Here is a 230,686-nt window from a genome sequence, read left to right on the forward strand (position 1 = left end):
TCAATAATGATGCCAAGGGTATGTATGGAGATAACCAAGGTAGTTATAGTATCAAGGTTGCGATAGGTCAATGAAGAACGCAATTAACTATTTTGAGGTTCTAGAAAGAACTTAGACCTTAATCAGATAATTCAGAATTATCTCCCTAGTAGCTAAACCAGTTTTTTCCCAACTAAATTCTTTAGCTCTAGTTAAACTTAAGGTGGAAAGGCGCGATCGCTTTCCCAAATAAAAAGGAGCGATCGCCCTAATTATTTAAACCTTAATCAGATAATTTTGAATTATCTCCCTAGTAGCTAAACCAGTTTTTTCCCAACTAAACTCTTGAGCTACTAGCCAAACTTAATGTCGAGAGGCGCGATCGCTATCCCCCATCTTTAGCAATAATATTCATGGCATCAGTTATTTCTCCTACATTTTTCGGGTTAACCAAAATAACTGCATCTCCAGCAACTTCTAGCAGGGATGAAATATTAGAGGTAATAACAGGGGGACTACAACCCATTGCCTCCAATACTGGAAAACCAAACCCTTCCCACAGACTAGGAAAAACCAGAGCGATCGCCTGATTAATTATTTTGGGTAACTCTGAATAAGGAACATAGTGCAGAATGTAGGTTGAGATGATTTTAATTTTTTGTCAGAAATGACGTTTAAAATCGTCTTAATTGCAAGATTAGTTTTAAACCGATTTAGTGTAATTTGTGAGATAAATTATGAAGAAACTTCTGAGTATCTTAACGGTGATCGCTGTGTTGATGTTTGTGACGCTCACTCAATCCCCAATGAGCGCTAGTGCAGATGAATTAATCAAAAATGGTGGTTTTGAACAGGGCACTCCCACTAACGTTAGTTGTGACGGTATCCAAGATCAAATCAATGATTGGGAGCAAACAGAAAATAGTGATTATAGGCGTTATCGACAAATCACGCGCTACAACTATAGCGGCTATGGTTCAGCACATAAGGGGAATTTCCTCCTTAGCTTTAATAGTTGTGTAACTAGCAAAGGAGGAATTTTAGAGCAATCATTCAATACTGTTCCAGACTCTGAATATACTCTAACTTTTTATGCTCGTGAGCATGGCATGGTAGATCAAGAAATAGGTATTGTTCAAGTAATTGTTACAGGCAAGACAAAACTGCTTGATGAAACAGCTCAACCAGTCGGTTCAAGTTGGAAGAAATATACATATACTTTTGTTGTCAATAGTATAACAACAAGACTTCAATTTCTCGATCAAAGCTCAGGAGATATAGGTTCCGCAGACTTAGTGTTAGACGATGTATCAGTTACCGGACCAGTAAACTCTCCTCCCATAGTAACAACCCCTAAACTCACAACATGCTGCAACATGGACTCTCCATATAGCTATAGCATCCCTAACAGCACCTTTAGCGATCCAGATGGAGACAGTTTAACTCTAAGTGCAACCCTTGCCAATGGCGAACCTTTACCCAACTGGTTTAGTTTCGACTCAGATACAAACACTTTTAGCGGTACTCCTCCCACATCTGAGGCAGGTAAAATTCTTGAAATTCAAGTCACTGCTAATGATGGCAAAGGTGGTACTGCTTCTAGCCAACTTTATATTTATGTATTTGGAGTGAGTTGATAGGATAACAACAGTTTTATTACTAATTTCGCAAATGGTAATCAGCTAATGCTTCCATGCTATAGCAGTTTTGGTCTTATCTAAACCGTCTTGAATTATAGCGGTATTGAAGTCCTACCATACTTAGGAACGGCGATCGCTTTCCCAAATAAAAAAAGGGGCGATCGCTCCAATTATTTAAACCTTAATCAGATAATTATCAATTATTTCCCTAGTTGCTAAACCAGTTTTTTCCCAACTAAACTCTTTAGCTCTAGTCAAACTTAAGGTGGAGAGGCACGATCGCTCCCCCCTATCTTTACCAACAATATTCATGGCATCTGTTATTTCTCCCACATTTTTCGGGTTAACTAAAATAGCTGCATCTCCAGCAACTTCTGGCAGGGATGAAATATTAGAAGTAATAACTGGTGTACCACACGCCATTGCCTCCAATACTGGAAAACCAAACCCTTCCCACAAACTAGGAAAAACCAGAGCGATCGCTTGATTGATTATTTTGGGTAATTCTGCTGGGGGAACATAGTCAAGAAATTTGACTAATTTTGTTAATCCTAGTTCTTTTATTTGAGTTTTTAATGTTGGTGTATAAGTATTATCTGTAGGTCCGGCAAACCATAATTCATACTCGGAAAAATTAGGCAATTTAGCAAATGCTTCTATCAACCGATGTAGATTTTTATAATGGTCGTGGCGACCGATATAAAGAAAGTAATTTTTTGTGGGTAAGTCTAAAAATTGGAATTTTTGAGAGTCATAACCTAAAGGAATAGGAGTAATTTTTTGAGGTGGTATTTGGAAAAAATCAGTAATATCTTTTGCGGTTGCTTGAGAATTACAAATAATATGTTCTGCCTGGTTTAATACTTGAGGAATATAATATTTGAAATAAGCAGTTAAGCGAGAACCAGGTTTAGGAAAGCGTAAAGGAATTAAATCGTGAGCCATTACTATATAACGACACGGAGAATATAAGGGTGCTTCTGGTAAGGGAGAAAAAAGTAGATTTGCTTGTAATTTTTTATAGATATTTGCTAATTGAAATTGAGTCCAAAATAATCGTCGTAAATGACCTTTAGTTCCCTGAGCGGGCGTCATGTTGTTAGGAATTAGATGGCAGTTAAAATTGGGAATATTATTGGCTACTAACAGGGTAGGATTAAGTTGTTGAAGTTGTGGCAGGATGTTATTTGCGTAGATGGATATTCCTGTTGGTTTTGGAATTAATACTGATAGATTAATTAGAAGTTCGTTAGACATTTGTAGTTATAGTTAGAGCCAAAAATTTTAAATATAGCGCTGTGCGCAGGCAACAGCTCATCTGGCAACAGCTCCGGAAGGGGGAATAAAAAACTGATAATATAAGGCTTTTAGCTATTGGACAGTTCTTGTAATTTGTAAATATGCCAGCGCACATTGCTATACTGCAGGAGTACAGTAGGGTACGTTAGGCGCTTACTGTCAAACATTACATTGCGCCGTAACGCACCGTTGAGCAGTCCACTACATATTTTGCACAAAATTAACTGTGTTAAGTTCAGTAGTGGACTGACATATCTAAAATGGTGGGTGACGACGGATTGCTCAATCCCTTTTATATTCTAAATTTAAGCCGTCTAACACACCCTACAACTTTTCCTACATATTTTGCACCATTTTAGCTGTGTCAAGTTCAGTAGTGGACTGACATATCTAAAATGGTGCGTTACGACGGATTCAGCAATCCCTTTTATATTCTGAATTTAAGCCGTCTAACACACCCTACTGGACCGACACAGCTAAAATGGTGCATTAAATTTTTGAGTATAATTCTTGCTCTGACTAAGGTTTGGAGAATTTTCCTAAAACACTATTTCAAGCTTGACGCGCTACTACTAATAGTGTTCATGCGTAAGTCCTGAAAAATAAAAAGGAGAAAAATTGTGAAAATAAGGTTAGTTTCCTGGGTATGAGCAACTATTATTTTGTGTACAAGTTGGGTGGGACTGGTAGCTCCAGCAGTAGCCATCCCGAGCAGTTATGCATTAAGGATTGCCACTGAGTGGTTCCTTCGGGGTGTGGAGGGTATTGGTCCTGATAGATTTGATGTGGGAGATTATGGTGAGAGAGTAGAACTGGAGAATAGGAAGAGATTTGATGAAGGAAATTTAATAAAGTTGACATACTCTCCGGCGGTCAGGCGCGGAGATTCTCCTGAAACCAGGATTCTTGGTTTGCGTTCCGCAAGGCTACGCCAACAACGAGTCCACTTAAATTAAACACCTTGCGGCACCTAACCCAGAGNTTTGAACATATTTGAGAACTTGGATAAAATCTAGGAGCTATGACTAATTCACTGCCGTACCACTCACACTTGTATGTAAGTTGACGCTTAAATTCATAAAAGCCACAGTCTGCTATGGCACTTGCCAATTTATGGTTTTTGAGCATTCCACTTACATTCAAGTCTTCTATCACTATGGTGCTGTGGTTTTTAGCTAACCATGTTGTTAGTTTATGTAGTGCATCTACTCTGATATCAGCAACTTTTTTGTGAGTCTTGGCTAGTTTTTTTACGGCTTTGGCTTTGTTTTTGCTACCAGGCTCTTTTTTATTGACACGGCGTTGATAACGACTTAATCGTTTTTTAGCTTGTTTGTAGGCTTTGACGTTAGGGTAGGTTGTTCCATCGCTACAGGTAGCTAAGGTGTTTATACCTACATCTACACCAATAACAGCTCGTTTTTTAGGAGGTGGTAATAGTGCTGGTTCCAAATCATATTTAAAGCTGATATACCAATTATCTGCACGTTTTGAGATGGTCACATTTTTGATGGGCACAGATGGCAAGATTTCATAAGTTTTTACTATTCCTATTCTGGGTAGTTTTATATAGTTTCCCTTGAGAATCTTAATACTTCCTTCTAAATAGAAACTATCTTTTCTACCCTTTTTCTTAAACTTAGGAAAACCACGTTTAGGAATAGTCAAAAAGTTTTTAAATGCCCTTTCTAAGTCTCTTAATGCTTGTTGTGGGGCACATTTAGATACCTCATAATACCAAGGATTAATTGACTTAACTTCAGCCACTAAACGCTTATGTAAAGTGATAGCACTAGGGCGTTTTTTTGTTTCTTCATACTCAGTAATACAAGTAGCTAATCCCCAGTTATAAGCATGACGGGCTACACCTGCGTGTTTAGCCAGCAGTGTTTTTTGGTAATTGTTAACTTTTAATTTAGTCTTGATTGATTGCATTTCAATTTATCAGCCACCTCTTTGAATAGTTTAATTAAGTTAAACATAAACTTAGTATATCACAGTAAATGTCTATTTATGTTTAATTTTGTCCAATTATTTTAATACTGTTGATAGCCCCACCTTGTTTGTATGGACCATACAAATATAGCACCCCGTCCTTTGGCAACAAACGCCCCGCACCTGCCATTAATCCCAAACAAGTTGACCAGGGACTAATATGAATCATATTAATATTGACAATAGCAGCAATCTCAGTACCCTCTTTTTCCACCGCCCAAACCGACTCTCGTACATCAATATCAAGAGGAGAATGCAGATTATCTGACGGACTATGTTGTTGCCAAGCTACAATACTATCCCGCAACATTGGGTTAGGGTCAGAAGGAAACCACTGACGAGGTTGCAGGTGGGGAGAAAAGAAAACAGAATGTTCTCCCGTACCACTAGCAATTTCTAAAATATTTCCCGTTGGAGGCAAAACTCGCTGTAGCACTTCCAAAATAAATGAGCGGTTGCGTTCAGTTGCCGGAGCATACTGCCGAGCATCGCTAAAAGATGTCATAAGATTGATTTTGGCTTTGGTGATTTGAGGTATGATATCATGTCCGGATAAGAGCACGAACAAAAAACTTTCTCCTTCTACTACTCTTTGCTTCTTCTTTCTTCCCTCCTGACTCCTGACTCCTGACTCCTGACTCCTCAATAATTAAGATTAATATCATACACCCACTTCACCAACGCCGAAAACGGGACTGGCGCGATTCGAACGCGCGACCTAGCGCTTCAGATTTGTGTGAGTTTCCCCACTCTCTGGACTATCCCTTCACCATAGCTCTAAATAGCTTTAGGTGGTGGCCTAGTTTAAGCAGAATTTTATTTCTCCTTAAAACTCTAGTCTCTGCACCTTCTTCACCAATAATTAGGTAAAGCTTGGCTCAAGATTACCATATCGACAAAATAATAGACTTAGGCTTCCTTGAATTTGACCACATTCACTCACGGAGTTTCCTCACATGGTGCCCGATATTTCAGGAGGCGCTTGCTCTATCCATCTGAGCCACAGCCCCATATTTTTTAGTAGTTAGTAGAATATTTTACTAGTATGCAAAAAACTCTACATATCAACCTTGACATACTCCCGACGTTGTGCTTGAGCGACAACGCGGGATTCTTCAACCCGCAAAGGAGTTGCAGTTTATACAGAGGTGATGCCCTCCCCCTGTGTTGTTATATTATAACATGGTCGCTTTTATCCCGACGTTCCCGACGAGGAGAACGCGGGACTTCTCGCTATTTTTTGTTAATTTTGGACTTTAACTAAATTTAAGGTGCTAAAGCATTACCCCGGAGAAGACTACCAATAGTTTTAGCAGTAATCTTCATCTGAACTAAAGGATTAGCAGGTACGACAGTTTTGTACAAATAACTATCAAAAGTTAGCTTCTGCACATCCATATCAGCACACATTTCTACAAAAGCTTCGCGGGTAGCATCAGAACGATAGAATACTCTCTGTAAAATATCTAATACTTTATAAGTCATGCCATACTTCTTATCCCACCGCTTCAAATAAAGCTTTAAATCTGCTTCAGTGGGAATAGTCGCACCATTATTAGAAGTCTCCACAATAGTTTCAGCACACATCCGAGCAGACTTAGCCGCAAAATAAATACCTTCACCAGAAGACTTAGTTACAGTACCAGCAGCATCTCCCACTAGAGCAACTCTACCACGAACACGACGAGGACGAGGATGTTCGGGAATTGGGTGAGCTTCTACCTTAATAATTTCTCCACCTTCCAGACGCTTTGCAGCACGAGCGCGAATACCTGCTTGTAACTGTTTAATTCTGGCCTGGTTAGGTTTCATTGTGCCAGTACCCACAGCAACGTGGTCATGTTTGGGGAATACCCAAGCATAGAAGTCTGGAGAAACATCATCACCCACATACATTTCTGCTAGGTCTTCATAATATGCCATGAGATGTTCTGGCAGACGAATACGCTCTTGGAAAGCGATCGCGTAATTATAATCTCCAGCATCAATGGCCTTCGCTATACGAGAGTTTGCCCCATCAGCTCCAATAACCAAATCTACCTTTAAGGTTTTAGCTGTACCTTGGATATCACCTTCTGAATGGTCAGAGTAATGAAGAGTGTAGGGGTCTCTATCATTAGTAGGAATATCCAGTTTATAAACTGTGCCATTAATCAGGTTAGCTCCGAGAGAAGCTGCCCGGTCTCTCAGGAAGCCATCTAAAACTTCCCGACGACACATACCTATATATTCGTCTTCTTTTTCTATATGGATATCCACCTCAACATTAGAGGGAGATATCATTTTCATCTTTCTAACGCGGCGATCAATAATTTCTGCTGGTAGGTCAAATTCACTAACCATACACAGAGGAATAGCTCCACCGCAAGGTTTAGCATTATCTAGTTTACGTTCAAATAAATAAGTTTCAATACCTGCTTTTACTAAAGTTTCAGCAGCAGATGAACCTGCTGGGCCAGAACCAACTACAGCAACTCTTAGAGTCAAAGGTCTTCTCCCAATCTTTTTTTTATACTTACAAATTGGGATGGTATCACGGACTTGGGTGTCGTGGTTGATTCTCTGAGGGTATGTGAAGAAATTGCAACAGACCTTAATACTTTGATACTTTTTCTGAAAATGGACTTCTGTAATTAGGGTTTGCGCTCAAAAGTCTTTTAGTAGGGGTAGGAGACAGGAGACAGGAGACAGGAGACAGGAGAAATGGGAACGAGCGAGGAGGTAGGAGTAAGAATTGTCCCAAGATTGTTCTGCCCTACTCTCGCCTAAAATACTAACTTTTTGAGCGTGAAGAGCTGAAACAGGCGCACTTTTTTTGAAACAAAAAAGGCTAAAATCTTTATATATCAATGCTTTTAGGTTTAATCAGCAAGCCCTAATTAATAAAAATAGGCAATAGAGGTATCTATTGGGAAATCAGGATTGAATTTTTGTAGTATAAATTGGCCTGAATTAATATCTTCTTTTTATGAATAAAATTGCTGTTGCTTTGATTGACGGGTATCAACAGTACATTTCGCCGAGAAAAGGATTTTCTTGTGCCCATAGAATATTGTACAATGATGAGTCTTGTTATCAATACATAAAGCGTATGTTTATGGAGCAAGATTTTTCAGGAGCTATTCAAGCTGCACGTCAAAGGTTTAAAGCTTGCAAAGAGGCTAATCAGACTTTGAAGTTACAGGCAGTTAGTCGCGAAAAGAAATCCAAAAAAAAACAAGATTCTAAGTTAATTAATTGTTGCGGTGATGTAGCGGAAGAGAGCTGTGAGTGTGCTTTGCCAGACTGTAATAACTGTGATTTTCCAGAATTAGATTGTGGTAGCTGTGAATTAGATTGTAGTCCAAACTTCGACTGTTGTGGTTCATAATTATCATAGGGTTTGCTGAAAAAGTTTTATGGGTGAGGGTAGGAGACAGGAGACAGGAGACAGGAGACAGGAGAAATGGGAACGAGCGAGGAGGCAGGAGTAAGAATTGTAAGAATGATTTTTCTGCCCAACTATGAGCCTAAAATACGCTCCTTTTTGAGGTTTTTAGACGTGATACCAGGCACTTTTTAAAGGCCCCAAAAAGGCACTTACCTTTATCTGTAAATACTTTTAGATTTAATCAGCAAGCCCTATCATAGGTTATAGTGGGCAAATATCTAGTCTATTAGACATCTCCGGAAAAGAGGGAATAGGGAGTAGGGAATAGGGGGAAAGAATTGATAATTTATATGTGATGATTGATTTTATTTTTTATTATTGGAGATGTCTATTACTCTTAGGAACTATGGAATAGCTGAAACATAGGAATATTAACCTCCTTCCTTTTATAACAAGGAACAAATTGGTTAGGACATAGAATGCTGATGAACCTTAAACAGAGAAATGGTTTTCCTACTGTTACCTGTTCCCTGCTCCCTGTTCCCTGCTTTACTATAAATTTTCAATTACCTTGTCAATCAAATCACAACCTTGTTCCACCGTTTCCACTTTTGCCAATTGACCCCGCAACTCCCCCGCTCCAGGAAAACCCTTAGCATACCAAGTCATGTGTTTGCGAGCTTGACGAATACCGCGATCGCCTTTATATTCCCATAATGCTTGTAAATGTTCTTTAGCACATTCCAGTTTTTCTACTGCAGTAGGCGCTACTTTTTCTGCACCATTTTTCAAGAAATAATCAATTTCTCCCACTAAAAACGGATAACCCAAAGTACCACGGGAACACATTACCCCATCAGCACCAGTTTCCTCCAAACAACGTATTGCAGCATCCACAGAGAAAATATCCCCATTAGCAATAACTGGAATAGAAAGTATTTCCTTAACTTTTGTAATCCATTCCCATCTTGCCGGGCCATTATATCCTTGGGCACGAGTCCGACCATGTAAAGTTAACATTTGGGCACCAGCATCTTCCATTCTTTTAGCAAATTCAAGGATATTAATTTCTTTATTACTCCAACCAATTCTTGTTTTCACAGTAACAGGAACAGGCACAGCTTTTACGACTTTACTAACAATTTCTCCAGCTAATTCTGGCTGTCTTAATAATGAAGAACCACCGCCATTTTTTGTGATTTTATTAACAGGACAACCCATATTAATATCAACAGTATCTGCCCCTTCTTTGACAGCCATTTCTGCTGCTTCCGCCAAGAAATCTGGGCGACAATCAAATAATTGAATACTTATTGGTCGCTCGTTATTATCAACCTCCATTATTTGAGGTAATTCTTTCACATAATGTAATCCTGTAGCGTTTACCATTTCAGTGTACATCATTGACTCTGGAGCATGGCGACGTACTAGACGACGAAATACTAAATCTGTTACCCCAGATAATGGTGATTGAAGTACGCGACTTTTTACTTCAAAGTTGCCAATTTTGAGTGGAGTAGCTAATTTTTGTTTTAATTCAGGAGATAAAATAGTCATTTCAGTTATTAGTTAGTCTACTTTGGTCAATACTTTCCGATAAAATTATAAATCTCCTTTTTTATCCCCTTAACAAGGGAGGATCTTGACCTTATTTATTAGTCATTACTAGACAAGAAATCTACAGAAACCTAGAGATATGAAGACATAGATTTACAATTGATAATTGATAATTAATCCATTCGGTTTAAACCCTCTCCTTTTAAGGAGAAAAAATAAATCTGATTTATTTATATTCAATCCTCTCGGTTTTAACCAGAGGTAATTATCCATTATTCATTATCCATTATCAATTGATGAAATATTTATATCAGGCAAAAGATTTCAATCAAGGTAAGTCATGTATACTCAAAAATAAAGTCTGTAAATTATTAATATCGCTATGTTTTCAAGCAATCAATAACATATTTAACCATCAAAGGCAAAATTAGAGTTGCATCAGCATGAACTTCACTAAATTTACCGTTAATATTCATTTTTCGCCATGACATTCCTTCAGAATATGTGCAACCCGATAAATGTCCATAATACATTGGATCGGGACAGATTCTGCAACCATAAGTTATTTTTTTGAGTGCAAAATCCATATTAAGCTCTTCCCTTAAATGTTCTTTTAAAGGAGCAACATTTTGAATGAAATTTCTCGGTACACCACCACCAATAGTAAAAATACCAATCTTTGGAGAATCCTCAAAAATATCTAATAACAATTTTATATCCGATTCCATATCAATAGTAAAAGTTTTTTGTCCTTGATTTTTTCTGATTAAATTATGAATATACATATTATTGCCTATTTCAGAATCATAGAAAGCGGGTACAAAAACAGGTACATTTTGTTCATAAGCAGATTTTAAAATGCCTCTGTATTCTCCATATTTTTTACTTAGATATTCGCCAATTATATTATGAAAATTTGTGGGACTGATGATATGGTTTTCCTCATATTTAGCCAATATGTCATTCATCATCAGGGTGACATCAGTCAAGTTACTTTCTGGTTCAAGGGTATCAGTAACTCGATTAAGTTTTAATTTTGCTAATGTTTGATCGTCGTCATGTGGATTATATTTAAAATGATTTAAACCTACACTTTCAACTAATCCATGAGCCATTAAAGCTCCCGTGGAACAAAGACCTTGCACCATGTTTTTATCTATTAAATCGCAAAAAATCAAACCCATTTTAGCGATCGTCATAGCTCCACTAATAGTGAGAAAAACGAAACAATCAGGGTCTTTTACCATTGTTAAAAGTGTTTCACAACCTTCACTAACTTCAGTTGCTAATCCTCCATATTTTTTAATTGTGGCGATCAATTCAAGAATATCTGTCTTTTTATCTATTAACTTTTCTTCCAAACTTGTAAAAATCAGAGGCAAAATTAATCGAGGATCGGCAAAAACTACATTAGGAAAATAACCATCATTAATTTGATGGGGATTGGCAATACCATATTGGTTAATATAGATAGCTTCTTTTGGTTTATTGTATAGAATATTTTCATACCTTTGTGAATAAGCACCAATGACAACTACATTATCTTCTGGAGTAGATTTTTGAGCATAATCTTCAATAGTTAAAACTTTTTTTAACCACTTGCGCCTCACCATTTCTGTCAGTAATTCATCTAAAGGAGAGTTGGAACTTACTTCATAAATAGCCAAAGGTTGTTGATTTTTGGTAATCCAATCATAAATTTTATTTGTAACTTCACCTAACATTCTTGCGCCAAATGAACATTCATTCATAGCCTCAACAATACTGCCAACAGATAGACATTTATCCAAGTTTAAGGGTGTTAATATTTTCTGCCTAGAATTTACCATTATTTTGAATGATGGTCATGTAAGTAATTGGACAGAATAAATTGTATCAGGACTTAGGCAGTAGTGCTATATATGGTTTATTACTTGCTAAATGTTTCTAATATTCTTATTAAAATTAGCGCCTTTGCGTAATAGCTAATTTATCAAGTAAATATTAAGAGACTGAATTGTTTATTATACTTAGGTTTGGGAAGTTATTTTACAGTCAAACCCAAATTACCACAAGGTAGGTAATATAAGAGTTTTGGCTAAGTTTACAAATCCGCTCTAATCCTGTGTATATTTTATTGTAGTGGAATGATACACCTTCCTACTCCCTCAAATCTAAAACTTGTATATTTTACCAATTTAAACTATTCTAGTTGCTGAAAAAGAAAGACTAATTATGGGAGAATTAGATGGCTTACTTTCTGAATATATTAGTCAACAACCAAATGCTGCTAGATACCATGTAATAGTAGTGCCACAAAACGAACGTCAGGTTCAAGTAGTTACTACTTCACTACCAGAATTAATAAGATATGAAGTAGGAGAAGGATTTGCTGATAATAGCGGTCCTTTTTATTCAAAAGAATATGCAGATATAATATCTGATGGTTATCGCAGTCTTAATCTTTTTAGCATCGTGACTTTAACTCTTCCTACTGAAGTAAATTCTATAAGTTCTGAGGATGAGTAATATCATGTTCGGTTGAATACTTACACTTTGGAGGAAGGAAGACAGTAGGCAGCTTTGCTGTAGGCAGTAGGCAGTAGGAAATATTGGTTCAAGGCCAGAAGTTTTTTTAGAACTGATTATCGGAACATGATATAAGCAAATTAATCAATTTTTATGAAGAAGGAAAAGGGAAGAAGGAAGAAGGAAAAGGGATTTTTTTTTGCAGTTCTGTAATTCTGAAGAGTTACCAACCATGCTTCCATAGCTTATGAGTTTTGGTATTATTGTGAACCTTATTGGACTATAATACCATGCATGAAAAAAGAATGTTACGAATAATAAGCGTGATTAAAAGGCTTTATAGGAAATAGACATCTCCTATAATAAAAAATCAAATCAATTATAGCACAGAAACTATCAATTATTTCCCCCTACTCCCTACTCCCTCTATAATTTTGAAATATTTGACGAAAAAGTAGAAACTGTATGATTGAAAACAAAAAAAATAATGAAACAGTTGGTATTGCAACAATTGGTTATTATATTCCTTCAGGAGTTATGACTAGCGAAGCGATCGCTAGACTAGCAGATATTCCCCTGTGGGTTTTGACAGAAAAAATAGGCATGGAAAAAAAATCAATTGCTGCGGAAGACGAACATCCTAGCGATATGGGAATTAAAGCAGCAATATCGGCTATAAATAAAGCCCAAATTCAACCGGAAGAAATAGATTTAATTGCTTATTGTGGTGTGGGAGATTATGATTACAGATTTTGGTCTCCCGCAGCTAAAATACAAGGTATTATTGGTGCTGAAAATGCTCATGCTTTTGAAGTTAGAAATTTTGGCAACGGTGGCAATTTAGGCATTCATATTTGCCGGAATATGTTGTTAGCAGATGCGAGCTTAAATTATGCTTTAACTGTGATTAAATATTAAACTGTAATCATAAATTTAATTTTCAAATTTTTTCAAAATGTCAAGTAAAACTTATTCAATTATCGGTGCTGGTGCTGTTGGTGGATTATATGGTGCCAAATTGCAAAAAGCAGGTCATAAAGTCAGTTTTTTACTGCGTAACGATTACTATCACGTTGTGGAAAAAGGTTTAATTATTGAATCGGTAGATGGAGATTTTACTTTACCAGAAGTAGATGCCTATAACGATGTAAAAAAAATGCCAAGTTCTGATGTAATTATTGTGGCATTAAAAGCAACACAAAATCATCTGTTGCCAGAATTATTACTACCATTAGCAAATAAAAATACTGTAGTTTTACTCTTACAAAATGGCATAAATATTGAACCAGAAATTTCCCAAATCATAGGAAGCAATGCCTTAATAGGTGGGTTATGTTTTGTCTGTTCTAATAAAGTAGGAGCCGGTAAAATTTGTCATCTTGACTATGGTACTATTACTATTGGGCAATATTTTACTAACAATCGACCAGCAGGAATTACAGAACAAATGCGTGAAATTGCTCAAGATTTTGAACAGGCAAATATTCCTATTGAGTTGAGTGAAGATTTGCTTTTAGCTAGGTGGAAAAAGTTAGTTTGGAATATTCCTTATAATGGTCTTTCCGTAGTATTAAATGCCAGAACAGATGAGATTATGGCTAATACAGATACACGGTTTTTAGTAGAAAAATTAATGTGGGAAGTAGCAGCAGGAGCAAAGAGTTGCGGGCGAATAATAGACGATCGCTTTATCCAAAAAATGCTCGATCATACAGAGAAAATGAAACCTTATTTAACCAGTATGAAACTAGATTATGATAGGAAAAAACCTTTAGAAATTGAAGCAATTTTGGGTAATCCTTTGCGGATGGCAAAAGAGTATGGAGTAGATTTGCCGATGATTTCTCTGCTTTATCGACAGTTGAAATTTTTAGATTTTAGAAATCAGCTATATATTCAACAATTAATAATTAATAAGTAAGTTTTTGCACATAAAAAAAAGTCAAAATTCGTTGGTTTTAGGGAGTAGTAATTCAGGAAACTAAGGAATAAAAAAAGAAGGAAAAGATATCAATAGGTAGCTTCTACCATTATACTTCAATACAGTTCAGTTAAGGATTTTTTGACGAGGGAAGAAGGAAGAAGGATTTTTTTTTGCAGTTCTGTAATCTGAAGAGCTACCAATCATGCTTCCATATCTTATGAGTTTTAGTCTTATATGAAGCGTATTGCATTATATTTAGTTCCTGTTAAACATAAATAAATTTCCAGCTTTCGGTGTTGTCGCCTTCTTTCTTTTAATTGAACTATCGAAGAGGCGATCGCTAGACGGCAAACACAACACATAACTTACGGTTTGCCACAATGACAACAAAGCTCTCAAGGAGCGTAAATTAGAAAGAGTAAAGGAGCAAAATTATAAAAGTTCCTCAAAGTCCAATATTTCCTGATGTTCGGTAAACACGCCTTCATGGAATTGTCTAAATAATCGCAGTATAGATATAAGTAACTTAATCTTAAAGACTGTATAAAAAATGGACAGGCCCTGGACTAAATCCAGAAGGCTTAAATATTAGTCCTTAAGTCAATCTTAAAAACTAGGGTTGACAAAAAGTAAAAATTTTTGTAGTAATTTGGAGCAAAAAAAATCTTATGGCAAAAGTAGTCGGAATTGACTTAGGTACAACAAACTCCTGTGTTGCAGTTATGGAAGGTGGTAAACCCACAGTAATTGCTAATGCAGAAGGTTTCCGTACAACCCCTTCTGTAGTTGCCTACGGTAAAAAAGGAGAGCAACTCGTAGGGCAAATCGCCAAACGTCAAGCTGTGATGAACACTCAAAACACCTTTTACTCAGTAAAGAGGTTCATTGGGCGTAGATTTGATGAAGTAACCAATGAAACTACTGAAGTTTCTTATAAAGTTCTTAATGTTAATGGTAACGTTAAATTAGATTGTCCAGCATTAGAAAAACAATTTGCCCCCGAAGAAATTTCAGCTCAGGTTCTGCGTAAACTAGTTGATGATGCTAGTAAATATCTTAACGAAACAGTAACACAAGCAGTAATTACCGTACCAGCTTATTTCAACGACTCCCAAAGACAGGCAACCAAAGATGCAGGTAGAATCGCTGGTGTAGAAGTATTGCGGATTATCAACGAACCTACCGCAGCTTCTCTAGCTTATGGGTTAGATAAGAAAAGTAACGAAACTATCTTAGTATTTGACCTTGGTGGTGGTACATTTGACGTTTCTATCCTAGAAGTAGGTGATGGTGTATTTGAAGTATTAGCTACTTCCGGCGATACTCACCTTGGTGGTGACGACTTTGATAAGAAAATTGTTGATTTCCTCGCTAAGGAATTTGAAAAAGCAGAAGGAATAGACCTACGGAAAGATAAGCAAGCACTGCAACGTTTAACAGAAGCAGCAGAAAAAGCTAAGATTGAACTTTCTAGCGTTACCCAGACAGAGATTAACCTGCCATTTATTACCGCTACCCAAGATGGACCTAAGCACTTAGATACAACCTTAACTAGAGGTAAATTTGAAGAACTCTGTGCTGACCTGATCGACCGCTGTCGCATTCCTGTAGAAAACGCCATTAGAGATGCTAAGTTAGATAAAAGCGCCATTGATGAAGTGGTATTAGTTGGTGGTTCTACTCGGATTCCCGCAGTCCATGATATAGTTAAGAAAGTCCTCGGCAAAGATCCAAACCAAAGCGTTAACCCTGATGAAGTGGTAGCTGTTGGTGCTGCAATTCAAGCAGGTGTGTTAGCAGGTGAAGTTAAAGACATTCTGTTGTTAGACGTTACTCCTCTATCTCTAGGTGTAGAAACTTTGGGTGGCGTAATGACCAAAATTATTCCTCGTAACACTACTATCCCTACGAAAAAGTCAGAAGTGTTCTCAACTGCTGTAGATGGTCAGACAAATGTAGAAATTCATGTACTACAGGGGGAGCGGGAAATGTCTAACGACAACAAGAGTTTAGGAACTTTCCGCTTAGATGGTATCCCCGCAGCACCTCGTGGCGTACCTCAAATTGAAGTTACCTTCGATATTGATGCTAACGGTATTCTGAATGTAGCTGCGAAGGATAAAGGTACTGGTAAGGAACAGTCTATCAGTATTACAGGTGCTTCCACTTTACCAGATACTGAAGTTGAGCGGATGGTGAAAGAAGCAGAAGCTAATGCTGCTGCTGACCAAGAGCGTCGTGAAAAAATTGACCGCAAAAACCAAGCAGACTCTTTAGCATATCAAGCGGAGAAGCAAATTCAGGAGTTGGGAGATAAGGTGCCTGAAGCTGATAAGACTAAGATTGAAGGGTTGGTTAAAGATTTGCGTGATGCTGTTTCTCAAGAAGATGACGAACGTATTCAGTCTCTAACTACTGAGTTGCAACAAGCTCTGTATACTGTGAGCAGCAATATTTATCAACAAGGTTCTCCTGATGGAGCAACTCCTCCTAATGGTGATGGTGCTGCTGAGTCTTCCTCAAGTTCTGCCAGTGGAGATGACGTAATTGATGCTGACTTTACTGAAACTAAAAAGTAAGTAGTCAGTCCTCAGGAGTCAGTCCTCAGGAGTCAGGAGGGAAGAAAGAAGGGTGTTGCTGAATTGAAGTATGAATGCGCGATTGTTTGGTTCTGGTCAAGCCCCCTAAATCCCCCAAAATTGGGGGACTTTTAGAGTTTTATTCCCCCCAAAATTGGGTGGTTAGGGGGGCAAAATCATACCCAGAATCAGCAACGCCGAAAGAAGATAAATGAGGAGTATGCTCCCCCTCTGAATCCGAACATGATAACCTCAAATCAGCAACGCTGTAGTCTTTAAGCATAAAGTGTAAGTTCAGTAGGGTGTGGGTGATGTGACACCCTACTGAACTTACACATTTATTGAATTTTACTCACATAACTTCCAATGGCAAAACCATCTCCCACTACCTCTGGCGATCGCTCTCAAGCAGCTAAGGTTAGACAATTGCGTAAAATTAGTGATTTACTTGATAATGCTGTTCGCGTTCCTGGTACTTCTTATGGCGTTGGTATCGACCCACTTCTGGGATTAATTCCTGGAGGTGGTGATTTTTTAGGAGGACTTATTTCTGTTTATATTGTATTTTCAGCAGCAATGATGGGTTTGCCCAGGGAAACTCTGATGCGAATGTCTTCTAATATTGTATTTGATTCGTTGGCAGGAATTGTGCCTGTTTTTGGAGATTTGTTTGATGTTGCTTGGAAGGCAAATTCTAAAAATATGGATATTTTGGAGGCTCATTTAGAGTCTCCTAAAGTTAGTAAAAGTGCCGATCGCTGGTTTATTTTTTTGCTGTTGGGCGGTTTAATTTTATTTGTTATTGTTATTGCTGCTTTGGGGTTTTTAGTTATTAGTTTATTGGTGCAGATTTTACAGTTTATTGTATCAGGTTAGGTTGAGAAAAATGGTTCTAAAAATTGCACTTTTCAACCATAAAGGTGGGGTTAGTAAAACAACAACAACATTTAATTTGGGTTGGATGTTAGCATCAAAGGGAAAAAGAGTAATCCTAGTAGATACAGACCCACAATGCAATTTAACAGGTATGGTATTGGGGTTTTCTCGTAAACAAGAATTAGAAGAAATTTACAGTAAAAACCAAGATATTAAATCTGCTTTAGCACCTGCTTTCGAGTCTCAACCTAAATTAGTAGAAGCAGTTGATTGTATTTCTATTGAACGACAGGATGGTTTATTCCTGTTACCAGGTCATGTGGGATTAGCTGAATATGAAGTAACCCTTGGAATTGCTCAAGAATTAAGTGGTTCTATTCAGACTCTTCAAAACCTTCCTGGTTCAATTTCCTATCTATTTAAAAAGACAGCAGAAAAATTTTCTGCCGACTATATTTTGATTGATATGAGTCCTAGCTTAAGTTCAATAAATCAGAACTTACTGATGACTAGCAATTTTTTTATTGTGCCGACAGTTCCTGACTTTTTTTCTATAATGGCAATTGATTCACTAGCCAGAATAATACCAAGATGGCATAGTTGGGCAAAAAAAGCTAGTGAATTAAAAGTTTTAAAAGAAGCTACTTATCCTTTTCCCAAAGTAACACCTCTTTTTTTAGGAACAATTATCCAAAACTATCGAATCAAAAAGAAAAAACCTTCTGCTAGTTTTCAGGAATGGATAGATAGAATTCAAAAAGCTGTTTCAGACGAATTAGTTCCATCATTAAAAGAAGAAAATATGTTATTACCAAATGAAGTTTATTATTCTCAAAATATGAATGACTATTGTTTAACTCAAATGTCTGATTTTAATAGTCTTATTGCCATATCTCAGAACTGTCAAACACCTGTTTTTGCATTAACAAAAGAGCAAATTTCTCAACAAGGAATAGTTTTAGAAGATACCTTAAAATCATCTTCTAATTTTAGAGATGCTTTTTCAACTTTAGCTGACAGAATTATTAATTTAACCTCAAATGCAGTCTGCGCTTGACCAATTTCATATCAAGATTAATCGTGTTAGAGATTTGATAACTATTCATAGTTATGTTAGAGCTAAATCTACCCCTGCTCTCGATCTTTCAGATATATTAAGAGCTGCCTGAGTTCTAGCTGTAAGTGCTTTAGACTATTATATACATGAAGTTGTCACCCTAGGAATGCTACAAATACATCAAGGTTTGCGTCCCGAACCTCCTGCATTTTCTCGTTTTCAAAGTTCTTTAGATACTGCAAGAGAAGGGTTAAAAAATACTTCTGACTTTGCATCTTAATTTAGAAGATGAAATTCGACAACGACATAGTTATAAAAGTTTTCAACAACCAGATAGTATAGCAGATGCAATTAGGCTAATTTCAGATAAAAAATTGTGGCAAGAAGTTGGAAATATTATGGGTAGAACAGATAAGGATATTAAGAAAGGATTAAAAATTATTATTGACCGTCGAAATAAGATTGCTCACGAAGCAGACATAGACCCAACTTTAAGTTTAGGCAATAGATGGGGAATTGACGAAATTATGGTGGGCGATGCAGTTGACTTTATTGAAGAGGTTGTTGATAGTATTCATTCAATTCTTTGATGGCGTTGCTGAAATGTAATGGTAAATAGCTGAAGGTAAAATTGAACAACTTATATTTTGCGTTGATACTTAATCTAAAAATCATTACCATTCAGCAACGCTGATTGGAGAATCATTTAGAATCTCCTCCAGTTAGTAAAAGTGCTGATCGCTGGTTTGTTTTTCTACTTTTAGGTGGCTTAATTATATTTGTAATTATTATTGCTGCTTTGAGTGTTTTAGTTATTAGTTTATTGGTACAAATTATACAGTTTATTACATCTGGTTAGGGATTAATATCAAGCAAATTCGCAATTATTTCTTAGGAGTAAAACAACTAAAATAACCACCACTATACTGAGGTGGCTATTAACTAAAGTAAAAACGAGATTAGCAAGTGCTATTAGTATTAGGTTTTAACTGAGCCTTGCGGTAACTAGACTTGGATTATTACAGAATAATACATGATAAATCAAGGGGACTATTGCTATAAGCCAAAAAAATTCTATTCCGTTTACGCAACCAAAAAACTTTCTCCTTTTACTCCTGTTTCTTCTTCTTTCTCCCCTCCTGATATCAAATCTGGATAATTACTATACTCAAGTCATTGCGACTGGAACGGAGTGGAAGGAAGCAATCTCAGAGTTCTAGGAGATTGCTTCCTATCGTCGCAATGACGACTATTCAACCGGATTCTATATGACTCCTGACTTCCCCTCCACGGTCGGGGGAGGGGCTAGGGGTGGGTTGACTCCTCAAGAATTAAGATTAATATCATAAACGCGCTTTACCAACGCTTGTTTCACTTAGTCTGAAAAATATTTTGTACCATTTTCTTATCCGTACTCGCCGCAGCATTATCCAGTTCCGCAACTTCACCAGCATCTAATTCCCAACCCAATGCACCAATATTTTGTTCTGCCTGTGCTAGATTTTTTGCCCCCGGAATAGGAATTGTACCTTTACAAATACACCAGTTAATTGCTACTTGCGACATCGTTTTATTTCTTGACTTTGCCACTGCTTCCAAACATGATAATAAAGGGCGAACTCCTGGTAATATTTGCTTAAATAAAAAACCTCGAATACCTTGAGGAACAGAACCATTTTCTGAATATTTTCCTGTTAATATTCCCAATGCTAAAGGACTATATGCAATTAATTTAATTCCCAAATCATCACAGATTTCTTTCACTCCTAATTCTGTGACGGGATAGGTTGATAATAGAGAATATTGAACCTGTAGAGTAGTTATCGGAATATGGCGATCGCGAAGTCTTTCATACACTTTCATTAACCGTTCGGGCCCGTAGTTCGATAGTCCCACACCTTTCACCTTACCTTGTTCGTACAAACCAGCTAAACCATCTAAAAGTCCCCATTCCTGCCAGGGAAGATAATTTGCTGTAGACCAGTGCATCTGCACCAGATCGACATTTTTTCCCAGGCGTTGAGCGGATGCTTCGCCAGCAGAAATAATTGCTTGACGACCCCATCGCCAGGGATAAGCAGCAAGTTTTGTGGCAATGCAAATATTCTCTTGATTTGCACCTGTATATACTTGGGAAAACTGCCCCAATAGCATTTCACTGCGTCCATTTAATTTGCCTGTACCGTAGGAGTCCCCTGTATCAAATAAAGTCACACCATTAGCAACACAAAGATTGAAGACATTTTGCAACTCATTATCCATACTTTCATCATATCCCCACAGGAGGCGGTTGCCCCATGCCCATGTACCACAGCCCATTTTTGGTAGGATAAGTTTTTCCTTAGTTTGCATCCTGACTATTTCTCAATATTAGACATCTATATATTTTCTCACAGCGCTACGCGCCAGGTAATAGGGAATAGGGAACAGGGAATAGCAAACTGTAATATCATGTCCGGTTGAATACTTATAAATAAACGACTAAGGAGTCAGGAGACAGCTATACTGGAGACAGGAGGGTAGAAAGAACACAGAAGAAGGAGAAAGTTTTTTTATCACTAATTATCCGGACATGATTTGAAGAAGGAGACAGGAGACAGCTATACTGGAGACAGGAGGAAAATTACATGGGGATAGTCAACGAAGGGCCGCTCCGCGTCTACGCTCCCCCAAGTAATTTTGAACACCCCCGTTGACGGTGGGGTATTAAACCCACAAAGAAAATGATAAAACACAAATACGCTAACTGTCGTTAGGTTTCGTTAAGTTGGGCAGGTTTTGGGTGACGATTCTCACCCATCTCTCCATCCCCCCATCTAATATCATGTCCGGTTAAACAGTGATAAATAAATAACTGCGGAGTCCTCAGGAGTCAGGAGTAAACCCACCCCTCGCCCCTCCCCCTCCCAGGAGGGGAAGTCAGGAGAAAAGAGGGAAGGAAGAAGAACAACTGGAGTTGAAGGAGAAAGTTTTTTTATAAGTATTGTGAGTCCTCAGGAGTCAGGAGTCAGGAGTCAGGAGGGAAGAAAGGGGAAAAAGAGGAAATATTGGAGAAAAGTCAAGATAATTTCAGTATTTATTTGGTACTGTCGGTATTGTCAGTCCTTAATTTTATTTATAACTGATTATCCGGACATGATATAATGCACCATTTAAGGTGTGTCAGTCCACTATGAGACTACTAAACGAAAACCAATATGAGTTGTTCCGGTATCAGGAGCTTGAGACTCTCTGGCGGCAGGTCGATAACGACTACAATAATTTTTAGCACACAGGTAAGAACCACCTTTAATAACGTGCAAAGCTCCTTCCTGGGGTTTGATGGGATCGAAACTCACAGTTTTGTCAGGTCCGATGGGGTTTAAACTATGGTCTTTGCCAGAATGTCCGACTTGATACCAGTCTGAGGTTAATTCCCAAACGTTTCCGGTCATTTCATAAAGTCCGTAACCGTTGGGAGGAAAAGATTCTACTGGAGCTGTGCCTAAATATTTATCCTCTTTAGTATTGAAAAAGGGAAACATCCCTTGCCAAGTATTGGCTTTCTTTGCAGAATATTGATTTCCCCAAGTGAATTCTTGCTCTTCAAGACCTCCCCGCGCTGCATATTCCCATTGAGCTTCTGTGGGGAGAGATTTGCCCACCCAATTAGCATAAGCAACCGCATCATCATAAGCGATGTGAACCACAGGATAATTATCTTTGCCTCTGATGTTGCTCTTCGGACCGTAGGGATGTTGCCAATTAGCACCCACTGTCCAATGCCACCAACTTAAGTAAGCAACTTGTTGAATACCTTCAGAGGGGGGTTGAAAGACGAGGGAACCAGGTTGTCGTTGGTCGTCGGTTAGATTGGGAAATTGTGATTTTGAGAGGGGGCGTTCGGCAATGGTTTTATAGCCTGTTGCCTTGACAAATTTACGGAATTCTGCATTGGTGATTTCGTGGCGATCGATGCAAAAACTATCTACAGTAACATCGCTTGCAGAAACTTCTGATGGATAATGACTATCCGATCCCATGGTAAAAGTTCCTCCAGGAATAAATACCATTCCCTCTGGACAACTATTATCTGTAGAGGATGCTTGTGCTGGTGTGGAAAAAGGGAAAATTAGGGATATTGTTAGGAAAAAGATAATAAGTGATTTTAAGTAAAAAGTTTTCATAAAATGTTTGATAATTTGATAATACAACGTATTAATTTAATTGGATATCAGGTAGCGATGTTGGGAAAATTCATCGTCAATTTAAATTGCTGGAAAGTAGCTTGAACAATTATTAAGATACATCGGACTAAAAATAGCAACAGTCAGAATCAAAACACTGAGAACAATTAGGAATTTTTGAATATAATTTTGAGAATTATTCATCATTTGAGTCGCATAATTATTTCACTGAGGTGGAGAATAGCTTTGAACAGAGAAACTTCATTGATTTGAGGTGATACTAAATGTCGATAACCATCTCTCCGTGCTGGAGAGACCAGAGACAACATTTACCTTTGGAAAACGTAAAACCTATTGGATGTATCAACCCCTAGAGACTTAAACCCTACTTCAGTAAATGAATTTATCATTTCTATTTCATCGAAAACGACTAACTTTACAGATTGACGTGCAAGTATTTCTTCCTCATTGGAAAATGTATACCACTTTGTCATATAGTCACCTGAATAGTTGATTTCTTGAGAGTAAGTAATATCTTCTGATATTGCTGCGGAATAGTTTTTGTGTTCTCCCTGAATTGAAATAATTAGTAATCCATCGTCTTCTAAGAGATTGTAGAGTTTACGCAGTAGGCTAAGATGATCTAACTTATCATCGCAGTAACTATATAGTCGATACTGTTGATGATCTTGGTGTGAAATACAGATAGTACCACCACTAGAAATGATAGATTGGAAAGACTCATTTTCTGGATAATCTCTAATAGATATCTCCGGAAAATAAATAAACCTTTTAGTGATATTAGCTAAAGAAAAAAAAGTCACCAGAAAAAATCTTTTTTCCTGCCTTTTTCGTAAAAATATCTTACCTGTTCCCTGTTCCCTGTTCCCTGTTCCCTACTCCTGCCAAAAATCTATATCTTTTTCGCAGAGGTCTAATGTCTAAATTTAATAACTTGACATTGTAATCTGATAACCTACGCCGAGCTTTGACAAGCATTTCTTCAGAAAAGTCTACTCCTGTAAGATCGTAATCCTGAACTTGCAGCATTTCTTCAGTAAGTAAACCAGTTCCGATACCCACATCTAAGATTTTTGTTCTGCTTCCTAAGATAAGTGCCAGTTAGTTAACAAAAGCTTGATAATCGTAATAACCTGCTTGCATCAATAAATCATAAAATTGAGCAAGTTCTATGTATTCATTCTGCTTTCTAATAGTATTTGAAGAAGCTTGATCTATAATTGACATATTTTTGTTAGTCCTAGTTTGTAAGGTTTATTGTTCCGAGTAATTAGGGTGAGCAATGCTCACCCAATTGGGTCACTCAATCCGCCCCATCGAGACTAAATTCATTAGCTACTTAGGCATTCGATTCAGCTGTTGGATGACCTGCGTTTTTCCTACCTCATGGGTAAGTCCTGTGAATAGCGATCGCTATTTGGTTGAATAATGTTTCTCAACTAGCTGAATGATTATGTCCCAGAAGTTTTCATTACTCATATCTTCCGAAGCTTGGATTGGCTCCTCTTCCGAACTCATCTCTTCCAAAATTGGGAAAATTGGGAGGGGTTCAATTTCCGATCACAATTTGACTTCAACCTTGTTGATAGTTCCCTCGAACTCAAAAGGAGCTTCATCGGCATAATCCAGTGAAACAGGGGAACCCAAATCCGTGCCAACATCAAAGGTCTCACTGGCGGTAAAAGCAGTAGGCACCGTGCGCTCAACTAGGGTGCTAGCAACTTCAGTTCCATCGACCTGAATCACCACATTGGCTGGAGCAAGGGGTTCCAGGCTGGTGAAGGTGGTGTTCACCTCAATGGTGTAGTGACCTGCGGGGATCTCTGCGGATTCAGCCTTGTACCGATCCAACAACATCATATTGTACTCATACTTGAGCTTGCCATCCTCCATGAAAAAGGTTAAACCGCCACTCGCACCACCGAGAGCATAGAGGACACCGGAATCCTTACCGTTGAGGTCAACATCGATCGTCACCAAGTTGCTTTCACGCCCCAGACCTGGTGCTGTAAACTCTGGCATCCGAGTGGTGGTTGTATCAAACTTCCAATGGGTATAAGGAGTGCTGATCCGATCTTCAGGATGGAGACGAGTCCAGAGACCACCACCTATGGGAAAGACTAGATTGTCTTCTGCTTCTGTCAAGAATAGTTGCTTTAGAACTTCCAACAATTCCGGCTCTTGGGCAGCCAGATCGTTGCTTTGGGTGAAGTCCGTTGTCAGGTCGTATAGCTCCCACACATCTTCTCTGGAATCCCAGTCTCCTAAATCTCCTGCATTGCTAGTTGTCCAGGGGGTCAGGGGACCAAAGGTGCAGGCATACCAGCCGTCAAAGTAGATGCCTCGACTACCGTTGTTGTCGAAGTACTGGACTGTCTTTTCACCAGTTGCATTGGCATCGTTAAAGCTGTAGAACATGCTAACGCCGTCGATCGGATCCTGCTGAAAACCATAAACCTCCTGCGGTGGAGTCATGTCCAAAATCTCATAGATTGTGGGGGCAATGTCGTTGACATGGTGGAACTGGGTGCGGATTGAGCGATCTTCTGGAATGTGACCAGGCCAGGAAACTACCATAGGGTTAGCAGTACCGCCGAAGTGGGACGCAATCAGCTTGGTATAGCGGAAAGGAGAATCTCCAGCCCAGGCCCAGCCTGCATGGTACATGTTATCGGTTTCGGGAGTCCCCAAAGCCAACAGACCTTCTGGATCTTCCTCAGTACCAAACTGGTCTGCTAGGGCTTGGCGCTGTTCTGCGATGGTATTGGGAATCTGGTTTTGAGCCAACAGTTCACTGATGGAACCTTTCTGACCTTCAGCACTGGCACCGTTATCACCCCAGATGTAAAAGACTAGGGTATTATCCCGAATGCCCAGCTCATCCAGTTCATCAATCACTCTGCCAGCTTGGGTATCTACATGTTCGACAAAGGCTGCATAGACTTCCATCAACCGCCGCTGGAACGGACGTTCCTCTTCTGGGATCTCATCCCAACCTTGCATGTCATCAGGGCGATCGGTCCATACAGCATCTTGAGGAATCCAACCAATTTCTTTTTGCTTGTCAAAGGCACGCTGGCGGGCTGCATCCCAGCCGTCGTCAAAATCGCCTTTATATTCATCTGCCAACTCATTAAAGATATGGTGAGGACCGTGGGCTGCACCGGGTGCCCAGTACATAAAAAAGGGCTTGTCTGGAGAATAGGACTGGTGGTGATGCATCCAGGTAATTGCCTTGTCCGCCATGTCCTCGCTCAAATGGTAAGTCCCGTTGTGGGGTGGCTCGACTGGATTAGTGTTTTCATACAGACGCGGCTCATATTGGGAAGTTTCCCCCGCTACAAACCCGTAGAAATAGTCGAAGCCGTGACCAGTGGGCCAGCGATCAAACGGTCCGATTGCGGTAGTCTCAGTGGCTGGGGTATTGTGCCACTTACCAAAGGCAGAAGTTGCGTAACCATATTCCCGCAGCACTTCAGGAACTGTGGCTGAGGTTTTGGGAATAGTGCCCAGATAACCGTCCCAGTCTGATGCCCGTTCGGTAATAGTGCCGGAGTGAACCCGTTGGTGATTGCGCCCGGTCAAAAGAGCGGCACGAGTCGGTGAGCAGATGGAGGTGGTATGAAAGCCATTGTAGGCAATGCCTTGATCCCACAGGCTATCTATCGTGGGCGTGTGGATGTCGCCTCCAAAGGTTTCTGCCTGCCCATATCCCACATCATCCAACATGATGATCAGGATGTTAGGGGCATCTTCTGGCAAGTAGTTGGGTTGTTCCCGCCAATTCATTTCGGACTCTTGGAGGGTTTCGTTGGCAACACTAGCAGAAGGTACAGGGGGGAAAGGTAATGTGGTACCGTCTGCGGTTGCGGCCATTACAGGAGGAGTAATGGTCTCTAGGAAAAAGGCGGTGGCGATCGCCAACACCACAACCCCTCTCCAAATCCGGTTCAAAAAACCGTTGAAAAACATAGATAAAACCTCGTAAAATGGGTTAACACAATCTCAGGCTGCATCCCAAAACACAATCTGGATAGCCTTGGGATGGCCTGTAGAGTTCCGAGCTAGCGATCAGGACTCTACAGTCTTAGCTGAATTAGAGACACAATAGTTCATCAATCAAATGTTAAAGCAGTTGGAACCCTTGAGATTGCTTCCTTCCGCTCCGCTCTAGTCGCAATGACGTACTTGTAATTTTTTTCACTTACCTACTTAGCTTCAAAAACTTATCTCACACTTAAATAGGAACCAAAAGCCTTAATTAAACAAGTTTTATGGCGATTTGTTATTCCGTGAGATGGACTTTAGAGTTCCAAGCAAGCGATCGGAACTTTATCAGTTGGACACCCTTGAATTGATCTATCGAATTAGGATGGGTCATTTCAGTTATCAGTTAAAAGTCATACCCACTCCGTAGCACAACGGAGTAATCCGAAGACTTGAGGATTAGTTTAGTGGTAATCTATCACTTTGAATAACCGAAAATTCCAACTTTTTAAGTTATCAAAAATGATAAACAAATTTTTAAAAAAAAATAAGTTTTACTTATATTTTATTTGATTGTTTTCTATTAATGGACTGCAGTAAAAAGGACTGTGTTGATGGATATAAACAATACTAAAATTACCCAAACTAAAGACGACCCTGGGACAAGCAATCATAAGATTGTCTCCAAATCCTTTACAGATGTGGATGGTTTCAAAGAGTTTTTTGGTTATCGTCGGCTAGAAATAATACAACTTACTCCTGGTTCTCTTCAAGCTGAGTTTTTTTCAATTCAGGTTGGTGACTTATTTTTTTTATGTAATCAGGCGAACCAAGGAACTCGTGCTTTGGGAGATGGTTTTAAGGGATACTTATCTTTTTCGATAGTCTGGTCTGAGAATGAAAAGGAATGTTACACCTTCGGTCACTTGATCAAGCCTGAAAGGACTCTTTTTGCTTTCAATAATAGGGAAACAAACTTAATATTTCCTCAAGGTGGAACGTTCACACAAGTTTCAATGCCTGTTAAAACTTTTGATGCTTATGCAGACAAACTACAACGTCACGATCTAGACGATAATTTCCTGAGTAAAAATCATGTGAATTTGTTACCAACCGGGATGAAAGAAATTAAAGATTACCTGAAACAACTATTTTGGTTAGCAGTACACGAACCAAATTGGTTACAAAAACCTCATATTGAGAAACTCGTTACTGATGATTTTGTTCCTTTGTTAATTAGCCAGATTCCCATTCAGCGGAATTCCAAATCTTTCCTCAAACCTTCTCGAAGAGCAAAATTGATTGTTCAAGCAGAGAAAAAAATGTTAGCGCACTTAGAAAAACCCCTAACGTTGAAACAGCTAGCTGAAAATTTAGAGTCTAGCAGTTCTGCCTTATCCTATGGTTTTCAGAACTTATTTGGCATGAGTCCGATGCGTTATCTGAAGGTGCGACGACTCAATGCAGTACGACAACACCTGAAAGCAAGCGATCCAGAAACTTGTAAAATAGCTACCCTCGCTAATCAATTTGGGTTCTACCATCAAAGTCATTTTACTAAAGATTACAAAGCCATGTTTGGGGAGTTGCCTTCAGAGACGTTGGGAAAGAAACCATAGATAGTTTTTACCTAGTTGACAATTTAAGTTATAATGCAGTATAATAAAATAGTTTTCTCTGGTGATTGAAAATACAGTCGTCAACTCAAAAAAGGGTGTTGCACAGCGACGAATGATTTGAGATTTTTGATTGAATTGGATTGTGGATTAATCAATTGCCAGAATGATTAATATTAGGTTTTTCTTAGTCAAAATCTAAAGCAATTTTTGGCAACATCATTCCATAATGTGCAACCCCCAAAAAAGAGTATTGACGTAAATCAAATAATAACTATATAATAATTTACACTCCAATAAACTTTAGGCAAACTCTTCGCATCTCATAGATGAAATCCATTAGAACCAAACTCAAATTAAATAATCAGCAAAAAACGCTTTTAGCCCAACACGCAGGTTATTCAAGGTGGGTTTATAATTGGGGTTTAAGTTTATGGAATGCTGCATACATTGATGGTTACAAACCGAATGCCCGTAAACTCAGAGAAGTTTTTACTAATCATACAAAACCACTCTATCCCTGGATGAAAAATCTTTCATCTAAAGTTTATCAATACGCTTTTCCTACGGAATGCTGCGCAAACATAAACTTAGGTGAAGCATTTAAAAGATTCTTTTCCTTCGGAATGCTTCCCTACGGGATGCTACGCAAACGCAAACAAGGGTTAGGTAAACATCCAAAGTTTAAGAAGAAAGGTCGGTCTGATTCATTCACAATAGATAATTCTGGAAAACCAATAGAGTTAAATGGATGGAATCATAAATTACCTTTCATCGGATGGATAAAAACTTATGAACCCATTGAAGCAACAACTAAAAAGATAACTATTAGTAGACACGCAGGTGATTGGTACTTAAGTTTCAGTTATGAATTTACTCCAACTCCAACACCAAAAACTACTGAAGTTGTAGGTGTAGATTTAGGCATTAAAACCTTAGCTACATTAAGTGATGGAAAAGTTTTTGCGCATCGTCAAGTCATACCGCCAGTTTGAAGCCAAGCTTTCCCAACTACAATATCTAAACCGAAATAAAAATATTGGTTCAGCTAATTGGCGTTCTTCACAACTCAAAATTGCCAAGCTACACGCAAAAGTAGCTAATATCCGTAAAGATGCACTTCATAAATTGACAACATACGCAAGTCTTGAACCACGGCACTATTGTCATAGAAAATTTAAACGTTAGTGGAATGTTAGCTAACCATAAACTAGCTAAATCCATAAGTAGACAGTGCTTTTATGAGTTCAGGCGACAGCTAGAATATAAAACACGGTGGTACGGTTCTGAGTTAGTAATAGTTGATAGGTTTTTTCCATCATCAAAAACTTGCTCGAATTGTGGTCATGTTCAAGATCTGCCCTTAAATGTAAGGACTTATGACTGTCCAGAATGTGGCTTGTCAATAGACAGAGATTTAAACGCCAGTATAAATTTGAGAGATGCGGTCGGTTCGACCGTGAATGCCTGTGGATGAGTAACCGCCGACGGCCTCAGTGGTTTGCGTAGCATTCCGTAGGAAAGCAGGAAGTAAACATCAATTTGTCACGTTATGTGACGCTTTGTATTAGTTTTATAGAGCAGATGATAGTGGTCTATTGTGTTACTTTAAGCTAAACTTTTAAAGAAAAAATGTGATAGTTTTTCTGTTGATTTTGGGAAAGTTCATAGCTCCCCTGCGGGAGAGCGCGGGTCTTCAACCAAAGTTAAGATAACCGGATTCTATATAACCACAAAATATAGTAGGGGTTAACGGCCGTTAACCCCTACAAATGGTGTATAATTTTGTCAAATGCAACGCAAGTTTAGCGACAATAAATGCCTTTGCGTACAAATTAAATCTGAGTCAAAATGTAAAGCAAAGTGAATAAAACAATCCAGATAATATCAACAAAGTGCCAATATATTTCTGCCATCTCAATACCAACGTGCTTTTCTCCATTGTAATGACCAGCACGACGAGAACGCCACAATACACCGAGAATAAGTAGCACACCAACAAAAACGTGCAGACCGTGGAAACCAGTCATCACATAAAAACAGTTGGAAAACACATTAGTAGTCAGACCATAACCTAAAGTCATGTACTCATAAACCTGACCACCCAAAAAGATAATACCCATGATTGCCGTAACTATATACCATAGACGCATTCCTGAGAGATTGTTCTTTTTGATAGCAGTATCACCTTTGTGAATGACAAAACTACTGGAAACCAGAATAATAGTGTTGATAGTTGGCAATAACAACTCAACTTCTGTTTCTTCAGGAGGCCAAACCCCGGCATTTGCTCGGTAAATTAAATAAGCAGCAAATAGTCCCCCAAACATCAAAGATTCAGAAGCAAGAAATGTGATTAATCCGAAAACTCGTAAATCCGGATGTTCTTCGTGATGACCTGCCTCTGCTGATGCAGATTGGACGGAAGTATCAACTAAATTATTAGTTGTTTCAATTGTTGAACCTTGCATAATTTCTTGTACCTAAAATAAACAAAAATAATTTCTGAAAGTTGATATCTAAAGTAGTTGGCAGTCTATAAAACCCATTTGGTATCTTGATAAATATCAAGTTTTTTTATCTAGGAGTCAGGAGACAGGAGACAGGAGACAGGAGTTAAGAGGGAAAAGGAAAGAGGGAATATATGGGTTTGTGATCATACAAAAAATTCAACATTCCTTCAGATAATTTTTCCTCACTCATTGATGCGCGAAAAGACTCTTACACCATAATTATATAGCTATCAAATGGGTTCTATACAACCACTAACTCCTCTAACTACTGAATTTCTACATACAGAACAAACTAGAAAGTATTCTAATTGTTCTCTAGAAAATTAAAAAGTGTTTCGGTTTGGAATGCTCCACTTGCCAGCAGTTCAGCAATCAGCGGTCAGTGCAAGGGTGTTTGCGTAGCATTCCGGTAGGGAAAGGGGATGCGCAACCTCTTCTAAAATTAAGCGACTTATTTATAGAAGTTGGGGATGTTTTACCCAAGCTTTTCGGTCCGGACTGCTCCACAAACAGGTGCCTAATTATATGCACAAATTTTTTGGCTGATAGCTGATAGCTGATAACTGATAGCTAGTTAATTCTGAGAATCATCGTTAAAGGATGAAGACTCAGCTTCAGATACAGGTACCCCTGTTTCCTTCACTTTGGAACTTCCTTGTGAAATTAGCTTGAAGCGCTCTCGAATACCAAGAGTTTTCTTAGAGCCAAAATCATAAGGACCATAAGTAACTACTGGCAACACTTCCCAGTTTTCAATGATAGGAGGAGAGCTAGTTGTCCACTCCAAGGATAAACCGCCCCAAGGATTACCATCAGCTTTTGGTCCGTACATCCAACTCCAAACCATGTTGATGAAGAATGGTATTACAGACAAACCTAGAATAATTGACCCATAAGTACAGATGTGGTTAATAGCTTCAAACTGAGGGTCATACATGGCAATACGACGTGGCATTCCTTGTAAACCCAATTGGTGCATGGGTAAGAAAGTGAGGTTGGTACCAATTAAAGTCAGGATAAAATGAACCCGACCCCAGGTTTCGTTGTACATCCGACCTGTCATTTTGGGGAACCAGTGATAGATACCTGCATACAGACCAAATACTGAACCACCAAATAAAACGTAATGGAAGTGAGCTACAACATAGTAACTGTCATGGACGTGAACATCGAATGGAGCTGTTCCCATGGTTACACCACTTAGTCCACCCATAACGAACATTGCTAATAGACCAATGGCAAACAGCATCCCACTTGTATAGCGGATTTTTCCGCCCCAGAGGGTAGCTACCCAACTAAAGATTTTGACCCCTGTGGGAACTGCAACAATTAGAGTTGAGATGGTGAAGAACATCCGCATCCAAGGAGGAGTTCCACTGGTGAACATATGGTGTACCCATACGAACAAACCTACTAGACAAATAGCGAGACTGGAATAAGCGATCGCTTTATAACCAAATATCCCTTTGCGAGCATGAACGGGAATGACCTCTGAGAGAATGCCAAAAATTGGCAGAATCATCAGATAAACTGCGGGGTGAGAATAGAACCAGAATAAGTGCTGGTAGATGACCACATCACCGCCCATCTCTGGTTTAAAGAAGCCGGTGCCAAAGTTGATGTCAAATAATAACAGTACTAAACCTGCTGCTAAGACAGGAGTTGAGCATAGTGCCAAAACGGAAGTTGCTAAGATTGCCCAGCAGAATAGGGGTAGTTGTTCCCACTTCATACTAGGAACTTTCATTTTGAGGATGGTGACGATAAAGTTTAGCGCACCCATGATGGAGGAAGTTCCCACTAATACAATACAGAGAATCCATAAAGTTTGTCCGATGTTATTAGTAATGATGCTTAATGGGGGATAAGCAGTCCAACCACTTTGCGCGCCACCAAAAGCTAAACTAGCAATTAAGAATGCTCCAGCAACTGGGTTGAGCCAGAAGGCGATCGCATTGAGGTTAGGAAATGCCATATCTCTAGCTCCCACCATTAGGGGGACTAGATAGTTACCAAAACCTCCAATGGCAGCAGGCACGATCCACAGGAAAATCATAATCGTGCCATGATTTGTCAGGAAGGAGTTGTAAACATTTGGGTCGAGAAAGTCTGCATCTGGTGTGTAGAGTTCTGCACGCATAGCCATGGCCATGAGACCACCGACGAGATAAAAGATGAAGGCGGTAACCAGATATTGAATGCCGATTACTTTGTGGTCTATGTTATAGCCGAAGTAGTGATACCATTTCCATGCCTCCGGATGTGCTTTTTCCGGTTCTGGTTTGGTTTCTAAAGGAATTTGTGTTTGTGTCATCTGTAAATTATTTTGACAATTACGAATTAATTATTGGGGAGGTTGAACTCATTTTTTTTTACCTTTGGAGCTGACTCCTCCCCAACTTTTCCCCTGTAAGAATAGGGATTTTTGGATTCTCCTGTGAGAAAGTATTAGCTGCTAGTAGTTCTAGTGCAGGATGGCGGAAATAACTGACTGGTTACAAAGTCCTATCAATAAACAAATACAAAACTTTTGACTTTTAACTTCCGCGTAGCGGCACTAGTCTAGTTTGGGTGAATTTGATTTAATGTTTCGGAATCGATACCCATTTCATTAGCATAAGGGCTAAGATACTCCGATTCTGATAAATCAGCAGTATTTACTGCTACAGCTTGATTCAACTGTGGTTGCTCGGCAAAAGTATTTTCTTCTATCCAAGCTTCATACTCTTCTTGAGTTTCAACAACTACTTGTGTTCTCATTGCTCCGTGGTAAGCACCGCAAAGTTCTGCACAATATACTGGATATTCACCAGTTTTGGTAGCTACGAACCGGAGTTGCGTATTTTTACCAGGAATTGCATCTTGCTTCAAACGGAAAGCAGGTATCCAGAAAGCATGAATCACATCTTGAGCAGAAAGGTTGATTTGTATATCCTTGTTGACAGGAATATGGAGTTCTCCTGCTAGAACACCACTTTCGGGATAGGTCATCAGCCATCCATACTGAATTCCTGTAATGTCAACAACTACATCTGCTGGGTTAGCTCCCTCTTCAGGAGTTGCCCCAAAGCCATATTTGCTCACTTCTTTTGTAGCTACTTCCTCTGACTCCATTCCTTCAGCGTCTGCTATTAGGGGAGCTGCCAGAGCTGATCCTGACTTCACTGTTTGCAGTTCGGATGAAGAAACATGAGCTACTTTTGTTCCTGCTGGATCGAACCCACCCATCTGTCTGTATACATCTACACTATAGATACCAAGACCAATCACAATGATGGATGGAATTGCAGTCCAAAATATTTCTAATGGTAAATTTTCCCGAAAGGGAGCGCCATCACCATCGTCCCCTTTGCGTCTACGAAATTTTATTGCAGAGAAGACAATTGTTCCTTCTACAACTAGAAATAAAGCTGCTGCTATAGTAAACATGACGTCAAAAAAACCGTCCACCAGAGGAGCTTGTACTGATGCTTGCTCTGGTAATAGACCATGATTTTGACCTAACCACACGCTAATTATGGTGATTATTATACCAACTACTAGGGTGATTACTGAGACTGGTATTTTTTCTTTTTCTTCCATATATTACCTCTTTAATTTGTCTTCCTCCCCCTAGCCTAGGCAGAGGAGTCTTTGACTTTTTGTCATACTCAATTACATAGGTTAAACTAAGCATCTACTTATAAACTAGATATAATTGTTACTATTTATCAAAATTATAGATTATCTTAGTTTTTCATAGATTTCTCTCGAGAGAGTTTATATTATTTTAACTATTGCACTCAAAAATTACCCCACAGTTTGTATAAACAAAGTTAAATTAAATATGTACTCTTAAATTGCATACTTTGATTGATTAATTTATTAGAAATTAAAGAAAAAGTTAAAAATATTTTTTTGGGGAAAATCAGTAACACTGATAACAGTAAGCTGTAAATAAAATTTAAATCAGAAAACTTTCTAAAGCAGAACAAATCTTCAGATAGTATCCCTTATAGTAACAAAAATTAGACACATTAATAATTGTCAGATGTGATGATTATTTCTGAATTTAAGATTCAGTATGTTGTTAATTTAGCAAGATTTTAGATTACAGCTAATAAAAATCTTATGGCCAATTCTGTTTTAAATAACAATACAATTATTTCCTCTCAGTCTCCAGCGCGCGAACGCATTCGTGGTTTGGTTTGGAAACTATGTATAGCAACCCTATTACTAATGGCTATTGGCAGTGCTACCAGAGTTATGAATGCAGGTTTAGCCTGTCCTGATTGGCCGTTGTGTTATGGTAAATTAGTACCAATGGCACAGATGAATCTGCAAGTATTTTTAGAGTGGTTTCACCGACTAGATGCAAGTTTAATCGGTTTTGGCACGATCGCTCTCATGGGTTTATCATGGTGGCATAGACGAGAATTGCCAAGCTGGCTACCTTGGGCATCGACTTTTGCTCTGGGACTAATAGTTTTCCAAGGGGTACTCGGTGGATTAACTGTCACAGAATTATTACGCTTTGATATTGTCACCGCTCACCTTGGTACTGCTTTGCTTTACTTTATGACTCTATTAGTTATAAGTTTGTCAATGATGCCTTATAAAGGTACAGGTAATGTTGGTAAACTACCTTCGGTAGGATTAACTGCTGCAATTTTAGTTTATTTACAAAGTTTACTCGGTGGGTTGGTTGCTTCTCAGTGGGCATTGCATCAATGTTTTGGAGTGGCGGAACTTTGTAAAATAATGAATAGTCATATTGCTGGCGTTGTTCCTCCGACTTTAGCAACATTAGCATTGGTAGTAATGGCGTGGCGCACCTCTGCCTTACATCCGCTGCTGCGAAAGTTAGCAAACTGGTCTGGTTTATTAGTATTAGCTCAGATTAGTTTGGGGGTTATGACCTTCCGGTTACGTCTGCAAATTGAGTTATTGACCGTATCTCACCAAGCTGTAGGAGCAGCATTATTAGGAACTTTAGTCGCATTTACTGTTATTGCTTTACGCGATCGACAATTTGCAAAAGCTTAAAAAAGCAGTCAGCAGTCAGCAGTCAGCAGTAAACTTTTAGAAAGGGATTGAAACCTCCTTCTAAACCTTCCGGTTTATAGAACTGGGGATTTAAACCCAGACCTATAAAAGCTGATAGCTGTTTGCGGAGCATTCCGTCAGGAAATGCTAAAAGCTAGTTAATTGTTAACATAGATACAGTAATATAACCCTCTTTTGTGAGTTATTAAATTACAGGACTTACGCAAATTTACCTTGAAAACGCCATCTGTAGGGGCGAATGGCATTTGCGTTACGCAAAGCTCCGCTAACGCCCTCACTCGATTTAGTGTCCGTTTACAGCACTGTCAGCTATCGGTGAGTACAGAACTAGCGGGCAAGATGCCCGCACTACAAGAATTTCACCGTAGATCGTTTGCCCGAAATATGCTGTACAACTATTCAACCGGACTAAATTTTTTAAACTGGCTAACATCAAAAATTAACTGGTACTAATATCCGTTTTTATACTGCCCATAAACTTTAGACTACGGAAACAAAAATCAGTTAAAACAGAAAATTAACAAACTAAGAATCTATGCAAGAAGTTATTTCTCATCATCTTCCACGACGCCATGATAATATCCTACAAGTACTCAAAAGCTATTATCAACTAACAAAACCTAGAATTATTCTACTGCTACTAATTACAACAGCAGCCGGAATGTGGTTGGGAGCAAAAGGAGAAGTCTCTCCCCTTCTACTATTCGTGACATTAATAGGTGGTGCATTAGCTTCTGGTGCAGCTAACGCTATTAACTGCATCTACGACAGCGATATTGACTATATTATGGAGCGTACTCGCTGGCGTCCTATTCCCTCTGGGAGAGTCAAACCCCGCGATGCTTTAATTTTTGCATTCACTCTAGCAGCTACATCATTTACTTTACTCACAGTATTTGCTAATTTACTAGCAGCACTGTTGGCAATGTCTGGAATCGTTTTCTACGTTGGTATTTACACCCACTGGTTAAAACGTCATAGCGTACAAAATATTGTAATTGGCGGTGCTGCTGGTGCTATTCCTCCATTAGTAGGTTGGGCAGCTGTTACTGGTGAGTTGAGTTGGACTGCTTGGTTACTATTTGCAATTATCGTTATTTGGACTCCTCCTCATTTTTGGGCTTTGGCAATCTATATTCGCGATGAATATAAGGAAGTGGGAGTGCCAATGTTACCTGTAATTGAAGGAAATGAGGAAACAGCTAAACAGATTTGGGTTTACAGTCTGATTTTGATTCCGATGACGTTGTTGCTAGTTTATCCGTTGCACGCGAGTGGAGCAGTTTATGCAGTATTGGCAACTCTCCTCGGTGGAGTCTTTATCAAGAAAGCTTGGCTATTATTAAAAGAGCCTTCCAATAGAGATGTAGCGCGATCGCTGTTTAAGTATTCCATCTACTACATGATGTTATTGTGTTTAGTTATGGTGATTGACAGTTTACCTTTTACTCGCGGAATTACTACTGCTGTAGCGGATAATTTGCAAACTTTTATTGGTAGTGCGATCGCAATTTTATCTTAGTTACTATTGGACAATAGTTAGACAATATAATTTTGTTTCAGGTAGGCATTTTGCCTGCCTTTTAGTTTGACAATTTGTAGTTTGATAAATATTTAGAATTAGGTTATAATATTAATTTTTTTTTATACCAACCTTACGATTTTATTTTTGGTATTTATTCTCTCACACTTCCCTTTTATAGAAAAATTAACTAATCTTGTGTATAAGCTAAAAATCATTTAGATTTTATACTGCATCTTAACCTGTTGCTTTTAACAAAAATTAAATATATAGTTGTTTAAATGCTAAATATCTTATCACTTTAGGAATTTAGATTATACATACTTTACTATATTCAGGACTACTGACATTGATGGTTGGAGTCTCAGGTTCCGAGTCCTCAGAGGCTGATAAATACAAAGTTCTTATACAGAGATTACATAATAATACATGATACATGGTATGTTGCTAGTACCATTTTGATCTAGTCAATTATAACAGCTATCTTAACAGAAGCTATTTACCATTTCGGTATTCGTTCTTTGCTACAAAGATACTGTATTAAACTATGGATGAAAAGGAGAAATCTTACTCCTATTAAACAAAAGATGAGTGTTTTTCAACGTTCGATAGGGACAGGTAATGGAGCAAATATTTATTCTCTTCCCTATCAACAGCTATGTGGTCAGGTTGCCAATGCTTTACGGAATCAACTTGAGTCTGGAGAGGGTGATTTATTAGAGATATTTGCTTACAATGTACCTCCAGAAAATTTAGAAAGATTAAAAAATCAAAATACTCAAAACTTATCGAACGAGGAACAAAGTGATTTATCTATTATAAAGGAACAGGTACTTAATCAGGCAGAGATAGGTCTTGATGATCTTCAAATCACTCTAGCTAAGTTTTGGCTTAAAATAGACTATTTTTTCTCAATCGTGATCGCTTTTATAATTTTAGAGTTCTTATTGACACCTGCCAATAAGTCTGTGTTTAATCTCAGTGATGGGAGTGAAAATGAGATAATTGCATTGCTTGTTTCTATGATATCAGGATTTTTAGCTCCGACAATTCGTAATTTATTAGTCAATATACTTTACAAGAAATAGAAAAATTTTGCTGTTAAATATTAACAATATCTGAAAATGCTCAACGACAACAATGCAGAAAGATAAAATAATAACCATCCGAAAAAATATATATGCAATCAAAGAAAAAGTTGATGGTAAAACTGAGATACCTGATCGTGACATAATTATTCTAGTTCATGGATATAATGTTTCGGAAGAAGGAGCGAAAGAAGCATACACAAAGTTTCAAGAAAACTTTAGTAAATACTCTAGTCAATTATCAAAACTCAACAAAGCCATCTATTGTTTTTTGTGGCCTTCTGATAAACCTAATAAACTTGATAGTATATTATCTTATTTTAAAACAGTAAATACCGCTAAAATTTGTGGAGAAAGGTTTGCTAAATATTTAAACAAATTAAATTTAATTTCCACAAGTAATGAGCAACCTCGTATTACATTAATAGGACACTCTTTAGGCTGTCGTTTATTACTTGAAGCTTTAAAAAAGACAGTAAATACTAACCTTAGATTGGAAGTTTTCTTAATGGCTCCTGCTGTCCCAGTGTCTATGGTACAACCAGATAAACAGTTAAATTCAAGTATTTCTTCTACAGAAAAATATAGTATCTTATACTCAAAAAAAGATGATGTTTTAAAATGGACTTTTCCTCTAGGTCAAAAATTAGCAGGAGAAGGATTTGATGAGGCTGTAGGTTTAAAAGGAAACCCCCATAAGGGAGTTTGATCTAATACTAAAGAAACAACCTACGGTCATAGTGATTACTGGAAAGGAGAAGAATCAGCGGAGTGGATTGCTGCAAAATTAGGAGTTCTGAAAACTTTTTCGAGAAAGCTAAAATTACAGCGACCAACACCAGCATTTGAGGCTAGAGATTTAAAATGGCGAAAAATTTCATGGAGGTCAATCTAGCTTGATATTTTTATTAGACAAAACCCTGTCTTGAGTACCTACTAATCCTTTGAGAAAGCTACTATTTAATGCTGTTTTCCCTTCTTTACTGTTATCTATTCCCTTTTTAATAGTACTTAGTCTCCACAGTCCAGATAAAAATTTTATATTATTGACTTACAAATTTTACAATATATACCTTAAAGATAATTATGACTTTATCTACTATCATCAACATCGCAATTACCCTCATTTTTATAATGAATAGCTTCAATTCCATTTATTATATTAGGTCGTAATATCAAATCCGGTTAAACAGCCATAGAATGGTTAAGTCAGGAGGAGTCAGTCCTCAGGAGTCAGGAGGAGAGAGAATGACAAAGATGAGCGTAGTTATAACGATTGGAGAATTTTTTTATGTCCAATTAAACGGATTTGATATAAGTTATCTTTTTAGTCAAAGGGACATCTCCTGTAAAGTATTTTGATTCCCCTTATTATTTGTAATATTCTTTTTTCAAAATGTTATAACAGCTTATGAACCAAGACAGAATTATATTATGGTATCGTAACGACTTACGCGTCCATGACCATGAACCGCTCGATAAAGCATTAAAAATTAAGGCTCAAATTATTCCTATTTATTGCTTCGATCCAAGACAATTTGGTAAGACAAATTTTGGCTTTCCTAAAACAGGTGCTTTTCGGGCAAAATTTTTAATTGAAAGTATTACTGAGTTGCGTAATACTCTGCAAAAACTAGGTAGTAATTTAATAATTAGTCAACAAAAACCAGAAATAGCAATTCCTCAACTTGCTCAAGAATTAAAAGTTAAATCTGTATTTTTTCATCGAGAAGTTACAGCAGAAGAAATTCAAGTAGAAACAGCACTTCACCAAGCATTAAAACAAATTGGGGTTAAGTTTCAATCATTTTGGGGTCATACACTTTACCATCCTGATGATTTACCTTTTGAAATTAAACAATTACCAGAAGTATTTACCAGTTTTCGGAAAGAAATAGAAAAAAAATCTACTATAAATCCTACATTTTCAACTCCTAAAAAATTACCATTTTTGCCAGAAGTTGACCTGGGAGAATTACCTACTTTATCCAAACTCAATCTAGAATTACCACCACAAGATTCACGAGCAGTTTTAACATTTAGAGGCGGAGAAACTACTGGAAAAGAAAGAGTAAAAAATTACTTTTGGCAGCAAGATTGTCTAAAAGTTTATAAAGAAACAAGAAATGGAATGCTAGGGGCAAATTATTCCTCTAAATTTTCTCCTTGGTTAGCTTTAGGATGTTTATCACCTCGTTATATTTATGAACAGGTGCAAAAATATGAAGAACGGAGGGTAAAAAATAATTCTACTTATTGGTTGATATTTGAATTATTATGGCGAGATTATTTCCGATTTATTTGTCAAAAACATGGGAATAAAGTATTTTATAAATCTGGTTTACAAGGAGTAGCTATTCCTTGGCAGGAAGATTGGGAAAAATTTAGAAAATGCCAAGAAGGTAAAACAGGATTTCCTTTAGTAGATGCTAATATGCGCGAACTTTTAATGACAGGTTTTATGTCAAATCGTGGTAGACAAAATGTTGCTAGTTTTCTGACTAAAAATTTAGGAATTAATTGGCAAATGGGTGCTGAATGGTTTGAGTCTTTACTGATAGATTATGATGTTTGTAGTAACTGGGGAAATTGGAATTATACTGCTGGAGTAGGAAATGATGCACGAGGTTTTCGTTATTTTAATATCCCTAAACAGGCAAAAGATTACGACCCTGAAGGAAAATATGTTAAACATTGGTTGCCAGAATTAAAAGGAATACCTGCTGCTAAAATACATGAACCTGGGAAATTATCACCTGTTGAACAAGAGAAGTTTGGAGTAAAAATTGGTGTTGATTATCCACAACCAATGATTGATTTGTGGCAGTCTGTTAAGGAGAATGAAAAAATTTATAACGGTGCATTAAAACCCTCAATAAGAAAGCATAAATATTGAATGGCAGACAGGTATTAATAAGTTTGCTCAAATATAGTAAGTTTTATTATTGTATTGTCTAACAAAATTTTTTGTTTCTCAAAGACTTGACTGTTAATATCAAATATTTCTATTCCTAAAGCAAATTATAATATAGTAATGGCCAAAATACATCTTTGGCAAGAAGAAACTAAAATAATCGATAATTTAGTTCATGTCAGTACCACTATAGAAATGTCAAATCAATCTCAAGTTAATCTTTGGTATCGTTTTTCTCTTAAATATCAAGAAGATATAAACACTAACTGTGATTCTTTTGTGATTGCGACAATTTTATTAGCAATGAGTCAAGGTTGCGATTAATTATCCATGGTCAAGTTTCTCAATCTTTACTGGATAATTTTAGATGAATTTCAAGACGCATGGTGCTGCTATCCATTGCAAAAATATACAAAAATTATGGTTCAAGCAGACACAGAAAAAGAATTAGAAAAGCCATTAGGTCAACCACAAGCTATTTCAGCATTTTCAGGTGGTTTAGATAGTTGTTTTACTACTTTTCGTCATAGTCAAGATGTTTATAGAAGAAAAAAACATAATTTATTAGCTGATTTAATGATACATGGTTTAGATATTCCTATTTCACAAGAAGATGTATTTACTAGAGCGTTGAAAAAATCTACAATAATCGTTTCAACTATTTAGGGACAATATTCATATGATCATTCCCACAGTTTCTTGATGCACTACCCTTAGTCCCAATAGTGTTTTTTCTTCAACTTAATAAATTACGCAATCGAGATGTTATTCAAAGTGATTTATCCTCGAATATAATTCAACTTCCTATTAATGCTGATTCTGATCAAGAATGGTTGACATAACAGATTTTTAATAATTAAATTTTTTACATTAAAAGTAGCGATAAATTAATAGTAAAAACCTAATTATCTTTAATAGATTTGAGAAAATGTAGTTCCCAATTCATATAACATTTATCATTTTCTAGATAATAGCCTAAATATGTTTCTATACCTTCGAGAATCTGGTTATAGTTTGCTTGATCAATACCAAAAAGTAACTGGCAGTAATCTACCATACTAGCTACTGAATCAAAACACCAATGATAACTAATAGAAGCATTATGTACCACTTGAAAATTAATGAATTCTAGTTCATCTTTTGTGTTTTCTGTTAAAAAATTACCTTGATGACCCATAGAATTATATTGATCGACAAAAATGTTTAAAAAGTTAGCAACTTTTGAATCTTTTAAAGCATCTGCAATACAAAATATTCCCTTTGTCTTTAATAAACGGTAAGCTTCTTTGTAAAAGTCAACTTTATGCTCGATATGATGCAATCCAGCCAAACTCATAATCCGATCAATACTATTTGAGTTAAGTGGAATATTACTGATATCTTCACAAACTACAATAGTATTGTTGACTGTATTGTGAGAATCTTTAATAAACTCATTCGATGTTTCTATAGAAATAATTTTCAGATTCTGTTGAATAAAATTACTAATATAGCATCCCCCTGAAGGCATATCACAAATAATCTGATTATCTTGTAAGTCAGACAATTTAATTATATTGTTAAATTCTGCTGCTCTGGCTAGAGGATACTTCAGCATTCCTTGATGGTATAAAGTACCTCGTTGATTAAATATATCTTTGTAATTTTTAAACATTTTACCCTCTCCTCAAAATTTTGTTATGCAATTATCTTTTATGTTTTAGATTATTATTTAACAAAAATTTTAATTGCCGTAACTTCTCTTTCCCCGAATCAGGAATCATTTTTTCTAAATTTATCAATATGCGGTTTTTGAGAACAGTTGCTTGCAAAACTTTGATCCAAAAACCAGAAATTTGATTAATTTTAATTAGTTTGAGAATGTGTTCCATTGAATCCAAAGATCCACCTCTAAGCTTAAGATTAGCAATTTGTTTGTTTGTAACATCTTTCGGAAAACAAGGTGGTAATTCATAACCTAAAGCTCGAAAATTTAAGATATTGCGAATACATTTTTCGCAACGTCCACAGTTACGATCTTTTTGTTCACCTTGCCAACAAACTCTTAAGTTTACTAAAGCTTCATCCCAATTATAAATCTCTTTTATTTTCTCTAAGCGACCAAATTTTCCCCCATCATAAATGATGGTAAAAGACTTACTTGATAGTAAAGGATCAGTGAGGGGATTTGAGCCATAAGGTAAAGTAATATCTCGGTAGGCATAAGAAGCAGGAATTAACCCTGTATTGTAACCTTTTTTAACTAAGTTTAAACAAGAGGCGATCGCTGTGCCAAAAACATCTTCCCAATTAAGTTTAATTACTTTGCGAAAATTAGTTGCTATGGGGATTAATTCCATGCCTAAACTTGATAACATAATTTGAGACTTTTGAGCAGCACGAGAAAAGATTTCTTCTTGCTCTACGGGAATATCAAAACCATGCACCATTAAACCAGCTTTCAGATTACGTTTTTGTCTACCACAATTTCCTCGACTATGGCGAAAGGCGGTAAAACAACTATCAACTCCTCCAGAAAAAGCACTAATTGCTTTCTCTGTTGCTAAAATTGTTTCTTGTTCTTTTTCAGTTTCAGCGTTAATTTGGATGATATTATATTGCTCTGGTTTCCAAGCAGACCAAATTATTTGGAATTCTTCTAAATTTCTCAGTAAAGAGGGAGAAACTTCTCCATGCACCATTAAATCTGTGCCTTGATTCATTGCTAGAAAAATGATAGCAATGACAAAAGGGTCACAGCTTGAAATTAAAATAGAACGATAATTTTTGGGGATGCGATACCAAAGTTGCTGTCGATTTTGTTGAGGATTTTCAATAGTTACGCTAATAGTCATCAAACCATTAGCTTCAACTATTTCTTCTTGCCAGAGATGAGTTTTAGACATTAAATTTACAGATGAATTACAGGTGATTTTTTGACCAGAGTAACAATCCTAATAAAACCTTAATTCCAGAAGCTTCTAGAATAGAATCTGACTTAAATTTTAATTTAACGTCAGGAGGAGGTAGCAATTCATTAAAAACATCCATATTAAATAAATGTTCTACTTTGGAGCGTAATGGTTCTACTTCTCTTCGTACTGCTTGCCATCCTACATTGTTAATATCAGCAATTCGATAGTAATAACGTCGGTCATAACCAAATTCGACCTGTAACCTCCGCCATTTTTGCTGTGCTTTGAATAATATACTCAATTGCTGACGAATTGAGCTGGGTTTTAATGGTTCTGTATTCCAAGAATTCCGGTCTAATGGTAATTGTGCAAGTTGTGGAAATCTAGTACAGACAAGTTCTTTTTGCGCTCGTCTTTTATTCATTGTTGAAGTTGGTAATAAAACGGCAGTTTCTAACAGTTTTTTATCTAATACTATGAGTATCGGCCACGCACCAAAGGAACTTTCCCAAAGACTTGTACCCATGACAAATCGGTCGTTATTGTAAAGACGACAATACAAGACTTTTTGCCACTCTAAATCGGAGTATTCTTCGTAATTTTTTTTAAGAATACGGAGAGTATCTGAGAGCAGATCGCCAAATATATCTTGGTTGAGTAATTTACTTAATACCTCTTGGGAAAGTCCCTTACTATTTAATTCGCTAAAAATTGATTGAAAAGAAATAGGGTAACATCGAAGACAGTCGCCCAAAATTGAATTCATTGCAAAACCATTAATAATAGTTGCTGGTGAATTTTTTAAATAGAAATGAGCATCGGAAACCATCCCAGTCGTACCACCCAAACCTCCAGCTAAGTGTTCCCAATTGACGACAAAGTTAGCATAAAAAGGATACTGGCTCATCGGAGTTGAAACGACTTGGTGTTCCCAATTTAGGTGACGAGCTACAGCAGTGGCACATTCTAGTTCTATATCGCCCTGTTTTCCTAAGGTAAAGGCCACTGGATTAATGCCTTGACGGTGGAGAAATCCGGCTAACATCCGCGAGTCTAACCCTCCTGACAACAGAAAGTTATGTTTTTTGCTCGTGGAGGTGTGACGGGCGATCGCTTGGTCAATTGCTTCATCTAAAATGTCTAAATGTTCTGCAAATGAAAGATGGGAATAGGGAGTATGCTCCCTAGAGCAAGGAAGACGATAATGTTCTAACTCTTTAGCACCAGTTTCAGGCTGCCATTGCAGAATATTTCCTGCACCTAAACGTTTGGCATTTGACCAAAGTGTTTCTCCGTTAACTAAAACCCGCAGTAATAATAATCCTACTAAACCTTGTGGATTAAATTGAGGATTAAAGTTAGGATAATACCTAAAAAGTTCTGGACTTGAGCCAATCAGAATAACATTTTCATCGGTGTCATAATAAAGAGGAAAAAAACCTAATAAATCTGCTCCAACTATTAGTCCATGTTCGGGATTGTAAACTACAGCAGCATAAAAACCATCAAAGGTAGGAAAAGCATTATTAATCTTGCCAGGTTGCCATTTTTGTTGCAAAGATTCTGCATTAATCTGCTCGGTTGAATTGTGGGTTATGGCGTGTCCCCACACTACCGCAGCGCCATTATTATTAGTACAATGACTGATAGGAGCTTGAGAATTAGCCGCCCAAATACTGGCAAAATTTCCTGTCGTACAAGAGTTAGTTACTAATCCTGTGAAGGGTGGTAATAATGGCTTAACTTTGTTAATAAAATTTGTTCTGCGTTCTGGATCTGGATCGACAATAATTATTAGATTAGCCATAATTTATTGATTTTTTTCCTATTTTTATATTTAATTATATAACTAATTATATCTGAGCTGTTAAAAAGTGATTTTATTTATCACGAAAAAAAATTAAGTATGTAATAAAAACTAAAGTAGTTTATAAGCATTTTCCCTTCTACTTTATCCCCTCTATTCCCTGCCTGACTCTAACTATAAATTTTAATGCCTACCTATTTATTGAACAACTGAGTTAGGAGAAAATTTTAATTAACTCATATTCTAATTAACTCATAATTCAGATACTGACTTACTAATTTTATCTAAGTCTTTGACAAATTTACAAAAGGAAATTTTCGATGTCCAGGTTTGATAAAATAATTCATTTTTATGATAAGCATTGGGCAAAAATATGTGAGGTTTATTAAGTAAAATACATAAAATATGACCGTGTAAACGATTGGTAATTATTAATTTATGGCGTTGCAATTGATAGATTGCACTATGAATAAAGTGCCACGACCGACTGTGTAAACTAGAGTATTGTAAATTCTGAAACTTGAGTGTATAGGGATGAGAAGCTAGCCATTGTTGCCTAGTAAACCATTCTTGGGGAGTAGCTAAACCTCTTTGCCATCCTTCTCTAAATAGAGTTGCTACCCATCTCAGCAACTTAGTTTTTTCAACTCCTAAAACCCATTTGTAAGAAACCCAATCTGCAATGACTAAATTAGATAATCCGAGCTGACTAGGAGCAAAAGTTTGATTCAATTCACGGTCATCTCGACATAGATACAGTATAGAATTGTTGTAATTTTGTTGTTGCTCTCTGTTCAGACTATTAACCATTTGAAAAGCCATATCAGGAGCCATAAAAATTTGGCATTTAGTAAAATATTCACTAGCTAGTTTATAACTTAGACTATCTCTAACAAAAATCGTTAGAGCAGGGTGACTATTAAAAATATTTGCTGTTTTTTTGAGATTTTCTAAGTTTTTAAAGTAAATACTTTGGGGAAAAATTATTATAGGGCGGTCTTGATATTGAGTAATAATTTTCTCTCGAAATTTTTGACATTCTCCCCACAAATCCCCTAAATTTCCACCACCATTAAGAAAGATAGGAGCTTGACCAATTTTTTCTTCCATTTCTCTAGCAGAAAAATTTTTCACACTGGCAGCATATCCAATTTTTGTGTGATTAACTTCAGTTAGATAAAGAACGGAACCTAACCAAATTAGATGGTCTCCTAAATTCAAATAATCAGGATAATCTAGTAAAGCACATTTTTCATATTTTTCTAGATTGGCTAGAGAATAATACAACTTTTTTTTGATATCTTCAGGGGTTGTCATAGTATTATCTAAAATTTATTTAAGTTTGTCTAAAATAGTCATATAGCTGTTTTCTGCACAGATAAAAAGGACTGAATAAAGTACTCCATAAAAATTCTATCTCGCAAGCTAAACTAAGTTCTGTTTTACAATGTTTTCTGTGCTGTAAATAATACAATAAAATTTTCCTAAAATCATTAGCAATATAAATAGGCGCAGCCAAGGGTCTTTGCCAACTACTTATACGAATCATTCTGATATGATGTCTTGCTAAACCAACACCCCGTACTAGAGAAAGTAAATATTTTTTTTCTAAGCGATATGGAGGTATTTTATGTGTAATTACCATCTGAGGATTATGCCAAATTTCCCAACCGCCACGTTGGATATAGGATAAAGCTTCTAAATCTTCACTGGCTAACATAGAGTTACCAGTTCTACCTGTGAGAAATAATTTTTTCGGAACACAGTCTAACCAAGCTTGACGAAGAACAACTAGTCCCGCTCCAGGAGGGAGAATTCGTTTTTCTGGTGGATAAATCAAAGCTTGTTTTCCACGGTCAATTACTGCTAAAAAACTCGCTATTTTATCAAAATCTTTTGGCAGTTCTTTTTGAAAAGCTCCCTCAATTTGACCACCAAATGCTCCAGCTAGGGGATGGTTTTGAGCAAATAAATAAGCTTTTTCTAACCAATCTTTTTGAGGAAAATTATCATCATCAATAAATCCTACTAATTTACCTCGCGCTTTTTCAATAGCAGTTTGTCGAGCAAAAGCTAATCCTTGTTTTGATTCAAAAGTGTATCTTAATTCAATTTTTCCTGCCCAAAGAGTTTGGTACTGACACACACATTCAGCGGTTTTGTCTTGGCTATTATTATCAACAACCAAAACTTCCCAAGAAATATTGTGCTGATTTAATTGATGACTGAGTTTTTCTAGAACTTCACCTAAACGAGTTTCTCCATTATAAGTACATATAGCTATTGTAAATTGGAACATAAATGGGTTTTAGTTTACTAATTTACCGGAATTAAAGTCTTAATTACTTAAGACTTTAATTCATTATTCTCCATAGTTCGATGTTAATCTGGAAAACATCCCATAATTTTTATTATGGCATACAGGCTGAAAATACTATAAATTTCATCGATAAAAATGACAATATTTTGATTGATTGTTTGGAGTAAAATAGCATTTATCAGTGATTTCTCAGTGTGGTGAAGCACATTGATTTCAGTACAACCAAGGATGGTAAATAATAGACTGTAGCTCAGTTGCTGGGGAAAGGATATACCAAATGTCGCGCATTTTTGCTACATATACTCGACGAATAATAAACCTTTATTCATAGCAGTAAATGACTTTACTCATCGCATTACTTTTTAGAAATGCTTTGAAGAAGGAGACAGGAGACAGCTATACTGGAGACAGGAGGAAAATTACATGGGGATAGTCAACGAAGGGCCGCTCCGCGTCTACGCTCCCCCAAGTAATGCGTGAACACCCCCGTTGACGGTGGGGTATTAAACCCACAAAGAAAATGATAATACAAATCCTGTTAATTGCACATAGAATCCGGCTATATAATATCTGTTTATAATTTCTTAAATTACTCCAATATTAGACATCTTTTCCACGCATAGGTAGTAGGGAATAGAGGGAAATAATTGATAATTTCTGTACGATAATTGATTTGATTTTTTATTATTGAAGATGTCTATCTAAATCTCCCCTACTCCCCTCCTGGGAGGGGGAGGGGCGAGGGGTGGGTCCCCTACTCTCAACTATGTGGTAAGTATTCAACCGGATTTGATATAACTTGGTATCTGGCCATGAAAAAATTGAGTAAGGACTTGACACTATCTAAATGCTCTGCTAGAGTGTTAATTTAACAGATTAAACATAGAAATATGTCAGTCTCACGTCCAAAGTCCGACTGTTAATATATTCAAAACAAACAAAAAAACTAATGTTTCTCATCAATTCCTACTTTTATTTTTGGCACAGAGAGGTTCACTTGGAGTGAATTTAGCTTTTGCTATGAACCTCTAAGTGAACCGCAGAATAATAACTGCGGTTTTTTTATTTGTAAATTTCACTATCTCAAAAAAAGATGAAAACAGCTATGACTCAAGTTAATACCTGGTATTACGGTTTTTATTTTTGGCCTCGATATAATTCCGGGTAACTTGTCATGCTGACCTTCAACTTTTACCCGGAACTAACAACAGTTTCGGGTTTTTTATTTTTTACCCCACTTAATTTACATAAGGAGAATATTTCGTGTCTGACGCTAAACTTGCATCCAAATCTCATCCCGAACATCAAACAGTTATTAATATTTCTGAAAGGACAACAGTGGGAGGTAAAGATTTTTTGATTATTGGCGGTCCTTGTACCGTTGAAACTATGGAACAAATGGAATTAGTAGCAAGCAAATTAATAACTGCACCCATACAAATGTTGCGGGGTGGTGTCTATAAACCGCGCACTTCTCCCTACTCATTCCAGGGGTTGGGAATACAAGGATTGAAAATTTTGGCAAAAATTAGCCAACATTACCATCTCCCAATCGTAACAGAAGTAATGTCTATTCCGCAAATAGAGTCAGTGGTTGCTGATGCGGATGTGCTGCAAATAGGTAGTCGCAATATGCAAAACTTTGAGTTACTCAAAGTAGTGGGCAAAGTTGGCAAACCTGTAATTTTAAAACGGGGGTTATCTGCGACTATTCAAGAATTTTTGATGGCTGCTGAATATATTCTCAGTCATGGCAACCCGGATGTAGTTTTGTGCGAACGTGGTATTCGTAGTTTCGATAATTATACTCGTAATGTATTGGATTTGGGTGCGGTAGCTGCCTTAAGACAGTTAACTCACTTGCCAGTTATTGTCGATCCTTCTCATGCGGCGGGTAAACGGGAGTTAGTTGCACCATTGGCCAAAGCTGCTATTGCTTGTGGAGCAGATGGTTTGATGATTGAATGTCATCCTGTACCGGAAGAGTCTGTTTCCGATGCACGACAAGCATTGTCATTAGAAGATATGGTGGAGTTGGTTGAAAGTTTACGCCCCATTGCTACAGCAGTGGGGCGTAATATTTGTCAGGTAGAGGAGTTTTCTGTGGTTTAGTTTTTTAGCGATCGCTTTTATCCTGTCAATTTCACTCAGTCAGGACTATTGTCATCAAGGTCAAGATACCCTCAGGGGTTCTATAAAGCTCCTAGTTAACATCTTCTTTCTCTACTAATGCGTATGTCGCAATAATACAATGTAATATAAATGTATTTCAGGTGTTGGTTGAGAGACATAGAGCGATCGCTTGTATCAGATATAAAACCTATTTGGAAATAGAGCAGCAGACCGGGTGATAGGGTGATGGGGTGTATTGAAGTATTTTCAATTATTGCCTAATTCCCATGTACGACTTTGTACCTCTCAAATTTTGACGCGGGTAAATATTTCAGAAACAGAGTCACAGGAGTATGGGAATATTTTTCCTTTTTCCGGTATTGCCTAATTCCCACGAACGACTGGCTCAAAATTATCATCAAGGTCAAAATACTACTCAGGGGTTCTATAAAGCTCCTAGTTAACATCTTCTTTCTCTACTAATGCGTATGTCGCAATAATACAATGTAATATAAATGTATTTCAGGTTTTGGTTGAGAGACATAGAGCGATCGCTTGTATCAGATATAAAACCTATTTGGAATCTATTTACAGCAGTTTTGGAGTTGATGAGGTACAAAATTTTAGGACTTTAGGGAGTAGGGACTAGGGAGTAGGGACTAGGGAGTAGGGAAAAAAAGATTAATCTTAAAACTGTACCTCATTTATCCTAAAAAGTGCTGTAAAAATCAGGTGATGCGGAGGTGGGGTATATTGAAGTATTTTCAATTATTGTTTTACACCATGTAGGACTGTGTACCTCTCAAATTTTGACGCGGGTAAATATTTCAGAAACAGAGTCACAGGAGTATGGGAATATTTTTCCTTTTTCTAGTATTTCCTAATTCCCACGAACGACTCCATGGCTCAAAATTATCATCAAGGTCAAAATACTACTCAGGGGTTCTATAAAGCTCCTAGTTAACATCTTCTTTCTCTACTAATGCGTATGTCGCAATAATACAATGTAATATAAATGTATTTCAGGTGTTGGTTGAGAGATATAGAGCGATCGCTTGTATCAGATATAAAACCTATACAGCAGTTTTCATTTGGGTAGACCACAGTAGGAACGTTCCATGGAATGTCCTTACAAGGTTTGATGTGTGAAGATGTGGTTCATCAATTTGAAAAGCTCTGTAAGGTAATAATCAGATAACTAGACTACACTTATAGCAGCTATGCTGGAGGCAGAAATCAACATCCTACTTTGTCTAGCTTTGAGACTTTTAATCTGTCTATACGAGCTATGGTAACTGCTGTAAGTGAATATCAAGAGGTAAGAAGTAATCAAAATTATGGCAAAACTGCAATTAAAAAATCTCAGGAAACAATTTACTAAAAATGTCATTCCTGTTAAAGATATGAATATTGAAGTTGAAGATGGGGAATTTTTAACCTTATTGGGGCCTTCTGGTTGTGGAAAATCAACTCTACTAAGACTTATTGCTGGGTTAGAAACACCCACTCAGGGTAAAGTAGTCATAGGCGATCGCGATGTAACAAACGTACCACCGGGCGGTCGTAATATTGCAATGGTGTTTCAAAGTTACGCCCTTTATCCGCACATGACGGTCTTTGAAAATATTGCTGCTTCTTTGAAACTCCGTAAAATACCTCAAGATGAAATTCAGCAACGAGTTAATAATGTTGCTCAGAAACTCGAATTAGGAAAATTATTAGACCGCAAACCCCGGGAGATGTCTGGTGGACAAAGACAAAGGGTGGCATTAGCTCGATCGCTGGTACGCAACCCAGAAGTATTTTTGTTAGATGAACCTCTCAGTAATTTAGATGCACTATTACGCGAACAAGTACGAGCAGAGTTGAAACAGTTATTTAACTCTCAACAAAAACCTGTAGTTTATGTCACTCACGACCAAACGGAAGCAATGACTTTATCGAGTAAAGTAGCAATTTTATATGATGGTTACTTACAACAACTTGATGCGCCTCATAAAATTTATAGTCGTCCTGCTAATAAATTTGTAGCTGGTTTTGTCGGTAGTCCGCAAATGAATTTACTGACTCTTAAATGTGAAGAAAATTATGCTATTTTGGGTAATTTTAAAATTCCTCTACCTGATTTTCCAACAATTCCAAAACAAATTGTTATGGGTATTCGTCCGGAAGATGTAGGTTTTGTTTTGGCTGAAACTTCTGAGGTTGCTATTAAAGGTAAGGTGTTTTTGGTAGAAAATTTAGGTAAGGAAAAACTGTTAATTGCTCGGGTGGAAAATTCCGAACAAAATATCCGTGCTTTAGTTCCTTATGACCAAACTTGGGGTGAATTAGTAACTTTAGAATTACCTGCTAAACAGATTCATTGGTTTGATCTGGAGTCTGGCGATCGCTTACTCCAATATTAAATAGGGTTTACTGAAAAAGTGGCTTTGATCGGCTCAAAAAAAACAAAATTTGGGTCTGTCCAGTCTTCAATAATTAATAATTAATAATTACCTCTCCTTGAAAAGAAGAGGATTGACTAATCATGAAAATTTTTATTTATTATCCCCTGAAAAGGGGAGGCGCATACCCACAATTTTTCGGTAAATAGCCAAATACCAAGAATTCTTAAGTTGGTGATCGGCGATCGCGATCGCGATGGGGAGAATGATCGCTCATTAGTTACCCATTCACGGTTGGGCAAGTTTTTCTCTATATTACGGATGGATACAAGATTGATCCTTGCCTAATCAACGATTGGGTTCGCGTAGCGGTGCGGAGCACGCTTCACCTAGTAAGCACCCGCAGCGATGACAAGAGTAGAAGTAGAAAACTGCCGTCATTGACACTATTTAGGGTTTGCTGAAAAAGTCTTATGGGTGAGGGTAGGAGTCAACCCACCCCCGCCCCTCCCAGGAGGGGAAAAGCCGAGTCAGGATAAATGGGAATTATAGAGGAGGTAGGAGGAAGAATAGTCCCTTGATTTTTCTGCGCAACTATGCGCCTAAAATGCTAATTTTTTGAACCTAAGCGACCTAAAAGCTGGGACTTTTTTTTAACTAAAAAATTCTAAAACCTTTATATGTCAATGCTTTTAGATTTAATCAGCAAACCCTATTTAGCTAGGTTACATCGCAAAACTTTGTGCTACTCCAAGTCCATTGATATGTTGTACAGATCAATTCCCTTGCTGATATATGATTTGAAACATCGGCAAATTCCTCAATTCTCGTAATCATTCGTCACTGTGCAACGCCGTAATTACCATATCCAAACAGCAGTGCCAGGGAAGAGTAAAAACAAATTGCTTGCTATAAAAGTTGATGAGAATTTACTAGCCAACCTAAAGAGTATGGATGATTGGCAGGACAAAGTAAGGGAAAAATTAAATCAATTAGTTGAGGAACAAGCGATCGCCCCTACCCCCGACCAAACATACCCAACAGGAGGTGGGCGGGGGTTGTGGTGAAGTAGATTGACAATTGCTAGAAGTTTTGTTATAATGTTAATGTAACAAATTATTTTGGGTTTTGTTATTTCTTCAAACAGGCGTGCATTAACTTTCCAGGGGTGCTACTAAATAACAGAGAATAGGCAATTAAGGACAAGGAGTTCAGTAAATGGGAAGAGTTAAATCAAGTCTGATGAACTTATCAAAAAAAATGAAAAATGCAAAGAAGCAATTGGCTTCCTTTTTACTAGCAATGGCGCTAGTACTAGCAGCTTTATCTTATCCCACTCCAGCTTATGCTACCGGTCTGACAACCATTCTGTCAGGTATTGATTCTGGAGTAAAAACAGTTGCTGAAATTTCAAAAGTATATAAAGACTTTAACCCTCCGCAAGAAGGATATGTGACCGTTATAAACGGCTTGAATGAAACTGTAACAGTAAGGTCATATAACAATAACGATTGGGCAATGTTCATCGCAGCGGGACAGATAAACTTAAAACCTGGTGCTGATGCCCGGATTACTGCATCAACAGATCCAGTCAAACTTTTATGGAAGCGCGGAGATTATGGAACCATGAGGGGTTTTGGGACAAAAAGAATTAGCCAATCTGTTGCTCCAAAAGATGCAGGACATATTTTTCTTATAAATGACAAAAATACACTCTAAACAGGCAACTAAAAAGCCTCACCCATCTCAATAAGAATGTTAGCCCCGGCACCGCTGGGGCTTTGTTGTATCAATTCTGTTGTTGACCCCAATAATAAACTAACTGCATTCCCTGTTTTCGCTTCTTGGTGTTGCACAATAGAGAATGATATTCTAGAATTTTCTAGACAGATGGAATGTCCTGATTGTCAAAGTCATAAAGTAGTGAAAAATGGTCATCGTCAGGGCAAACAGAGTGATCTGTGCCCTAACTGTGGCCGTCAATGCGCGAGAAAGCCCCTGTCCTGCGGGTTATAGTTCTGATCTTAAAGAGCTTTGTGTGAAAATGTCCCTATTTGCCATGGGATTGGGAGCCATTGAGAGAGTGACTGGTATTTCCCATAACACATTGCTCAACTGGGTACGACTTGCACCAAGCACAGATTCCCGATCGTAACTATGAAATACCTCAAACAGCTCACGCTAGATCAACTACAAACTTTGATTGGCTCAAAAAAAACCAAATTTGGGTCTGGAGAGTAGTCAACAGCAAAATGCCAGGAATTCTGAAGTTTGTACGGGGGCGTTAGGGAAGCTCCTCTGTAAGAGGCTCGCTCGTTAGTTACCTTGACTATATTGTGGCAGATGATTCACGGTTGGGCCGGTTTTCTTGAGATTACAGATGGATATCAGGTTGACCCCTGTTGAATCGACGATTGCGTTCGCGAAGTTCGGTGCGGAGCACGCTTCACCTAGTAAGCACCCGCAGCGATCACCAGAGTAGAAGGAGAAAACTGCCGTCATTGACACTACGCACCCTAGGTGACATCGTAAAACTTTGTGCTATTCCAAGTCCATTGATATGTTGTACAGATCAATTCACCTGCTGATCTATTATTTGAAACATCGTCAAGTTCCTCAATTCTCATAATCATTCGTCACTGTGCAACGCCAAAATTTGAATTCTTGAAATCCTCCCGACGTTGCCCATGGCGCGACAACGCAGGATTCCTAAACCTTGCAGATTAGGACTTTCGGCTTCTAACGCACCTGCCTCAGAGGCCTTTCCCTCCTTCTGGTCTTACGGTCGCTCCACGGATTGACACTGCTAGCCCAGTAGCCTTATTTAATCTTAACACACTATTGGCAAAACAACAAAATTGATTGGTTTTCCCATAGGACACTCCCCTTTGGGAGAGCGCGGGTCTTGAACCAACTTTGAGATAAAAAAAGCCGATGAGGAGACTCGAACTCCTGACCGTTCGATTACAAGTCGAGTGCTCTACCAACTGAGCTACATCGGCAATGTTTTTAATCATAGCAGAGCTGCACCTATTTATGCAACCCCTTTTTACTTTTAAATCACATTTGTTTTAAATAGCTTAATAAATCGGCCATTTCCCGATCGCTGGGCTGAAATTGGGGCATAGGTGGTGTTTGGCCACTAACTACTTGCTTAATAATTGCCACATCTGACTTGCGTTGGGAAATACCTTCTAAATCAGGTCCGATCTGACTTTCTAAAACCCACTCGTGACAACCTACACAGTTCATTTGAAAAATCGCGTGGCCTTGAACTGGGTCTCCATCAATAGACAATACTCTTTTTGTATAAGGATCGGAAACCTGAAACTGCCTAAATCCTAAGAACATAAATAGGACTACCAACAGAACAGCCAGACCAACTAAGGCGCTCCACTTCAGTAAGACTTCTTTTTTGGTATCAGCAAGCTGGTTATCCAAAATCTTTATATCTCAAAAACTATCTACAAGAAAGTTTAATATCAATTAATATACCTTAACAGTATGGCTCTTTTTAGGGTAATTCTTTTATGTCAAGTACAAAGATTTAATCTTAATCAATACTTTGAGGAACTATATTATTTCTATTTGTATATATTGGCCTGGGATTTCTTTACTGGCACTTTCTCCCCAGACTCAAAAGAAATAGTAATATTGATCGATAAACAAATAAAAATTTCAACTATAAGGAGTTGGCTTCGTGGTAGAACCATTACTTTCTGGAATCGTACTAGGTCTAATCCTCGTGACATTGGCAGGACTATTTTTTGCAGCTTACCAACAATATCGACGGGGCAACCAATTAAACATCGACTAGATTAGTCAATCTCTCCTCTTGAGTGAGACTAAAGAAGGTCAAAGCTGTATTGCCATAGACTTTCTGCCGACAAACTTCTAAGGTGGACACAGATTTAACAGACAATCCTTCGGGACTATGTTCCACTGCTAACTCGCTGGTTGGTGCTAGAAGTTGATATTGGGCGATCGCCTCTAATACTGGTTGATATAAATCACTAGCATAAGGTGGGTCAAAATAAATCAAGTCAAACTTCTGCCCTACCAGCACTTTTAAACGTTTCAACACATCTCCCCGCAACACCTGAAATTCCTGAGATGAACTGGCCACAAGTTGCCAATTATGATCAATTACAGCACAAGCAGGGCCATATTTTTCAATTGCAATGGCTAAGGATGCTCCTCTACATAAAGCTTCGGCACCCATGGAACCCACACCTGCACATATATCTAACCATCGACAACCAGCTATATGAGTTTGCCAAATATTAAAGACTGCTTCTCGAACTTTGGCCAAAGTCGGACGAGTGGTCATTCCTGGTAAAGTTTTTAACGGACGATTTCCATATATCCTTAAGTTCATGGTTGCTCTAACCAGCTAAGGCCAAATTTTCAGATATAACTTTATTAACAAAATTTGACAAAATTTGTAGTCCAAGAGTAGAAGATTTTTCTGGGTGAAACTGTACTGCCATTAAATTGTTTTGCCCTACTGCTGCTGTGACTGTTTGATGGCCGTGGGTGACTGTTGCTGCTGTAACTTGAGAGTCAGTGGGGTCAACATAGTAGGAATGAACAAAATATACCCAAGGTTGAGAAGTTATTTCACTCCACAAAGGATGGCCTGGTTGAGTAAATTGTAGTTGGTTCCAACCCATTTGGGGAATTGTCAGACCAGGTTCAGATTTAAACCGACGTACTTTTCCAGAAAGTATTCCTAAACCTGGTTCCTGACCTTCTTCGCTACTTTCAAATAATATTTGCAAACCTAAACATATACCTAAAAAAGGTTTACCTGAAGCAATAACTTGTTTTATGGGTGTTTCTAAGTAGCGCGAGCGCAAGTGTTGTACTGCCGGGTCGAAAGACCCTACTCCTGGTAAAATTACTGCATCAGCTTGTTCTATTTCTATTGGAGAATCTGTAATTTTTGGGGTGGCACCAGTTTTTTCTAAACCTTTACAGACAGAGTGTAAATTACCCATATCGTAGTCTATGACTGCAATAGTTGGCATTAATTTTTATCCTTATTTTGTGATTGGCAATTTTATTATAGTTAATAAGTTAGTATAATTTAAAGAATTTACAGATTTTTTTATTTTGTCTTTGTTTGAAAAATGAAAACTAAAGTGTTACTGACATCATTTGATATATGGGAACCTCACCATAAATCTAATTCTTCTGATGATTTACTTGGTCTGATATCTGTGCAAAAATTAACTAATTATTCGTTAAGTTTTTTAAGAAAGTTACCTGTTGATTCACAGCTAGCTACACAGATTGTTATTGCTAAAATAGAAGAGATTCAGCCTGATGTGATTATTTGTTGTGGCATGGCAGAAACAAGGAAAATTCTCACAATAGAATCTCAAGCTAGTTGTGGAGAAGTGGTGATGAAAACTTCTATTAATTTAGCAGAGTTAGTTGCAGGTTTGGATGTGACTGAGATTAGTAATGATGCAGGAAAGTTTGTTTGCGAATACTTGTATTATTCAGTTTTAAAATATCTCGATATGAGTTGTTATCAAAGTAAATGTATATTTGTTCATGTGCCTGTTTTCACAGAAAATAATCGGGGTAAAATTGTAGGAGATTTTATTAAAATATTATTATATATCGTTTGATAATTGATATTTTAATAATTGACATATGCCCCATTATCTAAAAACAATTCTATGTTTATTCAATACTTCAGTTATTAAATAATGAGTCAAGCATAGTTATGTTTTTAACGATTATAGACATGAAGTGAAGATATATTATTCATAATTGACTATCTTCCTACTCTCTATTATCTTATTAACTAAGATGTAGCCAAACTTTACCGTCTACACAGTGTTTACAATTGCTTGGGATTTTAGTACCCATCCACTTTTTCCTTCTTTCTTCTTCCTTGTTCAAGGCTCGTATGAATTGAAGCTTGATCTATAACTACAGAACAAGAGTTTAGCTAAATCTTTACTAAACTTATCTTAAAAATTAATGACTATTTCACTGTCAATTACTCCCTGATTTATTTCGTAATTTAGTTGATTTTTACATTCCATTAATCCCAGAACATGAATTCTTTTACTTTGACAACTCTTGAGGGTTATTATTTCTGATTGTTCTTGCCATCCGTCAGGAATATCTGCCTTCAAAGAAAATCTACTTTCATCTAAATATCTTAAGTCTATTTCTGCTGTAAAAAATCTAAGAATATATAAAAACTCTGAAACTTTTACCTTTATGCCATGTTCCCTTTTCCCTAAATTAAAAGATATTTTTACCCGCAACTGAAATAAAATTGTTATAGCTCTGTCTCTTACTTGAGGAAATTTACTTTGCAAACTATTCTTTCTCAAAGTTTTTTCGTCTCAGTATTTAATTCTCTAATAAAATTGCTGTGATCTATAAAAAACGAGCATTACCGATTTACTGGCAAATTTTGCTCCAAAAAGGCTCGACTAATTTCAGGGAACAAAAAGCACTTATTCAACCAGTTTTAGGTTGATAGAAAAAATATAAACTGGTAGTTATTGGAGACCGATAATTTCATGGTATAGAGTGATATCACTGGCTAAAAATTAGGTCTAAGACTCAAAAAATCAATTTGATATTTAGACAAAAACAAAATACTAACTATAGAAAAAATCGTCAAAAATACCAGCCTTTGAGTGATTTGCCTGTAGCTCCTGGAACCCAAATATTTTTCAGTAACATTAATCTCACTAAATACAAAGGTTTCGGTAAATTTAATTTGGCTGCATATTGGAAAATCAAATATAATCATCAACTAGAAAAGCGAGTGCGTAATTCCGAGGTCTCCTCGGAATGAAAGACGCACTCAAGACAGGAACCTTGGTATTTACTAACAAATCTTGAAAGTTTAGATGAAGTTATCAAAATTTATCGGTCGAGAATGGGTATTGAGGCGATGTTTAAAGATGGTAAAACAGGGGGATATAATCTAGAAGGAAGTCGAGCTAATACACAACCCTTGACCAATTTAATTTTACTAATAGCTATTGCTTACACAGCTTGATCTTACCATGGTAATTGTATCAAAAAGTCAGGATATCAAAGATATATTTGTCGATCAAAAGAACCAGGACGAAAAGACAGAAGACATAACAACTTTTGGGTAGGTATGTATGGTGATTTGTGGGTGATCACTGGGGAATATTTATTCGATATTGTCCCAGATATGATGAATTTTAGTCCCCAGAAAAAGTCTGATGATCAAAGGGGATTAAAAGCTCTGTTAATCGAATATACTATTTAATTATTTACCCGAAACATATTACCATTCATCTGATTATTAAAAAATTTTTAATTAACTTCAATAAATGTTCTGAGAACAATTTGCTTGAATTGGGTTAATGCGGATTAGTTGGAAACAAGAAAGAGAAAGAACAAATAAAACCACTTTTGTCATTCCTTATACAAAATCCCCAGCTCCAACTATACAATAACTATTCAACCGGACATAAAATAAGACATCCTAAAAGCAAGATTAAAACAAAAAACTTGATGTTATCTAGCAAAAAGACCCTATCAGCAATGGAGCAGGACTTGCACTGTCTCCTAGAGCAGCGTCGGGAGGATGCCAATGGCATTCTGTAGTAAAATGTGAAAGTAGATTATTATTTGATGTAATCGAAAAAAAATTTATGAGTGAAACACAAAATAATCAACAGTCTTCGACCCCAGTTGTAAATTCTGAAGCTACGGTCTCAAGTCAACATGAATATCCTACAAGAACACCGCCTTGGGGTACAGTCACAATGTTGGAAGAAGGTCCACGTTACAAAATTAATCGTATAGAGGTCAAACCAAAACATCATATTACGACCCAAATGCACTATCATCGTAGTGAACATTGGATTGTGGTTTCTGGTACTGCTAAAGTTGTGTTTGATGGTACAGAACATTTGCTCCTGCAAAAACAATCAACTTATGTTCCACCAAACACAGCACATCGTGTAGAAAATCCTGGTACAATTCCTCTAGTAATGATTGAAATTCAAAATGGGGAATATCTTGGGGAAGATGATATTACTCGTTTTCCAGAAGCTGATGCAGAAGTATCTTCAAAATAATTTTAGGTAGGCGATCGCTCATAGCAGTTTTCACTAAGAAAAGCAGAAAACAGAGGTTATTTAGTCCACTCCGGCATTAAATAAAAAACTGTAGTACTGCTCGCGTAATGGTAGAGGGAGTAGGGAAGATTAGGGGAATAGGGGAGACCTAGAGTGGAAAAAACTATGAGTAGGAAAGAAACCAAAATACATCTTCTTTCTTGATCATCGGAGCTGACATCATCAGGTAATTTGTCCCAAGTTCAATCCATACCATTATGGTTGTAGGACTGCCTAAAAAACAGCTATATTTTTGAAATATCTATCCATAGATCATATTATAGTAGTTTTCATTAACTATAGAATACAGAGATTTTTACTTAAAGGCAGAAGACACTTATGCTGAGGGCAGAAGTTCTGTAGCCTACCTTTGTGAAAACTGCTATAATTAATGATATAATGATTGGTTAAACTTTGTTAGCGCACGATAACTGGACTGAGAAACCTAAAAATGGGTGAGGATACTAAAAAAAGTTGGCATTGGTGAATTAGTGTATGATATTAATCTTAATTACTTAAGAGTCAGAACTCAGAACTCAGGAGGGAAGAAAGAATAAGAAAGAGGAATAGAGGGAGAAAGTTTTTTGACCCCTAATGATCTGGAAATGATATCATACCTCAAATCACCAACGCCAAAAAGTTATATTACACACCATTAGGGTCTACCTGGAAAGTTATGTGTATCAGTTTAATCACTTAATACCATGATCCGGACTTATATCATGTCCGATAGCATCGTTTGTGTATAGAATTAAGTTTCAATTAAAAGAAACTCTTTCCTACGGAATGCTACGCAAACAGCATAGCTGCCTTCTACCCTCTGTCTTCCTTCCACCAAAGTATAAGTATTCAAAAGTATTCAAGCGGACATGATATTACGCAAAAGACAAAATTATACACCATTTGCAGGGGTTAACGGTCGTCAACCCCTACTATATGTGGTGGTATGCGTAAGTCCTGATGATCAAAAACTTTCTTCTTTATCTTCCTTCTTTTTTTCTCTTGTACGTCGCCCTACCCATGCCTCCCCTACTGACTCCTAACTCCTGACTCCTACCCTCACTCATAAGACTTTTTCAGCAAACCCTATTTAATATCAACCTCTGGTAAAATTGTGAGTATATAAAGCACTACGTGGCAAAACACGCTGTACTTCTTCAACTGTAGTTATTCCTTGAGTTACCTTTTCAACAGCAGCAGTTTGGAAAGAAACAAAACCATTTTGCTTCAAATAACGCTGTAATTGAGTCATAGTACCTTCATAAATCAACTCACGAACCCGATCATCTACATCCAATAATTCTACAATTGCTTCTCTACCAGAATAACCAGAATGGAAACAATTAGAGCAACCACGACCAATACGCCATTTTCCCTGAATTTCATGTTTTATACTCGGAGTAACAGCAGATATAGTTTGCCCCCCATTGCCATTATTCAAAGCAGAAGCATAAGCAGATAGACTTTTGCTAACAGCCAAACTCATAGAAGGTAATATTTGTGGCTGCTCTAAACCCAATATTTGTAGATCGGCATTTGTGGGAGTATAAGCTTCTCCACAATGGGGGCAAATTTTTCGCACTAATCTTTGTGCAACAATACCCAATAGCGCATCACTCATCAAAGCAGGGTCAAGACCGATATCCTTTAACCGAGGAATTGCACCTATAGCATCATTAGTATGAAGAGTAGTCAAGACTAAGTGACCAGTCAATGCAGCTCTTACTGCTGTATCCGCTGTCTCGCGATCGCGTATTTCTCCCATCATAATAATATCAGGATCTTGACGCAAAATTGCCCGTAGACCTGCGGCGAAAGTCATTCCTGCTCTTTCATTTACCTGAGTTTGAGTAATTCCGGGTAATACATATTCTACTGGGTCTTCAACAGTAACCACATTAACGTGTTCTGTTGCCACTGATAACAAACTGGTGTATAGAGTGCTTGTTTTCCCAGAACCAGTCGGTCCTGTAAAAATAATCATTCCCTGTGGTTGATGCAACCAACTTTTGTATACACTCAAACTCCGCTCAGAAAATCCCAACTTATCCAAACTAGAAAAAGGATTTTTGGAAGTTAGTAACCTAATCACAGCTTTTTCCCCTCCGACACAGGGAAGGGTACTGACTCGTAAATCTATTCCTATATTAGAATCATCGTCTCCTACATATTGTTCGCTAATTCTCCCATCTTGAGGACATCTACTTTCAGCAATATCCATATCACACATGACCTTAATAGCAACCACTACTCGACGACCAATATCTGCTGGTAGGGTGGTAATATTTCTGAGGATGCCATCAATACGGTAACGTACTCGTAGACCATCTCCAGTAGGTTCAAGATGGATGTCACTAGCACGGTTACGCAAAGCGCCGGAAATAATTGTTTTAATCCGACCAATTTGGTCTGCTGCTTGGGAAAGATATAATTCTGTGGTAGCGCTGACATCTTCTTCTTCTAGCTCTCCAGTTAAAGGATTAATTAACTGATTCCCAGAAATAGACTTGGGGTCTATTTTTTCTCTATGATACCAGGCACTATAGCTCTTTTCTGCAATAAAAATAATTTTGATGTCAGAAAAAGTGCGATCACTCATATTTTTCATCTCATCAGCACATATTTCTATAGGGGAAGCTAAGTAATAACAGTTACGCCATAACAGTAGGGGAATAACTGGTGGTAAATCTTTTCGATCTGGAAATTCTCTAAAGAAACGATATGCTACTTCTTTATCAAGTAGTTGTAGATTTACTATTCCTCGTTTATCTACTAAATTTTCCAATGCTTGTTGGCAAGTAATTTCACGATTTCTTAAGAGTTGCCAAGCTGATAGAACAGAGGTTGATGTAGTCATAGTTAATTAATTAGAGATGGTTTTTAATCATATTATTGCATCAAGGAAAAAATATTTTTTGTTCTCCTCCAACTTCTGAGAATAGTACTGTTATGATTAAATTAAAACCCTTTTATGATTTTGGTTTTGTGTAGGAGTATTGATAAAAGTTTTGTATAAAATATAGCATTTTTATCTGGAATGTGGAGATTAAGTACTATAAAAAAGGGAATAGAGGATAGGGAATATGGAATAAAAAATAATAAAAAACAGTATAAATAGTAGCAAAAAAAGGATGTAATGTACTAGTTCAATGTGCTTTTTTTATCCTAAAAAACTTCTATCTATATTTACATCTCAAATAAAAATACCATATTCTGGAAAAAGTGAAAGATAATCGGGAAACAGAGAGCTTAAAAATAACATAAACTTAACATAATAAATCGCTAACTTTTGCTTTAAGAATGAATTGATATAGATGTATATAATTATACAAAATATTGGTGGTTTAAAAATGGGATATCGGAGGTTCCCGTAGGGTGGGATGGCTCCGAAACCTGCACCATATCCCCCTATTTACTCTCTTTGTGCAACAACGCCACTGATAACTGATAACTGATAACTGAAATAACGGTGGTTACTGAAGAGGAAGAAGCAACTAAGCAGTTGGAGGAATTTTTGCGATCGCCAAAAGTAACGGGAAGAACTGATGATGATTTGACTTTAGTTGTTGGCAGGGTATGGTTGAAGTCATTTCAATTATAGCACTAGGCAATAAACCCGGTTGATTAAGTTGGCGTAAGTTATGTATGGCTTGTTGATTAACTATCAAAGTATTAACATATAAAGTTTTCAGCCTTATTAGGTTGAAAAAAAGTGCCAGCTTTTCGGTCGAGAAAGCTCAAAAAACTAGCATTTTTTGCAAGAGTTGGGCAGAAAAATTAAGGGACTATTCTTTCAACTACATCCTCTGTAATTCCCATTTCTCCTGACTCGGTCCTCCTGACTCCTGACTCCTACCCTCGCCCATAAGACTTTTTCAGCAAACCCTATTTAGAACATATATTGAGCTATAAGGTATCAAAAATAATATTTTTTTTATAACTGTAAATTTTTTTGAATGATTCAAAATTTCTGCCACCACATCAGCTAGGTTGTAGATGACTACAAATTCCTTGAAAAATTGAGGTTCTAAGTAATGTTGAAGCGATTTTTTCAGTTTGTTGGACTATTAGCTGCAGTAGTCTTGTTGAGTACAACTCTAGGGTTTTCTCCTGCCCAAGCCCAAGTTCTTAAAGGCCCTGTAGGAAGGACAACCACTGAGTTTTATAATTTCCCTAAAGCCACCACATTAGGTCCAATTGCTGAAATCACTGTTTATCATGGATTTATTATTGATGGCTTCGAGGTAACTTATGCTAATGGAGAATCATTTGAGAATGGAGGTACTGGGGGCGGCAAGACCACCATCTCTTTTAGTGAGGATGATCCATTAGTAGAAGTAAGTGGTTACGTTGCTGACTATTCATATGCTGGCAACGAACCCTTAATTGCCCAATTAACATTTAAGACTCTTAAGGGCAATATTTATGGTCCGTTTGGTACTATGCAAGCAACATCAAACCCAGAACCATTCACCTTGAAAGCTGCCCAACCCACCATTCAATCATTCTTCGGCAGCGCCTCTGGTTATCTAACCTCTTTGGGAGTTTATATCGAAGCTGAGTGCGAATAAACCGGAGATAGTTCTTAACAAAACTCGCTGAAAAAAGCAGAGTGTGGGGAGAAAGAGAAAGTAGGAGGAATAATTGTAGCTATATCTTTCTGTGTTTGTCTGCCCAAAGTTTTAACTTTTTGGTCACTCAAGCTGAAAAGTTGGCATTTTTTTCCCTCCAAAAAGGCACTTACTTTCAGATGTCAGTGCTTTGAGATTTAATCAGCAAACCCTAACTAATCTCTACTCCCCCACTCCCCCACTCCCCCACTCCCCTACTCCTTTTCAGCAAACCCTAATTAATCCAAGTTTTCTCCCAAGACTCCCCACCAACTTCTAAACCACATAAATCACTTCTTGCTTCCAGAATCAACTTTGAATGACTACCCCGATTTTCTCTTAACCTCAAGATTAAATGACCGCGCATAGTATCTCGGCACAAAAATATTAATCCCTGTTCAGATGGTGCTCGTAGAGGTGTACCAGAAAAATTTGTTGTTGCATTCAACTCTACTTCAAAGTTGTCATTTTTGGCTTGCATTTGCCATTCTCCCCAAGGCTGAATTTGCCAATGTACTTCCGAATTCCACGGTACAAACTCATAAAACTTACCTTGATAATGAATACCCACCATTGCCACTTCTTCCATCCACCACAATACTCCTCGCTTACCACCACCAGCAGTTAAAGCTAAATCTGATTCGTCATAGAAACTGTTGCAGTTGAACCAAAACCACTTTTTGGGGAAAGCACCGCCCCAATTTTTCTCACTGTATGCTGGTGCATTGGTAAACTCATAGATTTTGCCATTCCATTCTATCCATCCAGTAGCAAGACCGTGAGCCATTAATATTTGCCATCCAGGCTCAAAAATTGGTAAAAATGATAGCCAACCAGCGGTTGATTGTTGTTGTGCATCTGGGTCTCCCCAGCCATAAATAGGTTTTGTTTGATATTGCCAACGGCAGTGGTTATTTTTTCCAGGGTCAGAGAGAATTCCTTGATGCCAAGTGGCAGTAGCTTGATATCCTTGTTTGATTTGAGCATTGAATACTTGTGGGTCTAGATAGCCAACTAGGCCTTGCAAATCAGTTTGTCCCCAATGACCTAATTCCAGGACTTCTGGTGCTGCCCAAAATTTTGTGACATCTGGGAAGGTGCGACAGAGATATTCGTCATTTGGGCCGAGAATTTGAGCGCCACCACCGCTGTAGGGTTGGCAACCTATAGGGTCTTCTATAGAGTACATAAAGGCGAAGGTTTGTTTTTCTTCTGGTAGAGTGACTCGGTAATACCAACCTTCAAAAAAACGGCGATCGCTACCATCCCAGTGATAGCCACTATGGGGTGTTTGTTTTGGATATGTTCTCACAACTGCGAATATAATAGACTTCAGAATATTTTATGAAAATTTTCGAGATTTTGTAGAGCAGTTGCGAATTAGTATCGCATCTAATACTTAAAGGGCGTTGCATATTTGCATATTTGCACATTTGAATTAGTGTGGGGGGTCATTTCAGTTATCAGTTATCAGTACCTCTGCAATAGGAAGGGTTGAATCAATATTCTCTTTTTTTTATCCCCTTAAAAGGGGAGACTTTAGACAACAATTTCTCGATAAAAACAGTCGAAATAAAGGGCGTGGACATATCAAAAGCTTAAAACTCAGACAATGCCAGATTTTTCCTTCTTTATTTTTTTCCTTCTTTACTTTTTTCTTCTTCCTTCTTTCTTTTTTCTTCTTCCTTCTTTCTTTTTTCTTCTTCCTTCTGCTACTGAGGAATAATTTCTGTTACTACATTACTACGACCACCTTCAATGGTAACTTTTTCATTTTCTAGTTGTCCAACTGCCCGAGGACCTCTAACATTAAATGGCGGGTCAACTTGACGATAAAATACGTTTCCTTCTGCTTCAAAAGTCTGATTTTCAAAGTACCAAGTTAGGCGATCGCTATTTAACTGAGCTTGATTGTTTTGCCCAACACCAATAACATTTCCTAATAATTTGAAGGTATTGTTTTGAAAATTTCCTTGACCTTGATTAGCTTTCAAAACTACTTTTTCTTCTTGTTCTAATACTGTTATCGGTCCTGGAGAAGTAATCAAATTTTGTGGCATATTCCAAGTAACTAAGTCGCTACTTATTTGTAATTTTGGGTCAGTTTGGAGTAGCTGCACATTTTTCTTGAGAGTAGCTATTTTATTTTCTAAATCATATTCTGATTCGTCACCATAAGCACTGCCAATAACATTTTTATCTTTGAGCTGTTCGATTTTTATAGGTTGATTAGTAACCAATTTTTTTTGCCCTATTTCCCAAAATAATTGTTCTGTTTGTATTTTAACTACAGGTTCTTTGACCAGAGCTACTACTTGACCATAAAACTCTATTTTTTTTTCTTTACTAATAACTTTTGCTTTCTGAGCTGATGCTTGTACTTGTTCGTTACTACCTGTAATATTATTAGTGACAATAATAATTCCTGGATCTGTCAACCATTCGAGTTGTTGTCCTCTAACAACTATTTTATTTTGAATATCATATACTTCTATTTCATCTATCAATATAATTTTGTCTCCATCTTGATATACTTCTCCTTGTAAAGCAGTAATTTTATAGGTTACTTTTCCGTCTTGAAATAATTCACCTTCAGGTTTTGTAACTCTGATTAATTTTTGATTTTGCAAATATGAAGCTCGTTGAGATTTTACTCGCCACAACATTTGACCTTCTTCTGATGCTTCTTCTAAAGTAACATCATTTAAAGTCAAATCACTCTCTGGTGTCTGAGCAGGAATAGGTTGTGATGTATTTTCTTGAACTTGATTTTGTTGATTACAAGCAGTTATTCCTAGAAGTAAAGTTACTAAAATTAATAAAGGTATTGATGAATTATAGAAATAGGAAAAAGAATTATTTTGTTCCATCATAAAAAGTCTACAAGGATAGTAGTTATACTAATTTACAGTAGTTTTGGAGTTGATAAGGTTCAAGAATTAATAATTTATAATTTAGAATTACCTCTTCTTATAAAGAATACCATTTATCAAAAACTTTTCTACATTTTGTAGAGTAGGGTAGTAGGGGAGTGGGGGGAGTGCGGGAGTGGGGGATAAGTAAGAATAATTAACATTAACTTGGCTATTTTTAGTGAAAAAGTGATTCTACCTGTTTGAATTAATTAATAACCGAAGTCTTACCCAAGTATAGGCGTTGCACAGTGACGAATGATTTTATATTTTTGATGAACAGGATTTTGGATTTGATAATTGCTAGAATGACTAATTAATGGTTTTTTTTAGTCAAAGTCTAAACTAATTTTTAGTAATATCATTCCATAATGTGCAACCCCGAATTTTTCGGTAATATCATGTCCGGATAATTAGTGATAAAAAACTTTCTCCTTCTTCTGTTCTTTCTACCCTCCTGTCTTCTGTCTTCCCCTCCCCTCCTGGGAGGGGCCCGCGGGTGGGTTGTCTCCTGACTCCTTAGTCGTTTATTTATAACTGTTCAACCGGACATGATATAAGCATTTCCTATGACAAAAAAACTCAAGGAAAGTTTTTTAATTATGAGCAAAAAATTCCTGTTTTTACTAGAATAACGCTCATTTTTTCCAACTTTCCTTGTAGTAAATAATATTCAATTTTCGCTTTAACTCACTGCTAAAATCTAGAGTATGTAATTCTCTAGTTATTAATCTATTAACATCAAAAAAAACTAACAAAACTTTGAAACTTTTAAACTGATGACACGCCCTATAGTTTGGTGATTTTTCTAAATTAAATTAGAATTAACTGTCAGCTATCAGCAACAAAATTATCTCCTTAAAGACTGCGTTTAAATTAATATAGACTTTAAGGGCAAGGGAAGCAACTTTTGTAGTAAGACAATTAATAAAGCTTTTACCCTAAACTAAAAGCAATAGCTAATAGCTGATGACTGAGTGCTAAATGCTTACTCTTATCTTTAATCATGTTCTTCCATTAAACCTATAGCTGATAAAGGACGATAAGTATAACCAGCAGACTTAGAAGTTTTTTGAATGTCTTCTTTAATGTTTTCTAAATCTACATAACGGTCAGAAACATTAATTAAACTATCGCTAGTCATAGACCTCAAACTAACTACCTCAACCCGAACACCCCTATAACTAACAGCATCTACAGCATAAGCTAAATCTCCATCCCCACTAACCAATATAGCAGTATCATAAGAACCTACTAAAGCCATCATATCAACTGCTATTTCCACATCAAGATTAGCTTTTTTAGAACCATCCGGTAACTGTACTAAATCTTTAGAAATGACACGATAACCATTACGACGCATCCACAGCAAAAATCCTTGCTGTTTTTCATTAGTACGATCTACTCCTGTATAGAAAAAGGAACGTAGGAGGCGAGAACCACCAGTAAGACGACAAAGAAGCTTAGTGTAATCTATTTCTATTCCTAATTGCAAAGCAGCATAAAATAGATTAGACCCATCAATGAAAATTGCTACTCTGCCACGATTTTCTAGAATTTGTTCGGGAGTAAATATCTCATTAATTTCTATTTGTTGATGATTCAACATGATTTTTAACCTCGGTTTTTTTTATTGAATAAAGAAATGGAATTCTTCACTCAGATATAAATTTTCAGTACAAAAAATAGGCGATGTAATTTGAAAAAAAACGATACTACAATTAGATTTTTAAGAAACAGTTTCTGCCAGTTCTATTCTTTGAAAAATCGGTTGAGGTTGCCCAAGAATTTGATTTTTTGGTAAAGCGCCCCAGTTTGTTTGTTTGACAAAAATTTCTGAACTATTAATTACTGATTTATCGTTAAAGTCATTTGAGAAACCTAGTTGCTGATAGATAGCATTACTAATATTGGGAATTATTGGTGATAAAAGATAGGACGCTAGTCTAACAGATTCCAACACAGAATATAGCACTTCTGCTAGAGCCTCTAACTGACCCTGCTTATATAGACTCCAAGGAGCAGTTTCGTCTATATATTTATTGCTAGTTCTCACTAAGGCCAATACGGCTTCACAAACTTGACTAAAAGCTAAATCAGTATAAGCTTGAATAACTTGTTCGCCTAAACTCATGCCTATTGCTTTAAGTGGATGAGTGACTTCTATTTCCTCACCGTGAATATCAGGAATTTGGCCTTTGAAGTATTTATGAGCCATTTTGAGAGTACGATTTAGTAGATTACCCAAATCATTGGCTAAGTCAGCATTTAGGACATTGATAAAGCGGGTTTCACTAAAATCACCATCGACTCCAAATTCTATTTCTTTGAGAAAATAGTAACGAACAGCATCAGAGCCATACTTTTTTAGTAATTCAAATGGATCTAAAGTATTACCGAGAGATTTACCCATTTTCTTCCCATCTTTGGTCAAAAATCCATGTCCAAAAACATGATGAGAGATTGGTAAATCTGCTGACATTAGCATTGCTGGCCAATAAACAGCATGGAAACGCAGTATATCTTTACCAATTAGGTGTAAATTAATCGGCCACCATTTTGATAAAGCATTCTCTAGGGTAGGTTCACTATCAGGATCTAGGAGTGCTGTTACATAACCTAATAGAGCATCAAACCAAACATAGATAGTATGGCTGGGATCGACTGGTAGTTGAAAACCCCAATCTACATTAACTCTAGAGATTGAAAAGTCTTGTAATCCTTGGTTAACAAAATTTAAGACTTCATTGCGACGGCTTTCTGGCTGAATAAAATTAGGCTTTTCTCGATAAAAAGCTTGTAGTTTTTCCTGATATTTAGAAAGACGAAAGAAGTAATTTTGCTCATCACGCCATTCTACTTTTTGGTTAGTATGAATGGGGCAATGTTTATCTTCTAGAAGTTCGCGTTCTTCTTTAAATTCTTCACAAGCTACGCAATACCATCCTTGTTGCTGACTTAAATAGATATCACCTCGGTCCCAAACTCTTTGAAAAAATTCTTTGACAATTAACTCGTGGTTAGATGCAGTAGTACGACTAAAACGGTCATATTGAATATTTAGTTGTTGCCAGAGAGATTCAAATCCTGATACCACTAAATCACAATGTTCTTGGGGGGACCTGCCTTTGCTCTGAGCTGTCCTTTGAATTTTTTGGCCATGCTCGTCTGTGCCAGTAATCATCAGCACTAATTTACCTTGTAGCCTTTGAAAACGAGCTACCGTATCAGCAGCAATAGTGGTATAAGCACTGCCTATATGCGGTAAATCATTAACATAGTAAAGGGGAGTTGTAATTGCAAAGGTATCCTGAGTTTTATATGTGTTTTTCATGGAAAATCAGAGTAAAATACTATTGATTTGAACTGAATTCTGGGTACAATCATAACGAGTCTAGTAGTATCGACCTATTTGATTTATACTTTGTTTAACTGGTTGTTTATTGACCTAATCAACATCATTAATGATCAGCTGTAAAAGCCAATAAAATCCCCTACCATAACAGTAATGCTGTTATCATGTTTTTCTGGACTTTCTCAAAGAAATTTTAACTTTTGGTATCCTAACGTTACTATTCTGAGAAAATATTTATGAGAGTCTAGAATTTACATACCTAATTATTCAGAGGTAAGATGGGACACCAAGCAAATAATCTACTGCTTATTTCTCGTTTGTTCTTAGCTGCTATTGGCAGTAGAACTTTTGTTTATCATGCAGACAGGATTCCTTCAGAAGGAGGCATAATTGTTGTAAGTAACCATCGTAGTTTTATGGACCCTTTGTTACTGACAGTGGCCGTTAATCGGCAAATTAAATTTGCTTGTCATCACTATATGGGCAAAGTACCTCTACTGCGAGAAATGGTTACTGGTTTAGGTTGTTTTCCTTTAGATAATTCGAGTCGTAGACAACAAGGTTTTTTTCGACAGGCAACACAGTTATTACAAGCGGAAGAAATGGTAGGAGTTTTTCCAGAAGGAGCAGCACCTATGGTTCGGTGTACTCCACCTAATTTGATTAGTGATTTTCAAAGAGGATTTGCTCATTTGGCCTTACGCTCGCCAGTTGCAAATTTGGCAATTTTGCCAGTGGCGATCGCTTCATCTGATGAGCATTTAATTTCTTCGAGAATACCTTTGAAGTTGTTAAGTTTTTTCGATCCTTCAGAACCTTTATTTAATCAACCTGGATGGCATCCAGCGATAGTTTATCAGCGTTCTAATATCATGTTTGGTCGCCCGTTTTGGGTTAAGCCTTCCCACCGTCAGCAATATCATGGAAAATACGCTAAACAGTTAGTCAACAATTTGACTGATTATGTTAGCCAAGAAATTGCTAATTTACTTATAGAAGGTTGTATTTAAGGATTAAACCTTTAACTTTTGCTTGATGTCTCAATTTTTATTCTAGAAACTCATATAAAAAATTGCTCTTATTCATCAATAAATTTAATAATTAAATAATTTAATTTTGTTTTCTCCTAAACCGAAACTATTATATTTCTAGTTAAGTCAGACTAGTGCGGCTACCCGGAAGTTAAAAGTCAATCATTTTTGATCATTTTCTTTGTGGGTTTAATACCCCACCGTCAACGGGGGTGTTCAAAATTACTTGGGGGAGCGAATCCCCATGTAATTTTCCTCCTGTCTCCTGTCTCCTGTCTCCTGTCTCCTTCTTCAATTGTAATTGTTCCCGCGATTTTGTAACTGGTCAGTTATTTTCGCCATCCTGCACTAGGCGAATCTTAAGTCATAATTAGGTAGTTCGTAGAAAAAAAATCTAATCTATAGATATAGAAGGTAAATGATAAATTACTCAGAGATATTAACTGTTAATCATTAAATTATCAATCATTAATTACTTTTTATTTGTATTCAATCATGCAAGTGGCAAATAGCCAAATTAGTTTTTTAAGGCCAACTAAACCTAGACCAGAATTACCTTTATTGATTTTCTTGCCTGCTATGGATGGAACAGGTAAATTGTTGCGATCGCAACAATCCAGATTATCAAGTGCTTTTGATATTCGCTGTCTGAGTATCCCATCCAACGATCTATCGAGCTGGGAACAGTTATTAGAAAAGACAGTAGAGTTAATTGAAATAGAAAGACAGGCAATACCGGAAAGACCTGTTTACCTATGCGGAGAATCTTTTGGTGGATGTCTAGCCCTAAAAGTTGCTTTTACTGCTCCTGAATTATTCAACAAGCTGATTTTAGTCAATTCAGCTTCCTCATTCAGTCAACAACCTTTAGTCAAATATGGCTCATATCTGACTCAATACTTACCAAGCTATTTGTATAGATTATCGGTTACAGGAACTTTACCATTTTTAGCAGCTCTAGGCCGCATAGAAAGGGCAGAACGTCAAGCGTTATTAGAGGCCATGCAGTCAGTTTCTCAACAGACCTCAATCTGGCGATTAGAGTTAATGCGTTCATTCCAGGTAGACAAGAATCAACTAAAAAAGTTAAAAAAATCTGTATTAGTTATTGCTAGTGCAGCCGACAGACTATTGCCTTCTATATCACAAGCTAAGTTTTTAGTCAAGTATTTGCCTGAAGCTAAAATGGTTGTTCTGCCAAATAGTGGTCACGCCTGCTTGCTAGAAACAGACGTGGACTTCTACGAAATTATTCGAGATCGATGGGGCAGCGAGTTAGTTGGAGCAGAGACAGACATAGTATCTACGACATTAAAAATCACCACCACCTAAGAACTGATTTATAAAGTAAATATTAAGAGACTGAATTTCTTACATGACAAAGGTTTTGCCGATTGTGGGTCAGTAAACTATAAATTCCTCAGACCTAGATAGCATAAGAGTTTCAGTTCAGTTTATAAATCAGCTCTAACTTTCTAATTTAAACTCAGCCACTTTTGAGCATTCAGACGTTGAATCACGCCAAACACTAATAAACCCAGAGTAATTTTACGCTCGTCAATTAAAAAAGGTTCTAGAGTAGCAGGTTTTGCGCCATTGTCTGCACAAGAAAAAGCTCTGGGGCCTTTAATATCTTTTTTCGGAAAATAAACATTGAACTGACGCTGGCCTTGTTTAAACTTACCCATAACTTGCCAACATTCTTCAGATGAACTGAGGCCAACCATAGGTAATTTTTGTTTTACTAGGTTCAGGTCCAGGTCGTCAATACCTTGCTTAGTTAGAGCTTGTTGCAAAGCTGGCAAATAATCTTGCTGCATAAACTCCGCAAAAGGCTTATCTTCCAGAGCAGGAGGCTTTTCTTTTTTCACCTTACCTCCAGCAGGCTTATTTTCAGATTTTTTAGCTTCTTGTTCTTCAGCCATAAGTGCTTCCTTAATTAAATTTCTGCATAAGCTCGTTCTACTAAACGACGAGCCAGGGTTTGAACTCCTGTATGTTCATAATAATTGGTACTCACATCTAGGAATGCAGCCAAATAATCCAATTTATCATCACTAAATTCTACAAAACTTTGCAGACTATTGGCCACATTATGGGGAGTAATGCCTCGATCGCTGACAAAATCTCCCATCCAACCAGAAACAGAGCCGAAAGCTTCCCCAATAAAGCCTAACTTACTGTCTTTATTATCCCCAGGAATAGCATCTTCCATTTCCCTGAAACCTTCGTTTTCTTCTAGGTCTGAGGGGGATAGTCGTTCGATCCATTCTGAAACTGCTTGTAAAAAGTCTGGCCCAAGAGGAATTAAACCATCAAAACAAACTAAGGCTGTTAAACGCATCAAAGATTCCCCACTATAATCACCCAAAGCTCCTACAAAATCACCAATACTATCTCCAGGAATGCCATTGATGGAGCAAAAACCTAATAATTCAGCAACAACTTTCAGAGACAGATCGATAGTTTGGCCTTTTGCAGGTTTAGGAGTCAGGCTAGTTAACAAACCTCCCACTAGAGGAATTTTGTTACCAACCATATTAGCTAGAGTAGCCGCACCTACAGCACGACCTGCCCCACTGACAGTTTGGTAAAGCCACAAAGCACGTTGATATCCTTGAGCTTTGTCATTGAATAGAATTACAGCGCGATCGCCTATTTGCTGAATTAAGTCTTCGTCGTCTTCCCCTGTAACTGTGCGGATGGTATTTTCAAATCCTACCAAGTTATCCCATTCTCCAGGAACAACAAAATCTAAGGCACGTAAGGATTTAATTGTCAGATTGTCCTCGGGCAGTTCATCTACTAATTCAAAAATTGGCTTACTCATTTGTGTGTGGCTCCTTTGGTTAATTAAAAAGTTAATATTTGGAAGTTATAGCGCTTTCGGTGCAGAATGCTGGCGCAAACGCGCAGGCAACAGGCAATAGGCAATAGTGGGAATAAAAACTGTTTGCCCAAGCATTCCCTAGGAAATCTTATGAGACTTTTCGCTATTGGGTAGTTCCTGCAATTGGTAAATATACCAGCGCGCACTGCTATAACAAAGGAAGACTATATTGTTTAAGTTGGAGGGCAGAATTATATTATGTCCGTTGGTATAGTTTGTGTAAACCCAAGGGTGAATATAAATTTAAGTTTTTTTTTGCTCTTAAGCCTTCCTACTTCTTTCCTCTTGCTTATTGCTTCTTCCCTCTTGCTTACCTTCGCTATGCAATACCGATACTACCGGACATGATATTATTTATTTGAGACTTGATAGACCACTTAGATTAAATTTTTGTAGCCATGCTTCGCGATCGCTGGGGGTAAATGAGGGGTCTTTTGATTGAGCTTTTACCTGGAAACGATTATCTACTAATACCGCAGTGGTAGTTTTACCTTGTTCAACTGCTGGATATCCTCCTATTTTCTTGCTACTATTTTGGAATTTGTTGGCTGCAGCAGGGGAAGCGGAGATGTCATTGATAGACATGACTGCTACTTCTTTACCACCTTTTTTGAGACTTGCTTGAGCAAAACCTTTTTTCTCTTGAGCATAGTTCAGTTTAAAGTCGCCACTTGATGATGGGAAGTATTTGTTTAGACTACCGCCAGATACTTGTTGGGCTTGGGAAGGACGTTCTGTTTTACTTTGTTGTTGGGCCTGGTCAAAACGGCTTGGCTGTTTGGCTCCACCACAAGCAGATGTCAGTAGTAATAAGCAAATAAATATAGGGGCTAGAATTTTGGCTAATCTACGGCTATATATCATTCTTTATCTCTCCTTAAATCATATATTTGAGATTGCTAGTATAATTTTCTCTTAAAATTGTATTATTCGTATAGTTTTTTCTGATGGCCTAAGATGACAATTGTCCAAACCTGAGCGAATGTTTTCTTTTTCAATTCTAGTGGGTCTGGTCAATATTTACATGACTTACGCAGAGACTCTACATATAGCGATAAAGAATACTATTCACCCCTACAGATGGTAGTTTAAAAGTAAATTTGCGTAAGTCCTGATTTAACTAAATCTGATGGCTGATTTTGATGTACAGCCTGTCTTTGTATAGATAAATCTGTCTTTGTGTAGATGAAGTTGATTGTTAGTGATTTTTTATCGGCACGAGTACCATCCTTGTGAACTAGGGCGATCGCGTAGATGATTTTTATTTTGATTAAGTTGGTACAGCAGATTGCAGGTGGTACAGCAGATTGCAGGTATATAAGGTACAAATATTAATGATCAAGTCTTTGTAGTGCGGGCATTTTGTCTGCGACTGGTGTACTTCACTAATATGAAACACGCTGTATCAGTTTGAAAGCAGAGGAAAAAATATTTAGGGTTTGCGTATGGAAAGATATGAGTGGTAGGAGTAGGAGTCAGGAGTAAGGAAGACCGAATAAGGAGAAATGGGGAATGAGCGAGGAGGTAGGAGTAAGAATTGTCAGAATTGTCCCTCAATTTTTCTGTCCTTAGTTTGTCTTTTATGCTAACTTTTTGAGGGTTTTAGACTAAAACAAGCGCACTTTTTGGGAATCCAAGAAAGCTCAAACCTTTACATTTCAATGGTTTTATGGTTAATCAGCACACCCTATTTATGTGCAAAAAACAGTAATTTTTTTTGTATTTTTTTTGATACAAAATCTACTGTGAAACTTGACAAAATAATTATTTTTTTGTAACTTTTAAGGGTTATGAAATGAGGTATGAACTAAAATATTTCCTAACTTAGAGATATTGGATAAATATAGTAATCCTAAATAGGTTCTAGCAAAATTCCATACTGAAAAAGCTTTGGGAAATCGAATATTTGACCATCTGCAAAAAACTTAAATAGCCACTTAACTACTTTAAAATAATTGCAAAGATGATCATATTTTCTGATGAAATTTTTGCCNCACCAATTCACAGAAAAACGGTGATTAGGGAATTAGTCAATGACCAAGGACATGAAGTTATATTTCTCCCTAAATACTCTCCTGATTTAAATGATATAGAGCATGACTTTGGTGCATTAAAGAAGAAAAGAATGTACGAAGGAAAATATAAATCAATTGATGATATTATTCGAGATTATTGCGTCTCTTACTGTCCCAGTCTTATTCATAATAACTATAAGTTTCAACCTAAAATTAGCCAAGAAAAAATTTGGTAGTCAACGTAGAAATAAAGCTAGACTTAGAGTGACTAAATTTCATACAAGAATTAAAGATATCAGAACTAATTTTTTACACAAATTGTCAATCTTCCTTCTTCAATATTTAACCGAAACGACCACTTACATATTGTTGAGTAGATTCTTCCTTTGGGTTCTGGAAAATATTGTGAGTTTCGTCAAATTCAACCAAATAACCGAAACGTTTACCACCCTCGGCAGCTTTAGCATTAAAAAAGGCAGTTACATCCGCTACCCTAGTCGCCTGCTGCATATTATGAGTCACAATAATAATAGTATAATTTTCCTTGAGTTCATGAATTAACTCCTCAACCTTAATAGTAGAAATAGGGTCAAGAGAAGCACAAGGTTCATCCATCAAAACCACATCAGGACTAACAGCAACCGCACGAGCAATACATAAACGTTGTTGCTGTCCTCCAGAAAGAGCAAAACCACTTTGCCCCAGTTTATCCTTAACCTCATCCCAGAGAACAGCTTGTCGTAGCGATCGCTCTACTATCTCATCCATTTCTTCTTTAGACTTAGCCAGACCATTAATTCTCACCCCATAAGCAATATTATCGTAAATTGACTTAGGAAAAGGATTAGGCTTTTGAAATACCATTCCAATACGTCGGCGTACTTCTACAGGGTCAACATCTGAGTCATAAATATTCTGATTATGATAAAGAATACGACCTTCTAAATGAAAAATACTAATCAAATCATTTAGACGATTAAAACATCGTAATAATGTACTTTTACCACAACCTGAAGGTCCAATAAAAGCAGTTACTTGATTTTTAGGAATTTCCATAGAAACATCTTTCACGGCTTTAAAATCTCCGTAAAAGACGCTAACATTATCTGCTGAAAGAGCGGGGGCAGATTTTTGTTTAGAAAGATTTTGTTGAGATTCTGGCATGAGATATTACCTCCTAAATTTAGTTTCAAAATTATTTGTGTATTTGCTATTTATAACTATCAGCTTCACCTCAATCATTTACCCATAAAATTTATAGGGTTTAATCGCTGTTTTTCTGATATTTTCATAGTGCTATAATTAGGGTTTGCTGAAAAAGTATTTTAGTAGGGGTAGGAGACAGGAGACAGGAGAAATGGATCGGGAGCGAGGAAGTAGGAGCTAAGTTTTGTAAGAATGATTTTTCTGCCCAACTATGCGCCTAAAATACGCTCCTTTTTGAGCGTTTTAGACTGAAACAGGCGCACTTTTTTCGTTCCCAAAAAGGCACTTGTCTTTATCATTTTCTTTGTGGGTTTAATACCCCACCATCTACACGGTGTTCAAAATTACTTGGGGTTAGAATCCCCATGTAATTTTCCTCCTGTCTCCCCCTCCTGGGAGGGGTTGGGGGTGGGTTGTCTCCTGTCTCCTTCTTCAAATGTCAATGCTTTTATATTTAATCAGCAGAGCAATAATTATCTTTTATATAGCCTTGATTCATTAAATTGAGGTACAAAATTTACGCTTTTTAGGTAATGAAGGAATATAGAAGATAAAATATTATCATTTTCTTTGTGGGTTTAATACCCCACCGTCAACTGGAGTGTTCACGCATTACTTGGGGGAGCGAATCCCCATGTAATTTTCCTCCTGTCTCCTGTCTCCTGTCTCCTGTCTCCTTCTTCAAGTATTTCACTTCACTTACATAAAAAATTATCCATTTTCCCTTAACTTGAAATCAAAAAGGTATAATTTTATTTCACGAATCAACCAATCTTGATTAGCAAATTGATTGATATTAAAGCAGTAAAAAAAGCAATAATTTTGCTATACCAAATATTGAATTGATTAGGACATAGAGTAATAATGAATCGAATAAAAGGAAATATTTTTTCAACTCCTCTCTGCTATAGACACAAAGTATAATAAATAAAGCGTCATTAATTAATCACTGTTATTTATTTATGAAGTTTCCGTTTCCCTTATTCATTCTTTAATCAAAACTGTTTTTGACTAGTTGCCCAACGAGAAAGAATACTAGTAATTAAAACCAATAAAACCAGAACTAAAGAACCCGCCCAAGCAAACTCCTGTAAAACAACATCAAAGCTACGAGCAAACTCATATACTAAATAAGCCAAAGATGGAACAGTCGGAGCGAATGGACCGCGAGGCCAATTATTAGAATAAACAACAGTAAAAAGTAATGGAGCAGTTTCTCCAGCAGCACGAGCAATAGCAAGAGTAATACCTGTAATAATACCCGGTAAAGCAGCAGGTAAAACTATTTGTAAAACAGTTTGATAATTAGAAGCACCAACTCCCACCGATGCCCATCTAATATCCCTAGGAACTATTTGTAAAGCCTCATCAGTAGTTCTAACGATGGTCGGTAACATCAAAACCGCTAAAGCAACTCCACCTGCAAATGCTGAAAATTTTCCCATAGATAGTACCAGTAAACTATAGGCAAATACCCCAGCAATAATTGATGGTACACCACTCAAAACATTAGTAGCAAATCGAATTGGACGAGCAGTTTCCTCATCACTAAACTCTGATAAATAAACTGCTGCTAAAACACCAAAAGGAACAGCAATTAAACTAGCGATCGCTACTACTATAATTGTGCCTAAAATCGCATTAGCAATACCACCAGAAGTTTGACCAGCAGCAGGTGGTAACTTAGTAAACAAATCTAAGTTTAAACGAGATGATCCTTTAATAAAAACGTAAATTAATACAGCAAATAAAGGAATAAGAGTGATGCCGATACAAGCACCTGATAATACGGTCATCACTTTATTAAATATTTCTCTTGGTCTTTTTGGGTCTTTTTTCAGACTCACAATAGATTCTGGTTGTTGTTGATTATAGGTCATGTCTGCCATGATTAATTCAAGATAGTATTCAACAATTGATAATGAACAATGAATGTAAGTATTCAGCTATCAGCAGTCAGCCATCAGCAATTAGTAATGAATAATTACTTATCAGGTTTTGTCTAGAGACTTTGGCAGTAATTTGTTATTCTTTTTCCATTTCAAAGGTGGCTTTTACCCAGACCAAAAATTAATAGCTGATAGCTAATAGCTGACGGCTGTTTGCGCAGCATTCCGGAGGAAATACTTACCAATGAATAATGGATAATTACCGAATAATTAATAATTAGGGCTTGCTGAAAAAGTCTTTTGGTAGGGGTAGGAGACAAGAGACAGGAGAAATTGGAATTTATAGGAGGTAGGAGCTAAGTTTTGGATATATTGATTTTTCTACCCAACTATGCGCCTAAAATACTAACTTTTTGAGCATAAAGAGCTGAAAAATCTGCACTTTTTTCGACTCTAAAAAGGCTTTAGTATTTATATATCAATGCTTTTAGATTTAATCAGCAAGCCCTAATTAATAGTTGATAATTAATAATTATTAATTCAACAATTCATGCCTTGAAGCCTCCCTTTTTAAGAGGATAAAATAAAAAAATCATTTTAGTCAATCAATTCCGTTTTAAGAAGAGGTAGTTATTAATTTTCAATTGTTAATTGTTAATTGCTGAACTCTCTTTGAAAGCGGATAGGATTAAACTTAAGGAAAATATTTTCTTTTTATTTTCTTCATAGCGGAAGCAAACACAATTTTTAATTCCCCTTGGAGACTTCCGTGCGATAATCAGTTAATAACTCATAGCTGATAGCTGACCACTGAATCCTGTTTGCGCAGCATTCCGTAGGAAATTCTTACTTCAACAGTAATTAATACTTTGCCTTAATTCGATTAACAATCCAATTAGCTAAAATATTTACAAGTAGGGTTAAAATAAACAGAATTATCCCCGTATACATCAGAGCAGAAAGTTGTAAACCAGAAGCTTCAGCAAACTGGTTAGCCATCAAAGAAGCAATAGTATTAGCCGGAGCAAAAAGAGTAGGTTTAATCGAATTAGCATTACCAATTAACATCGTTACAGCCATAGTTTCTCCCATAGCTCGACCCAAACCTAACATAATTCCACCAACAATTCCCGAAAAAGCCGCTGGAATTAATACCCTAATAATAGTAGCCCAACGAGTAGCTCCTATACCCATAGAAGCTTGTCGTAGATCGGGAGGAAGACTAGCAAGAGAATCACGAGAAATTGCTGTAATAATAGGTAAAATCATTATGGATAAAACAATCGCTGCTGGGAACATTCCCGGGCCCCCCGCACTAACACCCTTAGGAAGAGAAAAAATAAAAATCCAACCTAAATAATTACCTAAAAAAGCCTCAATTGGTTTGAGTAAAGGAAGCAAAACATAAATACCCCATAAACCATAAACCACACTAGGAATAGCTGCTAATAATTCCACCATAAAAGTTAAAGGAGTAGTAATTTTTGGAGGCAAAAATCCTTCACTTAAAAATATTGCTGTACCTAGACCGAGAGGAACTGCAATAAATAGGGCAAGGAATGAACTAATTAAAGTTCCTACAATCATTGGCCATGCGCCATAATCCCCCTTTCCATCATTAGCAACAGGGTTCCAAACACTTTTAAATAGAAAGGTAAAGCCAAATTCATTAATAGCTGGTATAGCTTGGGAAGCTACCGTTAAAGCTATCAATATTAAAATAGCTGCAATACCCCAAGCAAAAACTTTAGTAACAGTAATAAAACCATCATCAAACTTTCTTTCTTGATTAGTCCGAGACCGACTATCTTTTTGAACTTTAGATTGTGCAACCATAAAATTTTTTACCGAATAATTAAGGTTTAAAGCCTCTCCTTTAAAGGAGAAACAATGAATTAATTTTCCTTTTATTCAATCCTCTTCCTTTTAGGGAGAGGTAATTATCAATTATCAATTATCCATTATCCATTATTGAAATCTATCTACCTCAAATAGGTATATACATTTTCAAGGAGTTATTGAGTCAACTTCAGGGACTTTATTAGGTTAATTTTGATGTTATATTATCTCAAAATTAGTGCAATAAACTGAATTTATAATTCAGAATTATATTGTTCCTGAGTGGGTTTAATATCCCACCATCTACACGATGCTAATACAGTTTGTGGAGCGAGAATTCCCATCGACTCCATTTTCTGTCCTACTGTATAAGCGTTAACCTAACTGGTTAATCTGACATCTCCTCTAACTGACTACCTCATTTAATGTCACTATCGTTCAAAGGTGATAGGTGTAGAACTCTTACCGAATAATTAATAATTAATAATTAAATAATTCAGGTTTAAAGCCGACCCTTTTAAGGGGAAAAAAGCGGTTGAGGGATGGCGAGGTCCCCTCGCCATATCCAATCAACCAAGAGAAGAAATAATACTTCCTTATATTCAATCAAGAGCGGTTTTAACCAGAGGTAATTATCAATTATCCATTATCAATTATTAATTAATGAATTGATGCTACTTGAGAGTCATGTTGTAATCTGGGCTAATTTTATCGGCAGTTTCTAAAACTTTTTGACGTACATTATTAGGAAGAGGAATATAACCTATTTCACCACTAATTTTTTGACCTTCATTTAAGCCAAATTCAATCATTTTTTCCACTCCCTGAGCTTTACCTGCATCATCATATTGACCATAAGCAAGCATCCAAGTATAAGTGACAATTGGATAAGAATTATCCCCTTCTGGATCGGTAATAAAAGCTCGTAGATTTTCAGGTAATACTACTGCTTCTAAAGTTGCAGTTGCTGATTCAGCAGTAGGTTCTATATACTTACCAGAACTATTTTCCAGGGAAGCCATATTTAGACCAGCACTCTTAGCAAAACCATACTCAACGTAACCTATTGCCCCCTCGCTTTGGCGAATTTGAGCAGTTACACCATCATTCTTCGCACCACCAATACCTACTGGCCATTGAACAGTTTTACCTTCTCCAACTTTCTCTTTCCATTCTGGACTAATAGCACTCAAATGCTTCGTGAAAACTCCAGTTGTACCACTACCATCAGAACGATATACAACCGTAATTGTTTGGTCTGGCAAAGTTACATCAGGATTAATTGCAGCTATCCTAGGGTCATTCCAATTAGTAATTTTACCCAACAAAATGTCTACATAAACTTCCCTGGAAAGCTTCAGACCAGGAACATCAGGCAAATTGTAAGCTAATACAATACTACCAGCAGTCATCGGTAGCAAAATGACTCCCCGACCAACTTGAGCAATTTCCTCATCTGTCATTGCCACGTCACTAGCACCAAAATCTACTAATTCTTGAGTAAATCTCTCGACACCAGCACCACTACCAACTGACTGATAATCTACCTGTAGGTTAGGGTCACTCTGACTCAACTCTTGAAACCAACGTTGATAGATAGGTGCTGGAAAAGAAGCTCCTGCTCCAACGAGGTTTACTTGAGCACCTCCACCTGTACCGTCAGTGTCACCGCCACCACCGCAGGCAGCTAAACCAATTGTCAAAGCTACTGCAGACATTTTTGCAGTCGTACGAGCTATTCGAGCAAGATTAAGAGCAAATTGCATAATTATTAGCTTTCTATACCTAGACACCAAAAAGAATAAACGAAAGCTTAACCTATTTAGGTTAAGGATAGGTTAATAGTTTTTGATGGGCGGTCATAATTAGACCTATCCGGAAAAGAGGGAGTAGGCAGTAAACAGTAGGGGGAAATAATTGATGATTTATCTGCTATAAATTGATTTGATTTTTGATTATTGGAAAAGAGGGAGTAGACAGTAGGAGAATGCTTTGCACTGTAGTCTATTTATATTGAAAACTGCTCTAATATTAAGTTTTTATGGTAGTAGCTCATCAAACTTGAATTAGCCATCAGTTTTTTTTCGCTCATCAGAAAAATGAGACTTAATTTCTGATATTAAATCCGTTTAATTTGGTATAAAAAAATGTTCTATACTTGCACCATTGCCAAATATTTCCCCACCTCCCAACCTTCCCCTCCTGGGAGGGGTTAGGAGTGGGTCCCCACACTCTTTATTCAATTACAGCAATGTTACCGAATTTGATATGATTTTATGATTTGGGGCTATTGATTTTAGAGGAAATTAACCCCTCTATATCTTCAAGAAGGGTTGAATAGTTGAAAAATTAGGAATTACTTGCCAAGAGATATTTAGGGTGCATCTCATATTGGCAAAAATACTTTTTTCCTATATATTCCCTGTTGCCTGTTGCCTTTCGGAGCTATTGCCTAAAAGCAATAAATTTTTGGCTTTATTCACGCATTGAGATGCACCCGATATTTCAGATTATGAAGTGCCAAGTATTTTCAATTTTACTATCAGAATTAAGTATCAGTTTTTACTACATACAATTACTTGAGACTTATTTTGTAGCCCGAGCTAATTTTATCAGCAGCTGATGCAACTGTCTGACGAACATTGTCAGGAAGTGGAATATAACCTAAATCAGCACTTACCTTTTGACCCTCATTTAAGCCATACTCAATCATTTTTTCTATACCCTGAGCTTTAGCTGCATCATCATATTGGCCATAAATCAACATCCAAGTGTAAGTAACAATAGGGTAAGAACCACCACCTTCAGGATCGCTAATAAAAGCACGCAGATTTCCTGGTAATTTCACTGCGGATAGAGTAGACTTAGCAGATTCCAAAGAAGCTTTGATATAACTGCCAGATTTATTTTCTAAAGCTGCAGTAGGGAGACCAGCACTCTTAGCAAAACCAAACTCTACATAACCTATGCCACCCTCTGTTTGACGAATTAAAGCAGCTACACCATCATTTTTAGCACCACCTACACCTGTAGGCCACTGAACTGTTTTTCCTTCGCCTACCTTCTGTTTCCACTCTGGACTAATAGCACTCAAATGCTTAGTAAAAACCCCTGTAGTTCCACTACCATCAGAACGATGAACTACAGTAATTTCTTGGTCTGGTAGACTCACACCAGAATTAGCAGCAGCTATTTTGGGGTCATTCCAGTTTGTAATTTTACCCAAAAGGATATCTACATAAGCTTCCCTGGATAATTTTAGGTTGGATACACCTGGTAAATTGTAAGCTAAGACAACGCTACCTGCAGTCATAGGTAGCAAAATGACACCCCGACCAACTTTGGCAATTTCATCATCTTTCATTGCCACATCACTAGCACCAAAATCTACCAATTCTTGAGTAAATCTCTCCACACCAGCACCACTACCAACTGATTGATAATCTACCTGAACATCGGAACGACTATCTCTCATATCGGCAAACCAACGCTGATATAAGGGAGCTGGAAAAGATGCCCCAGCACCAACTAGGGCGACTTTTTGTTGAGCAAGGCTATATTTTATTCCAGTAATTGTAGTAGCTAGACCAATTGTTAAGGCTACTAGGGATACTTTGGAAGTATTACGAATTATCTGACTAAAATTGATACTAGGTGGCATAACTATTAAATTGTGATATTGACTTTAAACACAAGACATAACGTTAATGCAACAAGTTGAACATATAGAGGTTAAAAATAAGTAAAAAATAGGTAAACAATAGGTTAAAAATAAGTAAACAAATTTTAGTAGTTAAAGATACCAAGTGAAAATTAATTCACCTTTAGTTGCTCCATACCTTAGAGCCTACATTCCGCACCACAGAATGTAGTATAAAAGAAGAAGACAGGAGACAGGAGACAACCCACCCCTCGCCCCTCCCCCTCCCAGGAGGGGAAGACAGGAGAAATGGGAATTATAGAGGAGGTAGTCGGAAAAATTGTCCCTTGACTTTTCTGCCATAATCGTCTAAAGATACTAGTTTTATGCAGCTCTTTGAGCCGAAAACAGGCGCACTTTTTTAGACCAAAAAATGCTAAAACCAATATCAGTCAATGCTTTGATATTTAATCAGCAAGCCCTAATTATTTACTCGAAATTTGATCGACGAAAAAAGTAATTGAGATGATTTGCATAGTATAAATACTTACCAAGCTATAAATTCATATACTACTTTTAATGTTACAAATTGACGTGCGGAATGTGGGTTCTATAATTTTTCACGATTTTGATTATTATTTAGAGGCATTACGATCGCCTGAAATTACTTTATGGTCTGCTTGGGAGGGTGATGAATTACTTGGATGTGGTGCGCTAAAAGAATTAGATTCAATAACTGGTCAAGTCAAATCAATACGTACTGCTAAGGCTCATCAACTTAGGGGTAAAGAAAAGCTTTTGCCAATGTTCCCTGTTCCCTGCTATATAAATTTGTCGCAGTCAATATAATGGCGTAGCCATTAGAAAAGATGGTAAAATAGCGCAGAATTAAAAATATTGTAATTAATAAGGCTAGCCGTGGTTCAAGCACCCTGCTCAACTAATACACAAACAAACACTAGAACTTTCCTATCTTTACCAGAGACGAAACAACATCTAGACACATGGCTGCAAAACTTGGCCGAGCAAGTCATTTCTGGATACCGTCTTAACCGAGAAGAGGCCATTACCCTGACCCAGATTGTAGGAAAAGAAGAGATACTCCTACTTTGTGAAGCTGCGGATCGAGTCCGTCAAGCTTGCTGTGGTAATGTTGTAGACCTATGTAGCATCATTAATGTCAAATCAGGAGGCTGTTCAGAAAACTGTAGCTTCTGTTCCCAGTCAGCTCATCATCCTGGAGAAGCTTCCCCAATTTATGGCCTCAAATCTACAGAAGAAATATTAGCTCAAGCAAAGGCAGCAGAAGCCGCTGGGGCTAAAAGATTTTGCTTGGTTTCTCAAGGTAGAGGTATTAAGTATAACAGTCCCAAATCTACAGAATTTGAGCAAATTTTGGCTACAGTACGGCAAATTATCGCTGAGACTAATATTAAGCCTTGTTGTGCTTTGGGAGAAGTAACACCAGAACAAGCTCAAGCATTAGCAGAGGCAGGAGTAACCCGCTATAACCATAATTTGGAAGCCTCCGAACAGTTTTACCCCGAAATAGTCACTACTCATAGCTGGAATGACCGAGTAGAAACTGTGAAAAACCTCAAAGCAGCAGGTATTCAGGCTTGCACGGGAGGTATTATTGGTATGGGAGAAACTTGGGAAGACCGGATAGATTTGGCCTTGGCCTTGCGAGAGTTGCAGGTTGAGTCTGTACCGTTAAATTTATTAAACCCTCGTGAAGGTACACCTTTAGGTGAATTGCCGAAGTTAGACCCCTACGATGCTTTGAAGGCGATCGCTATTTTCCGTCTGATTTTACCAGAACAAATTATTCGCTATGCTGGAGGCCGAGAGGCTGTGATGGGAGAATTGCAAAACTTAGGCCTTAAAGCTGGTATTAATGCGATGTTGATTGGCCATTATCTGACAACTCTTGGTCAACCTCCAGAAACAGACCAAGCAATGCTTGAATCTTTAGGACTAAAAGGTGGGGAAGCTCCTATTCCTACTAATTAGGTTTGAGGTGGTAGAATAACTGTTTATATTTAAGAAATAATTGTTAATTGCCGTGACAATTACAGTTCAATTACTTTGGGCAATTACAGGTTTACTCTTGACAATTGCTGCGACATTTTTACCTGCATCTTTTGCAAGTCCAACTTGGATTTGGGAACAACAAGAAGTTAAAACTTTTTCCTTAGGAGTAACTTACCAAGTTGGTGCTGTTTTGTTTGTCGGTTGTTTGGGTGGAAAAAATGCTGCTGTTATTTCTCAAATTGCTTATATATTTTTAGGTCTAACTTTATTACCTGTCTTTAGTCAAGGCGGTGGTATAGGCTATTTGAGAGAACCTAGTTTTGGTTATTTATTGGGTTTTATTCCTGGAGCATGGATATGTGGAAATTTAGCTTTTCAAGCATATCCCAAGCTAGAGTCATTAACTTTTAGTTGTTTATGTGGCTTGTTCAGTGTTCATATAACTGGGTTAATTTATCTAATTATTAGCAGTATTTTCGGCTGGAAAGAGGCAGATTCATTATCTTTATTGGAAGCTATCTATAGATTTTCTATTTTTCCCTTACCAGGACAACTAGGAATTATATGTGCTGTAGCAGTTATGGCTTATTTACTACGCCGTTTACTATTTTATTAGAGATAAAATTTTCAATGAAAGAGTAAGAAATAATTGAGTAAAAGAAATCTGTAAAATTATCTATTTGTGCTTAAAAAATTAAAAACCGTATAAAGAAAATAGAGAATAGTCAATATGTTTTTAGAGATAGTAGTTGAATTAGAATCTGACAAATGGGAAACTATACATATAATAGATAATGAAGAAGAGAATGTTTACCCAATTGTTCCTTCAATAATTAGAGATTCAGAAAGTCTAGGTTCAATCTTTAATCCATATTTAGAGTATTTTAGTTTAAGAAAAAAAAGTGGAGCCACAATAATAACTTTTTTTGATTATATTTCACTCAGACAAATCCAAGAAAAAAATGAAATACGTTTTATTTCTCTTACTCATAAATATATTGGTCAAAAAACAATGTTGGCTATAAAAACAGTTCAAAGATGGATGAAACAATTAATAGATGAAGAGTGGATCGTTCATAAAAGGATTGATGAACACATGAATATATACAAACTTAACTTTGACAAAATTAAAAATAAAATAGGAGAATCAATAACTACTAATACGATCAGGGTAGATTTACCGGACTATTATAAAAAAAACTTTGATTTTTGACTTTGCTTAAACTATTTCAAACCTTATTCAACAATTATTTGGAGTACTTATAATCAAGTGAGTCGTTCTGGTTAATTTTCATCAAAAATATCCGATCTTCTTCTTAAATTTTTGATTTGACGGTAGCAGCAGCTGATGAGATGTCAACCGACCGACAAGCTAAGGTTTAGTAGAAATCTCCGCTGCTTTAGCAAAGTATATATTAACATGGCAATCTTAAAAAATTATTGCTAAATTGTAGAATGAATTAAAATAAATATAGTAATTGTTAATCTTGAAATTACGTTTTCAGAAAAATCTTTTATTCTGGATAGCTGCTATTATTAGTATTTTACTAGACCACTTGACTAAGTTTTGGGTGGTACAAAATTTTCAACTTGGAGAAAGTCTGGCTTTGTGGCCTGGTGTATTTCACTTTACCTATGTTACTAATACTGGAGCAGCTTTTAGTTTATTTAGCAATGGTGGAGTATATTGGCTGCGATGGTTATCTTTGATTGTTAGTCTTGGCCTCATGGCCTGGGCTTTATTTGGGCCGAGATTTAATAAATGGGAACAACTGGGCTACGGTTTAATTTTAGGAGGGGCACTGGGTAATGGTATTGATAGGTTCGTTTTGGGTTATGTTGTAGATTTTATACACTTTCGCCTCATAGATTTTCCTGTGTTCAATGTGGCAGATGTTTCGATTAATATTGGTATTGTTTGTCTACTCATTGCTACATTTTTTAGTGGAAGACCAAAATGTAAATCGCAATAGTAGAAGGAAGAAGTTTTTCTTTCTCTCCTAGATAACTAAAAATTTGGCTGATATATCAAATACAGTAATGGCGACTGCTATAAATTGACTTTTATACGGTTAAATTCTAAAAGGCGCGATCGCCTCTGTAAATTCTCCGCAAAAAGGTCAAATTTTTTATTTTTATCAAAATATAGCGCTACACATTAAGGTGTTTGACATAAATAAAAGCTGAAACCCTTTTGTATTCGCCTGTTGCCTTGCGCGTAGCGCTATAATTGGGTCGTACCACCCCGCTTTGGCGAAATATTTTTGGAGGGTTGCTCATCTATCCCCATGACAAAAATAATTTCTGTACGTCCTCCTACCCACAGCGACTTTATCTGACTTCTAACTTCTGACTTCTGACTTCGTTAAGATGGTCTCTAATTTGGTATATTTATTATTTAATTATACTCAACTTTGGGAGCAGTGATTGTAGTGATGAAAACAGTATTTTTAGTATTGGTCTTAATATTGGCTGCCGTAGGTATTTTGCCGATTCATATTGATTCAGCTCAAGCACAGGAAAATACCGTAAATTATACTCTCACAGATTTAAACTATCGAGATTTTTCTCACAAAGATTTGCACGGTACTTCCTTTGCAGGTGCAGAAATGCGGGGTGCAAATTTTCAAGGGGCAAATATGCAACGAACAATTATTACTAAAGGAGACTTTCTTCGAGCAAACTTAAGTGAAGCAGATTTTACTGATACTTTTGCAGATCGAGTCACTTTCGATCAAACTGACTTAACTAATGCTATTTTCACAGATGCTATGTTGAGTAGTAGCACCTTCGGTAATGCAGTGGTGACAGGGGCAGATTTTTCTGGAGCAATAGTAGACCGCTATCAGGTAAAATTAATGTGTAAAAATGCTTCAGGAATTAATCCTATTACAGGAGTAGCTACCCGCGATAGTTTGGGGTGTCCTCCTAAACTCTAATTTTGATAAATTGAGGTTCTTTTTTCATCAACATAACAAATATAGCAGAAGGAAGAAAGAAGAAGTTTGATTATTGATATTCCAAAGTTTGCAGCTATTTCATAAGTCAAATACAGTAATAGTGACTGCTATATATCCAGCATGAAACTGTTGAAGAGAAATAACAAATTCACTTTAAAAGTATTTACGGATACTCAAGAGACCATCGCTCTGAACTGAAGCAATTTATATTTTCTCTGATGTTTAGTGGCGATGGGAATTTAATTATGGCTTGCTGATTAAATCTAAAAGCATTGACATATAAAGACAAGTGCCTTTTTGGACTTGAAAAAAGTGTCTGTTTTTCAGCTCTTCACGCTCATGCATGGAGCGTATTTTAGGCTCATAGTTGGGCAGAAAAATCATTCTTACAATTCTTACTCCTACCTCCTCGCTCATTCCTATTTCTCCTGTCTTCTGTCTCCTGTCTCCTGTCTCCTACCCCTACTAAAAGACTTTTTCAGCAAACCCTAATTAAATACCTGATTTTTCTTTTAATCCTTTTCCTGATTTCTTTTTTTCTATCTATACTTTTCTGCCAATCAATAAATAAGTTTTCATTTCACCCTTACCTTTAACTACTATGGCACCGCGCTCCTTAAAAATATACTGATTATGTAAGAGATCGTAAGTTTTTGTCGAAACTTGAATCGTACCGGGAATTCCATGAGATTCCATGCGACTGGCAGTATTCACTGCATCACCCCAGAGGTCGTAAATATACTTTTTCGTGCCAATGACCCCAGCAACAACAGGTCCGGTGTTAATTCCAATGCGGATACAGAGTTCAAAATTATGCTGTAAATTAAATTTGCTGATTTCTTGTTGCATATCAAGAGCCATTTCTGCAGCAGCTTTGGCATGGTCTGCTCGTGGAGTAGGTAGACCACTAGCAACCATGTAAGCATCTCCGATAGTTTTAATTTTTTCTAACCCGTGGCGATCGCTCAACCGATCGAATTCTGAAAAAATTTTATTGAGCAATATTACCAAATCTTGCGGTAGAATTTTTTCTGAGAGTTGAGTAAAACCAACAATATCGGCAAATAGGATCGTTACTTCTGCAAAACCGTCAGCAATTTGATGGTGTCCTTGCTTGAGTCTCTGTGCTATTTGTTCTGGTAAAATATTTAGTAGTAGAGATTCTGATTTTTCTTTTTCTGTTGCTAATTCTGCTGTGCGTTCAATTACACGTTTCTCCAATTCTTTTGAAGTCTGTCGAAGTTTGCTAATTACTAAAGTTAAGCCAGTAATTCCTAATACAGACAATCCTGCTAAGGTCAAAAATGTATCTCGTAATCCAGCATTGGTTGTCTTAATGATGCGATCGAGTGGTTGAGTAATTTCCAAAACACCTCGTACATCTCCAACTTTCCAATCTTTTTTAGGACTGTCTGGGTGGTTATTATGACAACTAACGCAGCTTGGTTTCATAATGTCTGCTTGAGCATATCGAAACGATGAAATGTTGGATGTCATAGTGCGTTGTGTACCAAAAAATTGCGATCGCATTTTGGAACTTGGTTGTGGTACTGGGGAACTAAGTTTAAAGCTATTAGATAAATATCCTAACGCACACATACTAGGAGTGGATTATTCTCCACGGATGCTAGAATTTGCCAAAACTAAGATTGATGCTGCTGGGTATACAAATAGGTGGACTGAAATAGAAATGGATTTTGGTGAAGTGGGCAAATAACGCTGATTTATCATCCCCTATTGGTGATGGTTTTAATGCTTGTGTATCATCTCTCGCTATTCATCATCTGAGCGATAGTATGAAATTAAAATTATTTCAAAAGATTAGAAAAAGCTTAAATTATGGAGGTTGTTTTTGGAATGCCGATCCTGTTTTGCCTGCAACTACAGAATTAGCAGAGGTGTTTCAACAGATACAGCAGGAGTGGGCAATCAGTCAAGGAACCACTTTAGCAGAAATTCGTGCCAAAATTGGGACTAGCAACTCTCATGGTTATTCTAATCAAGACCAATTAGCTAGTTTGTCTGCCCATTTGGAGATGTTAACAACTGCCAAATTTGTACCTATAGCTGTACCTTGGAAATATTATAAATTTGCAGTATTTGGTGGTTTTGTTTAGAATGATTTCTGTGTTTAATATCATTTATTAATATACTGATAAGGAAATAAACTACAAAATAATGCCCAATTTTTTATTACCAATAATATTATAATGTTTCAGAATAAAAGTAGAGATTTTCAGCAATGATTAGAATGATTGAAAGTTATATTGAAGAAGGTTTTAGGCTTTAGGTGAAAAAAGCTTACCACGCTACTTAAAACCTAACGCCTTTAGAGTGCAACATGGATAAATACTGGCAATTATCAAATAAACTTACCCTGTTTTTTTATCATTTCCCTTCTGCCTTCTGCCTTCTGCCTTCTGCCTTCTTCAAAGAATTGCCAGCTTATCAGTTGCCTTAATTAGAGCATTTATAATTCCTGGTTCAGAAACTGAATGTCCGGCATCTGGCACGACAATAAATTCAGCTTCCGGCCAAGCTTTATGTAATTCCCAAGCTGATACCATCGGACAAACAACATCATACCTTCCTTGTACAATTACTCCTGGAATATGCCGGATTTTATAGACATTTTTTAATAACTGTTCTTCATGTTCAAAAAAACATTTGTTAATGAAATAATGACATTCTATTCTAGCAAAAGCCAAAGCAAAATAACTATCGCCAAACTTTTGTGATACATTTGGATTTGGAATTAATTTACTGGTACTTCCTTCCCAAATTGACCAAGCGCGTGCTGCTTCTAATCGAATTTTTTCATCAGCACTGGTTAATCTTTGGTAATAAGCCTTAACTAAATCACCTCTTTCTTCTATAGGAATAGGTTTTAAATATTCCTCCCAAGCATCAGGAAAAATATTACTTGCACCCTCTTGATAAAACCAAGAAATTTCTTTCGGGCGCACCATAAAAATACCTCGTAAAATTAAGCCTATACAATTTTCTGGATGAGTTTGACTATAAGCTAATGCTAGAGTACTTCCCCAACTACCTCCAAACACAACCCATTTTTCAATACTGAGATGAACTCGTAGTTTTTCTATATCATTTACTAAATTCCAGGTAGTATTTTGAGATAGTTCAGCATGGGGAGTACTACGACCACAACCTCGTTGGTCAAATAGAATAATTCGCCATTTTTTGGGGTCAAAATATTGACGATAAAGAGGCAGAATTCCACCGCCTGGTCCACCATGTAAAAATACTACTGGTTTACCTTGGGGGTTGCCACATTCTTCATAATAAATAGTGTGAAGCTCGGAAACTTTGAGATTGCCTGTTTGATGGGGTTGAATGGGTGGATAAAGTTCTCTCATAGTTATATTTCAAGATTTATATTGATATTCTAGGAAAAATTTAGGATCAATAATATTTATTTACATTGTTAATTACTAATTAGTATCAAAAAAGTAACATATTATTCTGAATAGTTCTATAAATTGCTAAAGTTTCTGCAATAAATTAAAGATGCTCGGCACAACGCTAGATTAACATCAGAAAAGCAAAAGAATCAATAATTTATAATTATAAATAAAAATAGAATTATGTTATAATAATGTGGATATGCTAACACTAACCTACGAGTTTAAGTTAAGTCCCTCTCAACAGGAGATAGCCATCATTGAAGATATGTTGGCGACCTGTAGGAAGGTGTGGAATTATGCCTTAAGAGAGCGCAAAGACTGGATTAACAGTAGGAAATGTGCAGTTAACTGTTGTTCATTGCATCAAGAGTACATAATCCCAGGGGATGCACCTTACCCTAACTAAAGCATACAAGCCGCCAACTTAACAAAAGCTAAGAAAGCTAACTCAGAACTCAAAAGAACAAATGCCCAAGTCTTACAGCAAGTTCTCAAGAATTTGGAAAAGGCATTTAGCAACATGAAACAGCAGGGCGATCAAATAATGAATAATGAATAATGAATAATTAAAGAATTCAGCAATATTTGCTTCCCCTTGAAATGGGAAAAAATTAAATTTTTCCTTGAGCTTCAATCCTCTCCCTTTGAGGAAGAGGTAATTATTAATTGTTAATTGTTAATTGTTAATTGCTGAAGGATACCCCTGCTTCAGGACATACCCTAGGAATTGATATTGAACTTGATAAATTTTTAGCAACAACTGAATTGTGAATTGATGGAACGTCCAAAGTTTTTAACAAAACTACAAAGCGAGTTGAAATTACTGCAACGTAGGTTAAAGTTAAAATCTAAGGGGTCAGCAAATCGGCATAAACTTAACCAAAAGATAGCCAGACTTCATCAAAAAATCTCAGACACCCGAAAAGACTTTCACTTTAAACTAGCTCATCATTTATGCGACCAAGCAGGAATGATATTTGTTTGTGGAAGACCTAGACTTGAAAACCTGGGCCAAAGGAATGTTAGGTAAACATACTTTTAGATGCAGGGTTCGGTCAGTTCTTCAGTATCTTGGCTTGGGTATGCAAGAAACGAGGGGTTGATTTTGGCCAGGTAGACTACAGATATACCAGTCAAATTTGTCCAAATTGTGGAGCGCATACAGGTAAAAAAGACCTGTCTGAGCGGGAACATAAATCTCCTGAATGTAACTACTCAATCAACCGTGATGTAGCAGCAGCAAAAGTGATCTGTTATCGAGGTGTCACTGCGGTCGGGCAGATCGTGGTTCAACAAATTGACGCTCGTTGGCGTACTGTCGGGGGTTGTTTTCAATCTAGATAAGTGCCACTCAAGCAGTAACCCTAAGTCGTGAGGTTTGGGAATCCCTCGTTATAATCGAGGGATTTAACGAGGGAAGATGTCAATCATTTAATTTATTAAGTAATTTAACTTATAATAGATTAAGTCTGTGAAAGTTTCCCTACAGCTATCCAGTATACAGATAAAGCTAAAAAAACTATTAACTTACAATAGGCCACTATTATGATGATGCTTAAAAATGACTCTCACACCTTATCTTCCCTCAAACGTCAAGTAGTGTTTGACGAAGACCCAGAACAGCGAATAGCAGCATTGGAAAAGCTAGCCATAGAATGGAAAAACCAACCGGATACTGTAGCTATCCTTAAACAATTAGCTATATCCGATCGATGTCCAGATGTGCGGAGAGCTGCAACAGAATATCTTGTCCAAGGTTGGCAAAACGATCCTAGTATTTTACCTTTTCTTAAACAATTTGTAGTATCTAACAATGAATATTGGTGGGTACAAGAAGCCATACTTACCCAATTAACTACAGGTTGGCATGACGATCCAAATACGATCGCTTTCCTGAAACAACTGATTTTGGCAGACCAATATCGTTCCTCAAATGTACGTTATGCAGCATTAAAACAGTTAGCCCAAAACTGGCAAAATGAGCCAGATACCCTAGCATTTTTGAAACAACGAGCTGTATCCGATGTTGATGAAGCTTTGCGGGAAACAGCAGTAGAACTTTTAGCTGAAGGTTGGCAAGATATAGATACTCTCACCTGGCTAAGACAAAGAGCAGAATCAGATAAACATTGGGGAGTACGTTTAACCATCATAGAAAAATTAAATCAAGATGGGAAGTACGACCGCAAGACTTTAGCTTGGCTCAAAGGAATGGCAATGTCCGATCCAAGCCCCTATGTGGCTTCAGAAGCAGTATTCAAGTTAGCCAAACTGGCAAAAGATGACATTGATACCGGAACTATTCTGAAACAGTTGGCTTTGTCTGCTGAAGCTTCAGAGGTACGACGAGCTGCGATGAGTCAGCTAGCAGAAAATTGGGGAAACGATCCAGATACGCGATCGACCCTCAAACAACTGGCAGAATTTGACCAGTGTTCTCATGTCCGACTGGCAGCAGTGGAACAGTTAATAACAGATTGGAGGGAAAATTATGATACAGTGGCTATTATGAAAAAGTTGGCTATATCAGACACAGCTTCAGAAGTGCGAAAAGCAGCAATGGGGTACTTGATCGACAACTGGCAAAAAGACTCTGATACAGTAGCTACTCTCAAACAGGTTGTGCAGTCAGATGAATGTTGGCGGATGCGAGAGCTGGCAGTGGTACAGTTGGGTGCATTTTGGCAACATGACCCAGATGTGTTGACTTTTCTCAAACAACAGGCGGAGTCTCCTGAATGTTGGGTAGTGGGAGAGATCGCAGTAGCACAATTAACTGTTGGGTGGAAAGATGACCCTAGTGTTTTAGCTCTCCTGAAAAAATTGGCTCTGTCTAACTCTGATGCACGAGTGGCTGCAATACGAGAATTATCTATCGGTTGGAAAGATGACACTGATACTTTGAGTATTCTCAAACAAGTCGTTTTCAAAGATGATTGTTGGCACGCTAGGAAGTTAGCAGTTGAACAACTAGCTACTGCTTGGCATGACGATCCTGAGACTTTTGCAGTTGTCAAAAAAGTTGCTTTGTCTGACGATCGCCACGATGTACAAATTGCAGCAATGGAGATGTTAGTCACAGGTTGGAAAGATGACCCAGAGGCGATCACTACTATTAAACAAGCAGCATTGTCCGATAATTTTTCAGAAGTACGCATAGCAGCAATGGAATTGTTAGCTAGTACTTGGAAAAATGATAATGATACTTTGGCAACTCTGCAACAAATTGCTGTATCCGATCAATGTTCGGATGTGCGAGTAGCAGCGGTCGTTAAATTAGGCAATGAGGGTAAGGATGACCCTAATATCTTAGCTTGGTTGAAACAACAAGCAGTTGACGATCCGTGTTCTTATGTGCAACAAGCAACAATGGAACAGTTAGCTACAGACTGGAAAGATGATCCTGACACTCTAGATATTATCAAACAACTGGTTACGTCTGGTAATTGTTCAGAGCTACAACAGTCAGCAGTCCTACAATTAGCTACTACTTGGAAGGATGACCCCGATACTATATCTGCTCTCAAAAAGTTGGCCGTATCTGCTAAATGCCCAGATTTACAACAGCTAGCAATGCAACAATTAGCTCTCGGATGGAAAGATGACCCTGATACTTTGACTATTCTCAAACAAACGGTTGAGTCTACAGATGAGCGAGAAGTACGACAAGCAGCAATGCAGCAATTAGCTCTCGGTTGGAAAGATCACCCTGAAATATTAGTGTTATTTAAAAAATTAGCTATTTCTGATGAGGATGTGTGCGTTCGACAAACAGCAGTGGTTGAGTTAGGTATTTGTTGGCAACATGACCCTGATACAATAGCAATTATCAAAAAAGTCGCTATGAGCGATCGTAGTTTTTATGTGCGACAAACTGCTTTAGAATTATTTGCTCTACTGGGAAAAAACGATCCTTTTGCGGTTATTATGCTCAAAAAACTAGCTGAGTCTGATGAGAATTTTTATGTACGACGTTCAGCAATACAGCAGTTAGCTTTAGGTTGGCATGATGAACCTGGAATGTTTGAATTTTTCTGCACTCGCACATACTCCGATCCATTTGTACGCCAGGAAGAATGGGAAGATAACCCGCGCCAAACTGCTTTAGAGGCAATTCTCGAACAATATCAAGAAAATACTCAGATTTTTCAGTTATTGCGCGATCTAGCTGAAAATGACTTAGATGAGCAAGTACAAAAGTTTGCCCTGAAAACTTTAACAGGATTTTAGCGAATCTAAGCTATATCTACAGCAAGTTTAACTAGCTATCAGCTATCAGCTATCAGCATTTTCCGTACCGGAATGCTCCGCAAACAGCTAGCCTCTTGCAGAGGAACTGCCTCTTTTCCTGCGGAATGCTGCGCAAACGCTAACGTTAACAGCTTTTTGACCTTGGGTTAAATCCCCAGCAATTATTGCGCCGAATAGTTATAGGAGAGATTTAAATCCCCGACTCAACGTAAAAAAAGTCCTAATGCTGAGTGGTGAGTGCTATTTAATGGTAGGGGTTAACGGCCGTTAACCCCCCTACTCCCCCACTTAAGAAAATGTAGCAAACATTTATCAAATTGGTATTAGCGATCGCCAGATTTAGTACAATCTATTGTTAGTGATTATCTAAAATGTCAAAAATTTTGTCTGCACAATTGACAAAATCAGTTGTTTATGATATAAAGGTGATGTCTGGAAATCTACTCTAGCCTGTGGAGGCGAACAATCTCATGGATGAATGCTTACATTTCTACTACATTCTCAACCAGAGATTCCTACTCTGAAGCTTTGATAAAATTGCTTTTTTCTCCTTTAAAGGTAATAAAGCTGATAGCTGATAGCTGACTGCTGAATGGTTACTAATTCTTTAAAAAAAACATCTCATTCTAAAATTTACCCTGGTTGTTTTCGGAATTGTTGTTCTTCTGATAAAGTTTTATCAAAATAGAATATTCTGCAAACTATTTATGAATTAAAATCAAAAACTTTTCATTTTGATTATGATTAAAAACGAAGTATTTAATGGATTTAATTTTTATTCATTAATCAAGGTATTGGGTAATCCATGGTCTATTGTTCCTGGAATTTTACTAGGATTATATTTAGGAATTTATGAAAAGAATCTTAGCCAGGCTTTAACTCCTTATGGAGATTTGTATCTTAGGTTATTGAAAATGTGTGTTTTACCATTATTGTTTTCAGCAATAACTATGAGTGTAGGCAGACTGATGAGTAGTAATGAGGCTAATAAGTATATCAAACGTATTTTAATTGTATTTTTAATTGGATTGGTTGGTGTAAGTATAATTGGAGAGATAGTTACAGCATTAACTAATCCTGGAGGAAGTTTCGATGATTCAACCTTAACAACTTTGGGTCTAGTTGTGAACAAATCAGAATTAGATTTGGATATATCTCCTAATGGGGATGTTATGAATCAACAAGAAATTTTAATATCTTTTTTATTCAATTTAGTTCCAGAAAATATTTTTGTGTCTTTAAGTGAGGGTAATGCTCTAGCAACGCTTTTTTTTGCCATTGTTTTTGGTGCAGCAATGGGAAATATCGAAGAATCTAATAAAGAAGATGTATTTAATACTTTAGAAGTTGTATTTAAAACATCTAACAAATTAATTGACTGGATAATTTTATTCTTGCCGATAGGTTTGTGCTTTCTTTTAGCTAGCCAAATAGCAACTACTGGTTTTGATGTTTTAGTTGCTATGAAAAATTTTGTAATCGTGACAATTTTAATATTTTTTATTATTTATCTAGTTAGTACATTTGTTGTTTGGCAAAGGGCGGGTTGTTCTTTATGGCAAGTTGTGGTTAGTTTAAAAAAACCGACAATTTTAGCTTTGGTAACTAGAAGTAGTTTTACTTGCTTACCTTCTTCTATTTCTGCTTTATCTGAATCCCTAAACTTTAATACACAAACAGTTAATCTAGTAGTTCCTTTAACTATGACAGTTTGTCGATTTGGTTCAGTTGCTTATTTTGCAGCAACTTCTATTTTTGTAGGTCAACTTTATCATAATCAATTAAACTTATCTAGTTGCCTAATTATTATCATTGCTTCAATTTTAGCGGGTATGGCAACAGCAGGAGCAACAGGAATTGTGACTTTAACTGTGTTGGACTTAGTGTTAAAACCCTTGGGTTTACCACTAGAAGCTGTATTGTTACTATTGATTGCCATTGACCCAATTATCGATCCCTTCCGAACTGTAGGAATTGTTCACACCGCAATTGCTGCTACAGCAGCGATCGCTGATTCCAATTCCAAACAATCACCAACATTTGCCTCTGAATCTCAAAGATTAGAAGTCTAATTTTGAACCAGATTATTTGGGTCTAATAATCGGAATGTCTTGATGACCAAATGCTAAATCTAAAGTCAGATGAGCAAGAATATCAAGGGGGTCAATATCAACTATAGAATTGTATCTCAGTTGCTTCAAGACTACTGATATTTCTGTACAACCAGCAATGACTATTTCTGTTCCTTGCTTTTCTAACCATGTCATGGCATTGTCTAAAATTGCAACAGGGGTGGGAGACATTTCGATTCCTGTAGCTTTAATTCCCCAAACTGGATGGTAAATTGCATTCATAATATCATGTTGCAATTGATATTCTAAGGGAGGTGCAATCACAGTAAAACCTAAAGCACTTAAACTATGATCATACAGTTTAGCTTGCAATGTTCCTGTTGTTGCTAAAACACCAACCTTACAACTTTCAGGATAACTACTTTGAATAAATGCTGCCGTTACATTCATCAGATGAATCCAGGGAATATCTAATTGAGATTGCACTGCTTGGTAAAATGCATGAGCGGTGTTACAAGTAACCACCAAAAAATCTGCTCCTGCCATTTGTAGCATTTTCCCGTATTTCACTAGCGAAGGAGTACAACTTGGCGCATTTCCCAGCAAGCTTTGAGTACGGTCTGGAATATCAGTTGCATTAATTAAAATCCAAATGGGATGGTCGCGATCGCAAGAAATACCTCGTTCAGCATTGAAGGCAATTAACCGACGTTCAAATTCAATATGAGCAAGTGGCCCCAAACCGCCAATAATTCCTGGAATTGCTTTTTGCTGAATCACTTGTTTCATAATCAATAAGTCTAATCAATTAGGGTATATTTTAAAGATCGTATCTCCTTACACAGAAGACAATAATCACCTTGATAATTTTAATATATTTTTATTACTAATTATAATTAGGGTTTGCTGAAAAAGTCTAATGGTGATGATAGGCAACAGGGGGAATAAATTGCCGTTTGCGCAGCATTCCGAAGGAATAATATAAGACTTTTAGCTATTTTGCCCATCCTGCAATTTGTAAATATACCAGCGCTCATTGCTATAGCTGATAGCTGATTGCTGACCGCTGTTTGCGCAGCATTCCGTAGGAAATGCTTACGAAGAAGGAATAAGGAAAAAGCAAGAGGAGGAAAAGGAGAAAGTTTTTTGATCGCTAATTATCCGGACATGATATAATTAAATAATTTCAAAATTTTCTCTGCTTATAATTAAAATTATTTGTAAGTATTTCCTGCGGACTGCTGCGCAAACAGCTATTAGCGGTCAGCTCTTTCGTTTGTTATGCTGCGCAAACAGTTTTTTAATGAATGAACCAAGTATTTGCTTAACTTCTACTACAATTTTAAGCACAGAATTGAAGCATAAGAACAACAAGCTTAAATTGCCCACTAAAAGTAATAAAGCTGATAGATGATAGCTGACTGATGAATGCTGACAATTATTTTTCGGTAAATGCCCAAACTCCATCCCAGTTTTTAGGAACACCATTTATTGTTAATTTATCAATTCTATCTAAATAAAGTTTAGCTGTTTTGTCTGAAGAATTAACTGCTAATACTTTGTGAAAATAATGTTTAGCTGAAACTAAGTCTCCAGAGCAAAAATATTTTGTAGCACTTTCAAAATCTGCCTGAGTTTTTAACTTTAATTCTCGCACTTCATCAATTTCACCATCCATCACTTCATAAACATTAATTGGTTCATCTCTACCCTTAACAGATGCTCGGTCTAAAAACCTAATTTGATATTTTTCTGGATTTTTTAAACCCTGAAAAGCTGATTCAGAAATTAACAAAGAAACCCCATAATACTTAGTCAAACCTTCCAAACGAGCTGTCAAATTGACATTATCAGAAAGCGCATCTCCCGACATCCGAGTTTTCTCTCCCACTATACCAACCATCATGCGACCCCAATGAATTCCTACACCAATTTTAATGGGAAATAAACCTGTAGCTTGTAGAGTTTGATTATATTTATGTAATTTATGAAGCTGAGAAATAGTTGATTGTAGAGCATCATCAACACCATTAGGAAATACTGCCATAATGCCATCTCCCATAAACTTAATAATCAAACCATTACGACCGCGAATTTCTGGGGCAACTTGTTGTAAATAAGCATTAACAAAAGCAAAAGTTTCTTGAGCTGTCATCTTTTCAGATAGAGTAGTAAAAGAACGAATATCAGAAAAGAAAATTGCCATTTCCTTACAAACTCTATCGCCTAAATTAACATCAATAATATTTTCTTTAGAGAGTAATTTTACATATTCGTGGGGGACAAAACGTCTGTAAGCATTAGTAATTTTTGATAATTGCAGATGAGTTTTAACTCTAGTTAATAATTCATCTTTGGCAAAAGGTTTAGTCAAATAATCATTAGCACCAAATTGAAAACCCATGACTAAATCAGCCACTTGATTTTTAGCTGTTAACATTAAAATTGGCAACGTTTGGGCAGGATATTTTTCCCTAATTTTAGCGCAAACTTCATAACCAGACATATTAGGCATCATTACATCTAGCAAAATTAAGTCTATATTTTCTTCCTTATCTAAAGCAGTTAAAGCACTTTTTCCGTTTAATGCTTGGGTAACTTTGTAGTGATTTGCTGTTAAGTGATTGTTGAGAACTTGAATATTTATTGGTTCATCATCAACAACTAAAATGTGGAAATCACCATCAGCTAAATAACATTCGTTGGGTTCAGTTTCTACGGGTATTTCTAGTTGTTCGACCGAATGACGAATACTGTTGATTTTAGAAGTCGGAAGACACGGGGGATCGGTTACAGGTTTTTGAGAAATGGGTAGGGTAAAGCGAAAATGAGAACCGACACCGACCTCAGATTCAACCCATATCCGACCACCATGGAGTTCAACTAACTGTTTCGTGACTGCTAACCCTAAACCTGTACCACCATATTTTCTAACTGTGGAACCTTCTCCTTGCTCAAATGATTCAAAGATGCGCTCTAGTTTATCAGCGGGAATACCGATACCAGTATCGGAGACGACAATTATCAGTTGCTTAGATTGATCTATATCTCGGTCTTGGGTGCAGGGTTTGCGATCGGAGTTTGTCTTATGGTTGTCAACTAATTCTGCTGAGACTTTGACTTGACCAGACTCAGTAAATTTAATAGCATTACCGATTAAGTTATATAGAATTTGTTGTAGACGGTTTTCATCAGCATAGACAGGGGGTAAATCTTTAGGAGTAGCATTTATTAGTTTGATATTTTTCTTTTTGCTGAGTAAAAGATTTAAGATGACTACTGCTTCTACCACTCCATAAACATCAACAGGTTTAAAGTCTAATGCTAGTGTGTGGTGTTTGATTTTAGAAAAGTCAAGAATGTCGTTGACAAGGTTGGAGAGACGGCGAGCACTAGAAACTATCATCGTTAAATTGCCAGTGGTGACTTGATTCAAATTTTCTGTATTGCTTTCTAAAAGGAATTCACCAATACCGATAATACCATTGAGGGGGGTTCGTAGTTCGTGAGAAGTGTTCGCTAAAAATTCGTCTTTGATCCGATCGAGTTCCTTGAGTTGTTCGTTGTTTGCTTCTAGAGATTCAAATGAATTTTTCAGTTGGTTCGCCATACAATTAAAAGAGTGAGTCAGTTCTCCTACTTCATCGTTATGGTCAATGTTGAGTTTAGTTTCCCATTTACCTTCAGAAATTTTTTTGGCGGCAGAATTTAGTTTGAGAATAGGTGCGGTAACTAAACTTACTGTCATAATTACTACTACAATTGCTACAGTTAAAGCTCCAATACAAAGTAATATCGTGGTGCGTGTATTAGCATGAATCTCTCCCATTACATCAGAAGTCGGCACAGCTATTACAAGTATCCAGTCTAAACCTTGCTGAAGTTCCAGTGGAGCAATATGAAGAAAATGAGCTTGGCCATTAACTTTAAATTTAAATTCTTGAATTGTTTGAATTTCGGAAAGGTTGTCTATTTTTAGGCTCAAATATTTGGCAGCTGCTTGAGTTAATTGATTTTGACTAGCTACTGCTTTTATTCTTTGTGGCATTTGACTTTCTTCTGATAAAAAATAGGGACTTTCTGATGTGGAACTAGCAATCAAATCTCCAGAGGTTTCTAACAGAAAAACTTGACTACTAGGGGGGACTTCTAGTTGTCTAAGAAAATCGCTAATATCACTCAGAATCAAATCTACGGCAATTATTCCCCTAAATTGCCCGGTTTTGTCTAATACAGGTGCAGAAAATGTAATGCCTAATTCGCCATGACCAACAAAGTTATAAATTTCACTCCAGGTTGGTTTCTGTGCTGTTATTGCAGCTTTATACCAAGGTCTTGTTTGGGGATAAAAATCTCTATTTTGCAGTTTTTTAATACGTTGACCTTCTTTATTTACGAGATAATCGACTCGATTGGGAAAATCTTCAAATACTTTTATATTTAGGGTACTATCTATATTTCGTCTGCCTTGAGCATATTCTCCATTTTTATAGTCGCCTGCAAAATAAATAGCAGAAACAAATTTATACAATTGAATTTGTTTAATGAAATGAAAGGCTAAGGTATCGATATTGGTGGTATTCAGTTGTTGGAGTTCAATAGCATTGAGATTACTTTGAACAATAATATGAGGGTATTCTAGGTAGTGATTTAGGTGGTCTTCGACACGGTTTGTGACTTCATGTTCCCATTGACTTGCTAATCTATTAACTGCTTTTTCTCCATTTCTAAAAGAGAGATAACCAATTAATGCAAATGTTGTTAATATTTGTAAAATAAAAGGGACAATAAAAACGTTGCGCAGGGAATTTTTTCTAGTATTCTCGATTAATAAATCTTGATTTATAGATGCCATAGTCTTTAAAATAAAGGGAATAGTTCAACAATTAACAATTAACAATTAATAATTAATAATTACCTTTCCTTTAAAAGAAGAGGATTGAGTCACAGGAAATTTTTGCTTTATTATCCTCTAAAAAGTAGGGGAGTAGAGGAGCAGGGAACCCACCCCTAACCCTAACTGTAGAGGGGAATAATTGATAATTTCTGTGGGATAATTGATTTGATTTTTTATGATTGGGGATGTCTATTAAAAGTCAAAAAATATGCCACTTATTCTTCAAAAAATTCATCTGGAATTAAGCTATAGGTTTTCTGTTCAAAGTCCAGTATATTATCTTGAGCGAGGGAGTAGGGGAGTGGGTAGGGACGTTGTATGCAACGTCCGTACAGAGGTAGGGGAGAACGGCCGAAAGCTTGCGCATAACTATCTTTAACGCCCGTACATCAGAATAATTAACAATAATTGGGGTGCTAATTATCAAAAAAGTTATTTAGTCTGTGTTAATTATTTAATAATTGAAGTATTGCCTAAGTTCATAATTCTTTTTTTGCCCTTGGTATAACACAATTAAATTAAGTGTAATTATATCATGTTCACTGGTATTGTTTATGTAAAGCTAAGGTGAATATCTACATAAAATTTACCGAAATATTGTTGTTTAAAGCCGACCCTTTTTAGGGGATAATAAATCAAAATTTTCCTGTTCGTCAATCCTCTTTTTTTCAAGAAGAGGTAATGCTAAATTATAAATTATAAATTATTGAAGTTTTTTCAAGATTTTAAGCCTTATTCCTTCTTCCTTCTTCCTTACCTTATTAGTAAATATGAAGTTTAATTTTTTATTATTAAATAGACAATCATCCGTTCCTACAAAGAAAAATTTAGTTACCCCTAATTGGCATCTTACTTGGGGAAAAATAGACCAGATAAAGGCAGATATTTCTTGGAGCGATCGCTTCTTTTTGATTCACCAAGTTAAACCTAATTTTAGCTCTAATGAAAGGTTTGTTGTTGTGGGCGATATTTTCTTAACTAATCTGCCACAATTACAAAAACTTTTAGATATTTCTGCTTCTCTTACTGCTACTCAAATAGTTGCTGAATTATGGCAAAGTTATGGAAAAAAACTTTTTTGTTGTTAGAAGGAATTTTTGCTTTAGCAGTTTGGGATAGGGAAGAAAAAGAATTATGGATTGGGCGCGATCGCGTGGGTGGACGGACTTTATATTACACAACTACAGACTCAACTATTTGGATTTCTCCTCGATTAAAAATTCTTTCTTCTTACCATTCTAATGAGTTAGATTTAATCGCTTTACGGGATTATCTTTGTTGTGCTTTTGTGCCTGGGGAACGTACTCTTTGGCAGGAAGTAAAAGAATTAAGACCGGGAAGTTTTATCCGTTTTACTAATGATTTGAAAATTCCATCACCAATGTCTTATTGGCAACCACAAGCACAAGTTAAAAATGCCGATCGACCTTTAGAATATCATGGTGAAAAATTACGTTCTCTTCTAGATAAAATTATTCCTGAATATTTACCAAATAATCAACCAGTTGGAGCTTACTTATCGGGTGGTTTAGATTCGAGTTGTATTGTGGCATTAGCAGCAAAAAATCATGATTATCCAGTACATACTTATTCAATACATTTTGGTGCAGAATTACCCAATGAATTAGAATTTTCCAGTTTAGTTGTTCAACATTGTCAAACTCAACATCACATCCTAGAAATTACACCGGATGATATGTGGAATAAACTGCCAATTACTATGGCAAATTTAGATGACCCTATTGGCGACCCATTAACAGTTCCTAACTATCTTTTAGGAAATTTAGCAGCAGAAAATGTGGGAGTTATTCTGAATGGTGAAGGTGGCGATCCTTGTTTTGGCGGACCGAAAAATAAACCGATGTTATTAAATAATATTTATGGTGTTTTGCAGTCAGGAAAATCAGATATTGTTTCGTCTTATCTAAGTTCTTTTCATAAATGTTTTGCAGATTTATCTAAGCTATTAAAACCGGAGATTTGGGAAGCTATAAAAACAGAACCTTATATATTTGAGTCTGACTTAAATTCTGATGCTGATTTAAGCGCATCACAAACGAGAGTCATTCGTAGCAATCTATATATTTTACAAGGAGCTACTACTCCCAACCTAGGCAATTGGCAATTAGAAGCAGACAGCGCTCAGCCTAATGTAATAATTGGTGGACGTACATATGTTCCTCATAGAGCGATCGGACCGAATCCTAACGGAGGTGCTAATGTTCCTGTTGCTTTACCCGATGATTGTATTAAAACAGCCCAGATTATAGCTGCTCAACTTAGAGTTAATAACATAAGTGACTCAACAGCAAATCAAATAGACTCAACGTATATGGGGCTAGAAGAACCAAACAGAGTTGCAGAAAATTGCAACTTAGTTTCTGGACAACCATTATCTAATGGTATGTATGTAGGAAATACTTATGTAGGGTTCGATCCTACACGAATTGAGACTGACCCCGGAGCGTTTCATGCAGCCACAGTTATCGCTCAAGATGGTGGGGACAATGTAACAATGGAAGTTGTCTCTCCAAGGTGCTTGAACGAAGACTCCCCTTTACAATTTGATTACTTAAATGTAGATTTTGATATGTACAATGAAGAAGAAGAGAGACATTCATTTGTTAATAGCGACGTATTTGAGACAAACCGTGAAACACAAATATACAGAGACTTAATAAAAAGAATTAAAGGAGGATTAATTGGAGACATTATCGACAACACTGGCGATAAAGCAATTGCTTTGCAAAAAACGATGGGTATAAAAGACCCTATTACTCACGATGAACTTTAAAACAAAAGACAAGATTACCACTTTAAAAAGGAGGATTAGTGTAATGTGGATTAAAAAAATGCTTGCGTTTTTTCTAGTCTTGATATCTTTATTTTCGTTAGCACAACCTACTTTTGCTGACAGCTCTGATTCTTATATCGCCTGTTATTTCTACAATGCAAGTAATGATGATACCACTTGGGAATGGGCGCTAACAAAAAGTAACGATTATTACAAAATTAATGGTAGCTGGAGGACAACTGAATACACTAAATTGGAAAAGTTTTTTCCGTCAAATTCAGTAAATGTTTCGTATGGAGATATTTGTGCAGCTTGTGACAATGCGAAAGCTCACAAACAATTAGGTGATAGTTACAATTTTTTAGCTTTTTTTGCTGCTACATCAGGTTTGGGTAGTAACTATCCTGTGGTTCTGAATGGCACAGACTTTTTTCCTGACCTTTAAGTTGTTTACAAGCTTAAAGATCAAAAATAAAAACCCTGTGTGCAACTTTTTTCAACCAACGATATTTAGTCCGTTTTGAGAACCATATTTTCAGTAAAAAGTCTCAAAAGCATGATTTTTTCCTAGAAAGTTGCACATCGCGTAAATAAATAAAGTCTCTAGCTTTTTACATTGGTAAATTTCTAGAGACTTTATTTATTCACATTTTCTCAAACGTTTTCCAGGCAAAGTAAGGTAAGTAAATTTTTTTAGATGCACTGCAAAAACCCTAGAGACTTTAATCGTAGCTCGACTCCATTTGGGAGTTGGTGTAGGCTTTCAGCTTCTCGCTCAACCCGGTTTTGTCTCGGATGTACTGGGTTAATTCTTTTATTGCTGCATTGCCACGGGTTTTCAGGGTCAATTTCTTGCGGCCCGTTTCGACACCCCTACCCCTTTTCAAACAGCCTCTAAAAACATCTTCCCTGTTCTCTGTTCCTTGCTCCCTATTCCCTATTTCCTACTTTTACAAAAAGTCTATGTTGTTAACAATGACAAAAATAGGTTGTACTGCATAAGTCCTAATTATGTCCGGATAATTAGCAATCAAAAAACTTTCTCCTTCTATTCTGAGGTAGTCGATGGGGATATCGCTATCCCTCACCTCTACTTCAAAACCGTGCGTGAGAGTTTCCAGCTCACACGGCTCCTAATAACTAAGGGCACTTCGAGGTTGGGTTCACATACTCCCTTCTTCCCAGCTTTATTTCAAGGGTTAAGCGGGTTTGACACTTATGCGCAGATGCATTTTGACCCGTAGGCCATCGACTTCTTGTTTATAGTGGGCACGGCTTCCACTTCGCATCTTGGGCGCTAAATTTGGCCTCCCGACAGTTTCTGATTTCACCGCCTACCTTAGCTACCTCCCTACGTCTGCTCATCCTAGAAATTACTCCAGGCTTGCTTCTTAAGGAATCCTTATCCCGATCAAGACATTGGTTAAACTTTTCCTACGAGCGTGGTCGAAAGCTGAGAGTCTTAAGGGGTTACTTCGGCTCCCGTGTACCATTTCTCGTTGCACTTAGGCTCCTAGTATCGTCCGACCTCATTCCTAGATGCGATAACGCCGAAAGACTACGTTACCAGTTGTGTGAGGCTTCCCCTAAGTGGGTTCGGTGTATCAGGCTTAATTTCACCAATTGAGGGTGACGAACGGTCATACGCTTATTGACTGTGCGTTAACATGCATGCAACTCCCAAAGCCCGCGATCGCCAGATAAAACCTTCTAGTTTTACAGCCTTTTTGTCCATGCACCGAGAGGCCAAGTTGTTACCTTGGAAACCTGGACAACTGAAGTCACTCCGCATCCCGGAGGGCAGGAATTCAACCTGCACGGCTACGCTTAGTTATCCCTAGTTTTTGGGACTGGCTAACTTACATAGGAGTTCGTTAAGCCAAACGAATCGCACTCTTTCTTCCCTCCTGACTCCTGTCTCCTGACTCCTGACTCCTCAACAATTTTAATTTTTAACCTGCTCAACCCACCTCCACCACCAAGGCGGCAATAACAAAGGATTATACCCAGAATTACTAATAGTAGATTCTCCTAAAATTGTTACTCGCCAAATTTCCCAAATCATCAATAACCAAAGAATTTCACCCACGCGTCTACTCCTAATTTGTCCCCCTAATTTTCCTTGAATTATCGTAATAGCTAAATCCGAAATAAATCTACCTTCTGCTTGTAAAACTTCTGGGTTTAACCATTGCCTAATTTCTGACCATAATTCATTTAAACACCAATAACTTAAAGGTACTCCCATCCCTCTTTTTTCTCGCCAAACAACTTCCGGTGGTAACCAAGATTCTACTGCTTTTTTCAATATATATTTTTCATTTGAACCTTTTAAATTAAATTCTCCTGGTATTTGAAAAGTCCATTCAGTTAGCTCTAAATCACAAAAAGGCGATCGTACAACTAATCCATTACTAAATGCCAAATTTGTCGCCCTGGGATGAATATTTTGTGCCCCTTTTAAAATCAAACTAGCACGACGTAATTTATGAATTAATCCCGTACAAAAACCTTCATCTAAAGCAAATTCCACCCACTTTTCTGCTGAAATATATTGTACTTTTTCATAAATTTTTGGTTGAAAAACTTTATCTTCATAACCCCATAATTTATGAAAAGTCTGCAAATATTGTTGAATGAAATTTTCTTGTCTATTGTAAACAGCAGCAGCAATAATTGGTTTATTCGTCCACCCAGCAAATAATTGATCTCCTCCTTCCCCATTAAAAATTACAGAAACTTCTTGAGCAGCAGTTTGACATAATAAATATAAAGGTACTGTCACCCCATCACCAAAAGGTAAATCTAAAGCCTTAACTGTATCTAATAAAGCACTTTTAATTAGCTTTGGAGTTACAGATACTTTCATTAAAGGTATATCTAAATGTTAAGCAACTTTTTCTGCATATTCCCATTCTGAAAAACTATTTTTCCCAAAATCTAGAGTATATGCACGCACTTTTATTCCCTCTTGTACTAATAAAGCTGCAACTATTGAAGAATCTAAACCTCCTGAAAGAAACACTCCTACTGGTTCAGAATTTAAATCAATAATCTGCCGATTAATCGCATTTTTAAGTAGCGTTTGTAACTGTGTAATTGCGTTATTTTTGTCTTCAATTTGTACGGAATTTTCTCGCCAGTCATAATGACGTTGAATTTGTATTTCTGGCTCCAAAAAAATTTGTTCTGTTCCTGCTGGTACTGCAAAAATATTCTCTACTGGAGTGAGTGGAGTTGGTACATAAGAAAAACAAGTATAACCATAAAATCCAGGAATACTAATAGATGGCTCATAAATAATAGGTAATAATAACTTTAATTGAGAAGCAAACCAAATAACTTTTTCTATTTTCGCCCAATATAAAGGCACTCTTCCAAAAGGTTCCCTACCTAAAATTAATTGGTTATTTTCTAACTTTACCCAAGCATCAACACTATCAGATAAACCAGAGGCAGATAGAGAAGCAATCAAAGTCTCACCCCTAGCTAATTTCATTTCTTCCCCACCAATATAACTAATTCCACCAACAGTTATTCCCTGATTAAAATTAAACACTTTTGTCTTTTTTTCCTCAGTTAGCTTGGTGAGAATAGTATTTAATTCTAGTGGGAAACCATATCCCCAATAACCAATCAATTGATATTGCACTTAATCACAAAATTTTACTTAACTGTAAACTCAGTTTGACTGAGAAAGCGATCGCCTAAATACATCTCCACCTGCCAATTTCCCACAGGTGAACCAGTATGAAATTTATGCTTACAATAAGTCGGCCAAACTACTTTATTAATTTGCTTAGTTTGGTAACTATTTTGATGACTAATTTCACCATTAGAATTAATCCAGTTGCACCCTAAAGAAAGTTTTTTTCCTACTGGTGCATCTTGTAGAGTGACCCGATAAAATACTTCTGGATTTTGTTGACTATTTACTATAGTTAAATTTTTTCTACCACTATTTGTTTCTAATGTCAACTGACTTTGTTCTGAATTAGCATAGACATTATTTAATGCTTGTTTTTGAGTTTGAAACCATAAGAAACTAGCAACTATAACTACTACCAACCCAGAAAGCACCCCCACAGTAATCAATTTATTCCGCTTCTGCTCTACTGCCAACGCTTCTCGCCTTCGCAATTGAATCATTGCCTCATCTACCAAGTCAGTCGGGAGATTTAGCTCTTGTAAAATCTGCTGCATCTGCTCTCGGTCAATTTCTTCGTCGCGCTGTCTAGATAATTGCTCAACTTCTGCCACCAGTTGAGTAAATTGTATTTGTGTCAGTCGTTCTTCTGTCATAGATATTAGGTTAGGAAAATTATAACGCACAGAAAAAGAAGCAAAATAAATATTTATAAGTATAGTTTTCAATAGACATCTCTAGAAAAGAGGGAGTAGGGAGTAGGGAGTAGGGAGTAGGGGGAAATAATTGATGATTTATGTATGATAATTGATTTTATTTTTGATTATTGGAGATGTCTAATAGTTAAACTATATTAATTATGTGGAAAAAGTTTTAAATATTACTTATGATTTTGAAAGTCTAGGGTCATTAACCATTAACTTAATAAGCTCTTGTTCCATGGGATTTAAAAGTTTAGGATTAGAAATTAAAAAATAGAGTTTTTTCATCTGAAATGTTGTTTTTATTTCCTCTTCCCCGATTATTTCTTTCAATGCTTTTATTTCTTCAGATTGGGGATTTGGATAATTATAAATGATCCAATATAAATCAGGAAGTATTTCTGAATATAGGCTAAAAATTTTTTCTCTGTCTTCTATCTTCTATTTTCAAAACATAATTGACTCCGCTTTCTGCTCTCAAATTCGTCCATAAACTATCAATTAAGTTTAAATTAGAAATACACTTTTGATAACCTTCCCACAATTTTTATTTTTCCCAAATCTTGGTATCTTTACTAAGTTGATGGCGATTGTTTAAGAAAGTGACAAATATCGCGATGCTTCCACCAACTAACGAGCTAATAACATATTTCCAACCATCAGGAATATCTGGAATAACCATTAGTTTTATTTTTCTCAATTCAAACTATGTAGCAATTGAATTATCAAAAATTTATTTGTTTATAGTTGCGCTGGATGCCCCCTAAATATATCTGGGAGAGCTACAGCGCAACAACGACTTTCATTTGGGTAAACAATCAGCTTTCTGATACAGGGGTTGCACATTAAAGAATGATAATAGATTTTAAACTGTATATATACTGAGGAAAGAATTATCCAAAAATATCTACTTTCGGATTTCATCATTCCTGATTGTGCAACGCCCTGATACAAAGCTATATCTAAAGGCAGACAAATAACCTCCATCATCAAGATTAGTTGTAACCACGACTATACCATTATTCTTACTTTTGCCTTTTGACTTTTGACTTTTAACTTTCAATTCCCGTGTCGTTGTTGATGCCATTGCCAAGCGTGGGTAACAATATCTTGAACCTCTGGATATTTAGGAGACCAACCTAACACTTTCCTTACTTTGTCGCTACTTCCTACCAAAACTGGTGCATCTCCTGGTCGGCGATCGCATTCTATTACTTTAAAATCTTTCCCAGTTACATTCTTAACCGTTTCTATCACTTCTCTGACAGAAAACCCATTACCATTACCCAAATTAAATACTTCACTATCACCACCATTCAATAAATATTCTAACCCCAACACATGAGCATCCGCTAAATCACATACATGAATATAATCCCGAATACAAGTCCCATCATGGGTAGAATAATCTGTACCAAAAATTGATATAGCATCTCGCTTACCTAATGCTGCTAATAATACCAGTGGAATTAGATGAGTTTCCGGATTATGATCTTCTCCAGTTAAACCATTAGGATGCGCCCCTGCTGCGTTAAAATAGCGAAAACAAACAGACTTAAAATCATAAGCAACCTCAAAGTCCGAAAGTATTTGCTCTACCATCAATTTACTCGCCCCATAAGGGTTAATCGGATTTTTGGGGTGGTCTTCAGGAATAGGACTAGTCTGTGGTTCCCCATAAATAGCAGCAGTAGAAGAAAATACAAATTTTTTCACAGATGCTGCCAACATTGCTTCTAATAATGTTAGTGTACCTACTACATTATTGTGATAATATTTTTGGGGGTCTTTAACCGACTCTCCTACAAAAATATATGCAGCAAAATGCATTACTGCTGCTATATTGTGAGTGGCAAAAATTTTGTCTAATAGAGAGCGATCGCTTGTATCTCCCACAATCATCTCTACTTTCAGGACATTTTCTACTATGTCCCGATGTCCATAGACAAGATTATCCAGAATTACGACTTCATAACCTGCAGTTTGTAGGGCCTGCACTGCATGAGAGCCAATATATCCTGCTCCCCCAGTCACTAAAATAGTTGGCTTAGTTTGTGACACTTTTTTAGTCTTCCTTATTGCTATTAATTTATTTAGTAGCTTCCCTGAAATTAATATTCGGTAGGCATGAAATAACTTTTTTGTCTTTACCCTACACTATTTTAATCCTTAATATTACAAATAAACAGTAAAATATTTCCAATCCCCAACAAGAGATTGGAACCAGAGAAACTTACTACAAATTAGCAATCTTTTGTGTTATGCTTCTAAACTAAAATGTTTTTCAATAACATCAGGAATTTCTGATGAACTAATCCGGCTATAACGGGCTTTGTTAGGCATAATTACTAGATTAGGTCCTGCTTTACACTTTTTCAGACATCCAGTCTTCTTAATTGTCACATGGTCTTGTAAGCCGCGATCGCTTAATACTTCTGATAATGCTTTACAAACTTTGCCTGCACCCCGTTTTTGGCAATCTGATTTTTGGCACACTAAAATCTGAGCTTTCTTCGCTGCACATTTAGAATTAGTTCCAGTGATTTTTTGTGGAGATTTACTACAAGTATGTTCAGTTTCAGATAACTTCTGCTCTTTTACTTGGCTAGATAAAGTTTCAACTAATCCCACATTATGATTTTTACATGGTGTTATTGCGTTATTGCTAAAATCTGGTATAATTTTTAAAGCTTTCAATTCTTCTTCACCAGTTTTCCGATAAACTGTTCTTTCTCCAGTTACTTTTACTCCTAAACCTGGTATTAATACTGAGGCAAAAATCTTCCTTAAAGGCTTGGCAAGTTTGATGGTATAATTATTACCTGCTGGCGTCTCTACATGAATATATTTCAGTTTGTAGCCGTCTTTAACGGTAACTTCTTGTATTTGTCCTTCTAAGATAAATTTTGTCATTTGCTTCTTGGATTTAGACATTGTTGGTTATTTTTGCTAGGTCATGGTCATTTATGCGGCTAGGGGTCGGTTTAAATACTTATACCGTTTCACTAAAGTCAAAAGTCAAAAGTAAGAAGTCAAAAGTTATATTTTAAATACTTAAAACCTCTACTCTACAGTAATTTCAGTTTATTATTTGACTTCATCAGTTACCGAAAAATTGTGGGTATGCGCCTCCCCTTTTAAGGGGATAAAAAGCGGTCGTTAGCGTAGCTTCCCGTAGGGTGGGATGGCGAGGTCTCTTAGTATCCATGAGACCAAGAGAAAGAGGACATTCTATATTTCAATCCCAATGCTTTCCTAGGTCATGCTGCGCAAACAGCTAGAGGTACTGATAACTGATAACTGAAATGACCAACTATTTGTGACATTTTTTAAGTGAAATGGTATTACTAAAAGTTTTGTATCTCTACTGATAAATACATTACTTTTGCCCCTCTCTAACTTATGGTATTAATCAGCATATTAGCTAACCTGCAAACAGCGTTGTAACAATTGCACCAATTCGCAACGATTAGCAGTGAATTGTTTTAGTACACTCTCTAATTGGGTAGCTTCATTTGTGTTTTTGAGCTGTACCCGCAATGGCTTTTCTGTTTCACACCAACAATGAATATCTAACTCTTGTAAGCGTTTATAGACTTCCCATCGGTCTATTGAGCTTATTTGTAAAATCTCTCTAGTGTCTGGCCTCTGGTTGAATGTACTCATTTTTTTACAATTGCAATATATTAGCACTAAATTTACTCTTAAGGATTCTAGTAGTCCTGATGTGTCTCTACCAGAGTACCTATATTTTTGACTATACAATAGCTGCTAAATTTTCTCAATAGTTTGATCAAAAAAATTTGCTAACTTAAAATATCTTCTATCTGCGGTCTTGGCTCAGGTTGACTCTCCTATTAACTGTGGTAGACTTAAAACTGTTAGCAATAAACAAAGCTAGATAACTAGCAATAAATTAGGTTAATTGAAAGGAGAATACATAAGATGGCTACAGCAACTCCAGTACAAGTATTTGGTCAGATTGCCGATAACCCAATTGGATTAGAAAAAAGTGTTACTGAACCCATATGTGAGGGTATGAATATAGCTTTGGCCAGTTTCCAAGCTTTATATCTCCAATATGAGAAACATCATTTTGTTGTCGAAGGAGCAGAGTTCTATCAACTCCATGAGTTCTTTCAAGAAAGTTATGATGATGTAAGAGGTCATGTCCATGACTTGGCTGAACGTTTAAATGGTCTAGGTGGCGTTCCAGTTGCTAGCTTTGCTAAGTTGGCTGAAATGTGCTGCTTTACTCCTGAAGAAGATGGAAGTTTTAACTCTAGAGCTATGGTCGAACACAATCTAGGAGCAGAACAAGAAGTTATTAAACTTCTGCGTCGTCTTGCTGCACAAGCTGAAAGCTTAGGCGATCGCGCTACTCGCCACCTCTATGAGCAAATTCTACTCAAAACTGAAGAGCGCGCATATCACTTAGACCACTTCCTAGCTCCAGACACATTAGTAGTATTGAACTAGGTTCACATACTTATTAGGTAGCAATTCAAGAATTTCCTAGAAAATGAACTATACAAAAGAAGCTGGTAGATGCAACACCTAAACTTTTGTTGTCAAAGATTCTTTATACACTAGCAAAAAACTCTATTTTAGTAGGTATTTGCAAGCAAAGCTTCAGAAATTCAACTTCTCAAACTTTAATTGCCTACAAAACTTTCACTCAGATATAAAATACAAGAATATTACTGGCAGAGAGATACACCCATTCTCTCTGTCAAATTTTTTTTTGCTGGATAACTAGGTAAGTAGATAAGTAGTTAGTTACTAATTCAAAGTATACTTCTGTTGCAAAAATATTGCAACTACTCTGAATAAAATTTAATTTTTGTAAAATTGGTTACTGATTTATAAATAGAAGTTAGAAAAAGATGTTGTATTATTTCCAGTTGAACAACCAGAATAAATTTTTATATTTTTATCTCTTTAACCCCCCTGAGAAACCTATCCCTTACCCATAAGTCTTGAAACCCTTATGGGTAGCAGGGGAGCAGGGAGCAGGGTAGAAAGGAGAAAAAATCAATTTAGCTAAGTAAAACTACTGAAGTTGTCAAAAAAAAGTATGGAAAAATACATTTTTTCTCCCGAAAAAGCCGAGCCAAGACTCACTCATAACTCGTCTCTAAAGTCAAGCTTTATGTTAAGAAATGATGTGGGTATAAGTAACATTTTTTTGCCTTGATCGACTCTCAGCAGAATAGGCCAGGGGAGAAAAAGAGCGATCGCTTTAAATATAGGAGAAGGAAGAAGAATGGGCTAAAGTTGAAAACATCTTGCGTTCTCTGAATTTTAAGCTTTTAATATGTCCGGGCTCTTTGCTTGGACTGCTAGAGTGGTTTTCAAATAGATAGACTACAGTGGCCGAAGCATTCTACTACTCCCCCATCCCTAAACCAAAATAATCTTTTATTTTACTATACGATAACTACAGCAGTTTTGGAGTTGATGAGAAAAAAAGTTTTACGAGTTTAGGGAATAGAGACTATATCATGTCCGGATAATTAACGATAAAAAAACTTTCTCCTTTTCCTCCTCTTCCTTAGAGCTGATTTGTAAACTGAGCTAAAATCCCTTTCTAGCATGGGTTTTTCAAAAGTTATGACCTTGGGGTTTAGATAGTGTCAAACCCTTACACTGTAAAGTATTTATCCTTTTAATATTTACTTTATAAATCAGCTCTTATTGCTTATTGCTTTTTCCTTCTTCTTTGTTATTCTTTCTTACCTCCTGACTCCTGACTCCTCCATAGTTTATTTATAAGTATTCAACTGGACATGATATTAGAGATTAGAGATGAGTATTAAACTGTACCTCACTCTCCTCAAAAGTGCTGTAATTAGCTGGATTATATATAATACCAAGGGTCAAAAAAGAATGTTACGAATAGTAAGAGGAATAAAAAGACAAATGCAGGATATGTCCTTTGACAAAGCGGTCGATCTTCGGAGCTTCCCGTAGGGTGGGATGGCTTACTTCGGAGCGGGTCTGCACTCTTCGGGTCTCCTCGCCATATCCAATCGACCAAGAGAGCGGTGCGACCCCGCGACGACGCCAGTCGCACCTGGTAGCGCACCAAGAGAAAAGAATGATTTCCGACCTGAAAAATGGTATTGAAGCTATTCCCGTGTGACTCGGTCCGACTGAGTTACCCTCCTGGGAGGGGGAGGGGCGAGGGGTGGGTTGACTCCTCAGAAATATCCTAGCTATTTGTAGCAAATATTTATTGATTTGGTATAAGTGACACAAATCACAAAAAAACAAAAATATACTCATATTTTGAGATGATATTAATTACAAATTGAGTTGACAACAATGATGAAATAAACATTACTTGAATCACTTTATTTAATTGCAAAATACCTAATAATAAAAATGACAGTTTTGGTTAGTCATTAGTTTATTAATTTGTATGAAATTACTCAAGATATCATCAACAAAAAAAGCACTTGAAGAATTATTTACTCAAGTAATGTGTTCTAGTGTTCTTACTCCCAAGGAACGGATGCAGATTCAGAAAATCTTATGAGATGGTTATCTGAATGATGATGAGTATGCTATTATTAATAGGTTATTTTATAACGTCCGCCGTGGTGGGATAAAACTTGTTGACTAGCATTTTAGCATCTAATAACTAGATGTTCAATAATTGATAATTGAAGTATGAAGAATTAATAGTTACTTTTGCCTAAATTGTTGACTTTTTCTTCTGAAAATAACAGGTTTTAAATCTTGATTAATTATCAATTATTAATTGGTAATATTATGTATCTTTAAAATACTCACAAATCAAAAAGGTTGTGAGAGTTACTAGAGCAGGGAGTAGGAGAAGAAGACGATTGAAAGAATGGAGAATAGCTTTTTTATTACGTCTAAATTAATGAAATTTTATCTCATACCAATTAAAAAAAAGAATGTTACCAATAATTAGGAGAGTTAAAATACTTGATATCAGATACTACTAAGGACTAAGAAGAGGTATTCTAGCTCAAAAATGATACTTAATATATTTATTCTGTACATCGCCCTACCGACGGTTCCCCTATCTGAGTTCTGATTCCTAAGCAGTCACTTAACTATTTGTAGTAAACATTTGTCAAATTGGTTTAATCTATTCAAATAAAACACATAATCAAAAAATAATCTTTGTAATTATGACTATATGTTTTATCTTTGGTAAAACCACTATGTAAGTTTTAAGAAAACAAGTTAATATTTATATTGATATCTAGATTAATTAAGGCTTGCTGATTAAATATAAAAGCATTGACATATAAAGACAAGTGCCTTTTTGGGAACGAAAAAAGTGCGCCTGTTTCAGCTCTTCACGCTCATGCATGGAGCGTATTTTAGGCGCATAGTTGGGCAGAACAATCTTGGAACAAAACTTAGCTCCTACTTCCTCGCTCCCGATCCATTTCTCCTGTCTCCTGTCTTCCGATCCATTTCTCCTGCCTCCTGTCTCCTGTCTCCTGTCTCCTGTCTCCTGTCTCCTACCCCTACTAAAATACTTTTTCAGCAAACCCTAATTAAATTCTGCGACTACTGGAAAATGGTCTGAAGGAAGTATTCCATCATATTTTTTATTCTCTACTTTCACACTGTGCAAATTTAATCTACTGTCATAATAAATAGTATCAATGGGCAAAAAAGCTTTGTCTGTAAAATCATTATAAGTCATCTGATTACTTAATTTTAAATTAGATAAAACATCTAATAAACACAATCCATTTTTCAAAGGATTTAAAAAAGTATTTCGTACAATAGAACCTGGTTGGTCGTTAAAATCTGCTGTGACAAAAATTAATGATTCTTTGTCAGGATTTAATTTTTCTGTTTGTAGGGAATTAAAGATTAATTTAGCACCTAATTCTCTAGCTTTTTTACTGTTATAATCCAAGTGCGTATTAATAATAATTATTTGCCGATTATCTTCAACAAGATTAAATCTTGCCCAACTAGCTATTCTGGGTAAATGATTTCCCCAACTAGAAGTAATACTACCTGGTATATCTGGTGTTTCACTCAGCCAAAAATCTCCATGGTCGAGACAATTTAATCTATCTTTCTGATAAAATATTGCACAGTGTTCATCATTACCTGTACCTCTTCTATCAGCTCCAAGACTGCAATAATTAGGCAATAATTGCTGTAAATCTAATAACTGATTTACTTTAAGTTCTTGAGTGCCAATTATATCTGGAGCATATTCATAAATTAGGCTAGCTACAGCATTTTTTCTGACTTCCCATCGATGATTTCCAGGGTCTGGTTTATCATATCGAATATTAAAAGTAATAATTTTGATTACCATGATTTTAGGTAGTAGTTGATAGGTGGTAGGTGGTAGATAAAAAAAGCTTAGAGAATAATTAAACTTGAAAGCCTCTTCTTTGAAGAAATAAAGACTTTGAAGCAGACATAAAGAAAAAATCTTAGGTTGTCCTGCATAGTAATAGTGAAGATATATATTTTTTAATTTCTTCCCAGACTCCCCACACTCTCTCTACCATTACTATGTACCACCACCAAATCTTATTCGTATTCTATCCGTTTTAAAGCTATCCATTACCCACATCTTTCTTAACATAAAGCTTGACTTTAGAGACGAGTTATGGGTAAGTCTTGACTTTTTTTTGACAACTTCAGTAGTTTTACTTAGCTACTATAATTTTTTCTCCTTTCTCCCCTTTTCCCCACAAGGGTTTCAAGACTTATGGGTAAGTGATAGGTTTTAAAGAGAGGTAATTATTAATTATTAATTGTAAATTATTAATTATTAATTATTGAACGCACTACTTAAAATCTAACTTTTTCTGATTAACTTCAACAAGTTTGTTTTCAGCGTGCGTGACTGTGGGTTTTTAAACAAAAGTTAGTTCGCAGTAATGCTCTGGAAAAATTTGCTTCCTAACACCTAAAAACTAACACTTAAAAATTAACGAAAATCTCGCCATAAAAAATTCAACTATCGCAATTATATTTTTAGTTGCAAGCTTATGCTCAAAGGTTATAAATAACGTGATAAATAAAAAAATTACTAATATAAATACTAGGTATGATTTCAAATATATTAGGTTTATCTTAGTTAATTGTTATTTTAAAACCCTACAATTTATTTAAGATTACTACATAGCTAGTCAAGTATGATTTGAAAAATCATTGACATCAACTTAACATACAAATTTGATGATAAACATAACAAGGAAAGCCTCTCAGAGAGCGACAGCAACACTGTGAGGCCGATCTATCTATACAGAATCTAGTTATCTTCTGACAATAAATTTTAGATAAGGTTCCCTAATTACTCAAAATTCTTAAATTTTCATTTATATTCTATCAAAATGCTTCAATATAATCGAGAATAAATAGGCATAATTTATTTAGTAAATTATGACTTTAAAGATAGTAATAAAAAAATTAATTTTTGGGAAAAATGACAGAAAAAAACAAAGTTCAACAATCAATTTTAGCTAGTCAAGAATATCTATTGAATCTGCAAAAACCACAAGGGTACTGGTGGGATGAATTAGAATCAAATGTAACAATAACAGCAGAAATAGTTTTACTACATAAAATTTGGCAAACTGACAAGAAAAGACCTCTTGATAAAGCAAAAAATTATCTAATTTCCCAACAACGAGAACATGGTGGTTGGGAATTATTTTATGGGGATGGGGGAGACTTAAGCACTTCTATTGAAGCTTATATGGGTTTGAGATTATTAGGTGTTGCAAAAACAGATCAAATCATGCTTAAAGCACAAGATTTTATTATTAAAAAAGGAGGTATTAGTTGCAGTAGAATTTTCACGAAATTACATCTGGCTTTAATTGGATGTTTCAACTGGCAAGGTATTCCTTCTATTCCTCCTAGCATCATGCTACTTCCTGAAGATTTTCCATTTACTATTTATGAAATGTCAAGTTGGGCAAGAAGTAGCACTGTTCCACTATTAATTGTGTTTGATAAAAAGCCGATTTTTTCAGTTAATCCCACAATTAATCTGGATGAACTTTATGCCGAAGGGATTAACAATGCTAGTTTTGAATTACCTCGTCAATACGATCTGACGGATTTATTTTTGGGGTTAGATAAAGCTTTTAAATTTGCAGAAAATTTTAATTTGATGCCTTTGCGAGAAGAGGGTTTAAAAGCAGCAGAAAAATGGATTTTGTCAAGGCAAGAAGTTACGGGTGACTGGGGAGGTATTATTCCGGCAATGTTAAATTCTATGTTGGCATTGCGGTGTTTGGAATATGATGTGGCAGACCCTGTGGTGGTGCGGGGGTTGGAGGCTATAGATAGGTTTGGTATAGAAACTGAGGATAGTTATTGGGTACAACCTTGTGTTTCTCCTGTTTGGGATACCGCTTGGGTAATACGTTCGTTGGTTGATTCTGGTATTCCTCCTAGTCATCCGGCAGTGGTTAAAGGAGGGGAATGGTTATTGCAACAGCAAATTTTGGATTATGGTGACTGGGCAATTAAGAATAAATTGGGTAAACCGGGGGGTTGGGCGTTTGAGTTGATCAATCGTTTTTATCCAGATATAGATGATACGGCAGTAGTGGTTATGGCTTTGGATGCTCTGGAGTTGCCTGATGAGGAGTTGAAAGGTCAGGCGATCGCTCGTGCTATGGAATGGGTAGCTTCGATGCAATGTCAACCTGGGGGTTGGGCAGCTTTTGATGTGGATAATGACCAAGACTGGTTAAATGGTATCCCCTACGGAGATTTAAAGGCCATGATTGACCCGAATACGGCGGATGTGACGGCGCGGGTGTTGGAAATGGTTGGTTGTTGTAGGTTGTCTATGGATAGTTGGCGGGTGAAACGGGCGATCGCTTATTTGGAAAGGGAGCAGGAAGGAGAAGGTTGTTGGTTTGGTCGGTGGGGAGTTAACTATATATATGGTACGAGTGGAGTAATTTCGGCTTTGGCTGTTGTGGCAGGGGAAAGTCATCGAGGTTTTATTGAGAAGGGGGCGAGTTGGTTGGTTGGTTGTCAAAATTCGGATGGGGGATGGGGTGAGAGTTGTCGGAGTTATAATGACCCGTCGTTGAAGGGGATGGGGAAAAGTACAGCTTCTCAGACTGCTTGGGCGTTAATTGGTTTATTGGCGGCGGGGGAAGCGACTGGCAATTTTGCTAGGGAGGCTATTGATAGGGGTGTTGATTTTTTGGTTTCGACTCAGAATGATGATGGGAGTTGGTTAGAGTCGGAATTTACTGGTACTGGGTTTCCCTGTCATTTTTATATTAAATATCATTTTTATCCGCAGTATTTTCCTTTGATGGCTTTAGGAAGGTATGAGAATTTGTTAAGTGGTTGAGCGATTATCTTGCCACTCAGCAAAGGGAATCGCTCAACTTTACCTCTTGTCTATAGCCCAATTAACTTTTTCTAAGCTTGCTTCTTGCGCTTCAGACCTAAACCCAAACCTCCAACAGCGAGGAGTCCGAGGATAGTGCCAGGTTCTGGTGTTACCCTTTTTTGCGTGAAGGTGTTCTTGAAGCCATCGAAAGTGCCACCCTCTGGAATGGAGACTGTATTCATAACACTGATAAACTGATACATCGTTGGACCAGGAATAGGCGTTGGGGTAACTGAATTTCCATCAGAACTTACTAGCTCAAGTAGTAGATTGCCAGTTCCACCAGACCCATCTGTCACCTGTGCTTCAACTCCGCCAGAAGTTACATCACTATTAAGACCTACTTGATCAAAGAAAAAGTCAGGGTTGGCGATTGTAACATCATAAGTAGCTGTACCTGTGAATGAACCTAAAGTTTGACCGGGATCTAATTCAAGCTCAAATGTTTCTCCATCACTAGCTACTCCGATTATAATTTGAGCACCAGCAGGTATGTCGAACTCGGCAATAAGTTCAAAATTACTAAAAGTTTTATCAAAACAAGTAATAGATCCCATAGGGATCTCAGAACCAGTTAGTCGGCCACACTCACCAGGAGTAAAAGTGGCTGCTCTTGCTGAAGGAGATACCACCACAGAGAGAGGAACAGAAAGCATTCCCAGACTAATTCCGACTGGAAGCAACTTTTGTAATAAAGAAAATTGTTTCATAAGTTTTCCTATGAAAAACCTCAAAAAATGTTTGACTCAAGAATTACTTAGTAGGACTTAGATAAAATTCAGGCAAAAAATGGCATCAAATCTATACAGGGAGAGTATTTTAGGTCAAAAATGGATAAATATAGGAATAATCGGTGTTTTCCCACGGAATGCGGAGCTAACAACAATTTTTCGGTCTTTGACGTCCTTCCCATGCCTAGACTAACTTTGATAAACTTTCTAGCCGACAAAATGTCTAATGGGACTCAAACAAAACAGCAATAGAAAATAGGCTCAAACATAGACAGGCAGAGCTTTTTAGGTCTAAAAGGTATAAATCCTTAACTACCAAGGGTTTCAGCAATTTTTAGGTCATTGACGTAATTCCCTTGTCTAGAATGACTTTCAGACAGTTTTTCTCCCAGAAAATGTCTAAGTTCCACTAAGTATCATTAGTTATAAGTTGATAATAGTGCCAACAAAAAAATAAAACAATAACAAATCAGCATCTTTACTGAATCTTTATATAGTAAATATATTAGTTTTTCAAATACTTCTAAATTCCAGATCAACCAATAAACTTTTCTACCGCCTGAGAAGCGCTATATAGTAACAATGTTAATCACAAAATAATTTAGATTTTTGTTAAATGCTCAATTTGATATGAAGAAAAAAAACCTTATAACAACGGAGATACTTTATAATTATAAGTAAAACTTATAGTAGATTTCCAGAAATCAGAAAGGCTTGTTTTCATCGAATCTTCACAAAACTCAGCCAGGACTCTAACGGTACTTTGATATTTTTTACAGTGAAAATGGCTTCAGCTACAATATTTTTCATAACTTCTGAGATTAAATGTATCAAAAGTATTATGAGATTTATTAACCCAAAAGTCGATTATGCCTTTAAAAAAATATTTGGATCGGAACAAAGCAAAGAGATTTTAATTAGCTTTCTGAATGCGATTATTTATGAAGGAGAGAAAGTAATTGAATCTTTGACAATTGTCAATCCTTATAATCCCGGTCAGATAATATGATGAAAGGAGACTTATTTAGATATAAAAGCAGTTTTAAGAGATGGCTCTCTGGTAGTAATTGAAATGCAAGTGGCGCGAATGACTGCTTTTAGCAAACGGGTAGCTTATAACCTAGCTAAAGCTTATGCCAATCAATTAGAAAAAGGAGAAGATTATCCTCTATTAAATCCAGCAATTGCGGTGACTATTACTGATTTTATTCTGTTTAATAATACTGAGGGTGTGATTAATAAATTTGTGTTTCAAGAGGAAATCAAAAAGTTTGAATGCCTGGAGCGAGAATTGCGGTTAATTTTTGTAGAATTACCAAAGTTTAAGAGAACTTTGTCAGAGTTGAATAGTTTGACTGATAAGTGGATTTATTTTTTGAAAGAGGCAGCTACTTTGCATGAAATACCAGAAAATTTGGGAGAAGTATCAGAGATAGAAATGGCTTTAAATATTGCCAATAAAATTAATATGACGGCAGAAGAACTAGATATAGTTGACTGTCGGGGAATAACCTTGCAAGATTAAAGAGGGCGAATAACTTATGCGGTAGAACAAGGACGACTTAATCAAACAATAGTCTTAATCATGCGTCAACTGAAAAAGTGTTTTGGAGAAATTCCAGTAACTATAAGTAGTCAAGTGGAAGATTTATCCATTGAAAATTTAGAAAGTTTAGGAGAAGATTTTTTAGACTTCAAAAGTCTGAAAGATTTATTGAGTTGGTTAGAGAAACGTTAGTTGTTTTAATAAGTTAGGCGATCGCTTCCTACAATGGCCTTATATTGTGAGGAGGCGATCGCTCTTAATATTAGTAATCCTTTAATAAGTGCTTTATCAAAAGTATTTTTCTTCTGTAATTAAGGATTAAAGAATTTCTGTCTGTTCATCAAACTCTGGAGTCTTACCAACTAACAGCAAAGCAAAAAAGTCTGATTCAAGACAAGAATCTTCTAAATTGGTAAATCTTCTACAATTAGATTAATTGTGTAATGAGTAAAATCTGAAAAAAGTCTGCTGTCATGTTCTGATAATTTAGCCAGGATATTGTAGGTAGGCAAATTAGGTTCAGCCCAACAAAAAATATATTTGTTGGGTTAACCTTTGGGAAGCAATCTCAGGTCTCTCAACCCAACCTGCAAGAGACTGTTTTTCTGATTAGACATCTAGCAGACTCGATCATCAGAAGCCAAAGAAAGTAATTTCTAAATCAATTCCAAAATTACTCAAATTATGGATAAAATACTCTCCCAAAATCTTGAGAGAGCTGACCAATAAACAAAACTCATTTAATTACTCAAGAATAAATGTATTTATTAGAGAGTATTTGTCCTAATTCAAGATTTAATTTCACCTCTCTATTATGTATGTGGTTTTCTAATCTGGTTTTGTGACAGTGGCGATCGCAAATTTATTATTAAACATCTCTTTTTTTTATGAGTTAATTGAGATTTAGACCAGTTGCCAAAAATCTTTCTTTGTCGGCGCATTTTGTTAGAGATATTTTCCATTTGCTTCCCTTATTTCCTGAAAAAATCTCTAATTTATGACAACTCAAAATAACTCTCAAATCTTCACTTTCCTACAGGAGTCGCGATTACCCTCTTCTACCATTTCACGGAAATTAAAAGTCAAAAGTCAAAAGTAAGATTAGCATTCCATTACTAAAATCAAAAAACAGTTTCCCGCCATAACGCCAAAATATAAATTTAAACAATAAAATTAACTCTTATAATTTTTTCTGCTTATCAAAAAAATCTCTTGTTTTAGCTAATTATTACAAAATATTTCACGGACTTGCGTTATTTCAGCGATTTGGTATCATATAGATACATAGTTTATTGTGCCAGTGTTTTATTTAAAAATAAGAAATTTTATCTAGAAAAAGCTACAACCTTCTATTTTTCGTCAATATAGGGTGCAAAAATTTATACTTTCTCCACGGTTGAATAAATCTCAAAAAAACAAATTTTGAATAGGTATCGGTGCTTAAGCAATTATAGCCATTGACAGATTTATTTTTTATAGGGTAAAAAAATCTCTTCAAGATCAAATATTCCAGAAATGCCTAAATAGGGTTTGCTGAATAAAGTCTTTTGCTATGGGTAGGAGTCAACCCACCCCTAACCCAACCCACCCCCGCCCCTCCCAGGAGGGGACCCAGGAGGGGAAGTCAGGAGGACCGAGTCAGAATAAATGGGAATTATAGAGGAGGTAGTCGGAATAATTGTCCCTTGATTTTTCTATCCTTGTCTGCCCAAAATCCTAACTTTTTGGCAGCTCAAGCTTAAAAAGTTGCACTTTTTTTCAGTATAAAAAGGCTGAAGCTTTTATCTGTAAATGCTTTGAGAATTAATCAGCAAGCCCTCAATAATGCTCGATCTATATTTTGATTTTGTTCTGAGAGCGATCGCCAATCAAAATTCCTCACCTCAAGGCAAAGAGGCGATCGCGCAAAATTATAGTGGTTTTTATCAAAATGGAACACAGACTAAGAACTGCAATTTTTGTAGAGACCCTTTATGGAAAGTCTCTACTATGGTCTAACAAAACTTAAACTTCTATTTTTGTAGAGACCCTTTATGGAAAGTCTCTACTATGGTCTAACAAAACTTAAACTTCTATAAAAAGCAGTAAAAAATTCCTTCAAATCTTTTGATTCCTAAATTCTGAATTATATTAAGTCTGGATAATTAGTGATGAAAAAACCTATCTTTTTACACAGGGTAAATATTCCTATTATTCCCGCTCCTTACTCCCTACTCCATTATTTATAAGTATTCAAGGGGACATGATATTATTCCTCTACCAAAGGCAATAATTCTAACTGATAACGATACAAAGCTACGGGATGATTACCTGCCACAAAATAATCAGGGTCTTGAGGTGATAAATAAATAGCAGTTATCTGATTTGCTTCAATTATTTCTCCTTGATTTTCATCGAGAATGTGATGATAATCTGTAGTTGTTTCTACCTCATTTAAGTAAATCATTGTCTCACCCTGAAATAGTTGCTGAGTTATTTCGCAGGTAATAAAATTATCTGGTTTTAATTGTTCGCTTGCTCTACTGGTAATAACTGAAATTAACTCTAGATTATCTCGCAAAATAGTTGTCTGAAGATTAGGATTATTTTGGTCAATTTTTACAGATAAAATTGCATCGTCACCCAAAAGCGCTTTGCCAATATTTAATCCGTTAAATTCTCGATCTGCAATAACTGCTTTTGGGGGTAAATCTAATTTTTGATTAGACCAATATATGGGCAGATTAATTAATTTTTGTTGGGATATTTCTTCGATATTCAAGTTTGGCTCGAACTTAATAAATCTAACTTTAAAATTTACTGATTGATGCAAATATTTACGATTATTTTCAAAGCCTGGCGTAACAATTTCTGGAGCTAATGGTGCAACCATATCTATTAAAGTGCTTTTAACATTCCAATTTCCTGCCATCCAGTCTGGATAAATTAAGTCCTCTTTAGCGATGCTAATTGATGGTTTATTTTCCCAGTTAGGAAAATCGTTAATTCTGGAAGTAAGTGTTCCTGCTATTGCATTATTAGCCCGAAGCAAAATAATTGTAATTAAACATAAACTCCAAATTACTTGCCAGAATTTTTGATAATTTTTTCTAGAAAGGCTGGTATCTATAAATTGACATAAATAAACTATCGATCTTTTGATACTCAAGAATCTTGATAATTTAAAAATGAACTCAAAGCAACACAATCTCCTTGTTCTTGAGATTCAAAAAGGGCTTCTGCTGCTGCTAAAAACAGACTACTAGGTTCATTTTCGCTGGGAATTGTACAAGCAATTCCCATACTCATAGTTACTATAGAGTTAGGGAAATTAGTCCACATATCTCTGTCAGGAGATAATGTCAATTCTTTAATTTCTCGGATAATTATTTCAGCAATAGAAATTGCTTTTCCACCATCTATTTTCGGCAAAATCATTATAAATTGTTCGTTTTCCTTGTTGAAATGTACATTGTGAATATCCTGTAAAATTAGAGATATTTTTTTTGATATAACTTGTACACAATTATGACTAAATTTAGTTCCATATTGATTTTTATAAACTTGATAATTATCTATTTCACCTAATATCAAAGCAATCGGATAGTTTTCAGCAACTATATTATTCCATTCAATCTTAGTGTAGAAGTTAAAAAAATCATGGTTACTCATTTTAACAGAATTAATATTTGTAAAAACTTGTGGATTTTGATAATCTTGATTTTTGGTTTTTTCTGCCACAGTTCGATCACTTGTCTGCCCTAATTTTTGCCCTTGAAAATAGAGAGAATATAACTTACAGCAAGGAACACAAATATTTCCATCTATTTTGACTAATCCTAAATTTTCTAGTTGATAAGTAATCATCGGTTCCAATTGAATATTTGTTGGTTCTGTAATTAGCTGTGTAAATGTAGCTGCCAGTGTTGGTTGCTTTTGTAATACTGTCCATAAACTGCGTAAATAATCACTATAAATTCCTCTCTGAGTAGGAGCATCTCTTAATAATTCTTTAAAAGTTAAATTGTGATGATATAAATTATCTAAAGCCAGATGTACTAAATAGGGATGCCCCCCTACTAAATTCATCAATTCTTGTATTTGTTCTTCTAGCAACTTAAGTCCATAACGTTGAGCAAAATCTTTAACTTGTTCTAGTGTAAATTCAGATAATTTAATGGGTAAACCAAGATTAAACGGTGATTGATTCACACTTAATGAAACATATATTTCAGTAGCATGAACTAAAACTAATCGCAGTTTTTTCCAAATTTCTACTATCCGAGCTTGTTCATGCCAAAATCGTAATAATGGTAAAAAATCCTGGGTAATTTTAGTATATTTAAAGACGCAATTAACTTCTTTAAAAATCAACACTACAGGACTATAAACTTCATGTAATAGTTCTTCAACAAAAATCGTACAACATACCTTATATCCTATATCTTCGTCCCAATAATCATCTATATTATAAGTCGATTTTAGCTGCCTACTAAGATTAATACAAAACCAACGTAAAAATTTTTCTGTACTCTCAAAAACTGCTGTATCAGTCTGTAAAAAATCTATAGTTATGATTCGGTAATCTAAAGTTTTAGTGTAGTTAATCAATCGTAGTAGGAAAGAAGTTTTTCCCATTTGTCTAGGCCCTCTAATCCTAATCAAACTACCTGGAGTAGCAATTTCTTGATATGCACGTTCTTCGCAAGGTGGTCGCTCGATATAAAATCTGGAGTTAAGTGCTATAGGTGTTCCTGGATTATCTGGCCTGGGATCTATACTTTTTGAGTTAGGAATATATGTCATCAGATTTAAAAGATTATGTATACATTTATAGCAGTTTTCGCTTTATTAGACTACAGTTATATAGAGGATCTATACAAGAATTATAATTTTTACTGCGTATTCCATCTTCCTGAAAACCGCTCTAATTTATATTCAGATATAGCTATTTAAAATAAGTCGTGAAAAATCAAAAAATAGATTAATTTTTTGTAATTACTACCATGGTTTTCTAGTTCATAAATTCTATGCATATTCTCTACAAGCTCCAAATCTAAGGTTGATTTTATTTGTATAAAGATAATACAGCAGTTTCCGAAGTTATGAGGTACAGTTAGAAATAAGAATTTAATCATGTAGTTATCAAGTCATATCCAACAGAACTCCGAGAAAAAATAGTTGCTGCACATATTCACCAGAAAGTATCAATTCGTCGGGTGGCCATGATATTTTCTGTTGCTAAAAGTTTAGTGCAAAAACTGGTAAAGCAACAGAAAACAGATGGAAATTTAGAACCCTTAAAACCTGGGAAACCAAGGTTTAGTCATCTGACAAATGCAGATTTAGATTTAAAACAATTGGTATCAGAACATCCAGATGCAACTCTAGAATAATTATGTGAATTATTTGGACTAAAAACAGGAAATTGGGTAAGTCGTACTGCCATATTTCGAGCTTGACAAAAACTGGGATTAAGCCGTAAAAAAAACACTTCGTAGTAGCCAAGCGGGGACAGAAAGAGTTGAAAAATTAAGAGCAGAATATGGGGAAAAAGTGAAAGATATAGACCCAGAAAATTTAGTGTTTATAGATGAAACAGGTGTAATACTTGGTTTAACAAGAACTCATGCTGGTTCAAACAAGGGAACTAGAGTATATGAAATGAAGCCATTTTATCGAGGTCAAAAAGTCACAGTAATTGGTGCAATAAGTGTTAAAGAAGTAGTAGGGTTAATGACAATAAATAATTCCATGGCAAGAAAGCATTCAAAGTATTTATTGAACATTTTTTACTGCCTGATTTATGGCCAGGAGCAGTAGTAGTTATGGATAATTTACCCGCACATAAACTAGCATCAATTGAACATAGAATTGAATCTGTAGGAGCTAAAGTCATAAATTTATCTCCATATTCTCCTGATTTTAATCCCATTGAATTATGGTGGTCACAATTAAAATCTTTTTTACGGAGCTTTTCTCCAACTACAGCAAAAATGGTTGATAGAATCATCTCTGTGGCAATTAAGTCAATGAATCCTCAACATTTAAAAAACTGGTTTGCCAAGTGTTGTTACTGTACCTCATAACAACGGAAAACGCTGTATTATTTTATTTCGTATTTCAACCGTAAACTTGCCTCAATATCTACTTGTATATCTTTCTTGATTACTAAATACTTAATAATGCTAATATTACCGGAAAATTGAGAACTTATATCATGTCCGGTTGAATACTTATAAATAAACAACGGAGGAGTCAGGAAGACCGAGTCATATCAAATCCGCTCGGGTTCGGTATAAAAAAAAATTTCATCTTCATCCAAGAGCAAATGTTTCGCGCATTCTCTTCCCTCCTGAGGAGGTCCTCCTGACTCCTGACTCCTAGATTAACTATCTAATTACACCGATGCTACCGGATTTGATATCAGGAGGAAATAAAGAATAAAGAGGAAGAAAAAGAGAAGTTTTTTTGGTCACTAATTATCCGGAAATAATATTATATACTTTAAGATCAATCATCAAAATGTTTGAATAAGAATTTATCATGAATAAACTCTTTTCAACCTTCCCCTCTTTCCTCCTATCTTGCTTCCATCAAAGTATTAGTATTCAATCGAATATAATATAACCTGTCAATAAATAGTCACAACCAACAGCACGAATACTCACATTCTCTAACTCCACAGCTTCTGTCATTTTAATTAATCCTAAATCCCCTACAGGTGAAGGCGCTATTTGCCCACCAATAATTTTAGGAGCAATAAAAGCGCATATTTTCTGCACTGCACCATCAGCGATCACCCTTGCTGCCAAAGTCCCCCCGCATTCCCAAAGTACGGAAAGAAATCCGCGATTGTAGAGATTTTCCATCACCTTTGCCGGAGTCAATGATGAAACTTCTACTACTTCAACCCCTTTTTGCCTCAAATATTGCTGGAATTCTTGATTAGACTCTACTTCTGTAAACACTAAAGTATTAGCTTCATCAACATCCCATAAATTTGCCTCTACAGGCAAATCTAGACCGCGACTCATAACCACCCGCAAAGGATTATCAACTTTACTGCTGCGACTCGTCAAAAGTGGATTATCTCGACGCACCGTATTGCCTCCAATAATCACAGCATCACAAGCAACCCGCAACTTATGTACTTCACTCCGCGCTGCGGGTGATGTCACCCATGCACTATGACCTGTAGTAGTAGCAATTTTGCCATCAAGAGTCATGGCATATTTCAAAATTCCAAAGGGTTTTTGGTGGAGTATTCGGTGAATAAAAGCTTCATTTAGTTGACGACATTCAGCTTCTAACACTCCAACCACTACTTGAATACCAGCTTCTCGTAATTTTGCAATACCACTACCTGCAACCAAAGGATTTGGATCGATCATTCCCACCACAACCTTTGCTACACCTGCTGCAATTAAAGCTTCCGTACAAGGTGGCGTACGTCCATAGTGATTACATGGTTCTAAACTCACATAAACAGTAGCTCCTTTTGCTTTTTCACCTGCCTCCTTGAGAGCAAGCACTTCTGCATGAGGATGACCTGCACCAGGATGAAACCCTTTTCCTACAATTTGGCTATTTTGAGCGATCACACAACCTACCATGGGATTAGGGGCAGTTTTACCTAAAGCTTGTTGGGCCATATCTAGACAATAACCCATGATTATCCGGTCGAATTTTTGTTGATTTTCACTTTGATCAAATTCTGACATCTTCAAATTTTTAGCTTCAAAGTACAAATTAAATATACATTTCCAGAAAAAAGGGAGTAGGAAGTAGGGGGAAAGAATTAATGAATAAGAGTGGGATAATTATAGCGGTTTTCACTCATGTTGACTACAGACAAAATATAAGTATGTTTGAAGTTTAATAATTACAGACCTAATAGCTGTATTCTATGTTAATGAAAACCGCTATAATTTTATTGTTTATTATTGGAGATGTCTAATGAAGAAAGAGGGTCATTAATGCTCCGCAAACGAGGGCATCTCAAAAAAAATTTGCTGATTGCTGAGGTGCTTCTTTAACTACTCCTAAGACTTCCATTAATGCTTCAAATCTAGACTTAGCTACGGCACTATTGTCTGCTAATGTTTCAGTATTATTATTCCCATAATTATCTTGATCAAGTAAATCTTTATGTTCACTAAAGCGGGTTACAGTACCGCGTAATCGAGTCGATAAAATCTGAGATAAAATAATACATATTGCTCTAATTTTTCATTTAATTTTTGTTTAGAGATAGACAGAATTAAAGTATTTTCTATCGCCTTTAAAGTAGCAAATGGTAATCGACCATCTACAAAAGACATCTCTCCCAAAATTTCACCAGAAGTAATAATACCTATCTCTTGATTTCCAACACCAGCTACATAAACTTTCATTGTGCCATCAAGTACAATATCAAGAGCATCAATTGGTTGACCTTCATGGATTAATATAGTGTTAGTAGTAATTTTTTTCTTACTACCATTAGCAATCATCCAATCAATGTCACGATTGCTTAATTCCCCTAAAATAGCTAACACTTTACTCATAGGATATTTGTTTAATAATACATATAGCAATCCTATTTTATTCGTGTCAAAAATCTTACTGCTTTTTAGGGAACACTTAACTGGGAACACTTAACTGGTAAGAGTTTCAGTTTTTTTATTTACTTTTTGATTTGTCACGACCTATTTAGGATTGCTATATTTCTAAATGACTTAACTTAAGTATTTAACTGGACATGATACATTAAACCTGAAACGGCGATTCATTTCTACTACACAGATTTTACCAACATTAATACCAATTATCAAAAATAATACTATAAAAAGGAATTTGGAAATTTATGCCTACTAAGAGGTTGATAATCATATTTCCTACCCAATCTCTATCATGATTTTTATTCTTTTTTCTTCCTTACCTTTTTGCGAAATTGTTTGATGCAAAAATTAGTACTAAATAACTCTAGGAAAACTTTTTTGCCTTAAGCAAGCTCCAGTAGAATGCCACCAGCATTCTAGTAATTTTATAAATCGAAGGGTTTGATAAGTTATCGATCGCCCTGATGAGCTTAATATTTTACCTATTTAGTTTACAATACTTCATAAAATTAGTTACTATAGTTTAAGATGAGGTTAAATTTTTCCTAGTCTATCTATCCTTAGACCAGATAATTTACCACTTTGAAAATAGTTATAAAAACTAATAATCCTGATAAGGAGTTAAAATATAACCATGACTGACAACTACCCTTCAACTACTGAGAAACATTTAGAAAATTATCTTGAGACAGATAAACCAGAAGAAGCTTGTGGCGTTTTCGGAATTTATGCCCCAGAAGAAGATGTAACTAAACTCACCTATTTTGGCTTATATGCACTACAGCATCGAGGTCAAGAGTCTGCAGGAATTGCTACTTTTCAAGACGATCGAGTTTACATACATAAAGGAATGGGGCTAGTATCTCAAGTATTTAATGAGTATATCTTACAGCAGTTGACTGGTAATATAGGAATTGGTCATACTCGTTATTCTACTACAGGCTCTAGTCAGATTATTAATGCTCAACCTGCTCTTGTTGAGACCCCTCTTGGACCTTTAGCAATTGCACATAATGGTAATCTTGTCAATACACAAGAATTAAAAAAAGAACTAATCAACCGTGGATGTAACTTTAAGAGCACTACAGATTCAGAAATGATTGCATTAGCGATCGCCACAGAAGTTAAAACTGGTAAAAGCTGGCTAAAAGCTGCTATTAGTGCTTTTCATTTGTGTAAAGGAGCTTTCAGTTTAACTATTGGTACTCCAGAAGGTCTGATGGGAGTACGCGACCCCCACGGTGTAAGACCCCTTGTGATTGGTACTTTAGAAGATATCAACCCAAAAAGATATGTCCTCGCCTCAGAAACCTGTGCTTTAGATATTATTGGTGCAGAATATCTCCGAGATGTTGAACCTGGAGAGTTAGTTTGGATTACAGAAGAAGGCATGGCTTCCTTCCACTGGAATCAGAAACCACAAAGGAAGCTATGTATTTTTGAAATGATTTATTTTGCCCGCCCTGACAGTATAATGGAAGGTGGTAGTTTATACAGCTACAGACTGAAAATAGGACGCCAGTTAGCAAGGGAATCTTTAGTAGAGGCAGATATGGTAATAGGTGTTCCTGATTCTGGTATTCCAGCAGCTATAGGTTTTTCTCAAGAATCAGGTATTCCCTATGCTGAGGGATTAATTAAAAATCGCTATGTTGGCCGTACCTTTATTCAGCCCACTCAACACATGAGAGAATCAGGTATCCGAATGAAACTTAACCCTCTCAAAGATGTACTAGAAGGTAAGCGAATTATTATGGTTGACGATTCCATTGTGCGTGGCAACACCAGTAAAAAAATCGTTAAAGCTTTGCGAGATTCTGGCGCAACAGAAGTTCACATGAGAATTTCTTCCCCACCAGTTACTCACCCCTGTTTTTATGGTATTGATACAGATAATCAGGAGCAATTAATTGGAGCAACAAAATCAGTTGCAGAAATTGCTGAACAAATAGGTGTTGACTCTCTAGCATACTTGAGTTGGGAGGGGATGTTAAGAACAACGGATGAAGATCCTAAGACTTTTTGTTCTGCCTGTTTTACTGGTGACTATCCTATTCCTTTGCCAGACAAATTGAAGCGTTCTAAACTTGTTCTAGAAAATCCTGTCCAAGTTTAAAATGATGAAATATAGCGGTTTGTGTATAGCTTAAGTAGAATTTTGGTATTCACAAAATAGTGAGTAATATTATTTATTTTTGCCGGTCTAAATTGTGGTTAAGATACTAGGAAACCAGAGGATAAATACTGAATATATTTTCAATTAAATGATGTAGCAAAAAAATAATATGGAAAACAGTCAAAGACCTTAAAATTAATGATAATTGTAGTCCTATACTACCGATATTCTAATTACTGACTACTTACTGTAATTACAGTTCGTTTAATGGCAAACTGTTATAGTCTTTGATGATTGATTACTGAATAATAAAAACTTTTTGTATGAGATACCCACACCTTTTTCAAGATTATCGTGTGGGTGTCTAAGTTTAAAGTAAAATTTAGCGCATCAGCATCATAATTTATACCAAATCTGTTTATTCATTATATTGCTCCGTCAAAATAAAAATGACGGGTATTTCAAAATTGAAAAGCCGATAAATCAAAATTTTTGATAGTTTATCATCCGTTAAAATTATTTTGACAAACCACTATTTTTCAATTCATCTTTAACGTTCCTACTTAATACAAAACAGAACTATTTGATCAAATTTTTGCAACTTTATCGAAAAATCCCTGACCTAAAACCCAGACTTTTAGAGTGTGAATTAAAAAAAATTTTGAACAAAACTTCTCATGCCCGGTTTTTTTATACAATCTGACAAAGTCTAGTATCATGTCTGTTTGAATAACCACTTCGGAAAAATTTAGGCAGTAGGGAGGTAGGGGAAATTTGTTTTCTGCGCATTCCGCACCGAAAAAATATTCTCTCTCAAAAGAAGAACATTTTTATTATGGCTAATTAATGAGACTTGATATAAGGTTAAGGTCGAACCATAATAATTTATGAGTGCCTCCTACGGAGGAGTTGCGCTTTCAAAGTCAAAGCTAAACTTCAGAAATACGTAGAAATAGATGATCCTATTTGTACATCTAAATTCATCCAAAATTTGTCGATTCTTAATATTTATGGCAATCAAAAAATTAACAACTATTACTTTTGAAAGTCTGTATCCGTCACGTTTGTTTGTCCCAAATATTTCTTAAGATAAGGTGAAAACACTTCATAAATTAATGTCAGTGGTTGGCCATGATGCCAAAATAGGTAATGTCGCCCCCAAAATGGTCCTAACTCGCCAAAAGCTAACTCTAATTCTCTAGAATGACCATAATAAATTCCCTGGACATCTCGATATAATTCGGTCCGCAAACGAGCTAAACTAGCCCAAATAGGCAAAGACCGATTTTGCAAATACTCATCCACATGACTCGCTTCCCACCAGGAAGCAGCATAAGCTAGCCTTTGTCCTGAAGTTGTTCTCAACCATACCTGTCGTCGCAGTCTAGGGCCAGGTACAGCATGAATTAAGTCAGGGGCATTATCCAGATTCATGCCAATGGGAGACATATCAATTACATCAACTTCTGTGGGTTCAGTTGTCAAAAGTTGCAAGTGACGAGTGGGAGAGCCATCTCCAAGTAGTAATATTTGCCATGTGGGTGAAAGTTGGGAGTGGGGCAGACCTTGGCGAACTACTTCTTCTCCTCCTTGCCATAAAGGAGCTAGGGAGTACCAAGGTTTGGGTTGTATAATAGAATGTTTGGGTGAAATAGCAGTCAATTTTTTCTTTACAAAACTTAACTTAGTTATTCCGATCATAGCGTCCCGACTCAATTCTTTCTACTAGCATCAAAATAATTAGGGTTTGCTTATGGAAGTCTTATGGGTGAGGGTAGGAGTCAACCCACCCCCGCCCCTCCCAGGAGGGGAAAAGCCGAGTCAGGAGGAATGAGGAATTACAGAGGATGTAGTCGGAACAATTGTTCTGAGATTTTTCTGCCCTTGTCTGCTCAAAATCCTGACATTTTCAGCTTAAGGGAGCAAAAACCTTGCACTTTTTTAGTACACGCCTTGGCTAATATCTTTATATACCAATGCTTTTAGATTTAATCAGCAAGCCCTAATTAGGGTTTGCGTATGGAAAGTCTTATGGGTGAGGGTAGGAGTCAACCCACCCCCGCCCCTCCCAGGAGGGGAAAAGCCGAGTCAGGAGAAATGGCAATTATAGAGGAGGTAGTCGGAAAAATTGTAAGAGTGATTTTTCTGCCATAATCGTCCCAAAATACTAGCTTTATGCAGCTCTTGCCACCGAAAAGCTGACACTTTTTTAGACCAAAAAATGCTACAACCTTTATCTGTCAATGCTTTGGTATTTAATCAGCAAGCCCTAATTAAAGGAAGTAATACCAATTAACTTAAAATTTTGTCACGAATAATTTCACACACGGAACTTACGCAAAGGTACTATATATAGTAGATAAAAACTATAGCACTATGGTATATATAGTGTTTTTTTCGGAAAAATGTGTAAGTACTGACACAATAAGTGCAAAATTCTTACCTAATACCATTTCTCTCTAACAATGTGCTTAATAATTGTTGCTCAGACATGATTACAGTGACTATTCTTGTCTTTATATTAACTGCAACTTCATGGAGAAATGGTATAAGTAAAATTATTATCAGTTAAACTTTTTAGCTAAATCAATCTTAAACTTTTTACTTTTGACTTTTAATTGTAATGAAGTTCATCTTAACCCAGCTTTTAACGTAGCCTTTCGGTCAGAAATGGAGACCGACTAATTACGCACTTAATGCATGATTTATGTGAAATTTTATCAGAAGTAAAAAGGTAAATTTAGAGGAGTATTTAAACTGCCTCTAAATCTTTTATGGGGGACTTCAAGCCATTCCTTTAAGAAGTATTAATGGAAGATCAAAACTTTCTAGTATTGGCTTTTTGTTTCTTCCTTTCCTAGATCATGCTGCACATTCATATCATGCTGTAAAACAAGTCAAGCAATTTAAAGTTCAATAAAGATTTTTGCTATATTTCATACTATTAGTAAACAAAAATTAAATTACTGCGTCTATGAATAAAATATAGCGCTAATACCAATTTCATAAAAATTTGTCTATAAGGTAACAACTTCATAAAATAACGGGTACATCTCAATGCATGAATAAAGCCAAAAATTTATCGCTTTTAGGCAAAAGCTCATCTGGCAAAAGCTCATCTGGCAACAGGGAATAGGGAATAGGGAATAGGGAATAGGGAATATATAGGAAAAAAGTATTTTTGCAAATATGAGATGCACCCAAAATAACAGGGAATATTAAAAGATAAGTCTATGAAAAAAGATAAAAAAAATTAATATTTATAAAATCTGCAAGGGATAAAATTTTCTACTATAGATATAAAACACAGATTAAGATGTAAGTAATACCAAATCTAGCACATTTTTGCTACATATTTTTTAGAGTAGGGAGTAGGTAAATAACGAATAAGATATCTTTACTTCATACAAATAATTGCTCAAAACATTACTGAGCCTTACTTATTACTTAATAACTGAAGTGTTATATAAGTATAGAATGATTTTTAGGAATTGGTATAACTTGGTCTAAATTTGGTATAAGAAAAAAAAGACTGACAGCGATTAAATCCTAAAATGTTACAGATTCTTTGAGTATAGCTTAGTACTGAACCTTTTACTATTAGTTCTCAGATATTAAGTATGATACAAGAGAGATAATTTATAAATAATCAAAATTATGAATAAAAAACAACCATCATCCTTATGGAAATCAATGACTAACAAGGCATCAACAGTTAGAGAAAATCTTGGTAAAAAAGTATCTAAAGCCAGGCAGTCAATCAGTGAAAAAGCTTCCGAAACTGCTAAAACTAAAACTTCAGAAATGGAAGAAATTATCAGTAATAAAGCATCAAATATTGGTAAATATTTTAGAGAAACTGCTAAAGAATCTGCCTTTGGAAAACAGCAAACTAATTCTGAATCATCTCCAGAAATAGAAAATGATTTAGAACAAGAAGAAATATATCATATCTTTGTTGCTTATCAGGTTGCGAGTCAGGGAGGTACTCAAAAAGTTACTCTTAAATCAGGTAAAAGCTATAACGTGAGAATTCGCACCAATAGTACTGAAGGTTCTACTTTACGATTAAAAAAATGCGGTTTACAAGGAAATGACGCCTTTCTAGTTTTACATACTTTTTATAATCCCGAATTAAATCTAGACCGTCGGATGAATAATTTGATAATTCATTCATCAATTTATGAAAGAAGTAAAACTAGGTGTTTAGAAGCTTATAACAGAATTAATACTGGTTTATATGTTTATGATTTAGCAGCACTCAATCTATTGGATTTTATTGTTAACTCTTCAAATATAGATTCCTTAATTGGTTTACGCTATACAATTGCCAGTGAAAATTCGCGGTGGATAGGTATTGATAAAAGTTTGGAACAAGTTTTAGAGTTTGCCAATTTAAGCGAAACTGAAAAATGTCAAATCAAGAGTATTTATCAATATATTAAAGCAGCAGACCCTTTACCTAAATTAGATGATTTTCAACAGTTAAATGCGATGATTTTAAATTCAGCGATCGCCTCTGAACTAAAAGATAAATATTTATTGGCAAGTGCCACATCAACTGGGTTAAGAATAGATATGTTGATTGTAGATTTGATTTACAATAGCCCAGAAATAAATGATAATCAACGTCGGAAATATTTATCGTTATATCAGCAGATTAAGGAAGGTGCAAAAGTAGCAGATAATTTTATTTCAGAAAGTTTAGACTCGATAATTATTCAGGCAGAAATTCCGATAATATGCAAGATTGTATATCAACTTTTAAGAGAAAGATATTTTGAAATAGAATTAGAATTAGAAAAACTAGACCGGGAAGAATTTTACTCAGTTTTTAACAAATTAAAGAAAGTAGAACAGTTTGTCAAACAGGCAGAAAATCCAGCAAAAACTACAAATAGCTTTGGGAATATTGCGATTCAGAAAGGAATGTTAATCGAGGAAGCGGATGATGCGGTGGTTAGTGGTGGTGTTGGGGTATTAGCAGGAGTAAAAGTATTGAAAGGAGGAGAAGCTTTAATTGGAGCTGTGGGTTTAGTAGCGATCGCTTCAACTTTAGAAATGAGTACTCAGGAGAAAATTAAATTAGGAATTACTGAGGAAGGGAATTTTTCTGGGGGGGTTGCTTATCGGGGAATTATGAATGCTATTAATCAAGTTAGTTGGGTAATTGGCGATGGTGGAGAAAGAAAATTAGAGCAGAAATTAGACATTTTCGGAATGTTTAAAGGTAGTCAGGATAAAAAGCAAATTTTGCAAGAGTTGGAAACTAAATTGTATAGTTAGAATCCATAAATAAGGTATTAGGTATTAGGTATTAGGTGTTAGGTGTTAGGTGTTAGGTGTTAGGTTGTGGACTGATAGTAGATAAAATCAATTAGTGTCGCTACGCGGAAGTTAAAAGTCATGCATTTAAAAGCGAGTACTAATTGGCGAGGTCTCCTCAGAATGTAAGACGCACATCTGACAGTCAATCATTTTTGATTTGTAATTGTTCCCGCGATTTTGTAACTGGTCAGTTATTTCCGCCATCCTACATTAGGTACATAAAAAAAGTTACATAATTGGGTTGAATATAAATCAATACAGTTTAGATAAAACAACAATTAATCTGATAAGCAAGGTAAAAATATGCTTTTTATACCACAGGTTTATCCTCAAAATTATTAACTGAACCCTATTGGAAAAATCAAAATTTACACCAGATTTAACTATGATTAGGCGATAGTTTTTTTAACTTATGTAGAATAGCGATCGCTGATTTTTGTTTGAGATATTAGGGAGCAATTTCTAGTATTACAGCAGAAGGAAGAAGGAAGGACTGAAGTTGGAAAAAGGAAAAATCTTGCGTTGCCTGAGTTTTAAGCTTTTGATATGTCCTAACCTTTCCTTCGACTACTATAATAAATTGTCTCAAAATAAATTACAGAAACAAAATTGCCCGTATTTTTACTAGAAATACAATTAACGGATAATCCTGTTAGGGAATAGCAAAAAATAAATTATCCAACTCTTGGACTCCCTTTATTCTCTACTTGTTGTTCTCCTAAATTCAGTGCAATGGGATATTTTTCACTTAGAAGTCCCTTATACCAATTTGATGTGAAGCTGCACAGAATTAGGTGTTAGGTATTATACCAAGCATGATAAGTGTTTGTTACAAATAGTATCAGCACCGAAGTTGTAAGAAGGAAGACCGAAGTTGGAATAAACAGATCGGGAAAAAACGAAAAACAATCGAAATAGGTGACTTATATATAGGATTAGACAAGTTCTTTTTAGGCATAATTTTCAGCCTTTTTTTGTAGCATTCTTTTTTCAAATTGGTGTGAGGTGTGAGGTGTGATGTCTCAGGTATTAGGTATTGACTGTTATACCAATTTTATGTAAAGCTGCACAGAATTATGAAATTTATTAACTTGTCTATGTCGATCTACAGTCAACCCTGATTAAAATATTATTCTACGCAACTTAGAAATGAGTTTGGTGTTATAACACACGAACGAGTTGGTGTTTGACATAGACTGATGATGAAGCGTAAGACATAGAAATGTTTTTCCTGAAAAATTCAAGGAGAGTCTATAGGGTATAAATGTCAAGGTTCTAAACTTTGTTTTGCATCTAAAAAAATTACTGTTATTACTAAATGTTCAGATGAACTTTGGTGGAGATATATATCAATAGATAATCCACAAAAAAATATTAATGAGTCTTTTAATCTTTCTTCTCAGTTTGACGATAAACCTTGGAATATTTTAACTGAACTTTTTCCTACAGCAAAATCTCAAACAAAAAATATACTTAAGAAATTAAATCAAGATTTTTTTACTACTCAATTTAATCATCAAGGAACAATGATTATTGTTGAGGGATTAGAAGTTCAAGACTTCTCCAATTTTTATTCTTCAAATGAATATGGAAAAAATGAATGGTCTTATTTAAAGCATTATATCCGCTTCAATACAAGACATGGCGACATGAGAATACTAAGACCTAGCTACACAGGTTTTCCCCAAAGGCGAGAAGTTTCATTTAGAGAAACTATTGGATATAACGATCAATGCCAACTTTTTCTATGGTCTATGATTAAATATAATAAATATGAATTAGAAGAAATTAAACCAGGATATCCTTATTTAAAAAAACCTGATGCCACTGAAAAAATCAAAACTCCTGCTCAAGTATCAAGGCTTGATGATGGTAATTTTTCAGGCCGTTATTGTTCTACTTTTTTATATCAGGAAACAACTTATTGTATCACTTTAGCAATAGATGGAAATAAAAGAGCATTAAATAAATATCAAGAATTAAGTAGAAAAGGCGATGGGAAATCTGGAATTAAATTAGTAGATCAAAGAGGATTTTTCATTTCATCTGAAGGTGTGAAAATTTGTTCTTACAATAAAATTTTTGAGCATCCATTATTAGAAGACTATTCCATACTTGCAGATACCAAAGTTAAATCTCATTATATTTTGATCGTCAATGGTAGTTTTAACGTAGTAACAAATAGAAATTCTTTGACTGATGCTTCTAAACAAATTTTAAAAGACGATTCATTTATGGAACATATAAAAAAGTTTTTAGATGAAGCTCAACGACAACTTCCTGTTTTTCGTGAATTGATTGAAAGATTAAACAAGGAAAATCAAGAGGCAAAATTAGAGGCATATACTCAAAGGTTAGACAAGCTTAAAAAAGATATTAAAAATAGAACAAGGTTTAAAGTTAACAACATAGAACAATTAAAAGATAAATGGATTATACAACCAGAAATAGGTGAAGAACATTGGGTTGGAGCATTATATACAATGTTTTCTCATTTAGTTACTATTGACTTACCTTATGCAAAATTATGGGTACGTCCAAGAACTTTTTGTGGCGTTGGTCTTGATAGTATAGCAGTTCCATTAAAAGAAAATAGTTTCAAAGACACAGTTCACATAGGACTAGAATATAAATACACTTTTTCCCCGACAGATGAATATAATCATCCCTTTATTGTGACGAATTTTATAGTTTGTTGGGATATGCCTATTCCAGAAGAGGGGGAACTAATTAAAGATGCTTCTGGCTATTTTGGATATGTGTCTTTAACAGAAGAATTAAATGATATTGGTTATGAAATAGTCGATATTCAAAGTCAAACAGGTGAAATTCATAACCAAAACATTAAAGTAATTAGCCTAGAAAAATTACTCAAGCATACTTTTGATTGTCAATGGACTATTCCTCCAAAATAAGCACCTCATAATATCTAAAACTCAACCTTTTTTGGTTTTAGATAGTTAGTCGTATTTGCTGCGGAGTATATTTCAAAGATTTTCTGATTATCTGGCCATGAAAATTTTCTAGGCGATCGCCTCTTGCCAAAAAAAACACCTTGAGGAATTTCTCTAGCTCAAACACTATATCAGCTATAGCACTATAGTTTTTGATCGGAATATTTTGTGGCACTCTGGCTATTCAAAAATTAGAATTCACCATCTCTTCAGAGCAAAACACCTCCAGACATTTCCGTAGCTACAACACTATATCAGCTACAGTACTATAGTTTTTGATCGGAGACTCACAAAATGTGACTGACTGCCATGAGAAAACTATAACGTTTGAGTTTAGATACTTCCACTCCCCACGTAATCATTGTGAGAGCCACCAAAAAATGGAGATAGAGGCAGGTGGGGAGCAATCAATCTCCCCTTCACTCCCAATAGTTGGAGGCTCACAAAATGTGACTGACTGCTATGAGAAAACTATAACGTTTGAGTTTAGATACTTCCACTCCCCACGTAATCATTGTGAGAGCCACCAAAAAATGGAGATAGAGGTAGGTGGGTAGGAATAAATCTCCCCTTCACCCACAATAGTTGGAGGCTCACAAAATGTGACTGACTGCTACGAGAAAACTATAACGTTTGAGTTGAGATACTTCCACTCCCCACGTAATCATTGTGAGAGCCACCAAAAAATGGAGATAGAGGTAGGTGGGGAGCAATAAATCTCCCCTTCACCCACAATAGTTGGAGGCTCACAAAATGTGACTGACTGCTATGAGAAAACTATAACGTTATAGTTGAGATACTTCCGCTCCGCACGGAATCATTGTGAGCGCTACCAAAAATAGGCCAATACACTATATATAGTAGATAAAAACTATAGCACTATGGTATGTATAGTGGTTTTGTCGGAAAAATTTGTTAGTCCTGACTAGAATAATTTTCGATTATCTAGCCATAAAAATTTGCTAGGCGATCGCCTCATGCCAAAAAGACACCTTGAGGTATTTCTCCAGCTCAAACATTAAAGGTGTAGCACTATAGTTATTTACTAGACAGGACTTAGGTCAAAGTACTATATATAGTAGATAAAAACTATAGTACTATGGTACATATAGTGGTTTTGTCGGAAAAATCCCTTAGTCCTGACTAAAAAAATTTTCGATTATTAGCCATAAAAATTTTCGAGGGCGATCGCCCCATGCCAAAAAGACAACTTGAGGTATTTCGCCAGCTAAAACATTAAAGCTATAGCACTAAAGATATAGCGCTATAGTTTTAATTATCCATATCTAACGTTAATTCCTGAGTCCAAAAAAGAGAAAATCAGAGGTTAAACTAACAACCCCTGACTATTCTCCAATGCGGATGGCGAGACTCGAACTCGCAAGGCAAAGCCACACGCCCCTCAAACGTGCGCGTATACCAATTCCGCCACATCCGCTCTAGTTAGCATCTATCAACCAAACTTCAAGAATATTATAGAAGATAAGCTAACAATATACAATAATAACATAAAATTCTGGAATGTCTACAAAAAATTTTCTCACATCTTTCCTAAAAACCCAAAAAGTCTTATCCTAACTGAATAATTGAGCTAAAAGCACCGAAAATGCGGTTCTCTAAAATCCTAATAGCCAACCGAGGCGAAATAGCCCTACGCATTCTCCGCACCTGCGAAGAAATGGGCATAGCTACCATTGCCGTCCACTCAACCATAGACCGCCATGCCCTCCATGTGCAACTGGCGGACGAAGCAGTTTGCATTGGTGAACCCACCAGCAGCAAAAGCTATCTTAACATTCCCAACATTATCTCAGCAGCCCTGACTCGGGACGCCTCTGCCATCCATCCAGGCTATGGCTTCCTAGCAGAAAATGCCCGATTTGCAGAAATTTGTGCTGACCACGACATTGCCTTTATTGGCCCATCACCAGAAGGGATTAGGGCAATGGGGGACAAATCCACAGCCAAAGAAACCATGCAAAAAGCCGGAGTTCCTACAGTTCCAGGAAGTGATGGTCTTCTCACAGACGAAAAAGAAGCAGTAGCGATCGCCAAAAAAATCGGCGTTCCCCTGATGATCAAAGCCACTGCTGGAGGAGGGGGACGAGGAATGAGACTGGTTCGCCAAGAAAACGAACTCTCCAAACTGCTTCAGGCAGCTCAAGGAGAAGCAGAAGCAGCCTTTGGCAACTCTGGAGTCTACATAGAAAAATTCATTGAACGTCCACGTCACATTGAATTTCAAATCCTGGCCGATAGTCACGGAAACGTTATTCATCTGGGAGAAAGAGACTGTTCTATTCAGCGTCGCCATCAAAAGTTACTAGAAGAAGCTCCCAGTCTAGCATTAAGTCCTAAACTACGTCAGAAAATGGGAGAAGCTGCAGTCAAAGCAGCCAAGTCTATCAACTATATAGGTGCTGGCACTGTAGAATTTCTCCTAGACCAGTCTGGTGAATTCTACTTTATGGAAATGAATACTAGGATTCAAGTAGAACACCCAGTCACAGAACTAATTACAGGACTTGACTTAATTGCCGAGCAAATTAGAATTGCTCAAGGAGAGAAACTGCGACTAACTCAAAAGCAGGTGACTTTTAATGGTCATGCAATAGAATGCCGAATTAATGCTGAAGACCCAGACCATAATTTTCGCCCCCATCCTGGTCGCATTAGTGGTTATCTACCACCGGGAGGTTTAGGAGTGAGGATGGACTCTCATGTTTATACAGACTATGAGATTCCACCTTATTATGATTCTTTGATTGGTAAATTAATAGTCTGGGGACAAGACCGTCCTACTGCCATTCAGAGGATGAAACGCGCTCTAAGAGAATGTGCTGTGACAGGAGTTCCCACAACTATCAGCTTTCATCAAAGAATTTTAGAGACTCCGGAATTTATGGAGGGGTTAGTATATACAAACTTTGTTGAGACTGTGATGAAACCCGATAGTAGTAAATAATTTTCAATTATCAGCTACAGCATCATTCTTAATAAACCTTGCTGGCCCAAAAGCAACTCTCGTAATAAGCTGAAAATCCCTACCCAAATAATCGGACTAATATCTACTCCACCTAGAGGAGGCACAATTTTCCTAGTGGGGGCCAAGAATGGTTCTGTAGGCCAAAAAATCAAATTAAACGGAAGTTGATTGATATTTACCTGGGGATACCATGTGAGGACGATTCGGAAGATAAATAAGAAAGTCATTAACCCCAGGGCAATGCCTAGAGTCCAATTAGCTAATGTCAGATAATCCATAAGACAATAAAAAAATGTAATTTTGTAAAGTAAAAATTAGCTTTAAGTTACTTGATTGTATTTCAAATGATGAAGCGCTATTAATACAAGTTTTTCCCTTTTGAAAAAAAACTTTTTCACCATAATGATATAAGTTATGGCAGTTTGTAGATTAGTTAATTGTGAAAGTTTGACCAAATTTTCAAGAGAAGAGGAACTTTTGAATAAGTATGTAATTAAGTAAGTAGCTTTAATATCAACCACTGAAATATCTCCTGTTCCCGAAAATCTGTTGTGTAGCGCTGTAGAAATAATCCACCAGTGACACAATTCCATAAACATTAGTCATTGATCCTTCTACCTTCTGTACAGCCACACTAAAAATTTGGATAGTCCTAAATATGTAAGGATATTGATTAGTAAATCCTTTTCATGGTCAGGAGGTAAGCGATAAAATCATTACTTGTTTACCACGACCAAAATTTGTACTGAAAAAAAATCGCAAACCGCTATAATATCTAAAATAAAGTAAATCAAATTTTGTGGCAAAGGGCAATAATCCATGACTCCTTCTTTATCAAACTTCTTATTAAGTCTACTGGCGGGAACTCTAATTGTAGTTATTCCTGCTACAGCTTTTCTAATATTCGTTAGCCAAAAAGATAAAGTTACCCGTTCTTAGACCCTAGATAATAGAAATTTTTCTTTTTGGAGCAAAGGTTAAGTCAGAATACCATTTCCTAGAAGTTTAACAATCACGAATTCTTCTTAGGAATAAACTTTTTTCTGCAATAACCTAACAGTTATGTGAAGAGCCTAAAAGTAAACTATTTTAGGTTTAAGTTTCACCTAATTTTTTTTTGCAAAGACAAAGTTAAAGCCTCAGACTATAGAATAGGGAAGACAGTGATATAATTGTCCAAACCTAACAAGCTGAGGTTTTTCTTTGTTAAATTGATGATGTAGCAGAAGGCAAAAGGAAAAATCTGGCGTTGTCTGAGTTTTTAGCTTTTGATATGTCAAATATAGCAATGGCGACTGCTATACAATATCCAACTAAATATTAAATAAGCTTTATTCTACCAAGTAACTTCAAGTCCAGATACCAAGTCAGGGTAGAAATTTTAAACTTGAATTATTAATTTATGACTTACTTAGGAGATTTAGAATGGTCAACTTAGGATTAAATTGGAGTAGTTTGCTAGGAATAATCCTGGCCGTAGCAGGAGCAGGACTATACTTCCTCCGCACATGGCGTCCAAAGCTAGCTAGAGACCACGATATTTTCTTTGCCGCCATTGGCTTACTATGTGGAGGTATTCTTATATTCCAAGGCTGGAGACTAGACCCAATTTTAGCTTTCGGTCAGTTTTTGTTAACTGGTAGTGCCATATTCTTTGCAGCAGAATCTATCAGAATGAGAGGTCTTACAACTAAGCAAGCTAGAGAACGTACCCCTATTGTAGATGAAGAAAGATCGGTAAGTCCTGTTTATGGTTATGCAGAATCAGACTTAGACGAACTAGAACCTTATGAAGAATATCCCGCTAACCGTCGTATCAGAGGTTCTCAAGATTATCGTTCTTCTAGGCCAGATAATTTTGAGGATGACTACCGCCGTCGTCCTCCTAATCGCAGAAGTAGTTATGATAGACCAGGAGAAACAAACCCAAGATCACGCAAGCGTAGTCCTCGTTCAGAAGATGATTCTACTAGAGCGTCTTCTGAATATTGGGAAAACTCTGTAGATTTAGAAGATAAGAGACCTACTTCTCGCAGTCGTGGTAATTTCAGTGATGCTAATAGACAAGAGGATAGACTACCTCGCCCTCGTAGTCGAGATAGCTGGGATACTTCTAGTACTGAAGAAAGGCCACCCTATAACCGTACTCGTCGTCCTACTCCTGAAACAAGCTACTCGGAAGAAACATCTCCTAGAACTAGAAAACGTCGTCCACCAGAAGCATCATCTACTGATGGAGAAGCAACATCAGAAAATTATGTAGAGTATACTCCTATGGATTCTGTTGATAGTGATGTTAATGGTTAAATAAATTTATAATAGAAGTAGGAATATTAGGTGGGGATAATTTGTCTTTTTAGAGTAAATAAAAAAATCCCATTTTTCCCCGCCCATTCTATTATTTATTTAGTAGCTGAATATCAATACTTCTGTATAAAATGTATAAAATAAATTTTTGCTGAATCTAAAAAATTATCATCAAAGCTTCACCACAAAATTCCTAATTTACTCATTAATAAGCTGTTTTGTATTCAAACCATATATCAAATTTTTTTCAAAGGGAACAGCGGTGCTAAACCGCGGGGTGCGACAGATGCAAGCGGAAGGAACCCGGCGAGGTATCCTAGCCATGGGAATGCTGACCAAGAGAGGGAATGCGCACTCCTGTGAGGGAATATAGAATCTAAATGACTCTTAGCTTATTACTAATTTTCTATTAGTTTATAAACAATAGTTCAAACTGTTCAAATGTTATGAACTCCTATATCCATTTTCAGTGAACTATAACCCCAATACTTTGCTGTGGTAAAATGAAGCCCTAATTGATTAAATTTCTTGTTTAATTTGCTCTACAACTATAGAAATTTTAGCAGTTTTCAATTTAGTAAAAAATACAAAGTACATAGACTTTAGCCTAAAATTAGAACGAACCTCTTCTCATAGACCTCTGGTGATAATTAATCTCAAACCCTGATAATACATGGGCAAAAACTTAGTTTCCACCAGATGTCTAATGGTAAAAGTTATATGTTTCGCTCAAGTGAAAAGTGCTATTGCTATAATTATTAATAACTTTATCTACAAAGCTTGCGCGAAGCTAATGCCTAGAATACTTGAAAGCCAATTCCCAATACAATAGTTAAAGAAGAGATAAATTCAATCTACCATAACTTTTCAGTCTAGTGCTAATAATTATTAGAATAAGTAAGTCGGCCAAATGAAACCTAAAATAACTGATATAGCAGAAGGAAGAAGGAAGAAGGCCTTTAGTTATCTAGGCGATTTAGTTATCTAGGCGATTTAGTTATCTAGGCGATTTAGTTATCTAGGCGATTTAGTTATCTAGGCGATTAGTTATCTAGGCGATTTAGTTATCTAGGCGATTTAGTTATCTAGGCGATTTAGTTATCTAGGCGATTTAGTTATCTAGGCGATTTAGTTATCTAGGCGATTTAGTTATCTAGGCGATTTAGTTATCTAGGCGATTTAGTTATCTAGGAGAGGACTGAAGTTGGAAAAATCTGACGTTGTCTGAGTTTTAAGCTTTTGATATATCCTAACCTTTCCTTCCACTGCTATAGTGAATTTTTGCCAACCCCGGCCAAATTTTTACTCCTGTACCTCGCACATATGACAATTCTCCTATGGGACTCCTCCTCTTCAAAGTTAATTTTATTTATGACTAGGTACTTAATCTGAGAAAGTTGCTCAAATGTAATAGTAAGTAGCTGAAGGTAAAATTGAAAAACTTATGTTTTTCGTTGATACTTAATCTAAAAATCATTACCACTCAGCAACCCTAATCTAAGAGCTACAATAAAAATTATAATAGTTTTAATATTACATTGTTTCCACGCTAAAATTTATACAGACAAAGTAATGCCAAATCTCACGCATTTTTGCTACATCTTCTTGAGAGCAGGGATTAATAGGGATGTTACATGCAACGTCCGCAGGTCCTAGGTAAATAAAGAATAAGATATCTTTACTTCATACAAATAATTGCTAAAAACATTACTAAACCTTACTTATTACTTAATAACTGAAGTTTTCTATAAAACAAGCATTATTTTTAGGGACTGGTATAACTTTTAAAATGTCTTAATAAGTAGCTGATTCTAATCTATGGAATTAAGTATCAATTGAAGAAAATTTTTATTAAGAAAGAATTCAGGAAACAGGTAGACGATAAATTTAGTTTGCGATGTAAAGAATTCAGAATTGATTTTTTCACATAGGATGAGGATAAATAAATAAGTTCTACACTCTCACCCAATATTAATATTGGGTGGTCTTTAGTTAGTGGCAACTGCTGAATAACTCACTCATTAATTCTGTCTATTGGCTACTCAACTCCTAACTCTATTTTTCAAAAAATTACTGGGTAATAATATTAAATATAAACTAGACTTGACAAGCAACAATGAATGCCAAATTTTTGTCAAAAACCACATTAAGAATACTTATAGTAGTAGCAGTTGGTGTGAATTTAAGTAATTTTCCTCCAGTCAAAGCTCAAATAAAAGTGGATACAATTCCCAGACCCCTGAATAAAAACCGAAAAGAAACACTACTTTCTCTGAGTCTAGAAGAACAAACTAATATTCGTGTTTATGAACAAGCTAGTCAAGCAGTAGTTTCCATAGATACAGATAAAACTAATGGTAGTGGTGCCATTATCAGTCCCGACGGAATGGTATTAACAAATGCTCATGTCGTATCTCAAGGCGGTGTGGTCAAAATTACCTTAGCAGATGGTAGAAAAGTTACAGCAGATGTCATAGGTTTTGGTGAAGAAGACTTAGACTTAGCAGTTCTCAAAATTCGAGGACAAAGAAACCTTCCTACTATTAGAATAGCTCGTCCAGGTTCGACAAAAGTAGGTCAGCGAGCTTTTGCTATCGGAAATCCTTTTGGCAGATTTCAAGGTACTCTTACTGTAGGAATAGTTAGTCGTATAGATCGAGAAAGAGGATTGATCCAAACAGATGCAGCTATTAACCCTGGTAATTCGGGGGGGCCACTATTGAATAGTTCTGGAGAACTTATTGGTGTCAATACTGCTATATTTACTCGTGGTCAATTAGGGGGTAATATTGGCATTGGTTTTGCTATATCTATGGATAGAGTCCCAGAGTTTCTAAGAGCGGTTCGAGAAGGAAGAGCGCCTTTAGTAGCTCAACAGCAAACAGGAATGTTTGATGAGAGACAGGCTGAAAAATTAGACCTTAATGGTTTAATAGAAATAAAGGGCAATTTGGACAGTGAATCTAATGTATTACCTGTAGACAATAGTTATTATGACCTTTACGCTTTTGAAGGTTTAGCAGGTCAAAAGATTTCTATTGATATGAGTAGTAATAAAATAGATTCTTACTTAATTTTATTAAGTTCAAATGGTCAAGAATTAGCTCAAGATGATGATAGTGGTGGAGACAAAAATGCCAGAATTGTGATTACGCTACCAGAAAATGGAACTTACAAGTTATTAGCAAATTCTTATGAAGCAGGAGAGTTAGGAGAATATCAGTTGAAAATTGAGTCTGTTTCACCCAGAATTAGACCTTTCTTTGAGCGTGAAAGGATAAATTACTATAGATAAATTGTCTGAAATTTTATCTATTGATTTATAGATAGGGATATGAAGATTAAAAAAAATTTTTGACCAGAAAGATCGACAAAGGAGGATGAAAAAATTTTGACTTTTAAAGTCACCTACATACATAGTAAATAGTCGTTTGCCAGTACAGTAGTTAGTAGATATAAGTAGGTTTGAGGAACGGAAACCTAATAAGATGTATTGAGATGAAATACTAAAACTTTTTGTCGCATATTCTCCCCTTTTTTAGAGAGGAGCTAGAGGTTAGGAGAATCAAGGGACTGTATTTTGTTTATATAAAATATTAAATTGATTTAAAATGTCATAATGAGCGGATAATAGCAATTTTATCAAAAAATGTATTTATAGGAAACATGAATTTATAGGAAGTGCAACAAATTGTATTACAGCAAAATCAAACAGTTAATAAGTTAAGTACAAGTATTGGTTTGAAAATAAAAAAAAGATGATTATAGTGATACTCTGTAATTACTAACTAAAATTTACCCTAAACTTTTTCAATTAATAATTATTCGTGATTATTTCCCACTATGCTAGTAGACTAGTTGGAGAATTTAAGTAGTATATTTATTTGAGGTGATTAATGCGTCAAGCAAGATTTTGGGCGATCGCTCCTTTTGGTCTACTAAGTATTATGGGAAAAACTTTACTTTTCCCTATCCTTCTATTTCATCCGGTGGTTATCAATTCTAGCTATGCTAATGAAATTTTAGTTCAGGATACCCCAACTCCAGAAGAAACTACCCCAACTCCAGAAGAAACTGCTCCAACTCCAGAAGAAACTCCAACCCCAGAAGAAACTACTCCAAATCCAGAAGAAACTACCCCAACTCCAGAAGAAACTACTCCAAATCCAGAAGAAACTACTCCAAATCCAGAAGAAACTACTCCAAATCCAGAAGAAACTCCAAATCCAGAAGAAACTACTCCAAATCCAGAAGAAACTCCAAATCCAGAAGAAACTACTCCAAATCCAGAAGAAACTACTCCAAATCCAGAAGAAACTACTCCAAATCCAGAAGAAACTACTCCTTCTACCCAAGAACAAAAAGTTGGAAAAGAAATATTAAAGCTAGAAGGAACACTGAGTGATGGAGACTTAGTACTTCCATCTGATGAAAGTATTTATGATGAACATACTTTTGAAGGAACAACAGGTCAAGTAGTAACTGTAATCTTAGAAAGTCCTGACTTTGATACTTATTTAGCAGTATTTAGTCCTACTGGTGAATTACTGGGAGAACATGATGATGTTAGTCAGAAAAATACAAATTCTCAACTAACAATTACTCTAACTGTTACAGGTAAATATCGTTTAATAGTTAATTCTTACGATAAAACAGGTAGGGGTCAGTACAATCTCCAAGTAATTGAGTCAGGTCAGACATCAGATTTATAATTGAAAAATTTTAATGGTTAATGGCTAATATCTAAATGCCATTTAAAGATTAGCCATTAACATTTAGCTGTGAATAAATAAAACAAATAAAACTAAATTATCCTAGTACAAACCTAATAAAAAAATCTGGTAGTTGTGCATAGTAATGGTAGAGAAAGTTGTGGAGTTGGGGAGTTGGGGAATTTCAACAATTGCCGATTTATAAAACAAAAAGCATCGCAATTTGCGATAAATAAAATAGACAGTAAATCTAAACCAGAATCAGAATATAGATAGAGAAATTCCAGTGATAAAACAGTAATAATTCATTATAAAGTATAATCTCCAAGTAATTGAATCAGGTCAAGCATCAGATTTATAAATACTAATTTTTTGACTATTTAATAGCTAATAGCTAAATGTCATTCTAAAGATTAGCTATTAGCATTAATTAGGACTTGATGATTAACTATAAAAACATTTACAGATAAAGGTTTTAGCCTTTTTGCTGCGAAAAAAGTGTCAGCTTTTAGCTCCGAATTGCCCAAAATACTCACATTTTGAGCAAACAAAGACAGAAAAATTGAGCGACAATTCTTTCGACTGCCTTCTCTGTAATTCGCATTCATTCTGACTCCTGACTCCTAAATCCTGACTCCTACCCTCCACAAAAATACTTTTTCAGCAAACCCTAATTAAACTTTATTTTTTACCGCAAACCTAACCAAGAAAAAAAATCTTGATTAGTAAATAACTCCAGTAATAACAAAATGAAAAATCCAACCATAGCAAACCTACCGTTGATTTTTTCTGCGTAAGTATTCCAACCAAAAGCAGGTTCATTAGACTTAGTAGTTTCAACTTTTTTAGCAGATTCTGATGTGGATTGAGAAGTCAAATTTTCAGACATGATATTGATAGAATTTTATTAGCTTTGAAGATTTGGTAGTCCTACATAGTAATGTTTGAAGAACAAAACTTGGTATCTACCCAAATATTTATTCTCCCAGATATTCAACAGTATTTTGAGAATGGGTTGTGAAAAAATTATCCCTCCCCCTAACTTTTACCATTACTATGCACCACCACCAAAGATTTTTGATTACGGATAAAATTACTGAATTATCCCAGTCGATTTATTGTCCAATTTTTTTTACTGATTCAATCAGCGATCGGACAGTTTCCGTCCCCTCAGAAGGTTCAAAAGTCAAAGGAAACTTACCTTTTGCCAACATTCTTAATCCTAATGGACCCAAACTCAATAATCCTTGAATATCTCTAAAATAGTTACCCACTACCTGAATACCAAATTTTCGTTCATCAATCCAACCCCCATCTTTAACCAAATCAATTAATACTTTTCGATGGCGAATAGAACGACTAGCTTGCTGATCTTTACGGTCGAGAATTTCTTGTTTAATTTTACCTATTTGATCCATAGGTGCTACTTCCATTGGACAAACAGAATTACAATAATAACAACGGGTACAACCCCAGACTCCTGCTGTATCAAGATTATATTCTTCTAATCTTTTATCTATTTGACTATCACGAGAATCAGCTACCATTCTATAAGCTTTAGCCAAAGCGTGTGGACCAACAAAATCTGGATTAACTTCACGAGCATTACATTCAGAATAACAGGCTCCACAAAGAATACAATTACCTGTTTGATTTAGTTTATCCCGTTCAGTGGGAGTCTGTAAAAATTCTCGTTCTGGAATTTGTCGTGCTTTTGTGCTGATATAAGGTTCAACTGCTTCTAGATTTTGCCAAAAACTGTTCATATCTACTACCAAATCTTTAATTACTGGCATATTGCCCATAGGAGCAATAGTTATTTCTGGAATAGATTTTTCAGTAGTATTAGCAGAATTATTATTACTATTATTAGCTATTTGTTGTATTCTATCTACTTCGTTTCTAATATTTTCTTTACACGCTAAAGCTGAACGACCATTAATTCTCATTCCACAACTACCACAGATAGTATTACGGCAATTTTTACGAAAAGCTAAACTACCATCTTGCTCCCATTTAATTCGGTTAAGGCATTCTAAAATTGTATTGCCTGGTTCAACTTCTAAGGTGTAAGTTTGAACTCTAGGAGTAGTATTTTGATGTTGACGAACGATATTAAAACTGACTTTCATTGATGATAAATTCAAGATATTTTGTACTAGCTTAAGAGCTGATTTGTAAACTTAGCTAAAACCCTTATGTAATCTAACTCTCAGGAATTTAAGTATTGTTGGGCTATAACTGCCAAAACCCTTGTATTGCAAGAATTTCAGCCTCTTAATATTTACTTTATAAATCAGCTCTAATTGTGTTTTTTTTAGATGGCGTTGCTGATTGGTGGCTATGATTTTTCTTAAATGGCGATAATGTTCAGCATCGCTACTGCGTTTTCCTAGGTCATGCTGCGCAAACATATCGCGCAGCGAAACGCCTAGCTATTAACTGAAAATAATTTTAGATTTTGCCAAATTTAAGTTTCATAGCTTGATTGAGCAACACCTTTTAGATAATACCAAATCTAGCTATAAAAGCAGGTTTTTCTCATCTCCCAATCCTTGATTTAGCAATGGCTGTAACTTTCAAAAATACCCTTTTACTAAGGCGGATTTGGTATAAAACAAGATTAGCATTAACTATTAGTTTTTTTGTTCCCATATTATTTTTGTTTTGCTACACTTCCATTAGCTTTTCGGTAGTAGGTGTTAGGTTTTAAGTTTTAGCTTGTAGATGAAAAACGTTTACTTAAAATCTATTATTTGTAATATTTGCACAAACAATTGGGTAGAAAGCTCCACATTTAACCTGCGTTGTCAACAATTTTTGGGGTTTAATTCCCATTAAATTGAAATATTAACCTATCGTCTACAACTTTCTTCAATATCTTCACCGTCGTGACTATACAAAATAACAAAATAACAGGTTACAAGAAAAATCTTCAACAATTAATAATTAATAATTACCTCTTCTTGAAAATAAGAGGATTGACGCTTCAGGAAATTTTTTTCTCTTCTCTTGGTAGATTGGATATAGCCTTCCCTTCGGGACTTTAGGGAAAGGATATCCTAAGAATGTAGAGCAGCTCCGCTTGTTCCATTTTTCATGCTGCGCTTTCCATGTTGGCGAGGTTGAGCTACTCTGTAAAAGGTTAGGCTTTAACGTAGTTGTGCGAAGCGCAAAACGACCGCTTTTCTCCTTTAAAGAATAGGATTTAAACTCAATTTTTCGGTAAAACTTAAAATTAAAAGTTAAAAGCAAAACTTGAGAATTTATGGAGTAATTATACTGATTATTGACCAGATCAAAAATCTCATTTTATCTTAAATGTAAAATCATAGTAATTCCTAAATTGTAGTGAATATTGTGATTGAATTAGATTGAATTTCATATTCAAGTTAATAACTACTTAGTAACTTAGCCATCAGATCGGATTAGTCCTACCCATAGCTACCAGTAATAATTTATGTATATTAGCTTCATATCTGAAAAACCCGGAAAAATTGACAAATAAAAAACATGATAAAATTATAGAACAGTAACAAAAGCCAATAAAACAGTTACATATTCTTCTAACCAGACCAAAAAATAATTAAGGTCTATCTTATGAGCGATAATATTATACCCCAATTGCCAAAAGCACCTCTATCACGTCGCGTAGCAGCATTCAGTATAGATGCTTTAGTAGTTTGGTTTTTGAGTGCCATAATTAGCAATAATTGGTTCACGTTTATTTTATTTTTTATGGTACTTTGGATAATAACACGAGTACTAGTGGTCTATAAAAACTATGGTCAGAGTATAGGGCACTATGCTCTAGATATGAAAGTTTTAGATACTAGATACCAAAGAAATCCAGGTATCCTAGAGTTATCAAAGCGAGAAGGAATTTTAGCATTATCTGGGGCATTGGCCATGTTAGGAATTAGTAATTTAACATCAGGAAATGCTGCTGTCTTACTACTAATAATGCCTTTATTTTTGGACTTTACAGTAGCTTTAGTAGATATTGAAAGGTATCAACAAGCTTTTCATGACAGAATAGCTCAGACAATAGTAGTAGGGACAATGCGTGGTTACTCCCTAGATATTAAGGTAAAGTGGCTAGTTGACGAAGCCAAGCGCTATGTGAGAAGATAGTAATTTGTGTCTAACATTCATGGAAACTGAAAAATGGCTAAAGGAGTCAGAATTGTTATTACACTAGAATGCACAGAGTGTAGAACAAATTCCAATAAACGTTCACAAGGTGTGTCTAGGTATACAACAACTAAAAACCGTAGAAATACAACCTCAAGATTAGAATTGAAGAAATTCTGTACTCACTGTAATCAACATACAGTTCACAAAGAAATTAAGTAAAAATTCAGTGAGTATTAAAAACAGTAAATAACTAAAACGTAAACGTAAACAAAAATAACTAACAAATAATTAGCAATGGCGAATTACTTCCGCAAAAGAGTATCACCAATTAAACCAGGCGATCCAATCGATTATAAAGATGTGGAACTACTAAAGAAATATGTGACAGAAAGAGGTAAAATTCTGCCAAGAAGAATCACTGGTTTAACTTCAAAACAGCAGAGAGATTTAACGAAAAGTATCAAAAGAGCTAGATTAATAGCTTTATTACCCTACGTTAATAGAGAAACCTGAAAATAGAGTGTTTGAGATTTGAGATTTTGGAAAAATCTGAAAAAGTTAAATATTAAGAAAAAAACCAAAGTCAAAAAATCTCAAACTAAACTAGCAAAAACCACAACCCAAGCCAAGGCAATTGAAAATTTATAGGGATATATAAATAAGGAAAAGTGGAGAAGGGAAAATTAATTGAATTTAGATTGCATGGAGAACGGCGACTAGCCATAGCAGAACGTCCAGATGGTAAAAAAAACTGGGTCGTGGTGGAAGCAAATGGTCAATCTCACAGCATACCTCCAAAGCAAATCAGTTATGAAGTAGCAGGAGAAAGTTACAAATCATCAGAAATTCCCAAATTTCTTCAGGAAGTAGAAACTTATATAGACCCTTCAAGTATAGAATTAGCATGGGAACTACTGGTAGAAGAAGCAGAAACAGTAAATCCAGAAGAAATGGCCTTACTGCTATTTTCAGAACAAACACCAGCCCAATGTTACGCAGCATACATATTACTATCAGACGATAAACTCTACTTTAAGCAAAAAGGCGATCGCTACGAACCCCGACCTATAGTCCAAGTAGGAGAAATCAAACATCAGCAAGAAGTCCAAAAACAAAAACAACAAGAACTAGAAAACTTTTTACTCCGGGTGCGTAACCGACTAGCAGGAGAAGAAGTAGAGTGGCAACCAAGCGATTATAACCGCCTAGATGTAATAGAAAAATTGGCGACTTACGGAGAAGAAGCTTCTAATCGTACCCAGGCAATGGATACCTTGGCAGTCTTAGAATTACCCGAAACTCCAGAAGCAGCGTTTAAACTATTAATGGATCTGGGTATATGGAGCGAACATGAAAATCTATTTCTGCGACGTAGTCAGATTCCAAAACATTTTTCTACCAAGGTACTAGAAGTGGCTCAAAGCTGCCTGCAATCTCCCCCGCCAGATCCAGACACAAACCGTTTGGATTTAACTCATCTAAAGGTCTATACCATAGACGATGAAAGCACTAAAGAAATAGATGATGGCCTCAGTATAGAATTTTTAGAGGACGACCGACAAAAGATATGGGTACATATTGCCGACCCAACTCGCTTACTTACTCCTGGTGATGAGTTAGACCTAGACGCAAGAAGAAGAACTACTACATTATATTTACCCACAGGTATGATTCCCATGTTCCCATCAGAGTTGGCCACAGGACCAATGAGTCTGATTCAGGGACAAATTTGTAGCGCCTTGAGTTTTGGCATTATTTTAGATGAAAGTGGAGGAGTTGTAGACTACAGTATTCACGCTAGCTTAATCAAACCAACCTACCGTCTGACTTATGATGATGTAGATGAAATGTTACAGTTAAAGATTAAGCTAGAACCAGAAATTCATGTTCTCAATCAGTGGGCTAAACAAAGATTTCAGTGGCGACAGTCACAAGGCTCTATTAGTATATATATGCCAGAGTCAGTGATTAAAGTCGAGGGTGAGGAAGTAAAAGTAGAGGTGTTGGACGACTCACCATCAAGACAGTTAGTGGCAGAGATGATGATTATGGCAGGAGAGGTTGGGGCAAAATATGGTCAAAAACATGATATTCCACTTCCTTATCGCAGTCAACCTCAACCGGAACTTCCACCAGAGGCAGAACTAATATTATTGCCTGCTGGGCCAGTTCGCTCTTGTGCGATGCGTAGATGTATGCCTAAAAGTGAAATGGGGATTATACCAGCTCGTCACGCTAGTTTGGCCTTAGAAACTTATGTTCAGGTTACTTCTCCGATTCGGCGTTATAGCGATCTATTGGCTCACTTTCAAATTAAAGCTCATTTACGAGGAGAGGAGTTACCTTTTACTCGAGACAAGATGCAAGAAATAGTAATGAGTTTAGTTCCTGCTGTGAAAGAAGCTTCTAGTGTGGAAAGATGTACTAACCGTTACTGGGGACTGGAATATTTGCGACGTAATTCTGATGAGGTTTGGCAAGCATTGATAATTCGGTGGTTGAAAGAAGAAATTAATTTAGGGTTGGTGTTATTGGAAGAGTTGGGGTTAGAGTTAGCGATGCGGTTTGGTCGGTCTGTCAATGTGGGCGATCGCCTAGAGGTGAAAGTTGCCCATGCTGACCCTCGTAAAGATGAAGTGATATTCCAGGAAGTAATTACGACTGTAGCAGAGGCAGCAGCAAATTAAATTATTCAGCAGTTATCTAGGAGTGGGGGAGTAGGGGAGTAGGGAATTAGGGGAGTGGGGAGCATTTTTCTACTTTTTTCCCTATTCTATTTCTGAATTTCCGGTGTTGGATAAATGCGGGATGATTTTAATAGTTTTGTGGAAGTGGAATGGGCAAGATGCCCATTCCTGATATTTTCACTCCTTGGCAGGATATCCACCCCACTTATATTCATCCCACCCCTCAGCAATGCCGAATTTCCCTACTTCTATGCCAAAAGTACATACCGCTGGCAAAGATACCATAAGGTTCTATAGCAGTTGCCACTATAGTTAGGACATAGGGTGATATCATCAGGGCTTACGCATAGACACTATATTGACTGAGGGCGAATACCATTTGCGCTCTGCAAAGCTCCGAATTGCGCCCCTACATATGGTATTTTCAAGGTGATTCTGCGTAAGTCGATCGTGTGTCCCCTTCGGTGGAGCTACGCTTACGGCAGAACAGTTACAATTAGGAGCGTGCTTGGCAGTTGCTATAATTATCCGAACATGATGTAATTAGGGCTTGCTGATTAACTATCAAAGTATTGAAATATAAAGGTTTCAGCCTTATTATACTGAAAAAAAGTGCCAGCTTTTCGGTTAAGAAAGCTCAAAAAACTAGCATTTTGTGCAAGAGTTGGGCAGAAAAATTAAGGGACAATTATTCCAACTACATCCTCTGTAATTCCCATTTATCCTGACTCCTGACTCGGTCCTCCTACCCTCACCCATAAGACTTTTTCAGCAAACCCTAATTATGATGATTTATAACGCGAGCAAGATGCTCACACTAATTGTTCTAACTAACATGACGGTTGCTCTATTTTTGAGATTAAAATCAAGATTTTTACAGATATATACTGGTTATTTAATACCTCTTATGTAGGAAAAAACACCAAACAAACTTAATATATTAACTTAACTATAGTTGGGATTAAAAAAAAGGAATTAACCATCGTTATTTAATTTCTATTTAAGCTTAATTATAATCCTCAGTAATGTGTCTGCCTCAGATGAGTCGCAGTCAAACCCCCTCTATAGAATTATTAAAGCGCTTCATCTTTTGTAATAAGTACCTCTACACTACTCCCATCAAGATTTTTTTACTTTTGGTAACTAAGATGTATACCTCAGAAAAGTTGTCGGTTACATAGAGTTTAATTAATATATTAATAGAGGAATAAATCATTTGGATAGAGTTCATTTGATAACATATATGGATAATAAAGAGCTATAAATAAATAAATAATTGTTAGGGATCAATGTGATATAGATTATAGGTCGTTAACAAAAATAGTTTTTTTATAGCAGAAGGAAGAAGGAATAAAGAAAAATCTTACGTTATCTGAATTTTAAGCTTTTGCTCTGTCCTAAACTTTCCTTCGACTGCTATAAAGGCAAAAATATAGTGATTTGCCTTGAAGATAAAATTGTGAAAAAAATTATATCCAAGCTGTACCGCGATGAAACAGCTTAACTTTAGGAGAAATTAAAGCAATGCTAAAAACATTAATAATTCAAAATAAGACTTTTACTGCTAAAGAAAAAAGCTTAGTATTGTGGTTTGATGAAGTTAGTATTAATGACATTCCTTTAGTAGGAGGTAAAAACGCATCTTTAGGAGAAATGATGCAACAACTTACCCCCAAAAATATCAATATTCCTAATGGTTTCGCTACCACTGCTTATACCTATCGTTACTTCATCAAATCTGCTGGTTTAGAAGGAAAATTGCGCCAACTATTTGCCGACCTTGATGTTGAAGATATAAAAAATTTGCAACAACGGGGGAAAAAAGCACGAGCATTGATAATGAATACACCCTTTCCCGCAGAACTAGAAAAAGCGATCGCCCTCAGCTACGAAACCCTTTGTTATCTCTACGGTCAAGATACAGATGTTGCTGTACGTTCCAGTGCTACTGCCGAAGACTTACCAGATGCCAGTTTTGCCGGGCAACAGGAAACTTACCTCAATATTCACGGGGTCGAAAGCGTACTCAAAGCGACTCATAAATGTTTCGCATCAGTATTCACCGACCGCGCTATCTCCTACCGCACTATCAAAGGTTTCGACCACTTCGATGTTGCCCTCTCAGTTGGCATTCAAAAAATGGTGCGTTCCGACCTTGCTACCTCCGGTGTCATGTTTTCCATAGATACCGAAACCGGGTTCAAAAATGCTGCCCTAATCACAGCAGCTTATGGTTTAGGGGAAAATGTCGTACAAGGCGCTGTCAACCCCGATGAATACTTAGTATTTAAACCTACGCTCCGGGAAGGTTTCCGTACTATTATCAACAAACGCCTAGGTACTAAAGCTATCAAAATGGTTTATGATGGCGGTAATTCGATTAAAAACGTACCCGTGCCAGAGCGACAGCAAGAACAGTTTGCTCTGAGTGATGATGAAATTCTGCAACTTGCCCATTGGGCGGTAATTATCGAAGACCATTATTCCCAAGTGCGTGGTAGTTACACGCCGATGGATATTGAATGGGCAAAAGATGGTATCACCAAGAGTTTATATATAGTTCAGGCGCGACCAGAAACGGTGCAATCTCAAAAATCTGCTAATATGCTGCGTAGTTATCAGTTGCAGGAGAAAGGGAAAGTGTTGTTAACAGGTCGCGCTGTGGGTCAGGCGATCGGTCAAGGTAAAGTGCGCGTAATTCTGGATACCCATAACATTTCTGAATTTAAACCAGGGGAGATATTAGTCACTAACAAAACTGACCCCGACTGGGAACCCATTATGAAAAAGGCTAGCGCTATAGTTACTAACCAAGGTGGGCGTACTTGTCATGCTGCAATTATTGCCAGGGAGATGGGTATTCCGGCGATTGTTGGTTGCGAAAATGCTACTAAACTATTGTACAATAGTCAGGCGGTAACTGTTGACTGTGCTGAGGGAGAAGTGGGGATAGTTTATGATGGGTTGCTGCCGTTTGAGGTTGTGGAAACAGTATTGGATGATTTGCCAGAAACTCGCACCCGCATTTTGATGAATGTGGGCAACCCAGAGGAGGTTTTTCGGTTATCGGCAATTCCTGCTGATGGTGTGGGTTTGGCTAGATCGGAATTCGTAATTGCTAATCATATTGGGGTGCATCCTTTAGCATTGCTGCATTTTGACGAAGTGGAAGATGAGGTGGAAAAGGCAAAAATTGCTGAGTTGACTATGGGATATGAAAATAAGGCAGATTTCTTTATCGATCGCCTAGCTTATGGGATGGGAGCGATCGCTGCTGCTTTTTATCCGAAACCTGTGATTGTGCGGATGAGCGATTTTAAGAGTAATGAATATGCTAATTTATTGGGAGGGAAACAGTTTGAACCCGATGAGGAAAACCCAATGATTGGTTGGCGGGGTGCGTCTCGTTATTATCATCCCAAATATCGGGATGCTTTTGGTCTGGAATGTATGGCGCTGAAGCGAGTGCGGGATAAAATGGGATTAGCAAATGTAATTCCGATGATTCCCTTTTGTCGTACACCCCAAGAAGGGATGAAGGTTTTAGGGGAGATGGCTAAGTATGGTTTGGAGAGGGGTGAGAATGGTTTGCAGGTTTATGTGATGTGTGAGTTACCGAGTAATGTGATTTTAATGGAACAGTTTGCTCAAGTGTTTGATGGATTTTCTATTGGGTCGAATGATTTGACTCAGTTGGTATTGGGTTTAGACCGAGATTCGGCTTTGGTAGCAGATATTTTTGACGAACGCCATGATGCTGTGAGGCGAATGCTTCAGATTGCGATTACTATTGCTCATGAGTGTGGACGTAAGATTGGTATTTGTGGTCAGGCGCCGAGTGATTATCCTGAGTTTGCGAAGTTGTTGGTGGAGTTGGGGATTGATTCTATTAGTTTGAATCCTGATTCTGTTTTGAAGACTCGGTTTGAGGTGGCGAAGTTGGAGAAGTGTTAACGAAGTCAAAAGTCAAAAGTCAGAAGTCAGAAGTTAGAAGTTAGAAGTGAAAGTTGATATAAAGTAATAGTTACACACTAATTTCAGCGAGGACTTACGCACAGACACTAAATCGCGCCCTTACATATGGCGTTTTCAAGGTGAATTTGCGTAAGTTCTTTATATTCTAGTATAGTGGGCAAATATTTAGCAAATTACTATAATTGTATCTGATACAAAATTCTTTGAAAGTTAAATATATCAGATGTATCTGCGCGAATGTTTTATTGAAAATGTCGGACCAATTAGTAAGCTAGATATTTCGTTAAGCTTAGATGATTTGGGAAATCCAAAACCGTTAATTCTTGTTGGTAAAAATGGAACGGGAAAAACTATTTTTTTAGCTTATATTCTTGATGCACTAGCAGAGTTAGCAAAGAAGAAGTTTCCCGACATAGCTATAGGACAGCAGCTTGGCCATAGTCCATTTCTCAAAGTAACCAGCCGTGGAGATATTCGTTTTTTATCTGGAAATAGCCTTATTCTCCTAGAATTCTCTGATGCGGAGAATAAGTTTTGTTATGTAGAAAAAATTGGTAAAATCGATCCAAATAAATACATTAAAAAGCTAAAAAATCGATTTAAGCTAGCAAATTCCATTCCAATTAATGAATCCTTTCATAAAGGAGTTACAGGAGATGAAAAGCAAATTGAAACTTTTTTCCAAACTGGAGCAGTTTGTTTTTTCCCATCCTCTCGCCATGAGCGTCCTCATTGGTTAAATTATAGAGCAGTAGAAGATCGACCTCTGTTTAGCAACGATGAAAAGATATCAGGAGAACTTAGAAAACCATTAATTGTTGAACGATCTGCCAAGAATAATCAGCAGTGGTTGATGGATGTATTAGTTGACTCACTTGTAGATATAGATTTTAACAGCATATATCTAGTAGATGGTAAATACGATTTTAATGTAAACTCTGATATTCAACAGAAGATGTTCTTAAACGCAGGACGAGAAAATGTTGAGAAACTACTTTGTGAAGTTCTTGAGGATGAAAAAGCTAGATTGGTGTTGAACTATCGAAATTGTTCATATAGAATTGGAATTAGTTTGGGAAATGAAGTAATTATTCCATCACTTAACCACCTCTCAGCAGGGCAAGCTTTACTCTTCAATCTATTTGCTACAATTATCCGCTATGCAGATATGGCAGATATTAAGAAAAGTATTAGTCTAAGTGAAATTAAGGGAATTATTTTAATAGATGAAATTGATGCTCATCTACATACAGATTTACAATACAAAGTTCTTCCTCAGCTAGTTAAATTATTTCCAAAAGTACAATTTATTGTCACTTCACATTCACCACTTTTTCTACTTGGTATGGAGCGTGAGTTTGGCGTTGATGGTATTCAGATTTTGGAAATGCCTACAGGTAAACAAATTACTACCGAAAGATTTGAGGAGTTTAAAAAATCTTTTGAGTTCTATACTCAGACAAAGAGTTTTGAGGATGCAGTTGAAAAAAAGATTTTAGAAGACTCTAAACCTTTAGTATTAACAGAAGGAAAAACAGATGTTGCGTATATTAAAACAGCCTTGGAATTGTTAGGACATCAAGATTTATTAGAGCAGTTAGAAATTGATGAAATTGGCAAGGAAGGAAAAGATGGTGGAGACACAAACTTGAATGCTGCAAAAAAAATTATGGTGAATAATCAAAGTCACTTTACTAGAAAAGTATTGCTTCTTTATGACTGTGATACAGGAAAAAAACGTGAAGATTTTGATTCTATATTAATTCGTTGTATACCTGAGAATACTGAGAATAATAAAGCAAAAAAAGGTATTGAAAATCTTTTACCAGTCGAATTGTTTGAAAAAAGGTTTTACAAAGCTCGTCCAAAAACAGGTGACTATGGAGAGGAAAGTATAATTCAAAAGTTTGATAAGGAAGAATTCTGTGAATATATCTGTCAAAAAAGACGTGAAAAGGGTGACTTTCTTAAGTTTGAAGAACTGCTAATACCAATTATTGAGGAGTTTCTTGAAATTTAGATGGGGAAAGATATTTATAACTAAATGTTGGGTTTTGCTGGCGCTCAACCCAACCTACATCAAAATATTCAAAATATTAATTATTAGAACTAATTCTATTTCAAAAAATAATTCGCCGTTATCTCCAAATTTACCAAACATTATATTCTGCCACAAACTCCTGTTTCATTAAGTCGATAAATAGCGACTTTGACTGTACCATCTGGGTAAAGGGTGCGGATTTTTTGAACTAAACTTTCTAGAGATGAGTCGATGATATATTTTTCACTTTCTGGATCGACAGCAATAAAATAGTTGTAATATTTATCAATTAATTGAGGACGAAGTTTTTCAAAGACTGGTCTGCAGCGGGCGCTAAATTCTGCTTTGATAGCTTTGTGTTTTGCTATTTCTTGAGAAGGTAATGTCTTTCCAGGAAATAATCTTGTCCGAAATTTTTGAGTTCTTTTTGGTAAAGCGATCGCTTCTTTTTCTCTATCCATAATTAATGATTCCTGGGTTGTATATGTCAACTTATTTAATATGAATTATACTACTGTCTACTTAAGATTGACAAAAAAGATAAATGTTGGGTTTTGCTGTCGCTCTACCCAACCTACATCAAAATATTAATTATCTTTTCTTTTACGGGTTTAATACCCCACTGTCAACGGGGGTGGTCAAAATTGTTTGGGGTTAGTAGACGCGGAGCGGCTTGTCGAAGACTATCCCCATGCAATTTTCCCTCCTGACTCGGTCCTCCTGACTCCTTCTTCAATGAGAATGTCTTTCTAAAGCTAATTGAATTAAACAGTCTACTAATTCAGAAAAAGGAATTCCACTAGCTTCCCAGAGCATAGGATACATACTGGTCGCAGTAAAACCAGGCATCGTATTAATTTCATTAATAAAAATTTCCCCTGTTTTCTCTACATAGAAAAAATCTACCCTACCTAAACCTGCAGCATCCACAGCTAAAAATGCTTGAGTTGCCATTTCTTGAATTTGAGTAGTGATCGCTTCACTGACTCGCGCTGGAATAAATAACTCCGCTTTTCCTTCTGTATACTTAGTTTCATAATCATAAAAATCACTCTCAAAAGTAATCTCTCCCACTACAGAAGCTTTGGGCAAATCATTTCCTAACACCGCACATTCTAGCTCTCTAGCTTCTACACCCGCTTCAACAATAATTCGACGGTCATAACTAGCAGCATTATCCAAAGCAGTTTCCAACTCTGAGCGCAACCGCACCTTAGCAATACCCACTGATGATCCTAAATTAGCAGGTTTAACAAAACAGGGATATCCTAAAGCTGCCTCAATATCATCACACAATTTGGGAAACACACAAGGATTAGACCAAATCTGCGATCGCGTCACTGCCTGATATTTTACCTGCGGCAAACCTGCTTGAGCAAAAGCCATTTTCATCGCGATCTTATCCATACCCATTGCGGACCCCAAAACCCCAGACCCCACAAACGGAACCTGCATTAATTTCAGTAGACCCTGTATGGTACCATCTTCCCCATTGGGGCCGTGAAGCACTGGAAACCAGACATCTACTTGGGCAGCTTGAGGGGGAGTTTGCCAGAGGTAAGACGAGCTTTGAGAAGCAAGAGAAGAAGTGGTTTCAGTCTCGGAATTATCATCTGTAAGCGGCAATGATGGTAGGTTGCCAGACTCCAAAACTTGTTGAGAAAAATCAGTTGGTTGCCAACGACCATCTTTTTGAATGTAAATTGGCATTAATTCGTATTTGTCTGTATTTTGACCTTGAGTTAAAGCAGTAGCGATCGCTTTTGCCGAATTAAGGGATACTTCATGTTCCCCGGAACAACCACCAAATAATAAACCTACTCGTAATTTTGTCATTATTTAGATTCCTTTAACAGAATTTTATTGCTGATAGATTATCATACTCAGGTTAATCAGTCATGATCAGAAAAATTCAGGAAAGTTTATTTCTACCTTGATTCTTGACTATACCTATTGCAAAAGTCAAAATTAAATCTTTTTTCCTCCTTTTGTTATCTACTTCTGTTTGATGTTAACTGTGTCTTTTTCGCTCTTAATAGTTGGTGCAAAAATTTGAACATTCCTTTGTTTTTAATTTCGTATATCTTGAGGTTAAGTGTTCCACACAACTGTAAATAAATCTTCATTTTTGAATAACAAATAGTTCATATAGTATTGAAAATTTACCTTGTTTTTCCTTTGTAAAAAAATTAGCTTAATCATCAGCGATTTATGAAATATGTAAAAATAAGCCATTCATTATTTATTAATAATACATCTGGTAAAAATCCAAAATAAAATCAATTATTATCCATAAATTATCAATTATTTCCCCCTACATAGTAGGGACGTTGCATGCAACGTCCCTACTGCCTCTTTTCTGGAGATGTCTATTTATTAACTGATTATCTGAAATCAAATCAAGAGGCCATATAGGAAATAAATTATTCAAAATTTAAGATTATATTCATGGGAGTCAACAATGTAGATGTGATATATAAAATTAGATAGTCGATAATCATATATTTAGGAGTTAATAATGATGACTAACAACGAATTTCAGATATTGACACAGCAACGTAATGCTAAACTTGCTGCAGTTTTGATCGAGATAATTGATTGTGAATGGAATCGAGTTAGTAGACAACTAGATGCTCTTGATACTGATTCTAATGATGTTACTAAAGCAGCAATTTTAGTGGGACAATTTCAAATATTAGATAAATTGAGGTTAGCATTATCTGAAGGCCGTCTAAGTTCTGATTATGAAATAGAAGCTATATGGCGTTCAAAATTAATTCAGCGTGTTATAGAAGGTTTTAATTTAGATTTAGATACTCACACTCCACCTCGAAAATATAAGAGCATAGCACAACAACTGGCAGAAGCTTGTGGACTAGAAGTAATTAGAGATTAATTCTACAAATATAAATGTTATAATTTGATTAAGATTAACTAATTATTTAAATCAAGTAGCCCGGTGAGTTGTAGAGGTAACAACTTCCGGGCTAAGTTATAATTTGGCTTAATCGGATTTATTAATAAGAGTAAAGACAATTATGGAAACTAATACTAACAAATTTAATTCAAACATTATTCGACAGTGGGCTAATTTAATAGGAATTATTGCTGCTTTTTTTCTGAATGTTTATGTTAATCTTGCTCCTCCTGGTGGCAAAACTATTGGTGAAATTTCTAACACTGTATTTGAGGATGTTTTGATTATTCCGGCTAGTTATGCTTTTGCAATTTGGGGATTAATTTATTTAGGTTTAATTAGTTTTGGAATTTATCAAGTATTACCAGTACAAAGAGAAAATCCTATTTTACAGAGATGTGGATATTTTTTAGTGGGTGCGAGTCTGGCACAAATTATCTGGGTATTTTTATTTCAATATCAATTATTTACTTTTTCAGTTTTGGCAATGTTAGGAATTTTAGGTTGTTTAATTTGCTTATATCTAAGTTTAGGAATTAGTTATGAAAGAGTGCCCAAAAAAGATAAATGGTTAGTTCATCATCCGATAAGTATATATTTTGCTTGGATTAGTGTGGCAACAATTGTGAATATAGCAAGCGCCCTACATTACTTAGGTTGGAATAGTATAGGGCAAGTTGCCATATTTTGGACAATAATTATGTTGATAATTGGAGCAATTATTGCAGCAATTATTAATATACAAAAACAAGATATTGCTTATCCTTTGGTATTTGTTTGGGCATTTATAGCCATTGTAATTCGTCATTTAGATATGCCAGTCATTGCAGTTACTGCTGGAATTTTAGCTTTAGGATTAGTGGTTTTAGTTTGTGTAAAACTTGTCTCAATCAGATTAAAATAGAATTAGGTTAAAAAGTATTCCAGAACGAAAATGGTATGAACAACCCCTCCTAAAATTAAACGACTTGCTCACGCGTCGGGGATATTTTACCGAATAATTAAGGTAAAAATCCTCTCCTTTATTTAAAGGAGAAACAATGAATTAATTTCCCCTACCGCGTCAATCCTATTCGTTTTCAAGCAAAGGTAATTATTAATTATTAATTGTTGAACCAAGCTTTTCCTAACGGACTACTCCGCAAACAGATACCATTATCTATGCACTACCTTTTTAAGCTAATAGCTGACAGCTAATAGCTGATAGCTGATAGCTAGTTAAATTAAGTAAAACTTGAAAAATAATATGGCAAGAGGAGAGCAAATATATACTCTTAGAGAGTTTCTAAATATAGATGGTGTTTACGAACATCATGGCATTGACTGTGGTGATGGAACAGTTATTCATTATCGTAAGGGTACAGAAACTATTGAAAGAACTTCTAAAGAATATTTTACTGATAGAAGAAAAGTTTATGTAAAACGTTACCCAGTTCGTTATATTGCTGATACAGTCATTCAAAGAGCAGAAAGTAGATTAGGAGAAAGAAAATATAATATTATTAAAAATAATTGTGAACATTTTGCTACTTGGTGCATAACTGGAGTTAGTCAAAGTCAACAGGTAAAAAACTTTATTCCTCTGCTTTATCACATTAATGTTGAGCAATTTTCAGAACCAATTAAGCAAGCAATTTTAGGAGTAAAAACTGACGTAGATACTGCCGAATTAGTCAACAAAGCTTTAGCAGATATAAAAATAGCTTGGGAAAATATTCAACCAGAATATAAACAAGTTAAACAGGAAATAAATACCTGGCAAAAAGTAGCAGAGGCCGCAGTAAAACAAGACCGGGAAGATTTAGCTCGTGCCGCCCTAATGCGTAAGAAAAAACATCAACAACGTGCTGATGAATTAGGAGCTAGTTTGCAGAAATTGGCAACCATGACAGAAACACTTTTAAGAAGTCAAAATTTAATTACAAATAAATAATTGAAGATTTATTGAGTTTCTCTTCTTGCTTATTTACTTCTTGAATCATATCTAAGCTAATGTAAAAAAAGTCATGGGAAGTTAATCTACAGTTATTAATGTCTGAAAAACAGCGCCGTATATTCCGCAAAGAATCTTTAGAACGGCTTTCTTCCCCAGAACGACTAGACCAATTAATGCAAGTAGTTACTCTCAAAGATTGGCTACCTTTAGCAACATTAGGTAGTCTAGTAATTCTGGGTTTATTATGGAGTATTTTCGGCAAAATACCTATTACTATTAGTGGAAAAGGAGTATTAATTCGCCCTCGACAAGTAATAGAATTTCAGTCAGCGATCACTGGTAGATTACAATCTTTAAATATAGAAGATGGGCAGTGCATAAAAAAAAATTATGTACTGGCAACTATCGATCCATCTCAGCTCAAAAAACAATTAGAATTACAACAGAATAAACTAATTCAACTACAAACTCAAGCTCAAGATACCCAACAACTACAAAATCAACGTACTCAACTCGAAATAGAAGCTTTAGTAGGAAAAAAAAACAGTTTAGAACAACGCTTGAAAGATACTCAGGCAATAGCGCCAATACTGCAAAATGATACTTTAAATGCCATCCGAGAACAACGTCAGAGTTTAGAAAAACGTTTGTCAGACCTAGAAACAGTAACTCCTGCATTAAAAGAGAAAAAATTAGAAGCGATCGCCAAACAACGAACTAGCTTACAACAGCGTTTACAAGATGCTAAAACACTAACTCCTGAGTTACAAGAAAAACAACTAGCAGCACTCACTGAAAAAAAAGTTACCCTGGAACAAAGTTTAGAAAATGCCAAAGCTTTAACCCCTATTTTGCTTAATCAAAATGAAGTAGCATTACAACAGAAACGAGAAAGTCTACTGCAACGTTTACAAGATGCACGAGAGTTAACTCCTACTTTTGAGGAGAGACTAAAAAGACGTCAGGACTTATATGAACAGGGAGCAATTTCTGAAGATACTCTACTACAAAGCAAACAAGAATATCAACAAAATCTGCAAAATATTACAGAAATAGAAGCAGAGCTAAAGCAACTAGAAGTAGAGCGAACAGAAGCTATAGAAAAATATGCACAAAACCTCAATAATATCAAAGAAATTGAGACTGAATTAACAGAATTAAAAGCGCAGAAAGCAGAAGTTAATCAAAAATATTTAGACAACCTCAATACTATTAGAGAAATTGAAACCCAAATCCAAGAATTAGATTTACAAACAACCGAAACTGACGAACGATTTTTAGATAATACCAACAGAATTAATGAAATTAAAGCTGAATTACAAGGACTAAAATTACAAGAAACAGAAACAAAGCAAAAATTTTTAGAAAATCAGAATACAATAACTCAAATAAAAGCAGATTTACAAGATTTAGATACTCAGAGAAAACGTTTAGAACAAGAAAATTTAGAAGCAGTTAATACACGCAAAAATCAAATGGAAGAAGTTAAACGAGAAATTGCTCAATTAGAAAAACAAATTACTGATAATAGTAAAATTCTTAGTCCTGTAGATGGATGTATTTTGGAAATACAAACTACTCTCGGACAATTTGTCAATCCAGGTACTACTCTGGGTAAAATTAATATCAAAGGAAAATCAGGAGAACTACAAGCAGTCAGTTATTTTGCTGTTTCAGATGGCAAACGCATCACACCAGAGATGGAAATTTTAATCACTCCCGATACTGTAAAACGGGAAAGATTTGGTGGAATTATTGGCAAAATTATTTCTATCTCTGATTTTCCTGTAACAAAAGAAGGTGCAAACTTTGTAGTAGGAAATTCCGAAATAGTAGAAAATATTATCGGCGAAAGTGGGGGGAAGATTGAAGCGATCGCTCAACTAAAATTAGACCCCAATACCTTTAGTGGTTATCAATGGTCTTCTTCAAAAGGACCCCAACAAAAATTAACCGCTGGTACAACCACAACAACGCGAGTACGAGTAGAAGAAAGAGCGCCTATTACTTTTGTTTTACCAATTTTAAGGGAGTGGAGTGGGATTTGATTGTTAAGGAAGAAGGAAGAGGGAAGAGGGAAAAAGGAAGAAGGAAAAGGGAAGAGGCAGGAACGCTTAAAAGTCTGAAAAAAAACTTAAATTTCCTCTAAAAATTCACACTGGGGTTTACACAAACGATACCAGCGGACATGATATGATTTTCAACTTGATTTTCAGGCGTTGCTGATTCTGGGTATGATTTGATAATTTTATATTTTGTATTTTTGATGGTTTGAACTACTTGTTAATATTAACTGTTCCCTATTCCCTATCAACCTACTTTCATACCTTAATTCAGCAATGTCGATTTTCAGCTAGCGGTTACTAATATCAAGTTCGGACAATCGACTATTTATCCGAACTTGATACTAGCAGTCAATCAAAAATAATTGCAGGGCAATTCACGATCGACATCCCTAGTAGTCGCAATTATTGCATACAGGCGATTCACAAGGAGGTAATTTATTCGGAAAACCATCCTCACGAAGAGCCAAATTATTGCCATCAGGATCGCAAAAGAAGGCGAGTACCGTATAACCGTCCCCCGCATTGCAAAGTGGCCCAACTTTAACCCCTTGATAATCTAGGTAATCTACCGCTCGCTTAATATCATTTACAGCGATCGTAGCAGTTGCTTTTCCCGATTGAACAGGTTGACTTTGACTCAGGCCAATTTGGGTCTCAGGAAGTTCTGGATAGAAAAGTTGCACATAATAAGGGAATGCGGAATTTTCCTTATTGACGATCATCTCAAGTTTTTCCTGGTACCACTGAGTTGCTTCCACTCCGTCACTAACATTAAACCGTGTCACCCATCCTGTTGTATAGGTTCCGCCTGGCCCAGCAAACGCTGGGGAAGTCACCCCCGAAAAGCCAAATAGGACAAAAGTGAAAGCAAATAGAGCGATAATAGCTGTAATCAACTTTCGGTGAGCTTTTGTGTGGTTCACTTTAGTTGAGTGAACTCCATTATTTGGTGTCATATAGTCCTCCAACATTTTTGTGTGTAAAGCTGAACATCTATAATCCTATATCCAAAAGTTAGAGACTGTTTGTAAAGTTTTGTAAGCGTTGGCGGAGCATAGCGACAGCTATTTTGTGGTTGGTCTAATAGTCAGGCAATCGCATCAGATGACAGTGAAGATTGCTACAACTATTAGACATCTCCAGAAAATAAACTTGCTCTTTATTTACTATAAACTAGGGTTGTAAAAGTTACTCACAAAATCATTTTCCGTGTTTTTTTCCTAAAAACATCTTCCCTGTTCCCTGTTCTCTACTGTTACAAAAAGTTTACATCTTTTTCACCAGATGTCTATTATATAGCACTACCCATTCAAGTTAGGACATTTTCCAATCCTGTTTGCGGAGCATTTCCGCAGGAAAAACCCTTTGACAGTCTACTGTTCCCTGTTCCCTATTCCCTAGCACGTAGCGCCATATATAGTCGTAATATCATGTCCGGATAATAGCGTGCTCAAAAAACCTTCTCCCTTTGAACCAATATTCCCTTCTGCCTTCTGCCTTCTGCCTTCCTTCCACCAAAGTGTAAGTATTCAAGCGGACATGATATAAGTACTGTATTTTATCTGCAAAATGTAGGTTATAAAATTCGCATCAAATGCTAGACTGTTTACTACTTATTACTACTTATACCCCCATTTTTTCAACAACAACAGAGAGAAACAATATGACTTCAACCACCCCGCCAAGACAACAACCAACCTATAAAGCATCATTTATAGATATTGGGCTGAATAATTTTCAAATCTGGGCGCTTCAACATCCAGAAAATATCTTTAGCAAAGTCTTGCTACCAATAATTATCTTCATAGAAGGTTTAGCAGCAAATCTTCCTACATACCTAGACCAGAAACGCCTAGTTTTAGGACCAAACTTTTGTTGTGCTGGCCAAGTAGTAATGGGAGAATTTGAAGCTATAGAAACAGCACTGACTTCTCCACAAGCTCGAACATGGCGTTTAGGCACCACCGTACTAGAAGCAAATCATTTGCCTAACCAAGATGTAGATGGCAGAAATGTTTTCCTACTAGCACTTTCAGACCAAGAAGCAACAGGTAGTAATGACCATGAAGCTTTCCGCAGATGTTTACAGGATTATATTCTCAATGACTCCTCAATAGCACGTCAGCAAGATGCGATCGCCAGACAACTTATTGAAAAGTTAGCAGCAGATTATATAGATATGTCTCACGGTCCTGGTGGAGCTTTCTTTAGCGAGGATAAGCGGGGTTGGAAACGGTTTCTGATTGAATATCTTCACTATGTTTTATTTAAGCTAGACCCTAACGATCGGGTTACGATGGACTTACTCACAGATTTACACTATACACGCCAGGGTACACTGCGCTACTTTGCAGGTGTTAGTACTATCTTAGAAGAGTTAAACATATTTAGGCATGGAAAAATTTCAGAGTCCATCGAGCAAGCAGCAACCATATATGAAAATTCTCCTGTCTTAGCCAACTTTAACGAACAGAGCGATCAGTATAATGGCATGACAAGACGAGAATTAGCCAAACTGATGACATCTATTATGAGTATAGCAGCTTTACAAGGTCCTCTACATCTTGGTCAAACTGCTATGGGCGATCAACCTCTTCCCGCTTACAAAGGACAAAATACATCTGAAATTAACCCTACTCATTATTGGGATGAACTTGACCTCGACAACCGAGAGTCGGTGCGACTATATCTCTTAGAATGTTCCCGTCTCTGGGCACCCGTTAGCGCCTCCCATAAAATAGCAACTGATGCTTTTACAGTGACAATAGCTGGCAGATATCGAACTTTTCCTACTGGTACAAAAATATTGATTCCTATGAGTTTAGGATTATTAGACGAGAACTTTTGGGGTCCGACAACCTATCAATTTGATGCCAACCGAGAAAATCTTTGCCCTTACCACATGGGTTTCCATTCTGTAGGCGATCGTAGTGCTGGACGCATCTGTCCTGGTAAAGACGTAGCAATGAATATGCTTGTGGATGTCACGATCGCTTTAGGTAAGGTAAGACGTTCAACTTTTAGTTCTAATATTAATCCCGTTTAATTATGCAACCGCTTTGCAGGAGGAAGAATGCCTTTAGTTATCTAGGAGAGAAGGAAAGACCGAAAAATCTGACGTTGTTTGAGTTTTAAGCTTTTGATATGTCCGCACCCTTTCCTTCCACTGCTATATGGTTTATGATGTGGTAATTATCATTTTCTTTGTGGGTGTAATACCCCACCGTCAACGGGGGTGTTCAAAATTACTTGGGGGAGCGAATCCCCATGTAATTTTCCTCCTGTCTCCTGTCTCCTGTCTCCTGTCTCCTTCTTCAATTAGGATATTGCCATTCAAGAAGAGCGTGGTAATTCTTGTGCGTTATGTATCAAATTGTAAATTAATTCAAAAGTTAGTTACATCAGTGACTTGAAGCGTTTTGTGGCTAAATATGCAACGTCTTTTTTTTAGCTTGCTCTACTTAATTACTTATAATCAAGTTTTTGTTTGTAGTTTTGCTCTAACCCTTGCAATACTTATATGAGGACTAAAGCTCTACTACGAGCCTGATTATAAATGATATCTTTTTCAAAGAACATCAAGTAATATCATGTTCAATTGACAAGTTGAAATAATTTTTACAGAAAGGAAATAATGACTTAACTATAGCAATAGAAAGATAGTTTAGGTTCTATACTGATAATGCCCTTGAGATAGGTAAATGTTTTTCAATCTGTTCCCTGCTATAATTAACGACAATATTAATTACCTATTTTGATTTCCAATTAAACTATAGTAAAAAATCGGTTTTTTGGGAGTTGACAAGGTAATTATTCTATGTTAGAAAAAGGTATAAATTGGGAAAATAACAAGAGTGTTTGCTCCCAAAATGTTAAAAACTCTCTGATTTCAAAGAAACTCAAAATAAAAGAAAAGTCTGTGAATTTCCAATCAGTCATAGCCACCTTAAATCAGTTCTGGAGCGATCGCGGCTGTCTCATCGCTCAACCTTATGATACTGAAAAAGGAGCAGGTACAATGAATCCCCATACATTTCTGCGGGCGATCGGTCCTGAACCTTGGTCAGTTGCTTATGTCGAACCCTGTCGTCGTCCTACTGATGGGCGTTACGGAGAAAACCCCAACCGCTTCCAACACTACTACCAATATCAAGTCCTGATCAAACCTTCTCCTAATAACATTCAGGATGTTTATCTAGACTCCCTCCGCGCTCTGGGTATTCGCCCAGAAGACCACGATATTCGTTTCGTAGAAGACAACTGGGAATCTCCCACTCTAGGAGCTTGGGGAGTAGGTTGGGAGGTTTGGCTTGATGGCATGGAAATTACGCAGTTTACCTACTTTCAACAATGTGGTAGTATAGATTGCCGACCAGTGTGCATCGAAATTACTTATGGTTTAGAACGCCTTGCCATGTATCTCCAAGAAGTGGATGCGATTACTAAAATAGCTTGGACTGATAAAATCACTTATGGAGACGTTTATCTTCAAGGAGAAATTGAACAATGTACCTATAATTTTGAGGCATCTAATCCTGAGTTTTTATTTACCCTCTTTGGTCTGTATGAAAAAGAAGCCGAACAACTAACAAAACAAGGATTAGTCTTACCAAGTCTTGATTACGTCCTCAAATGTTCTCATAGTTTTAACTTACTTGATGCTAGAGGGGTAATTTCTGTCACCGAACGCACTCGTTACATTGGCAGAATTCGTAATCTAGCACGCAAAGTCGGTCAACTTTACTTAAAACAACGGGAAAGTCTTAACTTTCCATTGCTAAAACCTAACCCAGAAGGTCAGGTTAAAGCAGCAGCTTAATGAAGTCATAATTCAAAAGTCAAAAGTCAAAAGTAAACCCACCCCTCGCCCCTCCCCCTCCCAGGAGGGGAAGTGGGGGATTTGAGCAAGCCTCCAAAATCATTTAGTCTGAAAAGGCGGGGTTGCGCGACCCAATTATAGCAGTGTACGCTGGTGTATTTGCAAATTGCAGGAGGTGTCAAATCGCTAAAATCTTATTATATTATCATTTCCCTTATGGGTTTAATACCCCACCGTCTAGACGGTGCTCAAAATTGTTTGTGGGAGCGAATCCCCATGCAATTTTCCCTCCTGACTCCTGAGGACTGACTCCTGACTCCTTCTTCAATGGCATTTTTTTCCCTCCTATTGCCTATTGCCTGTTGCCTGTTGCCTGCGCACAGCGCTATACTGCGTAAGTCCTAATTTTGATAAACTTACAGCACTTTTGAGGATAGTGAGGTACATTTATAAGGTTATTTATTCCTGTCTTCCCTGTTCCCTATTCCCTATTCCCTGTTCCCTAGAGCAATAAAACTTTGTACCTCATCAACTCGAAAACTGCTGTAAACTTTGAACAAGAAAGCAAAAACTACCACCAGAGAAAGAAATGGAAATCAGAGAATATTTAGAACCAATAGCTGACATATTCCGCAATTTAGGTACGCCAGAACCAATTGTACATTGGGGGCATCCATTGATGATGGCGATCGTTGTATTTGTTATGGGTAGCTTTGTGGGTTTTACTGGATGGCGCAGACGAGTAGTTACTGATGAAACCATAGCTGTTGAAAGTGCCTCTAATCATCGTAAGATGGCACCATTTATGTTTTTATTTATCGCATTAGGTTATACGGGTGGAATATTATCTCTAGTGATGCAGGAACAGCAAATATTTGAAAGCCCTCATTTTTGGACCGGTTCGGTAGTATTAGCGCTACTGGCAACAAATGGCTTGATCTCCCTGACAAAATTTGGTGGAAATCAAGCTGCATTGCGTACTACTCACGCTTACCTTGGTAGCATTGCACTTTGTATCATGTTTGTTCATGCAGTGTTGGGTCTAAGACTTGGTTTAGCTATCTAAATTAGGCATTGCTGGATTAAGGTATGAAAGTAGGTTTATAGGGAATAGGGAATAGGGAACACCGTATCTGGGAATTAATATTAACAAGTAGTTCAAACCATCCAAAATAAAAAATCCCAAATACAAAATTCTCAAATCATACCCAGAATCAGCAACGCCCTAAATTATTTATATTTTCTGTGACGGGTTTAATACCCCACCGTCAGCGGAGGTGCTTAAAATTGTTTGGGGTTTGTAGACACGAAGTGGCCTTCGTTGACTATCCATAAGTAATTTTTCCTTCTGCCTTCTTCCTTCTGCCTTCTTCCTTCTTCCTTCTTCAATGAAATATGAATCAAGCTGTAGCGATTGTCATCAGCCTAGCTTACATATTGGGGCTAGTATCTACCATTGTTCCTTGGGGTATATATGTTATGCTAACTGTGGGCTTAGTCTTAGCAATTATCGTACAACAAGGATACCGACAAAACTTACGAAGATCGACTAAAATCATAGCAACTCCTCAGCAAAAAATTAATTCTGAAGACTTACTCAGAAATGGTCAGTTTCCAGATTTACTCCCAAAAAGAACAAGAAAATCTCTACTAAATTCAAATTGGTTGTGGATAACTGCTGGAGCGATCGCTTTTGTTGCTAGTTTTTATTTTTTAGTCCGAGTACCCCAACCATCAATAGATGATGTTAGTAAAATCATTCCCGTTGATCGTGACTCCCAACAACAACAAGTAGTTACTGTTCGTGGAAAAGTGCTTTCTCTTCCCCGCAAGACTCGCTCACAAAAAGCACAACTGTGGCTAAATGTCACTCAAGTTAGTGAAATAGTAGGTACTGATGGTTCGGCCAATGTACACCAAGACGTTACAGGCAAACTTTATGTTACAGTTCCCCTATTACATGCAACAGGTGTCTATCCTGGTGAGGCAGTAGCAATTACTGGATCTTTATACAAACCATCACCAACAACTAATCCCGGAGGCTTTGACTTTCGTGCTTACTTGGCTAGACAAGGTGCTTTTGCTGGGATTACAGGTTATAAACTCACCATCACAAACCAAGAAAGGACTAATACTTGGGGATTAAGTCGCATACGACAACGAATTATTCGCTCTCATGTAAGTTCATTGGGCGTACCAGAGGGTCCCCTTGTGAGTGCAATGGTATTAGGACGTAGAGCTGTAGATTTATCTTATCAATTACGAGACAAGTTTGTCAAAGTAGGGTTAGCTCATGTATTAGCAGCATCAGGTTTTCATATTTCGTTAATTTTAGGTGTGGTGCTGACTTTGACTAAAAGCTTGTCTCCCGGAGCAAGATTTGGTTTTGGCATCCTAACTTTAATTATTTATGTTGGTTTAGCAGGTATTTCTCCTTCAGTGTTACGAGCAGCATTTATGGGGTTAGCTGCTTTGATTGGCATTGTTTCCCAACGTCAAGTTCAAACATTAGCTTCTTTAGTTGTGGCTGCAACTTTTCTACTATTAATCAATCCTTTATGGATTTGGGATTTAGGGTTTCAGTTGAGTTTCTTGGCAACTTTTGGATTGTTGGTAACAGCGCCACCATTAATGAAGCTCTTGGATTGGTTGCCTTCTGGTATTGCATCTCTAGTTGCTATTCCGATCGCTGCTTCTATTTGGACTTTACCTCTATTACTCTATGTTTTTCATGTTGTATCTCCCTATACTATTTTTGTGAATATTATTACTGCGCCTTTGGTTGCGGTGATTACACTGGGTGGTTTTATCAGCGCTATCGTGGCTTTGATTTCTCCTTATATAGGTGGTCTTATTGCTGGAATCTTGTATTTTCCAGTCAGAGTTTTAATAGAGATCGTAAATTTTTTTAGTGCGTTGCCAGGAAATCAAGTGGCGGTGGGTGCTATATCAATTTATCAATTGGTTGTGCTTTATGGGTTGATTTGTGGTATTTGGTTGTGGAGAAATAGACCGCCAAAAGTGAATCAGAGAAAAAAGAAAAAGTTTTCTCTAAAGTTTTGGCAGTGGGGTGTGGTTTTGGCGATCGCCATCATTATTATTCCTCTTTGGTATACTCGAGCTTCTGTGTTTCAAGCTACTATTCTTGATTCATCTCAGGAACCAGTATTTGTGATTCAAGATGGACGGAAAGTAACTTTGATTAATTCTGGGGATGAAAATACGGCTAGGTTTATGGTATTACCATTTTTACGCCAGCAAGGTATTAATAGAATTAATTGGTCTATTGCCCTTCATTCTCAAAAAGGTTTGAGTCGTGGTTGGTCAGATATTTTGAATACTTTGAGAGTGAAGATATTTTATGATGTGGAAGCTGATGATCAAAAGAATTATCAAACTAATAACCAACCTGTGCTAGATGCTGTGGGAGCTAGTCGGGCTGATTATTTTACTTTGGTAAATAATCAAACTATTGAATTGGGTTCGATACAGATGAAGTTAATTAATTCTGAGACCCCAATCGTGGAATTTATGATTCATGGCCAAAAGTGGTTATTATTGGGAGATGTGAAATTGCCTGAACAGAGTCGGTTACTAGCAGCAAGAAGTTTTCCGCAGACTCAGGTGCTTTGGTGGTCTGGGAACAAGTTAAATCCGGAATTGTTAAATATTATTCGGCCAAAAGTAGCGATCGCTTCGTCTAATTCTGTCCATCCAGATATGGTGGAACTTTGCCAGGAAAATAATATTCTTCTATTTTGGACTGGTCGTGATGGTGCGATTCAATGGACTCCTGCTACGGGCTTTCAAACTACTTTAGAATCGGATAAGGTTGATAGTTCTCTACTTTGATGAGGCAGTGGGCAGTAGGCAGTAGGGGAGTGGGGGAGTGGCTCACACTGATTATGGCACGGATACACAGATACTGAAGTGAGTAGGGGAGTAGGGGAGTAGGGGAGTGGAGAAATACCCGCGCTCTGTTTGCGTAGTGCTATGGATTCGGGATTTTTTACAAATCAATTCAGATTTGCTATATAATATAAAAATGTGTATTTTCTGAAGATCGAAATTTAATTATCATTTTTGACTTTTGACTTTTGACTTTTAAATTTTGATTTTTTATGGAGAGGTGGCAGAGTGGTCGAATGCGGCGAACTCGAAATTCGTTGAAGGGTGACTTTCCGTGGGTTCGAATCCCACCCTCTCCGTTTAAGTTTAACTTATCTACAACATTGGTGATCACCCTCACTATCAACTATTTTAGTTGAATAAAAAGTCATGCGTATAGCCGAACAACCCCTTATAGTTTATTAAGATATCATACAAATTGTAAGGATGCAACCAACATTCCTTTGACCCGCGTTTTTGGAAGCCTGATAAAATGATAATAAATATTGGTTATTTTTTACTGAAGAGCTATGGATGGAAAGATTCGGTCGGGGAAAAACAAATATTTTCAGGAGCTTTACACAATGAAAATCTTTCTGGTATTGCTCCTGGAAAAAAATCCTGAATATTTTGATTGTCTCTTAGTTTAGAAGCTTGGTTGAATAAAAAGTCATGTGTATAGGCGAACAACCACTTATAGTTTATTAAGATATCACAAAAATTGTGAGGATGCAACCAAAATTCCTTTGACTCGCGATTTTTCAGGAGCCTTATAAAATGAAAAGGTTGGTAATTTTCTACTAAGTAAGGAAGTATAGATCGATCAGGAAAAATCTGATTTTAATCTTAGAAGTAGAGGTCAGACCCCGGCGAGGTTTCGGAGCCATAGGAATGCTGACTCCTGTGAGTGGACCGGCACCAAGCAGCTCACAGTTAGTCAGAGATAACTTTTAACTTCTGAGTTCTGACTTCTAACTTCTGACTTTCACTTAACCACCTATACCCAACCGACCAGCTAAACCAGGAGTTAAAGGAAATAAAGTAGCGATCGCCACAAACAAAGCTAACAAACACAAAGTAGCTCGTAGATCGTCAGGTTCTATTAATTCATTTAAACAAGGACGTTCCAAATTTCGCTGTAATACCAAAATAATAATCGCCCAATATAATGCTAAAGGATTAACCAGAGAAGCAATGACCAAAACTACAAAAGTGAAAAATGTTGCTCTACCTGCAACTTTCCGAGCATAAATTGCCTGAATAATTCTACCCCCATCCAACTGACCCGCAGGCATAAGATTTAGCGCTGTAATTACTAAACCCAGCCAACCGATAATTGCTAGAGGGTGAATATCTACTATATTTTGATTTACCGCCGAACCTAAGATCGCCCGTGCTAAAGTTCCCACTAAAACAGAAGCTCTGAAAAACTCGGATGGCATCTGAAACATACTACCTTCTTGGGAAAGCAACAAACCCACCAATAGCATTGCCAAAGAAAGTATTCCTCCAGCAGCGGGCCCGGCAAAAGCTACATCAAAAAGCACCTTCCTATTCGGAATTGCTGACTCGAAACGGTTAACAGACCCAAAACTGCCAATTTGCCAAGCTGGGAGAAAAAATGGCCAACTAAAGCGGACATTGTGACGTTTTGCTAAGACTTGATGAGCGACTTCGTGAATACCTAAAATTGCACATAGACCAAGTGCAATGGGTAATGCTTCTGGATACCGTGCGGGTTCGTTGAAAAAGTCAAACCCTAATAATAAACCACCTGCTTCAAAACTGGTGGCAATAGTAGCGATCGCCAGCACAACTGCGAGAATTTTTTGGGATGTAGTAGCAGGTTGAGGGTCATTTTTGCTTGGTAAAATGATGACTACTGGTTTAGCTTCAGGACTTTCTATGAGGAATAGTCGGTAGCGATCGCCCAGTTTTTCTTTCAGACTGACTGATAATTGGGTATGGACTTTTTCTATATCTCCCCGTAAATTACCTTTGAAAATAGCTCCTTCTTGATAAGGAATAGTTTCGGTGGTGAAGAAAGTATCGATACCAAAAATATCTTTGATTTTCTGGAGGTCTTCACTAGGGATAGGGATAAATTCTGGAGTTTGTTCTTTTTGTGGTTCTGTGTTTGCTATTTTATCCTGGGTTGATTGAGTTTCTTCTTCATTGCTAGATAGTTGTGAGTCGCCGATGGTTTTGAGACTGGGTTGGTTTTCTGGGTCTTTAGTTGCTATTGTTCGTAGTTGTCGTCCCAAGTATATATATAATCCTGTACAAGCTACGAGCAAAAATAGGACAAATACTAAGTTAAGATAAATTCCGGCAGCAAATAGAGCAAAAAATAGTAGCCAAGGTGCCATTAATACTACTGATTGTAACCAGGCGAGAATGCCTACTCTACCATAAGGTCTTGCTCTGTAATATCCCCAGCCAAGAATTCCCAGAGTTATTAAAGCTACTATTACTGTGGTTATGTTTTCAGATATGTTATACATAATTGTATGTGCAATTCAAAATTCAAAAGTCGAAAGTAGTAATTTTTTCCTTATATTTTTGTAAATAAAGGAAAGAGTTTACCTGTGATAATTATTCATTTTTCATAATTGTTTTTAAGGAATTTAATAACTTACTTTTTTAATTGCAGTAATTAATTATTTAAACAATATTCTGTCAATTAGGCTTTAATTATGAAGATACCCAAATAAATTTTAGGGAAAATTATTTGAGTTAATTAATTTTTTTTCACTTTAAATTTCGCCTATATCAATAATGATTGAATTAATCATTATTTGCTATTTCAAAAAAATGATGTTATCGACTCACTCTTGTATAAATGTTTCTGTAGATCCTGTATCAACATGAACATAACTACGATGTTTGGCAGATGTATAATTTGGATTTAGTCTAATTGCTTGATTATAATCAGCGATCGCCCCCCAATTATCTCCTACTTTTCGCAATACATTTCCCCGTCGATAATAAGCTTTTGGATGAGTCGTATCTAATTTAATTGCCTGGTTATAGTCATCAATTGCTCCTTGATAATCTTCTAATTTTTCTTTCACATCACCTCTATAAATATAAGCATCTGAGTTACGGTTATCTATCTCTATTGCATGATTAAATTCTGCCAAAGCTAATTGATAATTTTGTTGCTGATATTCTGCTAATCCCTTTTTATAAAAATCATTAAATCCTAGGTTGTCATTTTCACTTTTTATTTCTGTAGATGCATCATATTCGTTTTTTTTTCTTCTGCATTTGCTAGCTTTTCTTCAACATTAACTAATACATTTTTTAGAGGATTAGCTACTATCAAGCTTCCAGCTACAGCTTCTTTTCTTGCCCATTTATCTGTAGCTAAAATATCATCTAAACTGGGATTTTTATGACAATCTGACTTATGCTTTTCACATACATATTCAATCAACTTAGGAATATCCAAAAAAGGAATTTTTTCTTCTAAAAATAATGCCACAGCCTGTTCATTTGCTGCATTCAAAGCCGCCGGCATTGAACCACCTATACGACCTGCAGTATAAGCCAATTGAATACAAGGATATTTCAAATTATCGGGTTCCTTAAAAGTCAAACTACCAGCTTTAACTAAATCTAATTGTTTCCAATCAGTATAAATCCTTTCCGGCCAAGATAAAGCGTAAAGTAGAGGCAAACGCATATCTGGCCAACCCAACTGAGCTAAAACAGAAGTATCTTGTAACTCAATTAAAGAGTGAATTATACTCTGAGGATGAATCACTATATCAATATTTTCATAATCTAATCCAAACAAATAATGAGCTTCAATAACTTCCAAACCTTTATTCATCATCGTGGCAGAATCCACGGTAATTTTACGACCCATTGACCAGTTAGGATGTTTAATAGCATCTGCCACTTTTACGCTTGATAACTTCTCAATTGGCCAGTCTCGAAAAGCACCACCAGAAGCAGTTAAAATAATTCTACGTAAACCCTCTTTAGGTACACCTTGAAGACATTGAAAAATTGCTGAATGTTCTGAGTCGGCAGGCAACAATTTTACTCCGTGTTCTTCAATTAAAGGATTAACAACTGGGCCTGCTGCGATAAGTGTTTCTTTATTTGCCAAAGCAATATCTTTTCGGGCCTCAATAGCGGCAATAGTAGGTAATAAACCAGCACAACCGACAATACCCGTTACTACAGCTTCTGAGTCACCATATTTAGCAACTTCAATGACACCATCTTGGCCTGCAAGCAATATGGGTTGAGGTGTCAGGTCAGCAATGGCCTCTTTTAACTCTGTAAATTGGGACTCATTGTTAATAGCAACAATTTCAGGGCGGAACTGTCGTACTTGTTGGGCTAACATTTCTACGTTGCTTCCAGCAGCTAACCCAATAACTCGAAACTTATCTGGGTTTTGAGTAACAATATCTAAGGTTTGAGTACCAATAGACCCTGTAGATCCCAAGATTGTAATTGCTTTCATATTTTTTTGAGAAATTTGTCCACAATTCCACTATACGATTCATTGGTTATTTTGTGTTAAGAGCAAGGTTGCCAGAGTAATAGATTTTAGTTATTCAGATTTTTAATATACAAAAGAGAAATGATAATTTGTCAGCAAAATTATCCCAGATTAATCCAGCATTACATGTACTTTTCTCTGGATATTCCTGTTTCTGAATTTTTTTTTACTATCGGGACTTTAGCAAAAAACGCCTTAAAAAAAAGTCTGAAAGCCTTACTGTGTAATACTTTAACGTCAAAATAGCCGATTTTTTGATATATCTAGGTTTTCCTGGGTCATGCTACGCAAAGAGCAATTTTTAGCCTGAGTTTCGTATTTTCCTTGCTACCGTTGAGTTTGAAGCCATTTTCACCGTCAAAAATATCAAAGTCCCGCTATGAAATTTTCCCAATGCAATAGTATTAAGCTATTGACACTCTTACCGTATAAATCTAAAGATTATAATGGGAGATTCTTGCGAGTGCTGACGCAACGCTAGGAGTTTTCGGTGCGGAATGCTGCGCAAACATGTCGCGGAGCGTTAACGTTTGCGCCCTTCATGACCTTAGGAAAGTTGTGCGCCAGCTAAATATAAATTCTTAACTAGGCAATAAATCAAACAAGTTGAGTTGTACCCCCACAATTACTGCAATTATGTTTTCTATTACTGCGAAATGCTGCGCAAACAGAGAAGAGAGTTTGTTTAAGAATATGATTAATATCTATTTCTTGCTGTTTAGTTGACAAAAGTTTTGTACAGGTAAGTTAAAGTAATCAAAGGTTGAAAATAAAACATTAATAACTATGATTGATTCGCTACCGCTCAATTAATTTGCTGATTTAAATTCGCATTGTGGCTGTCTAGCGTGGCTTTCCCTAGCAGTTTATACGTCCCGTCTCGCCGCTATAATCATAGATTATAGCGGGAGTCCTGTTTCAAGATTTCCTGATAGTATCAAGCTAATATACTAGATATAATATAAAAATCAAAACTGATATAAAAAAAACTTACTAATGCTTGGCAGCTTTTTCTAAATAAGCTATTATAGAGCAAAAAATTATTACTGTGAAATATGAATAATTTAATTAAGGAAATACGTCAATCTATCCGACTTATTAAAAATGATATGATTCATAAGTATTATGACTTGAGAATCAACCAAGTTGAAGATCCATACCGAGCAATGTTCAGAACGGAACCATACAAGTTCATTTTTATTCTCAGCCATATGCGTTCTGGTTCTTCATTACTAGCTAATATATTAAGTTCTCATACAGAAATCTTAGGATATGGTGAAACTCACATTCAATATGCCTCTGAATTTGATTTGAATAAATTAGTATTTAAAGTCCATCATAAAACTCAAAATATTCGCAGGTGGCAAGACTTAAAAAAATTGAGAATGAATCATAAATATATTCTCGATAAAGCTTTACACAATAAGATTTTTTTAGATGAAAAATTGTTAACTTCGGAAAATTTATATAGTATATTTCTCATCAGAGATCCAGAGAGAACAATATCTAGTATTCTCGATCTCAAGCCACACTGGAGTGAAGAAAAAGCATTAACTTATTATTTAAATCGCTTATCAACTTTAGAAAGATATGCAAAGTTAATCAATAGCAAAGAACGTACTTTGATAATTTCCTACGATCAACTACTGAATCAGACAGACTTAGTTTTTGATGCTTTAAAAAAAGTCCTTAGAACACAATCAGAATTTTCGGAGGAATACAAAGTAACGAATAAAACAGGAAGACCTGGAATAGGTGATTCTAAAGAGAATATCAAAGCAGGTCGTATTGTCAGAAACCCTAGAAAATTAGAACAAAAAATAACTCCGACATCAATTGCAGAAGGGATTAAGAAGTTTGAAAATTGTAATTCAACGCTTTCTGAGTATTGTAGCTTCGTGAAAAATCTCAACTAAGGTAGTCAGAAAATGAGTGAAAAAATTATAGTAATACTTGTTGAAAAAGAGCCAAAAAATAAGATTTAAAAATATAAAATATGACGCTTTTTCCACCACCTGTTGTGAGTAGGACAATAATTATAGCAGCATTAGTTCTATTTATCTGTAGTAGCTTACGCCATGCTTTGTTCTACTCTACAGGATTTGACTTGGGTATTTATGACCAAGTTGTATATTTGATTAGCCAAGGAAAATCTTCCATTTCTTCTTTTTTGGGGTATCACCATCTGGGAAATCATGCTGCTTGGGCAGTCTATCCTCTGGGATTATTGTATCTGATTTATCCTAATGTACACTGGCTACTTTTGGTACAAGCTATATGTTTGGCCTTGGGAGCTTGGCCGACTTGGTGTCTGGCCAAACAGGCAGGGTTAAATCAAGGACAAGCAGTAGCGATCGCCATTTCCTATCTCCTTTACCCAGTAATTTTTAATATCAATTTATTTGATTTTCATCCGGAAGTTATGGCGTTGCCTGCTATTTTAGGAGCAATTTTAGCTGCTAGACTGCAACGTATTTTCTGGTTTTGTCTGGCAATTATTTGGGTGTTAGGTTGCAAGGCAGTTTTATCATTAACTGTAGTTTTTATGGGTGTTTGGTTACTAACTTTTGAAAGGCAGAAGTTTTGTGGTTTAGTTGCTCTTTGTTTAGGTATTTTTTGGTTTGTGGTTGTCACTCAAGGAATTATTCCTTTTTTCAGTGGTGAAGAGGTAGCTGGAGTAGGGCGTTATAGTTATCTGGGAGATTCTGTTGTGGGAATTATGATTAATATTTTGCTACAACCAGGGGTAGTGTTAGGGAAGATATTATCTTTTGAGACTATCAAATATATTTGTCTATTATTTTTACCTGTAATTTGGGGAATATTTCCTCTACTTCAGACAAATCAGACTATTTTGCCTCATCTTATCCCTCTGATTCCAACTATTCCCACAATTGTGTTGAATGTGTTGTCTGAAGTCTCATTTCAAAGAAGTTTAAATTATCAATATTCCTTGCCAGCGATCGCTTTTTTATTATTAGCAGTAATTTCTTGTTTAGCAGCAGCTTCAAAAGCTGAAGAAAATGATATTTCATTAAATTTATCTGGGAAAAGAGAGTTAGAAATTCCTAAGTTTAATCTGAGATTATCAGTACCAAATTTTCAAGCTCCTAAAATGATTATTTTGTGGTCTGTTTTAATGTTTTTATTGCTAGGGAATGTAGCAGATTTATTTTTATATTGGCAGAGTTTGGATACTTGGCAAGCCACAAAGAATGCAATTACTTATGTCAAAACTGAAGGAGGGGTACTTACAGATAATAGATTAGCACCCCATTTTACTCATCGTTCAACAGTAAAATTATTAAATCAAACAAAGCCAGATAATTTAGATGAATTTGATTATGTAGTTCTGAATTTACGTCATCCTTGGCCAGATACTGAGGAGGCAGGTATTATCCTTTCTAAAAATCTCCAAAATAACCAAGAATGGGAATTAAGTTATCAAGAAAATGATGTAATAGTATTTGAAAGAAGGAAGAAGGAAGAAGGAAGGAGGAAGCATTTAAGTACGATCTAACTATCATTTACTTCGTCAATTACCTACAATTAAAATGTTAAATAGTTTCCCTTTTTGATGGAGGTTAAGAGAGATATTTCGGGCATCATCTAAAACTTCTTTTCATCTGTAGGTTATAGAAAGTAAACCTCACAGTATTTCTGTGAGGTGAAGATAATTTTTGAGAAACGGTATAATATTATTCAACTACATCATAAATACTAAATATAGTAAGTCTAAATGAATGGCGGTAGTTCTGTATAGTAATGGTATATGTAGATGAAAAACGGCGCTTCATGGGAGCAAGATGCTCCCATTGCTTTTGTCCTTGACCAAAATAATTACAATAGACCACCATTACAATGCACCACTGCTTGAATGGCAAAAAATCTCTAAATCAGAACTTACGCATTTTTATGGTAAAAACACTATATATACCATAGTGCTATAGTTTTTATCTACTATATGTAGTTTATTTCCGTAAGTCCTGTAAATAGAAGTATAGTCAGCAAATATTACTTAATGTTATCAGAGTCAGACTCAGTTGCTAAAAATTTGCTTGCTTATTCTTTCTTCCTTTTTACTTCTAAATAGAAGTATAGTTAGCAAATATTACTTAATGCTGTCAGAGTCAGACTCAGTTGCCAAAATTTTCTTCCTTCTTCTTTCTTCCTTCTTCCTTCTAAAATGCTAATTGTCAAACAACTAAAATCTGCTCCTCTCTCTACAATAACCATAATTGCTGCCATAATTTTATTTATCTGTAGTAGTACACGTCATTTATTATTTCAATCTACGGCTTTTGAAATGGGAATTTATGACCAAGTTACTTATTTAATTAGTCAAGGTTTACCCCCTATTTCTTCCTTCTTAGAAGTACATCATTTAGGTAATCATGCTGCTTGGTCAATGTACCCTGTCGCATTACTTTATAAAATTTATCCTTCAGTTTATTGGTTATTACTAATACAAGCCATTTGTTTAGCAATAGGAACAATACCTACCTGGAGTTTAGCGCGTCATTCTGGCTTAAATAAAAAACTTGCTTTTGCTATGGTAATAGTTTATTTATTATACCCAGTAGTATTCAATCTCAATTTATTTGATTTTCATCCAGAAGTAATGGCATTACCAGCAATTTTAGGAGCAATTTTAGCAGCAAAATTAGATAAAAATCTTTGGTTTTGTATAGCTATTATTTGGGTTTTAGGTTGTAAAGATGCTTTATCTTTACCTATAGCTGGAATGGGTTTTTGGTTATATTTCTATGAAAAAAAACGACTGTGCGGAGCAATAGCTTTGTTTGCTGGTGTAGCTTGGTTTATTATTGCTACTCAAGTACTAATACCTTATTTTAAAGATGGTCAACCACCAGGAGGAGTAGGACGTTATCGATATTTAGGTGGCTCCATACAAGAAATTTTACTGAATATATTTTTAAGACCAGAACTGGTGTTTGGTAAATTAATTTCACTGAAAACTCTAGAATATTTACTATTACTAAATCTGCCCGTAATTTGGTGGCTTGCTCCTAAATATTTAACTCCTTTAATAGCAGCTTCTCCCGTTTGGGCGATGAATATTCTCTCTAAAATTGATGCTCAAAGAGATTTAATTCATCAGTATTCTTTGCCAATATTACCTTTTTTATTAATGGCTGTAATTTATACTATTGCTGATGGAAAATGTGGTTTATGGTATTGGTTGTGGAATTTACGCAAACCTCAAACAGATAAAGCTGAAAATATATCTACAATAGTTGGCGATCGCTTACCAAAATTTATAATTATTTGGTCTTGTATCGGATTTTTAGCTTTGGCTAAATATGGATATTTTTGGTCTATTTATTTAGATTATCTAGATACTTGGCAAGCAGCACGAGAAGCAGTTGCTTTAGTTGATACAAAAGGTGGTGTTTTTACTACTTCTGAAATTACGCCTCATTTAACTCATCGTCAGTTTATTAAGTTAATTGTTGAAGAAGATAAATTACCAAGAAATGAAGCATTAGATGAGTATAATTATGTGTTGGTAAATGTACGTCATCCAGGGTGGAAAAGTAGTCAGGAATATTCGCGAAAATTAGTAGATAAACTCAAAGTTAATTCAGAATTTCAGCTTAGTTACGAACGAGATGATGTTTATTTGTTTAAAAATAGTTATAGCGCTACGCGCAAGTCAAAAGTTAAAAGTAATCTCTGATATCAAGTAACATTAATTAACTGCAATGTAGGGACATTCCATGGAACGTCCCTACAAAGTGGGGAAAAGATTGTTTATTAGACAGGAGTTACGCAAATTTACCTTGAAAGCACCATCTGTAGAGTCCCTGCGTAAGTACTGTTATCGACCGAAATTATACCAAAAAAAACGCTATTATGCCAGCAAAAGACATCTTTCACGACGCAGTACGCTCCGCCCTCGAAAAGGATGGATGGACTATAACTCACGACCCTCTATTTATGAGAGTCGGCGACGTTAGTTTCCAGATAGACTTAGGTGCAGAAAAAATCATTGCTGCCGAAAAAGGCGATCGCCAAATAGCGGTAGAAGTTAAATCTTTTGTAGGAACATCCGAGGTTAAAGAATTTCATTTAGCTCTCGGTCAAATGCTTAACTACCGCTCTGCATTAAGAAAAGTGCATCCAAATCGAATATTATATCTGGCAATTACCTTTGAGGTTTACGATAGCTTTTTTCGTCGCGAATTTGTTCAAGATGTCATCGCCGAACATCAGTTAAAATTACTAATTTTTGACCCTAACAAGGAGAAAATTGTCACATGGAAAAACTAAATTACCCCGAACTGGTGCAAAAAATTTTGACAGAAAGTTTCTTAGGAGAAGATATCTCTCCAGATACGGAAGTAGAAGCTGTTTTCGATACGGTGCGCGATCGCTATCTAGTCGTTAATCTAGGTTGGGACCACCACAAACGGGTATATGGTACCACAGTTCATGTGGATATTAAGGATGGGAAAATCTGGATACAACAAGATTGTACCGATATCGGTGTTGCCGACGAGTTGTTAGCAGCAGGGGTGCCCAAGACAGATATAGTTTTGGGTTTTCAATCTGTCTATAGGCGACAGTTTAGCGGGTTAGCTGTCGGTTAGGAATTCCATTATTCTATTTATTAGACTTGTCGCTTTATAACTATAAAAAACTGCTAAACCCTTATCATGTAAGGATTTTAGCAATTTCCAGAGCAAAACGTATGGAATTACTACTGTGTCTTAATTTGAGCGATTTTTTCTATCTATTTAGCGACAACTCTATTTTATAGACAGAAAAAAGGCGATCTATAATCTGCGTCATACTATTTAATCTATGCTACTCTAAAAAAAATGAAAACATAAAATAGGGGGCGAACAATGACTACAGAAACATCTCCCAAAACCGAGTTACTCACCGAAGTAACTCCCGACTGGGAACCACCGATGCCACCTACAGACTTAATCTTTGATGATGGAGAACTCTTGGAAAGCAAACGTCACCGTATTGCCATGAATTCTCTGATTAATTCGTTGTATTATTATTGGTCAGACCGCAGCGACTTTTTTGCTGGTGGCAATATGTTTATTTATTATAGTAGCGCTCAAGCGAGAAATCGTGATTACAAAGGTCCTGATTTCTTTGTAGTTTTGGATGTTGATGGCAAGACAGATCGTCAAGGATGGGTAGTTTGGGAAGAAGAAGGTCGTTATCCAGATGTGATAGTTGAACTCACATCTCCTTCAACTGCTAGTGTAGACATTGGCAAAAAAAAGGATATTTACGAGCGAACATTCCGTACTCCAAATTATTTTATTTTTAATCCATTTGATCGGAAGTCATTAAAGGGATGGCGTCTGCAAAATAAGAAGTACCAGGAGCTACAGCGGAACGATCAGGGATGGTTGTGGTGCGAGGACTTAGAGTTATGGTTGGGTACTTGGGAAGGAACTATTCTGCAAGAGTCGGCAGTGTGGTTACGATTTTATGACGAGCAAGAAAATTTAGTATTATTGCCAGGAGAAGTAGCTGAACAAGAACGTCAACGTGCTGAACAGGAAAGTCAACGTGCTGAACGTCTAGCTGCTAAACTAAAAGAGTTAGGGGTCGATCCTGATTCTGTCTAATAGATCCCCCCTGCTGCCTAAAAAAGGGGGGAAGTCCTCAAAGTCCCCCTTTTCAAGCTATGCTTTATAAACATCTTTCTTAACATAAAACTTGACAAAAGATACAAGTTCTGTGTATGTCTGGAAACGGCTTTTTCCGGAGAAAATTGTATTGAATGAGACAATTTTTTGAGGACTTTAAAGAAAATTCTTACTTCCCCCTCTTCCCCCTCTTCCCCCTCTCCCCACCCTCCTACAAAGGTTTCAGGAGTTCCTTATAAAGGATAGCTTTTCAAGGGGGATTTAGGGGGATCGTAAATGTATCTCATTTTAATGGGAAATGCTATAACAGCAATCTTGGTATTTTCCTTATTCTCTAGACAAACTTTGTCTCTCCCCAAATTCTGCTTTGGCTTGATCGTCCCAACCTGCATACTTGAGACAAGCTTCTGCTGCTTTATCATGCTTAACGAGGTCAGGATGAAATTGTAGTTGATTACATCCCTCTTTTAACCACTCTTGCCAATTTACACCCCGCCACAACCGCAAAGTTTTGTCTACACTCCCACTGAGAATCTTTTGACCATCTGGACTAAAAGCGATCGCCGTGACATCATTTGTATGACCTCTTATGGTATGGAAAAGTTGACCCGAATCTGTATCCCACAACCGCAAAGTTTTGTCTACACTCCCACTGAGAATCTTTTGACCATCTGGACTAAAAGCGATCGCCGTGACATAATTTGTATGACCTTTTAATTGATGGATAAGTTGACCCGAATCTGTATCCCACAACCGCAAAGTGTTGTCTACACTCCCACTGAGAATCTTTTGACCATCTGGACTAAAGGCGATCACCGTGACATCATCTGTATGACCTTCTAAAGTATGGATAAGTTGACCCGAATCTGTATCCCACAACCGCAAAGTGTTGTCTACACTCCCACTGAGAATCTTTTGACCATTCCCATCTGGACTAAAGGCGACCGCCATGACATAATTTCTATGACCTTTTAATTGATGGATAAGTTGACCCGAATCTGTATCCCACAACCGCAAAGTGTTGTCTACACTCCCACTGAGAATCTATCTTTTGACCATCTGGACTAAAGGCGATCGCCGTGACACGATCTGTATGACCTTTTAATTGATGGATAAGTTGACCCGAATCTGTATCCCACAACCGCAAAGTGTCGTCCTTACTCCCACTGAGAATCTTTTGACCATCTGGACTAAAGGCGATCGCCGTGACACGATCTGTATGACCTTTTAATTGATGGAGAGGTTGACCCGAATCTGTATCCCACAACCGCAAAGTGTAGTCCCTACTCCCACTGAGAATCTTTTGACCATCTGGACTAAAGGCGACCGCCTTGACATAATTTCTATGACCTTCTAAAGTATGGATAAGTTGACCCGAATCTATATCCCACAACCGCAAAGTGTTGTCTACACTCCCACTGAGAATCTTTTGACCATCTGGACTAAAGGCGATCGCCTTGACATAATTTCTATGACCTTTTAATTGATGGATAAGTTGACCCGAATCTGTATCCCACAACCGCAAAGTGTCGTCCTCACTCCCACTGAGAATCTGTTGACCATCTGGACTAAAGGCGACCGCCGTGACACGATTTGTATGACCTTCTAAAGTATGGATAAGTTTACCCGAATCTGTATCCCACAACCGCAAAGTGTAGTCCCTACTCCCACTGAGAATCTGCTTCCCATCTGGACTAAAGGCGATCACCGTGACACGATGTGTATGACCTTCTAAAGTATGGATAAGTTTACCCGAATCTGTATCCCACAACCGCAAAGTGTCGTCCTTACTCCCACTGAGAATCTGTTGACCATCTGAACTAAAGGCGACCGCCGTGATCTCATTTGTATGACCTTCTAAAGGATGGGTCTGGATAAGTTTACCCGAATCTGTATCCCACAACCGCAAAGTGTCGTCCTTACTCCCACTGAGAATCTGTTGACCATCTGGACTAAAGGCGACCGCCATGACATCATCTGTATGACCTTTTAATTTCTGCTTCTCGACAAGTTTACCTTCTTCTTTTATATCCCACAACTGCAAAGTGTCGTCCTTACTCCCACTGATAATCTGTTGACCATCTGGACTAAAGGCGACCGCCGTGATCTCATCTGTATGACCTTCTAAAGGATGGGTCTGGAGAAGTTGACCCGATTTTTTATCCCACAACCGCAAAGTGTTGTCTTTACTTCCACTGATAATCTGTTGACCATCTGGACTAAAGGCGACCGCCGTGATCTCATCTGTATGACCTTCTAAAGGATGGACAAATTTACCTTCTTCTATATCCCACAACCGCAAAGTGTTGTCTTTACTTCCACTGATAATCTGTTGACCATCTGGACTAAAGGCGATCGCCGTGACACTCTCTGTATGACCTTCTAATTTATTCCTTTCTCGAACCCGATCTAAGGCTGCCAATAAGCTAGAATTAACTTCATTGATCACCGTTGGTTCTAAGTCTTTTTTCTTGTCTTGACTCTCACCTGTTGCTGCAATGGCTCGGATCAACTCTTCTGTAGTAGCTTTTACCGATACTCCATACTTGATATTGCTAGCTTCTGCTTGTAATTCTGAGTTAAGTGCCTGTTTACGAGATTTTAAGCCAAAATAAATCGAAAAACCCGATCCGATCGCCACCACAAGCATAAAAGCAGCAAATACCCCAACCCTGAACCATTTATTTCTGTTACGTTGCTGAATGCTGCGATCCATAAATTCCTCCCCTAACATAGATAGCAAACCTGAATCAAAATAATCCTCCAAAAAATTCTCTGCTTCGGTCAATTGTGATCCTCTAAGCAAATAATCCTTGGATTTCCCTTGACTTTCCCACTCTTGAGCAGCCATCTCAATCTTACGCTTGACTCTAATTGCATCGCGGTTTTTACTCACCCAACTCCGCAAAAGACTCCAGTGACGAATCAATGCTTCATGTGCCACATCCACCACTGCAACTCTCTCTGCTCCTCCTCCTTTAGCTACTATTTCAGTGGTAACAACCAACTTTTCATCAGCCAACTTCTGAACTACAGTCTCAATCAGTTTTTCTCCATAACGCTGATTAACTAAATTCGTCTGCAATACTCTTCTGCGGGTATCCTCTGTACCCTCCCCCAACTACGTTAGTTCTAGAAAAATATATCGCGCTGCTGCTTTTTCCTCTTCAGAAAATCCCTCATACACCTCATCAGCACGTTGACGCAATGTTCCCATCACACCACCCAATTGAACATAAGTGTTGAGCTGCAAACAATTATCAGTTCTTTCCTCCCACAGTCGTGTCAGTGTATATTGTAACAATGGCAGATACCCTGGAGCATCCGCTACATCTGCCAGTATTTGTTCCACCAGTGCTGGCTCAATTTCCAAATCTACCTGTTTTGCTGGTTCGACAATAGCTTTTTTTAACTCCTCTTTAGACATTCCCATGACAACAACACCATGTTGCTGCATCAGTTGTGCGAGTCCGCTATATTCCTGTTCAATACATTTACTAAAAAAATCTGCCCGCATTGTCAAGACTAAACAGAGTTTATCGGTTTTCGGTAAAGCATCAAACAAACAGGCAAAAAACTTCTGACGTTCTGAGGTATCCTGACATAAAGTAAAAGCTTCTTCAAACTGATCTACTACCAGCAGCAGTTTCGGTGTATCCGCCACAGAAATTATTTGTCTCAAACCTTCAGAACCCTTTTTTATCAATTCCTCAGCTTGAGCTAATTGGGTAGCGCGTTCAATATCGGATAACTCAGAATCTAAAAAAGCGAGTGCCAAAGAATTTAGGGGATGTTCGCCTGGTTGGAATATTTTAATCTGCCAACTTTCACTACCAGATAACCGCCTTCCCAACTGTAACTGATATAATAATCCTGCCCTAACAACACTAGATTTACCACTACCGGAAGCACCCAAGACAGCCAGAAAATTACCAACACGCACCTTTTCTAATAATTCATCTGTTAGAGCAGTACGTCCATAGAAATACTTGGCATCCTCTTCAGTACAATCAAAATAAGCTAAACCTTTGTAGGGACAAATACCTTGTCCTGATGGAGGAGGGATATTAGTTACTGCCGTAAACCTACGGGTAAGATTAATTGGTTCCCCAGAATTACTAAAAGTCGGACGTTGGGGAAAAGCATTCCGTTCTTGATTAACTAAATCAACTAAAGTAAGATTTGTCACCCATCGGTCTTGTTTAGGTTCCAATCCTTTAATAAGTGCTGCCGTGAGAACACTATGATTACTACCAACTTCCTCAAAAGCAACTTCAAAAGCACGAGCAGCAGCAATAAAACACCTATCTCTGCCTTTACCTCTATCTCCGGGGTCTGCTTCTGCAATATTGAGGACTTCTCCAGCATAACAACAATCTAAAATAATTATCTGCTGCCGTACTTCACTTTCTTGCAGGAGTCGTCGCAACCATTGTAAAGATAAACCCCAGTTACCTACGTCTGGGTTGACATCACTGCTGGCCAAAAACCCTTCTTGTATCCGTCCCTTGCTTTTTCGTAAACCGTGGCCAGAAAAATAGAGGAGAGCTGTATCTGGGGGTTTTCCATCAGGCGTGAATAATTGTATTATCGTATTTTCTAAATGGTTGAGAGTGACTTTGGTTTTTTGACCAACACGAACGGTATTATTCTGTTTATCCTTAACCGCAGGAAGTCGCGTTACCTTAAAGTCCCCATAATTTTCCAGTAATTTAGCTACAGCTTCTGCATCTTGCCCAGGAGCAGTTAAATTATTGAGACGTTCATAGCTGTAGGTATTAATTCCAATGACTAAAGCATCTCGACTCATAATCAGCTTTTTGATAAATTGTAGGTTGGGTTGAGGAACAAAACCCAACAACTTTATTTTAAACAACAAATTTATTTTAAGCAACAAAACAATGAGGTGTGTGTTGGATTTATCCTAACGGATAAGCTCCGAATGATATCAAATCCGGTAGCATCGGTGTAATTAGATAGTTAATCTAGGAGGACCGAGTCAACCCACCCCTCATATCATGTCCGGTAGCATCGGTATTGTATAGCAAAGGTAGGCAACAGGCAACAGGCAACAGGCAACAGGCAACAGACAGGAAGGCAACAGACAGGAAGGCTTAAGAGCAAGAAAAAAAAACTTAAATTTCCTGTAGATATTCACGCTCACTTTTACACAAACGATATCAATGGACATGATATCACCCCTCCCAGGAGGGGAAGTCAGGAGTCAGGAGGGAAGAGAATGCGCGAAACATTTGCTCTTGGATGAAGATGAAATTTTTTTTTATACCGAACCCGAGCGGATTTGATATAACACTTCGTTCTACCCAACCTAAATTTTTAGCTGTGCCACGCCAGTAGGTACTCAGGAGGCATACAACAGTGTTAGAATTATTTCCGATAAATATTTTAGCCAAAATTATACTATGCTATGATAGAATTAACCCCAATTAAACTAGATGACGGTACAACTATTTACGTTGAAACTACCGAAGATTTGGACATTCCGACGGTAGACAGTCCAGAAAATGTAGCAGAAGACGAGAACGAAGAACAAGGTCTTCAAGACAAGGGCATGAGTGCTACTGAAAAGCTAAAACAGCAACTAATAAAACACGCCCAAACAATTGAAAGTACGATCCGAGGTTATACTATTATTGGCTTAAATGCTTTTAAGAAAAAGAGAATACCTAATGTAGAGAAAGTCACCCTAGAATTCGGCATTGAATTGGGTGGAGAAGCTGGTATTCCCTATGTAACCAAAGGTACTGCTAAAAGTAATCTCAAGGTGACAGTTGAATGTTCGCTTCCTGAGCAAGTTGAATAAACAACATTATAGCGGTTTTCAGCAAGATGGAACACACTCTTAATATCATGTTCGGTTGAATACTTACACTTTGGAAAAAGTAAGGCAGAAGGCAGGAGGCAGGAGGCAGGAGGTTTTCTCCCATTGTCACCTTAATTTTATAGAACCCATTTGAGATCTATATAATTATGGTGGTCAAGTCTTTTCGCGCATCAATATGATCCGAAAATCTTGGTGTTGGTGTGTTGAATTTTTTGTATTATTTCTCCCCACATCTTCCCTCTTCCCTCTTCCCTCTTAGCTCCTGTCTCCTGACTCCTTGCTTTTTGTATTATTTCTCCCCACATCTTCCCTCTTCCCTCTTACCTCCTGTCTCCTGTCTCCTGTCTCCTGTCTCCTTGCTAAATTTATGAAGATACGATCAGGGGTTCTATACACAAATGATGCTACCGGACATGATATAAAACCTTACTTTTTGACTTTTGAATGCATGACTTCCGCGTAGCGACATTAGGGTGTTGGGTTGCGATCAACGCTTAACCCAACCTACGACTCAGATTAACTCATCATCTCAATGTACCAACTCGATCGCTCGCTTAGTCAAAGTCTCGGCAGTTAAACCATTAAAAGCCATCACCTGACCAGCACTGGAAGCAGTCTCTCCCCGACGCCAAGCAAAGGTATCCCGCTTAACCTGACTCCGTAACATTATCGGTTCCAACATTAAACTCGCACCCCCAGTCACGCCAATTAAGGCATCACCACCAAATAACTGCTCAAAACCAGCATCATCTAAAAATCCGCTATCAGCTTCAGAACAAGTATCCCAACCTGTATCCTGGGAACGATACAAACGTCGGGGATTAATCACCGAGACTATGCGCACCCCAATACCTTCAGTTTCCAAATAAGCAGCAGCTTCAAATACTGGAATTAATGGCATATCTCCCACTACCGCAAACACAACTGTCTGGTCTCCTGCAACTTCTTGGAGAACAACAGCACCATCCCGCAACCCTTGTCTTGTCTGTTCAAAAGTAGTCCGAATTGGTAGCGGAGATTTACTTGCAGTGATTGTTATACCCTTATTCTTGGTTGTCAGCGCCCACTCATAGCAAGCTTGAATACTGTTAGCATCGGGTGGGAACAGGGCAAACACATTCCCATTGCGCATCATCGCTGCAAAATAAGCCTCAATTTCTGGGCGTTGGTGCGTCCAACCGTTGCGCCCCTGCTCTAATGCTCCCGCAGTAAATAATGTAATTGTTGAAGGAGTAAGGTGACGCAATTCAGCCATTGCTTGAGTGACAGTCTGCCAAATAGGTACGCCGTTAATAGCAAAAGATTCATAGGAACACCAAACTGTCCTCGCTCCCATCAATGCCAAACCCGCAGCCATTCCCGCACAAGCATCTTCGCTCAAAGGTTCGTAAACTTGACCTTTCGGGCCTTGGAAATAAATGTCGTCGGGGGTGGGGTGAATAATTTTCAATGCCTGGTTAACATTGTTAATTCCCGATGCAGCGTTACCATCCGCATTTGTCAGCAAGAAATGAGGGTCTTTTTGACCGACATGAGCTATTAATGCTCCCATTGCAGTTGTGGCAACTTTCGGATCTCCACCAACGGCAAATTCTTCTAGAGGTAGTTGACCTAATTCTGCTAGCGGGTATTCAAATTCAGTGACAACTGTTTTAGATGCAGGACCCCCACCAGCACGTTCGCAATTTTTCCGGACTAATTCCCAACCTGCTACTGGTAAAGCACGTTCTTTGAGAGCGTCGATCATGTGGGGACTGTCAAGAGTATCTTTAGGATAGAGGTTGTGAGATTTTGAACCTCTGGCATGAACCCCTGTACCCTTAAGTTGTTTGATAATAAAAATGGTAAGTGTGCCGCCGAGAGCAGATTTTGCAGCTTTATCCACATTTTCTAATACAGCTTTGGTAAACTCTAGACGCTTTTCAAAAGAGAAAGCACTGCTATCTATATAATCACCTGCTTGGTTTTTGTCGTCGAAGTCTTTAGCATCTACCAGTACTACTTCTGCAAAACCGTTGCCTTTCCAATAGGCAATCATTTCTTCATTGGTTTTGGTAGATACCATGCTATGGTGTTCTTGACTGTAACCATTCCACACTAATACTGGTAAAAAGTTAGTAACATCAGGATAAGCAGTATTAAAGTGTGCCATGGCGCTGACAGGATACGGTTCTCCCATACCACCATCTCCCATGGTAAATGGAAATAGAGTGTCACGGTGTAATAATGCTGCTGCCATGGCGAAGTGTTGCCCTTGACCCAGTGGTCCGGCAGGGTTTAAAAGTCCTGGGATGCAGCCAGATAAGTGTCCCAGCAGTCCGTGCATTTCCCGGAAGCGATCGCGCATTTGCTGTACTGTGGAAATTTCCATGTCTTCCAGGGAGCGGTCTAGAAATGCAGCGCTATAAAAACCGGGGGCATGGTGCCCGACTTCTGTCATAATATTTTTGTAGCCTAACATTACCAGTGCTGCATAAGCTTCAGCTTGACTAGCAAAACCACCAGGGTGTCCTGATGCTTTGCTGCCTGTAACTTGTAGCATTAGGTAACGCAGAGCATCAGCATAGAGGAGAGTTTGATATACCCCAGCAGGGTCACTTGGTGAGGCGATCGCTTTACTTCCTTCTGCTATTGCTGGAGTATTACCATGGGTCTCGAAATCAGGCCAAGCTTCTCCAAAGTATTGGATACCCTCGCAAAAATCTGGAACTGTTGTTGGTTTTGGCGTTGTTGCAGTCATACAAATTTATCTGTATTTTTATCTCTTTAATTTTCAGTTAACAATAATTTAACATCTACGGGGATCGATGTTAATTTCTTTTATAGCAATGAGCGCTGGTATATTTACAAATTGTAGTAGGGGCAAAAGAGCTAGAAGTCTTATATGATCGGCAATTTATTCCCCCTGTTCCCTGTTCTCTGTTCCCTGTTCCCTGCGCACAGCGCTATACTTTGGATAGTAATAAGCTCTAGCAATGTTTATTAAGTTATATCTAAATTGAAAAAACTTAACAATTCAAGTCATTAGAAAATCGAAAAGATAACTAGATAAGAATATGACTCCGACCCAACTAGCAATGCCAAAAGCTTATACTCTCATTCGACCCCTACAATGGGTGGTTCACTTATTGACATTTTTTCATAAATGTGGTTAATAATATGACGATGTATTTCAGGTTCAGCTTGATGGTCTGTGAGTATTCTTCAGCCAATTCCAGGCCATTGTTAATTGTTTAAGAAAAGTCTCTAAAAGAAAATTGCTTTTCAAGGATTTTTTGGCCTCAACAACAAAATTGCGAGATATAGCACTACGTAATTAGGGCGCGGACAATACTAAATGCTGAAAATAAGTCAGAGATTACTTTTGTACGGGCGAACGGCCGTATTTGAGTTAAATCCTGACCTGATGGCAGCAGCATTAGCAGTTTGGATATGAGCGAAAGTCGCGCCTAAAGTTACTAATCCTACTGTTGCTGTAGCTACTGATAATTGTTTCACAACTTTGTTCAACATGATTAAATAAATCTGCTGTACAATACCTACACAATTCCGGCACTCACTGAGTAAAACCTGACCCACCCCTCTAGGGCGTGTTTTCAAACTCGTGGTATCCTAAATATAGAGGCGATCGCTCAACTAAAAGGCCAATGAATCAAGGAGATTTAAGTAATCAACAGTGGGAGAAGGACCAAACCCCTACTTCCACCATTGAAACCCCGAACAGCTAAGCCCAATCACGACCACCGACAAGTGATCAACGGCATTCTCTGGATACTCAGAACCGGAGCTCCATGGCGAGACCTGCCAGAACCCTATGGAAAATGGCAAAGCGTGGCAACAGGGTTTTATCGGTGGCAAAAAGCCCAGATTTGGCCTTCTATCCGAGAAAGCCTACAAGGGTCGGCAGACCAACAAGGAAAGATAGACTGGGAAGTTCATGATGTCGATGGCAGTGTGATTCGTGCCCACCAACATGCTGCTGGAGGAAAACAGGAGGCCAAGCCTCAGAAAAACTAGGTCGTTCTCGTGGTGGTTTTAGTACAAAAATACACATACGTTGTGAGGGGAAAGGTCAACCGATGACTTTTCTATTGAGCCGTGGCCAGCGTCACGAGTCACTGTTTCTGGAAGAATTGATGGAACAAGGTGCTGTGAAAGGTTCAGGGCCTGGCCGTCCGCGTTGACGCCCTGTACGATTAGTTGGAGACAAAGGCTACACAGGCGGTATTGGCCTGACAATTCCAAGATGCTCCAATGAGCCACGCCGAGGCTCGTTTAGCCGTGAAATATAGCGCTGTGCGCAGGCAACAGGCAACAGGCAACAGCTCATCTGGGGGAATAAATTGCTGTTGAAGAAGGAGACAGGAGACAGCTATACTGGAGACAGGAGGAAAATTACATGGGGATTCTCACCCCAAGTAATTTTGAACACCGTGTAGACGGTGGGGTATTAAACCCACAAAGAAAATGATAATATAAGACTTTTAGCTATTTGGCCTCTCCTGCAATTTGTATAGCGCTGTGCGCAGGGAACAGGCAACACTTAACTGGGAACAGGGGGAATAAATTGCCGATCATATAAGACTTCTAGCTCTTTTGCCCCTACTACAATTTGTAAATATACCAGCGCTCATTGCTATAAATATACCAGCGCTCATTGCTATATATCGTCAAGGCAACGGGTGTTGAACGCGCTATCAATCGACTCAAGCAATGGAGACGTATCGCTACTCGGTATGAGAAACTTGCTGCCAATTATACAGCCATGATCACGATCGCCTGCATTATTTTGTGGCTATAGTTTGAAAACACGCCCTAATCTTTATCTAGAATTAAACAACGATGGGGCAACAAAATATTATCAGTGAATTAGAAAAATTAATAATGCTCTGAGTAACCTGTCTTGTTTTAAGGCTCGTTCAATATTTAGCATTCTTCTGGCCAATTTCTGCTTGAACCATTTTACCTTATTTCCCAACAACTCTATTGTATACATCTTGCATACATAGGTTGGACAGATTGTGACCCGCGCTCCTAGTCTGCACAACCTATCGAATCCCCTCAAATTTGAGCCTTTAGCGTGGTGGATAGGCTGGCTGGATAAATTCTCATAATCTGCCTATTTCGTACCTCTGGGCTAGTAATATGGCGGGGTATTTCTCCAGGTTCCCAAAATTTCACCCCCACTCCTGTCCTCTCAAATTAAAAATGGGGATTCTGGTTTGTTTGGTTGATTGCATGTATAAATTTTGAATAACTACTTATTGAAAAGGTTGTGCAGACGATAGCCGGGGGGACGGGTCTAGGTGAAGGCGATCGCCCGAACACATATCGCAAATAATCGATCTCAAAAATTCAAACGAACGTTTAATCTCAGCGATTGGCTCCGCCACTGACGCGCTCCGCGTCAATTGAGAAACAGAAACAACAAATATTTCAGTGGTGAAGTGGCTCCTCTCTCTTGAAAGATAACTAAGAATTTTCTAAAGTTCATTTTTAATAATAATTAGTTATAATTAAACTCCCAATGATATGATTTTGAAAAATCCATCGAAAAAAAACACCACTATTACCTGCCTAAGCAGGCAGGAAAGATTCATAACTAAAAAGCTACTTGTGAAGATTAGTTAAGACAAGGTGGGTTTACTTTGCAGCAACCCACCCGATAAAATCAACGATTGTACTTGACTGATGTGAAAGTTTATTCAGGTGTAGATAAATCTCTAACCATCAGAGAGAGGAGAGCGCGAGCAGACTCTTCGTTGGGAAATCGATCCGTTGGATTTGTGTCTAAATCGGATGCGTCCCACTCTGCTTTTGCAGAATCATTAACCTTATTCTGAATAAAGGCGTCACGATCAAATTCTTCGATATTGATAGTAAAGCCCATAGCCTGAAGTGCTTGATCAATATCTTCCTCAGTCGGATTTGGGTTTCCTTGTAGAATTAGATTCTGTTTGACGAGATCCCGAAAAGCTTGATTTTGTTTTCGACTCTCTTCGTTTCTTGCGTTAACAGCCTCTTCTTCCTGATTAGCCTCCTGAATAATCTGTCGAGCTTCGACTGCCATCTGAGCCGCAAACTGAGAATTTCTCAACAGATCCGTTGCCGAATCTACCACCTGAGACAATAGAGTTTGCAAAGAGTCTTGAAAGTGTTCTTGAATCTTGTCAAATCCATCATCTTTACGTTCTTGAGAGGAACCTTCGCGATCGCCTGCATTATTTTGTGGCTATAGTTTGAAAACACGCCCTAGCTCCCCTCCCAGGAGGGGATGGGGGTGGGTGATGTTTGCTTCTTGCTTCAACCTGGGAGGCCGCCCTCTTCCAGTTCACAAGCGTAAATTCGGGTACAGCCTACCTCCTAGCATTCTCATTAACTTCCCCATACTGAGATAACACCAGTGCCGCATTCAAGTCCCGGTCTATTCTCATTCCACAGTGAGGACAATTCCCCGGTACGGTCTTTTAACTTTAATTCTTGATTAATACGACCACAACTATGACAAGTTTTGGATGATGGAAACTACTGGTCAGCTAGCACTACTGTCCCACCAGAGCTTACGATTTTGGTTGTCAATCGTTCTCTAAATTGATAAAATCCAAGCCTTGCTATTGATGCTGCTAATTTACCATTTTTCATCATCCCTTTCACATTTAAACTCTCTAAGCAGACGTGCTTAATTTGACTCACTAATTTTGTAGTAGTTTTTTCTATGAAATCTCTGCGCATGTTCTTCACACGACTATGATAGTTAGCGAGTTTTTTGTAGTATTTAATCGCATTTTTTGAAGGTGGTTTATCTTTATCTCCTAGTTGTTCCCATACGATTACGCCATTGAAACTTAGCTATTTTTAATTGCTCTAGTTTAATAGAGTTTGGGATACTTACAACTTCGGAGTCCCCCTTTTCTTGATTTGCTATACTGGCAACTTGCTTAACTCCAACATCTATACCAAAAGTTTCGTATTCCCGCTCATCTAATAGAGGATGAACTGGCAACTGCTCGGCTTCAATACTAAAACTAACAAACCATTTTTCCCCTGTTCTACTAATAGTAAAAGTCTGACTTGCTGTGGTGTAAGGAATTGATTCCCATAATCGAAAAATCCCTAATGTTGGTATTTTAATTTTTTTACCAGGACTAATAGTTACTTTTCCATTACCGTCATAAACAGTAAAAGATTGTCTGCCTTTTTTCCTTTTCAATTTAGGATATTTACTGATTCCCTATTTCGGTTTAAATGCTTCACCTAGATGTTGAAAAGCGCTTTGATAAACGCGAGACGAATAATTATTTGCCCAGGCATATTCTGGTTGCTTTTTTACATAGTTAGTAAAGACTTTTTTAGCTTCTAAAATGCGTAATGCGTAACTCAAGCTAACTTTCTGACCACTCTTGTTAACTTTGGTCATGGCAGAAGTTCCATTAACCATACTGAGGCCATAGTTGTAAACGAAACGAGCATAACCAGCACATTGAGCCATTTTTGAGCGCTCCTGATTACTCAGTTTTAGTTCAAATTTTTTGGCGTACAATCAAATCACCTCCAAGCAGGTTATCAACTATTTTTTTGGCTAAGTCAAAAAAATCCCCTTCTTTTTTTCAGTTATTGCCGGAAATTGCCATAGATATTGATACTAGCAATCAGCTCCTAGAGAATTTCATCTTTTGAAATTCAAAACAATCAAAATTATCCCGAAAATATCCAACACCGGGATATTGCTCGAGATATTCCATAGCAATTAAGGTAAATTTTATCGCAGTCGAAGCAAAGGCTAGGACAGATTAAAAGCTTAAAACTCAGACAACGTGATACTTTTCCTTCTTCCTTCTTCCTTCTTCCTTCTTCCTTCTGCTATCTAATTAACGATAATTTGTAAATTGTAATGGCACAGGTAAATCTTCTTCTTTTAACCTTTGCATTACTGCTTGTAAATCATCTTTAGACTTAGCAGAAATTCTAACTGAATCACCTTGAATAGATGCTTGTACTTTCTTAAATTCATCTTTAATCAACTTAGTGATTTTTTTAGAAATTTCTTGAGTAAGACCTTTTTGCAGTTTAACTTCTTGCCTAACTCTACCGCCACTAGCAGATTCCACCTTACCAAAATCAAATATCTTTAACGATAAATTACGTTTTGCTGCTTTAGTTTGTAAAACAGTATGAACTGCATCTAAAGCAAATTGACTACTGGTATTAATCGTAATTGTATCTTCTGCCAATTCTAATGTCGTATTAGAATCCTTCAAATCATAGCGAGCTTTTATTTCTCGTTCAGCTTGGTCTATAGAATTAACTAATTCTTGTCTATCAAAATCGCTGACTATATCAAAAGATGATGTAGATGCCATAATTATTCAATATATTATTGCTGTTATTTGACTTTAAGTATTAAAAAATTGACTACATTAATATAGAAGTCGGAGGAAATTTTAGGACAGTTCAAAAGTTTAAGATTAAAACTTTTTCTTCTGCTATACAATTAATTAATTTGAGATTTTTGATTGAAAAAAAACTCTTTATATCGTTTATATTTCAAGCCTTGATATTAGGATTTTTTTTCCTAATACCAACAAATAGTATTACCTTTAAATTTTAATTTAGAAACAGAAACTATTCTAAATTAAACCAGCAGAATAGATTAAAAATTATTAATACTAATCAAACTGAGAATAAATAAAATAGTAGTACCAGAAGAACTAACAACAAACATTAGCGATCGCCCAATAGGCACATTCAAAATATAAAATATTGAATAAAAAAATCGCCCAACAACAAAAGCAACTGCCGCTCCTATTGCCAAAATAGAATCTTGTTGTGTGAGATATGCCATCAAAGAAGCTGCTGTAAACAAAATCAAAGTTTCAAAAGAATTTTGATGTGCCCAGGTTGCCCTCTTAGCATAATCAGGTAATTGTTCAAACATTGCCCGAGGCGCACCCAGGTCATAGCCTACTTTAACACGACCGTAGGCTACTACTAAAAAAGGTGCGTAGACTAGCACTGCTCCTATTACTATGGAATCTAATAATATCGATGATGCTGGTAACTCCAACAAACTCATTTTTTTTGTTATATTAATCTAGATAGAACAGAGTTACTACTTTACGTTGTTCTTCTGCATCTTGACAAGTCTTCAAAAGAGTATTACTTTCGTGAAAAGCAAAGCAAATAAGCTGTTGGCATCGAGAAATAATTTCCTGGTTACATATAGAGCTTGCTTCAGCTAAAGATAATTGGTCATTTTTAGGATTTTCCACTAAATGAATAACCTTATCCAATTGTTGGCGAGATTCTCTTGGTTGCCGTTTCATACTTTGAGGTAAAATAACAGTAACTAGGTTAGGATCGGCTCTCATTGCCCCCCGAACTACTGCTAAATTAGTACCTGTTGCCCCTGACGTAATAACATGATTCGATCCTAAAACCAAGGCATAACTTAACAACTCAATTAATTGTTGATGAGTAATAGGAACATGACGAGAACCCAAAATAGCAATTCGTTTAGAACCTGTTTGTTGGATTGCTAAAAGTTCCTCTAAAAAGTCATCTACCTTGGGGATATCAATTGATTGACTCAAAGATTTTATCTACCGTAATAAAATTGCCTAGAGGATTATAACAATTAAATATATTTTTGTACATCTATAAATCTTTAGGAAAAATAACAATTGATCGTTAGAAATCAATCACTAAAAACTCCAGGATGGGCAAAGGCTTTTTCTCAACCAGCTCAAGAATTCCCACCTACTACTTTACCAATTATTTCTGGTGCTGTACCCTCTGGATTAAGAGGTTGTTTATATAGAAATGGTCCTGCTAGATTATCCCGGAATCAACAAAAAGTAGGACACTGGTTTGATGGAGATGGTGCAATTCTAGCAGTGCATTTTAATTCTTCTTTTCTAGAAAATCAAGAACCTTGGGCTGTTTATCGTTATGTGCAGACAGCAGGGTATCAACTTGAGACAGAAAAAGAAAGATTTATTTTTGGTGGCTATGGAATGAACCCTCCAGGAAATCTATGGGATAAGCTCACTCAACCAATAAAAAATGCTGCTAATACCTCAGTTTTGGCTTTGCCAGATCGGCTTTTAGCACTCTGGGAAGGTGGACATCCCCACTCTCTCAATTTGCAAACCTTGGCAACTTTGGGACTAGAAGATTTAGGAGGCTTAGAAAATCATCAAAGCTATTCAGCACATCCTAAAGTAGATAGTGTCACAGGTGACATATATAACTTTGGAGTAACTCCTGGACTAAATAGCTCGCTCAATATCTACCGCAGTAATAGTAGTGGAAAAATTCAGCAAAAAGGTCTGATTCCTATATCTGGCGTCCCTCTAATTCACGATTTTGTTTTAGCAGGTCCATATCTAATATTTTTTATTTCACCCGTGCGTTTAAAATTACTGCCAGCTTTTACAAAGGTAAAAAGCTTCAGTGATGCTTTAACCTGGCAACCAGAGCTAGGAACACAGATTTTACTGGTCGATCGCTCATCTCTACAACTCATCAGTCGTCAAGAAACGGAACCCTGGTATCAGTGGCACTTTGGCAATAGCTATGTAGACTCGGATGGCACAGTATTAGTTTACTTAATCCGCTATACAGATTTTAACCAAACAAATAAGTACCTTCAAGAGGTACCTACTGGGCAAACTCATACTCCTGCTCATGGGATATTCTGGCAGATACGCCTAGACCCTAAATCTGGTCGTATCATTGATAGTTATAAATTATTAGACATTCCCTGTGAGTTGCCTACGGTTGCTCCTACTGAGGTCGGAAAACCATTTCGCTTTACTTATTTGTTAGTTCATAAACCAGGAATAGATATTAGTCAAGAAATGTTTGGGGCGATCGCCTGTTTTGACCATCAAAAAAATATCCTCACTACCACCGATTTAAGGCCCAATTGCTATCCTATGGAACCTATCTATGCTCCTGATGCTGAAGATGATCAGAAAGGATGGGTATTAACTGTTATTTTTGACGGTGAGCGCAACTGTAGTGAGGTCTGGATATTTGATGCTTCTAACTTGGATGCTGAACCTGTTTGTCGGTTAGCCTTACCAGAAGTTATACCAATGGGTTTCCACGGTATTTGGAGTCAGGAGCATTGAAGAAGGCAAAAGGTACCTATGCTGAAGGTCTAATAATATCAAATCCGGTTAAACAGTTATAGATTGGTTAAGTCTTGAGGAGTCAACCCACCCGCGCGCTCCTCCCAGGAGAGGGAGGACTGAGTCAGGAGGAGAGAGAATCACTTTGATGAGCGTAGTTATGACGATTGAATAATTTTTTTATGTCTAATTCAACGGATTTGATATAACAATTACCAAAAGTAAGATTATACTTAGGTAGCACTTCAATTATTAAGTAATTAACACAAGCTAAATTATCTTTTTGATAATTAGGGCTTACATATCAAATATAAAAGCATTGACAGGTAAAGGTTTTAGCTTTTTTTCGTTATAAATAAAGTGCAACTTTTTAAGCTTGAGCGACCAAAAAGTTAGGATAAAAGGCAGAATAATTGCAGAAAAATCAAGGGATAAAATATCCGACTACCTCCTCTAAATCCCGCATTCCTCCTGACTCCTGACTTCTGACTCCTACTTCATAGCAAAAGACTTCCATAAGCAAACCCTAATTACCACGCTGGTTAGCATTAATTATTCTTGTTTTTACTTCCACTCCTGGGAGCAGGTCTAATTTTTTGTCGTCAGAGAATATTTACAACCCTATTTTTTTTGAGATTCTGTGCTTCCCACACTCCCCACACTTCCCACACTCCCCACCCCCTCTTCCTTTTTTTTCTAGTGACAATAAATTGACCCTGCCTCCTGGGAGGGGTTAGGGGTGGGTTCACTCCCTTGCCTTTCCCCATAACCCCAAACAATTTCAAGCACCGTGTAGACGGTGGAGTATTAAACCCGTAAAAGAAAAGATAATTTTTTGACTAAATCTCTAGCTGAAAATGACTGAGCAAATGCTCAAAGTTGAAGTCTTGTGCCATTAGTCTATTCACACATTCTACTTTCATAGGTTCGTGTAAACGTACAGTACCAAAAGTTCTATCTATAATTTCTACAGTAGATAGAGTATCACAGTCCACTGACAAAACAGGTACTTCTACATACTCGGCACGACGCAGCACTAACTCATCAGGAGGCAGTTGCCCAGTTAAAATTAGACAATGGGTAGAAGTCTCTAAAGCTGCTAGTTGAATATCTGTGCGATCGCCTCCGGTAACTACTGCCATATTTGTAGTTTTACGGAAATATTTAATAGCCGCACTAACATTCATTGCACCAATTGTCAAGCTTTCGACCATTAAATCCAGACGGTCAGGGCGACAAAGTACCTGGGCGTTTAATTGTTTAACTAATTCTGCCACTGTGACACTGCGTAAGAGACTGCTTCTCGGCAATATTCCTAATACAGGAATGTTCCTAGACTCTAGAAAAGGTCTCACTAAAGTAGTTACTGTTTCTTGTGCTGCTAGTGGTACATCATTAATGACCACACCCAAAAGGGAACTACCCAAACGTTGTTTAGCTGAGAGTAAAGAGTCTATATAAGAACCGGAATTTGGACGAGTAACCAAAATTACGGCAGCATTAAGAATTTCGGCAACTTGTACTATGGATAGTTCAAATAGATTACCCTCATCTAAATTACTTGGTCCTTCTAATAAAACTAAATCTTCTCCTTCTACCTGTAGATATTGAGCTAGAGATTTTTGATAGTCAGTGTTGTCCTCTCCAAGCAAACGCTTTTTTATAGTACTTTCATCTAGCATCAACAGAGTTGGCCGAATACTATTTTCTGAAAGCTTGAGAGTTTCAGTAATAAACTTTACATCAGCATCAATTTCTACAGATACTGAATTTAAAGAGTTTCCCAAGGGTTTTCCATAAGCAATGCTTATCCCTTGCTTTTGCAGCTTATGGGCTATTCCTAAAGTAATTGTAGACTTGCCACTGTAAGCTTCGGTCGATCCAATTAGCAAATGATTGGCAGATTTTGGCACACCCTCACTCCCGCAATCAATGAACTTGTCAATGTCAATATAATTTGGATTTTAGATTAAATGTTGTCAATTTGTTTCACATTTTTAAATTATAAGGTTGACACTCCCGCGCCGTCAAACGGCGGGAATTGTTAAGAAATATAAATCCTTAAAGGGTTAGCCAAAAGCCCCCTATACACTCGCTCAAAATTGATTCTGTGCTTACTTTTCACTAAAATATTGACACTACCATTAATATCTTCTGAAACCAAATGTTGAGCTTTTGTCTGATACAACCCATACTTTATTCTGTTACCCGAAAATTTAGTTTGACTGGGGTTATTGGCATTGTCAACAGGTATTTCATCTCGGTCGTAAAAACTCACCTTGGACGAGTAAGACTGTTGTTGTTCCAAATAGTCAATTCCGTATCGAAAACACAAGGCTTTAAGTTTTGGCCTCAATTGCCAAAAAGGAATCTGAACAAAGTTTTTATTGTTGGAGTGACCAATATTAATCTCTTGTTTGATATTCTTAGTATATAGCGACATTAATCAAAATGTAAAACACTGCTAAAAGCACGGGGTTTCAAATCCAAACTTTTCGATGAGAACAAGATTAAATCTCAGGAATTACATTTCAAGCTGAATCACTCATAGCGAAGTAACTTTCCATAAAAATTCTTAGAAAAATCTACATTACGAGTACGATGATAAATTAGCAATACATCGATTAAAGAATCAACAAACTCATAAGTGGCCATTATTGTATCATAACTAAGCTCCTGATTACCATCAAACTGCATTCGGCAACGAGTTATGTCTGCAGGTAATATAGAAACATTCCAGGTGATAACAAAAGGGATATTCTCCCCTCCTTCAATATTTCTCGCTCCTTCTAGATTTTTTTGTTTGTAAAGACTAATAGCATGAGCTAGGTATTTACGTCTGTTATCTGGGTAATATGGAGTGTAAACAGCTATTTCCCCTTTTTCGGCTGGCTTTAATTGATTAATTGACATCCTCTAGTTTCCTGAATCAATAATATCCATTCCTCGGAAATTATATTATAAGTAACTATAGTCTCAATGTATAAAAGCTAAATTTAAGTCAACGTTTCAGCTGTGTTAAAAAATCAGCTCTAAAACTTTATATTACCTGTGGTGTAGCAATTGTTAGCCAAACTACCCTCTACATTCTTCACTTAACAAAGATTATATTTATAGTTTTTTCAGATGGAATTAGGTTAGTCTCTTAAAACATAAGAAAATTATTAGTGATTGGATCTTTAAGATTAATTTAGTTATGCCCAACAGTTCTTGGCCAAAAAATGATTATTATAGGGAAACCCAAATCAATCAAAACGATAACTTCTGTAACGAACAGCAAAATAATCAGGTAGCACAAACTAAGAAATACTTAGATCAGAGCCAAATCAAACAAGAAAAGGAAGTGTTAAGTAGTCATCAGAATATTTACGATGGTCGTAGACGTAAAGCAGCACTTATGTCATTTCTGATTTGGACCACTACTATCGCTCTGCACTTACTTTCCTGGGGATATTGGGTAATTTTAGCTCTGACTGGTTTACTATCAGTTCAACTTATGAGAATACTATTCGCTCAACCAAAACTACCTCCAAAACCTCTATCAGAAGAAAATTCGACAGACTGGCCTTATATATCTCTGTTAGTAGCAGCTAAAAATGAAGAGGCTGTAATTAGTAAATTGGTAAAAAATATCTGTACTTTAGATTATCCAACCAATAATTACGAACTTTGGGTAATAGATGACAATAGTACAGATCAAACCCCTGTATTGTTAGAACAGTTGGCAAAAGAATATCAGCAGCTTAATGTTATTAGGAGAAGTCCAGATGCTAGTGGAGGTAAATCAGGCGCTCTCAATACTGCGATACCTTTGATTAAGGGAGAAATTTTAGGAGTGTTTGATGCAGATGCAGAGGTAACACCGGATCTCCTCCGAAAGGTAGTACCACTTTTTGCCAGAGAAAAAGTAGGGGCAGTACAAGTTAGAAAAGCGATCGCCAATGCAGGTCTAAATTTTTGGACAAAAGGCCAATCACGAGAAATGGCTCTAGATAGTTTTTTTCAGGAACAACGAATTGCAATTGGTGGTATTGGAGAACTCAGGGGAAATGGCCAATTCGTCCGTTTGAATGCCCTGAAAGAATGTGAGGGATGGAATGAACAGACTATTACTGATGATTTAGATTTAACAATTCGTCTACACTTAAACCAATGGGATATAGATTTTCTCAGTTTTCCGGCAGTAATGGAGGAAGGAGTAACTAACCCAAAAGCTTTGTGGCATCAACGTTCCCGATGGGCAGAAGGTGGGTATCAGCGTTATCTAGATTACTGGCAATTGATTTTGCGTAACCGAATGAGATTTGGTAAGACTTGGGATTTATGGCAATTTTTGGTGACCCAATATCTAATATCGGTTGCTGCTGTACCTGATTTTCTGATGGCAATAATTTTGCGTCGTTTACCCATCACCAGTCCTTTGACTGTGTTTACAGTAACAGTTTCTGTATTGGGAATGTTTATTGGTTTACGTCGAACCAGAAAACAAGAAAAGAGTATGGTTGGAGAAGGGAAGTTGGACTTTGTTTCTGAGAAAGAACATCCATTGTCTATACTACTTACTTTTTTAGAAAGTGTGCGAGGCACTTTTTATATGTTGCATTGGTTTGCAGTGATGGGCGCTACTATTACCAGGATGTCTATATTACCTAAGCGACTAAAGTGGGTAAAAACAGTTCATAAAGGGGATTGGGAAAGTTAAAGATTTAGGTTATTATTATCGAATTACTTAGTTTGATGGTAATTCGATCTACTCTTAGTAGCTATCAATAATGTTTTTAACAAATAAGTATCAAAAATCAAATATATGGCAATTCTATTTCTAAAGTGTGAAACCTAAATTTGATATTATTTTATTAAAATCGCTATACTCAAAGTTATAGGCATAACAATTTTTCAGATTTAGAATTGCTAAAATTAGCATAAACTAATTAATTGATTGATCTACATAAAATTAATCTAATTACTTCTAATAGTAACATTGATAAAATAAATTATGCAAATTCCGTTTTGAACAAAAAGGAATAAAGAAAGTAGTTCCTTTTTAAAAGAAATAATGATTCTCCTTCAAGACTATTAATTAATAATTTAATAAAAATTAAATTTGATTTGAACTATTAAGTACATTCGCAAACATCATAGCTGCAAAATTTATCAAATAAATATCGGAGAACTTAAAACAATCATATTATCAACTTAAGAAAATTAAACGTTAAAGTTAGTATGGATTTATTAGAATATCAGGCAAAATCTTTGTTTAGTGGGATGGGAATTCCTGTTTTACCATCTCAAAGAATAGATTATCCTAAAGATTTAAAAAAATTAAAAATACCTTATCCAGTCGTACTTAAATCTCAAGTTCATGCTGGAGAAAGAAGTAGCTTAGGTGGAATTAAATTTGTTGAAAATACAATTGATGCTGTGGCAGCAGCTCAGGCAATTTTTAATTTGCCGATCAAAGATGAGTATCCAGAAGTTTTATTGGCAGAAGCAAAATATAATGCTAATCAAGAATTATACTTAGCAGTTGTTTTAGACCCAATAGTACGCCGTCCTGTACTTCTCGGTTCAGCACAAGGAGGTATTGATACAGAAGCAGCTATGACAAGGATGCAACAGGTAGTTGTTAATCAACAATTTTCCCCTTTTTATGCACGTCGTCTGATGGTAAAAATTGGACTGCAAGGAAAACTGATAGAATTAGTGAGTCATATAGTGGAAAAAATGTATCAATTATTTATAGAAAAGGATTTAGATTTAGTAGAAATTAATCCTTTAGGTGTGAGTCCGACGGGAGAAGTCATGGCTTTAGATGGTAAAGTAAGTGTTAATGACCGTGCCCTAGGTCGTCATCTAGAATTGGTAAATTTAGTGGGCAAAAATATTACTAATAATGATGAAATTCAAGAAAAACAAGTAAGTAAAATAGACAAAAATTCTTTATTAATTACAAATAATTCCAATGCAGCAGCTAATGAAAAAATTATTCCAGATTATCAACTGAAGTTTACAGAATTGCAAGGAAATATCGGAATTTTATGCAATGGTGAAGGTTTAACAATGGCTACTGTTGATTTGGTAATGGAAGCTAATGGAAACCCAGCAAATTTTCTGAATATTAAGCTGGGTGATTATTTGGAGATCAAGGATAGTTTACGAATAAAAATGTTTGCTGCTTTGGATTTAGTTAGTCAAAAGGAAAATGTAAAGGTAGTATTGGTGAATTTTCTAGGTATAGTTCAGACAAGTGATGAGTTGATTACTATAGTTTACGAGTATTTGAATAATTTAAAAACTATGGACAAGAGTAATATTATTTTTATACTGCGTTTATTAGGAGGTGAAGTGAGTAGAGCTAAAGAACGTTTATCAGGTCTACCAGTAGAGGTAATCGAAAATTTAGAAGATGCAGTTACTAAAGCTGTTTCTTTAGCTAGGTAGCGTTCAACAATTAATAATTAATAATTAATAATTAATAATTACCTCTTCTGGAAAGCGGATAGGATTGAACTGAAGGAAAATATTTTCTTTTTATTTTCTTCATAAATGAAGAGGTATTAGACCAAATTAAGCAATTATCAATTATCCATTATCAATTATCCATTATCCATTGATAAATGCCTATACAAATAAGGGCTGAAGAATTATGAATTTAACTCCAGATAGTAAGGTAATAGTTCAGGGTGTTACAGAAAAAATGTCTACCCAGATAGCCTTAATGATGAAGTCCTATGGAACAAATGTAGTAGCAGGTATTAGTCCTGGAGAAGGGGGACAAGAATGGTCTGGTATACCTGTGTTTAGTTTGGTAGAGCAAGCAGTGGCAAAAGTGGGTATTATTGATACCACTTTGATAGTTGTGCCTGCTTATAGGGTATTAGATGCTAGTTTAGAGGCGATCGCTTCTGGCATTAAACAAATTGTCATCGTTACAGAAGGAGTGCCACCTCTAGATATGGTCCAGTTATTGAGAAAAGCTGAGGCTACAGAAACTCTGATTGTTGGACCTAACTGTGCAGGTATTATCGTGCCGGATAAATTACTGTTGGGCACTCATCCAACTCAGTTTTACACACCAGGCCCAGTGGGGATTATTAGTCGCAGCAATACTCTTACTTATGAAGTAGCTTGGGAATTAACAAAGTCAAGATTGGGGCAATCTATCTGTGTTAGTATTGGTTGCGATCCAATTGTTGGTTCTTCTTTTTTGCAATGGTTACAAATATTAGATGAGGATGACCGTACAGAGTTAATTGTTTTAGTAGGAGAAATTGGTGGTGCAAGTGAGGAAATTGCAGCTTCTTATATATCAGAAACAATTGATAAACCTGTAGTTGCTTATATTGCTGGTATTTATGCTCCAATAAATCAAAATTATAGTCACGCTAGTAGTTTAATTAGTGCTAGAAACTCAAGGGTAAAACATAATTTCCACAATCAGATGAAGAGTAAAATTTTAGCTTTTAAAGAATTTAAAATACCAGTAGCAAAACGACCTTCGGAAATCCCTAGCTTAGTGAAATATTCACTAGAAAAAAAGTATGTTTAATTGAATTTTTGACTAATTAATTATTAGTCAAAGTTAATGAAGTTTTAATTTTTTTAGTTTAAAGAGCTAAGCAAGAGTTTAGAGCTGATTTATAAAGTAAATCTTAAGTTAGCTAGTGGCCCAACCATCAAGTGAATTAAAGGGCCTTGAAGAAGGAGACAGGAGACAGGAGACAGGAGACAGGAGGAAAATTACATGGGGATAGTCAACGACCTGCCGCTCCGCGTCTACGCTCCCCCAAGTAATTTTGAACACCCCCGTTGACGGTGGGGTATTAAACCCACAAAGAAAATGATAAATCATCGCTTCACTTACATCTGAATACACCTCATAATCTTTACTTAAATGTCGAAATCTATTCAACCAAGCAAAAGTGCCTTCAACAATCGATCACTTAGGTAGGCGCTCAAAAGTTTGGGCAGTTCTTCTGATGACTTCCACTCTAACGCGATACTGCTGACGCAAAGCTCGGCGAATGCCACAAACTTTCGCTTACTGCACTCGCAAAATTTTTACCAGAATAACCCTGATCTACCCAAAGCACCTCTAGTTTCAACAGCTTATCCTTAGCTTCATTCAGTACCACGACTGCTCCTAATCGTTTTGATTAAACCTGTGATTGCCAGGCAGACTTATAATATCATGTCCGGTTGAACAGTGATAAATAAATAACTACGGAGGAGTCAGGAGTCAGGAGTCAGGAGTCAGGAGGGAAGAAAGAAGAAGAACTGGAGTTGAAGGAGAGAGTTTTCTTATCACTAATTATCCGGACATGATATAAGTATGTCTGATGTCAAATCCGGTGCTGATTCTCATTGTTAACAGACCCACTTCTAGTCTACTTCATATCAAATTTTCCTCATTGCTGAAAGATACAATTGTTTGATCACAAAGATTTCAGCTATTTTTTGGTGATTCTGTTTAATCGGATTTGATGTAATTAGGGCTTGCTGATTAAATCTAAAAGCATTGACATATAAAGACAAGTGCCTTTTTGAGGTCGAAAAAAGTGCCTGGTTTTCAGCTCTTCATGCTCATGCATGGAGGGTATTTTAGGCAAAAGTTGGGCAGAGAAATCATTCTGACAATTCTTACTCCTACCTACTCTAAATTCCCCGTTCCTCCTGTCTCCTGTCTCCTGTCTCCTGTCTCCTACCCTCACCCATAAGACTTTTGAGCGCAAACCCTAATTATTATTTGTCTAAAGGGTGATGCTCTGCCAATAGTTTTTCAACTTTTGCTTCATCAAGTCTGGCAGTTATCCTTTGATATTCGTGATTATCTCTAATAGTTTTTGCTAGGGTAAAAGTGGAACCTACTGAGAATGTTAAACCCATTCCTAAAAAGCCTTTAATCCAATTATCTACAGGTAGGTAAATAATACCGATCGCTGTACCAGAAGTAGCTAAAATAAAGGAAGCCCAAACTTGAAGTATCCATGCAGCAGTATCTTTTTGTTGAGTATATTTGTTAGTCATAAAATTATTACCTCAAATCAAAGTTTTTGGCTGATTTCTTTGTATTTTATATGTATAAACTTACAGTAATATTAGTAGAGTGACAGTTTGAATATATACACAGGTGATCACTCTTATTTTAGCTTTTTTTAAACGCTACAAATAGGGTTTGAGATGTACAACATGATATTTAGGAGTAGACAGTCAAGAAATTGTACTATAGCAGTACGTTTTTTGGTGTTTGACGATAAATTTTGGTTGTAATATCATGTCCGGTTAAATAACCTGACAATTATTAGAAATCTCCATAAAAGAGGGAGTAGGGAGTAGGGGGAAAGAATTGATGAATAAAAGTACGATAATTAATTTTATTTTTTATGATTGGAGATGTCTATTAGACTAAAATCTCGATCATTAGGTAATTGGAAGTATGTGCAATTAGACAAACTTTTTATTAGATCATTTCCGGATAATTAGCTATCAAAAACCTTTTACCTTTAAACCAATATTTTCTTCTGCCTTCTGCCCTCTGCCTTATGCCTTCTACCTTATTCAATTTGTAGGAGTTAACGGCCGTTAACCCCTACTATGTTTTATCGTCAAAAATTAACTTTTCTTTTGTTGATTCTTTTGTTCTAGAACAATTTCTTTCATGGCTTGAAATGAACGAGAATTTGATGCACCTTCAATAGCTTTCACTGCTAAATCTTGAACCTGAGTCAAGGTAGAATCTAATTGTGCAGATAAATTTTTAATTCGTTTTCTCGTTGTTTAATTAACAATTGATTTTCTTCCTCAATTGCTGCTTCATACTCTTGTTGTTCCTTTTGCCAAGCTTTTCGCTTAGTAGTCATATCCTTTGATATATTTTCTTGATGTTCGCTAAAATTCTGCTCTAGAAATCCTAACTTTTCTTGATGTTCTTGAGTTAAAATATGCAGTGCATCAGCAACAACACGAACTTTTTGTAACTCTTGTAAATGTTGATTTTCAATTTCAATTGCAAGCTTTAATTCCTCAAGTTTAGTAGATTCTTGATGCAAATTGTCTAATAACTGATTAACAATACTACCAAAATCTAATTGTAAATCAGCCAAACCTTTAACAATACTATCTGCAGTATAAGTAGCAGCAGTTTCTAGGATTTGTTTCCCTTTTTCTTTCTCTGCTTCCTCCTCCTTAGTTGCTACTTTTGATGCAAGATTTTTCCTGGCAGCTAAAATTTCTTCAAATGATTTCATCACTCTAAATTTGCTACTTTCTGATGCAGTTTGTGTCATTTTTTTTCTCCATAATGTTGATAATTTTACTCGCTTCATCTCCATAAATCACTCGCTGTTTGCGGAGCATGAACTTAGGAAATGCTAACTGTTTAAATGCCGTTTGCGGAAAATTCCGTCAGGAAACGCTTTTTAATGTGATACAGTAACAACTAACCCAATAATTGAGATTTAAAGCCTTTCCTTTAAAGGATAAACAAGAAAACATTTTCATTTTAGTCAATCCTTTTCTTTTCAAAGAAGGGTAATTATTAATTATTAATTATTAATTATTAATTGTTGAACCCAGTTTCCGAAGTTGCTTCAAAATATCTTCATATTCTTGGGCAGTATTTAATTTTTTCCTAGTCGTTTATGGTGCTAATCACTTAAGAGTTTTCTGGCATTTTTCACAGCGATTTCCTTTCCAGCAGCAACAATCATCTACTAACTCTAAAAGAGTCAATTTTAAGCGACTATTTTATGTCAGTAATGCCTGGTAGTTATTTTGAATAGATTCAACAACTAAACTAATATGTTGTAAATCTTGACTGAAGTTTTCCAGGTCATTAATAGCATCAGTTCTAATTTGATGTTTAACTTCTAATTTTCCCCGTAAACTATCTTCCCATTCCTGGGTTTGTGGTGTTTTTGCACCCTGATGAATCCTGAATTTAGCAATTTTACTCATTTGTACCTCTTTAAGTTTTCCCGATGTTTTTTATTGGCATAAAACTACAAAAACTTTCAAGCTAAAAGCTGTAAATAGAGACGCAAAAAATTCATCAACAGCCTTTGGCTGGAAGTCACGAAGACCTCCTCAGGAGTCAATTGATTCTGTCTCCTGACTCCTGACTCCTGACTCCTTCTTCAAGAAGATAATGCAGCAGCTAAAGACTCATTTCCCTGTGGTAACGCTTGATCATTACTAACATTTAAACTCAGCGAATAATTTTGTTCACTATTAGTATGAGCTACCATCAAATTAGCAGTTTCTTCAGCAGATAAATTATCTAAGCAAACCATCTTTCTGGTTCCTTCTAAGTCAATCATTCTTGATAGATTATTTTGGTCAGAAAGCACTGCTGCTGCCTGCTGAATAATCGACCAATCTGTACGTTCTTGCCAACGCCATTTTAAGCTGTAATAATTGATAGGTTTTACTACACCATTTTCATCTGGCTTTTGACTGCTGTGCTTGACAAATTCAGGAAGAAAAATACCTGTTGCTGGCTCTACTCCTTGGCTCTGAACTGAAGCAATTAAACGATTAAAATCATTCAAAGAACGACTTTTAATATATGTCACCATTAACACTCCATGAGGTAATTCTCCTGACTCAGCAATAAACCAGATTTGACCCCATAATGTATTAATTGTTTGACCTAAATTGCCGAAAAATTTGCTAAACTTGATGATTGTCATTGAGATTTTAGAACCATAATCTGTGTCTCCAATCACCCATTGTCCTGACTGACAATTATTACGAACAGCAATAGGAATTTCTGGTACTAATAAAGCTTGTTTCGGTTTAGCTCCAAACACATAAATTTTTGCTTTAACATTAGAATTAGACATCTTTTATTTCCTTTAGTTTTATTTTTTGTCTGCCTTGAAAAAAGTAGTAGGTTATATAGCAGGGAACAGGGAACAGGGAACAGGCAACAGTGAGAAAAGTATCTCTGGTGTCTTACGGTTCATCATCAACATAAGTCAAACACCAACTCGTTCCTTGCTATGGTGAAACCATTGCCTGTTCTCCACAAATCGACCTGTCCCCGCGTCTGGTGCGTCTCCTCGACCCGTCCCCACCAACCAATTTTTTCAGCAGCCTAATTAATTAATTAGATGTGTCGCCTTTGCTGGTTGTGGATATTGGTAATCTGTAGTTGCTTCCTGCTGCGCTTTAATAATTCGCAATGCTCCCAACAAATGCTCTAACATTTCTATGTGAGCAGGAGTAAAGTGAATACTGAAGCCTTCCACGTCTCTTGCATACCCTGGGCAAACAAGAGAAGCTGAACTCTGTTCTTCATGGGTAGCAATATACAGCCAGTCTTCGTCTTCCAATTTGTAGTGTGTATCTGTCCAGGTTCTCAGCATAATGCTATCCTCCAGGTGAGCGGTACTTGTTGAGACTCTCATAAATTTACAATTAGCCAACTTGAGCATGACTCCATATATAGATCCTAAATTTAATTGACTTAATTTTCAACCTTACCAGTAGTGTCTCATAAGTTGACTTTTTTTTCAACTAAATCTATTGTAGCGCTAGTTGATTTTATCGTCAAGAGTAAAGTTGAAATTTTCGTCAAAGTTGCTTACAATGCTTATTAGGAGGTAAAAGCCGTGGAAAAAAGTTTTGGAAAGTTAATTAGACAGGCCCGTAAAGACAAAGGATATTCCCAACGAGAGTTGGCCAAATTCTTAGGAGTGGACTTTACATATTTGTCCAAGCTAGAAAACGATCGCGCCGACTATGCACCAAAAGAAGAAGTGATTCGTGGGTTAGCTAGGAATCTCGATTTGGATGAAGAGGAATTAATTTTCCTCGCTGGCAGAATTCCTCAACAGTATGAGGAGATTCTTAAGCAAAATCCAAAAGAGATGCTCGCATTGTTCCGACGAATGCAAGAAAATCCTGAATTCGCTCAAACAATATCTCAAGCTGCAACAGAGGGAGAATGAACCGTGAGTATCCTCAAACCGTATTGCTTTTATCGCAAGGAGTCGATTGAGCATCGGGCAAATGATATTCTCAGGCTAATGCATAAAACCGCAAATTTTGCTCCCAGGTGGCCTTTTGAAGCTTCTTTAGTTGCTGATTTTTTAGACTTGGGAGTAGTTTGGGATGAAATTCCTCCTGACGAAGGGGGGGCGATCGCTGCCCGAATTTTACCAACAGAACGACTGATTGAACTCAATGAAAAGATTTTAGACAAGCCTCAAGGCTTTCAAGAATCAACACTTGCTCATGAAATTGGTCATTGGGTGCTACATATTAATCAGGATGAAGCAGATGGAGCTGTGAAGCAGTTAGAACTCGACCTTGGTAATTATGGAACGCCAAATCAGTCAGAACAACCTTTTGTTTGTCGGGGTGCAAGTGGCAGCAAGATTGATTCTATTGAATGGCAAGCTCAATATTTTGCAGGCTGTTTATTGATGCCAAAATCGATTCTTGAGGAGAAAAGACAAGGCAAAGATTTAACTAAGTGGTCAAATCTTTATAAAATTAAAGATGAGTTAGGCGTCAGCATTTCTAATTTAACTTACCGTCTGCAAGAGTTTGGCTGGATTTATATTCCTAAAGGTAGTCGAACAATTCATCGGGGACCTGAGGAAATTCAAGGACAAACACAACTGTTTGGATAAACCTAAAAACTAACACAAAGAAATTAGCCAGCCTGTTTCAATGGCTGGTTGAATAATATTAGAAGTCAGGAATAGCATCGGGCAATTCCTCTTCCAGTAATCTCAGGCGAGGATATTGATACGCAGCAATAGTTCCCATGATTGCTAATAAACCGATAACAATGTCTAGAAGACCAACTCCAATGATTTTTAGATTAAGCATGAACGCAAAAAATAAGTTTTTCAATTTTACCTTCAGCTACTGACCATTACATTTCAGCAACGCCAAAAATTAAATCGTCTAGAAACTCCTTTCCCTGAGCGTTTTGCAGACATTTCTCAAGCTGTAATTAGCTACGTTTCCCAATTGCTTTCGATACCTGAAACTCAGATTTTTAAGGATTTTATCAATAAAGCTCAGGAAAATCTTGAGAATGAGGTTGGCCGTCTGCGCGTGCCGCCCCCTGGAGGCTCCCAAATTCAAACTTTTACTAGTATATGTAATAAGTCTCGTAAAATAGAGATTAAAAAAAGTGACGGGGATAAATATGTCTATTTTGATTGTATCGAGATCGCTGACTTTGATACGGAATCGATCACCGACTACAAAAAGCGATCTGAGCAATCAAAACAAAGCACTGTTTTTTATGAATTTAATAAAATTATGCTTGATTTAGGTCGTAAGTTATCCTCGAAAGAAGATGTAGACTTTAGTCGAGAACATACCAAAATATTTATTAAGTATCTCACAGGCGATCTTAATTTTTCAGATCATTTTTTAGATCGAATACCTGGATTCAGAATAGACACTGTGTACTTATTTGATGAAAAAAATGGTGTTATAGCTCTTTATCCTCCTACTAAAGATGGAGTTTTCGATAGCGAGAGAAAACTTGACTACAGGGAGCGCCCTTGGTATAAATCTAGTATGAGTCAATATGAGACTGTTTATTTGCCAGAAAATTCACCAGGAAATACATCAGGACTTACTGGAATTTTCATTGATATCACTGATACGAGGACACCCAATGCCATAAGAACACTCTGGTATCGTTTCAAAGATACTAAGGAAAATCAATATATTTTGGCATTTGATATGTTCTTGGATAAAACAGATAATTCTTTTCTTTCCTTTTTCTTGTTATCGACCCCCTTTGAATGGATGATGTTGGTGTTAATTGCACTGCCTTCATCACTAATACTAAGTTTGCTGTATGAAGAGTTGGTAAAAAGATTGCGAAACACTAATTCTTTCAATAATTTGTCTGGAATTAGGTTTACTCTGATCAAAGAATACTATGCTACTTTGAACGATCAAAGTATTTCATTCAATGATACTAATGTCATGATCAGCCGTTCTTCTGTACAAACATCCGTAGGAGTAACATTATCACTTCAAGGAGCAGGTATGGAAGGTAAAATTGAGCGAACCGCGCAACAGAATCGTCAAGAAGAAAAAGCTTATAGCTATAGCTTCGATCACCAATACAGTTTGAAAGTCGGTCCCGTCAGACCAACCCATAAAGCTGTACAGATTTGGCAAGCTGAACGGGAACCCCACCAGGGTAAATCACAGATTGTCGGTCATGTGGTTGCAGACTGGAAAACTAATAATACCGTTAGTTCATCGGGAGAGTTGTCAATTAAGTCAATTTTTTGGAATAAAAAGGAGGAGGTATACTTTCCTTCTTTCCAACGTCAACTAAGAGATCATCTCCTTACTGGGGAGACGGGAGAACTTACTTTGGTTCCTGATACGCAATATCAAAAAAGACAAAGCATCCCGGCTTTGTTAAGCGATATTGACCCTGATAAGTTGGAGACAGTTCCTGAACTGAAACAAGTGATTGATAATAGCTTTGATCTTGACCAGGGACGCTTTTTTGTCTCACAACTGGAGACGGTGGAAACGCTTTATGCATTAGGTCATGTCAAGGCTATATATTCCATTCCTTTTGTCCGCAAGATTATAAAAAAGGGACAGCATGATTTTTTCAGGACAACGGCAATGGACACCGACAAAGAAGAGTTTCGCTTCGTGCTTGAACATGAACCTCATCACTTCAAGAATAGGGTATATAATCATCTCAATCCAGATATTCAAGATGACTGGAAAAACGAATCACCATTCCAGATCATGGTACATCAGCGCAGTAATACAGAGAATGTCATCCTGGAGCAAGAGGGATTTTCGCTGATTTACATCAACAATGTGTTAAGGTTTGTACTGTACTCGTTGTCTGATGATACATATTCAGGAATTGGCTGGGTTAGCTGGCGCAAGGTCGATCTTGAATTTTTCAAAACGCTTTACGACTATCAGCGTTCAAAAGGCAATTCCCTCAAAACAGTGAAAAGCTACATTGAGTCGTAAAGCGAAGATTCGTGTCATTAGGTGTAGTATGTAGTTGAAGCGCTTGATATATATAGGGATATATAGATTTATATTGGTTATATCATGTTCCCCTCCGGGGGAGCTACGAATTGCGGATAATCAGTTATAAAAAACCTTCTGCCTTCTAACCTTGCTCTTTCCCTTCAGCATAGCTGCCCTCTGCCTTCTGCCTTTGGTCCACAGATATGATAAGTATTCAACCGAACATGATATTAGTATGCGATCGCAAAATATATAAGTCAGGACTTACGCAAAGAGGGGTTTGAGTAGCAATTGTGCGAGAAACCCCATTAAGGGTTAAGTATGTTAACCTAAGCCAGAGGTGACTTTCCGGTTTAGGTTAACCATATTTGACCCGAATTGAAGCTTTTCAGTCATTTCTTGATAATTGCTGAGGTAAAGTCTCCATATTAATTAGGGCTTGCTGATTAAATCTCAAAGCATTGACATATAAAGAATTTATATCATGTTCGGTTGAATACTTATAAATAACTGTTGTGAGTCCTCAGGAGTCAGGAGTCAGGAGTCAGGAGGGAAGAAAGGAGGAATACATAGAAAATATTGGAGAAAAGTATTGATAATTTCAGTATTTCTTTGGTACTGTAGGTACCCAGAGTCCTTAAATTTTATTATAACTGATTATCCGAACATGATATTAGCCTTTTTGGGGCCTTTAAAAAGTGCCTAGTTTTCAGCTCTTAATGCTCAAAAAGTTAGTATTTTAGGCGCATAGTTGGGCAGAAAAATTATTCTTACAATTCTTACCGAATAATTAATAATTATTAATTAAATAATTCTGGTTAAAAGCCTCCCCTTTCAAGGGAAAAAAAAGAAATAATATTTCCTTATATTCAATTCCGTAGCGGTTTTAACCAGAGGTAATTATCCATTATCCATTATCCATTATCCATTAATGAATCCTACTTCTTCTAAG

General features: G+C 36.7%; 193 protein-coding genes, 3 tRNA genes and 12 pseudogenes (1 of these 208 running past the window's edge). 104 read left to right on the forward strand and 104 right to left on the reverse strand.

The genetic code is table 11. The annotated features are described in order from the left end of the window. A pseudogene (locus F6K18_RS36535) lies at positions 1-74 on the forward strand (LecA/PA-IL family lectin) (its annotated part extends 34 nt beyond the left edge of the window); the annotation flags it as partial. A gap of 290 nt (positions 75-364) precedes the next feature. Here F6K18_RS36535 and F6K18_RS09550 read toward each other — a convergent pair. Beyond that, positions 365-634 carry a glycosyltransferase gene (locus tag F6K18_RS09550; protein WP_375341310.1) on the reverse strand — a complete coding sequence of 90 codons (270 nt, stop codon included), beginning with the start codon at positions 632-634 and terminating at the stop codon, positions 365-367. A gap of 82 nt (positions 635-716) precedes the next feature. Here F6K18_RS09550 and F6K18_RS09555 point away from each other — a divergent pair, with 82 nt between their 5' ends. Further along, the gene (locus F6K18_RS09555) at positions 717-1,616 is read left to right on the forward strand and encodes a putative Ig domain-containing protein (protein WP_287520427.1); all 900 of its coding nucleotides are present in this window, start codon (positions 717-719) and stop codon (positions 1,614-1,616) included. 177 nt (positions 1,617-1,793) lie between these two features. On the opposite strand, the gene F6K18_RS09560 is transcribed toward F6K18_RS09555, so the two are convergent. The 5 genes from F6K18_RS09560 to chlP form a co-directional block, all read right to left on the reverse strand. Next, positions 1,794-2,876: a glycosyltransferase family 1 protein gene (locus F6K18_RS09560; protein WP_287520428.1), complete on the reverse strand. Its 1,083-nt coding sequence runs from the start codon at positions 2,874-2,876 to the stop codon at positions 1,794-1,796. Positions 2,877-3,791: 915 nt separating this feature from the next. Then, the gene (locus tag F6K18_RS09565) at positions 3,792-4,853 is read right to left on the reverse strand and encodes an RNA-guided endonuclease TnpB family protein (RefSeq protein ID WP_287520430.1); all 1,062 of its coding nucleotides are present in this window, start codon (positions 4,851-4,853) and stop codon (positions 3,792-3,794) included. 82 nt (positions 4,854-4,935) lie between these two features. Then, on the reverse strand, positions 4,936-5,418 hold the full coding sequence (locus tag F6K18_RS09570) for a DUF938 domain-containing protein (protein WP_353735042.1): 483 nt from the start codon (positions 5,416-5,418) through the stop codon (positions 4,936-4,938). A 37-nt stretch (positions 5,419-5,455) separates the two neighbouring features. Then, on the reverse strand, positions 5,456-5,578 hold the full coding sequence (locus F6K18_RS09575; RefSeq protein WP_275670299.1) for a hypothetical protein: 123 nt from the start codon (positions 5,576-5,578) through the stop codon (positions 5,456-5,458). Positions 5,579-6,179: 601 nt separating this feature from the next. Then, on the reverse strand, positions 6,180-7,400 hold the full coding sequence (gene chlP, locus F6K18_RS09580; RefSeq protein ID WP_287520432.1) for a geranylgeranyl reductase: 1,221 nt from the start codon (positions 7,398-7,400) through the stop codon (positions 6,180-6,182). 481 nt (positions 7,401-7,881) lie between these two features. Between chlP and yidD the strand changes: the two genes are divergently transcribed. Both yidD and F6K18_RS09590 read left to right on the forward strand, forming a co-directional pair. Beyond that, positions 7,882-8,283 (forward strand): membrane protein insertion efficiency factor YidD, encoded by a 402-nt coding sequence (yidD, locus tag F6K18_RS09585; RefSeq protein WP_287520434.1) that lies wholly within the window; start codon positions 7,882-7,884, stop codon positions 8,281-8,283. Continuing rightward, positions 8,271-8,420 carry a hypothetical protein gene (locus F6K18_RS09590; RefSeq protein WP_287520435.1) on the forward strand — a complete coding sequence of 50 codons (150 nt, stop codon included), beginning with the start codon at positions 8,271-8,273 and terminating at the stop codon, positions 8,418-8,420. Before yidD ends, F6K18_RS09590 begins: the two co-directional genes overlap by 13 nt. Positions 8,421-8,835: 415 nt before the next feature. On the opposite strand, the gene dusB is transcribed toward F6K18_RS09590, so the two are convergent. Beyond that, positions 8,836-9,840, reverse strand: coding sequence for a tRNA dihydrouridine synthase DusB (gene dusB / locus F6K18_RS09595; RefSeq protein ID WP_287520437.1), 1,005 nt, complete (start codon positions 9,838-9,840; stop codon positions 8,836-8,838). 380 nt (positions 9,841-10,220) lie between these two features. Next, positions 10,221-11,669, reverse strand: coding sequence for a deoxyhypusine synthase family protein (locus F6K18_RS09600; RefSeq protein WP_287520439.1), 1,449 nt, complete (start codon positions 11,667-11,669; stop codon positions 10,221-10,223). A gap of 385 nt (positions 11,670-12,054) precedes the next feature. Here F6K18_RS09600 and F6K18_RS09605 point away from each other — a divergent pair, with 385 nt between their 5' ends. From F6K18_RS09605 to F6K18_RS09615, 3 genes are all read left to right on the forward strand, one after another. Further along, positions 12,055-12,348 carry a hypothetical protein gene (locus tag F6K18_RS09605; protein ID WP_287520441.1) on the forward strand — a complete coding sequence of 98 codons (294 nt, stop codon included), beginning with the start codon at positions 12,055-12,057 and terminating at the stop codon, positions 12,346-12,348. Between the two features lie 465 nt (positions 12,349-12,813). Continuing rightward, entirely contained in the window at positions 12,814-13,266 is a 453-nt protein-coding gene (locus F6K18_RS09610; protein ID WP_287520443.1) for a hypothetical protein, read from the forward strand. Between the two features lie 37 nt (positions 13,267-13,303). Further along, on the forward strand, positions 13,304-14,269 hold the full coding sequence (locus F6K18_RS09615; protein ID WP_287520445.1) for a putative 2-dehydropantoate 2-reductase: 966 nt from the start codon (positions 13,304-13,306) through the stop codon (positions 14,267-14,269). A 258-nt stretch (positions 14,270-14,527) separates the two neighbouring features. On the opposite strand, the gene F6K18_RS09620 is transcribed toward F6K18_RS09615, so the two are convergent. Beyond that, positions 14,528-14,653: a hypothetical protein gene (locus tag F6K18_RS09620; protein WP_287520447.1), complete on the reverse strand. Its 126-nt coding sequence runs from the start codon at positions 14,651-14,653 to the stop codon at positions 14,528-14,530. Positions 14,654-14,940: 287 nt separating this feature from the next. Between F6K18_RS09620 and dnaK the strand changes: the two genes are divergently transcribed. The 5 genes from dnaK to F6K18_RS09645 all read left to right on the forward strand — a co-directional run bounded on the left by dnaK (position 14,941) and on the right by F6K18_RS09645 (position 19,643). Further along, the gene (dnaK, locus tag F6K18_RS09625) at positions 14,941-16,851 is read left to right on the forward strand and encodes a molecular chaperone DnaK (protein ID WP_287520449.1); all 1,911 of its coding nucleotides are present in this window, start codon (positions 14,941-14,943) and stop codon (positions 16,849-16,851) included. 366 nt (positions 16,852-17,217) lie between these two features. Further along, on the forward strand, positions 17,218-17,727 hold the full coding sequence (locus F6K18_RS09630; protein WP_287520452.1) for a DUF4112 domain-containing protein: 510 nt from the start codon (positions 17,218-17,220) through the stop codon (positions 17,725-17,727). A 10-nt stretch (positions 17,728-17,737) separates the two neighbouring features. Next, positions 17,738-18,784, forward strand: coding sequence for a ParA family protein (locus tag F6K18_RS09635; RefSeq protein WP_287520453.1), 1,047 nt, complete (start codon positions 17,738-17,740; stop codon positions 18,782-18,784). Between the two features lie 269 nt (positions 18,785-19,053). Further along, on the forward strand, positions 19,054-19,374 hold the full coding sequence (locus tag F6K18_RS09640) for a HEPN domain-containing protein (RefSeq protein WP_287520455.1): 321 nt from the start codon (positions 19,054-19,056) through the stop codon (positions 19,372-19,374). 104 nt (positions 19,375-19,478) lie between these two features. Beyond that, a complete protein-coding gene (locus F6K18_RS09645) occupies positions 19,479-19,643 on the forward strand; it encodes a hypothetical protein (protein ID WP_287520457.1) in 165 nt (54 codons plus the stop codon). Between the two features lie 512 nt (positions 19,644-20,155). Here the strand turns inward: F6K18_RS09645 and F6K18_RS09650 are convergent. The 6 genes from F6K18_RS09650 to F6K18_RS09675 all read right to left on the reverse strand — a co-directional run bounded on the left by F6K18_RS09650 (position 20,156) and on the right by F6K18_RS09675 (position 26,943). After that, the gene (locus F6K18_RS09650; RefSeq protein ID WP_287520459.1) at positions 20,156-21,136 is read right to left on the reverse strand and encodes an aldo/keto reductase; all 981 of its coding nucleotides are present in this window, start codon (positions 21,134-21,136) and stop codon (positions 20,156-20,158) included. A gap of 818 nt (positions 21,137-21,954) precedes the next feature. Beyond that, positions 21,955-22,950 (reverse strand): formylglycine-generating enzyme family protein, encoded by a 996-nt coding sequence (locus tag F6K18_RS09655; RefSeq protein WP_287520461.1) that lies wholly within the window; start codon positions 22,948-22,950, stop codon positions 21,955-21,957. Positions 22,951-23,279: 329 nt separating this feature from the next. Next, positions 23,280-23,774 carry a hypothetical protein gene (locus F6K18_RS09660; protein ID WP_287520463.1) on the reverse strand — a complete coding sequence of 165 codons (495 nt, stop codon included), beginning with the start codon at positions 23,772-23,774 and terminating at the stop codon, positions 23,280-23,282. A 40-nt stretch (positions 23,775-23,814) separates the two neighbouring features. Beyond that, a complete protein-coding gene (locus F6K18_RS09665; protein ID WP_353735050.1) occupies positions 23,815-24,072 on the reverse strand; it encodes a class I SAM-dependent methyltransferase in 258 nt (85 codons plus the stop codon). Then, on the reverse strand, positions 24,073-24,198 hold the full coding sequence (locus F6K18_RS09670; protein WP_287520464.1) for a hypothetical protein: 126 nt from the start codon (positions 24,196-24,198) through the stop codon (positions 24,073-24,075). 333 nt (positions 24,199-24,531) lie between these two features. Then, entirely contained in the window at positions 24,532-26,943 is a 2,412-nt protein-coding gene (locus F6K18_RS09675; protein WP_287520467.1) for an arylsulfatase, read from the reverse strand. 629 nt (positions 26,944-27,572) lie between these two features. Here F6K18_RS09675 and F6K18_RS09680 point away from each other — a divergent pair. Then, entirely contained in the window at positions 27,573-28,577 is a 1,005-nt protein-coding gene (locus F6K18_RS09680; RefSeq protein ID WP_287520469.1) for an AraC family transcriptional regulator, read from the forward strand. Positions 28,578-28,903: 326 nt separating this feature from the next. Beyond that, a pseudogene (locus F6K18_RS09685) lies at positions 28,904-30,051 on the forward strand (RNA-guided endonuclease InsQ/TnpB family protein). A gap of 358 nt (positions 30,052-30,409) precedes the next feature. Here the strand turns inward: F6K18_RS09685 and F6K18_RS09690 are convergent. From F6K18_RS09690 to F6K18_RS09700, 3 genes are all read right to left on the reverse strand, one after another. After that, positions 30,410-31,045 carry a heme-copper oxidase subunit III gene (locus tag F6K18_RS09690; RefSeq protein WP_287520470.1) on the reverse strand — a complete coding sequence of 212 codons (636 nt, stop codon included), beginning with the start codon at positions 31,043-31,045 and terminating at the stop codon, positions 30,410-30,412. A gap of 616 nt (positions 31,046-31,661) precedes the next feature. Then, positions 31,662-33,401: a cytochrome c oxidase subunit I gene (ctaD, locus tag F6K18_RS09695; protein ID WP_287520472.1), complete on the reverse strand. Its 1,740-nt coding sequence runs from the start codon at positions 33,399-33,401 to the stop codon at positions 31,662-31,664. A 248-nt stretch (positions 33,402-33,649) separates the two neighbouring features. Next, complete coding sequence (locus F6K18_RS09700; protein WP_287520473.1) at positions 33,650-34,669, reverse strand: cytochrome c oxidase subunit II; 1,020 nt, start codon at positions 34,667-34,669, stop codon at positions 33,650-33,652. Between the two features lie 528 nt (positions 34,670-35,197). On the opposite strand from F6K18_RS09700, the gene F6K18_RS09705 reads away from it, so the two are divergent. The 7 genes from F6K18_RS09705 (at position 35,198) to F6K18_RS09735 (ending at position 42,323) form a co-directional block, all read left to right on the forward strand. After that, positions 35,198-36,112, forward strand: coding sequence for a heme A synthase (locus F6K18_RS09705; protein ID WP_287520475.1), 915 nt, complete (start codon positions 35,198-35,200; stop codon positions 36,110-36,112). 556 nt (positions 36,113-36,668) lie between these two features. Further along, positions 36,669-37,655, forward strand: a complete 987-nt coding sequence (locus F6K18_RS09710) for a heme o synthase (protein WP_287520476.1) — start codon at positions 36,669-36,671, stop codon at positions 37,653-37,655. Positions 37,656-38,242: 587 nt separating this feature from the next. Then, complete coding sequence (locus F6K18_RS09715; protein WP_287520477.1) at positions 38,243-38,743, forward strand: hypothetical protein; 501 nt, start codon at positions 38,243-38,245, stop codon at positions 38,741-38,743. Between the two features lie 52 nt (positions 38,744-38,795). Next, positions 38,796-39,452: an alpha/beta hydrolase gene (locus tag F6K18_RS09720; RefSeq protein WP_287520478.1), complete on the forward strand. Its 657-nt coding sequence runs from the start codon at positions 38,796-38,798 to the stop codon at positions 39,450-39,452. Between the two features lie 702 nt (positions 39,453-40,154). Then, positions 40,155-41,639, forward strand: coding sequence for a DASH family cryptochrome (locus F6K18_RS09725; RefSeq protein ID WP_287520480.1), 1,485 nt, complete (start codon positions 40,155-40,157; stop codon positions 41,637-41,639). A gap of 138 nt (positions 41,640-41,777) precedes the next feature. Next, a complete protein-coding gene (locus F6K18_RS09730; RefSeq protein ID WP_287520482.1) occupies positions 41,778-41,981 on the forward strand; it encodes a hypothetical protein in 204 nt (67 codons plus the stop codon). Positions 41,982-41,987: 6 nt separating this feature from the next. After that, positions 41,988-42,323: a hypothetical protein gene (locus F6K18_RS09735; protein ID WP_287520483.1), complete on the forward strand. Its 336-nt coding sequence runs from the start codon at positions 41,988-41,990 to the stop codon at positions 42,321-42,323. A gap of 235 nt (positions 42,324-42,558) precedes the next feature. Here F6K18_RS09735 and F6K18_RS09740 read toward each other — a convergent pair whose 3' ends face one another. The 6 genes from F6K18_RS09740 to F6K18_RS09765 form a co-directional block, all read right to left on the reverse strand. After that, a complete protein-coding gene (locus F6K18_RS09740; RefSeq protein WP_124155279.1) occupies positions 42,559-43,311 on the reverse strand; it encodes a class I SAM-dependent methyltransferase in 753 nt (250 codons plus the stop codon). A gap of 31 nt (positions 43,312-43,342) precedes the next feature. After that, entirely contained in the window at positions 43,343-44,542 is a 1,200-nt protein-coding gene (locus tag F6K18_RS09745) for a hypothetical protein (protein ID WP_124146007.1), read from the reverse strand. A 16-nt stretch (positions 44,543-44,558) separates the two neighbouring features. Next, positions 44,559-46,358, reverse strand: a complete 1,800-nt coding sequence (locus F6K18_RS09750) for an asparagine synthase-related protein (RefSeq protein WP_287520486.1) — start codon at positions 46,356-46,358, stop codon at positions 44,559-44,561. Between the two features lie 252 nt (positions 46,359-46,610). Continuing rightward, complete coding sequence (locus tag F6K18_RS09755) at positions 46,611-47,675, reverse strand: polysaccharide pyruvyl transferase family protein (protein WP_287520488.1); 1,065 nt, start codon at positions 47,673-47,675, stop codon at positions 46,611-46,613. Between the two features lie 19 nt (positions 47,676-47,694). Continuing rightward, positions 47,695-48,657, reverse strand: coding sequence for a hormogonium polysaccharide biosynthesis glycosyltransferase HpsE (hpsE, locus tag F6K18_RS09760; RefSeq protein ID WP_287520490.1), 963 nt, complete (start codon positions 48,655-48,657; stop codon positions 47,695-47,697). Positions 48,658-49,362: 705 nt separating this feature from the next. Beyond that, a complete protein-coding gene (locus tag F6K18_RS09765; protein ID WP_287308870.1) occupies positions 49,363-49,518 on the reverse strand; it encodes a hypothetical protein in 156 nt (51 codons plus the stop codon). Positions 49,519-49,941: 423 nt separating this feature from the next. Between F6K18_RS09765 and aroF the strand changes: the two genes are divergently transcribed. Together aroF and F6K18_RS09775 are read left to right on the forward strand one after the other, a co-directional pair. Then, positions 49,942-50,790 (forward strand): 3-deoxy-7-phosphoheptulonate synthase, encoded by an 849-nt coding sequence (gene aroF / locus F6K18_RS09770; protein ID WP_287520493.1) that lies wholly within the window; start codon positions 49,942-49,944, stop codon positions 50,788-50,790. 1,337 nt (positions 50,791-52,127) lie between these two features. Next, the gene (locus tag F6K18_RS09775; protein ID WP_287520494.1) at positions 52,128-53,198 is read left to right on the forward strand and encodes an ABC transporter ATP-binding protein; all 1,071 of its coding nucleotides are present in this window, start codon (positions 52,128-52,130) and stop codon (positions 53,196-53,198) included. A 116-nt stretch (positions 53,199-53,314) separates the two neighbouring features. On the opposite strand, the gene F6K18_RS09780 is transcribed toward F6K18_RS09775, so the two are convergent. Next, positions 53,315-53,479, reverse strand: coding sequence for a hypothetical protein (locus tag F6K18_RS09780; RefSeq protein WP_287520496.1), 165 nt, complete (start codon positions 53,477-53,479; stop codon positions 53,315-53,317). Positions 53,480-53,890: 411 nt separating this feature from the next. Between F6K18_RS09780 and F6K18_RS09785 the strand changes: the two are divergent. The 4 genes and pseudogenes from F6K18_RS09785 to F6K18_RS09800 all read left to right on the forward strand — a co-directional run. Further along, a pseudogene (locus F6K18_RS09785) lies at positions 53,891-54,010 on the forward strand (IS1 family transposase); the annotation flags it as partial. A gap of 12 nt (positions 54,011-54,022) precedes the next feature. After that, entirely contained in the window at positions 54,023-54,244 is a 222-nt protein-coding gene (locus F6K18_RS09790; RefSeq protein ID WP_287520497.1) for a hypothetical protein, read from the forward strand. Positions 54,245-54,419: 175 nt separating this feature from the next. Beyond that, positions 54,420-54,896, forward strand: a complete 477-nt coding sequence (locus F6K18_RS09795) for a hypothetical protein (RefSeq protein WP_287520498.1) — start codon at positions 54,420-54,422, stop codon at positions 54,894-54,896. Between the two features lie 171 nt (positions 54,897-55,067). After that, positions 55,068-55,806: pseudogene (locus F6K18_RS09800) on the forward strand (IS1 family transposase). 300 nt (positions 55,807-56,106) lie between these two features. Here the strand turns inward: F6K18_RS09800 and F6K18_RS09805 are convergent. Next, a tRNA-Thr gene (locus tag F6K18_RS09805) sits at positions 56,107-56,179 on the reverse strand. Positions 56,180-56,237: 58 nt separating this feature from the next. Next, a complete protein-coding gene (locus tag F6K18_RS09810) occupies positions 56,238-56,618 on the reverse strand; it encodes a cytochrome c (protein WP_287520499.1) in 381 nt (126 codons plus the stop codon). Between the two features lie 259 nt (positions 56,619-56,877). Here F6K18_RS09810 and petG point away from each other — a divergent pair, with 259 nt between their 5' ends. Further along, on the forward strand, positions 56,878-56,994 hold the full coding sequence (gene petG / locus F6K18_RS09815; protein WP_124147707.1) for a cytochrome b6-f complex subunit V: 117 nt from the start codon (positions 56,878-56,880) through the stop codon (positions 56,992-56,994). On the opposite strand, the gene rsmD is transcribed toward petG, so the two are convergent. Together rsmD and hisH are read right to left on the reverse strand one after the other, a co-directional pair. Beyond that, on the reverse strand, positions 56,980-57,555 hold the full coding sequence (rsmD, locus tag F6K18_RS09820) for a 16S rRNA (guanine(966)-N(2))-methyltransferase RsmD (RefSeq protein ID WP_287520500.1): 576 nt from the start codon (positions 57,553-57,555) through the stop codon (positions 56,980-56,982). The genes petG and rsmD overlap by 15 nt on opposite strands. A 7-nt stretch (positions 57,556-57,562) precedes the next feature. Further along, a complete protein-coding gene (gene hisH, locus F6K18_RS09825) occupies positions 57,563-58,207 on the reverse strand; it encodes an imidazole glycerol phosphate synthase subunit HisH (RefSeq protein WP_124147705.1) in 645 nt (214 codons plus the stop codon). Positions 58,208-58,309: 102 nt separating this feature from the next. On the opposite strand from hisH, the gene F6K18_RS09830 reads away from it, so the two are divergent. After that, the gene (locus F6K18_RS09830; protein ID WP_287520502.1) at positions 58,310-58,816 is read left to right on the forward strand and encodes a peptidase C15; all 507 of its coding nucleotides are present in this window, start codon (positions 58,310-58,312) and stop codon (positions 58,814-58,816) included. A gap of 348 nt (positions 58,817-59,164) precedes the next feature. On the opposite strand, the gene F6K18_RS09835 is transcribed toward F6K18_RS09830, so the two are convergent. Beyond that, entirely contained in the window at positions 59,165-59,536 is a 372-nt protein-coding gene (locus F6K18_RS09835; protein WP_287520503.1) for a hypothetical protein, read from the reverse strand. A gap of 248 nt (positions 59,537-59,784) precedes the next feature. On the opposite strand from F6K18_RS09835, the gene F6K18_RS09840 reads away from it, so the two are divergent. From F6K18_RS09840 to F6K18_RS09855, 4 genes are all read left to right on the forward strand, one after another. Next, a complete protein-coding gene (locus tag F6K18_RS09840; RefSeq protein ID WP_124147702.1) occupies positions 59,785-60,009 on the forward strand; it encodes a hypothetical protein in 225 nt (74 codons plus the stop codon). 84 nt (positions 60,010-60,093) lie between these two features. Further along, on the forward strand, positions 60,094-60,216 hold the full coding sequence (locus tag F6K18_RS09845; protein ID WP_287520505.1) for a hypothetical protein: 123 nt from the start codon (positions 60,094-60,096) through the stop codon (positions 60,214-60,216). 628 nt (positions 60,217-60,844) lie between these two features. Next, positions 60,845-61,273: a phosphomannose isomerase type II C-terminal cupin domain gene (locus tag F6K18_RS09850; RefSeq protein ID WP_287240064.1), complete on the forward strand. Its 429-nt coding sequence runs from the start codon at positions 60,845-60,847 to the stop codon at positions 61,271-61,273. 908 nt (positions 61,274-62,181) lie between these two features. After that, complete coding sequence (locus tag F6K18_RS09855; protein ID WP_287520507.1) at positions 62,182-62,355, forward strand: hypothetical protein; 174 nt, start codon at positions 62,182-62,184, stop codon at positions 62,353-62,355. Between the two features lie 53 nt (positions 62,356-62,408). On the opposite strand, the gene F6K18_RS09860 is transcribed toward F6K18_RS09855, so the two are convergent. Continuing rightward, entirely contained in the window at positions 62,409-64,169 is a 1,761-nt protein-coding gene (locus F6K18_RS09860; protein WP_287520510.1) for a GspE/PulE family protein, read from the reverse strand. Positions 64,170-64,781: 612 nt separating this feature from the next. Between F6K18_RS09860 and F6K18_RS09865 the strand changes: the two genes are divergently transcribed. Together F6K18_RS09865 and F6K18_RS09870 are read left to right on the forward strand one after the other, a co-directional pair. Beyond that, on the forward strand, positions 64,782-64,913 hold the full coding sequence (locus F6K18_RS09865) for a hypothetical protein (RefSeq protein ID WP_287520512.1): 132 nt from the start codon (positions 64,782-64,784) through the stop codon (positions 64,911-64,913). 433 nt (positions 64,914-65,346) lie between these two features. Continuing rightward, on the forward strand, positions 65,347-65,883 hold the full coding sequence (locus tag F6K18_RS09870; RefSeq protein ID WP_287520515.1) for a jacalin-like lectin: 537 nt from the start codon (positions 65,347-65,349) through the stop codon (positions 65,881-65,883). A gap of 274 nt (positions 65,884-66,157) precedes the next feature. Here F6K18_RS09870 and F6K18_RS09875 read toward each other — a convergent pair whose 3' ends face one another. The 4 genes from F6K18_RS09875 to metG all read right to left on the reverse strand — a co-directional run bounded on the left by F6K18_RS09875 (position 66,158) and on the right by metG (position 72,168). Continuing rightward, positions 66,158-67,234, reverse strand: a complete 1,077-nt coding sequence (locus F6K18_RS09875; RefSeq protein ID WP_287520516.1) for a tocopherol cyclase family protein — start codon at positions 67,232-67,234, stop codon at positions 66,158-66,160. 400 nt (positions 67,235-67,634) lie between these two features. Continuing rightward, on the reverse strand, positions 67,635-68,795 hold the full coding sequence (gene lptC / locus F6K18_RS09880; protein ID WP_287520517.1) for an LPS export ABC transporter periplasmic protein LptC: 1,161 nt from the start codon (positions 68,793-68,795) through the stop codon (positions 67,635-67,637). A 1,039-nt stretch (positions 68,796-69,834) separates the two neighbouring features. Further along, positions 69,835-70,443 carry an NYN domain-containing protein gene (locus F6K18_RS09885; RefSeq protein WP_287520518.1) on the reverse strand — a complete coding sequence of 203 codons (609 nt, stop codon included), beginning with the start codon at positions 70,441-70,443 and terminating at the stop codon, positions 69,835-69,837. A gap of 120 nt (positions 70,444-70,563) precedes the next feature. After that, positions 70,564-72,168 carry a methionine--tRNA ligase gene (gene metG, locus F6K18_RS09890; RefSeq protein WP_287520521.1) on the reverse strand — a complete coding sequence of 535 codons (1,605 nt, stop codon included), beginning with the start codon at positions 72,166-72,168 and terminating at the stop codon, positions 70,564-70,566. A gap of 299 nt (positions 72,169-72,467) precedes the next feature. Here metG and F6K18_RS09895 point away from each other — a divergent pair, with 299 nt between their 5' ends. Further along, entirely contained in the window at positions 72,468-73,199 is a 732-nt protein-coding gene (locus F6K18_RS09895) for a lysophospholipid acyltransferase family protein (RefSeq protein WP_287520523.1), read from the forward strand. 193 nt (positions 73,200-73,392) lie between these two features. On the opposite strand, the gene F6K18_RS09900 is transcribed toward F6K18_RS09895, so the two are convergent. After that, positions 73,393-73,515, reverse strand: a complete 123-nt coding sequence (locus F6K18_RS09900) for a hypothetical protein (RefSeq protein WP_275670435.1) — start codon at positions 73,513-73,515, stop codon at positions 73,393-73,395. A 200-nt stretch (positions 73,516-73,715) separates the two neighbouring features. On the opposite strand from F6K18_RS09900, the gene F6K18_RS09905 reads away from it, so the two are divergent. Then, positions 73,716-74,552 (forward strand): alpha/beta hydrolase, encoded by an 837-nt coding sequence (locus F6K18_RS09905; protein WP_287520732.1) that lies wholly within the window; start codon positions 73,716-73,718, stop codon positions 74,550-74,552. 143 nt (positions 74,553-74,695) lie between these two features. On the opposite strand, the gene F6K18_RS09910 is transcribed toward F6K18_RS09905, so the two are convergent. The 5 genes and pseudogenes from F6K18_RS09910 to F6K18_RS09930 all read right to left on the reverse strand — a co-directional run. After that, on the reverse strand, positions 74,696-75,145 hold the full coding sequence (locus F6K18_RS09910; protein WP_287520525.1) for a DUF2996 domain-containing protein: 450 nt from the start codon (positions 75,143-75,145) through the stop codon (positions 74,696-74,698). A 14-nt stretch (positions 75,146-75,159) separates the two neighbouring features. Beyond that, positions 75,160-76,050, reverse strand: coding sequence for a hypothetical protein (locus F6K18_RS09915; RefSeq protein WP_287520527.1), 891 nt, complete (start codon positions 76,048-76,050; stop codon positions 75,160-75,162). A gap of 414 nt (positions 76,051-76,464) precedes the next feature. After that, entirely contained in the window at positions 76,465-76,974 is a 510-nt protein-coding gene (locus F6K18_RS09920; RefSeq protein WP_287520529.1) for a hypothetical protein, read from the reverse strand. Between the two features lie 224 nt (positions 76,975-77,198). Then, the gene (locus tag F6K18_RS09925; RefSeq protein WP_287520531.1) at positions 77,199-77,438 is read right to left on the reverse strand and encodes a hypothetical protein; all 240 of its coding nucleotides are present in this window, start codon (positions 77,436-77,438) and stop codon (positions 77,199-77,201) included. A 524-nt stretch (positions 77,439-77,962) separates the two neighbouring features. Then, a pseudogene (locus F6K18_RS09930) lies at positions 77,963-78,100 on the reverse strand (IS630 family transposase); the annotation flags it as partial. A 6-nt stretch (positions 78,101-78,106) separates the two neighbouring features. Here F6K18_RS09930 and F6K18_RS09935 point away from each other — a divergent pair. Continuing rightward, a pseudogene (locus F6K18_RS09935) lies at positions 78,107-78,286 on the forward strand (transposase); the annotation flags it as partial. A 181-nt stretch (positions 78,287-78,467) separates the two neighbouring features. Here F6K18_RS09935 and pstB read toward each other — a convergent pair. The 5 genes from pstB to pstS (F6K18_RS09960) form a co-directional block, all read right to left on the reverse strand. Then, positions 78,468-79,289, reverse strand: a complete 822-nt coding sequence (pstB, locus tag F6K18_RS09940) for a phosphate ABC transporter ATP-binding protein PstB (protein WP_287520534.1) — start codon at positions 79,287-79,289, stop codon at positions 78,468-78,470. A 1,037-nt stretch (positions 79,290-80,326) separates the two neighbouring features. Continuing rightward, the gene (gene pstA / locus F6K18_RS09945; RefSeq protein ID WP_375341311.1) at positions 80,327-81,211 is read right to left on the reverse strand and encodes a phosphate ABC transporter permease PstA; all 885 of its coding nucleotides are present in this window, start codon (positions 81,209-81,211) and stop codon (positions 80,327-80,329) included. Between the two features lie 870 nt (positions 81,212-82,081). Continuing rightward, on the reverse strand, positions 82,082-83,056 hold the full coding sequence (gene pstC / locus F6K18_RS09950; protein WP_287520539.1) for a phosphate ABC transporter permease subunit PstC: 975 nt from the start codon (positions 83,054-83,056) through the stop codon (positions 82,082-82,084). Between the two features lie 677 nt (positions 83,057-83,733). Continuing rightward, a complete protein-coding gene (gene pstS / locus F6K18_RS09955) occupies positions 83,734-84,825 on the reverse strand; it encodes a phosphate ABC transporter substrate-binding protein PstS (protein WP_287520541.1) in 1,092 nt (363 codons plus the stop codon). 809 nt (positions 84,826-85,634) lie between these two features. Beyond that, a complete protein-coding gene (gene pstS, locus F6K18_RS09960) occupies positions 85,635-86,720 on the reverse strand; it encodes a phosphate ABC transporter substrate-binding protein PstS (RefSeq protein ID WP_287520544.1) in 1,086 nt (361 codons plus the stop codon). A 167-nt stretch (positions 86,721-86,887) separates the two neighbouring features. Between pstS (F6K18_RS09960) and F6K18_RS09965 the strand changes: the two genes are divergently transcribed. From F6K18_RS09965 to F6K18_RS09995, 7 genes are all read left to right on the forward strand, one after another. After that, entirely contained in the window at positions 86,888-87,064 is a 177-nt protein-coding gene (locus F6K18_RS09965; protein WP_287520546.1) for a hypothetical protein, read from the forward strand. A 214-nt stretch (positions 87,065-87,278) separates the two neighbouring features. Further along, complete coding sequence (locus tag F6K18_RS09970) at positions 87,279-87,548, forward strand: hypothetical protein (protein WP_287520548.1); 270 nt, start codon at positions 87,279-87,281, stop codon at positions 87,546-87,548. Positions 87,549-87,617: 69 nt separating this feature from the next. After that, a complete protein-coding gene (bioB, locus tag F6K18_RS09975; protein WP_287520550.1) occupies positions 87,618-88,712 on the forward strand; it encodes a biotin synthase BioB in 1,095 nt (364 codons plus the stop codon). A gap of 52 nt (positions 88,713-88,764) precedes the next feature. Then, positions 88,765-89,349, forward strand: coding sequence for a biotin transporter BioY (locus tag F6K18_RS09980; protein WP_287520553.1), 585 nt, complete (start codon positions 88,765-88,767; stop codon positions 89,347-89,349). 114 nt (positions 89,350-89,463) lie between these two features. Further along, positions 89,464-89,946: a hypothetical protein gene (locus tag F6K18_RS09985; RefSeq protein ID WP_287520556.1), complete on the forward strand. Its 483-nt coding sequence runs from the start codon at positions 89,464-89,466 to the stop codon at positions 89,944-89,946. A 265-nt stretch (positions 89,947-90,211) separates the two neighbouring features. After that, entirely contained in the window at positions 90,212-90,706 is a 495-nt protein-coding gene (gene lspA, locus F6K18_RS09990; protein ID WP_287520558.1) for a signal peptidase II, read from the forward strand. A 450-nt stretch (positions 90,707-91,156) separates the two neighbouring features. Then, a complete protein-coding gene (locus F6K18_RS09995) occupies positions 91,157-91,672 on the forward strand; it encodes a pentapeptide repeat-containing protein (protein WP_353735051.1) in 516 nt (171 codons plus the stop codon). Between the two features lie 564 nt (positions 91,673-92,236). Here F6K18_RS09995 and F6K18_RS10000 read toward each other — a convergent pair. Continuing rightward, positions 92,237-93,031, reverse strand: a pseudogene (locus tag F6K18_RS10000) (adenylate/guanylate cyclase domain-containing protein); the annotation flags it as partial. A gap of 72 nt (positions 93,032-93,103) precedes the next feature. Continuing rightward, a pseudogene (locus F6K18_RS37275) lies at positions 93,104-93,223 on the reverse strand (DUF3365 domain-containing protein); the annotation flags it as partial. On the opposite strand from F6K18_RS37275, the gene F6K18_RS10005 reads away from it, so the two are divergent. Together F6K18_RS10005 and F6K18_RS10010 are read left to right on the forward strand one after the other, a co-directional pair. After that, the gene (locus tag F6K18_RS10005) at positions 93,177-93,410 is read left to right on the forward strand and encodes a class I SAM-dependent methyltransferase (protein WP_375341308.1); all 234 of its coding nucleotides are present in this window, start codon (positions 93,177-93,179) and stop codon (positions 93,408-93,410) included. The pseudogene F6K18_RS37275 and the gene F6K18_RS10005 overlap by 47 nt on opposite strands. Further along, positions 93,391-93,810: a hypothetical protein gene (locus tag F6K18_RS10010; protein WP_287520563.1), complete on the forward strand. Its 420-nt coding sequence runs from the start codon at positions 93,391-93,393 to the stop codon at positions 93,808-93,810. The genes F6K18_RS10005 and F6K18_RS10010 overlap by 20 nt, the downstream gene beginning before the upstream one ends. Positions 93,811-94,122: 312 nt before the next feature. On the opposite strand, the gene pip is transcribed toward F6K18_RS10010, so the two are convergent. Continuing rightward, on the reverse strand, positions 94,123-95,070 hold the full coding sequence (pip, locus tag F6K18_RS10015) for a prolyl aminopeptidase (protein WP_287520565.1): 948 nt from the start codon (positions 95,068-95,070) through the stop codon (positions 94,123-94,125). Positions 95,071-95,317: 247 nt separating this feature from the next. On the opposite strand from pip, the pseudogene F6K18_RS37280 reads away from it, so the two are divergent. From F6K18_RS37280 to F6K18_RS10035, 3 genes and pseudogenes are all read left to right on the forward strand, one after another. Then, positions 95,318-96,493, forward strand: a pseudogene (locus F6K18_RS37280) (RNA-guided endonuclease InsQ/TnpB family protein). 170 nt (positions 96,494-96,663) lie between these two features. Continuing rightward, positions 96,664-99,348 (forward strand): HEAT repeat domain-containing protein, encoded by a 2,685-nt coding sequence (locus F6K18_RS10030; RefSeq protein WP_287520569.1) that lies wholly within the window; start codon positions 96,664-96,666, stop codon positions 99,346-99,348. Between the two features lie 761 nt (positions 99,349-100,109). Beyond that, positions 100,110-101,441 (forward strand): dicarboxylate/amino acid:cation symporter, encoded by a 1,332-nt coding sequence (locus F6K18_RS10035; RefSeq protein WP_287520570.1) that lies wholly within the window; start codon positions 100,110-100,112, stop codon positions 101,439-101,441. Between the two features lie 12 nt (positions 101,442-101,453). Here the strand turns inward: F6K18_RS10035 and F6K18_RS10040 are convergent, their stop codons facing one another. Together F6K18_RS10040 and F6K18_RS10045 are read right to left on the reverse strand one after the other, a co-directional pair. Next, positions 101,454-102,230: an amino acid racemase gene (locus F6K18_RS10040; RefSeq protein ID WP_287520572.1), complete on the reverse strand. Its 777-nt coding sequence runs from the start codon at positions 102,228-102,230 to the stop codon at positions 101,454-101,456. A gap of 649 nt (positions 102,231-102,879) precedes the next feature. Continuing rightward, positions 102,880-106,296, reverse strand: coding sequence for an ATP-binding protein (locus F6K18_RS10045; RefSeq protein ID WP_287520574.1), 3,417 nt, complete (start codon positions 106,294-106,296; stop codon positions 102,880-102,882). An 812-nt stretch (positions 106,297-107,108) separates the two neighbouring features. On the opposite strand from F6K18_RS10045, the gene F6K18_RS10050 reads away from it, so the two are divergent. The 3 genes from F6K18_RS10050 to F6K18_RS10060 are packed head-to-tail and all read left to right on the forward strand — an operon-like array spanning position 107,109 to position 109,577. Continuing rightward, entirely contained in the window at positions 107,109-107,426 is a 318-nt protein-coding gene (locus F6K18_RS10050; protein WP_287520576.1) for a hypothetical protein, read from the forward strand. Continuing rightward, positions 107,390-109,132, forward strand: coding sequence for an asparagine synthetase B (locus F6K18_RS10055; protein ID WP_287520578.1), 1,743 nt, complete (start codon positions 107,390-107,392; stop codon positions 109,130-109,132). The genes F6K18_RS10050 and F6K18_RS10055 overlap by 37 nt, the downstream gene beginning before the upstream one ends. A gap of 43 nt (positions 109,133-109,175) precedes the next feature. After that, the gene (locus F6K18_RS10060; RefSeq protein ID WP_287520580.1) at positions 109,176-109,577 is read left to right on the forward strand and encodes a hypothetical protein; all 402 of its coding nucleotides are present in this window, start codon (positions 109,176-109,178) and stop codon (positions 109,575-109,577) included. 1,500 nt (positions 109,578-111,077) lie between these two features. On the opposite strand, the pseudogene F6K18_RS10065 reads toward F6K18_RS10060, so the two are convergent. The 6 genes and pseudogenes from F6K18_RS10065 to F6K18_RS10090 all read right to left on the reverse strand — a co-directional run bounded on the left by F6K18_RS10065 (position 111,078) and on the right by F6K18_RS10090 (position 117,145). Continuing rightward, a pseudogene (locus tag F6K18_RS10065) lies at positions 111,078-112,631 on the reverse strand (asparagine synthetase B family protein). Positions 112,632-112,798: 167 nt separating this feature from the next. Beyond that, entirely contained in the window at positions 112,799-113,506 is a 708-nt protein-coding gene (locus tag F6K18_RS10070; protein ID WP_287520582.1) for a hypothetical protein, read from the reverse strand. 520 nt (positions 113,507-114,026) lie between these two features. Next, positions 114,027-114,161 carry a hypothetical protein gene (locus F6K18_RS10075; RefSeq protein WP_287520583.1) on the reverse strand — a complete coding sequence of 45 codons (135 nt, stop codon included), beginning with the start codon at positions 114,159-114,161 and terminating at the stop codon, positions 114,027-114,029. 377 nt (positions 114,162-114,538) lie between these two features. Continuing rightward, complete coding sequence (gene galE, locus F6K18_RS10080; RefSeq protein WP_287520585.1) at positions 114,539-115,540, reverse strand: UDP-glucose 4-epimerase GalE; 1,002 nt, start codon at positions 115,538-115,540, stop codon at positions 114,539-114,541. 198 nt (positions 115,541-115,738) lie between these two features. Next, entirely contained in the window at positions 115,739-116,413 is a 675-nt protein-coding gene (locus F6K18_RS10085; RefSeq protein ID WP_287520586.1) for a (2Fe-2S) ferredoxin domain-containing protein, read from the reverse strand. A 486-nt stretch (positions 116,414-116,899) separates the two neighbouring features. Next, positions 116,900-117,145: an Asr1405/Asl0597 family protein gene (locus F6K18_RS10090; protein ID WP_124142802.1), complete on the reverse strand. Its 246-nt coding sequence runs from the start codon at positions 117,143-117,145 to the stop codon at positions 116,900-116,902. Positions 117,146-117,424: 279 nt separating this feature from the next. Between F6K18_RS10090 and F6K18_RS10095 the strand changes: the two genes are divergently transcribed. Then, positions 117,425-117,958 (forward strand): Dps family protein, encoded by a 534-nt coding sequence (locus F6K18_RS10095; protein WP_287520587.1) that lies wholly within the window; start codon positions 117,425-117,427, stop codon positions 117,956-117,958. Positions 117,959-119,371: 1,413 nt separating this feature from the next. On the opposite strand, the gene F6K18_RS10100 is transcribed toward F6K18_RS10095, so the two are convergent. From F6K18_RS10100 to F6K18_RS10110, 3 genes are all read right to left on the reverse strand, one after another. Next, positions 119,372-119,710 carry a hypothetical protein gene (locus F6K18_RS10100; RefSeq protein WP_287520588.1) on the reverse strand — a complete coding sequence of 113 codons (339 nt, stop codon included), beginning with the start codon at positions 119,708-119,710 and terminating at the stop codon, positions 119,372-119,374. 1,018 nt (positions 119,711-120,728) lie between these two features. After that, positions 120,729-121,013, reverse strand: coding sequence for a hypothetical protein (locus F6K18_RS10105; protein WP_287520590.1), 285 nt, complete (start codon positions 121,011-121,013; stop codon positions 120,729-120,731). A 3-nt stretch (positions 121,014-121,016) separates the two neighbouring features. Beyond that, the gene (locus F6K18_RS10110) at positions 121,017-121,805 is read right to left on the reverse strand and encodes an endonuclease/exonuclease/phosphatase family protein (RefSeq protein ID WP_287274326.1); all 789 of its coding nucleotides are present in this window, start codon (positions 121,803-121,805) and stop codon (positions 121,017-121,019) included. Between the two features lie 1,122 nt (positions 121,806-122,927). On the opposite strand from F6K18_RS10110, the gene shc reads away from it, so the two are divergent. After that, positions 122,928-124,826: a squalene--hopene cyclase gene (gene shc, locus F6K18_RS10115; protein ID WP_287520592.1), complete on the forward strand. Its 1,899-nt coding sequence runs from the start codon at positions 122,928-122,930 to the stop codon at positions 124,824-124,826. A 71-nt stretch (positions 124,827-124,897) separates the two neighbouring features. On the opposite strand, the gene F6K18_RS10120 is transcribed toward shc, so the two are convergent. Continuing rightward, a complete protein-coding gene (locus tag F6K18_RS10120) occupies positions 124,898-125,578 on the reverse strand; it encodes a PEP-CTERM sorting domain-containing protein (RefSeq protein WP_287520594.1) in 681 nt (226 codons plus the stop codon). An 862-nt stretch (positions 125,579-126,440) separates the two neighbouring features. On the opposite strand from F6K18_RS10120, the pseudogene F6K18_RS10125 reads away from it, so the two are divergent. From F6K18_RS10125 to F6K18_RS10135, 4 genes and pseudogenes are all read left to right on the forward strand, one after another. Then, positions 126,441-127,124, forward strand: a pseudogene (locus F6K18_RS10125) (Rpn family recombination-promoting nuclease/putative transposase). 9 nt (positions 127,125-127,133) lie between these two features. Further along, entirely contained in the window at positions 127,134-127,337 is a 204-nt protein-coding gene (locus tag F6K18_RS36540) for a DUF4351 domain-containing protein (RefSeq protein WP_353735052.1), read from the forward strand. A 1,355-nt stretch (positions 127,338-128,692) separates the two neighbouring features. Beyond that, positions 128,693-128,887 (forward strand): hypothetical protein, encoded by a 195-nt coding sequence (locus F6K18_RS10130; RefSeq protein WP_287284034.1) that lies wholly within the window; start codon positions 128,693-128,695, stop codon positions 128,885-128,887. 82 nt (positions 128,888-128,969) lie between these two features. Then, entirely contained in the window at positions 128,970-129,143 is a 174-nt protein-coding gene (locus tag F6K18_RS10135) for a hypothetical protein (protein WP_287520595.1), read from the forward strand. A 250-nt stretch (positions 129,144-129,393) separates the two neighbouring features. Here the strand turns inward: F6K18_RS10135 and F6K18_RS10140 are convergent, their stop codons facing one another. Both F6K18_RS10140 and F6K18_RS10145 read right to left on the reverse strand, forming a co-directional pair. Beyond that, a complete protein-coding gene (locus tag F6K18_RS10140) occupies positions 129,394-130,293 on the reverse strand; it encodes a DUF6816 family protein (RefSeq protein WP_287520597.1) in 900 nt (299 codons plus the stop codon). Continuing rightward, the gene (locus F6K18_RS10145) at positions 130,290-131,930 is read right to left on the reverse strand and encodes an AAA-like domain-containing protein (protein WP_287520599.1); all 1,641 of its coding nucleotides are present in this window, start codon (positions 131,928-131,930) and stop codon (positions 130,290-130,292) included. The genes F6K18_RS10140 and F6K18_RS10145 overlap by 4 nt, the downstream gene beginning before the upstream one ends. Before the next feature lie 413 nt (positions 131,931-132,343). Here F6K18_RS10145 and F6K18_RS10150 point away from each other — a divergent pair, with 413 nt between their 5' ends. The 3 genes from F6K18_RS10150 to F6K18_RS36550 all read left to right on the forward strand — a co-directional run bounded on the left by F6K18_RS10150 (position 132,344) and on the right by F6K18_RS36550 (position 133,213). Continuing rightward, entirely contained in the window at positions 132,344-132,520 is a 177-nt protein-coding gene (locus F6K18_RS10150; protein ID WP_287520601.1) for a hypothetical protein, read from the forward strand. A 160-nt stretch (positions 132,521-132,680) separates the two neighbouring features. Continuing rightward, positions 132,681-132,947, forward strand: coding sequence for a hypothetical protein (locus tag F6K18_RS36545; RefSeq protein ID WP_353735044.1), 267 nt, complete (start codon positions 132,681-132,683; stop codon positions 132,945-132,947). Further along, positions 132,920-133,213 carry a transposase gene (locus tag F6K18_RS36550; protein ID WP_353735053.1) on the forward strand — a complete coding sequence of 98 codons (294 nt, stop codon included), beginning with the start codon at positions 132,920-132,922 and terminating at the stop codon, positions 133,211-133,213. The genes F6K18_RS36545 and F6K18_RS36550 overlap by 28 nt, the downstream gene beginning before the upstream one ends. Positions 133,214-133,735: 522 nt before the next feature. On the opposite strand, the gene ribD is transcribed toward F6K18_RS36550, so the two are convergent. Together ribD and F6K18_RS10165 are read right to left on the reverse strand one after the other, a co-directional pair. After that, a complete protein-coding gene (gene ribD, locus F6K18_RS10160; RefSeq protein ID WP_287520603.1) occupies positions 133,736-134,848 on the reverse strand; it encodes a bifunctional diaminohydroxyphosphoribosylaminopyrimidine deaminase/5-amino-6-(5-phosphoribosylamino)uracil reductase RibD in 1,113 nt (370 codons plus the stop codon). A gap of 444 nt (positions 134,849-135,292) precedes the next feature. Beyond that, positions 135,293-135,673: a cyclic nucleotide-binding domain-containing protein gene (locus F6K18_RS10165; protein ID WP_287520605.1), complete on the reverse strand. Its 381-nt coding sequence runs from the start codon at positions 135,671-135,673 to the stop codon at positions 135,293-135,295. Positions 135,674-136,361: 688 nt separating this feature from the next. On the opposite strand from F6K18_RS10165, the gene purF reads away from it, so the two are divergent. Then, positions 136,362-137,843 (forward strand): amidophosphoribosyltransferase, encoded by a 1,482-nt coding sequence (purF, locus tag F6K18_RS10170; protein ID WP_287520607.1) that lies wholly within the window; start codon positions 136,362-136,364, stop codon positions 137,841-137,843. A gap of 1,035 nt (positions 137,844-138,878) precedes the next feature. On the opposite strand, the gene F6K18_RS10175 is transcribed toward purF, so the two are convergent. Next, positions 138,879-139,505 carry a chorismate lyase gene (locus F6K18_RS10175; RefSeq protein ID WP_124142820.1) on the reverse strand — a complete coding sequence of 209 codons (627 nt, stop codon included), beginning with the start codon at positions 139,503-139,505 and terminating at the stop codon, positions 138,879-138,881. A gap of 102 nt (positions 139,506-139,607) precedes the next feature. On the opposite strand from F6K18_RS10175, the gene F6K18_RS10180 reads away from it, so the two are divergent. The 4 genes from F6K18_RS10180 (at position 139,608) to F6K18_RS10195 (ending at position 146,086) form a co-directional block, all read left to right on the forward strand. After that, a complete protein-coding gene (locus F6K18_RS10180) occupies positions 139,608-139,829 on the forward strand; it encodes a hypothetical protein (protein ID WP_287520608.1) in 222 nt (73 codons plus the stop codon). A gap of 33 nt (positions 139,830-139,862) precedes the next feature. Further along, complete coding sequence (locus F6K18_RS10185) at positions 139,863-139,997, forward strand: hypothetical protein (protein WP_287520609.1); 135 nt, start codon at positions 139,863-139,865, stop codon at positions 139,995-139,997. Positions 139,998-141,500: 1,503 nt separating this feature from the next. Beyond that, positions 141,501-143,129, forward strand: a complete 1,629-nt coding sequence (locus F6K18_RS10190) for a hypothetical protein (RefSeq protein ID WP_287520611.1) — start codon at positions 141,501-141,503, stop codon at positions 143,127-143,129. A gap of 1,568 nt (positions 143,130-144,697) precedes the next feature. Then, complete coding sequence (locus F6K18_RS10195) at positions 144,698-146,086, forward strand: hypothetical protein (RefSeq protein ID WP_287520613.1); 1,389 nt, start codon at positions 144,698-144,700, stop codon at positions 146,084-146,086. A gap of 37 nt (positions 146,087-146,123) precedes the next feature. Here the strand turns inward: F6K18_RS10195 and F6K18_RS10200 are convergent, their stop codons facing one another. After that, complete coding sequence (locus tag F6K18_RS10200; RefSeq protein ID WP_287520615.1) at positions 146,124-146,300, reverse strand: hypothetical protein; 177 nt, start codon at positions 146,298-146,300, stop codon at positions 146,124-146,126. 1,182 nt (positions 146,301-147,482) lie between these two features. Then, positions 147,483-147,563, reverse strand: a tRNA-Leu gene (locus F6K18_RS10205). 168 nt (positions 147,564-147,731) lie between these two features. Between F6K18_RS10205 and accC the strand changes: the two genes are divergently transcribed. Continuing rightward, positions 147,732-149,090, forward strand: coding sequence for an acetyl-CoA carboxylase biotin carboxylase subunit (accC, locus tag F6K18_RS10210; RefSeq protein WP_287520616.1), 1,359 nt, complete (start codon positions 147,732-147,734; stop codon positions 149,088-149,090). A 14-nt stretch (positions 149,091-149,104) separates the two neighbouring features. Here the strand turns inward: accC and F6K18_RS10215 are convergent, their stop codons facing one another. Together F6K18_RS10215 and F6K18_RS10220 are read right to left on the reverse strand one after the other, a co-directional pair. Next, complete coding sequence (locus tag F6K18_RS10215) at positions 149,105-149,389, reverse strand: YggT family protein (RefSeq protein ID WP_287520618.1); 285 nt, start codon at positions 149,387-149,389, stop codon at positions 149,105-149,107. A 42-nt stretch (positions 149,390-149,431) separates the two neighbouring features. Then, positions 149,432-149,710 (reverse strand): hypothetical protein, encoded by a 279-nt coding sequence (locus F6K18_RS10220; protein WP_287520619.1) that lies wholly within the window; start codon positions 149,708-149,710, stop codon positions 149,432-149,434. Positions 149,711-149,930: 220 nt separating this feature from the next. On the opposite strand from F6K18_RS10220, the gene psbX reads away from it, so the two are divergent. From psbX to F6K18_RS10240, 4 genes are all read left to right on the forward strand, one after another. Then, positions 149,931-150,050, forward strand: a complete 120-nt coding sequence (gene psbX / locus F6K18_RS10225) for a photosystem II reaction center X protein (protein ID WP_287520621.1) — start codon at positions 149,931-149,933, stop codon at positions 150,048-150,050. Between the two features lie 486 nt (positions 150,051-150,536). Next, positions 150,537-151,418, forward strand: coding sequence for a Ycf66 family protein (locus tag F6K18_RS10230; protein WP_287520623.1), 882 nt, complete (start codon positions 150,537-150,539; stop codon positions 151,416-151,418). 2,116 nt (positions 151,419-153,534) lie between these two features. Next, positions 153,535-154,713 (forward strand): trypsin-like peptidase domain-containing protein, encoded by a 1,179-nt coding sequence (locus F6K18_RS10235; RefSeq protein ID WP_287520624.1) that lies wholly within the window; start codon positions 153,535-153,537, stop codon positions 154,711-154,713. Positions 154,714-155,314: 601 nt separating this feature from the next. Continuing rightward, positions 155,315-156,130, forward strand: a complete 816-nt coding sequence (locus tag F6K18_RS10240; protein WP_287520626.1) for a hypothetical protein — start codon at positions 155,315-155,317, stop codon at positions 156,128-156,130. 413 nt (positions 156,131-156,543) lie between these two features. On the opposite strand, the gene F6K18_RS10245 is transcribed toward F6K18_RS10240, so the two are convergent. The 3 genes from F6K18_RS10245 to F6K18_RS10255 form a co-directional block, all read right to left on the reverse strand. Then, complete coding sequence (locus F6K18_RS10245; RefSeq protein ID WP_287520627.1) at positions 156,544-156,738, reverse strand: hypothetical protein; 195 nt, start codon at positions 156,736-156,738, stop codon at positions 156,544-156,546. Positions 156,739-156,818: 80 nt separating this feature from the next. Further along, the gene (locus F6K18_RS10250) at positions 156,819-157,019 is read right to left on the reverse strand and encodes a hypothetical protein (RefSeq protein WP_287520629.1); all 201 of its coding nucleotides are present in this window, start codon (positions 157,017-157,019) and stop codon (positions 156,819-156,821) included. Between the two features lie 226 nt (positions 157,020-157,245). Next, entirely contained in the window at positions 157,246-158,262 is a 1,017-nt protein-coding gene (locus F6K18_RS10255) for a succinate dehydrogenase/fumarate reductase iron-sulfur subunit (RefSeq protein ID WP_287520737.1), read from the reverse strand. Positions 158,263-159,730: 1,468 nt separating this feature from the next. Between F6K18_RS10255 and F6K18_RS10260 the strand changes: the two genes are divergently transcribed. From F6K18_RS10260 to F6K18_RS10285, 6 genes are all read left to right on the forward strand, one after another. Next, entirely contained in the window at positions 159,731-160,264 is a 534-nt protein-coding gene (locus F6K18_RS10260; RefSeq protein WP_287520630.1) for an RDD family protein, read from the forward strand. A 33-nt stretch (positions 160,265-160,297) separates the two neighbouring features. Beyond that, positions 160,298-160,486: a 50S ribosomal protein L33 gene (gene rpmG / locus F6K18_RS10265; RefSeq protein WP_287278879.1), complete on the forward strand. Its 189-nt coding sequence runs from the start codon at positions 160,298-160,300 to the stop codon at positions 160,484-160,486. Between the two features lie 75 nt (positions 160,487-160,561). Continuing rightward, the gene (gene rpsR / locus F6K18_RS10270) at positions 160,562-160,780 is read left to right on the forward strand and encodes a 30S ribosomal protein S18 (RefSeq protein ID WP_287520631.1); all 219 of its coding nucleotides are present in this window, start codon (positions 160,562-160,564) and stop codon (positions 160,778-160,780) included. 155 nt (positions 160,781-160,935) lie between these two features. After that, the gene (locus F6K18_RS10275; RefSeq protein ID WP_287520633.1) at positions 160,936-162,954 is read left to right on the forward strand and encodes a ribonuclease R; all 2,019 of its coding nucleotides are present in this window, start codon (positions 160,936-160,938) and stop codon (positions 162,952-162,954) included. 1,524 nt (positions 162,955-164,478) lie between these two features. Next, positions 164,479-166,908: a phosphoenolpyruvate synthase gene (gene ppsA / locus F6K18_RS10280; RefSeq protein WP_287520635.1), complete on the forward strand. Its 2,430-nt coding sequence runs from the start codon at positions 164,479-164,481 to the stop codon at positions 166,906-166,908. Positions 166,909-167,152: 244 nt separating this feature from the next. Beyond that, entirely contained in the window at positions 167,153-168,949 is a 1,797-nt protein-coding gene (locus F6K18_RS10285) for an AAA family ATPase (RefSeq protein WP_287520637.1), read from the forward strand. Positions 168,950-169,089: 140 nt separating this feature from the next. Here the strand turns inward: F6K18_RS10285 and F6K18_RS10290 are convergent, their stop codons facing one another. Together F6K18_RS10290 and F6K18_RS10295 are read right to left on the reverse strand one after the other, a co-directional pair. After that, the gene (locus tag F6K18_RS10290; protein ID WP_287520639.1) at positions 169,090-169,431 is read right to left on the reverse strand and encodes a hypothetical protein; all 342 of its coding nucleotides are present in this window, start codon (positions 169,429-169,431) and stop codon (positions 169,090-169,092) included. A 271-nt stretch (positions 169,432-169,702) separates the two neighbouring features. Further along, a complete protein-coding gene (locus F6K18_RS10295; RefSeq protein ID WP_287520640.1) occupies positions 169,703-170,806 on the reverse strand; it encodes a D-alanine--D-alanine ligase family protein in 1,104 nt (367 codons plus the stop codon). Positions 170,807-171,488: 682 nt separating this feature from the next. Between F6K18_RS10295 and F6K18_RS10300 the strand changes: the two genes are divergently transcribed. The 4 genes from F6K18_RS10300 (at position 171,489) to F6K18_RS10315 (ending at position 175,871) form a co-directional block, all read left to right on the forward strand. After that, complete coding sequence (locus F6K18_RS10300; protein WP_287520642.1) at positions 171,489-171,866, forward strand: hypothetical protein; 378 nt, start codon at positions 171,489-171,491, stop codon at positions 171,864-171,866. Positions 171,867-172,008: 142 nt separating this feature from the next. Then, positions 172,009-172,791, forward strand: a complete 783-nt coding sequence (locus F6K18_RS10305; RefSeq protein ID WP_287520643.1) for a tryptophan-rich sensory protein — start codon at positions 172,009-172,011, stop codon at positions 172,789-172,791. A 342-nt stretch (positions 172,792-173,133) separates the two neighbouring features. Further along, positions 173,134-173,820 carry a lecithin retinol acyltransferase family protein gene (locus F6K18_RS10310; protein ID WP_287520645.1) on the forward strand — a complete coding sequence of 229 codons (687 nt, stop codon included), beginning with the start codon at positions 173,134-173,136 and terminating at the stop codon, positions 173,818-173,820. 98 nt (positions 173,821-173,918) lie between these two features. Further along, entirely contained in the window at positions 173,919-175,871 is a 1,953-nt protein-coding gene (locus F6K18_RS10315; protein WP_287520646.1) for an NHLP bacteriocin system secretion protein, read from the forward strand. A 407-nt stretch (positions 175,872-176,278) separates the two neighbouring features. Here F6K18_RS10315 and F6K18_RS10320 read toward each other — a convergent pair whose 3' ends face one another. Next, a complete protein-coding gene (locus F6K18_RS10320; protein ID WP_287520648.1) occupies positions 176,279-176,845 on the reverse strand; it encodes a VOC family protein in 567 nt (188 codons plus the stop codon). A 707-nt stretch (positions 176,846-177,552) separates the two neighbouring features. Here F6K18_RS10320 and F6K18_RS10325 point away from each other — a divergent pair. Further along, positions 177,553-178,935, forward strand: a complete 1,383-nt coding sequence (locus tag F6K18_RS10325) for a cytochrome 450 (protein ID WP_287520649.1) — start codon at positions 177,553-177,555, stop codon at positions 178,933-178,935. A gap of 149 nt (positions 178,936-179,084) precedes the next feature. Here F6K18_RS10325 and F6K18_RS10330 read toward each other — a convergent pair whose 3' ends face one another. Then, positions 179,085-179,207, reverse strand: a complete 123-nt coding sequence (locus F6K18_RS10330; protein WP_275670256.1) for a hypothetical protein — start codon at positions 179,205-179,207, stop codon at positions 179,085-179,087. A gap of 601 nt (positions 179,208-179,808) precedes the next feature. Here F6K18_RS10330 and glyQ point away from each other — a divergent pair. The 5 genes from glyQ (at position 179,809) to F6K18_RS10355 (ending at position 185,221) form a co-directional block, all read left to right on the forward strand. Continuing rightward, a complete protein-coding gene (glyQ, locus tag F6K18_RS10335) occupies positions 179,809-180,708 on the forward strand; it encodes a glycine--tRNA ligase subunit alpha (protein WP_287520650.1) in 900 nt (299 codons plus the stop codon). A 589-nt stretch (positions 180,709-181,297) separates the two neighbouring features. Next, positions 181,298-181,774, forward strand: coding sequence for a DUF4079 domain-containing protein (locus tag F6K18_RS10340; protein WP_287520651.1), 477 nt, complete (start codon positions 181,298-181,300; stop codon positions 181,772-181,774). Between the two features lie 329 nt (positions 181,775-182,103). Beyond that, positions 182,104-184,560, forward strand: a complete 2,457-nt coding sequence (locus F6K18_RS10345; RefSeq protein WP_287520652.1) for a ComEC/Rec2 family competence protein — start codon at positions 182,104-182,106, stop codon at positions 184,558-184,560. A gap of 271 nt (positions 184,561-184,831) precedes the next feature. After that, a tRNA-Ser gene (locus F6K18_RS10350) sits at positions 184,832-184,916 on the forward strand. Positions 184,917-185,089: 173 nt separating this feature from the next. Further along, positions 185,090-185,221: a hypothetical protein gene (locus F6K18_RS10355; RefSeq protein ID WP_287520653.1), complete on the forward strand. Its 132-nt coding sequence runs from the start codon at positions 185,090-185,092 to the stop codon at positions 185,219-185,221. Between the two features lie 364 nt (positions 185,222-185,585). On the opposite strand, the gene F6K18_RS10360 is transcribed toward F6K18_RS10355, so the two are convergent. The 3 genes from F6K18_RS10360 to dxr form a co-directional block, all read right to left on the reverse strand. After that, entirely contained in the window at positions 185,586-187,100 is a 1,515-nt protein-coding gene (locus tag F6K18_RS10360; protein ID WP_287520654.1) for a site-2 protease family protein, read from the reverse strand. 324 nt (positions 187,101-187,424) lie between these two features. Beyond that, the gene (locus F6K18_RS10365) at positions 187,425-187,739 is read right to left on the reverse strand and encodes a tetratricopeptide repeat protein (protein ID WP_287520655.1); all 315 of its coding nucleotides are present in this window, start codon (positions 187,737-187,739) and stop codon (positions 187,425-187,427) included. Between the two features lie 83 nt (positions 187,740-187,822). Beyond that, on the reverse strand, positions 187,823-189,079 hold the full coding sequence (gene dxr, locus F6K18_RS10370; protein ID WP_287520656.1) for a 1-deoxy-D-xylulose-5-phosphate reductoisomerase: 1,257 nt from the start codon (positions 189,077-189,079) through the stop codon (positions 187,823-187,825). A 1,094-nt stretch (positions 189,080-190,173) separates the two neighbouring features. Here dxr and F6K18_RS10375 point away from each other — a divergent pair. Both F6K18_RS10375 and F6K18_RS10380 read left to right on the forward strand, forming a co-directional pair. Beyond that, a complete protein-coding gene (locus F6K18_RS10375; protein ID WP_287520657.1) occupies positions 190,174-191,034 on the forward strand; it encodes a sulfotransferase in 861 nt (286 codons plus the stop codon). An 80-nt stretch (positions 191,035-191,114) separates the two neighbouring features. After that, positions 191,115-192,638: a DUF2079 domain-containing protein gene (locus F6K18_RS10380; protein ID WP_287520658.1), complete on the forward strand. Its 1,524-nt coding sequence runs from the start codon at positions 191,115-191,117 to the stop codon at positions 192,636-192,638. 581 nt (positions 192,639-193,219) lie between these two features. Here F6K18_RS10380 and F6K18_RS10385 read toward each other — a convergent pair. Beyond that, complete coding sequence (locus F6K18_RS10385; RefSeq protein ID WP_287520747.1) at positions 193,220-193,366, reverse strand: hypothetical protein; 147 nt, start codon at positions 193,364-193,366, stop codon at positions 193,220-193,222. Here F6K18_RS10385 and F6K18_RS10390 point away from each other — a divergent pair. The 4 genes from F6K18_RS10390 (at position 193,305) to F6K18_RS10405 (ending at position 196,737) form a co-directional block, all read left to right on the forward strand. Further along, positions 193,305-194,819: a DUF2079 domain-containing protein gene (locus F6K18_RS10390; protein WP_287520659.1), complete on the forward strand. Its 1,515-nt coding sequence runs from the start codon at positions 193,305-193,307 to the stop codon at positions 194,817-194,819. The two genes, F6K18_RS10385 and F6K18_RS10390, sit on opposite strands and share 62 nt — an antisense overlap. Positions 194,820-194,995: 176 nt before the next feature. Further along, positions 194,996-195,412, forward strand: a complete 417-nt coding sequence (locus F6K18_RS10395) for a XisH family protein (RefSeq protein WP_287520660.1) — start codon at positions 194,996-194,998, stop codon at positions 195,410-195,412. Then, positions 195,400-195,732 (forward strand): XisI protein, encoded by a 333-nt coding sequence (locus F6K18_RS10400; protein ID WP_287520661.1) that lies wholly within the window; start codon positions 195,400-195,402, stop codon positions 195,730-195,732. Before F6K18_RS10395 ends, F6K18_RS10400 begins: the two co-directional genes overlap by 13 nt. Before the next feature lie 258 nt (positions 195,733-195,990). Further along, positions 195,991-196,737 carry a Uma2 family endonuclease gene (locus tag F6K18_RS10405; RefSeq protein ID WP_287520662.1) on the forward strand — a complete coding sequence of 249 codons (747 nt, stop codon included), beginning with the start codon at positions 195,991-195,993 and terminating at the stop codon, positions 196,735-196,737. A gap of 348 nt (positions 196,738-197,085) precedes the next feature. Here F6K18_RS10405 and F6K18_RS10410 read toward each other — a convergent pair whose 3' ends face one another. The 3 genes and pseudogenes from F6K18_RS10410 to F6K18_RS10420 form a co-directional block, all read right to left on the reverse strand. After that, on the reverse strand, positions 197,086-197,769 hold the full coding sequence (locus F6K18_RS10410; RefSeq protein WP_287520663.1) for a WD40 repeat domain-containing protein: 684 nt from the start codon (positions 197,767-197,769) through the stop codon (positions 197,086-197,088). Beyond that, entirely contained in the window at positions 197,720-199,609 is a 1,890-nt protein-coding gene (locus F6K18_RS10415) for a WD40 repeat domain-containing protein (protein WP_353735054.1), read from the reverse strand. Before F6K18_RS10415 ends, F6K18_RS10410 begins: the two co-directional genes overlap by 50 nt. Then, positions 199,583-201,568, reverse strand: a pseudogene (locus tag F6K18_RS10420) (caspase family protein); the annotation flags it as partial. The pseudogene F6K18_RS10420 and the gene F6K18_RS10415, both read right to left, overlap by 27 nt. 618 nt (positions 201,569-202,186) lie before the next feature. On the opposite strand from F6K18_RS10420, the gene F6K18_RS10425 reads away from it, so the two are divergent. Further along, complete coding sequence (locus F6K18_RS10425; protein ID WP_287520667.1) at positions 202,187-202,582, forward strand: CU044_2847 family protein; 396 nt, start codon at positions 202,187-202,189, stop codon at positions 202,580-202,582. Positions 202,583-202,858: 276 nt separating this feature from the next. Here F6K18_RS10425 and F6K18_RS10430 read toward each other — a convergent pair whose 3' ends face one another. The 3 genes from F6K18_RS10430 to F6K18_RS10440 form a co-directional block, all read right to left on the reverse strand. Then, positions 202,859-202,999, reverse strand: coding sequence for a hypothetical protein (locus tag F6K18_RS10430; protein ID WP_287520668.1), 141 nt, complete (start codon positions 202,997-202,999; stop codon positions 202,859-202,861). Positions 203,000-203,132: 133 nt separating this feature from the next. Beyond that, complete coding sequence (locus F6K18_RS10435; protein ID WP_287520670.1) at positions 203,133-205,343, reverse strand: phosphoketolase; 2,211 nt, start codon at positions 205,341-205,343, stop codon at positions 203,133-203,135. A gap of 611 nt (positions 205,344-205,954) precedes the next feature. Next, positions 205,955-206,203: a hypothetical protein gene (locus F6K18_RS10440; protein ID WP_287520671.1), complete on the reverse strand. Its 249-nt coding sequence runs from the start codon at positions 206,201-206,203 to the stop codon at positions 205,955-205,957. A 69-nt stretch (positions 206,204-206,272) separates the two neighbouring features. Between F6K18_RS10440 and F6K18_RS10445 the strand changes: the two genes are divergently transcribed. After that, a complete protein-coding gene (locus F6K18_RS10445; RefSeq protein WP_287520738.1) occupies positions 206,273-206,620 on the forward strand; it encodes an IS5 family transposase in 348 nt (115 codons plus the stop codon). A 640-nt stretch (positions 206,621-207,260) separates the two neighbouring features. Further along, positions 207,261-207,404, forward strand: a complete 144-nt coding sequence (locus F6K18_RS10450; RefSeq protein ID WP_375341309.1) for a transposase — start codon at positions 207,261-207,263, stop codon at positions 207,402-207,404. A 900-nt stretch (positions 207,405-208,304) separates the two neighbouring features. Here F6K18_RS10450 and F6K18_RS10455 read toward each other — a convergent pair. The 7 genes from F6K18_RS10455 to F6K18_RS10485 all read right to left on the reverse strand — a co-directional run bounded on the left by F6K18_RS10455 (position 208,305) and on the right by F6K18_RS10485 (position 212,193). After that, on the reverse strand, positions 208,305-208,745 hold the full coding sequence (locus F6K18_RS10455) for a hypothetical protein (protein ID WP_287520672.1): 441 nt from the start codon (positions 208,743-208,745) through the stop codon (positions 208,305-208,307). A gap of 383 nt (positions 208,746-209,128) precedes the next feature. Continuing rightward, positions 209,129-209,434 (reverse strand): transposase, encoded by a 306-nt coding sequence (locus F6K18_RS10460; RefSeq protein WP_287520740.1) that lies wholly within the window; start codon positions 209,432-209,434, stop codon positions 209,129-209,131. Continuing rightward, complete coding sequence (locus F6K18_RS10465) at positions 209,409-209,813, reverse strand: hypothetical protein (protein WP_287520673.1); 405 nt, start codon at positions 209,811-209,813, stop codon at positions 209,409-209,411. The genes F6K18_RS10460 and F6K18_RS10465 overlap by 26 nt, the downstream gene beginning before the upstream one ends. A 21-nt stretch (positions 209,814-209,834) precedes the next feature. Then, positions 209,835-210,143, reverse strand: a complete 309-nt coding sequence (locus tag F6K18_RS10470) for a helix-turn-helix domain-containing protein (protein ID WP_287520675.1) — start codon at positions 210,141-210,143, stop codon at positions 209,835-209,837. A gap of 328 nt (positions 210,144-210,471) precedes the next feature. Continuing rightward, entirely contained in the window at positions 210,472-210,963 is a 492-nt protein-coding gene (locus tag F6K18_RS10475) for a YajQ family cyclic di-GMP-binding protein (protein WP_287276035.1), read from the reverse strand. Between the two features lie 290 nt (positions 210,964-211,253). Beyond that, positions 211,254-211,676 (reverse strand): MAPEG family protein, encoded by a 423-nt coding sequence (locus tag F6K18_RS10480; protein WP_287520676.1) that lies wholly within the window; start codon positions 211,674-211,676, stop codon positions 211,254-211,256. Between the two features lie 13 nt (positions 211,677-211,689). Continuing rightward, complete coding sequence (locus F6K18_RS10485) at positions 211,690-212,193, reverse strand: DNA recombination-mediator protein A (RefSeq protein ID WP_287520677.1); 504 nt, start codon at positions 212,191-212,193, stop codon at positions 211,690-211,692. 90 nt (positions 212,194-212,283) lie between these two features. Here F6K18_RS10485 and F6K18_RS10490 point away from each other — a divergent pair, with 90 nt between their 5' ends. Next, positions 212,284-213,738 carry a carotenoid oxygenase family protein gene (locus tag F6K18_RS10490; protein WP_353735045.1) on the forward strand — a complete coding sequence of 485 codons (1,455 nt, stop codon included), beginning with the start codon at positions 212,284-212,286 and terminating at the stop codon, positions 213,736-213,738. Positions 213,739-214,577: 839 nt separating this feature from the next. Here F6K18_RS10490 and F6K18_RS10495 read toward each other — a convergent pair. The 3 genes from F6K18_RS10495 to ebsA all read right to left on the reverse strand — a co-directional run bounded on the left by F6K18_RS10495 (position 214,578) and on the right by ebsA (position 216,651). Beyond that, positions 214,578-215,651, reverse strand: coding sequence for a phosphotransacetylase family protein (locus F6K18_RS10495; protein ID WP_287520679.1), 1,074 nt, complete (start codon positions 215,649-215,651; stop codon positions 214,578-214,580). A gap of 131 nt (positions 215,652-215,782) precedes the next feature. Then, positions 215,783-216,181 (reverse strand): hypothetical protein, encoded by a 399-nt coding sequence (locus F6K18_RS10500; protein ID WP_287520680.1) that lies wholly within the window; start codon positions 216,179-216,181, stop codon positions 215,783-215,785. Positions 216,182-216,279: 98 nt separating this feature from the next. Beyond that, complete coding sequence (ebsA, locus tag F6K18_RS10505; RefSeq protein ID WP_287520681.1) at positions 216,280-216,651, reverse strand: type IV pilus biogenesis protein EbsA; 372 nt, start codon at positions 216,649-216,651, stop codon at positions 216,280-216,282. A gap of 283 nt (positions 216,652-216,934) precedes the next feature. On the opposite strand from ebsA, the gene F6K18_RS10510 reads away from it, so the two are divergent. The 3 genes from F6K18_RS10510 (at position 216,935) to F6K18_RS10520 (ending at position 221,287) form a co-directional block, all read left to right on the forward strand. Next, positions 216,935-218,440 (forward strand): glycosyltransferase family 2 protein, encoded by a 1,506-nt coding sequence (locus F6K18_RS10510; protein WP_287520683.1) that lies wholly within the window; start codon positions 216,935-216,937, stop codon positions 218,438-218,440. A gap of 521 nt (positions 218,441-218,961) precedes the next feature. Next, complete coding sequence (locus F6K18_RS10515; protein ID WP_287520685.1) at positions 218,962-220,179, forward strand: succinate--CoA ligase subunit beta; 1,218 nt, start codon at positions 218,962-218,964, stop codon at positions 220,177-220,179. A 205-nt stretch (positions 220,180-220,384) separates the two neighbouring features. Next, on the forward strand, positions 220,385-221,287 hold the full coding sequence (locus F6K18_RS10520) for a CoA-binding protein (protein ID WP_287520687.1): 903 nt from the start codon (positions 220,385-220,387) through the stop codon (positions 221,285-221,287). A 940-nt stretch (positions 221,288-222,227) separates the two neighbouring features. On the opposite strand, the gene F6K18_RS10530 is transcribed toward F6K18_RS10520, so the two are convergent. The 6 genes from F6K18_RS10530 to F6K18_RS10555 all read right to left on the reverse strand — a co-directional run bounded on the left by F6K18_RS10530 (position 222,228) and on the right by F6K18_RS10555 (position 226,106). Beyond that, positions 222,228-222,470, reverse strand: a complete 243-nt coding sequence (locus F6K18_RS10530; RefSeq protein ID WP_287520689.1) for a hypothetical protein — start codon at positions 222,468-222,470, stop codon at positions 222,228-222,230. Positions 222,471-222,480: 10 nt separating this feature from the next. After that, positions 222,481-222,765 carry a YiaA/YiaB family inner membrane protein gene (locus F6K18_RS10535; RefSeq protein ID WP_124145612.1) on the reverse strand — a complete coding sequence of 95 codons (285 nt, stop codon included), beginning with the start codon at positions 222,763-222,765 and terminating at the stop codon, positions 222,481-222,483. 710 nt (positions 222,766-223,475) lie between these two features. Beyond that, positions 223,476-224,024, reverse strand: coding sequence for a hypothetical protein (locus F6K18_RS10540; RefSeq protein ID WP_287520691.1), 549 nt, complete (start codon positions 224,022-224,024; stop codon positions 223,476-223,478). Positions 224,025-224,484: 460 nt separating this feature from the next. Next, a complete protein-coding gene (locus tag F6K18_RS10545; RefSeq protein WP_240038999.1) occupies positions 224,485-224,694 on the reverse strand; it encodes a hypothetical protein in 210 nt (69 codons plus the stop codon). Between the two features lie 179 nt (positions 224,695-224,873). After that, positions 224,874-225,581, reverse strand: a complete 708-nt coding sequence (locus F6K18_RS10550; RefSeq protein WP_287520694.1) for a hypothetical protein — start codon at positions 225,579-225,581, stop codon at positions 224,874-224,876. Between the two features lie 258 nt (positions 225,582-225,839). After that, the gene (locus F6K18_RS10555; RefSeq protein ID WP_124147260.1) at positions 225,840-226,106 is read right to left on the reverse strand and encodes a hypothetical protein; all 267 of its coding nucleotides are present in this window, start codon (positions 226,104-226,106) and stop codon (positions 225,840-225,842) included. Between the two features lie 246 nt (positions 226,107-226,352). Here F6K18_RS10555 and F6K18_RS10560 point away from each other — a divergent pair, with 246 nt between their 5' ends. Then, positions 226,353-226,691, forward strand: a complete 339-nt coding sequence (locus tag F6K18_RS10560) for a RodZ family helix-turn-helix domain-containing protein (protein ID WP_124147261.1) — start codon at positions 226,353-226,355, stop codon at positions 226,689-226,691. Between the two features lie 3 nt (positions 226,692-226,694). After that, positions 226,695-227,378, forward strand: coding sequence for an ImmA/IrrE family metallo-endopeptidase (locus tag F6K18_RS10565; RefSeq protein ID WP_124147262.1), 684 nt, complete (start codon positions 226,695-226,697; stop codon positions 227,376-227,378). 58 nt (positions 227,379-227,436) lie between these two features. Here the strand turns inward: F6K18_RS10565 and F6K18_RS10570 are convergent, their stop codons facing one another. Continuing rightward, positions 227,437-227,580 carry a hypothetical protein gene (locus tag F6K18_RS10570; RefSeq protein ID WP_287520696.1) on the reverse strand — a complete coding sequence of 48 codons (144 nt, stop codon included), beginning with the start codon at positions 227,578-227,580 and terminating at the stop codon, positions 227,437-227,439. A 144-nt stretch (positions 227,581-227,724) separates the two neighbouring features. Here F6K18_RS10570 and F6K18_RS10575 point away from each other — a divergent pair, with 144 nt between their 5' ends. Continuing rightward, positions 227,725-229,731: a hypothetical protein gene (locus F6K18_RS10575; protein ID WP_287520697.1), complete on the forward strand. Its 2,007-nt coding sequence runs from the start codon at positions 227,725-227,727 to the stop codon at positions 229,729-229,731. Positions 229,732-230,686 lie beyond the last annotated feature (955 nt).

Origin of the sequence: Okeania sp. SIO2C2, from assembly GCF_010692625.1 — a bacterium.
Taxonomy (GTDB): Bacteria; Cyanobacteriota; Cyanobacteriia; order Cyanobacteriales; family Microcoleaceae; genus Okeania; species Okeania hirsuta.

Bases quoted from the DNA above. Each gene is read 5' to 3' on its own strand.
- F6K18_RS10235 (WP_287520624.1), top strand. From the start codon at position 153,535: ATGAATGCCAAATTTTTGTCAAAAACCACATTAAGAATACTTATAGTA.
- F6K18_RS09730 (WP_287520482.1), top strand. From the start codon at position 41,778: ATGGCCAAAATACATCTTTGGCAAGAAGAAACTAAAATAATCGATAAT.
- F6K18_RS09655 (WP_287520461.1), bottom strand. From the start codon at position 22,950: ATGAAAACTTTTTACTTAAAATCACTTATTATCTTTTTCCTAACAATA.
- F6K18_RS10285 (WP_287520637.1), top strand. From the start codon at position 167,153: ATGTATCTGCGCGAATGTTTTATTGAAAATGTCGGACCAATTAGTAAG.
- F6K18_RS09705 (WP_287520475.1), top strand. From the start codon at position 35,198: ATGGCCAATTCTGTTTTAAATAACAATACAATTATTTCCTCTCAGTCT.
- dusB (WP_287520437.1), bottom strand. From the start codon at position 9,840: ATGACTATTTTATCTCCTGAATTAAAACAAAAATTAGCTACTCCACTC.
- F6K18_RS09740 (WP_124155279.1), bottom strand. From the start codon at position 43,311: ATGTTTAAAAATTACAAAGATATATTTAATCAACGAGGTACTTTATAC.
- F6K18_RS09710 (WP_287520476.1), top strand. From the start codon at position 36,669: ATGCAAGAAGTTATTTCTCATCATCTTCCACGACGCCATGATAATATC.
- F6K18_RS09690 (WP_287520470.1), bottom strand. From the start codon at position 31,045: ATGCAAGGTTCAACAATTGAAACAACTAATAATTTAGTTGATACTTCC.
- F6K18_RS10085 (WP_287520586.1), bottom strand. From the start codon at position 116,413: ATGTCTAAATCCAAGAAGCAAATGACAAAATTTATCTTAGAAGGACAA.
- lptC (WP_287520517.1), bottom strand. From the start codon at position 68,795: ATGATGGAACAAAATAATTCTTTTTCCTATTTCTATAATTCATCAATA.
- F6K18_RS10295 (WP_287520640.1), bottom strand. From the start codon at position 170,806: ATGACAAAATTACGAGTAGGTTTATTATTTGGTGGTTGTTCCGGGGAA.
- F6K18_RS09605 (WP_287520441.1), top strand. From the start codon at position 12,055: ATGGGAGAATTAGATGGCTTACTTTCTGAATATATTAGTCAACAACCA.
- F6K18_RS09850 (WP_287240064.1), top strand. From the start codon at position 60,845: ATGAGTGAAACACAAAATAATCAACAGTCTTCGACCCCAGTTGTAAAT.
- F6K18_RS10255 (WP_287520737.1), bottom strand. From the start codon at position 158,262: ATGAAAGTCAGTTTTAATATCGTTCGTCAACATCAAAATACTACTCCT.
- psbX (WP_287520621.1), top strand. From the start codon at position 149,931: ATGACTCCTTCTTTATCAAACTTCTTATTAAGTCTACTGGCGGGAACT.
- pstC (WP_287520539.1), bottom strand. From the start codon at position 83,056: ATGGTTGCACAATCTAAAGTTCAAAAAGATAGTCGGTCTCGGACTAAT.
- F6K18_RS09725 (WP_287520480.1), top strand. From the start codon at position 40,155: ATGAACCAAGACAGAATTATATTATGGTATCGTAACGACTTACGCGTC.
- accC (WP_287520616.1), top strand. From the start codon at position 147,732: ATGCGGTTCTCTAAAATCCTAATAGCCAACCGAGGCGAAATAGCCCTA.
- F6K18_RS10510 (WP_287520683.1), top strand. From the start codon at position 216,935: ATGCCCAACAGTTCTTGGCCAAAAAATGATTATTATAGGGAAACCCAA.
- F6K18_RS10145 (WP_287520599.1), bottom strand. From the start codon at position 131,930: ATGACATATATTCCTAACTCAAAAAGTATAGATCCCAGGCCAGATAAT.
- F6K18_RS09885 (WP_287520518.1), bottom strand. From the start codon at position 70,443: ATGTTGAATCATCAACAAATAGAAATTAATGAGATATTTACTCCCGAA.
- F6K18_RS10375 (WP_287520657.1), top strand. From the start codon at position 190,174: ATGAATAATTTAATTAAGGAAATACGTCAATCTATCCGACTTATTAAA.
- F6K18_RS09675 (WP_287520467.1), bottom strand. From the start codon at position 26,943: ATGTTTTTCAACGGTTTTTTGAACCGGATTTGGAGAGGGGTTGTGGTG.
- F6K18_RS10340 (WP_287520651.1), top strand. From the start codon at position 181,298: ATGGAAATCAGAGAATATTTAGAACCAATAGCTGACATATTCCGCAAT.
- F6K18_RS09775 (WP_287520494.1), top strand. From the start codon at position 52,128: ATGGCAAAACTGCAATTAAAAAATCTCAGGAAACAATTTACTAAAAAT.
- hisH (WP_124147705.1), bottom strand. From the start codon at position 58,207: ATGCCAACTATTGCAGTCATAGACTACGATATGGGTAATTTACACTCT.
- F6K18_RS10415 (WP_353735054.1), bottom strand. From the start codon at position 199,609: ATGGCTGCTCAAGAGTGGGAAAGTCAAGGGAAATCCAAGGATTATTTG.
- F6K18_RS09895 (WP_287520523.1), top strand. From the start codon at position 72,468: ATGGGACACCAAGCAAATAATCTACTGCTTATTTCTCGTTTGTTCTTA.
- F6K18_RS10300 (WP_287520642.1), top strand. From the start codon at position 171,489: ATGATGACTAACAACGAATTTCAGATATTGACACAGCAACGTAATGCT.
- shc (WP_287520592.1), top strand. From the start codon at position 122,928: ATGACAGAAAAAAACAAAGTTCAACAATCAATTTTAGCTAGTCAAGAA.
- F6K18_RS10360 (WP_287520654.1), bottom strand. From the start codon at position 187,100: ATGTATAACATATCTGAAAACATAACCACAGTAATAGTAGCTTTAATA.
- F6K18_RS09920 (WP_287520529.1), bottom strand. From the start codon at position 76,974: ATGATATATAGCCGTAGATTAGCCAAAATTCTAGCCCCTATATTTATT.
- F6K18_RS10315 (WP_287520646.1), top strand. From the start codon at position 173,919: ATGTCTGAAAAACAGCGCCGTATATTCCGCAAAGAATCTTTAGAACGG.
- purF (WP_287520607.1), top strand. From the start codon at position 136,362: ATGACTGACAACTACCCTTCAACTACTGAGAAACATTTAGAAAATTAT.
- F6K18_RS10545 (WP_240038999.1), bottom strand. From the start codon at position 224,694: ATGAGTAAAATTGCTAAATTCAGGATTCATCAGGGTGCAAAAACACCA.
- F6K18_RS09860 (WP_287520510.1), bottom strand. From the start codon at position 64,169: ATGACTACATCAACCTCTGTTCTATCAGCTTGGCAACTCTTAAGAAAT.
- F6K18_RS10260 (WP_287520630.1), top strand. From the start codon at position 159,731: ATGAGCGATAATATTATACCCCAATTGCCAAAAGCACCTCTATCACGT.
- F6K18_RS10290 (WP_287520639.1), bottom strand. From the start codon at position 169,431: ATGGATAGAGAAAAAGAAGCGATCGCTTTACCAAAAAGAACTCAAAAA.
- F6K18_RS10305 (WP_287520643.1), top strand. From the start codon at position 172,009: ATGGAAACTAATACTAACAAATTTAATTCAAACATTATTCGACAGTGG.
- F6K18_RS10230 (WP_287520623.1), top strand. From the start codon at position 150,537: ATGGTCAACTTAGGATTAAATTGGAGTAGTTTGCTAGGAATAATCCTG.
- F6K18_RS10215 (WP_287520618.1), bottom strand. From the start codon at position 149,389: ATGGATTATCTGACATTAGCTAATTGGACTCTAGGCATTGCCCTGGGG.
- F6K18_RS09985 (WP_287520556.1), top strand. From the start codon at position 89,464: ATGTTTTTAGAGATAGTAGTTGAATTAGAATCTGACAAATGGGAAACT.
- F6K18_RS10475 (WP_287276035.1), bottom strand. From the start codon at position 210,963: ATGGCATCTACATCATCTTTTGATATAGTCAGCGATTTTGATAGACAA.
- F6K18_RS10570 (WP_287520696.1), bottom strand. From the start codon at position 227,580: ATGCTTAATCTAAAAATCATTGGAGTTGGTCTTCTAGACATTGTTATC.
- F6K18_RS10535 (WP_124145612.1), bottom strand. From the start codon at position 222,765: ATGACTAACAAATATACTCAACAAAAAGATACTGCTGCATGGATACTT.
- F6K18_RS10405 (WP_287520662.1), top strand. From the start codon at position 195,991: ATGACTACAGAAACATCTCCCAAAACCGAGTTACTCACCGAAGTAACT.
- F6K18_RS09630 (WP_287520452.1), top strand. From the start codon at position 17,218: ATGGCAAAACCATCTCCCACTACCTCTGGCGATCGCTCTCAAGCAGCT.
- F6K18_RS09830 (WP_287520502.1), top strand. From the start codon at position 58,310: ATGAAAACTAAAGTGTTACTGACATCATTTGATATATGGGAACCTCAC.
- F6K18_RS10245 (WP_287520627.1), bottom strand. From the start codon at position 156,738: ATGAATGCGAATTACAGAGAAGGCAGTCGAAAGAATTGTCGCTCAATT.
- F6K18_RS09970 (WP_287520548.1), top strand. From the start codon at position 87,279: ATGTTACAAATTGACGTGCGGAATGTGGGTTCTATAATTTTTCACGAT.
- F6K18_RS09680 (WP_287520469.1), top strand. From the start codon at position 27,573: ATGGATATAAACAATACTAAAATTACCCAAACTAAAGACGACCCTGGG.
- F6K18_RS10400 (WP_287520661.1), top strand. From the start codon at position 195,400: ATGGAAAAACTAAATTACCCCGAACTGGTGCAAAAAATTTTGACAGAA.
- F6K18_RS10555 (WP_124147260.1), bottom strand. From the start codon at position 226,106: ATGCTGAGAACCTGGACAGATACACACTACAAATTGGAAGACGAAGAC.
- F6K18_RS10040 (WP_287520572.1), bottom strand. From the start codon at position 102,230: ATGAAACAAGTGATTCAGCAAAAAGCAATTCCAGGAATTATTGGCGGT.
- F6K18_RS10050 (WP_287520576.1), top strand. From the start codon at position 107,109: ATGAAGTTTAATTTTTTATTATTAAATAGACAATCATCCGTTCCTACA.
- F6K18_RS10035 (WP_287520570.1), top strand. From the start codon at position 100,110: ATGATTAAAAACGAAGTATTTAATGGATTTAATTTTTATTCATTAATC.
- F6K18_RS09715 (WP_287520477.1), top strand. From the start codon at position 38,243: ATGAGTGTTTTTCAACGTTCGATAGGGACAGGTAATGGAGCAAATATT.
- F6K18_RS10520 (WP_287520687.1), top strand. From the start codon at position 220,385: ATGAATTTAACTCCAGATAGTAAGGTAATAGTTCAGGGTGTTACAGAA.
- ribD (WP_287520603.1), bottom strand. From the start codon at position 134,848: ATGTCAGAATTTGATCAAAGTGAAAATCAACAAAAATTCGACCGGATA.
- F6K18_RS09560 (WP_287520428.1), bottom strand. From the start codon at position 2,876: ATGTCTAACGAACTTCTAATTAATCTATCAGTATTAATTCCAAAACCA.
- F6K18_RS10135 (WP_287520595.1), top strand. From the start codon at position 128,970: ATGCTCGATCTATATTTTGATTTTGTTCTGAGAGCGATCGCCAATCAA.
- F6K18_RS09905 (WP_287520732.1), top strand. From the start codon at position 73,716: ATGCAAGTGGCAAATAGCCAAATTAGTTTTTTAAGGCCAACTAAACCT.
- F6K18_RS10120 (WP_287520594.1), bottom strand. From the start codon at position 125,578: ATGAAACAATTTTCTTTATTACAAAAGTTGCTTCCAGTCGGAATTAGT.
- F6K18_RS10320 (WP_287520648.1), bottom strand. From the start codon at position 176,845: ATGACACCAAATAATGGAGTTCACTCAACTAAAGTGAACCACACAAAA.
- metG (WP_287520521.1), bottom strand. From the start codon at position 72,168: ATGAAAAACACATATAAAACTCAGGATACCTTTGCAATTACAACTCCC.
- F6K18_RS10090 (WP_124142802.1), bottom strand. From the start codon at position 117,145: ATGAGTACATTCAACCAGAGGCCAGACACTAGAGAGATTTTACAAATA.
- dxr (WP_287520656.1), bottom strand. From the start codon at position 189,079: ATGAAAGCAATTACAATCTTGGGATCTACAGGGTCTATTGGTACTCAA.
- F6K18_RS10190 (WP_287520611.1), top strand. From the start codon at position 141,501: ATGAATAAAAAACAACCATCATCCTTATGGAAATCAATGACTAACAAG.
- F6K18_RS10180 (WP_287520608.1), top strand. From the start codon at position 139,608: ATGGGTGAGGGTAGGAGTCAACCCACCCCCGCCCCTCCCAGGAGGGGA.
- F6K18_RS09555 (WP_287520427.1), top strand. From the start codon at position 717: ATGAAGAAACTTCTGAGTATCTTAACGGTGATCGCTGTGTTGATGTTT.
- F6K18_RS10425 (WP_287520667.1), top strand. From the start codon at position 202,187: ATGATAGAATTAACCCCAATTAAACTAGATGACGGTACAACTATTTAC.
- F6K18_RS09755 (WP_287520488.1), bottom strand. From the start codon at position 47,675: ATGACAACCCCTGAAGATATCAAAAAAAAGTTGTATTATTCTCTAGCC.
- F6K18_RS10060 (WP_287520580.1), top strand. From the start codon at position 109,176: ATGTGGATTAAAAAAATGCTTGCGTTTTTTCTAGTCTTGATATCTTTA.
- F6K18_RS09650 (WP_287520459.1), bottom strand. From the start codon at position 21,136: ATGCAAACTAAGGAAAAACTTATCCTACCAAAAATGGGCTGTGGTACA.
- F6K18_RS10220 (WP_287520619.1), bottom strand. From the start codon at position 149,710: ATGTTTATGGAATTGTGTCACTGGTGGATTATTTCTACAGCGCTACAC.
- F6K18_RS10110 (WP_287274326.1), bottom strand. From the start codon at position 121,805: ATGGTAATCAAAATTATTACTTTTAATATTCGATATGATAAACCAGAC.
- F6K18_RS10355 (WP_287520653.1), top strand. From the start codon at position 185,090: ATGATAATAAATATTGGTTATTTTTTACTGAAGAGCTATGGATGGAAA.
- F6K18_RS10185 (WP_287520609.1), top strand. From the start codon at position 139,863: ATGGAAAGTCTTATGGGTGAGGGTAGGAGTCAACCCACCCCCGCCCCT.
- F6K18_RS09720 (WP_287520478.1), top strand. From the start codon at position 38,796: ATGCAGAAAGATAAAATAATAACCATCCGAAAAAATATATATGCAATC.
- rpsR (WP_287520631.1), top strand. From the start codon at position 160,562: ATGGCGAATTACTTCCGCAAAAGAGTATCACCAATTAAACCAGGCGAT.
- F6K18_RS10240 (WP_287520626.1), top strand. From the start codon at position 155,315: ATGCGTCAAGCAAGATTTTGGGCGATCGCTCCTTTTGGTCTACTAAGT.
- F6K18_RS09615 (WP_287520445.1), top strand. From the start codon at position 13,304: ATGTCAAGTAAAACTTATTCAATTATCGGTGCTGGTGCTGTTGGTGGA.
- ebsA (WP_287520681.1), bottom strand. From the start codon at position 216,651: ATGTCAATTAATCAATTAAAGCCAGCCGAAAAAGGGGAAATAGCTGTT.
- pstS (WP_287520541.1), bottom strand. From the start codon at position 84,825: ATGCAATTTGCTCTTAATCTTGCTCGAATAGCTCGTACGACTGCAAAA.
- dnaK (WP_287520449.1), top strand. From the start codon at position 14,941: ATGGCAAAAGTAGTCGGAATTGACTTAGGTACAACAAACTCCTGTGTT.
- pip (WP_287520565.1), bottom strand. From the start codon at position 95,070: ATGAGAGAACTTTATCCACCCATTCAACCCCATCAAACAGGCAATCTC.
- pstS (WP_287520544.1), bottom strand. From the start codon at position 86,720: ATGCCACCTAGTATCAATTTTAGTCAGATAATTCGTAATACTTCCAAA.
- F6K18_RS10195 (WP_287520613.1), top strand. From the start codon at position 144,698: ATGATTATTGTTGAGGGATTAGAAGTTCAAGACTTCTCCAATTTTTAT.
- F6K18_RS10095 (WP_287520587.1), top strand. From the start codon at position 117,425: ATGGCTACAGCAACTCCAGTACAAGTATTTGGTCAGATTGCCGATAAC.
- F6K18_RS10345 (WP_287520652.1), top strand. From the start codon at position 182,104: ATGAATCAAGCTGTAGCGATTGTCATCAGCCTAGCTTACATATTGGGG.
- F6K18_RS09610 (WP_287520443.1), top strand. From the start codon at position 12,814: ATGATTGAAAACAAAAAAAATAATGAAACAGTTGGTATTGCAACAATT.
- rsmD (WP_287520500.1), bottom strand. From the start codon at position 57,555: ATGAACTTAAGGATATATGGAAATCGTCCGTTAAAAACTTTACCAGGA.
- F6K18_RS10390 (WP_287520659.1), top strand. From the start codon at position 193,305: ATGCTAATTGTCAAACAACTAAAATCTGCTCCTCTCTCTACAATAACC.
- F6K18_RS10435 (WP_287520670.1), bottom strand. From the start codon at position 205,343: ATGACTGCAACAACGCCAAAACCAACAACAGTTCCAGATTTTTGCGAG.
- F6K18_RS10325 (WP_287520649.1), top strand. From the start codon at position 177,553: ATGACTTCAACCACCCCGCCAAGACAACAACCAACCTATAAAGCATCA.
- F6K18_RS09700 (WP_287520473.1), bottom strand. From the start codon at position 34,669: ATGGAAGAAAAAGAAAAAATACCAGTCTCAGTAATCACCCTAGTAGTT.
- F6K18_RS10500 (WP_287520680.1), bottom strand. From the start codon at position 216,181: ATGTCGCTATATACTAAGAATATCAAACAAGAGATTAATATTGGTCAC.
- F6K18_RS09910 (WP_287520525.1), bottom strand. From the start codon at position 75,145: ATGGCTGAAGAACAAGAAGCTAAAAAATCTGAAAATAAGCCTGCTGGA.
- F6K18_RS10250 (WP_287520629.1), bottom strand. From the start codon at position 157,019: ATGTCTGAAAATTTGACTTCTCAATCCACATCAGAATCTGCTAAAAAA.
- F6K18_RS09570 (WP_353735042.1), bottom strand. From the start codon at position 5,418: ATGACATCTTTTAGCGATGCTCGGCAGTATGCTCCGGCAACTGAACGC.
- F6K18_RS10540 (WP_287520691.1), bottom strand. From the start codon at position 224,024: ATGACACAAACTGCATCAGAAAGTAGCAAATTTAGAGTGATGAAATCA.
- pstB (WP_287520534.1), bottom strand. From the start codon at position 79,289: ATGCCAGAATCTCAACAAAATCTTTCTAAACAAAAATCTGCCCCCGCT.
- F6K18_RS10030 (WP_287520569.1), top strand. From the start codon at position 96,664: ATGATGATGCTTAAAAATGACTCTCACACCTTATCTTCCCTCAAACGT.
- F6K18_RS10395 (WP_287520660.1), top strand. From the start codon at position 194,996: ATGCCAGCAAAAGACATCTTTCACGACGCAGTACGCTCCGCCCTCGAA.
- F6K18_RS10480 (WP_287520676.1), bottom strand. From the start codon at position 211,676: ATGAGTTTGTTGGAGTTACCAGCATCATCGATATTATTAGATTCCATA.
- F6K18_RS10055 (WP_287520578.1), top strand. From the start codon at position 107,390: ATGGCAAAGTTATGGAAAAAAACTTTTTTGTTGTTAGAAGGAATTTTT.
- F6K18_RS09870 (WP_287520515.1), top strand. From the start codon at position 65,347: ATGTTGAAGCGATTTTTTCAGTTTGTTGGACTATTAGCTGCAGTAGTC.
- F6K18_RS09745 (WP_124146007.1), bottom strand. From the start codon at position 44,542: ATGTCTAAAACTCATCTCTGGCAAGAAGAAATAGTTGAAGCTAATGGT.
- ppsA (WP_287520635.1), top strand. From the start codon at position 164,479: ATGCTAAAAACATTAATAATTCAAAATAAGACTTTTACTGCTAAAGAA.
- F6K18_RS10385 (WP_287520747.1), bottom strand. From the start codon at position 193,366: ATGGCAGCAATTATGGTTATTGTAGAGAGAGGAGCAGATTTTAGTTGT.
- F6K18_RS09575 (WP_275670299.1), bottom strand. From the start codon at position 5,578: ATGATATTAATCTTAATTATTGAGGAGTCAGGAGTCAGGAGTCAGGAG.
- F6K18_RS10310 (WP_287520645.1), top strand. From the start codon at position 173,134: ATGGCAAGAGGAGAGCAAATATATACTCTTAGAGAGTTTCTAAATATA.
- F6K18_RS09795 (WP_287520498.1), top strand. From the start codon at position 54,420: ATGAACTTATCAAAAAAAATGAAAAATGCAAAGAAGCAATTGGCTTCC.
- F6K18_RS10165 (WP_287520605.1), bottom strand. From the start codon at position 135,673: ATGAGTAAAGTGTTAGCTATTTTAGGGGAATTAAGCAATCGTGACATT.
- F6K18_RS10550 (WP_287520694.1), bottom strand. From the start codon at position 225,581: ATGTCTAATTCTAATGTTAAAGCAAAAATTTATGTGTTTGGAGCTAAA.
- yidD (WP_287520434.1), top strand. From the start codon at position 7,882: ATGAATAAAATTGCTGTTGCTTTGATTGACGGGTATCAACAGTACATT.
- F6K18_RS10075 (WP_287520583.1), bottom strand. From the start codon at position 114,161: ATGGTTATTCCAGATATTCCTGATGGTTGGAAATATGTTATTAGCTCG.
- pstA (WP_375341311.1), bottom strand. From the start codon at position 81,211: ATGACCTATAATCAACAACAACCAGAATCTATTGTGAGTCTGAAAAAA.
- F6K18_RS09845 (WP_287520505.1), top strand. From the start codon at position 60,094: ATGGGTATTGAGGCGATGTTTAAAGATGGTAAAACAGGGGGATATAAT.
- F6K18_RS09855 (WP_287520507.1), top strand. From the start codon at position 62,182: ATGATATTACGCAAAAGACAAAATTATACACCATTTGCAGGGGTTAAC.
- F6K18_RS10380 (WP_287520658.1), top strand. From the start codon at position 191,115: ATGACGCTTTTTCCACCACCTGTTGTGAGTAGGACAATAATTATAGCA.
- hpsE (WP_287520490.1), bottom strand. From the start codon at position 48,657: ATGTTCCAATTTACAATAGCTATATGTACTTATAATGGAGAAACTCGT.
- F6K18_RS09600 (WP_287520439.1), bottom strand. From the start codon at position 11,669: ATGGTAAATTCTAGGCAGAAAATATTAACACCCTTAAACTTGGATAAA.
- rpmG (WP_287278879.1), top strand. From the start codon at position 160,298: ATGGCTAAAGGAGTCAGAATTGTTATTACACTAGAATGCACAGAGTGT.
- F6K18_RS09750 (WP_287520486.1), bottom strand. From the start codon at position 46,358: ATGGCTAATCTAATAATTATTGTCGATCCAGATCCAGAACGCAGAACA.
- F6K18_RS09915 (WP_287520527.1), bottom strand. From the start codon at position 76,050: ATGAGTAAGCCAATTTTTGAATTAGTAGATGAACTGCCCGAGGACAAT.
- F6K18_RS10045 (WP_287520574.1), bottom strand. From the start codon at position 106,296: ATGGCATCTATAAATCAAGATTTATTAATCGAGAATACTAGAAAAAAT.
- ctaD (WP_287520472.1), bottom strand. From the start codon at position 33,401: ATGACACAAACACAAATTCCTTTAGAAACCAAACCAGAACCGGAAAAA.
- F6K18_RS09670 (WP_287520464.1), bottom strand. From the start codon at position 24,198: ATGTCAATTATAGATCAAGCTTCTTCAAATACTATTAGAAAGCAGAAT.
- F6K18_RS10515 (WP_287520685.1), top strand. From the start codon at position 218,962: ATGGATTTATTAGAATATCAGGCAAAATCTTTGTTTAGTGGGATGGGA.
- F6K18_RS10005 (WP_375341308.1), top strand. From the start codon at position 93,177: ATGTTGGATGTCATAGTGCGTTGTGTACCAAAAAATTGCGATCGCATT.
- F6K18_RS09735 (WP_287520483.1), top strand. From the start codon at position 41,988: ATGGTCAAGTTTCTCAATCTTTACTGGATAATTTTAGATGAATTTCAA.
- F6K18_RS09635 (WP_287520453.1), top strand. From the start codon at position 17,738: ATGGTTCTAAAAATTGCACTTTTCAACCATAAAGGTGGGGTTAGTAAA.